Origin of the sequence: Pseudoalteromonas sp. NCCP-2140, assembly GCF_023708065.1 — a bacterium.
In the GTDB taxonomy this organism is placed as follows: Bacteria; Pseudomonadota; Gammaproteobacteria; order Enterobacterales; family Alteromonadaceae; genus Pseudoalteromonas.
The window spans coordinates 1-230,686 of sequence record NZ_BRCZ01000003.1 but is presented as its reverse complement, the minus strand read 5'-3'; the positions used below and the strand labels follow the sequence as shown (position 1 = coordinate 230,686).

The following is a 230,686-nucleotide window of genomic DNA, read 5'->3' as shown; positions in this document are numbered from 1 at the left end:
GCCAAAATGTAATTATTGTTTAACGCTTAGAAAGATAGTTTTGGTCACAATTGTGATGTTTATTTTTTACTTTTCTGTTTATGGATAAGAAACCACCTGCACTTAGAGTGCGCGCACAAGCATCCCGCCATGGCAGTGAGTTTTTAATTGTTGGTGGTATTGGGCTAATCATTATTATGCTAGTTAACTTATTGAGACCCGGTGAAATTAGCATTGTTGAGATTTTTTTAGCCACAACCTGCATAGCGGCAATTTTTATTGGCTTTTTAAAAACTCAAGAACCATACTTTAGCCTAACATTTACTCAGAATTTACTTATTTATCATCACAAGGTTGGGAATTGGCAGCTAAATCGTGCTAATTTTCATCATAGTGGTATACCAAAAGTGGAACAGGGCTTAGAATACCTTGAGTTAAACGCAGTTGGTATTAAACTCAATAACATAGATGAATTTTTAACTCAGATTTCCCCGAGAATTGCCGGACGATTACTAATAGAGCAACGTCATTTATTTATGCAAGTCATTCAAAAGTATTGCAAAAATGGTGATTGCCCATCAGAATGGTTAATAGAAGAGACGGACTACACTGCCCCTAGTGGTCAGGTTTACAAAGGATTGATTGCCATGTTTGCTAATCGTACGCAACATTTAAGGCAATTAACAGGATACGATTTATTATTGCCAGCCAATGTTCTTGATGTTGATATTTGGCAATTTAGTACAAATTTAAATCGTTGGAAACTGAACCCTAATGAGTTTATTAAGACTCGCTTACAGAAAAAGTAAGCAGTTAGGTGCAGTAAGTAGCAGGATAAGACTATGAGTCAAGAACGTTCTTTTATTAAAAGCGGTCGAAACACAATTATACATAAAGATAAAAAACTCGACTTAGTGGTTGTGAATGGTGAGAACCACCCACGCATTAAAGTTACTCAAAATGGTTTAGAGCCGTTTAAAGAAGACCTGCCAAAAAACCGTCGTGAAGCCAAAGAGCGCTACTTAGAAATGGTGTATGTATCAAGCCCAGATGTATTTGCAGAAGAAAAACGTTTGTTGTTTATCCAAGCCTTAGATGGCAGAGAGTACAAAGTAGATTACAGTAAGATAGGCACTAAGCTCTTCGTACGTATTCATCAAGAAAGTTATTTATAACCTCGAGTCTGGCACTTTAATTGCTTGTTATTAGCTTATTTGGCAGTCGGCCATGACCGACTTTGCATTTTAAGGTGGTAAACATGAGATTAGTGCCTCTTACCCTAGTTGCATTAACGACATTAACAGCCTGTGGCGGCGGTGGCGGTTCGAGTGATTCGAATCCAGTGGCAGCGACAGTTAATGCAGGCTCAGATCAGCAAATTATTGAAAAAAGTGAATTTACTGTCTCTGCCAAGGGCTCTCCTGCTGATGGCACTTTTACTTGGGAGCGAGTCAGTGGCCCCGCACTAGAAGGGTTCCCTGCAGAGGGTGCTGAACAAACCATTACCGCTCCAGACATTAAACTCGACTCTGAACTTGTTTTAAAAGTGAATTATCAAACCGATGGGCAACTTGTTTCCGATCAGGTTAGCATTTTTATTACTTCCAATAACCAACTGCCTGTTGCAGTGATCACGCAAACTGCGCCAGAAGAGTTACCATCACAATATAATGATGTGATCACATTAAGTGGCGAAGAGTCTGCTGATATCGATGAAAATGGCTCGGTTGACAGTTACTTGTGGACTCAACTTGATGGCCCTGATTTAACGGCTGACAGCTACAACAATCAAACCATTAGCTTTACTCACCCACTACTTGAATCAAATACAGCGATGACATGGCGTTTAACTGTGACGGATGATGAGGGTGGCTCAGCAAGCACTGAAGCATCGTTTACTTTAAACAAAACCGTTGAAGTAATTATTGCGGATGCGGGCGAAGATCAACAGGTTATCGAGTTTGATACCGTTACCCTTGATGCCAGCAATAGTGAAATTGTGACGGCAACAAAGTCATGTTTTTGGGAGCAATTAACAGGCGAAACCGTGACCTTGGCAAACCAGAACCAGTGTATCACGACGTTTGTAGCCCCTGATGTTGATACCGATTCAGAGCTGAGTTTTGAAGTTACCGTGACCGACAGTAAATCACGCAGCGACACAGATACTGTGATTATCGATATTAGCCCAAAACCGCTGGGTTTAATTAACGATACAGGTATGAGTGATTGCTATAACAACTCACAAAAAATTAATTGTGACAGCGAAGACTTCCCAAGCCAAGACGCCGATGTAGGTCGTGATAGTGTCGCAAACCAACTAGATAAAGTAGGTCAGGGCGACTTAGCGTTTGATTTTACTAAAATGAACGAATATGCCGACGAACTCCCAGATGATGCGACCAGCTTTAGTTGTGTTCGCGATAACGTGACAGGCCTGATTTGGGAAGTAAAAGAAGCCAGTTCAACATTACCACCGTCGACAACTAATCGTGCAGCAACAAACCATTATACCTGGTATTTAAATGGTTCAAGTGGTGTGCAAACAGGCAGTGTGCAAGGGGCTGCGAGCTCTACTTGTCCAAGCACCAGTGACTGTGGCCTGCAAACTTACATTAATGATGTGAATAGCAACGATTTTTGTGGTGGTACAAATTGGCGTGTGCCAACTTACACCGAATTATTAGGGTTATTAGATTATGCCAAGCAAGGTGAGTCTACGTTACTTAATAGTGATTTCTTCCCTAATCAACCAAGTGATACTCAGCTAAGCAGCGGTAGCAGCTCATTCATGCCTTATTGGACTTCGCAAACAGCGGCAGATGGTACGAGTTTATCGCAAGCTTATATTATCGATATGAGTAGTGCTAATGACTTAGCATATCCAAAAAGTAATACCGCCTTTGTACGCTTAGTTAGAACGCCGGGAGAGTAATATGCGAAAGTTACCTTTAATTACAGTACTTACAGTTATTGCTCTGCAATCGGGTTTTGCTGCTGCGCAAGTATGTTATAGCGCAGTCAATGAGACGACTCCTGATAGCCGTTTTGTAATTAACGAAGATGGCACTGTAAGTGACAGTGAAACGGGTCTTATGTGGCAACGTTGCACCTTTGGTCAAAGCTATGATAGTGACACAGATACTTGCGAGGGCACGAGCCAGCAGCTTACGTGGGGCGAAGCTTTACGCGGGGCTGAAAATGCAACCTTTGCTGATTACAGCGATTGGCATGTGCCAAATGTTAAAGAGTTAGCAAGTATTTTAGAGCATAGTTGCGTGCAGCCTAGTATCAATGAAAACGCATTTTTATCGACTAAGCTGCAAAACTATTGGAGTAGCACTTCAGGGATCAGTCGCACTGATCTAGCTTGGGTGTATCAATTTGATAAAGGCATCAACAGCCTTCACGCAAAAACGTCCGATGTTTATTTGCGTTTAGTGCGCTACGAGAAATAGCCTTTAATAATCTCTAACCGCGCTTGCTCAAGCGCGGTTTTTATTTCTGCGCCTTTAATACCTTGTGCAATAAACTGTTGCGGGTTGACTGCTCGTGCTTGTGTGGCTGCATTTACTAAAGAGTCATAGCGGGTTACTGGCTGTTGCTGGCTTATCTCTAACACCTTTAATACTTGCTCATAACGTTCAGGACGACGCCATAAATCAAGTTGGTTAAAGCAGGCAAAAACGGCCTCGCTAGATGGTTTTTCTGCACTTAACGTTGTTTGATGTGTTTGGCTAAATAGCGCTAAATCGCGCACTTCATTAGGTAAGCGTATATTACTAGCTATCGCTTTTATCTCGTCGCTTGAAAGCGCTAAGGTAACTTGGCTAAATAATAACGCAGTGTCACTAACTTGCAGTTTATTCGCATAGGCAAAGCGAGCTTGTAAGGTATGGTAAAGCTCATCACACCATTTACTTTCAAGCTCAGGGCTAATTACATGCAGGCCGCCAATGCTAGCAAGCACATTTAAAAACTCGCAAAATGCGCCATCACTGAGGGATTTTTCGCATTCTAACCAAACGCGTTCAGCAGTTAGTGTGTTTAGCTCTTTGGCTTTGACCATATCAATTAAAAGGGCCTTGGTTTCTGGGGCGATAGTAAAGCCTAGGTAATGATAACGAGCAGCAAAACGGGCTACTCGCAATATGCGCAAAGGGTCTTCACTAAAGGCATCGGAGACATGACGTAAGACACGATTTTCAAGATCTTGTTGGCCAGAAAAAGGGTCAATTAAGCTACCATCTTGAGCTTGAGCAATGGCATTTACGGTGAGATCTCGACGAATTAAGTCTTGCTCTAAAGTGACATCTGGCGCGAAATCACAAATGAAGCCGGTATAGCCTTGGCCTTGTTTTCGCTCAGTGCGTGCTAGCGCATATTCTTCTTTACTTTGTGGGTGTAAAAATACCGGAAAATCTTTACCAACTTGTTGATAGCCTTGGTTGATAAGTTGTTCAGGCGTTGCACCAACTACCACATAGTCGCGCTCTTTAACGTCACGACCAAGTAGGGCGTCTCTGACTGCGCCACCGACTAAATAAACCTGCATAAAACACCTATAATTTTGCCTTTTCGCTATTTTACGTTATTTAGCCAATAAAATGTAAACAAGGTTTTAAGTAGCGATGTTTTTTGCCATTATAGACCGTGATTTTAAACGCAAGGAATAACACGGTGTATTTAAGCTATTTTGGCTTGTCAGAAAAACCCTTTTCGATTGCCCCAAATCCTGAGTATTTATTTCTTAGTGAACGCCATAAAGAGGCATTAGCGCACCTTACCTATGGATTAGGTGAAGCGGGTGGCTTCGTTTTGTTAACAGGCGAAGTGGGTACAGGTAAAACAACACTAACAAGAAGCTTGCAAGAGCAGTTACCTGAAAACACCCAAGTGGCACAAATTCATAATCCGGCTTTGTCACAGCTTGAACTGCTTGCCAGTATTTGTGACGAATTAAAGATTGAGTATGATAGTACTAATGCGACTTTGAAGACCCTTACTGATGTGATTAAAAAGCACCTTGAGGCAAACAATCAAGCAGGCGGTCATACCATCTTAATTATTGATGAAGCACAATTACTCGCACCTGATGTGCTAGAGCAGCTGCGCCTGTTAACCAATATCGAAACAGATCATAAAAAGCTGCTGCAAATTGTATTAGTAGGGCAACCTGAGCTTCAAGAACTACTAAAACGCACTGAATTAAGACAACTTGCCCAGCGTATTACTGCGCGTTATCACTTATTACCACTCACTGAAGGACAAGTGTTTGCCTATGTTAAGCACCGTTTATTTAAAGCGGGCACAGAGCAAGCATTGTTCTCAGGGGATGCGTTAAAAGCGATTTATCAGGTTACTCAAGGCGTACCAAGATTGATCAATTTATTATGTGAGCGCTGTTTAGTGGGAGCTTTTTCACAGCAAAAATTGAGTATCGACAGCGAACTTGTGATGCGCTCAGCCGCAGAAGCACTGCCGCCAACCAGCACTCCTGTTGCTGTAGCAAATAAAGAGCCGAGTTATGTTTGGCTTTACCCAGTTTCATTTTTAGCCGTATTAGGAATGGGTATTGGTTTATCCTACCTAATATAACGAGTGTTCATTTATGTCATTATTACTAGATGCAATTAAACAATCTGATCAGCACGCACAAACTGCCGTTGATCATGACCAAGCCGCACTTGCGCTCAAACAACAGCAAGAATTAACACGCTATCGACGCTTAGCTTTTTCATTTGGGCTATTACTGGCGGCAATATTGACGCTTATGGCAGGATTTTCGATTGGTAAATGGTTACAGCAAACTAAACCTGCTGCTGAGCAGCCAAAGCTTGTTAATAACAGCAATGAAACCACAGAAAGCGTTGCCACTGAGGCTCAGGCAAGTCCTGAAACACAGCAACCCGCTAAGCAACAGCAAGTAGCGCAAAGCCAAACCCCGCAAGCGACCAATAACCCAGCCCAAGTAACAACGATGCAACAAGGGCAAGTGCAACAATCTGTACCGCAACAAATGATGCAGCAGGTTCCAGTGCAAGGTCAGCAATATCAGTGGGTGCAAGTTCCGGTTAACTCAGCCCCTGTGTATGCTAATCAGGGTTATCAAGTACAACCTCAGTACCAGCAGCAAGCTGTGTATCAAAATCAACCAGTGTATCAGTCACAGCCACAGTTTTCGCAGCCAATGCAACAAATCAATCCGCAGCAAATGAGCAGTAATGGCATTGATTTAAGTAAATACAAAGTGCTCGGCAAGCCACTTAATGGTCAGTCAACTCAACCTGCTTCTCAATCATCAACAAATGATGAGCTCAAAGATGTACCAGATACATTGAAAGATGCTTTTGCTAAAGCGGTTGAAGATGTTGATAACAAACACAGTGTTGATATTACCCGTAGCACTAAAAATACGTCTTATGCAGAGCCAATTGAGCTCTTGCCTGATGCATTACAAAGCCTTATTCCTACCATTAAATACCAAGCGCATATTTATGCTTCAGAAACATCGAAGCGCTGGATCAAGTTAAATGGGCGTGAGTTATACGAAGGAGATAACATCGGCGTGTTATCAGTCATTGAAATCACACCAGAGCAGAGCTTATTAAGCTACGATGGCTATGAGTTTACGTTAAAAGCATTACAAGACTGGCCTGAGTAGCCAGTCTTTAGTTTAAGGGCTAAGGTAGAATTGCACTTTTAAAAAAGCGGATCAGGTCGATGTTAAAGTCTCTCGGCCTGACTGCTGATTCTAAGCTATCGTGACAACGGCTGTTAGCCAAATCAATATCTTGCACTTCGGTATAGCGTGCATGTTTAGCGTTATAAAACACTTTAACTTGAGGTTTTAAAGGACTTGTAGGGTTACTGTGAGTGACCACACCTAATTTTTGGCTTTCAAGTTTCACTAAGGTGCCGACTGGGTGAACACCGATGCACTGAATAAACTTAGTGACTAGGTCTCCGTCAAAGCTATCTGGGCAGCCATCTTTAAGTATTTTAAAGGCCTTAATTGGCTCCATGCCTGCTTTGTAGACCCGCTCAGCGGTTAATGCATCATACACATCAACAATCGAGGCCATACGTACGTACAAGCTTATCTCTTCACCACTTTTACCAAATGGGTAGCCACTGCCGTCTAAGCGTTCGTGATGGAAGCCAGCTATATCAACAGCAATCCCGCTCAAGCCTGCTTGTTCTAAAATTTCTTTACTAAAACGAGCATGATCTTGAATAGCTTGGTACTCTTCGTCAGTTAACTTGCCAGGCTTATTGAGTATCTCATCGGGAATATTGATCTTGCCAATATCGTGAAGTAAAGCACCGGTCGCAAGCTCTTCAATAATGGCTTTTTCAATACCTAAGTGCTTAGCAAAAATACTCATCAAAATTGATACATTGATAGAATGCTCAAGTAGGTAAGCATCTTTTTCACGCATACGAGTGATACAGGCAAGCGCATCTTGATTACGAAAAACCGATTCAATAAAGCCACTTGCGAGTTCTTTAAAAGGGGCTATATCAATTTTGTTGCCATCGCGGATATCGTCAAAGGCTTTGCTTTGTAATGACCTTGCTTCGTTATATAAGCTGTTTGCTTTGCCCATTTCTGCCGACACACTGTGAGTGGTGTGCCAAGGATCGAATGCGGTCGTCTCGCCAACAGGTTGCGGATTATTTTGCTGCTCAACCACTTTATTCTCACTGTCTAAGGTCAGTGTTTTGTCTGGGTCTATTGCTATTTCTAATATGCCAGCCTTGATCAGCTTGTCTATGCTTCCCTGTGTTTTTACCCAACCTTGGTTTTTTATACGGATCTTGCCTGTTTGTTTTGTCACACTTTGGACAAACATGCCGGGCTTAAGTTGATTGATAGGGAGTGTTTTCAAAGCCTTTACTTCTAGTCGAATACATTACTATAAAACTAGCAGAAAATTTGTAGCTCGGTAAACAAGAATAATAAAAAGGTATCTGTAAAATCAAAAGCCCCCGCAAATGCGAGGGCTTTTAAGTAGCTCAGGAAAGTTTAATTTCCTTTAACTTATACGATTACTCGTCGTCTTCAACTAAGGTCATTAGTGATGTGTTACCACCTGAAGCGGTTGTATCAACACTGATTGTTTTCTCAGTTAGTAAGCGCTTGATTAGCGTGTCGTAGTACTCAGAGCTGATCACTGGCAGGATTGCACCTTTACGTTGTGCTAGCTGCTGGCTGAAGTAGCCTAAGCGTGATGAACGAGCTGCAACAACCGCACCTGCAAGGTGAGGGTGCGCCAAGATAGCTTGTAACTGATTAGGTTTAGCTACTTGGAATACACCTTCAGCGATACCTGTTGAGATAAACTTGTCTCTGAATGCAACTGCTTCGTCAAAGAATAACTCAGAAGCAACCGTGATTACTGTGTTACCAGCAGCAAGTGCTGTGATAATCGAAATTGCCCAGAAGTTAAATGACGTACTCTTATCAGCATAACAAACCACACAGCCACGAGGCTCTAAGTGAAGTGTGTTTGACTCACCCGTTGGTCCAGGTAACACAGTGTGCTTACGCATGTGTTTTTCAAGACGGTTAAGTTGCGCACGGGCATCAGCTAGCGTTAATGCTAAATCATCTGCAAGCTCGTCGATAATTTCTACAGTCGCTACTTTTGCAAGTAATTGACGTACAGCAGAAACTCGGTCGTTCAGTGGTGTTGCACGCCAGATTTTCTCGTCGCGTAATGAGTTATCCATTAGCGTAGCAACCTGCTCAGCTGCACCTGAATAGTGGTGAGTATCTAACTCATCAGGTGTTAGGTTTGTCATTTGTACGTTATCTGGTGATGCTTTTTCTTTCACTAGACGTTGTAGGTAGTTAGGGCCACCCGCTTTAGGACCAGTACCAGATAAACCACGGCCACCGAAAGGTTGTACGCCAACAATCGCACCGATCATATTACGGTTGATGTAAACGTTACCTGCACGTGACATTTTCGCTAGGTATTCACAGCGCTCTTCGATACGCGAATGCACACCCATTGTTAAGCCAAAGCCTGTGCCATTGATTTGGTCAATCACGTTATCAAGCTCTGTGCCTTTAAAGCGGATGATATGTACACATGGGCCAAATACTTCGCGCTTAAGTACAGATAAATCTTTGATTTCGTATAAACGAGGTGCAAAGAAGTAAGCACCATTTTCATTGTTATCAGGAATAGCACACTCATAGTGAAGTGTCGCATTACCTTTTAAGTATTCAACATGGTCATTTAAATTTTTCAGTGCTTTTTCGTCGATAACAGGACCGATATCCGTTGAAAGCAATGACGGGTCGCCAACGTGAAGCTCTTTTAAAGCACCTTTGATCATCTCAATGATGCCATCAGCAACGTCTTCTTGTAAGAATAATACACGCAGTGCAGAACAGCGTTGACCAGCACTTTGGAAGCCTGAACTGATCACATCGTCAACAACTTGCTCTGGTAGAGCGGTTGAGTCAACGATCATACAGTTTTGACCACCAGTTTCAGCGATAAGCGGTACTTGAATATCATTACGCGCAGCAAGTGTTTGCGAAATAACAGTACCTGTTTCTGTAGAACCTGTGAACATAACAGCTTGAATGCGCTCGTCAGGAACGATAGTTTTACCTACTTCGCTACCACGAGCAATAACAGGTTGTACAACGTGCTCTGGTAAACCTACAGATAGCATCAGTTCAATGGTACGAAGTGCGATTAAGCTTGTTTGCTCAGCAGGTTTAGCAATAACTGTGTTACCAGTCACGATTGCTGCAGCTACTTGACCTAAGAATATTGCAAGTGGGAAGTTCCATGGGCTGATACATAAGATCACCCCACGTGCTTCAAAGCGCTCATCTTCAGAAAGTTCTTCAGCGCGTGCTGCGTAGTAGCGGCAGAAATCCACTGCTTCACGAACTTCATCGATACCATCTTGCGTTACTTTACCTGCTTCTTTGATACATAGTGCCACTAACTCATCGTGATGACGCTCTAAGATGTCAGCAACACGACGTAGTAAGTTTGCGCGCTCTTTTACTGGCGTTTGTGACCATGACTCAAATGCTTTTTCTGCATTTTCTAAAAGAGCAGTCATTTCGTCAGAAGATTGTAGTTTCACATGACCAATGATTTCTTTGTGATTTGCAGGGTTCTTCACAGGAAGAGAGCCTTCTGGCACATCGCTTAATTCAATGCGGTGCTCAGCAAACCAGGTATCAAGGTTTCCTTTAAATGGTGTGATTACATTGATATCAGTTAAGTCCATGCCTTTTGAGTTAGCACGTTCTTCGCCATATAAATCAATAGGCATCTTAATTTGCGTGTTGTACTTGTTACGTAAACCTTGCAGTGTTTCTACAGGGTCAGGTAATAGTGACTCAACAGGCTTTGTGGTATCAACAATCGCATTTACGAATGATGAGTTAGCACCGTTTTCTAATAAACGACGTACTAAGTAGGCAAGTAGATCTTCGTGTTGACCCACTGGTGCGTAAACACGACATTGAATTTTCTCTTGGGTTACGATTTGGTCGAATAACGACTCACCCATACCGTGTAGGCGTTGGAATTCAAAACCTTCGTTATCACCTTTTGCAACTTCTAAGATTGTTGCTGCAGTGTAGGCATTGTGTGTAGCAAATTGCGGGTACAGTACATCACGTGCTTCAAGTAATTTGATAGCACAGGCTTTATAAGAAACGTCAGTGGTCGCTTTACGTGTAAATACTGGGTAATGATCTAAACCATCTTGTTGAGTGGTTTTGATTTCTGTATCCCAGTATGCACCTTTTACAAGGCGAACCATTAGTTTACGACCAACGCGACGAGCTAGCTCTGCAACCCACTCAACGACAAAAATAGCACGCTTTTGGTATGCTTGAACTGCTAAACCAAAGCCGTTCCAGTTACCTAAATCGTCATCACTGAATACCGCTTCAATAACATCTAAAGAGATATCTAAACGATCAGCTTCTTCAGCATCAACAGTAAAGCCGATATCGTAGCTTTTCGCTGCAAGCGCAAGTTCTTTTAACTTAGGTACGATTTCAGCAATAACACGTTCACGATGTGTGAATTCATAACGTGGGTGAATCGCAGAAATTTTAACTGAGATACCAGGGCTCTTGATTGGACCACGGCCATTTGCTGCTTTACCAATCGCGTGGATAGCTGTCATGTAGCTGTTGAAGTAACGCTCTGCATCTTTCATTGTGCGTGCGCCTTCACCTAGCATATCGTATGAGTATACGTAGCCTTTTTGCTCTTTATCGGCTGCACGTTCAATTGCTTCGTCGATAGTACGACCCATAACGAATTGCTTACCCATGATCTTCATCGCGAAGTTCACAGATTTACGAATAACAGGCTCACCTAAACGACCAATTGTTTTCTTAAGAACACCGAATTGCTGCTCTTTTGACTTGTCGCTGTAGTTAACCATTTTACCGGTTACTAACAGACCCCAAGAAGAGGCGTTTACAAATAAAGAATCGCTGCTACCTAAATGCGAGCTCCAGTCACCTTTAGCAAGTTTGTCACGAATTAGTGACTCTTGCGTTGCTTTATCTGGAACACGTAATAGTGCTTCTGCAAGACACATTAATACAACGCCTTCCTCACTTGAAAGTGAGAATTCATTTAATAGTGCATCTACACCGCTTTGACCATCCTGATCGCGACGGATATTTAAAACCATTTGACGAGCACGTTCCCACGCTCGGCTACGCGCTTTCACGCCTACTTCAGCCAAAGGCAAAATATGATCAATAACCGCATTTTCGTCAATACGGTAGAAATCACGGATCTTTTGTCTAATTGGACATTCAGTTGTCAAATCGCCATTAAATAGCATATGTAACCCTCTGGTATGTGGAGTCTAGAAATGAACTTATTGCATTTCTTACCATTGATATAATTCGTGCATTCTAATTAAAATCCAGCAGAATATGCTGGTTAAATTTTTCGATTTACGATAATTTACAGGGCATACCGTTAACTTAGCCGCATAAAATTCTGTTATGACCAGTCCGAATAGATTACGAATGTTAGATCGCATCGATTTAGCAATTTTAGACGCTCTGCAAAAAAATGGCAGAATATCGAACGTAAACCTCGCAAAACAGGTAAATCTGAGCCCAAGCCCGTGTCTAGATCGTGTAAAACGTTTAGAGCAAGAAGGCTACATCGAAGGCTATTACGCAAAGCTTAGCGAAGCAAAGCTTAACCAGAGCTTGTTAGCACATGTGCAGGTATCGTTAGTGACCTCGAATACATCGGTATTTAAAGTCTTTCGTGAATATATTTTAAATATTCCACAAGTGGTTGAATGCGACATGGTTGCTGGTGGCTATGACTACTTATTAAAAGTACGAGTCTCAGATATGGATGAATACCGCCAAGTGCTGGGGGATTTAGTTGATATCCCAGGGGTAGGTACGCATCACACCTATATGGTGATCGAAAAAATTAAACAAGATACCGGACTAAGGTTCGATATATAGATACAAAAAAAGCACCATCAGGTGCTTTTTTATTGACTAATTAGTGGCTTATGCCCAGCCGTCGTAACGTTTACGGCGAGATAACACCACGGTTAAGATAATACCTAACAGTAAGCCGATAAATGCAATTGCGCCGCCATATGTAAGTAGCTGACGCTTCTCTTTAGCACTGGCTGTTTGCTTTGCATTGCGCTCAGACTCAATGGTGTTCTTAAGTGTTTCGATTTGCTTGCTAAGAGCTAGGTTTTGCTCTGTTAGTGATTTGTTCTGCTCTTGTAGTTGTGGCAACTCAATTTCAGCTTGGCGAAGCTGCTCTTGCATTACCGTCATGTCGTTATTCAGCGCTTGAAACTGTTGTTGAATACCCGCGTTTTCAGTAACAAATTTTGACTCTACCCAACCTTCACGATCTTTATCATCACGAATTTTAAAGTAGCCATTATCTTCACCTGACAACAACACAACTTGCGTACCTGCATCGACTGAGCCCAAAATGCGGTAGTTTTTGCTTGGGCCTGAGTGCATAAAGGTATACAGGTTATCGACTATGTAGGCGGTGTTTTGGCTGTCGCTGCTTGGCGCTTCTTCTGCGTAGCTAATAAAAGAGGTGGCCGCAAGGAGCAACCCAAAAATACACTGTTTTAACATCAATCTACCTTGTTAATGTGATCTTGCCTAGAAGTGGCTAAATTTATAATTTCTTTATGTATAGAGATAGTAGGGATTTCAACTATTAATAGCAAGGCTGATATTGTAATCCGTGCGTGGGCTTAACCGCAAAAAACAGGAAAAAATTTGCATTAACAGTCTGCTTTGTTTATTTTGAGCACTTATTTATTTTAAATGTACTCCGCAAAGCGAATGGATACTGAGATAGAACTGAAGTTTTTGGTGTCAGATGCCGTTGTTCCACTGATCCCCGCATTAATTACCCAATTTGCAAAAACCGTTACCAATAAACCGTCACGCAATTTACAAAATGCTTATTACGATACGCCAAGCCGAGAACTACGTGCTTTAGATATTGGCCTTCGTACTCGCTGTTGCGATGGTGAGTGTGAGCAAACCATCAAGCTTGCCGGCGAAGTGGTTGGCGGCTTACATCAGCGCCCAGAATACAATTTACCACTGTCAGGTAACCGCCCCGATTTACTCGCATTTGATGCTGCTATTTGGCCGCATGGTATGCAAGTGACTGGTATTGCAGAAAACCTATACCCAATTTTTAGCACTAACTTTATACGCCGTACTTGGTTACTCGAAACCGAAAATGGCGCAAAAATTGAAGTGGTATTAGATAAAGGTGAAGTTGCTGCGTCGGGTCAGGTTGAGCCAATCTCTGAACTTGAAATCGAACTGATTGAAGGTAGTCGCAATGAGTTGTTTGCTTTGGCAGATAAACTGGTAAGTGAAAGCAACGTTCGCTTAGGGCTCTATTCTAAAGCTGCTCGAGGTTATCGTCTTGCAGATGACAAACCATTAAAAGCAAGTAAATCAATTGGCTTTGTGCCACTAAAACGTGGTGCAACCCAAGAACAAGCTTTAGTAGAAAGCATTAACTACGCGATTCGCTTTGTACAAAAACATGAAGCCTGCTACTTCATAAAACCAAGCTTAAAAACCCTTAAGCGTGTCACAGACGGTATTCGTTTAATTCGCCATACATTTTGGCTGTTTGACGATATTGTTAGTAAAGACGATACCGACTCATTGCGTACAGAGTTAAAGTGGTTATTGAGCGAATTAGCGTGGGTTGAAAATGCTATTCAGCTAAAAACCTACACATCTAAGCGCCACGCATACTACAAAAAAATCAACAGTGCGCCTGAGCTCACACAAGTTATTAATGACTTAAAAGAGTTACAGCCAAGCATTGATGATATTGAAACTCTTTTTCATAGCACCCGATACAACCGCTTATTATTACAATTAACAACCTGGTTAATTGAAAAACAATGGCGAAAATCATGGGGGCAGGCTGAGTTTCAGGCTGCAGAAAAACCAGTTGCCGATATTGCTAAGCGTTTATTTGCTAAAGATTGGCACGACATGCACGAGCTTATTCCTGAGCAGCAAGTGTTTACAGATAAAGACTATTTGGCACTACGCACCCGCCTTGAAAACTCATTACTCAGCGGCAACTGCTTAGGTGCCTTGTTCGATAAAGAAGACAGAAATGAGTTCCGTATGCCGTGGGTTGATATCTCCCATGGTATTTATGAGTTAAGCACCCTTGAGTACTTAAAGCAGTTATGCGCAGGGCAAGACGACTTAGAGCTGACAAAAATTCAATCATGGCTTGATCAAAAGTCAGAGTTTTTGGTCAGTGCGATGGAGCAAAGTCGCCACGCGTCATTTAATACAGACCCTTATTGGTTTTAAATAAATGCGCTTGTGCCTATGGATAGGGTTAGCATGTTTGAGTCTCTCGGCAGTCGCTAACCCTATTGAATGGCAAACCTATAAACAGCAAGACGGCATAAAGGTTAGCTATAAAAAGCACGAAACTGGCATTATCGAAATTAATGCTTCTGTGCTGGTAAAAAACGCCAAGGCCAGTGACTTTATGGCATTGCTCAGTGATACCGACAACGCCGAAAACTGGCTCGAAAATGTCAAAAGCGTGACGCTAATGGAGCGCTTAAGCCCTTCAGAAACCCTTGTTTATACCCACTTTAATTCGCCTTGGCCGGTATCAGATAGAGATTTAGTCAGTTACTCTTGTTATCACGCTTTAGATGAGCACAAATCCGAGTTACAAATCAAAAGCCAACCTTATGCAAAAGCCGAAGTCTCTGGCGTTGTGCGAATTAAAGACCTCACCGCCTATTGGCGTTTAGAGCAGCAACAAAGTAATTTGTTGGTCAGCCATCAAGCCTACGCAGACCCAGGTGGTTCCATTCCGCATTGGTTAAGTAACAAGGTATCGCTAAAAAGCGTTTATAAAACGCTACAAGCACTGAGAGAACAATTAACTAATAATCAGTTTTCCCGCGCAAACACCAGCAGTATTCCAGGTGATTGCTAGTTTTTAATCAAGCGTATTTGGGTGACAGAGTAAGAATTTATCATTATGATCAGGCTAATTCTGAGCGGGTAGGTAAAAAATGAAAGAACCAAAAATTCCCCTAGTTAATAAGCCAAATGGTATTGGCTTTGGGCGTATTTTAAAAGCAACCAAGTGTTCTATTAAAGGCTTTAAAGCGGCATTTAAAGAAGAGTCTGCATTTCGTTCTGAAATCTATCTAGGGGTGTGTTTATTACCCTTGTCAGTGGTTCTTGCGCAGTCATTAAATCATTGGTTAGTGTTGTTTATTCCTTACTTGTTATTATTAATTGTTGAGTTACTGAACTCGTCGATAGAAGCGCTCACTGACCGAGTAGGGATTGAGTATCATGTATTATCGGGACGAGCTAAAGATATGGCTTCTGCGGCAGTGACATTGAGCTTGCTAATTCTAGCCTTAGTTTGGGGTGTCGCAGTTTACGAAAAGATAGTTACCTACCTTTAAATCAGACACAAAAAAAGCGCCAAAAGGCGCTTTTTTCATTTTATCTAACCTATTACAGGCCAGCAGCTGCGCGAAGTGCGTCTGCTTTGTCTGTACGCTCCCAAGGGAACTCATCACGACCGAAGTGACCGTATGCCGCAGTCGGTTGATAGATAGGACGCTCAAGATCAAGCATTTGGATTAAGCCGTAAGGGCGTAGGTCGAAGTGCTCACGTACTAATTCGATTAGACGCGCTTCTTCTAATTTACCTGTACCAAATGTCTCGATGCTGATAGATGTTGGCTCTGCAACACCGATAGCGTAAGAAACTTGTAGCTCACATTTGTCAGCAAGGCCTGCAGCAACCACGTTTTTAGCAACGTAACGAGCAGCATATGCAGCTGAACGGTCAACTTTTGATGGATCTTTACCAGAGAAAGCACCACCACCGTGACGAGCCATACCACCGTATGTATCAACGATGATTTTACGACCTGTAAGACCACAGTCACCCATTGGGCCACCGATTACGAAACGGCCAGTTGGGTTGATGAAAAACTTAGTTGCGCTTGAGATTAGCTCTGCAGGAAGAACCGGCTTAATGATCGTTTCCATTACCGCTTCAACTAAGTCGTTTTGTGAGATTGAATCACAGTGTTGAGTTGAAAGAACAACGGCATCAATACCAACAGGCTTGCCATTTTCGTATGCAAACGTTACTTGAGATTTTGCATCTGGGCGTAACCAGTTAAGCTCACCGCTTTTACGAACTTCAGCTTGACGCTGAACTAGACGGTGTGAGTAAGTGATTGGTGCAGGCATTAAAACGTCAGTTTCATTACATGCGTAACCAAACATTAGACCTTGGTCACCAGCACCTTGCTCTTCAGGGCGAGCACGGTCAACACCTTGGTTGATGTCTGGAGATTGTTTACCGATAGTGTTTAAGATCGCACAAGAGTCAGCATCGAAACCCATGTCTGAGTGCGTGTAACCGATTTCACGTACTGTTTTACGTGTGATTTCTTCGATATCAACCCAAGCGCTAGTTGTGATTTCACCACCAACCATCACCATACCGGTTTTAACGTAAGTCTCACATGCAACACGGGCATGAGAATCTTGTTCAAGGATAGCATCTAGAACCGCGTCAGAGATTTGGTCCGCGATTTTATCCGGATGACCTTCAGAAACAGATTCAGAAGTAAATAAATGTTTTGCCATTGTATTTCTGCTCACAAATATTGCGCTTCACAAACGTCGGTAATAGCGCTAAAAAATTAAGGGGCGTATTTTATCTAAAACAAATATGTTTGCATAGTAATTTTACGCCTAGACGTCTATTTAAAATTACTAATAACGTATTGTTCTTAACAAACGCCCATAATTGGTGCATTTAATGCGGATTTTTAATTGCACTGTACCCTTACAATAAGTAAGAATGGGGCTTCATAAACAACCAGCGCAAATACATAAAGGTAGGAGAATTCATGCCATCACGCAAAGAACTTGCAAATGCTATTCGCGTCTTATCAATGGACGCAGTACAACAGGCCAAATCTGGTCACCCTGGCGCCCCTATGGGCATGGCAGATATCGCAGAAGTACTATGGCGCGATTATCTAAAGCACAATCCAACGAATCCAGAGTGGGCAGACCGAGATCGATTTATTCTTTCGAATGGCCACGGTTCAATGCTGATCTATTCTCTACTGCACTTAAGTGGCTATGACTTACCACTAGAGGAAATTAAAAACTTCCGTCAAATGCACTCAAAAACACCAGGTCACCCAGAGTATGGATATGCACCAGGTATTGAGACTACTACGGGTCCATTAGGTCAAGGGATCACAAATGCAGTGGGCATGGCAATTGCCGAAAAAGCGCTAGCTGCACAGTTTAACCGTGAAGGCCACGATATTGTTGATCACTTCACGTATGCATTCATGGGCGATGGCTGTTTAATGGAAGGTATTTCACACGAAGCCTGTTCATTAGCCGGTACATTAGGCCTAGGTAAACTAGTTGCATTTTGGGATGACAACGGCATCTCAATTGATGGTGAAGTAGAAGGTTGGTTCAGCGATGACACACCAGCGCGCTTCAAAGCATATGGCTGGCACGTAGTAAGCGATGTTGATGGTCATAACCCTGATGCAATTCGCGCCGCTATCGAAGAAGCGCGTAGCATCACTGATAAGCCATCATTAATCTGTTGTAAAACAGTGATTGGTTACGGTTCACCTAATAAATCAGGTAGCCATGATTGTCACGGTGCGCCACTAGGTGAAGACGAAATCAAAGCATCTCGTGAGTTCCTAGGTTGGACTGGCGATGCATTTGAAATCCCAGCTGATATCTACAGCGAGTGGGATGGCAAAGAAAAAGGTAAGCAACTAGAAGCAAGCTGGGACGAAAAGTTTGCAGCTTATGAAAGTGCACACCCAGAACTTGCTGCTGAGTTTAAACGCCGTACAAATGGTGAGTTACCAGCTGACTGGGCTGAAAAGTCACAAGCCTACATTGAAGAGCTACAAGCAAACCCAGCAAACCCAGCAACACGTAAAGCATCACAAAATGCATTAAACGCGTTTGGTCCGTTACTACCAGAATTCATGGGTGGCTCTGCTGACCTTGCAGGTTCTAACTTAACACTTTGGGATGGCTCAAAAGGCCTAGAAGCAAACGATGCAAGCGGTAACTACATTTTCTACGGTGTACGTGAATTTGGTATGTCAGCGATTATGAATGGTATTGCATTGCACAAAGGCTTTATTCCTTACGGTGCTACCTTCTTAATGTTCATGGAATACGCACGTAACGCAGTACGTATGGCGGCATTAATGAAGCAGCCAAGCATCTTCGTTTACACGCACGATTCAATTGGTCTAGGTGAAGATGGTCCGACGCACCAACCAGTAGAGCAAATCGCAAGCATGCGTTTGACGCCTAACCTAGTGAACTGGCGCCCATGTGACCAAGTTGAGTCAGCGATTGCATGGCAACAAGCAATTGAGCGTAAAGATGGCCCAACATCACTGATTTTCACTCGCCAAGGCCTTGAGCAACAAACGCGTACTGCACAGCAGTTAGCTGATGTGAAAAAAGGTGGTTACGTACTTAGCTGTGACGGTGAGCCAGAGCTTATCCTTATTGCAACAGGTTCTGAAGTACAGCTTGCACAAGATGCCGCTGCAGAACTTCGTTCACAAGGTAAAAAAGTACGCGTGGTATCTATGCCTTCAACTGATTTATTTGATGAACAAGACGCTGCGTATAAAGAAAGCGTATTACCAGCAAGCGTTACACGCCGCGTAGCAATCGAAGCGGGTATCGCAGACTACTGGTACAAATATGTAGGTCTAAACGGCGCAGTAGTTGGCATGACGACCTTCGGTGAGTCAGCACCTGCAGGCGAGTTATTCAAGCACTTTGGTTTCACTGTTGAAAACATCGTAAACAAAGCAAACGCCTTGTTTTAAGCTTTAGCTACTAAAATTTAAAAGCCCGCCCTGTATAACCACAGCGCGGGCTTTTTTATGCCCCGTAGGTTGGGTAGAACGGAGTGAAACCCAACACATTTGCAGCTGTCAATTTTAGCTGCAAGCCTTAAGTTTTAAGCTATAAGTTGAAAAGCCCCTCACCGTAGGCGTGAAATTTATTTCGCGCGGAAAGTTATGCTTTTTGGTTGAATACCAAAAATCAGATTTTGCCTTGTTAGTTAATTGAAATTGCTTAATTTTCTTTCTTTGTTATCTAACTCATTGATAAACAAATCAAGGTCATAATCCGCAACTCCACTATTTTCACCTTCAACAAGTCATTGGTGTAAAGTGTTCATTTTCGTTTCTTGGCTTTCAAGTAAACGTAAAGCGGAGCGTATGGCTTCACTCGCTGATCCATAGCGACCACTTTGAATTTGATTTGCTATAAAACTGTCAAAATGGTCACCCAAAGTAATGCTAGTGTTTTTAGCCATGATATAACCCTTAATACCAATAGATACCTAATTGTGGTATCTATTGAACTTGGATGCGAGGTGTGTAACAAAGCGTTCAAGCCATATTTTTGAACTCAAACTAAAGCAATAATATTGAGATTCTCGCGCTAAAGCACGACCTACCACAATTGCTCCTTCGGCTTAAAACTGACAGCTTACAGCTAGCCCGACTTGATTATTTCTCACTCAGCTCCCCTTGAATGCTAAACCGACAACTGGCACTGTCTGTAACTTAATAACAAAACAACAGGAGTGAGGATGTCTCAGTTTGATAATGTAAGTGTGCTGAAAAAAGCCAATGTGTATTTTGACGGTAAAGTGTCTAGCCGTACTCTGGTATTTGCTGATGGCAGCACGAAGACGTTAGGCTTTATGCAACCGGGTGAGTTCGAGTTTGCTACGAGCAAAAAAGAGTTGATGGAGCTTAACGGTGGCAGTTGGCAAGTGCTATTACCCGGTGAGAGCGAATGGCAAACAATGCAAGCTGGAGAGTCATTTACCGTTGATGCAAATGTTACCTTTCTAGTAAAGGTCAGCGAATTTGCTGATTACTGTTGTTCGTATAGTTAATGAGCAGTTGTTAACCTCTCTGAAAAGCCCGTGTGATGCGGGCTTTTGCATATTTTATCCGCAACGCATGATCTAAATCATTTGTGGTTACAATCAATTACTAATTATCTGCAATTTTCGCTTGTGTTAATTCAATTCGCCCCCAATACTAACTGTGAGGTAACAAGAAAAAAGGATACCCTATGAAGATTAATATTTCTGGTCATCATGTTGACGTTACTGAGGCTGTTAGAGCTCATATCAACGAGAAGTTCTCGAAAATTGCTAGCCATTTTCCATCATTAATATCACTCGATATTATTCTTTCAAAAGAACACAATAAGTATCAGGCTGAGATTAGTACAACCTATGAAGGCGCACGTTTATCAGTAAAAGCTGAAGATGATGTGATGTACCCAGCTATCGCAGGTGCTGCAAAAAAACTAGATGCATCACTTAAACATCGTAAAGGGCAAATGAAAGCCAAACTACACGAAAAGCCGGTCAGTACTACACCGGAAATTGCCCACGAAATCATTCAGGAAATGAACCTGAGCTAATTACAGAGCACTAGCCTAAGCGGCTAGACTTAAAACTAAATCTGAAAAAGCCAACCGTTGCGAAACGCTTGGCTTTTTTGGTTTTAATATTCAGCCGTCAGATTTAAATTCAAAAGTTAACGAGTTACTAGGGGAAAGAGTAAAGTTAGTGAGTTACTTGACACAGATTGTAAGTTGTCTAACTTGCTAACTTGCTAACTTGCTAACTTGCTAACTTGCTAACTTGCTAACTTGCTAACTTGCTAACTTGCTAACTTGCTAACTTGCTCTGCTTCCAATCTCACACAAAACGCTGTAAGTTGCTTGTTACTAAGAACAAAACACACAAAGCATATGCAATCAGCAGTATCAAATTGGCAATCTAAATTAAATGCTTTAGGGCCGGGGATTTTAATGGCGACAGCCGCCATTGGTGGCTCACATCTAGTAGCATCAACACAAGCAGGATCGTTATTCGGCTGGCAGCTATTTTGGCTAATCATTGTAGTAAACGTATTAAAGTACCCATTCTTTCGATTTGGCATGGAGTACACCCTTGCGACCAAACAAAGTTTAGTTGAGGGCTACAAGCAAAAAGGGCCGGGGTATTTCTATAGTTTTATTGCGCTTAATATTGTCGCTGCGGTAGTAAATACTGCAGGGGTTTTATTATTAACGGCCAGTCTGCTGCACTATGCATTACCTGTCACTGTTTCTGTAACCTTATTATGCTGGCTGATCTTAGCTGTGTGTTTGCTTATTTTGTTGTTGGGGCACTTTAAGGCGCTCGATAATGTCTCAAAGCTCATTATGGGGCTGTTAACGGTTACAACCGTGGCTGCGCTAGTTGTCGCTATTAATAATGGTGCTATGGCCCCAGTTGACTATGTGGGCCCGTCGCCGTATGAGCTTGCCATGCTTGGCTTTATGGTCGCGCTCATGGGCTGGATGCCTGCTCCTATCGAAATATCAGCAATCAGCTCACTGTGGCTAAAAGAAAAGCAGCATCAACAAGCCGTGACAAAGCAACAAGGCTTGTTTGACTTTAATTTGGGCTACTGGCTTACCGCAGCACTTGCGTTAGTGTTTTTTTCATTAGGTGTGTTAGTGCAATATGGCCAAGCACAAGCTGTGCAATTAGGTGGAGTCGCTTTTGCAAAGCAGCTAATTGATATGTATGCCCTCACTATGGGCGAGTGGGCAAGGCCACTGGTTTCAGGTATCGCTTTTTTATGTATGTTTGGCACCACGCTAACAGTGCTTGATGGCTACGCCAGAACATTAAATGAGTCACATAAACTGCTACCTATTAAACAATCTAAACACAGTTTAAATATGTGGTTATTACTACAAGCATTTGCAGGTATGGCAGTGATTTTATTCTTTAAATCAGCCCTTGGCCCAATGCTTACTTTTGCTATGACCCTCGCTTTTGTAACCACTCCTGTCTTTGCATGGCTGAACTTTAGCTTAGTACGCTCAGAACCCAGCATTCATCACTCACCTTTATTACGCACCTTAAGCTGGCTAGGCTTAGCTTATTTGGTGGGCTTTGCGCTAGTGTTTTTGGTTTGGAAACTCGCTTAGTTAGCGAGTTACAAGGGGAAAGAGTAAAGTTTTCGAGCTGCTTGACTTAGATAGTGGCCAGTTTAGGGTTTCTAACTTTCTAACTTTCTAACTTTCTAACTTTCTAACTTTCTAACTTTCTAACTTTCTAACTTTCTAACTTTCTAACTTTAACTCAACTCCCTAATCGCATTACTAATCCCATCTAGCGTGAGTGGGTACATGCGGTTGTCCATTAACTGCTTTATAAAATCTATCGATTGATAATAGCGCCAATGTTCAACGGGTTGTGGGTTGAGCCAAGCGACTTTATCAAAGTGATTGGTTATGCGGTTTAACCAAGCGCTGCCGGGTTCTTCATTCCAATGCTCAACGCTGCCTCCAGGGTAGGCGATTTCGTAAGGACCCATGGTGGCATCGCCAACAAAAATCACCTTGTAGTCGCTGGTGAACTTGTTAATCAAGGTCATGGTATCAATGACGTTAGAGTGACGACGTTCGTTGTCTTGCCAAACATGCTCATACAAACAGTTATGAAAATAGTAAAACTCAAGGTGCTTAAATTCGCTGTGAGCAGCGCTAAATAGCTCTTCGCAGGTATGAATGTAATCATCCATTGAACCGCCGATATCAAAAAGCATCAATACTTTTACTGCATTGTGGCGCTCAGGTGCCATTTTTACATCGAGCATGCCGCCTTGCTTTGCAGTTGCGCGGATGGTCTCGGTTAAATCGAGGGTATCGCTGGCGCCAGTACGGGCAAATTTACGCAGTTTTTTTAGAGCGAGTTTAATGGTGCGCGAGCCGATTTCACGGTCACTATCAAGGTTTCGGTAGCTGCGCTTATCCCACACTTTTACCGCACGGCGATGTCGGTTACCGTCTTGACCAATACGCACACCTTCAGGGTTATAACCATAGGCGCCAAATGGCGAAGTGCCACCGGTACCTACCCACTTATTACCTCCAGCATGGCGCTTTTGCTGCTCTTCAAGGCGTTGCTTGAGGGTTTCCATGAGTTTATCAAGGCCGCCCATGGCTTGTAATTGCGCCTTTTCTTCTTCGCTTAAATGCTTTTCAAACTCTTTGCGTAGCCAATCATCAGGCAAGGCATGTTGCTGTTTTAAGCTTTCGAGCAGATCAAGGTCGGCCACACCACTAAAATAATCTGCAAAGGCTTTATCAAAACGGTCAAAGTGGGTTTCGTCTTTTACCATGATGGTACGCGCCAAATAATAAAACGCGTCAACGTCGGCAAAAATAACCCCTTGCTTGAGCGCATTGATCAAATCAAGTAGCTCTCGCAAACTAACAGGTAAGCGGTATTCGCGAAGCTTGAAGAAAAACGCAATTAACATATTAACGGCGGCTCATAAACGCAAGTTTTTCGACTAGGCTAATGTCTTGCTCGTTCTTTAATAGTGCGCCAAACATTGGCATTAAGCCGCCTTTTTGGCTTTTATCATGCAGTGTTTTAGCGTCTATATCTTCGGCCATCAGTAGCTTTAACCAATCAAGCAATTCGCTGGTTGATGGTTTTTTCTTAATGCCGTTTACTTCACGTAGATTAAAGAACACCTCAAGTGCTTGGCGAACTAGGTCTTGTTTAACATGCGGGTGATGCACATCGATAATTTGTGCCATTTCTTCACTACTTGGAAAATCAATGTAATGGAAAAAACAACGACGTAAAAAGGCATCTGGCAGCTCTTTTTCGTTATTCGACGTAATGATCACAATCGGACGTTGCTTAGCAACCACGCGCTCGCCGGTTTCATAAACATGAAACTCCATTTTATCGAGCTCTAATAGCAAGTCGTTGGGAAATTCAATGTCGGCTTTGTCGATTTCATCAATCAATAGCACAGGGCGCTTGTTATGTTGCTCACCATAGGTAAAGGCTTGCCATAATTTCCCCTTTACAATGTAGTTGCTGATATCGTGCACACGCTCATCACCTAATTGGCTGTCGCGAAGGCGCGATACCGCATCATATTCATACAGGCCTTGCTGCGCCTTAGTGGTTGATTTGATGTGCCATTGAATTAGCGTGGTGTCTAAACTTTTTGCAAGCTCCTCGGCCAGCATGGTTTTACCTGTGCCGGGCTCACCTTTTATTAGCAGCGGCTTTTCGAGCAAGATCGCTGCGTTAACCGCTTGTTTTAATGAGTTACTGGCAATGTAGTTGTCGGTTGAATTAAAAAGCACGGTGTCACCTTATCTGGTCTGAGCAGTGATTAATAGCGTCATGATGCCACAGTTAGTCGGCGTCTGAAAGGTATGCAAAACGCGGTATCGTTTTACCCTCGACAGTGACGGTTTCTGTAAACATACTAAGCGGGCGTGCCCACATGCCAAATTCGCCGTATAGCGCTTGATAAATTACCAGTGGCTCATTCGTTTCGCTATGAGTAGCAACATATTCAACTTTGTATTTTGGACCTTTGTAATGTTGGTAAATACCGGGTTTGATTGTCATGTGTTTATCTCGCATCTTGGAGTCATTTGGGTATAATTGCAGTTTGCACATTTTACGCTGAAACAAACTGCCTAAACTATGAATTATATTTCGTTAGATGAATACAAAAAAGCCTGGGTTTTTCGTCATAAAGATATGCCGATAAGCAGCGAAGACGCAGCACAAATTAAACCAATGAGCGCTGAACGCGCTGCGGTTTTATGGACTACTATGGTGAGCCGCGAGCATGATCACCCTGACTTTTTTGATAAAACAGATTGGTGCGGCAAAGACGACAGCTTTTCAGAGACCATTAACTGGGAAAGTGCATGGGAAGCGGGCGATGAGCAGTTGCCAGAAGAAATCCTTAACCACTTAGAGTGGGAAGCAAACACCACTGTTTATTTTTGCATGGCTCGCGACAATATTATTGAAACCAGCTTTGCCGTTTTTAAACGTTGTTGGCAAAACTTTATGTTTTTAGCTGATGGTAGTTTGTTATTAGGTAAAAAGCGTGATGCAGTGGTGCAGTTTTTAGAAACTGGTAACGCAAAATTGGGTAAAAAAGGCGCAGTAAAGTAGCGCTCAATAAACGCTCTATGCTATAAAACAGTCAAGCAATTGTTTTATAAGAGCGCGCATTGTCTAAACCAACTTCACAGAGCGAACACTCGCAACAAGCCGAAATTTGGCAAACTGATGCCGAGCGAGCTTTGTATGCGCAGTTATGTAATGCATTTTATGCTCGTGAGATCCCGCGTTTAGTTGATGAACCTGATACAGCAAGGCTAAAACGTTTATTAGCAAGCCTGCCTTACTATATTGAGCGTTTAGCTATGCGTATTGTCAGTGGTGATGCGCCACTACAGCTCGATTCACAAAATGGCAGTTGGCTTGAAAAACAAAAAACAACGCCGCCTGTTTATAATAAAAAAGACTCAAAAGACTTTTATAGTCAACATGCTAAGCGCGGGTTAATTGTTCCCGTGCTAATTAATGACGAGCAATGTACAACCGTGCGCATAGACAGCTTAGATCAAGTAAGCGACAATAAGGTACATTGCAACGAGCTTGGTTGGTTTGATACTTCCGGTGAATCGCTAGAAAACACGCATATTCAATTGCTTAAGCCTGCAAAGGCGGTGATGGCAGCTGCGTGTTGCGGTCATCAATGGCAATTTAATAAACGCATCACACCTAAGCGTTTGTCATTAAGAGAAATGCTGCTAGCAAGCAATATAAATTGGCGTAATTTAAAACGCCCTTTGACTTAATTTAACCGCGAAGGAGTGTTCAATGCGGGTTTTTCAATTCGCCTTGTTGTGTTTGGCTTTATTTATTCAGTACCGCTTATGGTTTGGCCATAATGGGGTGCAAGATTACACTCGTTTAAAACAAGCGGTTACCTCTCATCAAGACACCAATGCGAAATTATTAAAGCGCAATAAAGTGCTCAAAGCCGATATTGAAGACTTAAAACTCGGTCAAGAGGGCATCGAAGAGCGGGCGCGTAATGAATTAGGAATGATTAAACCTGGCGAAACCTTTATTCGCGTATTACCAGGTCAACAGCAAAATGAACACTAAGCAAACTATCACCGCCATTGTTCCCGCTGCGGGAGTAGGGAGTCGAATGCAGCATTCGGCGCCAAAGCAGTATATTGAACTTGCGGGTAAAACTATTTTAGAACATACCTTAAGTAAACTTGCAGAACTTAACGAATTAAACACCATCAAAGTAGCAATTAGCGATGATGACGGCTACTTTGGTGATTTACCACACATAGATAAGCGTATTGAGCGTGTGAGTGGTGGTAAAGAGCGCGCTGATTCTGTGCTTAACGCCTTGCTATCACTTGCTGACAACCCACCTGATTGGGTACTTGTTCACGATGCGGCAAGGCCGTTAGTGTGTCTGGCAGATATTCAGCGTTTAATGACTGAATGTATTGCTGCCAATGAAGGCGGTATTTTAGCGTCAAAAGTAAAAGACACCATTAAGCGCGGTCATACACACAGTGAGCAAACGGTGCCACGTGATGATTTATGGCAGGCACTCACCCCTCAGTTTTTCCCTTATCAAGCGCTGACTAATGCGCTATCAAGTGCCCTTAAAAATGGTGTGACTATCACTGATGAGGCATCGGCAATTGAATGGGCTAAGCAGCCTGTTAAGCTGGTTGCAGGTCGCAGTGACAACATTAAAATCACCACCCCAGAAGATTTAGATTTAGCAGCATTTTTACTGCAAAAACAACAAAACGAGAGTACCTCATGATTCGAATTGGCCATGGCTTTGATGTACACAAATTTGGCGGCGAAGGCCCGTTGGTAATTTGTGGTGAAAAAATAGATTACCCACAAGGCTTTTTAGCTCATTCAGATGGTGATGTTGCTATTCACGCATTGTGTGATGCCATTTTAGGCGCATTGGCAATGGGTGATATTGGCAAGCATTTCCCTGATACTGCTAGCGAATACGAAAATATTGATAGCCGAATTTTACTACGCCACGTGGTTGGGCTTGCTAAAGAGCAAGGTTATGTACTTGGCAATGCCGATGTGACGATTGTTGCGCAAGCACCAAAAATGTTGCCGCATATTCAAGCTATGCGTGAAAACTTATGCCAAGACCTTGAAGCTGATATTTCACAAGTTAATGTGAAAGCAACAACCACTGAGAAGCTTGGGTTTGAAGGCCGCAAAGAAGGTATCTCAAGCCACGCAGTGGTGATTATGAGCAAACAAAGCGCATGAGTGAGTTAAACTACCTTTACGGTAAACCTCTTTCTAAGGCTGACTTTAAAACTCATGCCGAAGACTTCATGGTTGATGAAGACTTAGGTATTGAGTTTACCGGTTCTGGTGAACATGTTTGCTTGCAGGTTGTAAAAAAAGGCGAAAATACTCAGTTTATTGCGAAACGCATTGCCGAAAAAGCAGGCGTATCTCCACGTGATGTGAGTTATGCAGGCTTAAAAGACCGCCATGGCGTGTGTACTCAATGGTTTAGCGTGCCAGTTCCAATTAAAAAGCATATAGAATTTAGTGAACTGAATAACGAGCAATTTTTTGTAATATCGCAACAGCGCCATAATCGTAAGCTCAGAACTGGCTGCCATAAAGGCAACCGCTTTACCATTACATTACGTAATGTCACTGAGCCGCTGGATATTTTGTGCCGTATCAACGCGGTGCGTGCTGGTGTGCCTAATTACTTTGGCGAGCAGCGCTTTGGCCATGGTGGTCACAACCTTGAAATGGCAAAGCGCATGTTTGCTGGAGAGCGTATCCGCGATAAAAAATTGCGTGGCTTAGTTATTTCAGCTGCACGCTCTTATGTGTTTAATGAAATCGTGAGCATGCGAGTTGCCGAGCATGGCCTTGCGAAAACAATGCACCGCGAAGTGTTTATGCTCAGCGGCAGTAATGCATTTTTTGAAGACAATATTAGTGATGACAATATTGCGCGCTTAGCGTCTGGCGATATTGTGATGTCGGCACCTATGGTTGGTAAAGGCGAAAAAGGCCTGACCGAAACCGAAAAAGTCTGGCTCGAACCTTATCAGTCTTGGATAGAGGGCCTTAGCGAACTTGGCCTTAAGAATGAGCGTAGAATGTTACGACTTATTCCTGATTTATTAGCTGTTGAAACGATTGATGAAACTACTTTAAAGTTAAGTTTTGGTTTACCAAAAGGCTGTTTTGCTACCGCCCTGCTGCGTGAGCTGGTGGACTATCAAGATGCAAGCCCCAGAGAACAAAAACAAAAGGATGCGTAAATGAAAATCTTATTGAGCAATGATGATGGCGTACATGCTAAAGGGATTGCGGTTTTGTATCATGCATTGACGCAAATAGCAGATGTGACCTTAGTAGCGCCAGATCGTAATTGTAGTGGCGCAAGTAATTCATTAACGCTCATGAACCCATTGCGTGCAACCACCCTTGATAATGGCTTTATTTCGATTAATGGCACGCCGACTGACTGTGTGCATTTGGGAGTTAATGAATTAGTCGAGCAGCAGCCAGATCTAGTGGTTGCAGGAATAAACCACGGCGCCAACCTAGGTGATGATACCTTGTATTCAGGTACAGTAGCAGCGGCCACTGAAGGGCGCCACTTAGGACTGCCGGCGATTGCTGTGTCGTTATGCTCTAAAGAAGGAAATCACTTTGAAACTGCAGCTGCGGTTGCGGTGAGTATTATCAAAGAGTTGGCATCGCACCCATTACCGAAAGATCAAATCATCAACTTAAACGTGCCAGATATTCCGCTTACAGAGCTTAAAGGAGTTAAGGTAACCCGTTTAGGTTCGCGTCATAAAGCTGAAACCATGACGAAACAACAAGACCCATGGGGCCGTGACATTTATTGGTATGGTACCCTTGGTGCTGAAAGTGATGCAGGTGAAGGCACTGATTTTTATGCCATTAATAATGGTTATGCATCAGTGACCCCGCTTAGTGTTGATATGACGGCGAAAGAGAGCTTACAAGCCGTCGATAGCTGGTTAGCAAATATGGAGATTAATAGTGCTGACTAATTATAATCGCAGTGCACTGGCATTAGCTGAACTATTAAAACGCGAGGGTGTAGAAGATAGTACTGTGCTTGAAGCGATTGCCTCAACACCCAGACACATTTTTATCGATGATGTTTTGCAGCACAAAGCTTATCAAAATACCGCACTGCCAATCGGCCAAGGGCAAACGATTTCGCAGCCATATATTGTCGCACGCATGACAGAGCTACTTCGCTTAGCAGGCGTACGTGATAAAGTGCTCGAAATTGGCACAGGCTCTGGCTACCAAACGGCAATACTGGCAAAAACCTTCACTAAAGTGTGCTCGGTAGAGCGTATAAAAGCATTGCAATGGCAAGCAAAACGCCGTTTGCACAAGCTTGATTTATATAATGTCACCATGAAACACGGTGACGGCTGGCAAGGTTGGCAGTCGCAAGCTCCATTTGAGGGGATTATTGTTACTGCCGCTGCGGCCACTATGCCACAAGGACTTCTGGCACAACTTGCTGATGGGGGCGTTATGATTGCACCTATTGGTGAGCAAGATCAGCAATTAATGATGGTCGTTAGAAATGGCGACACTTTTACAGAACATAAAGTTGCACCAGTACGATTTGTACCTTTGGTACCTGGTGATATTGAATAGGACGTTAAACTTTGAAGTTGTTTACTAAGTTATATGATATGGCGCTGGTATGGGCCAAACATCGCCATGCAGAGCGTTATTTAGCAGGGATGAGTTTTGCTGAATCTGTTTTTTTTCCGGTGCCACCGGATGTCATGCTAGCACCTATGTCGCTTGCTCAGCCAGATAAAGCATGGCGCTTTGCCAGCTTTACGACTATTGCTTCAGTGATTGGCGGTATTTTAGGTTACTTACTTGGCTTTTGGTTATTCGAACCAGTAGTCGAACCGCTGATTGCGCAAATGGGTTGGCAAGCCAAATTTGACACAGCGCTAAGTTGGTTTGAAAACTATGGTGTATGGGTTGTGTTTTTAGCGGGCTTCTCTCCTATACCTTATAAGGTTTTCACCATAGGTGCAGGTTTGATGCAAATGGCATTCTTGCCATTTTTAATTGCCTCGGCAATAGGTCGTGGCGCGCGTTTCTTCTTAGTGTCGGCTTTAATGAAGTGGGGCGGCGTTAAAATGGAGCAAAAATTACGTCAATATGTTGAAGCGCTTGGCTGGGGATTAGTTGTTTTAGTTGTGGTTGCGTACTTTTTACTACGATAACCCGCAAAACCATTAAACTAGTACGATAAGGAGCATTTTACGATGAGCAGGCAGTTAACAGTCTATGTTACTTTGTTTCTTAGTATTTTGCTCTTTGGTTGTACTTCTCGCGAAGCACCGGCACCGGTTAGTAGTTTAGATAATAAAGTTAAACCCGCCACACGCAAAGTAAATATCTCTGGCTCAAAATATGTAGTCAAAAAGGGCGATACTTTGTATTCAATTGCTTTTAGCGCTCAGCAAGATTTTCGAACGCTCGCAAAAATAAACGATATTCCAGTACCTTATACCATCTTCCCTGGGCAGAGTATTTCGCTCACAAAATCGGCACAAAAATTAAAAAAGACGAAAAAATATACGAATTCGAGTAAAAAGTCTACTGTTTCTATACAAAAAAATAACAAAAAATTAAAGAAAGGGCTTGATCAGCCAAAACAACGAGAGTATGTTCAGAAACAAGCCAACAAAATAATTAGTGAAAAAAGCAGTAATTCTAATGCCAAAGTTGTATGGGGCTGGCCTGCAAAAGGTAAAGTCACAAAACGCTTCTCTAATAAAGAGAACGGCTTTAAAGGATTACAGATCACTAATAAACAAGGGGCTTCTGTTTTAGCTGCTGCACATGGAACTGTGGTATACGCGGGCAACGCATTGAGGGGTTACGGTAATTTAATCATATTGAAACACAATGATGATTACCTAAGCGCTTACGCGCACAATTCAAAGTTGCTTGTAAAGGAAAAACAGGAAGTAAAGGCAGGGCAGAAAATAGCAGAAATGGGCAGTTCAGACTCTTCGGTTACGGCTTTGAGATTTGAAATTCGTTATCGGGGTCAAGCAGTCAATCCTGCTAAGTATCTACCTTAGCCATTTAGGGTATTGATAAAGTGATTTAGCTCAATCACATATTTGCTCGGGAGGACGCTTATGGGTCACACAGCAAAACTTGAGAAAAAAACTGACGCGATTGACGATAAATTTGATGACACGGTAGTCGAAGAAGAGTCTTCTGAATTACTTGAAGAAGTCGACAACGAAGATGAAATTTTTGCAAAAGAAGAAGTTGCCAAGAATTTAGATGCTACACAGCTGTATCTTGGTGAGATTGGTTTTTCTCCGCTGCTAAGCGCAGAAGAAGAAGTTTATTTTGCTCGAAAAGCACTGAAAGGCTGCGAAGCCTCTCGCAAGCGAATGATTGAAAGTAATTTACGTTTAGTGGTGAAAATTGCCCGCCGCTACAACAACCGTGGCCTCGCGCTACTAGACCTTATTGAAGAAGGTAATTTAGGCCTTATCAGAGCCGTTGAGAAATTTGACCCAGAACGAGGTTTTCGTTTTTCAACTTATGCAACTTGGTGGATACGTCAAACCATTGAACGTGCCATCATGAACCAAACACGTACGATTCGTTTACCTATTCATGTGGTCAAAGAGCTTAATGTTTATTTAAGAACAGCCCGTGAATTAACGCAGAAACTTGACCATGAACCAACCGCAGAAGAAATTGCAGAATGCTTAGATAAGCCGGTTGAAGATGTCACTAAGATGCTGCGTTTAAACGAAAAAATCACCTCAGTGGATACACCTATCGGCGGTGAAAATGACAAAGCGTTATTAGATATTATCGCCGATGAAAAAGACTATGGTCCAGAAGGCGAAGTACAAAATAATGACATCAACAAGCACATTGTTGATTGGCTTGGAGAATTAAACCCGAAACAGCGTGAAGTACTTGCTCGTCGTTTTGGTTTACTAGGCTATGAGCCATCAACCCTTGAAGATGTTGGTCGTGAAATTGGCTTAACACGTGAACGTGTAAGACAAATTCAAGTGGAAGCATTACGTCGCTTAAAAGACATTTTGCAACACGAAGGGTTAAGTACAGATAGCCTATTCGACCAATTCACCTGATTTGACAACAATACATAGGCCTTCGGGTCTAGAACACACAAAAAAGCTGACGTTTACGTCAGCTTTTTTTATATCTACTCAAAATTTAAAGTAAATCTTTTAATTGATACAGTAGTTGATGTGCTTGTCTTGGCGTTAAGCTATCTGGATCAAGCTGTTTTAAGGTTAATTCAAGCTCAGAAGGCTCATCATCAAAACTTAATGTTTGCTGTTGTTGCTCAATAGGGGCAGTAACAGGTTGATGGTTCTCAAGCATTTTAAGCTTTTGTTTTGCTTGTTGGATCACCGCTTTTGGTACACCAGCCAAGGCAGCAACTTGTAAACCAAAGCTCTTGCTTGCTGCGCCTTCAAGCACGGTATGCATAAAGGCAATGGTGTCGTTGTGTTCAATGGCATCTAGGTGCACATTAACCAATCCCGTTTTTTGTTCGGCCAGTTCGGTTAACTCAAAATAGTGAGTTGCAAATAAGGTTTTAGCGGCAATTTTTGATGCTAAATAATCAGCCGTTGCATAGGCAAGCGATAAGCCATCATAAGTCGAAGTACCGCGACCAATTTCATCCATCAGTACCAGTGATTGTGCTGTGGCGTTATTTAAAATAGTTGCTGTTTCGGTCATTTCAACCATGAAGGTTGAGCGTCCTGATGCTAGGTCATCACTTGCGCCAATACGCGTAAAGATACGGTCAATATTACCAATTTCTGCACTATCAGCAGGAACGTAACAACCAATGTGAGCCATTAGAACAATAAGTGCAGTTTGGCGCATATAGGTCGATTTACCACCCATATTTGGACCTGTGATAATCAGCATTTTACGGTCGTTATTAAGCTCCACAGGGTTGGCAATAAACGGGTCTTTCATTACCTGCTCTACTACCGGGTGGCGACCTTGCTTAATGCTGATGTTATCGTTATCGCACAGAGTTGGCTTAGCATAATTAAGCGCTTGCGCACGTTCGGCTAAATTGTTCAGTACATCTAAATCTGCTAGAACAGCTGCCATTGTTTGTAGCTGCTCAATGTGCGGAGCAATAAACTCAAATAGTTGCTCGTAAAGCTGTTTTTCAAGCGCTAGCGCTTTTGACTGGCTACCAAGTACTTTATCTTCGTGCTCTTTAAGCTCAGGGATAATATAGCGCTCATTATTTTTTAGCGTTTGGCGGCGAATATAATCCGCAGGAACTAAATGTGAGTTAGCGCGGCTTACTTCAATAAAAAAGCCATGCACTTTGTTATAACCAATTTTTAAGGTGCTAATGCCAGTGCGCTCACGCTCACGCTCTTCAAGCTTTTCAAGAATATCGGTAGCACCTTGGCTTAGCGCTCGCCATTCATCAAGTTCGCTGTTGTAACCTGGTGCAATCACCCCTCCATCACGAATAAGCACCGGTGGGGTTTCGATTACAGCACGCTCTAGTAAGTCTTGTAGTTCAGGTAACTGTTGCGACTTAGCAATAATTTGACTAATACGCGGATCATTAGCATCTAGTAATAGTTCGTGAAGTGGCGCGAGAGCTTGCAGCGCGCTACGCAGGCGCGTTAAATCTCGCGGCCTAGCAGTGCAAAGCGCTAGGCGTGCAATAACACGTTCAATATCGCCAATTTGCTTTAATGACTCTTGTAGCTCACCACATAATTGCGCATCGATAATTGCGCTAATTGCGTTTAGTCGAGAGTTGAGCTCTGTTTTGCTGCGCACAGGGGTATGAATACGACGCTTTAATAAGCGTGAACCCATAGCTGTGGCTGTTTTATCAAGTACTTGCGCAAGCGTGTTTTCGTAACCACCCGATAAATTAACCGTTAGTTCAAGGTTTTTACGAGTTGCTGCATCTAAGATCACCGCGTGTTCGTTTTGTTCAAGGGTGATTGCACGGATATGCGGTAGGGCAATACGCTGAGTGTCTTTTACGTATTGCATTAAGCAGCCTGCAGCCACTAAAGCTGCGTGTGCTTTGTCTACTCCAAAACCAACTAAATCTTTGGTGCCAAATTGGTCGCAAAGTAAATGCTGCGCAGTATCTAGATCAAATTCCCATTCCGGGCGACGACGCGCGCCTTTGATATGTTCAATTAAGTGCACATTTGCAAATGTTTCACTATAAAGTAGCTCAGCAGGGGCTAAACGCTGTAATGTTGAGCTAAATGCTTCGTCGGTATTAACTTCTAACACATTGAACCGGCCAGAGTTAATATCTAAATAAGCAATACCATATAGGCCTTGTTTGTTTTGCCATACACTGGTTAGCAGGTTGTCTTGGCGTTCTTGTAATAATGCTTCGTCAGAAATTGTGCCCGGTGTAACAATACGTACAACTTTACGCTCAACAGGGCCTTTGCTAGTCGCTGGGTCACCAACTTGTTCACAAATAGCTACTGACTCACCCATTTGTACAAGGCGAGCTAAATAGTTTTCGACTGCGTGATAGGGTACGCCCGCCATTGGAATGGGGTCGCCACCGGCTTTACCTCGATGGGTTTGAGAAATATCAAGAAGTTGCGCTGCACGCTTGGCATCATCAAAGAAAAGTTCGTAAAAGTCGCCCATACGATAAAACAATAAAATATCCCGATGCTCGGCTTTTATTTTTAGATACTGCTGCATCATAGGGGTTTGTTGTTTTATAGTGTGCGGTGCATAAAGATCAAACGACATGTATTTACCCAAAGGCTGAATATGGAATTACACCAAGAGATTAAAACACTTGCTGCGAAATTAGGAGCTATTTTAACGGATAAACGCTTATGGATCACTACCGCAGAATCATGCACTGGTGGTGGAGTGAGTTATGCACTAACCGATACCCCTGGCAGCTCTAATTATATTGACCGAGCGTTTGTTACTTATAGTAACCAAGCAAAACATGAGCTCATTGGCGTTAGCGAGCAAACCTTAAACAGCTTTGGTGCGGTGAGTGAGCAAACCGTTGTTGAAATGGCATCGGGGGCGGCAAAAGCTGCAAACGCAGATATCGCAATAGCTATTTCGGGGATAGCAGGCCCCGGTGGTGGAACACTGGATAAACCTGTGGGATTAGTATGGTTTTGCATTCATTTTGCTGGTCAAAACTACCCAAGTCAGCAAGTTTTCTCTGGCGATCGAGCTGAAGTTAGACTGCAAGCTATTGTTTACTCATTAAAAAATATAATTGAATTGATAAAATCTGAAAATTAGCTTGATACTGTGATTTCATACAGTATACTGTCTGCATTAGCCGGATTTGGAGAACAGAATGAACGATAACAAACAAAAAGCCTTAGACGCTGCTTTATCACAAATTGAGCGTCAATTTGGTAAAGGCTCAATTATGAAACTGGGCGACAATAAAGCCCTAGATATTGAAGCAATCTCAACAGGTTCACTAGGTATCGATATCGCACTAGGTATTGGTGGTTTACCTACGGGTCGTATTGTTGAAGTGTATGGTCCTGAATCATCAGGTAAAACAACGCTTACTTTACAAGTTATCGCTGAAGCTCAAAAGCAAGGTAAAACGTGTGCATTCGTAGATGCTGAGCACGCTCTAGATCCTGTATACGCACAAAAATTGGGTGTAAACATTGATGACTTACTTGTTTCTCAACCAGATACTGGTGAGCAAGCATTAGAAATCTGTGACATGTTAGTTCGTTCAAGTGCCGTTGATGTTGTGATTGTTGACTCGGTAGCAGCTTTAACACCTAAAGCTGAAATCGAAGGTGACATGGGTGACTCACACATGGGTCTACAAGCTCGTTTAATGTCACAAGCTTTACGTAAGCTTACAGGTAACATCAAGCGTTCAAACACACTATGTATTTTCATCAACCAAATCCGTATGAAAATTGGTGTTATGTTTGGTAACCCTGAAACAACAACAGGTGGTAACGCACTTAAATTCTACTCTTCAGTACGTATCGATATTCGTCGTATTGGTTCTGTGAAAGAAGGCGACGAGGTTGTAGGTAACGAAACCCGCGTTAAAGTTGTTAAGAACAAGGTTGCTCCGCCGTTTAAACAAGCTGAGTTCATCATCATGTATGGTGAAGGTATTTCTAAACAAGGCGAGTTAATTGACCTAGGTGTTAAGCATAAGATTGTTGAAAAATCAGGTGCTTGGTACAGCTACAATGGCAGCAAAGTTGGTCAAGGTAAAGCAAACTCAATTAAGTTCTTAAAAGACAACCCAGAGATCGCAGATGAGATCGAAGGTAAGTTACGTGAGATGCTATTACTTCAGGCAACAGAACAACCAGAAGATGGTGAAGATGCTGGCCTATTAGCTGAAGACGAGCTATAAACACCGCAAAAGAGTACAGTTAAGCGTGACTTGACCCGCACTTAACACAAAAAAGACCGCTACACAGTTAGCGGTTTTTTTATGGGTGAAAGTTAGCGAGAGTAAAGTCAGAAAGGGTAAAGTTAGCAAAGGTAAACTTTACTCTTGCAACTCTTTCATGAAAAAGCCGCATATGATGCGGCTTTTCATGTACTTAAAGCTTAAAACTTTCAGCTTCTAGCTCAAAGCTTACAGCTGCCAGTTGAAAGACACTGAGTAGTTACGCGGTGCGCCGTAATAACCTTGAGCCCAGAAAAGACTGTGGATGTACTTTTCGTTGGTCACGTTATTAACGTTCAAGTTAACGCTCATATTGTCGTTAATATCGTACGTTGCCATTAGGTTTAATAGGCCGTACGCATCTTGCGTTGTGGTGATAAGTGCAGTATTCGTAGCCGCATCACGCACTTGTACGCGCTTTGTATCGTCTTGCCAACGATAGTTTAGGCCAAAGGTTAAACCATCAATCTCAGGCACTTTATGAGTTACAGCAAGTTTGAACTGGTTTTCAGGTGTGTAGTCTTTTACTAACTCATCACCATCAATGTTTAGGTTGCTGTAGCTGAAGCTTGCACTTAGTGTTTCGTTGATTTGACCACTAAGTTCTACTTCAATACCATCGCTGTTAATACCATCTGCGCCATAGTAGCGAGTGTCATCAGGTAATGAATCAGGGATAGCAACAGCAAGGCCAACTTGTTTAGCGTCAAAGTAAGCAACTGTTACAAATAAGTCGTCATCAAGTAGCTGAGCTTTCACACCAATTTCGCTGCTTTTACCAGTGATTGGATCTAAGTAATCACCATTGATGTCACGCTCTGTTTGCGGTACGAAGGTTTCTGTGTAACTTGCATAAGTTGAGAAGCTTTCGTTGATATCATATACAGCACCGAAGTAAGGCACCGTTTGGTCGCTATCTTTGTCTTTTGCAACGCCGTAAGAGGCACCTTCAGTTTCCCAATTTACTTGGCTCACACCTGCTAAAATGCTGAATGCGTCAGTTGCACGAATGCGTGTTGAAACATATGCAGAGCGTTGACGGCTAGTGATATCAGCACCTGTTAAACCATCAGTAAGTGTTGGTACTGGCGCAACACCGTCCCAACCACCTAGCTCAGGCATTGCAGGAAAACCATTGCCTGTGGTGTTGTCATACAATGATTTATCTTTGTTATCCATATCTGCTTGGTTTACACCAAACGACAGATCATGTTCCATACCAAATAAATCAAATTTACCTGTTGCGTAGATATCTAAAATGTCGTGCTTATCTTTGTGGTCATATTCACTGGCATAACCAGTTAGGCCAAGACCTGTTTCTCTGTCTGGTGTGCCGTAAACATAGAAAAGCTCAGAATCTTGCTCATTTTCTAAGTGCGCGTAGCTTGCTTTTAAGAACCAAGTATTGGTGATTGCTTGCTCAATTGATAAGAACAGCTGCTCAGTTGTGTTATTCCAGTATGACCAATCAGACGCTGTGCTAGTTGAAGCGTCAAAGTTTGTTGCCGAACCATCACTGTAATAGAGCGGTAATGCACCCCAAAGTGGGCTGTCGGCATCTTTCTTTTGATTTACATAGTTTGCAGTGACAACTGTGCTATCAGTTAGCTGGCCTTCGTAGGCTAGGTAATAAATTGTTTTATCTTGCTCGTAACGGTCAAGGTATGACTCAGTTTTGTGCTTTGTGAATACAGCACGTACAGCGTGGTTTTCGTTGATAGCAGTTGAAGCGTCAAGCTCTAAACGCTTGTTGTCCCAAGAACCATACGATACAGACGCATTGACTTGCGTTTGATAAGTAGGGCGCTTTAGTACCATGTTGACTGTTGCAGATGGGTTACCAGCACCTGTCATTAAACCATTGGCACCACGTACAATTTCAACACTATCGAAAATAGACGTATCAAGAGTACCTTGGATTGAACCGTTGTCTTGCGGCATACCCATGCCATTAACTTGGAAGTTGGTGATCTCAAAACCACGAGCTTTAAAATAAGTACGGTCAGTTTCGATTTGCTCAACAGTCACACCCGGTGTGCTTTCAAGTACAGCGTTTAAATTATCGAGTGAGAAGTCATCCATTAGCGCACGTGATACAACAGAGATTGACTGTGGTGTTTCTTTAATTGTTAGCCCTAATTTGGTTGCTGACTGTGCTTCTTCAGTGATGTAGTTTTTATGATGCTGGCCATACACGGCAATTTTTTCAATTGCTTGTTCTTCTTTTTGTTGTTCTGCAAAAGCGTGGCCACTTAAAAGTGCTGAGGTCACTAGGCTTAATTGAGATAAGCGCAAAAATGTTGATGACATGCAAAGTTCCAATTAGTTCAATGAATAGTGAAATTAATGCGTAATTTAATCTAAACGAAAATAATTTGCAATTAGCGTTTCTATTTTAGTGAATTATGGTTTGCAAAAAGCTAAAAGGGGATCACTGTAAATAAAAAGCAGAAATAAAAAAAGCGGCCGAAGCCGCTTCAGGAAGTAAAATAATTTTAAATCTTAAAATACGTATTTTGCAGAGAACTGTAGACGATCCATATCGCCGTCAGCACCGCTTTCTAGTTCACGCTCAGCATGTTTAAACTCAACACCAAATGTAAGCTTTTTAACAGGCGAATATAAAAGGTTGGCACTATAACTTTGACTCATTTCTGTAGGGTCGCCAGTCACAGCAAGTAAATCTGTGTTGTTATCTGCTGAAAAGAATGAATAAAGGAAAGTTGAGCGCCATTGGCTGTTCCAGTGTTGTTGATAGGCAATGAAACCTGATGTTGAATCAATTGCATCTAAATCATCACCATCAAGCACCGCACCATTTGCTACGTTTAAACCAATGTAGCGGCCTAAACCTGAGCCTTGAGTTAGCATAAATTTAAGGTTATTTTGACCAAAATTTACTTTACCAGATGCACTGATACCGAACGATGATGTATCTGCATCAATGCCATTTTGTTTATAAGTTAACTGACGAGCAAGACCGGTAAATACTAATTCACCCCAGTCAGCTTTATGTGCGTAACGTGCTGTAAAGTCAGGCATTGATGCATCATCAGTAGCTACACGTGCGCCGCCAACTGTAACTGTGCTCTCTGGGTTTTCGATAGAGAATGACCAATTACCGGTAGTGTAACGTGCCTGTGCTTGACGTACGAACACAGTACCTTCTGCAGGACCGACGAAGTCGAGTGTTTCTGGTAATGCACCTACGTTTTGAAAGTTTGACCAAGCTTGACCAAATAACCAACCATCATAAGTCACAAATGCTTGACGAATACGAGGCGCGTAAGAGTTACTAACACGTTCGTTACCGCCTGGCGCTGAAGCAATAAAGTCTATTTCAATTTTAGTTTTGATGGTTTTACCATCGTCTAATTTTGTTGCTGTACCTAGGTTAAAGCGAGATTGGCGTGCATGCATGTCAAATACTGCATCGCTGTCGCTGTCTGCGCCTACCGGTGTTGTACCTGGTACATAGAAGTCACGGCCAATGCTGCCGCCAGCTGGTACGCCTGCAGAGTAATCACTCCACATAGCATCAAGTTTTACATAGCCACCATAAGAGACGTCTGTGTTACCAATGGTTGCGGCGTTAGCGGTACCTGCAAGTGCACATAAAACAGCCGAAGCTGTGAGTGTTTTTAATGCGGTTACTTTTGTTGTTGTCATAATGTGTATTCCTGTCGAAGCTACTTGTTGATTGCATTAATGTTGTTGTATCACTGTTGTTTAAGAAATGACTTCTCTCAATTATCTATTGGTCTATTAGACTAAGGTGGAATGGGTAGTTAAATCGCATCCAACCTAACATTGGACTAGATTATAGAAGGCAATTTTAAAGTTTTTTGTTAAATGACAAGATATACAACTAAGGTCTAATACTTTCAGGGGCTTTGCTGAGTGATCCTTGAAGCAGGCCGTAGGCAAGTAATTAAAATGGAGACGACAACAATGTCAGAAAGTATCTATCCAGTACCAGCGCATATCAAGAATGCAGCACTAGTTGATAACGATAAATATAATACACTGTACAAGCAATCTATTGATGACCCTGAAGGATTTTGGCGAGAGCACGGTAAACGCCTTGATTGGTCAACTCCTTATAACAAAGTAAAGAACACCTCATTCGACAAAGGCCACATCAGCATTCGCTGGTATGAAGACGGCCAACTTAACGCATCTTACAACTGTATTGATCGCCACCTTGCCACTAAAGCCGATAAAACAGCTCTTATTTGGGAAGGCGATAACCCTGAACACAACGAAAATATTAGCTACCAACAGCTTCACGACGAAGTAGCTAAGCTAGCCAACGGCCTTAAAAAATTAGGTGTATCAAAAGGTGACCGTGTTGCTATTTATATGCCAATGACACCGCAGGCTATTTACGCTATGCAAGCGTGTGCGCGTATTGGTGCTATTCACTCTGTAGTATTTGGTGGTTTCTCTCCATCAGCGATTGCTGACCGAATTAATGACTCAGGCGCTAAAGTGGTAATTACTTCAGACGAAGGTCGCCGTGCTGGCAACTGCGTACCACTTAAAGCAAATGTTGATGAAGCGGTATCACAAGACTCAGTAACCACAGTTGAGCACGTTATTGTTCATCAGCTAACGGGTGGTGAAGTTGAGTGGAATAGTCATGATGTTTGGTGGCATGAGCTTGTCGCTGACTTACCAGCCGAGTGCGAACCAGAGCCAATGAATGCAGAAGATCCGCTTTTTATTCTTTATACTTCAGGCTCAACGGGTCAACCAAAAGGTGTGGTTCATACTACCGGTGGTTACCTTGTTTATGCATCAATGACACATGAATATGTGTTTGATCTTAAAGAAGACGATATTTTCTGGTGTAGTGCCGATGTGGGCTGGATCACTGGTCACAGCTACATTGCTTATGGCCCATTAGTGAATGGCTGCACGCAAGTCGTATTTGAAGGTGTACCAACTTACCCAACAGCGGGCCGTATGGGTGAAGTAATTGATAAGCACAACGTGACTATTCTTTACACAGCACCAACTGCTATTCGTGCTCTAATGGCGAAAGGCGATGAGCCAACAGCGACTTCAACTCGTAAAAGTCTTCGTGTTATGGGTTCTGTAGGTGAGCCAATTAACCCAGAAGCGTGGGCATGGTATTACGAACATATTGGTAACGAAAACTGCCCAATCGTAGATACTTGGTGGCAAACAGAGACCGGCGGCATCATGATCACACCATTACCAGGTGCGACAGATATGAAGCCAGGCTCAGCAACACGTCCATTCTTTGGTATTGCACCAGCACTATTTGATGCTGAGGGTAATACACTAGAAGGTGCGGTTGATGGTAACCTTGTTATTTTAGATAGCTGGCCATCACAAGCACGAACAGTTTATGGCGACCATGAACGCTTTGAACAAACCTATTTCTCAGCATACCCAGGCGTGTACTTCACAGGTGATGGTTGTCGTCGTGATGAAGATGGCTACTACTGGATCACAGGCCGTGTAGATGACGTACTTAACGTATCAGGTCACCGCCTAGGTACTGCAGAAATCGAAAGTGCATTGGTTGCTCACGAAGCAGTAGCAGAAGCTGCAGTCGTAGGTTACCCACATGATATTAAAGGTCAGGGCATCTATGTTTACATCACTCCAAATGAGGGGATTGTAGTAAGCGATGAACTAACAAAAGAGGTACGTAACTGGGTTCGTAAAGAATTAAGCCCAATTGCTTCACCAGATATGATCCAATGGTCTCCAGGTTTACCGAAAACTCGTTCTGGTAAGATCATGCGTCGAATTTTACGTAAAATTGCGGCAAATGAGCACCAACAGCTTGGAGATACTTCTACACTAGCCGATCCGAGCGTTGTTGATGAGCTAATCGAAAACCGATTAAATCGTTAAAATCGCGTTAAAAACTTGATTAGAAGTTGATTCTAAACGTAGTATATCGGCTGTCACTTAGAAATAGGTGTCAGCCGAATTTATTAGGAGTGAACCATGAGTCAGTTTTTAATAGCGGACGATCATCCGTTATTTCGTGAAGCGCTGAAAGGGGCATTGAGTGCTAAGTTCGCTGATTTAGAAGTGTTTGAATCGGAAAACTTTGATACCACCTTGCAGGTGCTGAGCGAACAAGAAGATCTTGATATCTTACTACTAGACCTTCACATGCCAGGCAATGGCGATTTATACGGCCTTATTCGCATTCGCGAAGACTATCCAAGCTTACCAATAGCTGTTGTTTCTGGCAGCGAAGACATCAATGTAGTTTCTAAAGTAATGGGTTATGGTGCGATGGGATTTATTCCTAAATCATCTTCATCAGATGATATTGCGCTGGCAATTAACCACATTCTTGAAGGCGATGTTTGGCTTCCACTTGAGCTTAAAGATAAAGTGGCTGCCGTAGATGGCGAAGACAAGGAAATTGCAGCGCAAGTGGCTTCACTGACGCCGCAGCAATACAAGGTGTTGCAATACTTGCACGAAGGCTTGCTAAACAAACAGATTGCTTACGAGTTACATATTTCTGAAGCAACAGTCAAAGCACACATTACAGCAATTTTTAGAAAGCTAGGTGTGTATAACCGTACTCAAGCGGTATTAATTGCCTCTAAGTTACAATTAGAGCCTATTGAGTCGGCATAACAAACGATAATAAAAACAATAAAGAGGCCACTCAGCCTCTTCATTTTATTGCCTAAGCGAACACCACGGTTCGATTTCCATTGATAAACAGTTTATGTTCAGATGCGAGTTGCAACGCTTTGCAGAACACTGTTTTCTCTACATCTTTACCCATTTTTGCCATCATCTCTGCGGTATCAGCATGACTGACATGCGTCACATCTTGTAAAATAATTGGCCCTTCATCGAGCTCATTATTAACAAAGTGAGCGGTCGCGCCAATAATTTTTACACCGCGCTCAAATGCCTGATGGTAAGGCTTTGCGCCAATAAAGGCTGGCAAAAATGAATGGTGAATATTAATAATCTTACCTTCAAAGCGCGCCACAAATTCAGGGCTTAAAATACGCATGTATTTAGCAAGGCCGATGATATCAGGCTGATAGCTGGCAATTAAATCACCGACTTGTTGATCATGCTCCGCACGGCTTAAGCCTTCGTGCGATACCACATGAAATGGTACACCAAAGCCTGCCGCCAGTGGCGCTAAGTCGGCGTAGTTGGCAATCACAGCTAGTACTTCGATGTTTAATGCTTTTTCGAATTGCTTTAGTAATACACCACCTAAACAGTGCGCTTCTTTAGTGGCAAGCAATACCACTTTAGTTTTTTCGCTGCTGTGCAGGGCAAGCTCTGCGCCATCAGGAAGTAGCTCAGCAAGGCTTGGTAAAAAGTCATCTGAAATAACGCCGCTTAACTCTGTACGCATAAAAAAGCGTTTAGCGTCTTTATCTACAAATTCGTTATTACGTGTAATGTTTAAGTTATGCTGATGACAAAGGCCGGTGATCTTGGCAATTAGACCAACATCATCATCGCATTGTGTGGTTAAAATCGTGTTCATAGTCCTCATTCTAATCCCGTTTGTGTGAACACCATTATTTGCTAATTTTTTTGTGCTGCATAGCGCAAATTTAACTATCTAATAATTTATCTGATTTGATTGCATAAGCGCCTAAAATGTAATCATTATTTACTTTTCGTGTAAAAGTAAGCTGCTTTCACTATAAATGTGATTTTCTGTCTATAATTATGATTAATTAAGTGCTTCTCTACATCATTTTCTACACTTTTTAACCTTATCGTAAGTAACTGTAAGTGAAGGTAATAGTTTGTAAAACATAGAATTTTTTCGCACTATTCGAGTCAGAATGGGGTATTACAAACAATAAGGAAAAAATTCCATGAAAAGCACTCTGCTTAAAAAAATTGTTGCCTCAAGTTTGCTTTCGGTACTGGCTGCCTGTTCAAGCGACGACAGCAGCAGTAACAACAGTGGTTATGTGCAACTGTACAATGGCTCTTACAACAGCCCATACACACGTTTATTTGTTGATGACACTGAACGTTCGGGCGCAGATTTTGGTGATGTATCAACTCGTCATAACTACAGTTCGGGGGAGTATGATTTAACTTTTGAATATGTTGATGCCAACGATAGCTATATCACCATCGATGAAGAAACCATCAAAATTAAAAATGATCAAACTCAGTTGCTAGTAATGAACGGCGACTTTGCTGAACCAACGTTTACAGAGCTCAGTGTGCCGACGTCAAGCGATGAAGATGAATTCAATGTTGGCTTTTTTAATATCGTTGGTGAAGATAACCTTTACGATGTATACGTTGCTACTGACGACGGGTTATTTGATACCGCTGAGTTATTAATGACTTCGCAATACCTCGTTGAACCAGAATTAGCGACGCTTGAGCAAGGTTATTACACTATATATATTACCGCTAGCGGTAGCACAGATGTGATTTTTGAATCACCAACCGTGTACTTTAATGATGAAGCAACGTACATGGCGATGATCCGTCCAAGTTATGCAACAGAAGAAGATGGCATTACGCTTGATGTCGTGACGGCAAGTAGCTCAGTAACACAACTAAACCACCAAGACGCGCAAGGTCAGCTGCGTTTTATCAATACTATTGATGATTACACACAAACCCAGTTTAAAGTAACCCGAGGCACAACGGCGACTAACACCGAGGTTGTTAGCAACGATAGTTACTCTGAATACATGAGCATGTCGCCAAATAGTTACAGCGTCGCCATGTTAGATGAAGCAGGTGACACGATTGTAGATAACTTCTTAATGACATTAGAACGTGAGCAAAGTGCGGTTGGTCTTTTCTACAATGACAAAGATTACGGGCCTCGTATGATGACCATTGAAGAAAACCTAACTCCAAGCAGCTACAGCCATGCAGTTACTGTGGTTAACTTAATTGATAGCTATGCAGGGCAAGAAATTGATGAGGTTGATGTGTACTTCACCCTCAATGGTGAAACGGTTGAAGATACTAGCAATGTTGTAGAAGGGTTAGATCAATATGACCAACAAGAGCAGGTGGTTGATAACGAAGTTTATACAACTTATGTGGTGTTTGAAGATAACGGTCAACAGATTGTGCTATTACAACAAAGCGATATGGATTTTACTGAAGAAGGTAACTATATCTTGGTGATTGAACACGATGAAACCACTGATTCAGGTTTTAAAATGACCTTAGAGCGTACGGTGACTGAACAGTCTTAACCGGCTAAAACGCAATATCGTTGTTTATTTACTCTTGCTAAGTGTTTATTGTATAAACAATTAAGGCTTTTTGCTTTTTTGTTTAAAGCGTACACAAGGAGAGGATATGGACGGCGGTATTGCGTTAATAATATTACTAGCACTAGTTGTTGTAGGTGGCTCAATTGCTGGTTTTTTTGCCTTTTTTCAACTCTCTAGTTTAAAGCGAGAGGTAGCTGCTCTTCGAGTCAAACTTAACGCGACATATAGTCATCATCCACAAACAAATACTGCAAACCAGTTTGATAATTCAAACGCCGATCTGACTGACACAGCAAAATTTGAACCAGAGCCTGTAGTCATTAGTAAGCCGATTGAGGCTACTAATAAAAAGCCAGAGCAAACAAAACCCAAGCCTGCGACTTTAAATCCGCTAGTAAGCCAACTCGTTACACAAATCAAAGCCAATTGGTTAACTTGGGTAGGAGCGGTTGCACTTGCCTTTGGCGGTATCTTTTTAGCCCGCTATTCACTGGAGGCAGGCTTATTATCCGAAACTATGCGACTTACGCTTGGCGCTATTTTTGGTTTGAGCTTAATTGTTGCGGCGGAGGTTTTACATCGTAAAGGTATTATCTTTGATGGGTTTAGCAACTATATTCCCGCGGCGCTGGCAAGTGGCGGCTTTATTAGTTGTTTTGCATTGACCTTGCTGGCCTACAGCCATTATGGCTTACTGCAAGCTTTACCTGCATTTAGCATTTTAACCTTAGTTTCTGTAGCAGCCAGCTGGATGGCTCTACGTTTTGGTCCTGTGCTAGCAGTCATTGGCATTATTGGCGCCTACAGCGTGCCGGTTTGGGTTAATACCGGGAGCAATGACTTTATAGCACTGCTAACTTATGTTGCTTTTGTTAGTGTATCGGCTTCGCTAGTTGCTCATTACGTAAAACGGCATTGGTTGTGGTATCTGTTATGGGTAGGTCATTTAGGCTGGTATTACCTAGTTGCAATGAGTGCAGCTAAAAACCTGCATTGGTTTATTAATCTTTATGCTCTATTTAGCATCGTATTGTTAATTGCGATTCCACGCCTAGGGCTGAGTATTAAACAAATAGAATACCGTCCACATCGCTTTAAAACACTACTTAAGCAACTGCCTGACAACCCTCTGTTGATAGCTGTTGTCGTGCCACTTTATCTTTTACTCATGAGCAGTAACCAACTGCTTACTTGGCAGCTTAGTATGTTGTCGTTAGTGGCTTTACTGCTTCTTTTGGTATTAAAAAACAGTGCATGGGATCACTGGCTGATACTAGCTGTTGTGAGTGTAATGTGTTTGCTTACAGGGCAACACAATGCTGTTGATTACTCTGAGCAGCTTTTTGTATTTCGGCAAAATTACGGAGCAGGGCTGTTTTTTATTGCTTTGTTTGCGGGTTATGGGTTTTTGTTTGGTCGTAAATACCCCAAACGCTTAGGTTTTGCTTTACTTGCTTCACTTTCAAGTTTTGTGATTATTAGTTGCTTATATGTCATCACTCCCGAACATGCCTTGATGACGGCGTATCCGGTTTGGTGCTTTGTATTACTGGCACTGTCTGCTGGGTTATTTAAGTTATCACTTAATAGCACAAATCCAATGCGGGTATTTAGTTACTGGCTTGGCGGTAATGCCAATATTAGCTTAGCGTTAACCATGCTCCTTGAAGGCAGCAGCTTGACCTTAGCGCTTGCTGCGCAGGTGTTGTTGATCAGTTTTTATGTCAATAAACAGTCACTCAGCATTCCTACTTGGCCGCTTAAGGGTTTAGTTGGCGCTTTACTTGTTAGGTTAAGCTTTGCACCTTGGTCAGCTGATTACAGTGGTGTGTTGCTGCTCGGTGTGCACTGGAGTTTGGTTGTATACCCAGTATGCGCTTGCTTATTTTACTTTGCAGCGAGGCACTGGCAGCAGCAATCTGTTCAGGTGTGGCTAGAAGGTGCAACGCTTCATTGTATTGCTTTATTTCTTACCACAGAGACGAGCTATCAGTTGGTGGGGCACTACCCAGACTTTGAGAACTTGTCTGTGTATGAGCATATTTTATTAACCTGTAATTGGGGCATCTTGGGTTGTGTTTATTTACTGCGTTCACGCTTTACTGCGCAATTAGCTAAGCTCTATCAAGTAGCAGGTTTTGCGTTATTAACATTGAGTGGCTTGTTAGTGCTGAAAAGCTTTACCGCAGTAAATCCGTTTTTTGAGCCGATAAATATAGGCAGTTGGCCGATTATTAACTGGCTATTATTACTTTGGTTAGTCCCTGCCTGTATTGCAATTTGGGCAAGCCGACTAACTCAATCTCAGCACTCTTTACAAAAGCTGTTTACAGCTCTTGCGGGTGTGATGAGTGTTTTATATATCAATGCGGAAATTCGCCATAACTGGCAAGGCGAGTTTATAAATATTGCTTTGCCAACCTCAGATGCCGAGCTTTACAGTTATTCTTTAATTTGGCTTGTTATCGGTGCCTTGGTGGTTGTGGTGGGGCAGTTAAGAGCCATTACGGTATTACAAAAGCTCGGCCTTGGCTTATTGGCGCTGGTGGTGTTAAAAGTGTTTTTGATTGATATGGCAAACTTAACTGGATTACTTCGAGCTATTTCGTTTATCGGCTTAGGCTTGTCGTTAGTGGCACTTAGCTGGTTATTCCAAAAACTTAAGGCAAAGCCTGCAGCTTTGCCTTAAGTGGTATTGTTAAGTACTGTGATTAAGCAGTGCTTTGAGTTTTGCGGGCTTAACGGGTTTACTAAGGTAATGAATTTGTTCTTCTTTGGTTTGCTGTTTTAGGGCTTCATCACGCACCGCTGTGATTAAAATAGCAGGCACAGGGCTTTGCCAAATTTCTCTTAGGGTTTTAATAAGGGTTATGCCATCGCAATCATGACCCAGCTGGTAATCCATTAAGATCACATCGGGCGCTCGATGCTCTTTGGCATAGGCCATCACGGTTTCAACTTGATCAAAGAGCTGATAATTTGCCTGCCACTTTTGCAATAGGCTTGCCATGGCATTAAGGTTTTCTGGGTCATCATCCACCGCAATAATATTCATTGCACTGCGGTTCTCAACCCCTTTTTTAGGCGCCTCTTTTTGTTGAATAAATTGGCTTTCACCATAAGGTACTTCAATACTAAAGCGGCTACCTTTGCCAGGCGTTGAGCTTACATCTAAACGTAAAGAGAGTAAGTCGGCCATTCGTTTTACAACTCCTAAGCCAAGACCCACCCCTTTGTTATCACCGGCTTCAATACGATAAAAATCATTAAAGATTTTCGCTTGCTCTACTTCTGTAATGCCGGGGCCTGTGTCCCATACTTCAATCCGTAAATGATGTTTGCGTTTGCGACAAGCAATTAAAACTCGGCCACTATCGGTGTATTTAACCGCATTTGACACCAAGTTTTGAATAATTCGTCGTAAATAAGTGATATCACTGTGAACGATAACTCCCTTTGAACGTACCGTCAGTTTTAAGCCTTTTTCGCTCGACATAATGGCGTATTCATTTTTCAGCGGGGCAAGTATGTCATCAATACTAAAGTGACGCGGAGTAGGGGTCATTGCTCCTTGTTCGAGCTTGGCAATTTCTAACAGCGCCGACATCAAATGCACCGTTGAATCTAAGCTTGCACCCAGCTTTTCAAAGTTATTTAAGTTGTTGCTCGAAAGGGTTTTATCATCAATAGCTGCAAGATATAGGCGCGCCGCATTCAGCGGTTGTAAAATATCGTGGCTAGCCAAGGCTAAAAATCGCGTTTTACTGTCATTAGCTTGCTCAGCCTCTTTTTTGGCTAAAGTAAGTGCTTGCTCAGTTTGTACTCGGCTATCGATTTGTGCTTGTAAATCTTTATTGATAGTACGGATTTCTTGAGTACGCGCTTCAATACGGTTTTCAAGATCCATGTTTACTTCTTCAAGCGCATTTTGCGTTTCGATATGCGTGGTAATATCAGAGAAACTTGTCACAAAGCCGCCATCAGGCAGTGGGTTACCAATCATTTCGAACACTTGGCCATTACGGCGGTGACGAATAAAGTGATGGGGCGTGCCGTTTTTAAGATGCTGCACGCGCTTTTCTACATGGCGTTCAACTTCACCGGGGCCACATTCACCGCGCTCGGCATTGTATCTAAGCACATCTTCAATTGGTTGGCCTACTTCGAGAAAATCATCTGGGTAGGCAAACATCTCTGCGTAGCGCTTATTCCATGCCACTAAATTAAGTTCTTTATCAACAACCGAAATACCATGGCTGAGGTTTTCGAGAGAGGTAAATAATAAGTTTTGATTAAATTGCAGGGCCTGTGTGGTTTCATCAAAAAAGTTAACCACTTCTTCAAAGGCCATGCGTTTACCAGAAGCAACCGTGTGGATCAGCGCTTGTGCTGAAGATGCGCCAAGTACACCGGTTAAGGCACGTTCACAATAAGCAATAAACTCGGGCTCAGGGTGCGCGTTGTTATCATCTAAGTTATGTGATAACGCAAAATGAGCCAGCACTTGCTGCGAGCGCTGCACGCCTAAGAAGGTTTGCAGCAGCACTTTAAAGTCGTAAACAGTGGCTTTTACGTTTTTATTTAAACGTCTGGCGAATACCGCTTGCTCTTTGGGATTAACAAAAGCAGCTGCTTGAATTTTATCAATTAAACGTTCATCTGCACCGAGCGAAAAACTTATGTAGCAGCCAATATTGGCAAATAAGGCGATTAGAGTACCACGAGTAATAAGTGTTTGTTGCAGCTCTGCATTTAAGGTATTGCCTGCATCTAAAATAGGCAGCATTAAAAATAAGACCCAGCAAATAAAGCCTGCTAATAACCCGGCATAAACCCCATAAGCATGGCCTTTTCGCCAATAAAGACCACCTACAATAGCTGGGAGTAATTGCGATACCAAAGAAAAGGCCACTAAACCCATACTAGCCAGTGCTTTACCATGGCCAAACCATTGCTGGTAGAAATACGACAAAATCAAAATGCCAGCAATTGTGAAGCGTCTCACTAACAGGATTTGCGACTTATAGCTGCTAGTAATCAGGTTACGTTTAAACTTACGACGCAGCATTAACGGCAGCACTACATCGTTTGAAATCATGGTACTGAGCGTGAGTGTGGCTACAACAATCATCGCTGTAGCCGCTGATAGACCGCCGATAAATACAAAGGTCGTTAAAAAGGCGTTTTCGTGCATCAGTGGTAGGGCTAATACAAAGCTATCTGGTGAGAAGCCACTGCCAATGCCAGGGTGTATAGCTGCCGTTGCAATAGGGAAAATCATTGCTGCAGTTAGTAACAAATACAGGGGGAATGCCCAGCGGGCTGTATAAAGGTGGCGTTTATCTTGGTTATCGACCACAGTTACGTGGAATTGCCTTGGCAAACAGATAATCGCCGCTGCGGCCATTAATGACTGGCCGATAAAGTTAAAGCTAAAAAAGTCGAAGTTCTGCCAATGTTGCCAAATTGAGCCCGTTAGCTGCTCGGTCTGCACCGTAGTTAAATTAAATAATGTGTATAAAGCAAGCCCAGCAACGGCCACCAAAGCTAATAACTTAATCATAGACTCAAAGGCGACAGCGAGCATTAGCCCTGAGCGATATTCGGTTACATCGACTTTGCGCGTACCAAAGAATATCGCAAACATCGCCATAATGAGTGTTGCCGAAAGGGCCAGCACAGAGCCAGAAATACGATCGTCGTTTTGCAGCAGTAAGAAGCTGCTACTCAGTGCTTTTAATTGCAGAGCGATATACGGAATCGTCGCCAATAAAGCGATAATTGTCACCATAATGGCGGTGGTTTGCCGTTTACCATAGCGAGCTGAAATAAAGTCGGCGATGGTCGTAATATTTTGTTTTTTACTGACCAGTACTAATTTGCGTAAAAACCCTTGGCCAAAGAAAAAAAGCAACGCAGGGCCGATTAAAATAGGTAAGTAATTCCAACTGCTGGTGGCTGCTGTACCAACTGAACCGTAGTAGGTCCAAGACGTACAGTAAATCCCTAATGAAAAAGAATAAACAAATGGGTGGTGACTAATTCTTTTAGCAAGAGGAGTGGTTTTGTCTCCCCAATTTGCCAACCAAAACAACACGCCAATATAGGCGAGTGCAACAAATAAAAGCGCAGCTGTCATGTTTAAATTCAGTAATTATTGTAATAACACTACCTTACCAGAATTATGCGCGATTTCGATGGCAAGATTTTTTGCAATAATAATTAATGAAATGCAAGTTATTGAAAATTAATGAATAGTACTGTTTTATGTATCTTTATTAGACTAATGTCGCAGATCATTCGTTTTTACTATTTTCGCTATTTCGCAAATTTATCTTTATAGGTTAAGTTGTTGTTAATTATTGTTTTTTACCATCCATTAACAAATGGTGTTTTGCAGTTTACGTAAACGTAAACTAGCTGTTACGACTATGGTCTCAATTCCATAAATCAGAACCCTTGCTAACTTAGTTAATGACAACTAATACCACTCATTACTTTCTTGTAATGCATAAGGGGATAAAAAATGGCTTTTAAAGATGAAGAACAAGCAAAAGCTTATTGGGCGGAAAACCTCGCACTGCTATTTAAATTATTAGCAATTTGGTTTGTCGTGTCATTTGGCTTCGGCATTTTACTAGTAGACGTACTTAACGAGATACGTTTCTTTGGGTTTAAACTCGGCTTCTGGTTCTCCCAGCAAGGCGCTATTTACACCTTTGTTGCTTTGATTTTTGTTTACGTTTTCAAAATGAATACGTTAGATAAAAAATATGGCGTAGACGAATAGGAGCTAAGCAATGGATGTTCAAACACTCACATTTATTATCGTCGGTTTAAGCTTCGCGCTTTATATCGGCATCGCAATCTGGGCTCGTGCTGGGTCAACAAATGAGTTCTACGTTGCAGGGGGCGGTGTACCGCCGCTAGCAAATGGTATGGCAACTGCTGCTGACTGGATGAGTGCGGCATCGTTTATCTCAATGGCGGGTATTATCTCGTTTGCGGGCTATGACGGTGGTGTATATCTAATGGGTTGGACAGGTGGTTATGTACTACTTGCACTTTGTTTAGCTCCTTATCTACGTAAGTTTGGTAAGTTCACGGTGCCAGATTTCATCGGTGACCGTTATTACTCACAAGCTGCACGTGTTGTTGCAATTTTATGTGCCATCTTTATCTGTTTCACATACATCGCAGGTCAAATGCGTGGTGTGGGCGTAGTTTTCTCTCGCTTCTTAGAAGTAGATATTGAGACCGGTGTTTACATTGGTATGGTGATTGTATTCTTCTACGCTGTATTAGGCGGTATGAAGGGGATTACATATACGCAAGTAGCTCAGTACTGTGTACTGGTATTTGCTTACCTTGTTCCAGCAATCTTCATTTCAATGATGATGACAGGTCACTTCTTCCCACAAACAGGTTTTGGTGCAACGCTTAGCGATGGCTCAGGACAGTTTGTCCTCGATAAACTAGATGGGCTCAGTACCGAGCTTGGCTTTGCGCAGTACACCGAAGGCTCGAAGAGCATGATTGATGTATTCGCAATCACAGGCGCACTAATGGTTGGTACTGCAGGTTTACCGCACGTAATCGTTCGTTTCTTCACTGTTCCACGTGTTAAAGACACGCGTATCTCAGCTGCATGGACACTTGTTTTCATTGCAGTTGTTTATACAACAGCACCTGCTGTAGCGTCATTCGCTCGTGTAAACATGATTGATACAATTAACGGTAAAGATGGTAGCGGTACAGAGTACGCAGAAGCACCAGCTTGGGTTAAAAACTGGGAAAGAACAGGCCTAATCACCTTTAACGATAAAAATGGTGACGGCAAAATGTTCTACTCAGCAGGTAAGATTGATGATCCAAACAGCGCAAACGAAGTTAAAGTTGACCGCGACATCATGGTACTTGCAAACCCTGAGATTGCAGACTTACCAGCATGGGTGATTGCATTAGTAGCAGCAGGTGGTATCGCAGCAGCGCTATCAACAACAGCAGGCTTACTATTGGTGATCTCGACCTCGGTATCGCATGACTTATTAAAACGCACCTTAAAACCAGATATAAGTGACAAACAAGAGCTACTAGCAGCGCGCCTAGCTGCGATGATAGCGATTGTAATTTCAGCTTACTTTGGTATTAACCCGCCAGGGTTCGTGGCCTCGGTTGTTGCCTTTGCCTTCGGCTTAGCAGCGGCGAGCTTCTTCCCAGCCATCATTATGGGTATCTTCTCTAAGAAGATGAATAAAGAAGGTGCGATTGCGGGTATGGTGACAGGTATTACATTCACAGCGGCTTATATTATCTACTTCAAGTTCGTAAGCCCTGAATTGAATACACCTGCAAACTGGTTATTTGGTATTTCACCTGAGGGTATTGGTCTGGTTGGTATGATTGTTAACTTTGTGGTTGCAGCTATCGTACTTAAACTAACGGCTGAAACACCAGTTGAAATCCAAGAAATGGTTGAAGGTATCCGTAATCCTAAAGGTTCGAGCGCAGCACACGCGCACTAATAAAACCATTTTATAAGAACACACTCTTGAAGTTCAAAAGCCCGACTTAAGTCGGGCTTTTTATTTATTTCAAACAGGGGTAGTGTAGATATTGTCTCTATTTTATAGCGAGAATGACCATGAATACCGAGCAACAGGAAGTCGCCCAATTTGTCATGCAACAAACGCCATTTAATCAGCTTGATGGCGCTGCCAGTGAGTATTTTGTAAACCATCTCGATATTATTTATCTGACCCGTGAGAATCAAAATCAGTGGTTAAGTTCAGATAATCTCAGATTATTTTTAATTCGCTCTGGCGATTATGATTTAGTCGACCCAAAAGGCGATGTGATTACTAAGTTATCGAGTGGCGATTACTTTGGTTTTCCTTCACTGTTAACTGGCGAAGCGATTCAAAATAGCATTTCAGTGCAAAAGGAAGGCATTGTTTACATGCTAAACCAAGCGGCATTTGATTACTTACGCCGTGAGTATAAAGTGTTTGAGCAATACTTTGTTCGCGCCCACAAAAACCGTTTATTGTCTTCTCATTATAAAAGTCAAAACGACAGTTGGTCGGAGAAGAAAATTTGCGAATTGATGAATCGCAAAGCCGTCACCTTGGCGCCAGATGCAAGTATTCGTCAAACCGCTAAAAAAATGAAACAACAGGGTGTTTCGTCGATTATGCTAACTGAACATGATCGCCTCGTTGGGGTTGTCACCGACAGAGACTTGCGCAATCGCGTATTGGCCGATGAGGTTGACCCTCAAGAGTCAGTAAGCAGCATCATGACGTGTAAACCCAAGTTTATTTTTGAAAATAACCGCGTGTTTTCGGCGCTGCACTTAATGCTTAAGCACAATATTCACCATTTACCAGTGCTTGATGAACATCACAAACCCCTTGGTATGCTCACCAGTACTGATTTACTGCGTCAGCAAAAAAGCGACCCAGTACAATTAATTGGACGAATTTATAAAGCGCATAGCGTGGTTGACTTAAAACGTTATTCGCAAGAGATACCCGGTTTATTAAAAGGTTTTTCAAACAATATTGATGATATCTCCTTGATTGGTAAATTATTAAGTGGTTTAACCGATGCACTGACTTCGCGTTTGATCCGTTTGTTTCAAGAAGATAATGGCGCGGCACCAACCAGCTTTAGTTTTATTTGTTTTGGTTCACAAGCAAGGGAAGAACAAACGCTGCATTCAGACCAAGATAATGGCCTGTTGCTACCTGATGATTTAACAGAAGAACAACAAGATTACTTTAAACGCATGGGCGAGTATGTCTGTGAGCATTTAATTGAGTGCGGTATAAAACGTTGCCCTGGCAATATTATGGCGAGCAATGCAGCGTGTCGAATGGGCATTAACGATTGGACAGAAAAGTTTCATAAGTGGATCACCTCACCGACACCAGAGGCGATGCTCAATTGTAAGATATTTTTTGATCTACGCTTCATTGAAGGCTCAACCACCTTATATGCGCGCTTTTGTGAGCAGCTAAAACGCATTTCTAAAAATGACTTATTCTATGCAGCTATGGCGAGCGACATTAAAAATACCCCAGTGCCCATTGGTTTGTTTAATCAATTTAAATTAGAAACTGACGAAAAACAGCATAAGTACCTCGACTTAAAAAAACGCGGTGTGGTGATCATCAACGACATAGTACGTTTATATTCGCTTAAAGCGGGTATTCAGCGTGCTAATACGCAAGAGCGTATTGATGCGTTAATGAAATTTTCGCTACTCAATAAAGATGACTTATATAACCTAAAAGACTGTTGGCGCTTTTTAACCCAGCTTCGTTTAGGCACGCAAATTAACGAAGAGGGATTGCCTAGCAACTGTATTAACCCAAATGCGTTGAATTCATTAGAGCGACATCAATTAAAAGAAGCATTTTATTTGGTTAAACAGGCACAGCAAGCGGCCGCCTTTAAGTTTGCTCGTGGTAGTTTATAGGAGGCGTTATGGTTAAACGCTGGTTAAGTCGGTATTTAGCGCGCAAGCAACTTTTGGCAGCCGATGCCTATAAAGAGCGCTACGTAGTGATAGATATGGAATTAACGGGCCTTGACCCTCGCCAGCACGAAATTGTCTCAGTGGCGTGGGTAATGATAGAAGATCAGTGCATTAAGCTCAGCGGTGCGCAGCACTTAATAAATAAGGACGTGCAAAGCTTAGAACAAAGCCCGATTTACCACGGTATTGCAAAACAAGACATAGATACAGGTGAAAGCCTCGAAACCATTCTTGGCAAGCTGCATCAGCATTTTGGTGAGTGCATTTTAGTGTTTCATAATGCGGCACTTGATTGGGGGTTTTTAAAACAGGCCTGCAGAACGCTTGGCTTAGATGCAAAAGCGCGTTTAATTCTTGATACCTTTGTTATTGAAAAAAAACGCCTGCACCAGCAAGGCCACGAAATTGGCCACGATGATTTAACACTTAGCGAATGCCGTAAACGCTACAACTTACCGAATTACAGCTCGCACCATGCCCTTACTGATGCCATGGCAACGGCCGAATTATTCTTAGCACAGTGTCATCAAATTAGTCGTGGTAAGGCATTGAAAGTAGGGGAGCTAGTGTGAATCAGTTAGAATTAAAAGTGCCCCCAGTTTTGCTGCTGCTGATCATTGCGTTGATGATGTGGGGCATAGCAGACTTGTTTACGAGTTTTAGCTTCTTGTTTTTTGCATCATCTTTTGTAGCACTACTCATAGCATTTTCAGGTGTGATGTTTGCTTTATTAGGAGTTTATCAATTTCGCAAGCAAGGCACGACCGTTGACCCTCGAATTCCAGAAAAGTCGGCGAGTCTTGTTACAAGTGGTATTTATCAATTTAGCCGTAACCCAATGTATGTTGGTATGTTACTAATACTAGTTGGTTGGGGTATTTATCTTGGTAATATTGCGAGTTTTATTATGTTGCCGGTATTTATTCTCTATATGAATCGATTTCAAATTATGCCAGAAGAAACGTTTATGGCAGAGAAGTTTGGGTCAGCATACCAGCAATACAAAAAATCTGTTCGTCGTTGGCTTTAAAGGAATACAGAAAGCTATATAAGGTCGCTAACGCAGTTTTACTTACCTTGCCCTCTTATAAAAACTTCAAAGGTCGATTACCAAAACTGCGCCATCTAAAACATGCTAAGCAATTTTTATTTCACCTGACCTCTTATAATAATGTGTAAGGTCGATTACAATACCGCCATCTAAAAGGCAGCTGCCTTTATCTGCAAGCAAATAGAGTGGATTTTCTTCTTCATGGCAATCAAACTTGCAATTAATGGTTTTGGTCGAATCGGGCGTAACATCGTCCGTGCTCTGTATGAATCAGGGCTTGAAGATCAAATCAAAATTGTCGCTATTAACGAATTAGCCGACCCTAAGGGCATTGCCCATCTCCTTAAATACGATACATCTCACGGCCGCTTTTCATTCCCAGTTAATCTTGGCGAAGATACTTTAACGGTTGCTAACGACTCTATAGCCTTATTTGCAGAAGAAAACCCTGCAGAACTGCCTTGGCAAACTCTTGATGTTGATGTGGTTCTTGAATGTACGGGGGTGTATCACTCTCGTGAACATGCAGAACTACACTTAGCTGCTGGTGCAAAAAAAGTATTGTTTTCACAGCCTGCAGATGCTGATGTTGATGCCACAATTGTGTATGGTATTAACGATGATGAGCTAAAAGCTGAACATACGATTGTTTCAAACGGTTCATGTACCACAAACTGTATTGTGCCAGTAATTAAAGTGCTGGATGACGCATTTTCGATTGAATCTGGGGCTATTACAACGATTCATGCCTCGATGCATGATCAGCAAGTGATTGATGCGTATCATCATGATTTACGTCGTACTCGCGCTGCAAGCCAGTCTATTATTCCGGTGGATACAAAGCTTGCTCGTGGTATTGAGCGTATTTTGCCTAAGTTTCATAGTCGCTTTGAAGCCATTGCTGTTAGGGTACCAACTATCAATGTGACGGCGATGGATTTAAGTGTAACAGTGAATACAGATGTGAATTTAGCGACTGTCAATCAAGCACTTAAGTTAGCTGCAAAAGACCGCCTTGACGGTATTTTAAGCTATACAGAAGAGCCATTGGTATCGGTAGATTTTAATCATGACCCACATTCTTGTATCATAGATGGCACTCAGACACGTGTTAGTCATAAACGACTGATAAAGTTGTTAGTGTGGTGCGATAATGAGTGGGGCTTTGCGAATCGTATGCTCGACACTGCGCGTGCGATGATGGCTGTAAGCCAATAATTTATAAATATAATATTAGTATCGTTAACTAAGGAGAAGTCCATGTCGGTCATTAAAATGGCAGATTTAGATTTAAACGGCAAACGCGTGTTAATTCGTGAAGATTTAAATGTGCCTGTAAAAGAAGGTAAAGTGACCTCTGATGCACGTATTCGTGCAGCATTACCAACTATCAAATTAGCGTTAGAAAAAGGCGCTAAAGTAATGGTGATGTCACACCTTGGCCGCCCTACGGAAGGGGAATATGATGAAGCGTTTTCGCTTGCCCCTGTGGTTAATTATTTAAATGATGCCCTTGAGCAAACAGTTCGTCTTGAAAAAGACTACCTAGAAGGCGTAGACGTTGCTGATAACGAAGTTGTTGTTTTCGAAAACGTGCGTTTTAACGCTGGCGAAAAGAAAAACGACGAAGCACTGTCTAAAAAACTTGCTGCATTATGTGATGTTTACGTAATGGACGCATTTGGTACGGCTCACCGTGCACAAGCATCGACTCACGGTGTGGGTTTATTTGCTGATGTTGCATGTGCAGGTCCACTACTTGCGGCAGAGCTAGACGCATTAGGTAAAGCGCTTGATAACCCCGCTCGTCCTTTAGTTGCTATCGTTGGTGGCTCTAAAGTATCAACTAAGTTAACTGTACTTGATTCACTTTCTAAAGTGGTTGACCAACTTGTAACAGGTGGTGGTATCGCGAATACCTTCATCGCAGCAGCAGGTTACCCAGTAGGTAAATCTTTATTTGAAGCTGATTTAATTGATGAAGCAAACAAATTAAGTGCTGCGGCAAAAGCTAATAACGGTGAAATACCGGTACCAACTGATGTTGTTGTAGGTAATGAGTTCTCAGAATCTGCAGTGGCAACATTAAAAGATGTGAATGAAGTAACAGACGAAGACATGATCTTCGATATTGGTCCTGATACAGCAAACCAATTAGCAAAAATCATTGCTAATGCGGGTACCGTTGTATGGAATGGCCCAGTAGGTGTATTTGAATTTGACCAATTTGGTAACGGCACACGTGCTATTGCTGATGCGATTGCTAATTCAAGTGCATTCTCGATTGCTGGTGGCGGTGATACGCTTGCAGCGATTGATAAATACGGCATTGCCGATAAAGTTTCTTACATTTCAACAGGTGGTGGTGCTTTCCTTGAGTTTTTAGAAGGGAAAAAATTACCAGCAGTTGCTATGCTTGAAGAGCGCGCTAAGTAATTAGTGCGTATACCAGCGTAGTTATTAAGTAATTACGCTGGTTCAGCTGTTAATAAAATACCTCTCACCCTCGTTTTATTTACAGCTGTTACGGTAGGCGCGAGCTTTTCGTGATGCAGTGATGCATCAAAAAATAACTTATCCGTTCAAACTAGATAGTAGGGAACTACTGTCGATACAATTTGGAGAATACCAAATGGCTTTAATCAGTATGCGACAACTTCTTGATCATGCAGCTGAAAATGGTTACGGCGTACCTGCGTTTAACGTTAATAACCAAGAGCAAATGCGTGCAATTATGGAAGCGGCTGACAAAACAAACAGCCCGGTAATTGTACAAGGTTCAGCAGGCGCACGTGCCTATGCTGGTGCCCCTTTTATTCGTCATATGATTTTAGCAGCCGTTGAAGAATGGCCTCATATCCCAGTTGTAATGCACCAAGACCACGGAACTTCACCAGGTGTATGTCAGCGCTCAATCCAGTTAGGCTTTTCATCAGTTATGATGGATGGCTCATTAATGTCTGATGGTAAAACTCCTTCAAGCTACGAATATAATGTTGATGTAACTCGTCAAACCGTTGAAATGGCACATGCTTGTGGTGTGTCTGTTGAAGGCGAGTTAGGTGTTTTAGGTTCACTGGAAACAGGTGAAGCAGGTGAAGAAGACGGCGTTGGTGCAGAAGGTAAATTGTCTACTGATCAAATGCTAACAGATCCTGAAGAAGCCGCTGATTTCGTTAGTAAAACTAAGGTTGATGCACTTGCTATTGCTTGTGGTACATCACATGGTGCGTACAAGTTCACTCGTCCACCAACAGACGATATCTTAGCGATTGATCGCATTAAAGAAATCCACGCGCGTATTCCTAACACACACTTAGTAATGCATGGTTCTTCTTCTGTTCCACAAGAGTGGTTAGAAGTGATTAACCAATACGGTGGCGAAATCCCTGAAACATATGGCGTGCCAGTAGAGCAGATCATCGAAGGTATTAAATATGGTGTTCGTAAAGTTAATATCGATACCGATCTTCGTTTAGCATCAACAGGTGCAATTCGTCGTCACTTAGCTTTAAACCCAGCTAACTTTGATCCACGTAAATACCTAGCTGAAGCAACGAAAGCAATGACTGAGATCTGTGTTGCTCGCTACGAATCGTTTGGTACGGCAGGTCAAGCTGGTAAGATCAAGCCTATCTCTTTAGATGATATGCATCTTAAATACTTATCAGGTGAACTTGATCCACAAATTAAGTAATTGATAGTAATTTGAAAAAGCCGGCTTTATGCCGGTTTTTTTATGATTCGATCAAGGCGGATCAGCGATATACTTACTCGTGTTTTTCAGGATCACTGTTTTACTAACCTTCGCTTTCACGGATCATTATTTTACTAGTTGTATACTGATCACAGGCTTTTCTTTGCTCATCTTTTAAACGAAATGCTGAGCCTCTTAACATTAAATCAACAAGCTATCTTATTCTCTAAGTAAAAAACTGATCTGAAGTTGATCTTCTTAGTAAAAATCTGATCCTGATCTGATTAAGTTGGTAGATCAGTGATCCGTGATTTTTATGTGAAATATCTCCTCCTCGCCTTGACCAAAAGCCCTTTATGTTCGATTTTTAAGTTATTGCTTAAATTGAGGATCGCTACCATGAATAAACCTGCCATGATGTTGTCGAGCTTTGCAATGTGCATTATTTCTTTTCATAGTGCTGCCGAAGCTGTAGATGTGTATGGTCGGGCCCATTTAGGGGTTGCTAATAGCGACACTGGCGATGGCAGCGAAACGTCTATTGAGAGCTATAACTCTCGTATGGGGATCAAAGGCAGCGGTGAAATAAGCGATGGGTTGAAAGCCGTATATAAGTTTGAATTTGCAGTAAATGCGGCTGATCAAGATAGCGATGGTAAAACTGAAGAGAATATTACCGCGCGTAATCAATATGTTGGTCTACAAGGCAGCTATGGGCAGGTAGTGCTTGGTCGTCACGATACGGCGTTAAAAGTATCGCAGGGTAAAATTGATTTAATGAACGACTTTAATGGTGATGTTAAAGCCTTATTTAATGGTGAAAATCGCCTTGGCGATGTGGTTCATTATAGTTCGCCAATTGTCGGCAATATGCAATTTGTGGTCACTTACATTGCTGAAGATAACTCCAAACAAGATGAAGAAACCGGTGTTTCTGCGGCATTTATGTATGGTGATAGTAAATTTAAGAAAACGCCTTACTTTGTTAGTGTTGCCCACGACAGTAAAGTAGCCGGTTATGATACAACGCGGTTTACGGCGCAAGGTAAATTAGGCGATTTAACCTTAGGCGGTATGTATCAACAAAGCGAAAAAGTCACCGGTTCTGACAAAGAAGATGGCTTTTTAGTGAGCGCATCTTACAAAATCGATAAATATAAGTTATTGGCGCAATATCAAGATACTGATGGCAGCTTTGGTAAGTTGAAAGATTCGGGTAGTGGTACTTCTATTGGGGTTGAACGAAGCCTGTCAAAACAAGCACGTATGTACATGTGGTATACGCAATTTTCACTAGATAATAATGCTGATGAAGATCATCTTGCAGTCACTTTAAGGTATGACTTTTAATCCGAAATTTACTATTTAAGCGTAAAAAATGGCTATTTTTGCGTTGATTTTTTTGCGCTTTTTCAATTACTCGTTAGACTTTCATAAAAATGTCATACTTAGTCATAATAATGAAACCAGTTCGCTAACGAAAGAGATAAATTGGAATGTCACGTAAAGTACTAGTCGTCGATGACGAAGCGCCTATCAGAGAGATGCTGGTTTTTGTTTTAGAGCAAAATGGTTTTCAAGCAATTGAAGCAGAAGATTATGACTCTGCGATTGAAGCTATGGTTGAACCATACCCAGATATGGTTTTATTAGATTGGATGTTACCTGGTGGTAGCGGTATTCAAATTGCTAAGAAATTTAAGCAAAACGAATATACTCGTCAGATCCCTATCATTATGCTGACTGCTCGCGGTGAAGAAGAAGACAAAGTACGCGGCCTTGAAGTAGGTGCAGATGATTACGTAACCAAACCATTTTCTCCTAAAGAATTAATGGCGCGCATTAAAGCGGTTATTCGCCGTGTTTCACCAACCTCATTAGAAGAAGCCATTGAAGTTCATGGCTTACGCCTTGACCCAATCTCACACCGTGTAACATCAGAAGGTAGTGAATTAGATATGGGGCCTACTGAATTTAGATTACTACATTTCTTCATGACGCATCCTGAACGTGTTTACAGCCGTGAACAATTACTTGATCATGTATGGGGAACAAATGTATATGTAGAAGACCGTACTGTTGATGTACATATTCGTCGTCTACGTAAAGCGATTGCACCATTAGGGCATGACCGTTTAGTGCAAACCGTTCGCGGTGCAGGCTATCGTTTTTCAAGTAAATTATAAGTGTCATGGCAATGACCTTAACAAGCTAATTTACATACTTAAGGTAAAGTGAGTGTATGTATCGAGTAGTGAATAAACAGGCGTTAGCAAAACGCCTGTTTATGTATTTCTTACCCTTGTTATTAGTTGGCGTACTTGTAGGTGCGCCTTTTTTGCTTTTATTTTTAGGCTCTTTTGCACTTTTAATTTGGCATTATCATCAATTATATCGCCTCAGCGATTGGCTTCTTAATCAACGTAGTTTTAACCCACCCGAAGGGGAGGGAGCATGGGAGCAAGTCTTTGAAGGGATCTATCATTTACAACACCGCAACCGTAAAAAACGCAATGAATTGGCAGACTTAATACGCCGCTTTCGTGACGGCGCCGAGGCTGTGCCTGATGCGGTGGTTGTATTACAAAAAGATCTTAGCATCATTTGGTGTAACCAATTGGCTTTAAAAGTTTTAGGGTTACAGTGGCCTACTGATCATGGGCAACGCTTAGATAATCTTATTCGCGATCCTAAGTTTGCAAAGTACATGCATAAAGCCTGTTTCGATGAACCGCTCGAGCTTGATGGTGGCCACAGCTACGATCAAACCTTAGAGTTTCGTGTTATGCCCTATGCAAGTTCACAGTTGATGATGGTGGTGCGTGATGTTACTCGCTTAAAGCAACTTGAGCAGATGCGTAAAGACTTTGTGGCCAATGTTTCTCATGAGCTGAGAACACCACTTACGGTGGTAACCGGTTACTTAGAGATGCTTGATTCAGATAGCTTACCACCTCCTGCTATGTGGCACAAAGCGCAAACGACTATGCTCGAGCAATGTAAGCGTATGGATAGCTTGGTCAATCAACTACTATCTTTGTCGCGTATTGAAGGGGCACGTCGTCAAGATAACGATAAACCTGTCAATGTGCCGCAGCTTCTTACCTATATTCAAACCGAAGCACAGTCATTGAACCAAGACAAAGGCCATGAGCTTATCTTTAATGTTGATGCGAGCTTAGACATTAAAGGGGCCGAAGACGAATTACGTAGTGCCTTTTCTAACCTTGTTTTTAATGCCATTCATTACACCAAGCCAGGTGGCAAGATTGTGGTTGATTGGCAGCTTAAAGATAACCAAGCCGCATTTAGTGTGACCGATAATGGTGATGGTATTGCCGCAGAGCATATTAACCGTTTAACCGAGCGTTTTTATCGTGTCGATAAAGCTCGTAGCCGTACGACAGGTGGATCTGGGCTAGGTTTAGCAATTACAAAACATGTACTTACAAGGCATGATAGTCGTTTAGATATCAGCAGTAAATTAGGACAAGGCTCGACCTTTGCGTTTGCATTTGGTAGCGAAAAAGTCGTGCGTATTGCAGGTAATACCAAAAAAACTGCAAAGTCATAAAAATGTCATTAAAGGGTAATCTAACTGTCATCTAGTGTCATTAGAGTAGACCGCAGTTAGGAAATGGGACGAACAAATCGGAGTAACCCCTATGAAATTCAAAAATCTCGTTGCCGCAATGGGTGTGGCTGTAACAACATTTGTATCAGCACAAGCAGCTGCAGTTGATAAAGATATGCCTGAGTACACTAAAACAAGTGGCATCTCTGGTAACTTCTCATCTGTTGGTTCTGACACTCTTGCAAACATGATGACGTTCTGGGCAGAAGAGTACAAACGCTTCTATCCAAACGTAAATATTCAAATCCAAGCAGCGGGTTCTTCAACTGCTCCTCCAGCATTAACTGAAGGTACAGCAAACTTCGGCCCAATGAGCCGTCGTATGAAGTCAAAAGAAATCGAAGCATTCGAAAAGCGTTATGGCTACAAGCCAACTGAAGTTCGCGTTGCAATCGATGCTCTAGCTGTATTCGTACACAAAGATAACCCAATCAAAGGTTTACGTATTGACCAAGTTGATGCGATTTTCTCTTCTACACGTAAATGTGGTGCAAGTGAACAAGTTAATCGTTGGAGCGAAGTAGGTCTTGAGGGTGATTGGGCTGCAAAAGATATCCAGCTTTACGGTCGTAACTCAGTATCAGGTACTTACGGTTACTTCAAGAAGAAAGCACTTTGTAAAGGTGACTTCCGTAACAACGTAAACGAACAACCTGGTTCTGCATCTGTAGTACAGTCAATCTCTTCTTCAGTGAACGCGATTGGTTACTCAGGTATCGGTTATAAAACATCAGGTGTACGCACAGTTCCACTTTCTAAGAAAGGCGACAACTTTGTTGATGCAACATTAGAAAACGTAGCAACAGGTAAATACCCACTGTCTCGTTTCTTATACGTTTATGTGAACAAGCACCCTAATAAGCCGCTTTCACCAATCGATGCAGAGTTCTTAAAAATGGTTCTTTCTGTAGACGGTCAAAAAATTGTAGAGAAAGATGGTTATGTGCCACTTTCAGGCAAAATGGCAATGGCTGAACTTAAAAAGCTAGGCCTTCTGTAACAACCATACAGACATAGATGAAAAAACCGCTCATTGAGCGGTTTTTTTTCGTTTAGCTTTTGGCAAAGAGCTTGGCTTTAATACGTTGCTGAGCAATACGTACTTGCTTGCGCTTTTTACCCGAGGGTGCCTTAAAGCTTTGAATAGGCATTACCGTTGGGTATTCATTAGGTAGTGCAGGCACACTAAAGTCAGCGAGTTCATCTTTTGGCAAGCCAATTTCTTGTTGATGTACACGAAGTGCCGCTAAGGTATCATCGTTTTCAACTTCACTTGGGCATAAAAATAAACCCATTTTACGCATTTTCACACCTAAGCCGATGCTGCTTGAGTAGCGTACAATTGGCGCTGCTAAAATAAGGCCTACTAAAATAGGTGATAACCACCAAAAGAAAGTCGGTGTGTAATAGTAGGCAACTGAGCCCCAGATAATCGCAGTAATAGTCGAAAATAACGTATAACCAATCGCTTCTTTCCACGGTACCATTCTGCCTTCGCGAGGTTGTGCATCCCAGCTAACTTTTTTGCCTAAAAATACGCACACGACAAAGTAGCTATGAAACACCATCATTAAAGGGGCAATCACAATCGCAAAAATAGTTTCGATGAGTGAACCGGCAATTAACTTCATCGTACCGCCAAAGGCTTTATTACGGTGCACTAAAGTCACAATTACGCCCATTAATTTAGGCAGTAACAACAATACAGCTGTAATAAATAACAACGAATCAATTAAATCCGTTTTAGCAATTTGCCAGGTTGGGAAAAGTTGATAAGCATGGTTAAAGTACACGTCGCTATTAAGTGCACGAGTTACTGCATCTAAGGTACTTAATGCCAGCATAGATAACCAAATTAACGATGAAATATATGCTGTGGCACCAAATAAAAAATGCATTTTACTCATTAGCTTAAGACCTGATTTAGGCAGTAAACCTAAATGCTGGATATTACCTTGCACCCAGCGTCTATCACGAATCGCGTAATCGAGAATGTTACTTGGTACTTCTTCGTAACTGCCTTCAACATCGCTAAGCAGTAACACATCCCAACCACTGCGGTGTAGCAGAGAAGCTTCTACAAAGTCATGACTTAAGATCTCACCACCAAATGGGGCATTACCTTTTAGAACAGGTAGGCCGCAGCACTTTGTGAATGCTTCAACGCGAATAATCGCATTGTGGCCCCAGTAGTTTGCTTGGTTTGTTTGCCAAAAAGCAGAACCAGTTGCCAGCATTGGGCTATATAAAATTGATGCAAACTGTAAAAAACGACCAAAAAACGTGTCTTGGCGAACTGGAATCGGGATCGTTTGGATCAAGCCTGATTTTGGATTGCTGATCATGCTAGAAGTCAGTTCAAGCATACATTGACCCGTCATAATGCTATCGGCATCAAGCACAATCATGTGGTCGTATTGGCTGCCCCAACGTTCACAAAAATCAGTTAAGTTACCCACTTTACGGTGTTTATTATCTTCACGGCGACGATAAAAAGTATGCTTTGCTAAATCACCTAAGCGCTCAGTAAGTGCATTCCACGCTTTAAGTTCATTACGTGCAATTTCAGGGTCTTGCGTATCACTTAGCAAGTAAAAGTCGTAATGCGGCATTTGCCCTGTTTTAGCCAGCGAGCGTAAACTTACTTCAAAACCGGCGATGACACGCTCTGTATCTTCGTTGTAGATAGGCATAACAATGGCTGTTTTAGTTTGGCTCAAGGCATGCTGATTAATCTCGATTGGCTTTTGACGTTTTAAGGTCAACGGGTCAATACGAAATAATTGCAAGATGAAGCCCATACAGCCACTACAAAAGGCTGTAACAATCCACGCGAAGGTAACTGTAAATAATGCCAGTAAAGCGTACTCAAGCGGGGTCATGCCGTTAGAATTTAAAATATCGAACATGATCCACACGCCATAGGCGGTAATGGTAAGCGCTAGGCTCGAAAAAAGCCAAGCGCGGGTCTTCTTAAATGGCATTGCTGTTGCCTTTAATGCTTTACTATTGGACGTCGTTTGGATACCAGACATAGCTCCATACCTCGCTGATTTCTTTATCACGTAGTTTTAACGATAAGCGCATATCAACAGGCTTATCTCCCTCTGGCGCCACTTTAAATGCTACGCGCCATCCTTGATTGTTTGGTAACTGCTGTACCGTTTTATCGCTTATTTGCCCAGCAGAGAGTGTAAGATCCGCCTGCATGGCAAAATTAGCTGATAGTTGATTAATGGTTTCGCCACTAAAATCAACGGTAAATTGGCGGTGGCTTTTTGGTGGTGGATTGTCTTCACCAGGTAATGCTGCACTACCAATTCGGGTTCTTAACACACTCGCTTTATCTTGAGTTGCAAGCGTGGCATTGAAAGTCGACAGCTTGTAACTAAAGCTTAAGCTGTCACCAGCTTTCATAGACTGCTCTGGCACCCAATAGCTAACAATATTGTCGTTAGTTTCGGTATCTGTAGGGATTTCTACTAACTCAACACGCCCTTTACCCCAATTACCCACTGGCTCAATCCACATGCTCGGACGGTTGTGATAATGCGCTTCGGTATCAAGGTAGTTATTAAAGTCTCGGTCTCGCTGTGCAAGGCCAAAGCCTTTAGGGTTCTCGTAGCTAAACGAAGTGACACTTAATTTTTTTGGGTTATTCAGTGCACGCCAAATCCATTGACCTTGTTCTGATTGCATTAATAGGCCATCAGAATCATGTACTTCAGGGCGGTAATCATCAAAAAACTTAGTACTATTTTCACCGTGGTAAAACATACTTGTTAGCGGGGCTATGCCGAGCTTTTTAATGTCTTTACGGGCAAAAATTTGCATCTCGGTTTTTACTTCAGTGTTAGTAGAAGGTGTTAGTTCAAAACGATAGGCTCCCGACACTGAAGGGCTATCTAATAATGCATAAAGCACGATGGTAGTATCTTCGGGTGCAGGTTTTACTAACCAGAACTCTTTGAAAACAGGAAATTCTTCGCCTGAGCTCAGTGCTGTATCAACTGCAAGACCTCGAGCTGACAGACCATATACTTGATGCGGGCCAACTAAACGAAAGTACGAAGCACCTTGGAAAACAGCCACTTCGTCTTTGTACTCATTGTTATTTAGTGGGAAATGCAAACGAAAACCTGCATGGCCAAGTTGTGTATTGGCAATCGCGGTACTGATCTCTTGCTCTAACGGGGCAGCAGTTGCATCGTAACGATAGTAATCTGTTTTAAAAGGTAAACTTTTTACTTCGGCATTTTGCTCAAGAGTATTAATTGCAACCGGTGAGCGATATAAAAAGCCTGGGTGGAATAGCTGCATTTCATAAAGGCTTTGATCTTTCCAAATTGCTTGCTCAGTACGAAAACGGATTGCACGATAGTCTTGGTAATTGATGCTTGTGAGCGCCTCAAGTTCAAGATCTTTCGGAGCTACATAAGGCTCAGAGGCTAATTTTTTCGCACGTGCAGTGATAACTTCAAATAGCTTTTCTTCTGGAATCGTGATCATTGCAGGCTTAAGCTCAACAGCAGCAGCACTATCCTCTACTTGCTGTTTTTCATTTTCGGTTGCTTGAACCTCAGCGGCTGTTTGTTCTGTTTCAGTTGCTTTTGGCTGCTCTGGGTCTTCAACTGCGTAACTATGACCTGCGCTGATGGCTAATAATACGCCCAAGAAGGTCTTCTTTTTAATAGCGCTGAAGAGCTTAGTTCGGGTTTCTGGTTTCATTCAATTTTCCTTTAGCCGTAAATCACGTTAATTCTTTCATATCTCATAGCAATTGCTGGGCCCAAAATAAAAACTAATAATCTCAATGGCTTTGAGTTGGTGCAGCTAAATGCGAAGAGTAAAATTTTGAAATTAGTGAGAAACAATTACACAGTTGCAGTTGTTTATTCGTCACCAATATGGAGAAGTTTAATGAACGAAAGCTTGCCCTAATATGAATAGCTTAAAGGGTAAACAAAAATATGAACAAAATTACCAGAGGCTTAATTGTGAAAGCGAAATTGTTATCAGGAGGGGGAGTGCAGGCACCGAATAGGTTATCAGTGCCTTAAAAAGCGAGCTGTTGTTATTTAACTTCGCCTAACTTTTCTGCATTAGCTTTACATTGGTTGTAAGCTTCAATGCACTTGTTGCTACAGACTTTATGAACTAAGCCATCAGCAGTGCTTTGTTGCTCACAGCTTGCTTCGCATTGATAGTTTTGCTGAGCACATTGCTGCATTTCTGGGTTGTCAATTTTGCTTGAGCAGGCAGACAGTAATGTCATAGCAAACAATGTTGCTGCAATTGCTGGTAGTTTTTTCATGCTTATCCCTAGTTTATGTCTTTTCTTTGCAATCCATCTTACCCAGATTGTTGCTATTTAATCCAGCTCAACTTGTAAATTGTCAATTAATCGTACTGAGCCCAAATAAGCAGCAGCTAAAATAACAAGTTGTTTATCAGCCGCGGTGGCTGGTTTTAGTGTTGAGCGCTCTGCAATCGAATAATAGTCAGGTTTTAGTCCAGCCTTTTCAAGCTGTACTTTTGCATCTGCCTCAAGTGCTGCAATGTCTGCGCTGCCTTGTTTAAGTGCCGTTGCAGTATTATTTAGTGTGGCAAACAGTACTTTTGCGGTGTCTTTTTGCTCATCAGATAAATAGCCATTACGAGAGCTCATTGCTAAACCAGAGATTTCGCGGCAAGTAGGTACGCCAACAATTTCAACTGGAATAGATAAGTCACGCGTCATGGTTTTAATAACCTGTAGCTGCTGAAAGTCTTTTTCGCCAAAACAAGCAAAGTCAGGTTGTACCAAATTAAATAGCTTAGTGACAACGGTTGCAACGCCTTTGAAGTGACCAGGGCGCGAGCCTCCACAGTAACCCATAGAAACACCCGGTACATCGACAAAGCTTTGCTCGCCTAAACCATTTGGGTAAATCGTTTCAACGGATGGGGTAAACACGATATCAGTACCAAGATCTGCTAAACCTTGTTTATCTTCGTTTAGTGTGCGCGGGTAACTATCAAGGTCTTCATTGGCACCAAATTGCATCGGATTTACAAAGATACTCACAACCACTTTATCAGCCAATGTTTTGGCTTTTTCAACAAGTGAAAAGTGACCTTGGTGTAAATTGCCCATGGTAGGCACTAGCGCAATGCTCAGGCCCGCTTGACGCCAAGCTTTGATTTGGCTGCGTAACGATTTAATTTCAGTGATTGATTGCATTTATTTAAACTCGTGTTCGGTACTTGGGAAAGCACCACTTTTTACATCTTCACAATACTTTTGCACTGCTGCTGGCATATTGCCGGTTTCTAATAAAAAATTCTTTGAAAACTTAGGGATATAACCTGCCGAAATACCAACTAGGTCGTGCATTACTAAGATTTGCCCATCAGTTTGATTACCTGCACCAATACCAATGGTAGGAATGTTTAGCTCATCAGTAATACGTTTAGCAAGCTCACTTGGAATACATTCTAAAACAAGTAACTGTGCACCTGCCGCTTCAAGTGCTTTCGCATCGCTGACCATTTTATCGGCTTGAGATTGCTCACGACCTTGAATTTTAAAACCGCCAAAAACATGCACTGACTGAGGTGTTAAGCCTAGGTGGCCACATACTGGAATACCTTGTTGGGTCATCGCACGAATGCTGTCGTGCAGCCATTCGCCACCTTCAAGCTTAACCATGTTTGCCCCAGCACGCATCAGCTCTGCTGCATTTTTACAGGCATCAGTTGGGTTGGCATAGGTCATAAAAGGTAAGTCAGCAATCACAAATAATTCGCGGCTACCGGCACGCACACAGCGAGTATGGTATGCAATATCTGTGTTGGTTACAGCAAGGGTGTCATCAGCACCTTGCAATACCATGCCTAGTGAGTCACCAACTAAAATCACCTCGACGCCATTATCATGAAACAATTTAGCAAAGCTGGCGTCGTAAGCCGTTAATGCGGTGATTTTTTGTTGTTCTTGTTTCATTTTATTGAGAGTTGAAACGGTGATTTTAGACATAATTTCCTCTAAGGCTTAGCCTTGGTTGATTACTGCTGAGGGAGTTGTTGTAAATCGTTTAAAGGCAACGTTTTTGTTATATCAGCAAGTGATTGATTATTCGGTAATACAAGTGTTGGTGCAATTTCTAACAAGGGATAAACAACAAATTCTCGCTCTGTTAAGCCGTAATGAGGCACAGTTAAGCGAGGGGTGTTTATCACGTCATTACCGAACAATAAAATATCTATATCAAGGGTACGCGGACCCCAGCGTTCTTCTTTTCTAACACGGCCATGCTCAAGCTCAATGGCTTGAGTTAAATCAAGCAACTGCTCTGGCTTAAGTGCAGTTTTAACACACGCGACTGCATTTACATAATCGGGTTGATCTTGTGGCCCCATTGGTTTGCTTGCGTAATCATGGGATACACAAACAAACTCAACATCTTTTAATGCTTTTAGGGCAGTGACAGCAGCATGAATTTGTTTACGTGGTGTGTTTAAGTTGGCACCTAAACCTAAATAAACGGTATGCATACTTAGTCTACTTTTTTCTTGCGTGGGCGACGACGGCGCTTAGGGCCACCTTGATGTCCTAAACTTTTAACCATCTCTTTTTGGCCATTGATGTCTTGGCTTAGGTAGGTTGTCCACCAATCAGCAAGCTCTTTTTGTTGCTCTTCGCCAGCTTGCACACGCAGTAATAAGAAATCATAAGCGGCTTTGAAGCGAGGCTGTTGAGTGAGCCTATAAGCGCGCTGACCACCTCGTTTATCAAGGCGTTGCTGAATATGCCAAATATCGCGTGCACCCAAGGTGAAGCGTTTTGGTACTGCTACCTGTTGCGCGTTTTCACTCAGTACTTTGTTCATTGCTTGTGCAAATGCATCGTACTCTGAAAGTTGATCGCGTTGTTGTAACTTTTTAGTAATGCTCAGTAATGGGAACCACAATAAGGCTGCAAAAATAAAGGCTGGAGTGACTTTTTTATCAGCATTAATACGTTTATCGGTGTTTTTAAACATTTGCAGGATAAACGTATGTTCAAAGCCTTCAGGGTTGGCATCTAAGATTTTATCAAGCGCAGGAAATAATGCTTTGAATAAACCATACTGGCGGAGCATTAAGTAGTTTTCTTCTGCTTTGCCGTTTAAGAACAATTTGAGTGATTCTTCAAATAAACGAGCTGGCGGAATATGATCAAGCAAGTTAGCAAGGCTTTTAATTGGCTTTTCGGTGCCAGGTGCAATGCTCATTCCTAGTTTGGTGGCAAAACGCACTGCACGTAACATGCGCACAGGGTCTTCACGGTAACGTGTTTCTGGGTCGCCAATTAGCTCAATTTGTTTTGCTTTTATCGCGCTAATGCCATTGGCATAGTCATAAATACAAAAGTCATTAATTGAGTAATAAAGTGCATTAATCGAAAAGTCGCGGCGCTCAGCATCTTCTTCAATACTGCCATAAACATTGTCGCGCAGGAGTTGGCCGTGTTCACTTGATTGGCTAATTTGATTTTTGCTTTCTTCAGCTTCGTGATGGCCACGCATGGTCGCCACTTCAATAATTTCTCGACCAAATACAATATGCGCTAAACGAAAGCGACGACCAATTAAGCGACAGTTACGAAATAGCTTTTTGATTTGCTCTGGGGTTGCGTTTGTTACAACGTCGAAGTCTTTGGGTTGTTGGCCTAACAATATATCTCGAATACAACCACCTACAAGGTAGGCATCAAAACCACCTTCTTTAAGGCGGTACAATACTTTGATTGCATTTGGGCTAAATTGTTTGCGCGAAATACCATGTTCACTGCGTTCGATCACCAAAGGTAACTCGCTCGTTGGCAAAGCATCACTTGATGTCGTGGCATTTGGGCCAATAATCTGCCGACAAAATTGAAAAAGCTTAGAAATAATAATCTGTCTCCTACGACGCGGACTTTGCGACTCATCAAGTATAGCGTTTGTTTGATACTTCGCCGATGTGAGATTGACGTGTAATCAGTGTGTTTTAAATGGCGCTAAATTAAGGTGTTGATGATTCGCACACTTTGGGTCGCTATCATATACCAGCAGGGCTGAAAAATTAAGTTACTCGGCCTTTAAAATTGGCAATTTATTTTTCAATAGTAACAAAGTTACAAAAAGGAGAGTTTGGATCCTCGCTAACTTGTATTTCTTGCACCTTTGGTATGTGTTCAAGGCGGTAAGTTTCAATAGCCCAAGCTAACATCTGATCGATATTTAACGATAAAAGTGAGCTTTCTGGCTTTAAGCCTAAAAAGCGCAAGGCATCGAACAACGCGGGCTTTGGGTCTGATTTTGCTATTGCCGGAGCGTAATTTTGTTTTGATAGCTTAAAACCGGGTTTAGCTACTGCTAAAGGTAGGTGGGCGTATTCTGGGGCCGGTTTATTTAGCTGCTTAAACAAACTGAGTTGTCGTGCGGTCGGTTCGAGTAAATCAGCTCCGCGAACGACTCTTGTAATACCTTGTGTAATATCATCGGCGACTACGACCAGTTGGTAAGCAAATAAACCATCGCTGCGCTTTATTAAGTAATCTTCTTTGGCAAGTTGGCTATCAACATACACTTCACCTTGAATTAAATCATGGTAGTGACTGGTTGCAAATTGCTGGGTTAAACGTAGCGCTGAATCAGTTAAAGCGTGGTTTTTATACCGGCAGTGGCCTTGGTATATTCCACCGATTGCTTTAATTTCTTTGCGCGTGCAATGGCATGCATAAACAAGGTTTTGCGAAATTAACTCGTCAACAATGGCTTGGTATTGCTCATGACGCTGGGTTTGGTATATGACTGGCTCGTCCCAGTAAAGGCCGTAAGCCTCTAAGGTATGTAATATATCGTCGCTAGCACCGCTTACAACACGCGTTGTGTCGATATCTTCAATGCGTACTAACCATTTTCCTTGATTGGCTCTTGCATCAAGGAAGCTACCCACAGCCGCTATAAGTGAGCCAAAATGTAATGGCCCTGAAGGGGATGGCGCAAAGCGGCCACGATATTCACGCATTGGCGTGTTAACGGCTGTGGTAGACATGGGCTAATTAAAGGATGTAATTAACCGCGTCCAGATTGCTTTTCTTTAATTTCCGCAAGCGTTTTACAGTCTACACATAAATCAGCTGTAGGACGCGCTTCTAGGCGGCGGATACCAATTTCGATACCACATGATTCACAGAAACCAAAGTCATCTTCTTTGATTAATTGAATCGTTTTTTCAATTTTCTTGATCAGTTTACGCTCACGGTCACGAGTACGAAGTTCTAATGAGAATTCTTCTTCCTGTGCTGCACGGTCTACTGGATCCGGAAAGTTAGCTGCTTCGTCTTGCATATGCGATTTAGTACGGTCTACTTCGTTACGTAAATCGTTACGCCAAGCTTCTAAAATTTTTTTGAAATGAGCACGTTGTGCTTCATTCATATACTCTTCACCTGGTTGTTCTTGGTATGGTTCCAACCCGGCCTGAGCCAATAACCCTAGTCTTTTTTGGTCTGGCATAACTTTCTCCTAAATCCTTAATATTTTGCCCAGCGTTAGCCGGCGGCTATAAATAGCAGAATCATTAGATTGAGGCAAATTTATTTTAGCTTAATTTATATGCCTCGACCCCTGATTGCATAAATTGCCATGAGTAGAGCCACTACCCATAATTTTGATAAATTTGCTAAGTTATATAGGCAAAAAAAAATAATACAACTTAAATCGTGTTTTTTATTGTCTTTTTAGTAAAAGAGTTGCTTAGCTAATAAAATCACATTTTTCTTGCAGTTTAATTTCTTCTGCAGAAATTTTTGCTTTGTAAGCAATGACTTCGACACCGTTTTCTATAGCTTCAGTTAATAGTTGGGCATATTTTGGGTCGATATGTTCTGCCGCACGTACGTGATTGATACCTTCATGTAAAACGGCAAAAAATAGCACTGCACGATGCCCTTGCTGCACCATTTCTATTAACTCTCGAAGATGTTTTTGGCCTCGCTCAGTTTTTGCATCTGGAAAATAACCTTGCCCAGAGTGTGGGTCTGTTTGTGAAAGTAATGTCACAGATTTTACTTCTACATAGCAATGGGATTTATGTTCATCTGTTAATAAAAAGTCGATTCGGCTATTTTCTTGGCCGTATTTTACTTCTGCAGCAATGGTTTGATAGTCAACAAATTCAGCAATCGTGCCTGCATTTAAGGCTTCTTGCACAACCTTGTTTGCAATCGCGGTATTAACACATATTAAGTGATCGAATTGGTTCTGAGTTAATTGCAAGGATTGAGGGTACTTGCGTTTGGCGTTATCACTGGTTGAATAAAAAGCCTTAAACCCTGGCTCTGCACAGCCCGTCATTTTGCCAGTATTGGCACAGTGAGCTGTAAACTCTGCGCCATCGGCAGGTTTTAAGTCGGCTAAAAAACGTTTGTAGCGTTTAATCAAGGTGGCTGATTGTAATGCAGGAGTAAACTTCATGGCTTTTATAAATTCGTTTTTCTTTATTGTATGTGATTCATTACGAGGATTGAACCATGCTGCATAATGCTATTTATCGCAAGCTGTTGGGAACTGACGTTGGCTGTAGTAAACTCAAGTAACATTTTTAGCGCAAAGAGTATTCTAACATGTCAGAAAAATTTCTAGTTCAACTTAGCGAGCAGGGCGCTGCCGCACATTGGGGCGAAAAAGCCGCTCTTTCTTTTACTGAACAAGGCGCAACTGTTCATTTAACTGAGCAAGATACACTTAAAAACGTACAAAAAGCAGCACGTACGTTAGCTAATCAAGGCTTAAAAAACATTGCCTTAGTGGGCGATGTTTGGTGTACAGAAACACAGTGGGCTTTTTACCAAGGCTTTGTTTCACCAAAGAATTTAGATGCTATTGAGTTTGTTGAAAATGCAAAAACAGACGGCAAAGAACTGGCTTCTTTAAAACAAGCTGCGACGTGGGCTCGTCAAATGATCAATGGCACTGCGGATGACATTTTCCCTGAGAGTCTAGCTGGTAAAGCGGCAGAATTTATTCAGTCATTAGCGCCAGAGCACGTAAGTTACCAAATTATTAAAGGTGATGCTTTATTAGAGCAACAATGGATTGGTATCCATGCGGTAGGCCGTGGTAGTGAGCGTCCACCGGTATTATTAGCATTAGATTACAACCCAACGGGCGACGAAAATGCCCCTGTTGCGGCCGCTTTAGTTGGTAAAGGCATTACGTTTGATTCAGGTGGTTACTCAATCAAAGCAAGTGAAGGCATGTTAGGCATGAAGTGCGACATGGGCGGTGCTGCTACAGTAACTGCAGGTTTAGCACTTGCTATTAGTCGTGGTATCAACAAACGTATTAAATTGTTTTTATGTTGTGCTGAAAACTTAATTTCAGGTCATGCCTACAAACTTGGTGATATCTTAACGTATAAAAATGGCACCACAGTTGAAATCGTTAATACCGACGCTGAAGGTCGTTTAGTGCTAGCTGATGGCTTAATGGCTGCAGGTGAGTCTGGCGCGCCATTAATCATTGATGCAGCAACGCTAACAGGCGCTGCGCTTGTTGCTGTTGGTCAAGAATACAATGCATTGTTCGGTCTTGATAAAGAGCTTGTACGTGACGTACAAGACTTTGCAGAGCAAGAAATGGAAGCTGCATGGCCATTACCTCTTGAAAAGTGGCATCAACAAAACTGCCCGTCGCCATATGCAGATACCGCAAATAGTCGTCCACAAAAAGGTGGTGGTTACGGTGGCGCTTCTAATGCGGCTGGTTTCTTATCACGCTTTGTGCCAAATGAAGGTAAAGGTTGGGTTCACATTGACCTTGCTGCTGCATTTAACATGGGTAGCACAAGCGAGTGGGCTGCAGGCGCAACAACTCAAGGTATGCGTACCGTTGCAAGAACTTTACTAGAAAAAGCATAAGCAAATATCTATAGGGCGTGTTGACCTTTTATGATTAACTTTGCAGCAGTGTGTTTGGTATTTAGGCAAGGCAGAGCCTATGTAGTGTGGTTGTTCCACATAAATAGGCGATAACGCAGCATTAATGCCAAACACGTGCTGCCCTTCGGGTTCTTCCTAGGGGCGATTAACTCTTTGTTGCTCGATTTTTACTTAGCCCACTAGGTTACAAATCTCGCGCCGTGATTAAATCGCCCCTAGAGTGAACAAATTTAATCCACAAAGGTCAACACGCCCTTATTAAGCCCCTTAACTTTATCTAAGTTAAGGGGCTTTTTTGATCTAAAGGGTAATTTTACAAACTGATACAAGCTTTTTTGAGTAAATTAGTATAAAATCCCGCCCCACATTTTCTCATCCTGTGGTTAGTTTTTATTAAATTAGCTACACTTGAATGATCAATTCACACTGGGGTCTCTATTTATGTCAGATAAGTGCTATATCACTGCGCAGCAGCTTCTTGAAGATTCATTTCGTGTTGCGGCACAAGTTTATGAAGATGGTTTCCGTCCTGATTTCATCATTGGTATTTGGCGTGGTGGTGCTCCAATTGGTATCGCAGTTCAAGAATATTACGATTACAAAGGTATCGAAACTGACCATATCGCAGTGCGTACCTCTTCGTATTACGGTATTAACCAGCAATCTAAAGAGATCAAAGTTCACGGATTGCATTACATCATTGAAAATGCCAATGCAGATAACTCATTACTAATCGTTGATGATGTTTTTGATTCTGGCCGCAGTATTTTTGCATTAAAAGAAAAGCTATCGGAGTTAATGCGTTTAAACCTACCACGTGATATTCGCGTTGCTTGCCCATACTATAAGCCAAAAAACTCAAAAGTAGACATGGTGCCAGATTACTTCATTCATGAGTCTGAAGAGTGGTTAGTGTTTCCTCATGAGCTTTCAGGCCTAACGCCAGACGAAATTATCGAAGGTAAGTCTGATTTAGCCAATATTCATGACATACTTTTAGAAAAGTAAGTTTTAATATTTTTGCAGTTATGAGTGTGTTCTACACTTATAACTGCGCAAAACTTTCGACGTAGTCGCTAAGCTTGTCGATATCTACTACTTGTAAACCTTGATTACTTCTTTGTACTAAGCCTTTTTCAACCAATTCTGTAACTACGCGTCTATACGCTCTTTCTGTGGTAGCAAAGCGTTCTGCTTCGGCATTTACGGTAGGGTAGGCACGCAGTAGTGTTGGGTTGCTGTTTTCAGCTCTTAATAAGCAATCTTTAGCTATATTGTAGCTAAGTGGTAATAGCAGTTTATCTAAGTTTATTTTTTGGTTTTCTTGGAATTTAGCGGCAATTGTTTGTGCTGTGTATAAGCTTAATTCTGGCTTTTCTAATAGTAGTGCGCGCCAATGTTTAAGCTCAATTAGGTTATAACTTACATCGCTAAAGCACGTAACTGTGTAAATACACGGGTAGTTATTTAGTGCTTCAATCTCACCAATCAGTGTGTTGTTACAATCAAGCTGGCCCAAAAGAAGGCGTCGGCCATTACCCACGTCATAGCTGAACGACACCGTGCCGCTTCTTACTAATACGAGTTTTGACAAAGGTTGATCTTGGTGGATCAGCACTTCTTTTTTAGCTTGTTGAAAACTACTGCCAGCAAATGTCAGTAATTGGTCAACAAGATAGCTTGAAAAATGATATTGAAACATTAACGCCGCTCTTCGGACAATTGTCCTATTTATTACATCTTAATGACGTTAGCATTAAGATTCTAAGAATTTACGCTAACTTGCTAGTAAGGTGATTCACGTTACTGATACCTTCATTTCCCGTGTAATGATTTTAAAGCCAAGATTATTCTTAAGCTTTACAAGGTTTTTAGTAAGTTAGCTTTTTTATTTTATTGTCAAAGTAGCACTGAGTGCGTCAAAAAAAATGACAAGCTCCAATGCTAACCTAAAGCCTAGGAGAGAACAATTGAGTTGGGAATATTTAGGCTATTTAGCGTCAGCACTGTTGGTTGCTTCTTTGACAATGAGCGATGTAGTAAAACTACGCTGGCTCAACCTAGCAGGGTGTATTGCATTTACCTTCTACGGGCTGGCAATTGGTGCCGTTCCGGTGGCCTTCACCAATGGTTTACTGGCGTTTGTGAATATTTACCACATCATTAAATTAAAGCGTCAGCAAAAAGCTGACGCCGAGTAATATTATTATTCCTCTTTTTTATATTTTAGTTCGCCCGCAATCCAAGTTTGTGTCACGTTTATATCGTGAATTTCAGAAATAGGGGCTTTGTAATAGTCTTTATCAATCAAAATAAAGTCAGCCCACTTTCCTTGCTCTAAACTACCTACTTTAAACTCTTGATGTGCAGCATAAGCACCACCTAAAGTAAACGCACGCAAAGCTTCATCACGCGATAGCAGCTCTTGTGGTCGCCAGCCGCCTTCAGGAAGTTGATTATGATCCATCCGTGTAATGGCTGAATATAAGCCATCAAACGGATCAGCAAGCTCTACAGGAAAGTCAGAACCTGCTGCAATTACTGAGCCTTGCGCTAAAAAGGTTTTCCAAGCATACGCCCCTTCAAGTTGTTTTTCAGTTAGACGCTGCTCTGCCATATGCATATCAGAGGTTGCATGAACAGGCTGCATTGATGGAATAATTTTTAACGTTTTAAAACGAGGGATATCTTCAGGAGTCACAATTTGTGCATGTTCAATTCGGTTACGAAGTAAAATGCCACCGGTTTTTTTAAACACATTTTCATAGGCATCTAGCACAACATGATTGGCTTTATCACCAATGGCATGGGTGTTCGCACTAAAACCATGAGCAAAGCTTAAGTTGAATAGTTGCTCAAGTTTTTCTTGGGTTTCAAGCATTAAGCCGTGGTGATTTTTACGATCTGCGTATTCCTCGATGAGGGCTGCGCCTCGACTGCCTAAAGCACCATCTGCATACACTTTGACACTTCGAATCGACAGCATGTCATTCATGTCTTTATATTTGCCTGCTTTGAGCATGGTTTCTAGTTGAGGATCGGCAGCACTTAGCATGGCTACGATTCTGACAGGAAGGGACTTTTGCTCAGAGCGCTGCTTGTACACTTGCCACGTGTCGTAATCGATACCGGCATCATGGGTTGATGTAATACCCAAACTTAGTAGATGTTTACCTGCATTATCTAATGCCGTATTAATGCTGGCATGGCTTGCTTTTGGTACATGTTGGGTAACAAGCGTTTCGGCTTTATCAATGAATACCCCAGAAGGTAACCCTGAATCCAGCTTTAAAATTTCACCGCCGGCAGGAGAGGGAGTTTGTTTATCAATACCTGCAAGTTCCATGGCTTTTGAGTTAACCCATACAGCATGGCCATCAACGCGAGAAAGCACTACAGGTTTGTCTTTTACATATTTGTCTAAATCAGCTGCAGTTGGAAACTCACCGCCAGGCCATTGCTCTTGATTCCAACCGCGACCAATGATCCAACCTTGTTTATCTTTGGCAAACTCAGCCAGCATTTTGCCAACCTCATCTGCCGAGTGCGTATTTCTGACATCAAGTTGTGAAAGGTTATTACCTAAACCAATTACATGGCCGTGAGCATCGACTAAGCCAGGTAACAACGTGGCTTGCTTGCCGTCAATTGCGGTGGCGTCAGGGAAGCTATTTTTAATTGAGTCATTGCCTGTTTTTACGACTTTACCGTCTTTAAAAACCAGTGCAGAAAAGTGTTGGGTTTCGCCTTTGTAGGTAGGCGTGTAGCCATTTATATTATAAATAACAGTGGTGTTGGCAAAGCAGCTAAGTGAAGCTGTTGCTAGTAAGCTGATGATGAGTTTCATAATCTTCTAATAGTTTTTATTGATTTATGAAAACAGTATCAGAGTTGCAGTAAACTGCAACTCAGCAGCAAGTAAATAATTAATTGTAACGCTTTATTTGCTTGCGTAGACCTTAAATTCACTAAGCGATAATTTATTATCTTTATCGCTGTCATAGTTTTTGAAACGTGACCACAGAGCAGGGTCTCTCGCAGACTCTGAGCGAGTCAGGTAACCATCGTCATTACGATCAAGTTGTTTAAATTTTTCACCAATACTATCTGCAGCAAAACTCACTGTGCTAGTTACACAACATAAAATTAGGCTGGCAAAGGTTAATTTTGACATTACTTTAACTCTTGTTTGTTAAATAGTGTTTAAATTCAAGGAGCGAGATTTGTTGATCTTTATCTGTATCCCACTGCGCCATGCGTTTTTGCAAGTGCGGTTGCGATGACAGTTCCTGCACAGATAAAAAGCCATTTTTATCTTTATCAAGGTGATCAAATCGTTGTTTTACATCCAATGCTAAGCTATTGAAGCTTATAGTAATTAAGGTACATGAAGCAAGCCAGAAAATTCTCATAATTACTCTCCAAATAAAAGTGCTTGCCATAATTTAACTCCCAAAATTTAAATCCGTTTACACATTCCCTCTGGGATTATGGCAAGCACTTTAAGCCGTTAAGGTTTGAATTTTTCAAACTCTTGTTCAGACAGAACCTGATCGCCGTTTTCATCCAGATCGGCAAATTGCTTAAGTAGGTTATCGTGTTTGGTTGCTTCAGTTAATGAAATCTCGCCGTCGGCGTTTGTATCAAATTTAGCGAATCGAACATCCATTTGTGATGCTAAAACGGTAGCGCTGATAACTAAAAACATCAGCGAGAATGCAGCTAATAGTTGTTTCATTACAATCTCCTATTGAATAAACGACTGAAACTCAGAAAATGAAATTTGGCCATCTTGGTTACTATCAATTTGAGTAAAGTTGCCATGTAATAATGCATCTTCAGATGCTTCTGCTTCACTCAAAAAGCCATTACTGTCTTTATCAAGCTCGTTAAACGTTGTTTGCAAATCTAGTGCATAACTACTTACCGAGATGAGACTTATAAGCAGGGTGGCTACCAGGGCCTTTATTTTCATTTTGTGTCCTAAATAACTAATTTGCTTAGTACCAATCAAAATCAGTGCCAATATTAAAAGGTCCTAATTATCAATAGCTTATGGTTTTAATGTGGTTTTGAATGCGAAATAGTTACAGGGTGTTGTGTCTTTTTTGCAACGATTTTCAGGTGTTAAAACTTTATCCATTTTATTTCAATGAGTTAGCCTGTTGCCAAATAGCAACTTTGTATCGGTTTTTGGGTAAAAATCAGTACTTTTTAAGTTCGGATTCAGCGAGTGTCTAAGTTTGTTCACTAATAATCAGCATCTGAAATTATGTTGAGAGTGAATATGCAAAATACAGTAGCGATAAAAATAAAACAGTTACTCAATTGGCGACCGAGTCTTATTGGCCAGTTCGTCTGTAGCATTTTGCTGTCTTTACTACCGTTATCTTTGGTGGTGATTTTATTTTTAAATGCGCTTAATAAGCAGCTAGCGGTGACTCAAGAAATCGTCGGTGACAATTACGAAATCACTAAAGCATTTAATAACCTCAAACAAGACTTAAATAGCTTAGAAAGGGCAACTCGACAAAATTGGGTGCTTAAAAGTGAATCCCTCGATAGCTTGATTGCCAATAAGTGGCAATCTTCACTGCAAAGTATTGATGAGCTTATATTTTTAAGCCCAACCGCTGATTATGTCTCACAGTGGCGGCAACTGGCTGAGGTATTACGATTTGCACAACAGCACTTGTTGATAGAGCAAAAGCAAGACGGTGAGTTATTTGCTCCTGCCAGCAAGCTTATCAGTGAGCAAACAAATTGGCTCAAAGAGCAAAATGAATTACGCATCACAAAAAATCAGCAGCAATTAAAAGCACTTCAAACTTCATTCATTAATTGGTTAGTTGCGTTAATTCCACTCACGTTATTGGTCGGGGGCGGGTTTCTTTGGCGGATCAGCGGACGGCTCAGGGAGCTCACACATGTAATTGATAAACTTGGACAAGGCCATTGGCAGCAAAAAATTCAAGTTCGAGGTTCGTCAGAGCTAGTTGAATTAGGTAACAAACTAGAGTGGGTTCAAGCACAGCTACATATGCTTGAGCAGCAAAAAGATACATTTTTACGCCATGTGACACATGAATTAAAAACCCCCCTTGCTTCGATGGTTGAAGGCACAGACTTACTTGCAGATGAAATTGTTGGTCCAATCAATAGCGAGCAACAAGCCGTCCTTGAGCTAATAACGCAAAGTATGGTGCGGCTCAGAGCCATGATTGAAAGCTTATTGAGTTACAACGCTATTCGCACGAGTAAGCAAAGCCTAAGCGAGCTTAACTTTAACTTGATGATGAATAAAATTGAGCGTCATTTTGAGCACCGATTATCAGCGCGTGATTTATCCATTGTGTGGGTAAATGAATTACCAAATAAAGCCTTGTTTATCTCAATTGAGCTACTTGAAATGGTGCTCATTCAGTTGACTTCAAATGCGTTAAAGTTTTCGCCGGAACACGAGTCAGTGACAATAAAAGCAAGCTTAAAACAGGGGCAGTTAATTTTGAGTGTCAGCGACTTAGGATTGGGGATAGAAGATACTGAAAAAGCCGCTGTGTTTGGGGCTTTTTATCAAGGCAAGAATGCAAAACAACATACTGAAATGGGCAGCGGACTTGGTTTAACTATCGTTAAAGAAACAGTTGAACAATTAAACGGTAAGCTCTCTATTACAGATAATGAGCCACAAGGGTGTGTATTTACAGCCATTTTACCAATTCAATTAACCCAAGGAGTTAACTGATATGGGCTTAGCGAATAAAGCCAGTTTTATGCTTGTTATAGGCACGCTTTTTATAACAGGGTGCACGATCACGCAAAAGCATGTTGAGCCAAAGCAAGTAGAGCCGACAACAGGTGTGAAACCTCAAGGGCAACCTAATCCAAAGCCTCGGCCGAAAAGTGAGCCGCTATACCCGCCTGCAAGTACAGTCATTGCTTGGCATGCTGCTAAGTGTGGTGGCTTTAAAGCAAGCTCTGATAAAGCAAATTATGTTGGTGAAAATGAGCTAAAACGTCTGTTTGAGTCGATTTGTTTACTCGGTGCTTCTGAGCCAGAAAAAGCCCTTAATCAGCTTGAAAAAAGTGACCATGCTTTTTATTGGCCAGATGATATTAAGCAGTATCTTTGGTTACAAAAGCAATATTTACAACAGAATTTAGCGGCAAAACAAGCTAAGCAAGCGCTAAGTGATGAAATGGAAAAAACCTTATCGTCGCTTGCGACTATCGAACAACAACTTCTGCTACGTGAAGAAACCAAGGAGCAGTAACCATGAATGAAGTAACAAAACCACGGGTTTTATTAGTAGATGATGATGCGAGTTTATTAAAGTTACTAGCGATTAGAATTGAGTCTAAAGGCTATTTGGTTAGTACCGTTGAAAGTGGCATTGAGGCACTACAAACGCTAAAAAACCAAACCTATGATGCGGTGATCACCGACTTAAGGATGGATGAAATGGACGGCATGGCTCTACATCGCCAGTTACAAAGTCGTTATCCTTCAATGCCGGTGATTATGATGACAGCCCATGGTTCGATACCTGATGCCGTGGAAGCGACGAAGCAAGGTATATTTGCATTTATTACCAAACCGGTTGATAAAGATGAGCTGTTCGACAGCCTTGCTAAAGCTATCGAGATCCATGGTGTACACGGTGATGAAACACCTACACAAACGAATATTGTCACCCGTAGCGGTGCGATGTTGCATCTACTTGAGCAAGTTAAATTGCTTGGTCCAACGCAAGTGAATGTATTGATCTCCGGTGCCAGCGGCACAGGTAAAGAGCTGCTTGCACAAGCAATACATCAACACAGCCATGTTAGTGATGGGCCATTTGTGGCAATTAACTGCGGCGCAGTGCCGGGAGAGCTTTTAGAGTCTGAATTATTTGGGCATAAAAAAGGCGCATTTACAGGTGCAGTCAAAGACCATCAAGGTTTGTTTCAACAAGCACAAGGTGGTACCCTTTTTCTAGACGAAATTGGTGATATGCCGCTAAATTTACAAGTAAAACTGCTGAGGGTTTTACAAGAGAAAACCATTCGCCCTGTGGGCTTTCAAGAAGAGATCCCAATTGATGTGCGGGTGGTGTCGGCGACTCATAAGAATCTTCCTGAGGCAATCAATAATCAGCAGTTCCGTGAAGATTTATATTACCGATTAAACGTGGTGAACTTAAAATTGCCTCCGCTTTGTGAACGCCGAGAAGATATTAGTTTGCTAGCACAGCATTTTGCAGGTCTAATTGCTAAACGTATGGGGCAAGATCAAAAGCAGTTTGCCAATGATGCAATGCATGCTTTGGTTCGCTATGACTGGCCGGGTAATATCCGTCAATTACAAAATGTGATAGAGCAGGTAGTAGCCCTTACACCTGGTAAAGTGATTGCTGCTCAGTTAGTTGAGAGTGCATTAAATAGTAATGTTAGTATTGCTGAGCCACTTTCGTTAAATGATGCAAAAAAAGAATTTGAGCGAGATTATTTAATTAATACGCTGAAAATGTCAGCGGGTAATGTTGCCGAAGCCGCAAAGCTTGCGAAACGTAATCGCTCAGATTTTTATAAATTAATCAAAAAGCACAACATTAATGTTGAAAGCTTAATATAAGGAAAAACATGGCGCTTTTTTTAGTCTATCTGGGCGGTCGTATTCAAGGTTGCCACATTGAAATGCACGACGTTCGATTTGTCGTAGGTGATAACATTGAACAAACCTATTCAAAATTAAAAGCACAATGGGTGGGTGATAAAAGCAATGTGCACATGGATAGCTACATGCAAATTCAGCACATCGATGGCTATCAGGTCGAAGTGGTTGATACTGCGCATCACCAAGCCGAAAAACTATACTTTGTAAATTTAGGTGCTTACCGAGCTGATAGTCTTGCAGAGCAACATGATTTTGCATTGTACGTTGCGCGTAGCAGTGAAGAAGCAAAGCAACGCGCTAAAGAGTCTTTATTGGCGGGAATGACTCATCTTCATAAAGATGACTTACACGATGTAGACGATTGTTTTGCGATTGATTTGTTAGATAGCAACTTATCAATAAAATTAACGCCAAGCGGGCAAGCTCAAGCAATGAAGCCCGATTGGTTTGGCTATCACATTCTTTGATCTATTCTTGGTTATCGTTTTTACTGGCAACTTTAAAGGCGATGATCACTAATCCAAATAAGGCAAATGGCAGTGCAGCAAGTAAATACTCAACGGTATGGCTGTCTTGGTAGTTGGGCTGGAGTAGGAAGTGACCTGCAACACAAAGTAAAATAGCCACGAATAAAACGGGCAGTAAAATCAGTTCTTTTTTAGGTGAGTGTTTTTTCATTACAAGGCGTTATATTCCAAAGGTGCGCCATTGTAATGATCTCAGCTTACTCAGGTCAAATAAGTTGCTTTGTAGTTTGCTTTATATTGCGCTGTATCAACTTTTTTAGTGTCAGCTTTTACAGGCTGCTTTTTTGGAGCCGCTGGTTTATCGGTTGCTTCATTATAGCTAAACAGCCCCATAATGAACTCAATCTCTTCACGTTGTAATCCAGATCGCATGATGCCCTCCAAAGAATAATTTGCCTTTTGTATTACAAATATTACGTCCTGTAATCTGAATTATCGGTGAATACCCAGTCATTAAACTGTAATCATATGTAACGCAAATATGCTTATTTAATAGGCAGCTCCACAGTGAACACAACACCTGTGCCATCATCTAAATTTTCTGCCAATACTTTACCGTGATGGTAATCGCAAATAAGCCTTACAATATAAAGACCTAAACCCAAGTGGGGCTGCTGTTGATGTTGCTGACTTCTCACCGAGACCATTGAGTCGAAAATATGTTCAACTAAACCGTCAGGAAGCAAAGGCCCTTGGTTGCTAATTGTTAATAATGCACGCTGTTCTTGCTTGGTTAAGCTGACTGAAATTGTGCTTTGCGGGGTTTTAAACTCAAGTGCGTTGTTGATGAGCTTATCGAGTAATTGGGCAATAAATTCTGGTGCGCCACTAACATTTAACGGCTCTTTACAAAGCGACAAGGTAAATAGGCTTTCACCATAGGTTATTTGATAGCCCTGCATGCAGCCGGTGATCACCTTGGTCAGGTCAAACTCTTCTGCCTCGGCACTTTGAATACTTTGTTCAAGGCGCGTTGCTTCACTCATGGTGGTAATAATTTTACCTAACCGCTCAACCCCTTCACTGGCACGGTCGAGGTATTTTTGACTCAGTTCAGATTGCGGCTGCATTTGTAAGTTTTCAAGTGATGAGCGCACAACAGCCACGGGCGTACGAAGTTCATGGGATAGCCGTGATGACATATTTTCTAGGTAATCAGTATAACCACTTAAACGGCTAACAATGTTGGCAAAGCTGCGAGAAAGGTCGCCAATTTCGTCATTCGAATCGGCATAAGTAATCTTGCCAGTGATCCGCCCTTGAGCATCAATAGCTTGCTCGGCATTATCACGTAAGCGGCGAATACGGCTGGAAATTCTTGAAGCAAAAAAGAATAGCGTTACAGTGCCAACAAGCATCACCGCTAAAATCACATTAAAGAGCTTCTCTAACGATTTATTACGCAGGGTGCGCACGCCATTGGTAGTTTCTTCTGCGATTACTGCACCAATGACTTTGTCTTGGATCCAAATAGGGTAGGCTGCCGATAAAATAACGGCTTTGTTATCTGGGGTTAAGCGCCATGATGATGCGGGTCTACCATTTAAAGCGCTGGCTATGTGAGTGCCTTGCATCGCAGCGACATCATGTAAGGTATCAATAAACTCATTTTCTGGGCGAGTTAAAATTTTATAGTAAAGTGGGTGTAAGTAATCTTGCTCAAAGCGTTGCCACCAGGTTGTTGCGGGCTCCTCTTTTAGGCCGTCTGCCCAAACGCCATCGGCATGATGAATTGAGCCTGATTGTGCAAGTACGCGATGATGGTTATCGACGACCCAAATTCGGCTACCACTGTGGCCCATGCCTTTCAAAATACGGTTAATTTCTGGCGAAGGTACTAAAACAGAGCCGATATCATTGGGATTTTGTAGGTTTGAAGTCGACATAAGTTGAGGCTCAACCTTGTCTTCATCCCAATCTTCAATCGCAAAACCAAGCTTATTACCTAGCATCGAAAGCGGAAAACGCAGTTCTATGTTGTAACCCGTGTCGGTGCTTTTAAAATAGCCTTGAATTTTAGTGACCGGCTCTTGTGTCGTAGCATCAAAGGCATTAACCCAACCATCTTGACGGGCAGCCACCACATAACTTTTAAATTCACCTTCAGGTGTTTTTAACATGATCTGTAAGTGATCATTACGGGTAAAGCTAAGCACATTTTTAGCGCGATACACCAGTGAGCTATCAGTGACTTTAAATGCCGCATAAAGGTAGTTTTCGTATTTGCCTACCATGTGATCAAAACTTAGATCACTATCTTGATGATCATGGCTTAACCCCTGTAAATAGCGCTCGTCGTAATGCCAAAATAGGTTTTGATAAGGCTGCCACTCCGACAATTTACCATCAAGTTGAATCGGGTTATTTAGGTTATAGGCATATAAATCTCGGCCTTTTACAACTTGATCTAAAAAGTTGGTTTGCGAGTCAAACAAAGCAGGGCGCTCATGTAATGCGGTTGCAAGTGCGCGGGTGGTGCCCACTAAGGTTTTTTCTTGCCCTTGCCTTAAGAACTTTTCCATTTCCCAAACATATTCATAGCCAAGCCAAGGCAATAAAAATAAAAAGCAGGATAAGAAAATAAACTTTGTTCTGAGCCCCAAACGCAGCATTAAGCTTGCTCCCAGCGATAACCCATACCGTAAACGGTATCAATGCAGTCAAATGTATCATCTAAAGCAATAAACTTTTTACGAATACGTTTTACGTGTGAGGTAATAGTGCTGTCATCAACATAAATTTTCGCATCACTCATTAATTCGTTGCGGCTTTTTACATGGCCTGGACGCTGTGCAAGCGAATATACCATCCAAAACTCTGTTACGGTTAAATCAACCAGTTGCTCTTGCCAAAAAACCTGCATGCGCTGAGTATCTAACTTTAACGGGCCGCGATGCAAAAGAGCGGTTTGATCGGCAGGTTGGTCGAAGGCATCAAGGCGTCTAAACAAGGCACCAATACGAGCAGCAAGGTGCGCCATACTGATGTCTTTGGTTAAGTAATCGTCAGCACCCATGCGCAGGCCGCATACGGTATCAATTTCGCTATCACGGGCGGTTAAAAATATAATCGGTAAGGTTTTAGAAAGACTGCGTAATGTTTGGCAAAGTAAAAAGCCACCATCCACTTCATGGCCAAGGCCAATATCAACAATGGCTAAATCTGGTAAAGATTGACTAAATGCCAGTTCAGCACTGGCTCTGTCAGCAAAGCCTACAACCTGATAGCCCTGAGCGCTGAGCATTTCAGTGTAGTTTTCGCGGATTGCTGTTTCATCTTCAACGATTGCTATTTTCTTCATTGCTAATACTTACTTAAATTCTTTCTATAGCGAACTATACCTAATTTTTTGCCTTGCGTACTGGCAAAAACGCGATTGCCATTTTTCTGCCACAATTGCTCAGCAGTTTGCCTTTTTTGATCCCCTTTATTGCCATTTCGACTTGTTTTAATAGCTCCATACCAAGTTTGCAACACCAACCAATGTTGCCAAGCAATTAAGTAGAAAAAGGATTAAACCATGAAAAAATTAATTATTGCCGCTGTTATCACATCTGCTGTATCTGTAGCCCCTTTTGCAGATGCTGCGAGTCAAAGTAAACAAGAAACACCAAAAGAAACAGCCATTGGCTTAGGTGCTGGCGCAGTTGTTGGCGGCATAGTCGGCGGCCCAGTGGGAGCATTTATTGGCGCGTTTGCTGGTGGCTTAATTGGTGAAAAAGAAGCGGCAGACAACACCATTGATGAACAAGCTCACGCATTAGTTGTAATGAAGGAGCAAACCGCTGATTACCAACAAGTGATTGCCGATAACGCAGCACTAAGTGAGCAGCTTGAATTATTAGCTGACGAAAAAGAGCAGTTACTACAAGCCCAATTAAACACCTTACTGGCGATGACAGTACAGTTTAAAACCGGCTCTAGCGAAATTGCCCCACACTTTGCTAATCAACTCGACAAAGTCGCGCAGTTATTGATTGCCCAGCCAAATTTGGCTATCGACTTAAATGGCTTTGCAGATCAGCGTGGTGATGAATTGGCTAATTTAATGCTCTCAAAACAGCGTGTAAATGCAGTGCAAAGCTACTTAATTAAACAAGGTGTGCCTCATACGCGCTTAACCGCAACCGCCTTTGGTGAGCAGCAAAGTGTTGCCGATTCAAATAATTACGAAGACAACGTGTTTGACCGCCGCGTAACCTTAACGACACGCCCTGTGTCACAAAGCAGCTTACGTACAGCACAAAGTAACCACTAATTCATCGGTCGATGGAGTGACATGTTATGTTGAGTAACCGTACCAAAAGGCTCCTTTTTGGGAGCCTTTTTATCCTCTTATTAGGTTATGCAGTTAACCCTGCATTTGCAGCCAATGCCAGTGCCGAACTGCGTTTTTATGATGATTCAAATAGCCAAGTGTCGTCGGGCTTATTAGTGAAAAACGATGTCACTATGACGCTCACTGGGCTTATTAATCATGTTGTTGTTAAACAACGTTATCAAAACCCGCACCCGTTTGCGGTTAATGCCCGTTATGTGTTTCCGTTACCTGATGAAAGCGCAGTTCATGCCATGCAAATGCAAATTGGTGAGCGTATTATCACAGGTAACATTGCCCTTAAGCAGCAGGCAGAACAGCAATTTAAGCAAGCTCAAAAACAGGGTAAACGTGCCGCTTTAGTTCGTCAGCAGCGTGCGAACATTTTCTCAACTGATGTGGCAAACCTTGGAGCAGGGGAAGAGATTGAAATTACCTTGCAATACCAAGAGATAATCGGTTTTCGCGATGGTGTGTTTTCACTGCGTTTTCCAACCACTATTACGCCGCGCTACGAACCTTTAACGGCAGAACTACAGCAAAAAGCGAATCTAGAAACAAAAGACACAGAACAACAGAACGACGCAACAGCTAACACAGCGCAAATGGCATCAGCGTGGCTGAAACCTGTTTTTCATCGCGCACAAAGCCAAGAGTCTGATGCGAGCCTAAACCTTGCAATTGCGATGGATATTGGCCTTGAACTCAGTGATATCAGCGCTAATTTAGCGGGTATGCAAATCGATAACCCAAGTTTTGGTCGGTACCAGTTATCACTTAATCGTGATGTTCCAATGGATAGAGACTTTGAGCTGACATTTAAACCCCTTGATAAAGCCCACTCTCAGGCTGCATTTTTTACCGAAACAGTTGCAGGTCAAGAATATGGTTTACTGATGTTAGTACCGCCAAGCGACCACTTTATCTCGCAAGCTCGTCTTCCTCGCGAAATGGTGTTTGTTGTTGATACCTCTGGCTCAATGCATGGCCAATCAATGGAGCAGGCTAAACAAGCCTTGTTTTATGCCCTTTCGTTATTGGATGAAAATGACAGTTTTAACATCATCGGCTTTGATAACGAAGTGTCAGTGTTAAGTGACACGCCAATGATTGCCAATGACTTTAACATTCGCCGTGCAGAGCGCTTTATTTATGGTTTACAAGCCGATGGCGGCACCGAAATAGCAAAAGCACTGACTCAGGTACTTGATGGTAAACAGCATGATGGCTTTGTACGCCAAGTGGTGTTTTTAACCGATGGCAGTGTGGGTAACGAAACGCAGCTATTTAAACAAATTCAAACAGATTTAGGTGACAGCCGACTCTTTACCGTCGGTATTGGTAGCGCGCCTAATAGCTTTTTTATGACCAGAGCTGCTGACATTGGTCGTGGTACATTTACTTTTATAAGTAGCACCAACCAAGTACAACCAAAAATGCAGCTACTTTTTGATAAGCTGGCGCATCCAGCTGTTACTGAGCTTGCTCTTGAAGGCGACAAAGCAGCCCTTGAGTATTGGCCATCGCCATTACCTGACTTGTATTTTTCAGAGCCGGTTTTGGTTGCCGTGAAGCTTGATGGCAGTCAGCACTTAACATTAAAGGGGCAGACAAACACAGGGCCAATGACGATTAATTTAGCAACAGCCAATGCTGCAAACGGCGAAGGTATCGCTAGACTCTGGGCCAGACAAAAAATTAAATCGCTGCTGCTTTATAACGAAAAACAGGCGGTACGCGCAGAAGTCGAAGCATTAGCACTTCAGCATCATTTACTCAGCCCTTTTACGGCCTTTATTGCAGTTGATAACTACGCGGGGAATGAGATTGCAGAGCGTTCAATGCAAGTACGAAATAAACTTCCTAATGGCATGACGCTACCGCAAACCGACGGACAAAGCCGGGTGTTTATGTTACTTGGGTTGTTGTTACTTTCTTTCTCGTGGTTATGGCAATGGCGACGCTAAAAAAAGCGCTGCCAGTTTGCAGCGCCTTACTTGGCATCGCATTGTTTGTTAATGGCGGTTATATGCAGGCGAAAGCTTGGCTGGCACAGGCTCTAATTGAGTCAGCTTGGCAGCAAACTTTGCAAAGTCCTAATGAACAAGTAAGGCCTTGGTTTTACGCCGATGGTTATGTCACTGCACACATAAATTGGCCAAGCCAGCAGCAAGAATTGACTGTACTTGCTGGTGCATCGGGGCGAAACCTCGCGTTTGCCCCCGGGCATTTTTTGCCAAGCGGTGAACTTGGCAGCTCAAAAGGGGTGTTAATAGCTGGCCATAACGACACCCACTTTGCATTTCTAAAACATGTCGAAGTGGGTGAGCAGTTCAGTATGCAGTTGCCAAGTGGCCAGATTGAGCACTATCAAGTTCGTAGCATTGATGTTATTCATCAAAGCGAACAGGGCTTTTTAGCACAATCAGGCCTTTATTTATTAACCTGTTACCCTTTTGACTCCTTAGCTTCAGGGACTGAGTTTAGGCTATTGGTGTCGGCTGATAAATTATCGTCGTCTACGTCAACTTTGAGCTCTTGATGACGTTGGCTAACAATAACACCGGCGAATACCACTGCAATACTCACCCATTGCCATAGTGTGAGTACTTCGTCAAGTAAAATAGCTGACAAAATTAACGCAAAAATTGGAATGAGGTTTGAGTAAGCAGCAGCGGTTAACACCGACACTTTACTGATGGCGTAATTGTACATGCCATAGCCACCTAAAGTGACACATGAGCCTAAATATAAAATGCTCAGTAGGGCACTTAAGTCGTGCTGATTTTCGCTGGGTAGTTCGATGAAAAATAAAAAAGGTGCAAAGAATAAGCTACCGCTGAACCCTTGAATTGCAATTAAAGTAAGTGGTGAGTAACGAGCGACTAAGTGTTTTACGCTCACGGTATAAAACGCGGCGCACACCATTGCCATCAATTCTAAAAAGTTACCAAGCAGTGGGTTAGGGGCTTGCTCAGTGCTCGGTGATAATAGCGTTAATAAAATGCTGCCGCCAATACACAAGGTAAAACCAACGACGATGGCTTTACTGATGTACTCTTTTAATATTAAGAACGCCAAAATAGCGACGATAATGGGTAAACAAGAAACAATTACCCCAGCTTGCGATGCCGAAGTGTATTCAAGGGCATGCCCTTCAAATAAATAATAAAAGCAAGGCTCAGCCAGCGACATACCAATTAAGTACTTCCAGTCACCTTGTTTGAATTCAAAGCGGATTATATAGCGCCATAAACATAAGCTAATCAATAATGTGGTTAGCATTCTTAAAAAAATCACTAACACAGGGTCATAAACATTGATTGCATGCTTTAAAGCAATGTAAGAGCTACCCCATAAAAAGGTCGCGATAATTAAGCATAAACTGGCTGGCATAGGTGTCGCTATTGAGTAAAAAAACGAGAGCGCGATCCTAGCATGAATTTTTTTAACTTGTTCAAAAACTGTTAGCTGGTATATATATACCCAAACTACCTCAAGATGCAGAATATAAGAATCAAATGCAAAGGCCACACGTCGTTGTTGTAAAGCTGGGCACAAGCGTGCTGACAGGCGGTACCGACAAATTAGATAAAGCACACATGGTTGAACTTGTTCGCCAATGTTGTGAATTAAAAAAACAGGGTTATCAGGTTGTTTTAGTATCAAGCGGCGCAGTTGCTGCAGGTCGCGAGCAACTTATTACCCCCTGTGGTCGTTCTTTGATTGAAAAACAAATGCTTGCCGCAATCGGCCAAGGACAGCTTATTCATATTTGGCAGAGTCTGTTTGCTTTGTATGGTGTGAATGTTGGACAAATGCTACTGACCCGCGCCGATGTAGAAGACCGTGAACGTTACTTAAATGCCCGCGATACCTTAAATGCACTTCTTGCTCACAATGTGGTGCCAATTATTAACGAGAACGACGCTGTAGCCACCGCCGAGATTAAAGTGGGTGATAACGATAACTTATCTGCTTTAGTCGCAATATTAGCAAATGCTGAAAAGCTGTTACTGTTAACTGACCAAGAAGGCCTATTTACAGGCGATCCGCGCTCTGATGCCAATGCAACACTTATCAATGAAGTTGAGCATATTAATGATGAGCTAAGAGAGCTCGCTGGTGGTAGTGGCACCACCCTAGGTACCGGTGGTATGGCAACCAAACTGCAAGCAGCCGATATTGCACGTCGCGCCGGTGTTGAGGTAATTATTGCCAAAGGCGCAGGCAAAAATGTGATTTTAAATTGCATGGCCGACAAGCTCCCTGGTACACGCTTTTTAAAACTCACCGCACCAAAAGATGGCCGCAAAAAATGGTTACTTGCAGGACCTAAAAGCACGGGGCAATTAGTGATTGATGATGGCGCAAGCCTTGCACTTAAAGAGCGTGGTGCAAGCTTACTGGCAAAAGGCGTAAAAACTGTGCGAGGGCAATTTGAGCGCGGTGATGTGATTGAAGTGGTGACGTGCCAAGGGCAATGTATAGCCAAAGGCCTTGTTAATTTTAACCATCAAGAAATTGATCAAATTAAGGGCTGTCATTCGTCGCAAATTACCCAGTTGCTTGCATTTGCACCAAGCAGTGAAGTAATCCATCGAGATGATATGATTTTGTTATAGTTTTTTAGTAATTCTGATAAAGTTAACTAAACTAAAGTAATAAGCAGTTTTGGGGGCTTTTTAGATGGCGGCTAACGCTTGCGGACATGACTGGGTTGTAGAAATCACCCAACAAGAAGAAGAGCCTGAGCTCGATCAGGCGCTTATTAATGCCGTGAGTGAATTAGATGAGTTTTCTCGTTTCGCTATTTACATCAATAAGTTTTTTAAACCTGGCCTGCCTGCAAGACTGCTAAATAAAGATTCGGTTATCGAAGAGCTCAGTGAACACGAAGTCAATGAGCTCATCGAAAAAGTCAGCCGCAATAAAATTCGCATCAGTCGCAACTACGGCTTTATTTCTACTTATGTGCCGATTTATTACATGGGCAATGTGGTCGGTGTACTTGTCATTGAGTCTGAAAAAGAGCTTTCAGAGCGTTGTAGCATGCTCGCCATCTACATGCTAAATATCTACGCGAATCAACTTTCGTTACTATATAAGTCGCAACTTGACCCTTTAACTGAGCTTTTAAACAGGCAAACCTTTGATAAAAAGGTGATTGAAATTGCAGCCGATGCCGCTGTAGATCATGAAAGCCATGACTCAAAGCAACGTCATTGGTATTTGGCGATGGTCGATATTGATCATTTTAAAAGCGTAAATGACAACTATGGCCACGTTATTGGCGATGAAGTGATCTTGTTAGTAGCGCAGCTATTAAAAAATAATTTTCGAATAGAAGATTACGTTTTTCGCTACGGCGGCGAAGAGTTTGCTGTGTTATTTCAAGCAAGTGACGAGCTCGATGCACGTAATGCCCTCAATCGTTTCCGTGGCTGTGTGGCAGAATACCCTTTTCCTCAAGTCGGTAACTTAACTGTGAGTAGTGGTTTTATGCCAATTTACGAGTTTGAAATGGTTGCCAGCCTAGTCCAAAAAGCCGATCAGGCCTTGTACCATTCTAAAAACAGTGGTCGTAATTGCGTGACTGCCTATTCAGAGTTAGATATTCAACAAAGCCAACCTCAAGATGATTCAATAGAGCTGTTTTAAGGTGTTGCAGCGCGCTTAGCTGTGTTAAAATTGCCCACTATTTTTTAGAGCCACATGAGAAGGTAAGATGAAGTTTGTTCGTTGGTTACTAGGCCGCATCATTTTGTTTTTTGATTTTGTATTCACACCACGCAGTAAAAAGCGTCCGGCAGCAGAGCAAGCAGCGCTTGACTCAGTGACGTCACAATTTAAGCTTTATCAATTTAAAGCCTGTCCATTTTGCGTGAAGGTACGTCGTGCAATTAAACGCCAAGGTCTATCAGTTGAAACCCGTGACGCTAAAGGTAACGAGCAATTTCGCCAAGAGCTTTTAGAGCAGGGCGGCAAAGTGAAAGTACCTTGTTTACGTATTGAAGAAAACGGCCAAGTAACTTGGTTGTATGAATCAAACGATATCATTGCTTATTTAGATAAAGTCGCGGCATAAAGCGGCTTTTCACTTCGATTATAGCCCGTGCTGTGCTAGCATTTGGGCAAATTTTTAATTGTCTTTTGAGAGATATAACCATGACAATTCGCACCCGTGTTGCTCCGTCACCGACTGGTGACCCGCACCTAGGTACTGCATACATCGCATTATTTAACTACTGTTTTGCTAAGCAGCAAGGCGGTGAGTTTGTGTTACGTATTGAAGATACAGACCAAGTTCGTAGTACGCCAGAATCAGAGCAAGCTATTATGGATAGCTTACAATGGTTAGGCTTAAACTGGGATCACGGTCCAGATGTAGGCGGTGAGTTTGGTCCATACCGTCAATCTGAGCGTAGCGATTTATATAAGAAATTCGCGCATCAGTTAGTTGAACAGGGTAAAGCTTTTTACTGTTTTGCTACAAGCGAAGAACTAGACCAAATGCGTGAAGAGCAAATGGCCGAAGGCCTAAGACCAAAATACGATGGTCGTGGTTTAAATCTTTCTGAAGATGAAATTAAAGCAAACCTTGAAGCAGGTAAGCCTTACGTAATCCGCATGAAGATCCCAAGCGAAGGCACGTTCAAGTTTAACGACTACCTACGTGGCGAAATTGAGATCCCATGGGAAAATGTAGACATGCAAGTGCTACTTAAAGCGGATGGTTTCCCAACTTACTTCCTTGCCAACGTTGTTGATGATCACCACATGCAAATTAGCCACATTTTCCGTGGTGAAGAGTGGATCAATTCAGCGCCTAAGCTATTAAAGTTATACGAAGATTTTGGTTGGGAAGCGCCTGTACTAGGTCACTTACCATTACTTCGTAACCCTGATAAGTCAAAGTTATCGAAGCGTAAAAACCCAACTTCAATCAACTACTATAAAGAGATGGGCTACCTACCTGAGGCACTATTAAACTATTTAGGCCGCATGGGTTGGTCAATGCCTGATGAGCGTGAAAAGTTCACGTTAGCAGAGATGATTGAACACTTTGATATGAAACGTGTGTCGCTTGGTGGCCCTATTTTCGACATCGATAAGCTTAGCTGGTTAAACGGTATGTGGATCCGTGAAAACTTATCTGATGCAGAACTAATGCAACGTTTTGTTGATTGGAAATTTAATACTGAGCTATTCACCAAAGTATTACCAGAAGCAAAAACGCGTATTAATACGCTTTCTGACATGGTTGACCTTGCAGGTCACTTTGTCGGTGGTATTCCAAGCTATGATCCTGCGCTATTAACGGCAGGTAAAGCTGATGAAGATGTAATCCGTCAAGCATTACAGTTTTTCATCTGGCAATTAGAAGGTTTACGCAGTTGGGAAAAACCAGCCATTTTTGCTATCGCAAAAGAAGTGGCGACTTTCCATGAATTGAAGATTAAAGACTTCCTTGAGCCAATCTTTGTGGCTATCACAGGTAAGACATCTTCAACTTCAGTACTTGATGCGATGGAAATTTTAGGTTCTGACTTATCACGTGCTCGTTTACGTGTTGCACTAGCGCACCTTGGTGTGTCTAAAAAGCAAGCGAAAAAAATTGAGCGTGCATATCGCGATTATCCACAAGCTTAATCGTAATGTTAGTTTTAAAAACCGAGCTTATATGCTCGGTTTTTTTATATTTAAATCAAAGTTAATGCAGATTTAACTTGTAAATAGGGACTGCTCTAATAGTATTAAATATGCACAATTTATCACTTGTAGATATATCTTAATGAAGCAGTATGAGGTAACTGCAAGCGAGGGATTATTGAAGCTGAGGCGAATGCTTTAGTTAGTTTTCAAGGAGAAAGTGATGTTTAAATACGTATTGGTCTGTTTGACCATTTTAGGCTTTAGTTTGCCAAGTTTCGCGGCTGATAAACCCAATGTACTTGTTATTTGGGGTGATGATGTTGGTATGTGGAACATTAGTGCCTATCATCGAGGCATGATGGGAGGCAGTACCCCAAACATAGATAGAATTGCTAATGATGGCATGATTTTTATGGACCATTATGCACAGGCCTCGTGTACTGCTGGCCGCGCTGCATTTATCACAGGTCAGTATCCAATGCGAACTGGTCTCAGTACGGTAGGGCTTCCTGGCGCGAAGCAAGGCTTGCAAGAGAAAGATCCCACCTTAGCAACTATGCTCAAATCAAAGGGTTATGTCACAGGCCAGTTTGGTAAAAACCATTTAGGTGATCGTGATGAACACTTACCTACAAATCATGGCTTTGATGAATTTTTTGGTATTTTATATCACCTCAATGCCGGTGAGTATCCAGAACAACAAGACTATCCTCAAGATGCCAAAACACAAGAAAAGTTTGGTTTAAAAATGCGTGGGGTCATTCATTCAAAAGCGCTTGGAAATGGCAAGCAAGAGATTATAGATCTTGGTCCATTTGGGAAAGAGCGTCAACGCAATTTAGACCAAGAAGTACTTGTAGAGTCAAAACGCTTTATCCGTGATGCAGTAAAACAAAATAAACCTTTCTTTGTTTGGCATAATACAACTCGTATGCATTACCAAACTAACCTTAATAAAGCTTATGACGGCAAAACTGGCTTTGGTTTATATGCTGATGGTATGGCCGAAATGGATGATGATGTAGGTGAGTTACTTAACTTACTTGATGAACTTAAAGTAGCAGATAACACAATAGTGATGTTTTCTACCGATAACGGTGCCGCATCAAACTCATGGCCAGATGGTGGCAACCAGCCATTTCATGGTGAAAAAGGCGTTGGTGGCTGGGAAGGTGGCTTCAGAGTACCTATGGTTGTTAAATGGCCTGGCCATATTCCTAAAGGCGTGAGCACAGGTGAGTTCATGACAATGGAAGATTGGATGCCAACGATCATGTCATGGGTTGGCGATAAAGATTTAAAAGCTAATTTATTAAAAGGCACCAAAATCAATGGTCAAAAATATAAGGTTCATTTAGATGGTTTCGATCAAAGTGATATTTTGCTAAATAATGGCAAAACAAAGCGTAAAGAGTTTTATTATTTCACCGAAACTACCTTTCATGGAATGCGTTACGGTGACTGGAAGTTAATCTTTACAGAACAAAATCATTGGTTTAGGTCTACACAGCAAGCCCTTACTTCACCTTACATTATTAACCTAAAAATGGATCCATTTGAGCGATTCATTGATGCTAGGGGTTATGATGAGTGGGCAGAAAACCGTAGTTGGATTTTAGGCCCAGCAGGTAATCAAATTGCAGAGTTTGTAAAAACTTTTAAGGCTTTTCCACCTAGCCAAGAGAGTATGTCAGTACAAGTGGGTAGTGTTGCTGAAATGATTTCACAGCAAGCGTTAAACCGCTAAAAACTATAGGCTTTACCAGAACACAAGGTTGCAACATCACAGCTTTGGTAGTCACTGGTAAAGTCTTTACAACTCTCAACTAAGTAACCATTGCCACCTATATTTACTACTTCAAGTTTTAGCTGCTCAATAGCAATACTATTTATCTCTGTAGTGCTAAAACCACCAGATTGTACTGAACGCTTACCAAGACAACTAAGCCCTTCAACTTCACCTAAATAATATGCGCCACCTCTCTTTTCTATTTATTGTAAAGAAAAACTAAATATTGATGCTTTCCTGGTAATTTAAATGTTAACAGTGTGTACAAAACGCTACACGAATGTACGTCATTTTTAAAACTTCTTGTGGTTATATTGTAGTCGCAAGCAGTGAAATGGATGTTCACATAGCTTGAATAATTACTCTAACTAACTATCCAGGGGATACTTATGCAAGTGAAAACACTTTCGATTGCTGTTGCCGCAGCTCTCTATAGTGCCAGTGCTGCTCATGCAGTGGGTGTAGATAACAACCAAGTTAAACACCAATTAAAAGCACCTAATATCACATTTGAAGAAGTAAAAGCGTTTAGCAAAGAGTTTAACCAAGGTGACTCTAGCAACATGCTACAAAACGATGGTCTAAATGTTCAGCTAAATAGCAAAGCAAATAAATTCGCTGAAGAAGGCATTGATGGCGAGCATGTTTATATCATTCGTTTACGTGATAATTCAGTAGCGCTTGAAGCGCGCGATTTAACCTCGCCATTATCACAATCACTTCAAGCTCAAGGCGTTTCAAAAGTATTTGAAAAAGGTCAAGCAGCGGTCTCTGCTGTTACTGAATATCAAAATAAATTACTTTCAAAACAACGTACTGTAATGCAAAGCGTGACAGCAGTAACGGGCCGCACAGACATGCGCCGTCAATTCACTAAAGCATTAAATGGTTTCTCTGTAAAAATGACAGAACAAGAAGCGATGCGCGTTGCAGAGCTTGGTGCAGTTGTTTCTGTAATGCGTTCGAAGAATTATGATCTTCTTTCTGATGAAGGTCCTAAGCATATCGGTGCTGATCAAATTTGGGATGGCTCAAGCGTTCCTAGTGGTATTAAGGGTAAAGGTGAAGGCCAAATCGTTGGTATTATCGATACCGGTATTAACTCAGATCACCCTTCATTTGCAGCTGTTGGCGGCGATGGTTATGAGCATGAAAACCCTTTTGGTTCAGGTGTTTATGTAGGTGACTGTGTTGAAGAGCCTGAAGAAATTCAATGTAATAATAAATTGATCGGTGTGCGTTCTTATGATGTGATCACAGATGCATTTGATGCCATGATCCCAGGCTGGCCTGCAATTGGTGAAGATTACCAAGGTCACGGTTCGCACGTTGCTTCAACAGCAGCGGGTAACGTCGTTAAAGACGTGCCATTTATGCTTCCTAGCTTTGGTGAAAATACCGATGGTAATATCTTAAAAGAAGACTTATTCCCTGAAATCTCAGGTGTTGCACCGCACGCAAATATTATTGCTTATCAAGTATGTTACCCATCAAGTGAAGAATACGCAGGCTGTCCTGGCGAAGCGCTTGTAGCGGGTATTGAAGATGCAATTTCTGATGGTGTTGATGTAATCAACTTTTCAATTGGTGGAGCCGATTCAAATGTGTGGGCCGATCCAGTACAACTAGCATTCTTAGCAGCGCGTGAAGCGGGTATTAACGTTGCCGCGGCTGCAGGTAACAGTGGTCAAGCATGTGGCGCAGCAGAGTGTTTTGGTTATTTAGATAATTCATCGCCTTGGCTTGCACAAGTTGCAGCAACAACGCATGGTCGTACTGTAGCAGTTGAAACTGCCGTTGAGTTTGCTGGCTTTGCTGACGAAACACTGGGTTCAGAAGTACCTAGTTGGTCAGAAACAGGCCTTGTTGGTGGTTCAATTAATAGCGAAGAAATTACCGGTGTTGTTGTTTGGGCTAAAGATTACGAAGACGTTAATGGTTTTAAAGATTACAACGGTTACTGTACTGCAGATTATCCAGAAAACACCTTCAACTTCTACAAAGATGGTACTGAAATCGCAGGTGCGGCTGATGGTAGCACCAATGTTATTGTTATCTGTCAACGTCACGATCCAAATGATTCAGCAGCCAATGCGCGTACTGCAAAAGTTGATCACGTAAAAGCCGGTGGTGCAGATGGTTTCATCATGTTTAACCGTGTCCGTGACCAAGGTACTGTAGCTGAAGGTTACTCATTACCAGGTGTTCACTTTACTTATGAGCAATGGAATGGTGTTTATCCAGAAGATGGTTTAGAGGATTGGGTAGATAGTTACTCAGAACTTGGTCATATGATCACTATCAAACCAACAGTAATTGAGCGCCGTGTTGATGCTGAAGATGCTGATTGGTTGGCAACATTCTCATCACGCGGCCCGTCTTATTCTAATGTTGAAGTACTTGCTCCTACGCTAGCTGCTCCAGGTGTTGATATTTACGCGGCATACTCTGATGAGCATCCGTTTGTGACTCCGCATGGTCAAGATTACGCTGCAATTAGCGGCACATCGATGGCATCACCACATGTTGCAGGTTCTATGGCGTTACTACGTCAAATTCACCCAGAGTGGACTGCTGCTGAAATTCAATCTGCGTTATCAATGACTGCTGAAAACGTGGTTAAATATCACCGCCTAAACAGCGAAAGTGATGTTGTTGCAGATGCGAAAATCTATCGCTCTGGCGCGGGTCGCATTAATGTGGGATTAGCTGCAAAAGCTGGATTTGTAATGGATGAAACGGCTGATAACTTCTTAGCAGCAGATCCATACAATGGCGGTACACCACATAAACTTAACTTACCAAATCTAGTTAACTTCTCATGTGCGCCTGAATGTCAGTGGGTTCGTACCATTAAAGCAACAGAAGATGGCACTTGGACTGTAAGTCACGAAGACGTTGAAAACTGGGCATTTGATGTAAACACACAAACAGCACAAAATGGTGTGAACATTGATATCTTCCCGAAAACTTTCACACTGAAAAAAGGTGAAACACAAACAATCATTGTTAAAGCATCAATCATGGATACTCAAGATTGGTTCAGTAACTCTGAAGTTGAGCTGCATACTAACCTTGTTTTTCAAGCCGAAGAAGCAGATATCCCTGATGCGCATTGGCCTGTAGCGTTTAAATATGATCGTGGTAACTTACCATCATCATTAGAGACGACAGCTCACTCAAATGTAGGTACTTATGTTGCTAAAGGTATTGTATTACCAAGTGTTGAAGCGCCAGTAGCTCGTGCATATGAGCCTGTAAAAGCAGATATCACTTCTGTAACTTTACCGAAAGATGACGAACGTACTTTCCCTTGGGCTATGAACCGTACAGAGGAAGTAGATGCTGCAGATATTTTAGATGAAGCAACATTTACTAAGTTTGTAACTGTGCCAGCTTACTCAAAACGTTTTATTGCTGAAACTGTTGGTGTTGAATCAGAGCTAGAAGGTACTCTGAATGTGGGTAACCCAATCATCTATGTAGGTAAAGACTACAACGGTGATGGAATTGTTCAGCCACAAGATGAAATTTTATGTGTATCTAACCATAAGATTTATAAAAACTTCTGTAATATAAACAACCCTGAAGAAGGTGAATATTGGGTTGTTGTTTATAACAATAATCAATCGGCTGTAGGCGCGATTGAAGAAACCTTTGAACTAGCTACTGCGGTTGTGTCTGACCAAGTTGCAGCAGGTATGACTGCAAGCCTGCCAGGAAGCGATGGTCAAAACACAGTTGAAATGACTGTAGACTGGGACATGGACCTAGATGCAGACAGCGTGTACTACTCACTATTAGATGTAGGTACATCGGCTGTGAACCATGGCAACCTAGGCTCAATTCCATTTAAGCTCAACCGTGGCAATGATGTTGCACACCTTGATGCGCCATACACAGGTGCAAAAGTGGGTGATATGGTGCCTTACACATTTGAAGTGTTAGCGAATAATTCAGGTGTAGACCGTGAGTTTTCATTAGAGCTTGATATCCCTGCGGGTCTTGATGTTAAAGCTGAAAATGTAATGGTTTCAACAGCATCAGAAATCAACGTTGAAATTGCTGACGGTAAAGTGATTGTAACGGGCACACAAGCGGATACTCGCGATGTTGAACCTGATTATATCGTGACAGATAACATCACTGATGAAATGTGTCGTACGCCTGATTTTGGTAACTCAAACCCTGGTGGTTATGTCGATTTATCAGAGTTTGGTATCACGCCAATTCTTTCTGGTTTCGATGAGAACAACCTTTATAACTCTCGCACTGGTTATTCATTGCCAATCGCAAGCTTCTATAATGGCGCATATGACACATTTAGCCTTTATAACAATGCTGAAAATACTAATATCCAAAACTCGATTATTCAAATTCGTGGTATGGGTACAGTAAATACCAATGGTAGCCGTTACTTCTACCCAGTACATAACCCGTTCCCTTATAACTCATTCCCTTATGAGAACATGGGTCCATTATGGCGTGGTTGGGAGTTCACTGATAATGGCTTATTACGCTCTGTAATGTCAGTTGGCTTATCGTCAAATGAAGGTATTTCACTAGCAAGTACTTCAACTGGCTGGGGTATTATTGAGTGGGATAATGCATCAGACTACGATAATCCTGTATACGACCGTACAACGGGCAAATACACTTACACTAAACGTGATAACTCATTTGACTTCCAAGTGTTGTTTAATGCAAATACACGCTTTGGTAAAGGTGAGCATGAAATTTACTATGCATACGATAACCTAGACTATGGGTCGACGCGCCCTGCAGGTAGTATCGGCCTTCAAGGTTTCCGCGGTGCACAGTATCAATATGGTCCACTTGAAAACTACCGTGGTATCCAAATCGCTTATAACAATCTAGATGAAGTGATCAGCGATGGTTACGTGGTGTGTATGGACTATGTAGGTCCAGAATCATCACAATTTGAAGTAACAGCATGGGCCGAAGTTATGCCATCAGCTACAGGTCAAACACTTGAAGTTGCAGCTAAAGCAGCAATCTCTGGTCTGAATGACATGACTTCAACAGCAACACTGGCCATTCCAGGCAACATCACTGTGGTAGCCCTTGATGACATGGTAACAACAGAAGAAACACCGATTAGCTTTGATGTTCATCACATTGATGAAAAGAACTCGAAGAATGAAATCTCGGTAATTTCTGACGATGTAAGCTATGAAGTTGATGGCGATACAGTAACGATTACACCAAATGAGAACTTCTTTGGTGAGACTGAAGTAACTGTAATGGTATCTGATATTGAATACCCATCAGATGCTGCAAGCACAACCTTTATGTTAACGGTTGAAGCTGTTAATGATGCACCGGTAGTAGCAGTTGAGGCGAGTGCTCAACAAGTGACTGAAGGCAGCGTAATTACCCTAGATGCATCAGCATCACATGATTTAGATAACGATGAGTTAACTTTCTCATGGGAAGGCCCAGGAACAATCGCAAGCCCAACATCAGCAATCACTGAAGTATCAGGCTTAACGGCTGGTGAGCATCAGTTTACTGTCACAGTAAGTGATGGTACTGAAGCGATGGAACTTGGTGTTGCTGTGACGGTAACGGCACAAGAAACAACCGTGGTTCCTGAAGAAAAAGCGAAATCATCAAGTGGTTCACTTGCATGGTTAACTGTTCTATTAGCTGGTTTTGCAGGTGTTCGTCGCCGAGTAAAACGAGGTTAAGTACTCCCTAAGTATGTTATGTGACAAAGGGCCTTCGGGCCCTTTTTTTGGTCTAAAAAATCATGTTGTGCATTTTAATAACCAAAAAGAATAACTAACAACTGAAAACCTATGTAGCAAAATGTACAGGCTATTTTATATTTTTTTCAGTGTGTTAGTTTGGAAGTAGGGCATAAATTAACAGTCTACGCCGCTTTGTTGGTCAAAAAAATTATACAATAAAGCGCGCAAACGATATGATCGTCCCGGATTAAGTAAAGATTAAAGACTTTTTGGTAGTATTAAGCTGTCATAGTAATTGTTATTTATGACATAAAGGTGAATTGCGTTAATGAAGAAATTGTTTGGCTTAGTATGTTGTTTAACTGCATCAACTGCGTTTGCGCAGGCTGATGATAAACAACCGCAATTAATTAAAAAGTCGACAATACATGCCAGTATCACTGTGGGTTACGGGGGCATTGAAAACCCGGTACTTGATGCTGACGATGTCACTTCGCCAATTCTGCCAAGCTTTGCTTATTACGGTGATAACTGGTATTTCGATGATTTTTCTGTTGGCTACAGCCTATATGAAACTGAGAACTTCTACGTTGATTTACTAGGGCGCTTTAATGACGATGGTTTTTTCTTTGAGTTGGATGGGGTAGATAAACTCTATGCCACAGGTGTTATTCGTTCGAGCTCTGGGCGACCTACATTACCTACCGCATCACCGATTAACCTAACGCCTATAGAGCGCGACCTTTCTTATATGGCAGGGCTATCATCAGCAATGAACGTGTATGATGATATTTGGTTAAGTGCAGCGTATGTGCACGATGTAACTAATGTGCATAATGGCTATGAAATCTTGCTAAACGGCTATCATGTATTTGAACTGTTTTCTGGCACCGCTGGAATAGAAGCGGGTATTAATTATAAAAATGAAGAGCTGATCGATTATTACTACACGGTGAGTCCATCAGAAAGTAAAACGCGTTTACTAAGCTACAACTTAGAAAGTGCCACTAACTACTACTTAAAAGTAAGTTACGAATATCCTATTAGCGACAGTTTCAGCCTTGATTTTAAACTTAAACATACATGGCTTGATAGCAACTTAGCTAACTCACATATGATCAATAAAAACAGTTATTTCTCAGGTTTTACGGGAATTACTTACCACTTTTAGGCCAACGAATGGTGATCTCTGCACCGCCTGTTTGTGAGCTGTTAGCTAAGCTAATTTTACCGCCATGCCAGCTGGCAATACGATGCACGATATACAGTCCTAACCCGTAACCACTCGCCAGTTTATCGCCTTCACCTTGTTTAAAAGGCTCAATTAACGCATCTGCATTAATTGGTAAGCCAGGTCCATCGTCTGTAATACTTATACTGTAATAGCCCGCTTGTTCTGTGCTACTTATATAGATAATGTGTTTTGCGTATTTTGTGGCGTTGATCAGTAAGTTTTGTACCGCGATTGCCATAAAGCTTGCTTCGCAATAGGCTGTGTCTACTTCAAGGGCTGGAATGAATTTGAGTTCTTTGTATAAATCGAATTTAGCAATTTCTGTGTTGATCAGTTTAGCTAAGTTAACTTTCTCCTGATTAAAAACACTTTGCTGGTGCTCTAAGCGAGCGAATGATAAGTACTGCTCTAGACGTAATTCAATCTCATCTATATCACGCTCAATTTGGCTACTTTCTTGAGATTCTAAATCGGCAATCGACAAAGCAAATCGCATACGGGTAAGGGGAGTGCGAATTTCATGAGAAATAATACGCGATAAGTCATTATGTAGCTGAACAAACTTATTGATGCGCTCAGACATATGGGTGAAGGTGCTGGCTAATGGCGCAATAGATGAGTTTGGTTTTATATCAAGCTCTATACGTTGCGGTTTTTTACTAAAGCGATGAGCTGCGCGTTGTAATAAGCTCAAATCGCGAAATACTGGGCGAATAAATAATAAGATCATCACACCAAGTAAAAAGTAAAATGAAAAAAATGCAAGCCAGTCAGTTTTTGCTTGCGAAATCAAAGATATGGGGCCAACTTTTTGGATGTTACCGTTATTGCCTTTGAGGTATACATACTGCTGATTATTTTCGGTGACGCTGATAATGCCATCTTTATCGAATTTGGCTTGTAATGAATCAGGTAAAACAAGCTCGTTTTGGTTTAATGAGCTGATCCTCGTTTCTTTTTGCTCAGCTATTTGAGCTAGTTCAGCAACGCTTATTTGCACACTCGGTATGTGCTCAGAAAAAAACTGATTATAAAGCTGGCCAAAAGCTAAAACTAAGGCAATTAAGCTTACTGTGATAATTAAGTAAAGCTTAAAAAATTGCTGCTTCATGTTTTTGAAATATCCAAGCTGTATCCTTTGCCTCGTACAGACTTGATATCTAGCGTTTCTTTTTGCTCGCTAATGGTTTCTTTAAGCTTTTTACGTAAACGGCTAATTTTTAAATCAATAGCTCGGTCAAGTCCGTCATACTCACGGCCAATAACATGCTTGAATAATACCTCGCGAGAAACCGGTTCAGGGGTGTTTTTCGCAAGGTAGGCAATGATCTCAAATTCACTTTCATTGAGATTCAATGCTGTGTTATGAAAATAGATATCGCGTTTTTTACTATCGATACGCAAGATATCAATTTGGTGTGAAAAGTTATCTTGGCCGACGGTGTGGGCGATAATCGTTTTAACTTTGGCGAGTAACAGTTCAGGCTTGATGGGTTTTACAAGGTAGTCGTAAGCACCTAGGTTTAAGCCCTTAATTTGTGATTGCACGGAATCCAGTGCCGTTAGAAAAATAACAGGGCAACTGTACTTTTCTTTCAATTGAGATATTAACTCAAAGCCATTGCCATCCGGTAGCATCACATCACAGATGATCAATGAAGGCATAAAGGTGATTTCACTGCTACGGTACGCCTCGGCAGTATTAAATACATCTATGGTATAGCCATGCTTTAACAAAAACGTTTGTATTAAGCTTGCTAATTTCACATCATCTTCAATTAAAAAAATATGCTGCATTATAAACTCCAGCCAAAGCGCCGTTTTATTCGGTAATCTTTAGCTTCATAGCTTGCTATTGACAGTAGTTGTTGCTTAACAACTTGATTGCTCAATGGATCAATTAATTTCACTGTAAGCGGATGCTCAGTCTTAACCGTTAATTTCTCGATAATTAAACCACCTTGTTTGTAACACTGCGTATACTGAGGACGCTGAGTTATTTCTAAACAAAGTTCTTTAAAGGGAGCAACACGAAAATGAATCTGTATATTAAACTCACAGGCTTTTTGTTTTGCATCTGTCACACACACAGTGGGTGAGACTTTAAAAAAAGGTTGCTCGAGACTGTCATCGCTTAAACAAAGCGACGAAAAACAAAGACAAAAAAACAGTAATAGCCAACTAAATCGGTTTATCATTTAACCAAGTCTCTGTTTTTTAGAAGTCTTTTCTTCAAAGTAACAATAACCACCGAAAGCTGATGTAACCTGCCCAACTCACTTTGAGTTCTCATTTTTTTGCCGTTTATTATAATTATTATTTATGCAGCCTATGAGTGGCGATTACACGATAAAAAAGCGGGTCTATCATACCTCATTTATCGTTATAGCTACAAATAGGTGCTATGCAAAGCCAGTAATTTCAACCTATTGGCGTATTTTCTTTATATTCTAAAGTTAGCTTGTTGTTTTAAAAAGAAAACTGAATTTATATTTAGTTTTAGCTAATAGTTTTTCACTAAATTTAGTTGGGCCTTAGTCTTTACTATTCTGCGTTATTTGTTAATTGTTTCGTACAAATTGATACAATTTAAATTTAGCCTATCAAAACCACTATTTTAGCTCATGCATTTAAACATATGCTGAGCGCGTGATTAATAATTAACAGATTCGACCTCTATTTTCATTTTATCTGGTAGTATAGTCAGGTTATAAGTAGTTTAAGCAGTGAACAATTATGTTAAGTCCTTATTATCAGCAACATGCTGATTACGTTTCTATCTCACGTGAGCAAGGCTGTCGTTTTGCCAAGTTAGTGGCTGATGATTTCAATCCGTTACATGATAAAGATGCCAAAAAGTTTTGTGTGCCGGGCGATTTACTTTTTTCGCTGGTTTTAAACCGCTATGGCATCAGTGAAAAAATGGAATTCACGTTTGCAGGCATGGTTGATGAAAATTCAAAGCTGACTTTCCCAGAAGGTGCTGATGAGTTTGCGATCACCGATGGCGAAAAAGTCATGCTAAAAGTGAAACGCGAAGGGGCTGTTAGCCAATGTCCTGAGTTAACAAATAGCTTAATCAAAAACTATGTTGAGTTCTCTGGCACGACCTTCCCGCATGTGATTATTCCATTGATGGGTAAGCAAGATGTAATGATCAATCCAGCGCGTCCAATGGTGATTTACGAATCAATGCTGATTAACCTTGATCGCCTTGATATCAGCGCACCTGAATTACAATTTGCTGAGCCTGATTTTGAGTTTACTGGCAAACGCGGCAAAATCACGCTTCGCTTCAACCTGTTAGAAAATGGCGAAAAAGTAGGGTCGGGTGAAAAACACATGCTTGTGTCTGGCATTCGTGATTATTGCCAAGCAACAGTTGATGACCTAATTAGTTTTTATAATCAACGTAAAGAATCACTTAAACCAGCGTAATCTTTACAATTGCTACAAAGGGCGCTCATTGCGCCTTTTTTGTTGCTGATGTTCCGCGTACAATAGCGCTTTTATAGCCAAATGTACTTCAGACTATGTCAGTAGCGACCTTTTCAGAATTAAATCTTGCCCCTGCATTGCTAACAGCCTTGCAAGAAGAGAATTATCACACACCTACAGCAATTCAAGCGCAAACAATCCCACTTATTTTAGCGGGCGCTGATGTAATGGGTAGTGCGCAAACGGGAACGGGCAAAACCGCCGCGTTTGTTTTACCACTACTGCACAATTTGCTATCTGCTGAAGTACTCCCAGATGCCGTTAAAGTCCTAATTTTAACGCCGACCCGAGAGCTCGCTCAGCAAGTATTTGCAAGTGTAGAGCGTTATGCTGCGCATACTGAAATAAAAGCTGCACTGGCTTATGGTGGTGCTAGTATAGGCCCACAAATTAAAGCCATAAAAGGGGCGCAGATTGTGGTAGCAACACCCGGGCGCTTACTTGATCATGTGATCAAAGGCAGTATTAAGCTTTCAAGTATTAATGCCTTGGTATTTGACGAAGCTGATCGCATGCTTGATATGGGCTTTATTGACGAAATTAAACGCATCTTGCGCCATGTGCCAAAAGAACGCCAAACCTTACTTTTTTCAGCCACATTTGACGACAGCATCTTTAAACTCAGTAAGCAGTTATTAAATGATCCTAAATTAGTTGAAGTGAATAAACGCAACTCAGCAGCGGTTGAAGTTGAGCAGCTAGTATATGCGGTTGATGAAGACCGTAAACGCGAGCTGGTATCACACATGATTGGCATGAAAAATTGGCAGCAAGTACTTATATTCACTCGTACTAAACAAACCGCCGATGTGCTTGCTAAAGAAATGTGTAAAGACGGCTTAAAAACCGAATCTATTCATGGCGATAAAAGCCAAGGTGCGCGTGATAAAGCACTGCAAAATTTTAAATCAGGTGCTACAAGAGTACTGGTTGCGACAGATGTTGCTGCGCGTGGTCTTGATATTGCCTCACTCAAGTATGTGATTAACTATGAGTTGCCTTATGTGGCTGAGGACTACGTACACCGTATTGGTCGAACAGGACGTGCTGGCGAGAAAGGGATGGCGATGTCGCTGGTTAGCATCGATGAGCAGTGGCTATTGGACGAAATAGATATCTTACTCGACACAAGACTCACGCCGCAGTGGTTACCAGGGTATGAGCCAGATTTAACCAAAGAGCCAAAGCAAGTTCGTAAAAATACTAATAAGGCACGCCGCTCTCGTGATAAAAAACGTATTTTAGGGCAAAAAAGTAGGAGACGTTCCTAAATCTGGCATATATTTATACTATCCTCCGGCTAAAGTTGAGAGTTTAGTATGTTAGAAGAGAATAAATGGACGTTCCGCCGCGCTGATAAACAGTTCTCCTTAGAAAAATGGCAGAAAACAATTGATCTCATGACCGAGTTGTTTTCTGCTCCCGCAGGTTTTATCGTTCATAAAACAGATGATGTCTATCGTATTATCGTCTCCAGTGAGCAACAAGAAAATCCCTATGATGCCGGGGCTGAATTAAGCGCCGACGATAATATCTTCTGCAAAAAAGTACTGCGTGACATGGCACCGCTTTATGTTGATCACGCCAGTCAAGATAGTCAATGGGATGACAGCCCACTGGTAAAAGATGGTTTTGAGTCTTATCTTGGGGTGCCAATTAGCTGGCCAAGTGGCGAGCCCTTTGGCACCTTTTGTGTTATGGATTTTAAACAAACCCATTATCAACAGAGCTTTTTAGAACTAATCGAGCAGCTTCGCGATATGGTTGAAGATGACCTTGCACTGTTAGACAACTTTACGCAGATGCGTGAAATTGCCATGCTCGATTCACTCACTAATATTTATAACCGCCGTGCAATAGATCTGCTTTGCCAACATAAATTAAATATATCGAAACGACTTGGTTTTGATATTAGTTGTCTATTTATCGATATAAATAGCTTTAAGCCACTCAATGATACGTATGGCCATGAAGTGGGCGATCTCGCGCTGATTTGTTTAGCTGACACCATGAAAGAATGCCTACGTGAAACCGATATTATCGGCCGCTTAGGGGGTGATGAGTTTATTGCGTTATTGCAAGTTCAGCCCGGTGATTGCATAGACAGCATCACTGATAAGCTCAACACCACCTATCAATCTAATTTAGAGAAGCGGGGCATTCCTGTTACGAGCTTAAGTATTGGTACAGGGGTAATAGCTCAGCCAAAAGAAAACTTTGCTGAGCTATTAAAACGAGCAGATGAAGATATGTATGAGAAAAAGCAAGCCTCTAAGGCTGCACGTTAAGCTATTTGCTTCTCAGCTAGGTTTAATTCCATGGTTGCTTTAAGTAAACGGTAAAGGTTAATTGACGCATCAATTTCTTCTTTACGATTGGTTAAGCTCTCAATATTTAAACCTAGTGGTACATCTAAATGTGCGCAGCTTTGTAAAATTAAATCGAGATTTTCGCGGCAAATACGCACTGATTCACTCAATGTATTTGCCGAATCTAACATACGGTACTTAGTTGCTTCTGGTACTGAGATACCTAACCATTCCATAAATTCCAAGGTCTTTTCACCACCACACGGGGTAAACGTTAGAATAATGCGTTTTGGTGTTGTGCCTTGTGCTTTACAGCTACGCGCATAGCTAGTGATTAAATCAATCGTTGCTTGAGCATTGTAAACCGCTTGCGAGATGAAAAACTTACAACCTTGTGCTGTTTTTTCAACTAAACGCTCATGTTCATTGCGTTTGCTGGCATGACGCTCGGCAATCGTAACGCCACCTAAAAATACATCACTGTTCTGTTTTGCCAGCGTTTTATATGCATCAGGTAGGCTTAATTTGATGTCGCCATGAGATGATGGACTACCCACCAACACTAAGTTTTTTAGTTCAAAGTCGTTACGTGTTTCGTTTAACCACTCGGTAAATTCTGCTTCACCACGCTGGGCTACGCTCTTATATGTGATCACATCAAGTTGCGACAAGCTGCGAAGTAATTGACTGTATTCACGTGGATCTACCGTTTCTTTAAACGGAAAAGGACGCGGCTTTGCAATGCGGCTACTTTCATCTTGAATGTCGTAGATGATTACACCGTCGTATTCAATTTCGTGTAAACGACCAAGTAGCTTCTGAGCAATGGTCTCAAGCTGTGCTTTATCAGTACCTGACTTTGGTGGTGTGGTACCAATTAGGTAGACACCTTGATTGGTGTCTTCAATTTTCTCTTGTAATGATAAAGCCATAATCCTCATTCCAGCTCGTGCTAATGTCTATGCCAAACAATATAGCAGCCATTTAGACGTCTAGATAGATTTTTTTCTTGAAAGTTTTTCAATCACTATGAATTTTACTCAAGTTTAAAGCTGAGCGTTTCGCAAAATTGACACACCTGTTTACATAAATTATTGCTCTGACCCTCATATTTTCTGGTGCTTTGATGCATAATCAAGCAGCAATGATTATGAGAAAAATAACTAACAAGGGAACATTATGAAATTTAGATTATTAGCAACCAGTGTTGCTGTAACACTTGCTTTAAGTGGCTGCGCAAGTAACTCACAGTCAACTATGGTTAAAGAAGTCGAAATTGAGCAGCTAGTAAGCCAAGATGATAACCGTGTATTTAGCCAAGATTATCTATTAGAAGAGCTTGAGAATGGCCTTCGCGTGATGGTAGTTAAAACTGATTACCCAGATGTTGTGTCACTGCAAATTCCGGTATCGGTTGGTTCACGTAATGAGGTTGAAGCAGGTAAAACCGGTTTTGCACACTTCTTTGAGCATATGATGTTTAAAGGCTCTGAAAAATTCCCACAAGATGTGTATTCAGATATTTTAAAAAACTCGGGTGTTGATAATCGCGCGTATACGACCAACGATTACACTAACTATCACTTAAACTTCTCAAAAGAGCACTTAGATAAAGTGCTCGAAATTGAAGCTGATATTTTCCAAAACCTGACTTACAGCGAAGAGCAATTCCGCACCGAAGCGCTGACTGTAAAAGGTGAGTATTTAAAGAATAATGCTAGCCCAATTCGTAAGTTACTTTCTGCCGTTCGTAACGAAGCATTCGAAAAGCATACCTATAAGCACACCACCATGGGCTTTTTCGAAGACATTGAAGCCATGCCTGATCAAATGGCCTATGGTAAAGAGTTTTTCGCTAAATTTTATAAGCCTGAGTATGTATCTTTAGTCATTGTTGGTGATGTTGATCCACAAGAGACCATGGCAATGGTGAAAAAGCATTGGGGTAATTGGAAAAAAGGCGATTACCAAGCAGATATTCCTGTTGAACCAAAGCAACAAGCCGCAAAATATGTACATGAAAAAAATGATGGTTTACCAGGCCACTGGTTGCTTGTGTCTTATAAAGGCACTGCATGGGATCCTACTCAAAAAGACCGTGCCGCTCTTGATTTGATCTCACAGCTGTATTTCTCTAACAACTCGGCACTTTATCAAGAGCTTGTTGTTGATAAACAAATTGCCAGCCAAATGTTTACTTATAACCCAGATACTAAAGATCCGGGTTTACTGCATGTTTTTGTAAAAGTCGAAAACGAAGCGGATCTGGCTAAAGCCCGTGATGCGATTAACCGTACTTATGCGCAAGCACGTACTGAGTTAGTAGATGCACAAAAGTTAGCGGATCTAAAATCAAACTTAAAGTATAGCTTTATCAATGGCCTTGATTCATCGCAGTCAATCGCTTCAACACTTGCAAGCTACATGCATTTTGAGCGTGACCCTGAAGTGATTAATCAACTTTATGCCACTGCTGACAGCATCACGCCAGAAGATATCAAAGCGGTAGCAAACAAGTACTTTGTTGATCCAAGCCGTACTACGGTGACAATGTCGGCGCTTGATAAAGTGGCTGGTTTTGAGCAAGAAGTTGATTTAAATGCCTTGGTTGCCAGTATCGAGCAAGCCCCTACAGAGCGTCACTTTAAAGTACTTGATAAAACCAATAGCTCACCACTGGTTGATGTTAACTGGTTATTTAATACCGGCGCAGCGGCTGATCCACATGGTAAAAAAGGTTTAGCAGCACTCACTGCAGCGATGCTAGCGCAAGGTGGCTCAGAAACTATGAGTTACAAAGATATTCAAAAAGCGTTATATCCACTAGCGGGAAGCTTTGGCTATCAAATCGATAAAGAGATGATTTCACTACGCGGCCGTGTACATAAAGACAATGCCGCGCAGTGGTATGCACTTGTTAGCGACCAGTTGTTAAACCCTGGCTTTAGAGAAGATGATTTTAAACGCCTGAAAAAAGAGCTTATTGATAGCATTAAAGCAGGTCTGAAAGCGTCAAATGACGAAGAGCTAGGTAAAGAAGTGCTATATCATCAGCTTTATAAAGGCCATCCGTATGAAAGCTATAACTATGGCGATTTATCAGATCTTGAAGCACTGACACTTGACGATGTAAAAGCGTTTTATGCTAACCAGTTTACTCAATCTAAGTTAACAGTGGGTCTAATTGGTGCGATCCCGGGTGATGTTAAATCGACTATGCTGAAAGATTTAACATCGCTTCCACAAGGTAAAGAAAGCCGCTTAACGATCCCTGATGCGCCAGAACTTAAAGGTCATCATGCAACGATTGTTGAAAAATCAGCGCAATCTACCGCTGTGTCATTTGGTTTCCCAATCGATACAATTCGTAGTAGCGATGACTGGACAGCGCTTTGGTTGGTGCGCTCTTACTTTGGTGAACACCGCAGCTCAAACAGCTTCTTGTATCAGCGCATTCGTCAAACCCGTGGTATGAACTATGGTGATTATGCATACATTGAGTACTTCCCACGCGGTATGTTCCAAACTAAACCTGATGCTAACTTAGGTCGTTCAGAGCAAATTTTCCAAGTGTGGTTACGTCCGCTTCGTTCAAATAACGATGCGCACTTTGCAACGCGTACGGCATTATTTGAGCTTGATAAGCTAATTAAAAATGGCATCAGCAAAGAAGACTTTGAAGCGACTCGTAACTTCTTAATTAACTTTGTGCCACAAATGGTTGCAAGCCAAGATCGCCAGTTAGGCTATGCACTTGATAGTGAGTTCTATAACACTGAGAGCTTTGTTGACTATGTGCGCGGCAAGCTTGAAAAGCTAACCCTTGATGATGTTAACCGTGTTATTCGCGATAACCTGCAAACAGAGAATATTCATTATGTGTTTATTACTGGTGATGGCAAAGACATGCAAAAACGCCTAGCTTCAGAGCAAACATCACCTATGGTGTATAACGCTGAAAAACCAGCAGCACTTGTTGCTGAAGATAAAGTGATTGCAGACTATAAGCTTGCAATACCAGCGAAAAACATTTCAGTACTTGATGTCGAAAAAGTATTTCAGTAATAACTGAGTAAACAAGCTTTAATCAATGCCCCTTATTAGGGGCATTTTTCTATGTTTAATGGCTCGATGTTATCAGCAACCACAAGCTGATTTCGGCCAGCTTCTTTTGCTTGATAAAGCGCACTATCAGCCATTTCAATAAGTAAAATGGCATCATCACTGCTATTTGGGTAAATAGTTGCTAAACCAATACTAACCGTCAAGGGATGACCGGCAAGCTCTGGTAGTTGAATCGTGTTCAGCGTTGCCATAAAACGCGTCATGAGTTTTTGTGCTTGATGGCTTTGCGTATTACCAAGTACCAGTACAAATTCTTCACCGCCGTATCTAGCGCACAAGTCACCAGGTCTGCGAGTATAATCAGGTAATAGTTTTGCCACTTCTTTCAAGCAAATATCACCCACCAGATGACCAAAGTTGTCATTAAGAGACTTAAAGTTATCAAGGTCGATCATGGCTAACGACAAGGGGTGTTTTAAGCGGGCACAGCGGCTCCACTCTTGCTTATAAAAATCATCAAAATGACGTCGGTTAGCTATTTGTGTGAGACCATCGATACGAGCAAGTTCTTGTACTTGCTGCTCGGCGATTTTACGTTCGGTAATATTTATATGGCTAATGACGATAAAGCGTTTTGATGCATGCTCGAAGGGCACTGCTCGCATTAAAAACCAACGCTTGTCGGTATTGCTATGACATGGATATTCTAGGTAATACTCGGTTAGTTGTTGGTTTATAACCTGACTAATACCAGATAAAGCTTGTGCACCAAACTCATCACCTTGCTGTGCAGCTGATTGACATATTGCGAGGTAGTTTTGCTCTTCCCACTGGGTATTACACTGGCAATTATTTTCATCGCTAAAAGTTTGCCAACTGCGATTCACAAATTGAATATCACCTTTCTCATCAATTACAACAATATGTTTTGAGATCGTATCGAGTATTGATTTTAGAAACTCTTTTGATTCAACCACATTAGTTCCTAGCCATTATCACTTTTTTAAGATTAGCAATAAATGCTGGGTTTTCACCGTGGTTTACATAAAAAACAATTAATAAGGTATTGTCTTTTACTTATAGCTTGGCTATTAGAAAGTAGATATCTACAGGTATTTGTAGGTGCTGATATGAAAAAACTGCCAGCACCTAGCTCAACGCTCAGTTCTGACAGTTATATTTTATTTATATGCTTAGAAATGCTAAAGCATTGCGCCAATTTTAACTGCTAGCGCAAATAGCATGGTTGCTATTACAAAGCCTATAAGTGTAGCGTAGCCGCGTTGTTCTTTAGTCATCTATCACTCCTAAAAAATAACAAATACCGTTGCCATACCAAGGGCAAAACTGACAAACGAAGAAGCCGCTACTATTGCAGCCAGATTTTGCTTACTCACTGCATGTGTTGTGCTTTGTTCTGATACTTCGTCATCGAGCTTAATAAGCTCACCTTGACGCACTTCAAAAACTGCGCATAGGCTCATGGTGGTTTCTTTTGATGCCGCACCTTCTTTTTCAACTCGTTGAATGGTACGTAAGCTTACATCACAGGCATCGGCTAGTTGCTGCTGCGTCCAATCGAATTTAAGCCTAAGTGCTTTTATTGTATTGGGGTTCAGTTGCATTACTTACTTCCCAAGAAATGGTTCAATAAAAGTAACAACTGCATAACCCGATATTGCCCCACCAAGAAAACAGCCTAAGGTAACCAAAGCTACTTGTTTTGGATTATCAGTAAGTGAGGTTTGTGTGCTCTGTTTAACTAATTTGTCAGCTTTATAAAACGAACATTCAAGCTTGCCTGTGAGTATATTTTTCATCTCGAATTTGACTGCATAAGTATTACCTTGGTAGCTAAAGTCATGATGACTTTTAAAACCGAAGCTGCGTTTTTCACTTACCAATTCGTCGTTTACATATACTTTTTCTTTACCGCTCATGATGTGACCAAAGCAAGCGATTTGGTTGTCACCATCTTGAAAGTAAAATTTATAACCTAGCTTGTGTGAGTTTAGTACGTCGTTTTTCATCATCGTTTCCTTGTTAAGTTGATGATGTAAATTTAATGATTATTTTTGTTTTTTACGCCGTCAGCGATATGCCAGTTCCTATTTTGGCATATGACAGGCAAGATGTCATATCTGTTTTGTCATTGAAAAATAAGCACTTTAATTAAGTTGCTCGGCTAGAGTTAGAATTTGCTACTGTCATATGCGATTGGCAAAAAAGCACAGCAAAAAGAGTAAAAATAGGTATTGTTACTCTGGTTATTAGATATAACCAGAACAAATAAACAACGGGTTAGTACATCTTGCTACAAATCCGTTAAACTTAAGGCTTAGCAGTTAGGTACAACCAGAAAGGCAATATTATGCGTCATGAAATTTGGCAAAAGCTTCGAGATGAAGCAAACGAAGTCGTTTCCCGTGAACCGCTTTTAGCAAGTCACGTTTATTCGTGCGTGTTGAATCATGAATGCTTAGGTTCGGCGCTGAGCTTTATTGTGGCAAATAAACTTGCAGATGCGGTGGTATCAGCATTTACTATCCGTGAATTATTCGACCAAGCCTTTGTTAAATGTGATCTAATGCTGACGCATGTGGCTCATGACATAAAAGCAGTTAAAGATCGCGACCCTGCGGCCGATAGTTACTTAACTGTTATTTTGAACCTTAAAGGCTTCCATGCAATACAAGCACACCGACTCGCAAATTGTTTATGGCAACAAAACCGAAAAGAGCTTGCTCGCTTCATTCAGAGCAGAACCTCAGAAGTATTTGGCGTTGACATCCATCCTGCTTGTAAAGTTGGTCATGGTATTATGTTTGACCATGCAACTGGGATTGTAATTGGTGAAACAGCAGTTATTGAAGATAACGTATCGATTCTACAATCTGTAACCTTAGGTGGTACAGGTAATGAGCAAGGTGACCGTCATCCAAAAATTCGCGCCGGTGTATTGATTGGTGCGGGTGCAAAAGTACTAGGTAACATCGAAGTGGGAGAGGGGGCACGTATTGGTGCAAACTCTGTCGTGTTAAGTGCGGTTCCAGCACACACAACTGTGGTTGGGGTACCTGCTAAAGTGGTCGGCAAACCGAGCTGTCCCTGTCCAGCAGAGAGCATGAACCAAAACTTTTTAGATGATGGTACGACTACCGCTAGTAATGCCTCCCACACCAGTGCTATGTTGTAGTTTTACACTTTAAAAGAGCAATGGAATTGTCTAAATTATCCTTCGGATTAGCTGTTACAGCGTCATTTATTTGTGGCGCTGTCGCTATGTCACTTTTTCAATCAGACCCACAACAACAGACGCAAACTTATCAGCAACAACTTGTTGAAGAACACATAGTTCAAGCACCAGAGCAGCAAGCCACTGCTATAGCGCCTGTTATTAATAAACAAGTCGCTGAAGTCAATTCAGATAGCTCAGCAGCTGTTAGCAAAAGCGAGCTTGAGCAACAAGTAGCAGAGCTGAAGTTACAAGTCGAAAACCAACAAGCAGTGATTGCCAGTTACCGATCAAGCGCGATACCTCCGCAGCAAATCGACTCACACCTGGATGAACTTTATACCTTGTTAGAAGAGCAATCTCGGGATGAGGCTTGGGCCTACCAAGTTGAAACAGCTATGAGTGATTTTTTAATCATGGCCGATTTACCAGTGCAACCACAGCTTAGTGTCTCAACATGCAAAAGCTCTGTGTGTCAGTTTAAGCTATTGCAACCAGAGGATGTTGATGATTTGCCAAGCCATTATTGGCGTAATATGACCGATAAAATGATGGAGCAAAGCTGGTGGAAACAATTCAAATTTACCTCCACCACCTCAAGTGACGATAGTCTAACAATCATTGCAAGCACGCAGTAATTTTATACAACTTTTGATTGCAGTTGACCATCAGCAAGCTCGGTGGTTATAAGCTCACCTACGCTTACATCGTTAACCGATTTTACTACGCCACCTTGTTGGTTTTTAGTAATGCTGTAACCACGCGATAACACACTGAGTGGGCTCACAGAATCTAAACGGCTCGCTTGTAAAGAAAGCTGGTTTCGAGAACTTGAAAGTTGTTGCTGCATCGCTTGTGTGAGGCGGGCATGCAATTGAGCCAGTTGATGCTCGCTTTTCGCTAACTGCTTTTCAGGAGAACGTTGCATTAAGCGTGGTGTTAGGTTGGCAAGTACTCGCTCATATCGCTGGATTTTGCCACTCATTGCGCTGTGTAAGGCCAAACTAAGTTCATCTAGTTTTTGCGCTTGTTGATTGAGTTGATTACGGGGATGGCATAGCTGCAAGCGATGCTCAAATTGAGTGGCAGTACTGCGCTTTACAGCTAAAGCGTGTTTAAAGGCATGATTTAAGTGCCTAACTAACTGCGTAACTTTGTTATGTAGCTCTTCGGTATTTGGACTAACTAGCTCTGCGGCTGCAGAAGGTGTTGCGGCGCGAATATCGGCAACATAATCACTAATTGTGGTATCGACCTCGTGACCAACGGCGCTAACAATAGGTAAGCGACTTTCAAAAATAGCGCGAGCTAGTTGCTCATGGTTAAAACACCACAAATCTTCTAGTGAACCACCACCGCGACCTAATATAAGCACATCTACTTCGTTACGCTGATTGGCGATGTTTATTTTTTCTATTAATTGGCTATGTGCATCTGCGCCTTGCACCATAGCTGGGTAAATCACGACTTCTAGCTGCGGAGCACGGCGTTTAAGTACCGTTAGAATATCGCGTATAGCTGCACCAGTGGCTGAGGTGATCACCCCAACGCGATTAATATTGGTTGGTAATGGTTTTTTATGGGCTGAGCTAAATAGGCCTTCGGCAGCTAAGCGCATTTTTAGCGCATCGAATTCTTGCTTTAATAAGCCTTCGCCAGCAGGGGCCATATGCTCAACAATCAGCTGATAATCACCACGAGGTTCATATAAAGATACGCGGGCACGCACAGTTACTTGTGCACCATTGCTCGGGCGAAAAGTTTGGCCGCGATTATTGCCGCGCCACATTGCCGCTTTTACCTGTGCTCGGTCGTCTTTTAAAGTGAAGTACCAGTGTCCAGATGCAGGGGCTATAAAGTTAGAAATTTCACCATTTAAGATAAGCGATGAAAAGCCTTGTTCTAAAACATGGCGAATTTCCTTATTTAGGCGCGAGACCGTGTAAACAGGCTGTGTTGATTGCGTAAAAGCCATTAAAAACCCCAGTAAAAAATTCTCTGTGTACTTTAACACAAATAAATGAATAATTTTATTTACTCGTGCTCACAACGCTGATAAAATTTGGCCGCAATTCCTTATACTCAGATCCACATGTGAGAAGTTGCACTATGCTAAGAATCGCTAAAGAAGCTCTTACCTTTGACGACGTACTTTTAGTACCAGGTCATTCTACTGTTTTGCCACACACGGCAAATATTTCAACTCGCTTAACGCGTGGTATCAATCTTAACTTGCCGCTAGTTTCAGCATCTATGGATACTGTAACAGAAGCACGCTTAGCGATTGCTTTAGCGCAAGAGGGCGGTTTAGGTTTCATCCACAAAAACATGACAATTGAAGAGCAAGCTAAAAACGTTCGTAAAGTTAAAACTTACGAAGCGGGTATTGTTTCTTTCCCTGTTACTGTGACTGCGGATCTTACAATTGCTGATGCTATCGCGCTTTCAGAAGACAAAGGTTTTTCAGGTTTCCCTGTAACCGACGCTGACAATAACCTTGTTGGTATTGTGACAAGCCGTGATATGCGTTTTGAAACGAAACTTGAGCAACCTGTTTCTACAGTAATGACGAAAAAAGAATCGTTAGTGACTGTTAAAGAAGGTGCAGACCGTGATGAAATCTTAGGTCTAATGCACGAGCACCGTATCGAAAAAATTCTCGTAGTTGATGATGCATTTAAACTGAAAGGCATGATCACTGTAAAAGATTATCAAAAAGCACAAGACAAGCCGCATGCATGTAAAGACGAGCAAGGTCGTCTACGTGTAGGTGCAGCTGTTGGTGTTGGCGCGGGTACTGATGAGCGTATCGCAGCACTTGTTGAAGCAGGTGTTGACGTATTACTTATCGATACATCACATGGCCACTCACAAGGTGTTATCGACCGTGTTGCACAAACACGTCAAGCATACCCAGATCTACAAATCGTAGCAGGTAACGTTGCAACAGCTGAAGGTGCGATTGCCCTTGCTGATGCGGGTGTTGATGCTGTTAAAGTTGGTATCGGCCCTGGTTCTATCTGTACTACTCGTATCGTAACAGGTTGTGGTGTTCCACAAATTACTGCTATTTCTGACGCAGTTGAAGGCTTAAAAGGCCGTGATATTCCTGTTATTGCTGACGGTGGTATCCGTTTCTCTGGTGACATCGTAAAAGCACTTGTTGCTGGTGCATCATGTGTAATGGTGGGTTCAATGTTAGCCGGTACTGAAGAAGCACCGGGTGAAGTTGAGCTATATCAAGGTCGTTACTACAAATCATACCGGGGTATGGGTAGCCTTGGTGCTATGGACCAAAAAGAAGGTTCATCAGACCGTTACTTCCAAAAATCGAACGAAGCAGACAAGCTTGTTCCTGAAGGTATTGAAGGCCGTGTTGCTTATAAAGGTCCTATCGCGACAATCATTCACCAACAGGTGGGCGGTCTTCGCAGTGCAATGGGCTTAACAGGCTGTGCAACAATTGAAGAGTTAAATACTAAACCTCAATTTGTTCGCGTAACTTCAGCTGGTATGGGTGAGTCACACGTTCACGACGTGCAAATTACTAAAGAAGCGCCAAACTACCGCTTAGGTTAATTACCTTAAGGTATTGAAATTACATGGGCTAGCATCTGCTAGCCCTAAATTATTGATCATCTCCCTTTGGGAGAGCAGTTCCTGACTAACGAGATACTCCATGAGCAAAGACATTCACGATTCACGAATTCTCATTTTAGATTTTGGTTCGCAATACACACAGTTAATCGCACGTCGTATACGTGAGATTGGTGTTTACTGTGAGCTATGGGCATGGGATGTAACTGAAGAGCAAATCCGCGAATTTAATCCACAAGGTATTATTTTGTCGGGTGGCCCTGAGTCTACAACACTTGAAAACAGCCCACGTGCTCCTGAGTATGTATTTAACGCAGGCGTTCCAGTACTTGGTATCTGTTACGGCATGCAAACAATGGCAACGCAACTAGGTGGTAGCGTACACAGCTCTGATAAGAAAGAGTTTGGTTATGCGCAAGTTGAAAAAGTAGGTAACTGTGCGTTATTCGATGCTATCGAAGACCACATTACTGACGGCGGTGCAGGCGTACTAGACGTTTGGATGAGCCACGGCGATAAAGTGATGGAAGTACCAGAGACTTTCAAAACAACTGCTAAAACTTCAACATGTCCACATGCAGCAATGTCTTGGGAAGAAAAACGTTTTTACGGCGTACAGTTCCACCCAGAAGTAACTCATACTCACCAAGGTTTACGTTTACTTGAGCGCTTCGCGATTGATATCTGTGGCTGTGAAAAGCTATGGACACCAGCTAAAATCATCGACGATGCTATTGATCGTATTAAGGAAACTGTAGGTGATGACGAAGTTATCTTAGGTTTATCAGGTGGTGTTGATTCATCTGTTGTTGCCATGCTTATTCACCGTGCAATCGGCGACAAGCTAACGTGTGTATTCGTTGATAACGGTCTTCTTCGTTTAAACGAAGGTCAGCAAGTTATGGACATGTTCGGCAATAAGTTTGGCCTAAACATTGTTAAAGTAGATGCTGAAGATCAATTCTTAGCAGATCTTGCTGGTAAACATGACCCAGAAGATAAGCGTAAAGCGATTGGTCATACCTTCATTAAAGTTTTTGACGAGCAAGCTAAAAAGCTGAAAAGTGCTAAATGGTTAGGTCAAGGTACTATCTACCCAGACGTAATCGAGTCTGCTGCATCAGCAACAGGTAAAGCACACGTAATCAAGTCTCACCACAACGTAGGTGGTTTACCAGACGATATGGAAATGGGTCTTGTTGAGCCGTTACGTGAGCTATTCAAAGATGAAGTACGTAAAATTGGTCTTGAGCTTGGTCTACCATACGACATGCTTTACCGTCACCCATTCCCGGGGCCTGGTCTAGGTGTTCGTGTACTTGGTGAAATCAAGAAAGAGTACTGTGACTTACTACGTCGCGCAGATGCTATCTTCATTGAAGAGCTACACAAAGCAGAGCTTTATCACAAAGTAAGTCAAGCCTTCACTGTATTCTTACCAGTTAAATCGGTAGGTGTAATGGGTGATGCGCGTAAATACGACTGGGTTGTATCGCTACGTTGTGTAGAAACAATCGACTTTATGACGGCACGTTGGTCACACTTACCTTATGAGTTCTTAGGTGTGGTTTCTAACCGTATCATCAACGAAATCGATGGTATCTCACGTGTTGTTTACGATATTTCAGGTAAGCCACCGGCAACAATCGAGTGGGAATAGGGCTAGCTATACATAGCTAAAAAGCCTTCAGCCAAGAAATTAAATGCCAGTCAGTTTTACTGACTGGCATTTTTTAACAAAAGCGGATGAGCCATGAAATTTTATACTTTTGAAATGATATGGTTTTATAACGCTGCTATTTTGATAATAAAGTATCAATAAATTTTCTTACTAAAAGTGAGTTCGCGCTTTTCTTTTGAAACACAGCCCAGATGGGGCTTTTAGTTGTTTGAAACTCTGTTAAACATTCAACAAGACGGCCCTCTTCGATGTACGAGCGTGTATATATATCAGGCAATTGTGAAATCCCTAAACCTGATAAAGTTGCTAAAACTAAAGAGTTTCCGTTATTGCTTTGCCATTTCCCCCATACCTTCATGTATTCTATATTTTTACCATCTTGAAATACCCATTCATCAGTGGAACCAATTAAGCAGTTATGTGACTTTAAATCATTTGGTGTGTTAGGCAGTGAGTGGAGCTGGGCGTAATTTGCAGAACAAACCGTCTTGATGCTACGAAAGCCAATAGGCCGAGCAATTAAGTTTGAGTCTGGCAAAATACCAGTTCTAATTGCAACATCTATGTGGTGCTCAGCCAGATCTAAAATTTCATTTGAGAAAATAATATCAAAATCGACTTCGGGATACATTTTAGTAAATTCAATGCATTTTTGTGTAATGACCTTCTCGCCATATTCGCCTGCCGCTGTGATCCTCAAGCGACCTTTTGGGATAGATTGTGAAGAGCGTATTTCGTTAAGAGAACGATTAATATTATTTAAATTATCATCAATTTGCCTATACAAGTCCTCAGCAGCTAGTGAAGGAATAACACGTCGTGGGCCTCGCTCAAATAATTGGGCTCCTAGGTTATCTTCTAAACGTACTATTGCTTTACTTACATGACTTTTAGAAACACGTATAGACTCAGACGCTTTTGTATAGCTTTTGTGGCGCATTACTTCGCAAAAAACCAATAGATCATCTAAGTGTTTATTCATTACATTGTTTCCATATGGAGTTTATTTGTTCTTATATTGTATATTTAAATCTATATGGAAACCAATACAATGCTTCTAATTACTTAATTGGAGGTATGACATGATGAAAACACGAGCAGCAGTTGCTTTTGAGCCAAATAAACCACTGGAAATTGTTGAACTGGATTTAGAAGGACCTAAAGAGGGTGAAGTTTTAATTAGAAATATAGCAACGGGTGTTTGCCATACTGACTATTTTACACTCTCAGGTGCTGATCCCGAAGGTGTGTTCCCGTGTGTTCTTGGTCATGAGGGAGGCTCTATCGTAGAAGCAGTCGGTAAAGGTGTTACGAGTGTAAAGCCGGGAGATCATGTGATCCCACTTTACATTCCTGAATGTGGAAAATGTAAATATTGCAAATCAGGAAAAACGAATCTTTGCCAAGCGGTGCGAGAAACTCAAGGTAGAGGTTTAATGCCAGATGGCACAACACGCTTTAGTTATAAAGGAAAGCCTATTTATCATTATATGGGTACATCTACATTTTCAGAGTACTCAGTAGTTGCTGAAATATCTTTAGCTAAAGTTAATAAAGAGGCACCGCTTGATAAAGTATGTTTATTGGGTTGTGGGGTAACAACAGGTATTGGAGCAGTCCAAAACACGGCTAAAGTGGAAGAAGGCGCAACTGTGGCTGTTTTTGGGATGGGGTTTATTGGCTTATCTGTTGTGCAAGGGGCTGCTAAAGCAAAAGCATCGCGAATAATTTGTATTGATATTAATGACTATAAATTAGAAAAAGCGAAAGAGTTCGGAGGGACAGAGTTTATTAATCCTAATGATTTTGATAAGCCCATTGAACAGGTAATTGTTGATATGACAGATGGAGGTGTTGATTATTCTTTTGAGTGTATTGGTAGAACAGATATTATGCGCTCAGCGTTAGAGTGTACTCATAAGGGATGGGGAAAGAGTGTTATTGTTGGGGTTGCTGGTGAGGGTGAAGAAGTCTCAACAAGACCATTTCAGTTAGTTACAGGTCGTCATTGGATGGGTACTGCTTTTGGTGGTGTTAAAGGGCGCACTGAGTTACCAGGCATGGTGGATGACTATATGAATGGTGACATAATAATTGACCCTATTGTTACTCATAATATGCAGCTAGAAGATATCAATGAGGCCTTCACTCTTATGAAAGAAGGTAAATCGATACGATCTATCATTCATTATTAATATGAACATGGTTAAGTTAATAATTTAACCCGAGATTAGTTTATTATTATAAGGCGAATTAGCTTGCTAATTCGCCGTTTTGTTTATTTAAGAAGCAGTTAAACTAAAAACTGTGTTTTTTTACTTTACCTTTGAAAAAAGCTCTATATAATTCGTCGTCATTGCAGGGGCGTAGTTCCAATTGGTAGAACAGCGGTCTCCAAAACCGACGGTTGGGAGTTCGAATCTCTCCGCCCCTGCCATTTCTTCTTTCTTTACTTTAATCGCAAATCTCCCTATATTACTTGCTCTTAATCATGATTGAGTTGTTATGAATCCAAGTTACGCTGCGATATTCTCTGTACAATCTTTAGAGTTGAATCAACACTATCGAACTGCGCCTGATACTTCTGGCGAACAGATACCAAACACTCAACAAGAAACACTGACGTTACCGTTACAGTTTCACCAAGACCTCGAAAAGGCATTTGCGCCGTTAGTAATTACCCAAATCGTTAAAACAGCAAGTATTAGCTGGCAAGAGGGCTGCTTAGGCTTACCGAGCGATAAGCTGGATGGCGAACAGAAAAAACAACTTTGGTCTTTAATCGGTGAACAACTTGATAAGCTTTAAACCTGTCGATGCAACCTATATTAGCCAGTTAATGGCTATCGAAAACGCCTGCCATAGTCACCCGTGGACAGAGAAAACCATGCTGTCGTGTTTAGCTGGGCGTTACTTTAACCAGGCTGCTTTTCAAGGCGATGAGATGCTAGGTTTTTATATCGGTGAACAAGCGGGCCCAGATTACACTTTAATGGATATTTGTGTTGCGCCGAAGTACCAAGGGCAGGGCATTGCTAAGCAGTTGTTAAATGCATTTATTGAGCACGGCGAACAGCATCAAGCTGAAAACCTATTTTTAGAAGTGCGTGAGTCGAATGCTCCTGCTATTGGCTTGTATGAAAGCGCTGGTTTTTCACATATGTCGGTGCGCAAGAACTACTATCCAACCGCGACAGGCAACGAAGACGCTATTTTAATGGGGATGAGCTTTTCCCTTTAAGATGCTTCTTCAAGGGCATTGATAAGTGCATCGTAGCATTGCTCTACCTGATCAGTTTGATTACTGCGTAGCGCATTTTCAAGCTGACCTGCAGTCTTGTGAATAGCTTCAAAACTAAAACACCCCGCACTGCCTTTTAAGCTGTGCGCCAATGACCGGAGTGCTTCCCATTCTTTAGCGCGATACAACTGCACGACTTGGCTTAAATAATCAGGTAGTTTTGAGCGATAGTTGTCGTTAATTTGTTGGAACTTTTCACTTTTTAGTAAGTTTTCCCACTTGTTTTGACTGTCTTTTTCAATGTGTAAGTAGCTTACAAGCACTTGCTCTAGAGCATCTTTGTCGATTGGTTTGGCGAGTGCTTCATCACAGCCCGCTTCAATGTAGGTGTCAACATCGGTTTTCATTACATTGGCTGTAAGCGCAATGATAGGGCCATCATAGGCTGCGTGACGTAGCATTTGCGTTGCTTCTAAGCCGCCCATGACAGGCATCTGCATATCCATGATGATCAGCTGATAATCATTTACCAATGCCATTTCTACTGCTTCAGCCCCATTTTTGGCGATGTCAGGCTCAAGCCCCCAAGTTTGTAACAGTAGTTTGATCAGTAACTGGTTATCTGGGTTATCTTCGGCTACCAGAATATTGGCATCAAAGCTATTCGCTGCGAATGACAGCTGAACGTCTTTACTTGGTGAGAGCTGCTCATAGCTATGAATAAAGCCTTCATTTTGTAACTGCTCGGCATTTAAATGAGCAGCAACTTGTATGGTAAAACAACTGCCGTTTCCAGGTTCACTAATAAGCTGTACATCACCACCCAATAACTGGGCTAAGTTCTTCGATATACACAAGCCAAGACCCGTACCACCAAAGCGGCGAGTTGTCGTCGCATCGGCTTGCTCAAACGGTTTAAATACCCGCTCAACTTCGCGCTCAGACATACCGATACCGGTATCTTGAATCGCAAATTGTAAATGTTGTTTTTCGCTGTTGTAACTAATATCAATCGAGATACTGCCTTTCTCAGTGAACTTAACTGCATTACTGGCAATATTGATCAAGATTTGTTTTAAACGTGTGGTATCGCTATTAATAGTTTTGGGTATTGGTAGCTTGTAGTTGATATTAAACGCCAGTTGCTTCTCATTAGCCTGTGGTCGAATAATCGAATCAATATCATGAATAAGCTGCACTACATTACATGGCCCGCGCTCAACGGCGAGTTTTTCAGCTTCAATTTTTGATAAATCAAGAATGTTATTGATGAGCTCAAGCAAGTGCTTAGAGTTACGTAAAATAGTGCTTAAATGCTGCTCATCATTCACCGCATCTTTGTTGTGCAGAAGTTGCTCTGTGAAGCCCATAATTGCGGTAAGTGGAGTACGAATTTCATGACTCATATTCGCTAAAAAGCGGCTTTTCAGTTGGTTTGCTTGCTCAGCTTGGGCAATTGCTACTTCTAGCTTGCTATTCATTGCTTCGAGGGCTTTAGTACGACTCTCTACTTTTTCTTCTAGGTGATGTTTATATTCTTCAAGCTCGTCTTGGTAATGACGAATTTGGTTCACCATGTGATTGAAATCGTTGAAAAGCACACCTACTTCATCGTTTGTATGGGCGGGTAGGTATACAGATAAGTCACCATCCCCAACTCGATGACTTGCAGCCCCTAATAATTCGACTGGGGTAAGTAGTAAGTTGCGCACCACAATGTAGATCAAAATAGGCAGTGAAATTACTGAAATAATAACAATTAATGCAGTAATTAAACTGATGGCTTTACCAGACTGATATAGCAAATCTTTGGGAGTGGTAGAGATAAAATAATCACCGTCGGTCATTTGTACCGCGTAGATGATGCGCTCTTCTTTATCGATACTCGACAGCTCAATACTGGCTAGTTTGCCGTAATCGGCCAAACTCTTAATTTGTTCAAGCTCGTATTCACTTAGGTAACTGCCGCGTAGGTCATAGTCCGAGCTAAATAAAATTTGCCCTTTAGTGGTCAAAAACAAATTTAGAGTGTTATTAAATGGCGCTTCTAAAATACTGGCATTTAATATCGATGGTTCAACATGAACAACAATAAACCCAAGTTGCTGCGGCTGTTTTAAGTAGTAATCGATATTATAAATTGGATGCACAAAGTACAGGCTAGTTGAGCCATCTTCTTTGGAGATCATAAATTGCTGTTGGCGCAAATTTGATTGCAGTACTTGATCAAAAAACGGGTAACTTTTCGGCGCAGGGGTTAATTGGCTTGAATAAAATGCATCGCTTTTACCGTCTGGGGCAACATAGTTAATGCTTACTATATCAGGGTAAGCTTCTGAATAACTTGCAAATACATTCATTAATTCGCCAAGGCGTTCAATGTATTGATTTTTTGATTCAGGTTCGCGGGCTAAAAAGTCTGCCAATACAGGGGAGGTCGAAAGCAAGCGGGTAATCGAGTGAAATGAGTCAATGTAATTGAAGATTTTTTGCTGCTGTTGCTCAACAAAGCGACTGACAATCAGCTCAGCTTGTTTTTTTGTTGAATTGGTCACATTGGTTAACGTAAAGCCACCTAAAAACAACAAAGGTAAGATCACTAATGGTGTGATATACCATAATAATCGAATACTGAGCTTACTGGTTTTCATGACCTAAATTGATATCCCTCCGTGCAATTTATCAATAGTATGCGTTACAACTTGATTACACAAGCTTAGCAAAAAAGTGAACAACGAAAATCCTCAACGAAAGGTGAATAATTACTTACAATCGCTGCTTTTTTGGCTAAGACAAACAAGGTATAATGCTCGGCAATTCTATTTTATTTTTACAGTGCGCACCGAGCTTTATAATTTATAAGGCAGTTAAGTGCGCTTTGTTATGACTAAAAGCAGCTTACATGTCTAATTTAACTACCGAAATTAATAAACGACGCACCTTTGCGATCATCTCGCACCCGGATGCGGGTAAAACCACTATTACAGAAAAAGTTCTGTTATTCGGACAAGCGATTCAAAAAGCGGGTACCGTAAAGGGTCGTGGCTCAAACCAGCACGCAAAATCAGACTGGATGGAAATGGAAAAAGAACGTGGTATCTCGGTAACTACGTCTGTTATGCAATTTCCTTACAACGAGCGTCTAGTTAACTTACTTGATACTCCAGGACACGAAGACTTCTCTGAAGATACTTACCGTACACTGACTGCGGTTGACTCATGTCTAATGGTCATCGACGCAGCGAAAGGTGTTGAGGATCGTACTCGTAAATTAATGGAAGTAACACGCTTACGTACCACACCTATCGTAACTTTTATGAATAAGTGTGACCGTGATATTCGTGACCCAATGGAGTTATTAGATGAAGTTGAAACTGAGCTAAACATTGCCTGTGCGCCGGTAACTTGGCCTATTGGTTGTGGTAAAGAGTTTAAAGGTGTTTACCACATTCACCGTGAAGAAACGATTTTGTATAGCACAGGTCAAGGCCACACAATTCAAGAAGTGCGCGTTATCAAAGGTTTAGATAACCCTGAGCTTGATACTGCGATTGGTAGCGAACTTGCTGAGCAGCTTCGTGAAGAGCTAGAGCTTGTCATTGGTGCATCGCACGAGTTTGATTTAGATCTGTTCTTAGCTGGCGAATTATCACCAGTCTACTTTGGTACAGCACTTGGTAACTTTGGTGTTGACCATGTTCTTGATGGCTTAACTGAGTGGGCTCCTGCGCCATTACCACGTGAAACAGAAGACCGCCAAGTTACGGCAACTGAAGATAACTTCTCTGGTTTCGTATTTAAAATCCAAGCGAACATGGACCCTAAACACCGTGACCGTATCGCCTTTATGCGTATTGTATCTGGCAAATATAGCCAAGGTATGAAGATGAACCATGTGCGTATTGGTAAGCAAGTGAGTATTTCTGATGCGGTAACCTTCATGGCCGGTGACCGTGAGCGAGCGCAAGATGCTTACGCAGGTGACATCATTGGTTTACATAACCACGGTACAATTCAAATTGGTGATACCTTCACGCAAGGTGAAAAAATGAAGTTTGGTGGTATTCCTAACTTCGCGCCAGAATTATTCCGTCGTATTCGCTTAAAAGATCCATTAAAACAAAAGCAATTATTAAAAGGCTTAGTTCAGCTATCTGAAGAAGGTGCTGTGCAAGTATTTAGACCGCTTATCAATAACGACCTTATCGTAGGTGCGGTCGGTGTACTACAGTTTGATGTGGTTGTTGCGCGCTTAAAAGCAGAATACAACGTTGATGCGATTTACGAAGGTGTGAGTGTTAACACTGCACGTTGGGTAAGCTCAGACGATACCAAAAAGCTTGAAGAGTTTAAGCGTAAGTGCGAAAGCAACTTAGCGCTTGATGGCGGCGATAACCTTACTTATATCGCGCCAAGCCGTGTAAACCTAAACTTGTCGATGGAACGCTATCCAGATATCAAGTTTAACCATACGCGCGAAAACTAATACGCTAAGTCTGCTTCAAATTTAAGTGCCCGTACAGCGGGCCATAAAGGTAAAAATTACAATGAATATTCGTACTCTTTTAATCGACAAAGCAATTGCTGCTATGGTTGCAGCCGGGTTACCTGAAGACACTAATCCAGCGGTAACACAAAGCACACGTCCACAGTTTGGTGATTACCAAATCAATGGCGCAATGGGCGCGGCTAAAAAATTAAAATCAAACCCGCGTGAACTTGCACAAAAAATTATCGATAACCTAGACCTTGCAGATATCGCTGAAAAAACTGAAATCGCGGGCCCTGGTTTTATCAATATTCACCTAAAGCCTGAGTTTTTATCAGCTAGCTTAAAAGCAGCAAACGAAGACGAAAAGCTAGCCGTTGCGCCTCATGCAACAGCGCAAAAAGTGGTTGTTGATTACTCATCACCTAACCTTGCTAAAGAAATGCACGTAGGCCACTTACGTTCAACCATCATTGGTGATGCAGTTGTTCGTGCTCTTGAGTTCCGTGGTGATGAAGTTGTTCGTCAAAACCACATGGGTGACTGGGGTACTCAGTTTGGTATGTTAATCGCGCACTTAGAAGATCAAATCAATCAAGGTGTAGATTTAGAGTCTGTAGCGCTGGCCGATCTTGAAACCTTCTACCGTGATGCGAAAAAACGCTTTGATGATGAAGAAGGGTTTGCCGACAAAGCCCGTAATTACGTTGTTAAATTACAAAGCGGCGACGCACACTGCGAAAAGTTGTGGAAGTTATTCATTGCCACTTCTGTAAAGCACTCTGAAGAAGTTTATAAGCGTCTAAACGTAACACTTACGCAAGATGACATCATGGCCGAAAGTGCTTACAACAGCGAACTTGCAAACATCATCGCACTGTTAAAAGACAAAAACATTGCCGTTGAGTCTGACGGTGCGCAAGTGGTGTTCTTAGACGAGCTTGCTAACAAAGACGGCGAGCCTTCAGTGTTTATAGTACAGAAATCAGGTGGTGGTTTCTTATATGCGACAACTGACTTAGCTGCTTGTGATTACCGCTCAAATAAACTGGGTGCGGATCGCATCTTAATCTTTGTAGATGCACGTCAAAGCTTACACTTCAATCAAGTTGAGCTAACAGCACGTAAAGCAGGTTTATTACGTGATGAAACAAGTTATGAATTCTGCCCATTCGGCACCATGATGGGTGAAGATGGTAAGCCATTCAAAACTCGTACTGGCGGTACCGTTAAACTTGCTGACTTACTTGAAGAGTCTATCACTCGTGCCGCAGCTAAGCTTGCTGAGCGTGAGTCAGATTTAAGCGACGAAGAGCGTAGCGAAATTGCCCGCAAAGTAGGTATTGGCGCAGTGAAATATGCGGATCTCTCTAAGCATCGTACTAGCGACTATATCTTCAACTGGGACACTATGCTGAGCTTTGAAGGTGCGACAGCGCCTTACTTACAATATGCATATACACGTGTTCGCAGTATTTTCCGTAAATCAGGTATCGATGCAGCGTCATTAACAGCAGATGTTGCAATCAACGAGCCACAAGAAAAAGCGCTGGCACTTAAACTGCTTCAGTTAGAAGAAGTACTTGATCTAATGATCAGCGAAGCGACACCGCACGTATTATGTGGATACCTATACGAACTAGCAAGCCTATACATGACGTTCTACGAAGCATGCCCAGTTCTAAAAGAAGGCGTAGAGCCAAGTGTTCGTGACAGCCGTTTAGTACTGTGTAATTTGGTTGCGAAGACACTGAAATCAGGGTTGGATCTTTTAGGTATCGAAGTCATGGAGCAAATGTAATCTGCTTCGTGTAGTTCGCTTTGACTACGTTGTCGTGCTTTTTTAACCGAAGTCACATACAAAACACGTATGCTCCTTGGTATAAAAAAGCACTTCGCCTTGTCAGCACTCCTACACTTGCAGAAAGTTTAAGAGCTTATAGCTTCGTAGGTTGGGTAGAGCGTAGCAAAACCCAACATAAATCGAAGGCCCTAGACTCTAGGCGCTAGGGGAGTAGCTTGTAGAACCTAGAGCATCGAACCTAGAACCTAGCTTCGTAGGTTGGGTAGAGCGTAGCGAAACCCAACAAAATTGACAGCTCAATAACCTTGATTAATCTTTAGCTGATAGCTGATAGCTGATAGCTGATAGCTGATAGCTGATAGCTGATAGCTGATAGCTGATAGCTGATAGCTGATAGCTGATAGCTGATAGCTGATAGCTGATAGCTGATAGTAGCGATAGAGGGAATTTTATGAAACTTGAAGATATTCGCCGTGAATATTTACAGGATGGTTTATCTGAAGACATGCTTGAAGCGTCTCCAATCAAGCAGTTTGAAAAATGGCTTGAGCAAGCTGTTGCCACTAATTTGCCTGATCCTACGGCGATGGTCGTCGCAACGGTTGATGAGCATGGTCAGCCTTCGCAGCGTATTGTGCTGTTAAAGCATCTTGATGAAAATGGCTTTGTGTTTTTTACCAATACTGGCTCGCGCAAGGCGCAAGAGCTTAAAGGTAATAACAAAATTTCTCTGCACTTTCCGTGGCACCACATGGAGCGACAAGTCATTGTCTATGGTGAAGCTAAACCATTACCAACAACGGCTGTGGCTAAGTACTTTTTATCGCGTCCCAAAGAAAGCCAGTTAGCTGCATGGGCATCTCAGCAAAGCCGTCCTGTGTCATCGCGTAAGGTGCTAATGGAAACATTTGCGAAAATGAAGCAAAAGTTTTCTGAGGGTGAAATTCCACTGCCTGATTTTTGGGGAGGCTATTGTGTTGAGCCTACTAAAATCGAATTTTGGCAAGGCGGAGCACACCGCTTACACGACCGCTTTATGTATCAACGCCAAGCCGACGGTAGTTGGCAGTTTGGTCGTTTAAATCCGTAAATGCGTTTTATCGATTCCCACTGCCACCTTGATTTTAGCGAATTTGATGAGACTCGCACAGAGCTCATCAAAGCATGCAAGCAAGTAGGGATTGAGCATTTTATTGTGCCGGGAGTGAGCTTGGCACAATCTACAAAACTATTCTCTTTTGCTAAATCAGAGCCAAGTATTTCAGTTGCTTTAGGCTTACATCCTTATTTATTATCTGATCACCAAACTCATCATCTCGCTGAACTAGAGCAATTAGCAAAAGCCAATTCAGGCCAGTTTATTGCGATCGGTGAGTGCGGACTTGATCGCAGCATCGACAACCTTGATAAACAAACGCAGCTTTTTGAAGGGCAGATAGAGCTTGCCAACCAACTCGCTTTACCAATCATTGTACATCATAGACAAAGCCATGACTTAATTGCTCGCTCATTTAAGCGCTGCAAGCCAAAGTATGGAGGTGTTATTCATGCCTTTTCAGGTTCAGAGCAACAAGCTCAGAGTTATATTAGACAAGGGTTTAAGCTTGGTGTTGGGGGCGTGATTAGTTACCCGCGCGCTGCTAAAACTCGTAAAGTTATAAGTACAATTGAACCCCAGTATTTAGTGCTTGAAACCGACTCGCCATCAATGCCGCTAGCTGGTTTTCAAGGGCAGATTAATACACCACTAAAGGTGCGCGATGTGTTTGCTCATCTATGTGAGCTTAAAGGCGCGACAGGTGATGCAAAGCAGCAATTGGCTGCTGAACTTTATGATTCTTGCTCTGCGCTTTTTTTGATGTAACGGTTGATTTGCCAGTGTTTTAAGCCGCGTCCTAGTTGCCAAGTAAAAATACAGGTGATCACTAACATTAATAACACTTGGCGACCTAAATCATGAAAACTACTGTGACTGGTCGCAATAGATGCCTGCGTTAAATAGGTAATCGACACAAAGCCAATTGGCCTTTCATCATCACTTATCACAGGTTCTACAAATGGGGTTTTAAGCTTGCTGATACCCGGCGTTGAATCGGGTAATAAACCAAAAGTGTGGTGGCTTTGCCAATTATCGCTGGCCGCAATTTGAATACCTTGTTGATCGTAAATCGTTGCCGCTAACACATACTCATCTTCAGCAATATGATTACACAACGCATTTAACTCTGGTTTGTTTTTTTCTTGCAGTGGGGTTTTTGCATTTAATGCCATAAACTTGGTTAAGCTTATCGCTGTACTATCAGCGCTATCATAAAGTAATTGGTGGCTTTGAAAGCTACTATTCATGGCAACCCAACTTAACAGCACAAAACAGGCTGCAGCCAAGCTTAAGCGCACAACACGTTGGCGATAAGTGGCTGAAAAGGGAATTTTAAGTTGGTTATTTTTCATAGTCACCGTATACGTTACTGACAGCTTTTAAATTTGATGGTACAACATGATAACTTTAACAGCCCCTTGAGTGCGAGTGCCAAATGCACGACCAAGGACAGACATAAGTCTAATGTGGAGCCACTATGTCACAGCTTAGCTTAGCTGCTACACCTTCAGCAAATTTAGCAGAACAAATCAGCCTAAATTGCTGGTATAAAATTGAAAACAAACACCTTATTACAACAGACTTTACGCCAAAAGCAAATCAAGGCGTGTTCAGTGTTGCCTTTGGTAATGAGCTTAATGCTGAGCAATTACTAGCGATTAGCGATTTTTTAGCGGCGCAAGGGTTTAGTAATTTATCGCTTTGTTGTTATCAGCCAATCGCAGACATGCCAGTAGCGTGGAGCTTTCATAGCGATACAACAACTGCACTAAGTCCATTGGTATTAGTTGAGTTTGCTAAGCAATTGGGTATTCAACTGGTGCAATTAACTAATCCACCCACGGTGAATGAACCAGGTTTATTGCTGATGGATATGGACTCAACAGCCATTACTATCGAGTGTATCGACGAAATTGCGCGTCTTGCCGATGTGTATGATGAAGTTGCCGCTGTAACCGCGCAAGCAATGGCCGGTCAGCTGGACTTTGCACAAAGTTTAAAGCAGCGTGTCGCAAAACTAGAAGGTATCGATGTAGACTTAATTGATGGCTTAAAAGCGCGTTTACCGCTTATGCCGGGCGTGAGTGAATTATGCCAATACCTAAAAGCGCATAACTGGCATTTAGCAATAGCATCAGGTGGTTTTGTGCCATTTGCTGAGCAAGTACAGTCACTGCTTGATTTAGATGAAGTGCATGCCAATACCCTTGAATTCAAAGATAATCGTTTAACAGGCAAGGTCATAGGAACGATTGTTGATGCTGAGGAAAAAGCCCGTGTACTTAAACGAATCGAACAAAAGCTTACCTTAAACAACCGCCAAACTGTTGCTATGGGTGATGGTGCGAACGATTTGAAAATGATGGCTGCGGCAGGGCTTGGTGTTGCTGTGCATGGTAAACCTAAAGTAGTTGAGCAAGCACAAACTGCAATTAATGAGGGCTCATTACTGCAAGTTGCTTACTTACTCTCTCTACCGTTAGATTACTCGCTTTAACCAAGTCGCTTTGCGTTTACTCATTTCATTGATCAGCCTTTGGTCAATATCAAAATGGGTAAGCGCTTCTTCGGTTATATCAATTAAATCACCCACACCAGCTACTGCCCATAGTGCTTCTTCTAAGTCTTTTGCTTTATGTAATGCGTACTGACTAATGTATTTGAGTTCATTCGCTAAGTAATCAATATCTGGGCGACCAGTTCGTGATACATATAAACGAAATACAAAGACTAAATCGTTTTTCAGCGCTTTTTTCACAAACAAAGTTTGTGGTTTGTAATCATCTTCACTAATACAGCGGCTGGTAATTGCATCGCTTATTTCGGCTTGGCGCGGATCAAAGCGAACAAATAGGGTAAATGGCAGAGGTGGATCTTGGCGACTACGGTCTTTGATCAACGGGGTGATCACTTCTGTAATTTGATCCGTTGATAAGAATCCGTCGATGCTGGTTGTTTCGTTCAATAACGCAAAATTTTGTAGTAGTACATGAAGTGGGCTTGGATATAAGCCTTGGCCAATAGCGCCAGCTTTAAAGTGGGCAGCTTCTTTATGTAAATAAAACGGGAATTGGCATACGCTTTTGGTCACCATATTTCTGAGTGCAGTTGATAGCCCCGGAATTTTAGGGGTTTCTTCACAAACACGTAATTTGTCTTTGTTGTTATCGATTAATACGGTGAAAAACTTAATCGCCATATGCGGTAAGTCACCAACTTTATGCACTTTTAAATTTACCGTTGTCAGTGATTTACTTATAGCCATTACTTCATAAGCCAGATTTGTTAAATCGTGCTTTTTGGTAATTTTTTGCAAATCAGGCAAGTTTAGTTTGATGATATCGCCTTTTTTGAACTCAACCGGTTGGTCGCATTCAATTTGCAAGCCCATCACAGACAAATCACGAGTATGGCCTGTAATTTTTTGCTCATGATGTTCAATGCTGATAGCTGTTTTGTATAAATAGCGTTTATGAGCACGAAGGTTCACATACTCAAGCGCCACAGGCTCTAAATGAGGAGGCGTTTTATGCTTACTGTGACCAAACTGTTTAAGTTGGTTTACCGCATCTTTATTATAATCAAGCTGTTGGTATGTTTGTTGTTCAAACTTAGTACCCACCGAGGTCAAAATCAGTAGATATTTAACATCTTTAATCAAACCCTGCACCCGTGGTGTCGGTGGCTTATTTAGTTTTTCGATGTTTTTACCAGCACTGCTTGGTAGCGACAGCGGAATATACGAATCTTCCGGGTGGCTTGGCATCAACTGAAGCTTAAAGCATTGCCAGCTGTCTTTTTGGCTACCAAAGCCGAGGAACAAATTTCTCAGTTGTGGTTGGCTATCAAGCTCACTTCGCGTAGCAGAATAATAATAAATCTTGCCTGCAACGGTGTGAGTGAAGGTATACAAGTATTCTTCTTTAACCGCTTCAGGTGAGCTGAGCAACTGACCTAGGCGTTGCTGATTTATAATGCTGTATAAGCATGACAACTTACGTTCATCACAAAAATAGCGCTGAATAAAAATGTTATTTTCTGTGGTTAACGCAAGGCTAGGATATAGTTTGTCGCCTTGTAAGCTTAAAAATGTATAAAATGAGGTAACACGTGGAATGTAGTATTGCTCGTAGCCTTTTGATACAACCGCATCTAAGGTATTGTCTAAGTTCACTTTATAGCGACGTTTATTACCGTGAATAAAGCTCTCTAAGAACTCATCAAACTTTTCATTATTTTCAATAAAGGTGCGTTTTAAGCGTACATGATTGTATTCACGAGACACTTTTTCTACTGCAACTACTTCGTATTGAATACCGTTTTTCAAGCCCAATTCAAAATCTTGCTCTAGACCAACTAAGCGCAGACCAATTAGTTGGCCTTTTTTAACTTTATACCGTGGTGCTAACTTGATTTTAGCGCCACTTAAAGAGATATCAGAGGTAGAAGCGGCAACCTTATTGTCTTTATCTAGTTCAACGGTAATTTTAATTGAGTAGTTCATCCGCTCTTCGCGGCGACTTTCATAAGATGCAAACTTAATGACCTTAGCAGACTGCTCTGTCGTGCTACTATCGTCAGTTAAAGCTTGTTCAGCGGCTTTTTTTTGCATTACGCGGTGATTGTTTTCGGTATTCATTACCGCTTCGTAAACGGCAAGGGTGTAACCACCGTGGCGCTTTATAGCATCTTCAAACACTTCAATGGCGGTATCGTCCATAAAGTGTTGCTTACCATCATATTCGTAGGGTTTGACTTGGCCGGTTACCTGGCCACGTAAATCAATAAAGCGTGCTACAGGCTGAGATAAGCGCGACATTTCCATTTTGATCAGAAACTGCTCTGGCTTTGTTAAGCTAGCTGTTTTTGATTTAAACAGTTTGTCGAACTGGGGAGTGCCTAAATGTGCCTTTAGTTCTTCAACTAGGCTTTCATATTTAAGCAGTATGTCTTCAGCCATTTATAAAACCATCACCGTCTATCTAAAAAAGTAGGTATACTAGCTGGCTATTGAAAGCCAAAGCAGTGTAACTAGTTTTTTATTTTATTAGTTATTGTTATATGTATTCGCCAATTAAATGGCAAGCACTGTAAAGTTTTACTTGTAAGCAAGAACTGTGCCCTTAACCATTTCTTAATTAAGCACTTAGCATGATTAAGCGTTTTTCATGGGGCAAGTTACAGCATATTATCTTTTGTGACTACAAAAGTGACTCTAGATTAATTACCTGAGTCATATGTTTTACTTTAGCTATTATATGCTTGAAAATACAGAAATAGTCACAAAACAGCGACCAAAATAGGTAAGGCCGAATGGCAAAATCAGCAAAAATCGAATTTGTCTGCACTGAGTGCGGCATGAACTATCAACGCTGGCAAGGTCAGTGTAAGTGTGGAGCGTGGAATACGCTGGCAGAATTTAAGCCTTCAGCGGGGCAATCGAAGCAAGCGGCAAGCCGTGCGGCAGTAGCAGGCTATGCCGGTATCGCTAGCGGTGGCTCAAAGAAAATCAATGAAGTTGCGACCACCGAGGCCGAAAAACGCCTCACGGAAATAGGTGAGCTAGACAGAGTACTAAGTGGTGGCGTAACCACAGGCTCTGTTAACATTATCTCAGGCGACCCTGGTGCCGGTAAAACCACCTTGCTATCAGATTTAGTCGCACGTATGTCAAAGCTAATGCCTTCTTTATACTGTACAGCTGAAGAGTCTCTATCGCAGTTTAAAAATCGTGTGAATCGCTTACGTTTAGATTACAACGAAGATGAGCTTTACTTGCTGTCTGAAACCAGTGTTGAAGCCATCATTGAAGAGCTTGATAAAAACAAAATTAAGTTCGCGGTTATTGACTCAATTCAGGCCGTGGTAACAGAAACGGCAAATGGTAGCCCAGGCTCGCCATCACAGGTTAAAAGTGCAGCGCAAGCTTTAACACAATACTGTAAGCAAAATGATGTCACTATGTTCATCATTGCTCATGTAAACAAAAATAACGAAATTGCTGGGCCGCAAACACTTGTGCATATCGTTGATGCTTTATTGCATATCGATACCAATGATGGGCAAATTAGAACCTTACGTGCTAATAAAAACCGTTTTGGCGATATCGACACTGTGGGTATTTTTAGAATGTGTGAGCGCGGAATGCTGAGCGTTGATAACCCAAGCGAAATCTTTTTATCTGGTTCTAGTACCGAGTCTCCGGGCTCAGCTATTACCTGTATTCGTAAGGGTAACCGTAACTTATTACTCGAAATACAATGTTTAACCACTGAAACCGAAGCTGAATTCCCGCAGCGCGTGTGTGTTGGTCTAAATATGAACCGTATCAAGATGCTAACGGGTATTTTACGTAAGCACACAAAAACAAAAATCTTCCACGATACTTTTTTCAACATTGTTGGTGGTTTAAAAATCGATGAGTCAGAGACTTGTATCGATTTAGCATTGGTAGCAGCACTTTTAAGCAGCTTGAACGAATTTGTTGTACCGCGTACCACCTGTATTATGGGTGAGCTAAGTTTAAATGGTGATGTAAGACCAATCGACAGCGGCGTACCTCGAGTTAAAGAAGCTGCGCAACACGGTTTTACTGAGATCTTTATTCCATATCGTAATTACCATAAATCAATGGAAGGCCTTGGGGCTAAGATCACCCCAGTAAAAACCGTGCATGAGCTATTGTCGTTAATAAACTAAATACAATTTGATACACTGATAAAAAATTTACACCAATTAAAGGAAATAAAATGAAGAAGTTAATTATTGCAGCGGTTGTTGCTGCGGCTGTCGGTGGCGTAGCTTACGCAAATTACGCAGCTACACAGGAAGTGAAAAAGGTGGTTGATAAGCAAATCAGTGCGTTATCAATCCAAAGCGGTGTAGAAATTAAATACAGCGATATCTCAGCTAGTATTTTTGATAGCAGCATGCAGTTATCTGAGATCACGGTTTCAAATAGTTTAAGCAATGAGCCTGTCGCAACAATCGATAGCATTGATGTGTCGGGTTACGAAGTAGATGCCGTGCCGCCTCATACTGGTTTTGTTATGAAGAACTTTCGTTTTAGCGATGAATTTTTAGCGCAGCTGCCAGAAAACTCTAATAACAAGCTAGCATCAACAAGCTATAACGTTGACTCATCGCTTGATTATAATAAAGCTTCAGGCGACAGCGACTTTGCTCTTAAAGTGACTGCAAATGAGGTGGCTGACGTTAACTTTAATCTTGGTTTAGCTAAAACCACAGCGCTGATGGAAGCATCACTCGCTGTGAGCCAGATGCAAAATGAAGCAGCTGATGGTCAGCTTACTTTAGAGCAGCAGTTACAACAGCAATCGAAGATGATGGCAGCCCTCACGCAGTTAGAGCCACGTAGCATCAATATGTCGATTGCTGATGAAGGTGAGCTTAAAGCGGTTGTTGATAGCTTCTTAACTGCGCAAGGCATGACTCATGAGCAATTTAAGCAAGTCGTTGCTATGCAGTTACAACAAGTGCCAGTAAGCGAAGAACTTGCAACAGCGATTAGTAACTTTGTGAATGGTTTATCGTCTTTCTCAGTGTCAGCTAAATTACCAGAAGGTAAGACTATGATGGAGATTAATCAGCAAATTCAAATGCTGATGGGTCAGCCAGAAGAGCTTGCGAAATTTATCAACCTACAAGCAAGTGGCGAATAATCTCAAGCCTCTTTTGTAAACCTAACCTTAAAGTGACGAGTGATTTAACTTACTCACTTTAAGGTTGTTTTTTATCTGCATCACACCTTGGCTGTGTTCTAAAAATTTCTGTGCTAAAGCGCGTTGAAAGCCTGTTTCTGCAATACCTTTTAGTTCAACAGTTTCACCTTCAACAATCACTTGTAAGTTTTCAATGTGAAAGTTAGGGTTACGAGTTAACTTCTGCAATGCCATTTGCTGTAAGCGAGGTTGCGCCGATGTGCTTGTTGTTAGCACACTGGTATTGGCGCTTACGTTCGTTGCGCATGCAAGTAAAAAAATACAGCTTAATGATGTAAGTACTACGGTTAATTTGAAGCGGCTCATACAATTCCCTCGTTAATCTAGTCTGCTGTGAACTATTGCTGAACCTGTTACAATTATTATTCCAATATTTAAGTTGCTGAATTTTATTGTTTTATTTTTATTGGTGTGATGGGTGGGTAATAAAGTGTGAACTAATTACACAGTTAATAAGTAAAAAGGGTATGGCACAAAAATGCCGAGACAAGCTCGGCATTTTCACAGTAATGATGTTAAAGTTAAAACTACTTTTTCTTCTTCGTTTTAGCTTTGGCTTTTTTCTTTGCCTTCATTTTTACTGGATCTTTTTTCTTTTTAGATGGGATCTTCGCTTCTTTGTGCTGTGGCTCAAGCCCTTTAATTACTCGGCGTTTCAATTTTTGCTCAATGTAGCGCTCAATCTTACCAACAATTGCCACGTCATGAGCTTCAATAAATGAAATCGCAATGCCTTTTTTACCTGCACGACCAGTACGTCCAATACGGTGTACGTATACGTCTGCGGTACGTGGCATATCAAAGTTGATAACATGGCTGATATCAGCAACATCAATACCACGAGCAGCAACATCCGTTGCAACTAAGATATTGTTGCGACCAGAGTGAAAGTTCTCCATCGCTTTCATGCGCTTGTCTTGTGGCATTTCACCACGTAACCAAGCTACACGAAGGCCTTCGTTGTTTAGCTCACCAACTAATGTTTCTAGGCGCTCACGAGTTTTTACAAACACAATAGCTTTATGAATGTCGTCACCATTTAACGTTTCAACCAACATTTTTAGCTTGTGGTCGTAGTCATCCGCAAGATGAACCCATTGGTGGATTTTGCCTTTCTCTTTACGTGAAGATTCGGCTTCAAGCAGTGCCGGATCGTTTAAGATACGCTCTGCAAATAACTCAACGCTGTCACCTTCAAGGGTCGCTGAGAATAAGAAACATTGGCGGCGGTTACGTGCTTCATCACAAATACGTAGCATTTCTTTACGAAAGCCCATGTCTAGCATGCGGTCAGCTTCATCAAGAATAAGCATTTCAACGTTTTCAGCATGGAAGTTCTCTGTTTCAAGGTACTCCATTAAACGACCTGGTGTGGCAATGAGAATGTCGTTATTGCTTTCGAAAATTTCTCTGTGTGTCCCGTAGTTTATACCACCTGTTACAACTCCAATTTTAAGATGAGTTTGTGCGGCGAGTAATTCACATTGCTCATGAATTTGATAAGCAAGCTCACGGGTTGGTGTCATGATCAATACGCGCGCAAAGCCAGGATCGCGACGTGGGAAATCAAGCAAGTATTGAATTGCAGGGATCAAAAACGCGGCTGTTTTACCCGTTCCAGTAGGGGCAGATGCCAAAATATCACGACCTTGAAGTGCTTCAGGGATCGCTTGTTGTTGAATACTGGTAGGCGTATCAAAACCCATTTTATTAATGGCATTTAACAGCTTGTTATCGATATCAAATTCAGAAAATTGCATAGAGTGACATAAATAGAGGACAATTGAGCCTAATTATACGCGTTAACGCGGCTGTGGTGAATGAAAAGGTGAAAAAATGTCAGGCTTTGTGTTTAAACAATTTACGGTAACGCAAACACGCACGGCGATGAAAGTGTCGACTGATGGTATTTTGTTAGGGGCGTGGGCTGATGTAAGTGGTGCTAAGGGCATTTTAGACATTGGCACAGGCACAGGGCTGTTGGCGCTAATGGCAAAACAAAGAGCGCCTGAAGCAAAAGTAAGTGCCATCGAAATTGACGCGGGTGCCTGCAATGATGCCCAAGAAAACTTTGCGGCTAGCCCATGGCCTGATATAAACCTTTTCGAAGGTGCTGTGCAGTCGTTCAGCGCAGCAGAGCCTTTTGATGCGATCATCACCAATCCACCGTATTTTAATGCGAGCCTAAAAGGTGAAAACGATGCTCGAAATACTGCCCGCCATACTGATGGCCTGAGCTTCAGCGAATTAATAGCAGCGTGTACTAGGATTAGCCACGGCAAAACGCTTTTGAATGTGATTTTGCCTTGTGTAGAGGCAAAACAATTCATTGCGGTAGCTGAGCAGGCAGGCTGGTACTTAAATCGCCATTGCTTGGTACGTACAACCGAGAAAAAACAACCAAGTCGTAGCCTGTTGTTACTCAGCCAAAACAACGGCGAATGTGATACATCATCGTTAACCATACATGCAGCTGATGGCAGCTATAGCCAAGATTATAAAGAGCTCTGTAAAGCTTTTTACCTAAAGATGTAATCGTTATTCAGCAATGCTCGCTTCAAGGCCATCTTCACTTAAAAGTAACGTGTATGACTGCCCATATGATGCGTTGCAGATTGAGACTGGTTCATAAACTCGCTTATCTTCATCATTGAGCTTTGATACTTTTAAATCATCAGCGCAGTCATCAATGTGGTACCAATAACTTAATTGATTTTGATATAAATTGACGATTTGCTTTTCAACTTTTAAGCGAAGGTTTTCAGTTGCGAGAATACGTATAGCAAAAAAGTCATCTTTATCATCATTAGCTTTTTTTACTAGAGTTAAACGAAGCTTTTCTTCATTTTGCCAAGCCATAAAATGATAAGGTTGATTTTGCTCTACCTGATACATCTGTGTGGCTGAGTTAGTTATGTCGCTGTGATCGACTACATAAAATGAAATACGGCTACGTTCATTGTGAGCATGTGTTACATCAACGGGAAGTGATTGCGATGCAAGCGTATCAACATAGTATTGAGAGTCTTTAACTTCTTGAGCATCACCAAACAGGTCAGTGTTTGCCATGTAATAGTCCACTTCTAAATCAGTGGTATTTACGAGTGTGTAATTGTTCTCATACATTTCATCGCCAAAGTTATGAGTTTCTTCAACTTCTAATTCATCACAACCAGTTAGCAAAATACTTGCGGCAATCATTATAGGTAGCGCACTTTTCATTGTTATTCCTTTTACAAATGAAGGAGCTGATTAGCATACTTATAAGTTATTGTACCTTTATTGGTTGTTAAATTGTACCGGTGGCTGTAATTGCATGACTTCATCAAGCTGAATTTGTTGCACATATTCAAGCTCTAATAGGGCGTCTAACACGGCTTTACTGTGCGACTTTTCTATTTCGGCGCTGCAAAAGTCAATAATGCTAAAGCGGCGTTTTATCAGCAGGCCGTTGATTTCAGGTAAAGGATGTGTGGTTTCAATTAGCACGCGGGTCGTAGGGCAGGGGTCGGCATAGCCTGAACGTAATAACTTTTTTAAATTAAACAAGTTATCATCAAGCCGACCCAGCTCAATGGCGGCTTTAGCGCTATCAGGAATAAATAATGGCTCAGCAAAGCGATTTATTTTTATTTCGCCCGTGGCGTTAATTGTAGCTACCTGATTACTGTCGTAACTGACAATATCACCGGTAATTAATGTGAATTGACTCATTGTGTTCCCTCGCAATGTTGTGTCGATTTCGGAGCTTAGCAAAATGGTGTGTTTGGTTAAGCCCTGATATAGTGCCAAAGTCTTAAGTTTTATACGAGTTTTTTATGTTCCGTTTATCAATTGTTTTATCTACCTTATTATTTTCTCAGTTGAGTTTTGCTGCATTGACGCCTGTGGGTCTTTGGAAAACTATTGACGAAGAAACGAATGAAGCGAAATCTTTAGTACGTATTAGTGAGCAAGATGGTGTGTTGGTTGGCAGTGTTGAAAAAATCCTTAACCCAGCCAAGCAAGACGCAATCTGCGAAGAGTGTAAAGGTGATAAGAAAAATCAGCCTATTTTAGGGTTAAAAATTATAGAAGGCGCTACAGATGCTGGCGATGGTAGCTGGCAAGAGGGTGAAATTCTAGACCCAAACAATGGTAAAACTTATACCCTTAAACTAACACCACAAGAACAAGGTAAGGTGCTTGAAGTACGCGGCTATATTGCATTTTTCTATCGTAATCAATATTGGCAACGTGTTGAATAACCATTAAAAAAGCCAAGCGATGCTTGGCTTTTTTATTCATGACTTACAAGCTTTCGCTGTACTCACTCATGACTTGTTCAACCCAGCTTGCGATACGCTCATCGCTAAGCTCGTATTGACTGTCCTCATCAAGAGCTAAGCCAACAAATTGTTTGCCATCTTCAGTGAGTGCTTTTGAAGCCTCAAATTCATAACTTGCATCGTTAGGCCATTTGCCTAGCAAGGTAATGCTTTGATCACAAATTTCATCGTGTAACATGCCAAGTGCGTCTTGGAACCACTGACCATAACCTTGTTGATCGCCCATACCAAACAGAGCCACGGTTTTGCCGTTTAGGTTAACATCTTTAATGTCGTCCCAGATTGATTCCCAATCTTCTTGCAACTCACCAAAATCCCAAGTTGAAATGCCGAAGATCACGAAATCAAATTGCTCTGCATTTTTTAATGGCTCATCTTTGATATTGTGAAGGCTCACGATGTCGTGACCAATAATATCGCGAATTTTCTCTGCCGCTATTTCTGTGTAGCAGGTTGTAGAACCATAAAATAAACCAATCTGCATCGTATTTATCACTGTGTATTTGCCTGATATGATAGGCGTAAGTTTACCGTAAGGTATAATCAATTGATACCTTGATAAGGATGAGAGTACGCGTGGCTGATAATAATTCACAAGCCCAAAAAGGTGTAATAACAGCAAATAACGCCGAACATGTAGAGTTATTTTTAGATACGCTGTATCTTGAGCAAGGAGTCAGCGAAAATACACTCGCAGCTTATCGCAGTGACCTTGAAAAGTTTTGCCAATTTTTAAAAGATAAAGACCTACTAGCCGTTCGCGCTGATGATATTGAAGCGTATTTAGCATACCGTGTTGATTTAGGACTGAAGTCGCGCAGCACAGCACGTAGCATCAGTGCGCTTAAGCGTTTTTATCAGTATTTTGTACGCGAAAAAGCCATTGCCGATTCGCCGATGGTCAATATTGCTCAGCCAAAAGCAGGGCAGTCATTACCAAAAACGCTGTCAGAAGCCGAAGTCGAAGCTCTGCTTGCAGCCCCAGACATAGAAGATCCTATGGGACTTCGAGATAAAGCCATGCTTGAGCTGTTATATGCCACAGGGCTTCGTGTTACAGAGCTGGTGGGACTCAGAATGGAGCAAATTAATTTGCGCCAGGCGGTGGTCTTTGTAAAAGGTAAGGGTAACAAAGAGCGTTTAGTTCCCTTAGGCGAAGAAGCTATGTACTGGCTTGAGCAGTTTTTAAAAGTGGGTCGTTCGCAAATGATTAAACATGCCACTGACTTTGTGTTCCCATCTAAGCGCGGGATTGGCATGACACGACAAACTTTTTGGCATCGCATCAAACACTATGCTATTTTGGCATCAGTTGAATCGCCGTTATCACCGCATACGCTTAGACACGCGTTTGCAACGCATTTGCTTAATCATGGGGCGGACCTTAGAGTCGTGCAAATGATGTTAGGTCACAGTGACTTATCAACAACACAAATTTATACCCATGTAGCGAATGAAAGATTGAAGTCGGTACACGAGCAACATCATCCACGTGCTTAGTGCAAGATTTTTAAAGATGTACCGGTCTATATAAAAAATGATCAGGATATAGGATATTTATGAAAAAGTTAGTTTTAGCCACAGCACTACTAGGCACAAGCTTAAATGTGTTTGCCAATGGCGTATCAACAACAGATGCTGCTGATGCCCCTATTATTGCTAAGTTTGCTGAGTTAGGCGTAACCGTTAAGCAAATCAACCCAAGCCCAGTGGCAGGCCTTAAAGAACTAATTACTGATAAGGGTGTACTGTACGCAAGCCCTGACGGTCAATTTTTAATGCAAGGAACACTGATTGACCTTAATAACCGAGTTAATCTAACAGAGCATGCACTGAGCGATGTACGTAAAGAAGGCATTGCTGAGTACGAAGACTCAATGATCGTTTACAAAGCGAAAAACGAAAAGCATTCAATCACAGTCTTTACCGATATTACCTGTGGTTACTGCCGTAAGTTACACCGTGAACTTGATGATTTCTTAGATGCGGGTATCACCGTTAAATACCTTGCTTTCCCACGTGGTGGTTTACGTGGTAAAGGTTACCAAGATTTAATGAATGTATGGTGTGCTAAAGACCCTGCTGAAGCGTTAACTGAAGCAAAAGCGGGTGCAGAAGTCGCAGACGTGCCAGGTTGTAACGCACCAATTGCTGAGCATTACCAACTAGGTCAAAGCTTTGGTATGTCGGGTACTCCAGCAATTATTTTAGAAGATGGCACCATGATCCCAGGTTATCAATCAGCTGCGCAGATCAGCCAAGCGCTTGATGCCTTACCAAAAACATCTTCATAATTGATTTTTTAAACGAAAAGGCCTATTTGTCGTAGGCCTTTTTTATTTGTATTAAGCAAAGAAGTACCATTTCCGACATGGAAAAAATAATTCAAGCTCGTCCTCATGTTGATGATTCGCATCTACCACACCATTTACACCCTGTAATTAAGCAAATATATGCGACTCGACAGGTGCAAAGTGCCACCGAACTCGATAATAGCGCTGCGACATTACATGACTTTAAGTTGTTTAAAGATATCGACAAAGCTGTGGTGCTATTGCAACAAGCCCTCGCGGCTCAAAGTCGCGTGTTAATCGTCGGTGACTTTGATGCCGATGGCGCAACCAGCACAGCAACCTTAATGCAAGGTCTTGCTATGTTTGGCTTAAAGAACCTTGATTACTTGGTACCTGACAGATTCAGCCTAGGTTATGGCTTAAGTCCTGCGCTTGCTGAGCAAATAGTGACTATGCAACCCGAGCTGGTGATCACTGTTGATAACGGTATTTCATGTATAGATGGCATTGCAATTGTTAAGCAAGCAGGTATTAAGGTGCTGGTAACTGACCATCATTTACAAGGTGAAGCCCTGCCAGATGCTGATGCCATCGTGAACCCAAATCGTCATGACTGTCAGTTTCCATCGAAATCAATAGCAGGGGTTGGGGTAGCTTTTTATCTGCTCATTGCTTTACGTAGCCACTTACGTGAACAAGGGTATTTTCAGCATCAGCCAATGCCAAATTTGGCTGAGTTACTTGATATTGTAGCCCTTGGTACCGTTGCCGATGTGGTCGCTCTTGATGCCAATAACCGTACCTTAGTTCATCAAGGTTTAGCACGTATTCGCAGTGGTAAAACACGCCCAGGTATTAGTGCCCTTATCGAAGTGGCAAATCGCAATGCAGCCCGTTTAAGTGCCAGTGACTTTGGCTTTTCATTGGCGCCACGCTTAAATGCAGCAGGGCGTTTAGATGATATGAGTTTAGGTATAGCCTGTTTGTTATCAAGCGATATAAACCAAGCACGCCGAATTGCCGGTGAGCTCGACAGCCTCAATCATGAGCGCCGTGAAATAGAGCAGGGCATGCAAACTGAAGCACAGGCGGTGCTTGACCGTTTAGCATTTAAAACTGAGTCAGTGCCTGATGCCATTTGTTTATACCAAGCTGATTGGCACCAAGGTGTGATTGGTATTTTGGCTGGTCGCTTAAAAGAAAAGTATCACCGCCCGACGATTATTTTCGCAGCGGGCGATAACGGCGAAATAAAAGGCTCTTGCCGCTCCATTGAAGGGCTGCATATGCGTGACTTACTAGAGCGAGTAAATACGCTCTATCCGCACTTGATCAGTAAATTTGGTGGTCATGCTATGGCGGCCGGGCTGAGTATCAATGAGCAATGTTTTACTGAATTTAAAACCGTGTTTGAGCAAATGGTGACAGACACACTCACTGAAGAGCATAAGCAAAGTATTTTACTTACCGACGGTGAATTACCTAATGAGTGCTTTTCGATGGAGTTTGCCAACTTACTAAAAAATGCCGGCCCCTGGGGGCAGCAATTTCCAGAGCCAGTGTTTGAGCATGTTTTTGAGGTAATACAGCAGCGCATTGTTGGTGAAAAACACTTAAAACTGGTTTTAAAACATCAATCTGGACGATTAGTTGACGGTATTGCATTTGGTGTTGATGTGCGTGCATGGCCAGATACCGAAGTGCGTTATGTGAAAGCTGCTTATCAACTCGATATAAATGAATTCCGTGGTAAATTCTCGTTACAGTTGATTATTCGAGAGCTACAAAAAGCGACATAAAAATATCGTTATAATCGACATAAAAGGCTAATAAAACGCTCGGTTTTTTGTTAAAATCGGGCGTTTTTAATATTTGTAGATAATTTACCGTATTTATTGTCGATATCGGTGCGCGGTAAATCAGCCATTTTGGAGTAATGTACATGTTTGAAGTGAATCCTGTGATTAACCAAATCAAGGAAATTCGCGAACGTACTGAACTGCTTCGGGGGTACCTTTGACTACCCTCTTAAGAAAGAGCGGTTAGAAGAAGTTAACGCAGAACTTGAAGATTCAGCAGTGTGGAATGAGCCAGAGCGAGCTCAAGCACTTGGCCGTGAAAAGTCGGCACTCGAAGCTATCGTTGAGACCATTGATAATCTAGTGTCAGGTACCGAAGATGTTGAAGGTTTAGTCGAGCTTGCTGTTGAAGCAGAAGATGAAGAAACCTTCGCAGAAGCCGAAGCTGAATTAGGCGATTTAAACGCACAGCTTGAAAAGCTAGAGTTCCGTCGTATGTTCTCAGGCGACCATGACCAAAACGATGCTTACCTTGATTTACAATCAGGTTCAGGCGGTACCGAAGCCCAAGACTGGTGCAACATGCTACTGCGTATGTATTTACGTTGGGGTGAAGCAAAAGGCTTTAAAGTTGAACTGGTTGAAGCAACTGATGGTGATGTGGCTGGTATCAAAGGTGCAACAGTGCGCTTTGTTGGCGAATATGCATACGGTTGGTTACGTACAGAAACAGGTGTTCACCGTTTAGTGCGTAAGAGCCCGTTCGACTCAAGTGGTCGTCGTCATACCTCATTTGCATCGGCATTCGTTTACCCAGAAATCGACGATAATATTGAAATTGATATTAATCCGGCAGACTTACGTATTGACGTTTACCGCGCATCAGGCGCCGGTGGTCAGCACGTAAATACAACAGAATCTGCGGTTCGTATTACTCACATACCAACTAACACTGTTGTACAGTGCCAAAATGAGCGTTCACAGCACAAGAATAAAGACCAAGCAATGAAGCAGTTAAAAGCGAAATTGTTTGAGCTTGAAATTCAAAAGCAAAATGCTGAGAAACAAAGCCAAGAAGATGCTAAATCTGATATTGGCTGGGGTAGTCAAATTCGTTCATACGTACTTGATGACTCGCGCATTAAAGACTTACGTACTGGCGTTGAAAACCGTAATACACAAGCGGTTCTTGACGGCGACTTAGATAAATTTATTGAAGCCAGCCTTAAATCTGGCCTATAACCACCAAGCTAAAAAAGAGCTAAAAAATGACTGATCAAATCCAAGACGAAAATAAGTTAATCGCTGAGCGTCGTGGCAAATTAGACGCAATCCGCGAAAATTGCCCAGCCAACGGTCATCCAAACCAATTCCGTCGTGAACATTACACGGCTGATTTGCAAGCTGAGTTTGGTGATAAATCGAAAGAAGAATTAGTTGCTGAGCAGCACGTTGTATCAGTAGCAGGTCGTATCCTTGCTAAACGTGGTCCTTTCCTTGCGTTACAAGACATGAAAGGCCAAATTCAAGCGTACGCATCAAAAGACGTACAAAAAGAATTAAAAGCAAAATACGGTCAACTTGATATCGGTGACATCATCGGTGTTAAAGGCGCACTTAATAAGTCAGGTAAAGGTGACCTATACGTAGAAATGACAGAGTACGAGTTACTGACAAAGTCATTACGCCCGTTACCAGAAAAATTCCATGGTTTATCTGATCAAGAAACTAAATATCGTCAACGTTATGTTGATTTAATTACTAATGAAGCGACACGTGAAACTTTCCGTATTCGCTCAAAAGTTGTTGAAGGTATCCGTCGTTTCTTAGCAGATCGTGACTTCATGGAAGTTGAAACGCCGATGCTACAAGTGATCCCAGGTGGTGCGTCTGCTCGTCCATTCGTAACACACCACAATGCACTTGATATCGACATGTACTTACGTATTGCCCCTGAACTTTACTTAAAACGTTTAGTTGTGGGTGGCTTTGAGCGTGTATTCGAAATTAACCGTAACTTCCGTAACGAAGGTTTATCAACGCGTCATAACCCAGAATTCACAATGATCGAATTCTACCAAGCATACGCTGATTACATTGACCTAATGAACATTACTGAAGACATGTTACGTACTGTTGCGACAGACGTACTTGGTTCACCAATTGTTGTAAACACAACGAAAGATGAAAATGGTGAAGTGGTTGATTCAGTAGAGTACGACTTTGGACAACCGTTTACTCGCTTAACAATGAGCGAAGCTATCCTTAAGTACAACCCAGACTTTGATGCTGCGGTATTTAATGACCCTGAAAACCATTTTGAAGAACTTAAAGCGTACGCGAAGCAAGTACACGTTAAGATCCCAGAAAACTGCGTATGGGGCCCGGGTAAATTCTTATGTGAAATCTTCGAAGAGACAGCTGAGCATAAGCTAATTCAACCGACTTTCATCACCGCTTACCCGTGGGAAGTATCTCCACTTGCACGTCGTAATGATGAAAACCCATTTGTAACTGACCGCTTCGAATTCTTCGTTGGCGGCCGTGAACTAGCAAATGGCTTCTCTGAGCTTAACGATGCACAAGACCAAGCAGAGCGCTTTACTCGTCAAGTTGAAGAGAAAGACGCTGGTGATGATGAAGCGATGCACTACGATGATGACTATATCCGTGCATTAGAATACGGCTTACCACCAACAGCGGGTGAGGGTATTGGTATCGATCGTCTAGTGATGTTATTCACTGACTCACCAACAATTAAAGACGTGATCCTATTCCCACACATGCGTCCTCAAGCTGATTAATCAGCTAAAAGTCTTGAAAACGCCGCTTTTTAGCGGCGTTTTTGTTATCAGAAATTTCTGATTTTCATTGCTCTCAATTTCACCACTCAATTGTAATTAGCTGATATAAAAAGAAATACTGAACTAGCTTTCCAACAAAGTTACCAGATTGTAAAATTTTTATACAATCCGAAAGAACGATAGTATTATTTTTAGTCAAGGTATGACATCATTGCACCATACTTGTTCAACGCATAAACGGACTTAATTCTAATGACTAAAAAGCCTTCGCCGTTGCCTACAGATACGAACAAAAGCGAGCATCAACGTGAAGATTTTTATCGTGCTTGCATAGCCGAATTTCAACAATTGGGTTATCAAGATCAATACCTCGCAGAGTTAACTGATGAATTGATCCCATTGACGGGTCTTGAACCGTTGAGTGATAAAGAAAAAACGGCGAAAGGATAAACAAAAACAAGCTGTTTAGGCTCGTTATGGACAATCTATAACCATCTATGCGATTTTCCTTGAAAAGTGTTTGACATATTTCCTGAAATCTTTATTATACGCCCCACAAGACGGAGAGGTGGCCGAGTGGCCGAAGGCGCTCCCCTGCTAAGGGAGTATAGGGTTTGTAGCTCTATCGAGGGTTCGAATCCCTCCTTCTCCACCATTTTTCCTAAAATGGCATGTCTTGAAAGTAATATGTGTGGACGCGTAGCTCAGCTGGATAGAGTACCTGGCTACGAACCAGGCGGTCGGAGGTTCGAATCCTCCCGCGTCCGCCACTTTTTACTTTAACTCTGCATCGAGTATAAGATGTTAGTAAATTTGGTCGGAGGTTCACTCTTTCAAGAGACGTCCCGCAACCGCCACTTTTTACTTTGACTCTGCATCGAGTATAAACTTGAGTCTCTTGCTAAGAGAATAAATTAGCAATGTTCAAATGTGCGTGTGGACGCGTAGCTCAGCTGGATAGAGTACCTGGCTACGAACCAGGCGGTCGGAGGTTCGAATCCTCCCGCGTCCGCCATATTTGAAACTCACATCGAGTATAAAGATAAAATCATTGCAAGATTATAAAATGCAATTGCGGACGCGTAGCTCAGCTGGATAGAGTACCTGGCTACGAACCAGGCGGTCGGAGGTTCGAATCCTCCCGCGTCCGCCACTTTCTCTTAGAAAGTGACATAAGCCGACAAGCTGTCGGTTTTTTTGTGTCTTTAAGATACAGTCAATGCAAGACTTAAACATGCATCATCACACTGCGGACGCGTAGCTCAGCTGGATAGAGTACCTGGCTACGAACCAGGCGGTCGGAGGTTCGAATCCTCCCGCGTCCGCCACTTTTCTCTCAATTAGAGTTAAAGTGTCATAAACCGACGAAAGTCGGTTTTTTTGTGCCTGCAATCCGCGTAGGAGCGACTTCAGTCGCGAGCATCACGCTTCCACACCCCAAATTAAACCCCAACTCAAAATACAAAAAATGCATCCCGTAGGCGTGAAACTTGTTTCGCGCGTATCACGATGATGTCGCCATAAATGACAACCTACAGGGGGGCAGCGACTTCAGTCGCGAACACCTCACTTCCACTCCACAAATAAAACCCCCAACTCAAAATACAAAAAGTGCATCCCGTAGGCGTGAAACTTGTTTCGCGCGTATCACGATGATGTCGCCATAAATGACGACCTACAGGGTAGGAGCGACTTCAGTCGCGAGCATCACGCTTCCACACCCCAAATTAAACCCCAACTCAAAATGCAAAAATGCACCCCGTAGGCGTGAAACTTGTTTCGCGCGCATCACGATGATGTCGCCATAAGTGATGACAACCTACAGGGGGGCAGCGACTTCAGTCGCGAACACCTCACTTCCACACCCCAAATTAAACCCCAACTCAAAATGCAAAAATGCACCCCGTAGGCGTGAAACTTGTTTCGCGCGTATCACGATGATGTCGCCATAAATGACGACCTACAGGGTAGGAGCGACTTCAGTCGCGAACACCTCACTTCCACACCACAAATTAAAACCCCAACTCAAAATACAAAAAATGCATCCCGTAGGCGTGAAACTTGTTTCGCGCGTATCACGATGATGTCGCCATAAATGACGACCTACAGGGTAGGAGCGACTTCAGTCGCGAACACCTCACTTCCACACCACAAATTAAAACCCAACTCAAAATACAAAAAATGCACCCCGTAGGCGTGAAACTTGTTTCGCGCGTATCAAGATTTAGTCGCCATGAATGATGATCTACACCTCCCACATCTTGCTATCTATCCCAGAATAAGCATTTCTCAATGTTAGGTTCATGCTCATGCATTATTTACATTTAACCGACAAAGGGTACAATCTCGCTAATATAATAATAATTAAACCAATATCCCTTGCGTCTATTTCATTTATTCTTTTTTTATTGCATTTTGCTTGGTTCGTTTGCTGCGCAAAGCGAGCCAGTTGTATCGCAATCAACACCATTAAACCAACAACAAATCCAAGCACTCAAATTTGAATCTCCTATTAAAGCAGATTGGTTGTTTAGTACTTACCAAGAGTCCGTATTTAATTCATCAATTTTGGTCTTAGAAGCCGGTGATAAAAAGTCGCCGCCTTTGCTGCTTGTGCATGGTTTAGGCGTATTAGGTATGCAAGATTGGTTTGGGGTTATTCCTGAACTCACTAAGCATTATCATGTTATTGCGATTGATTTACCTGGTTTTGCTCACTCAGAAAGCCCCGAGGGGCGTTACTCTCCTCGCAATTATGCTGCTGTACTGGCGGAAGTGGTCGATCTCTATATTGCTGAACCAACCACGGTTGTGGGTCATTCGATGGGGGGAGCGGTCAGCCTGTATTTTGCTGGCAAATACCCGGAGAAACTCAATAAACTGGTGCTAGTCGACGCAGCGGGTATCTTACATAAAGTGGCATTTATAAAGCCTATCTCCAACGTACCTAAGCCTAATACTAAGATACCTAAATTTCTCTCAACTAAGTTAGCTCAGCTCAATGATTTTACAACCGGACTCATTGAAGAAGGGGCGATTGATTCATACCTGACAGAGTTATTGCAGCGTAGTGATGGTGCGTGGAAGCTAGTAATGGGTGAAACACCAAATATGAATGCAGCGCTGAGTTTAGTTGAAGAAGACTTTAGCGAGATTGTCAGCAATCTGAAAATAGAAACACATATTATTTGGGGTGAAGAAGATGCTGTAGCTCCATTACGAACTGCAAAAGTATTGAACAGCCAGCTAATCAATAGTGATTTAGCTACTTTGCCTGATGTGGGCCATGTGCCAATGAAGCAACAACCCAGCCAGTTTTTAGCTTTATTAAATCGAGCATTAACTGGGGAAGTTAAAAAACCAGCCAGTGCAGAAGTTTCAGATAAACAAATCGAGACATTTCATTGTGAAGATCAGCACAGTCGCGAGTTTTCAGGCCATTACCGTCATATGATTATTGAAGACTGTAATAATGTGTTACTTAAAAATGTGGTTGCTGAATCTATCCGTATTAAAGATTCTTTAGTGAGATTAGAAAATGTAAGCTTATCAGGGGCTAAACTCGCTTTAAATATTAAGCGTTCTGTGGTTGAACTAACCAATGTCACTATTACGGCACAACAAGGTGTAAAACTGAATGAAAGCCGATTTGATGGTGCTGGTGTGCAAATCAATGCATCAGAGCATGCAATAAGCGTTGTCGATGACAGTAATATTATATTCTCGTTAAGTAGAATCCATAGCCCGATATACCAAGGTTTGGCACATGATGCCATAGAAGTAGAAAAAGGAATTATTGATGACCGCTTTAAATAGCATCCCTTTTGTTAAATTAGCAGCGTGCTCGCTGTTTTGTGTCGCTTTACTAAGTGGTTGCAAATCAACAAAGACTGAGCAACAACAATATGCTGATCTACAAGATAGTTTTAGTTATGAAACGTACAGGGGAGTGTCGAATACCAGTGTCGATACCATTGCTTATAGTTATAACAAACTGCAAAAAGAACAGTTAGAGCAAATAGGTGCAATTGAGCCAACACTGACTCATGCCATGATGAGCTACATTTTGAGCCTTGGTGTAAGTAAAGATTTTGCAATTGCTGAAAGCGACTTAGCGCTTGCTAAAGCGACTGATATGCCGGGTAAATATTTAGCATACAGTGCTCAGTCTTTGGCTTTTTATAACAAAGGCTGGCGTAAAATGGCTAAACAAAAAGCTGACTTCATTCGCACCGATCCTTTGTTTGCGACAGTGAGCCAGAGCTATCCAAAAGAGCAGCTTATTTCTTATCTCATTATTGGCAGTGTTGCAGTACGTGATGGTGACCTAGCGACAGCACAAAACATGTTTTATGTGATTGGTGAGCAGATTGAAAAACCCTGGTTACCAAGCTTAGCAAAAGCGTTAACGGTAACCCTAAATGGCTCAACAATAGACTCATTAATCATGCTAAAAGATATCAGCACAGATCCCTCTTTAAACGGCTATGAACGTGAGAAAATAGCCGAACTGATGGATGTTGTGCAAAGCAAATTAAGCGATAAAAAGAAGCGTCAAAAAATCACCCATATTGCTGACGATTTCTTTCTCGACCGTATTAAGGATAAAAGCTCAACGCTATATCGTGATTTGATCACTGACTTACAAAAATACACTGAGCAAGTTCTTTAATCTCTTAAGAAGTTGAGTGTAGTTTCACACTCAACTTCACCTAAATCCTCACTGTTTCAAATCCTTTACGCAATAAAACCGAGTTAATTTGCTTCATGGTCAATTTGTGTTAGATTTAATAAAATATTCCAAAAATAATAACAAGTGGGAATTTTATTTTATGTATGCGAAAGGTGCATATCAAAAACGGCTGGCTATAAGTTGCGGCTTGATGCTTTTGACTGGTTGTGAAGCGAACACAGAAAAAGCCCCATTAACCGACCAACAATACTTTGAGCAAGCAATGTTAGCACCCGCTATTTTGCCAAAAGACTTATCTAATAGCGGCTGTTTATCACTCGAAAATGAAAGCAACCTGCAAGGTTATAAATCAGCGGCTGAGGTTAATTACCAGCAGGCGGGTTGGCAAAACAGAGTTGCGGCCGATTGGCAGTATTTTTTAGCCCCAGAGCAACCGGGCAAGCTACTCCTAATTGATTATCAAGTTCAAGCAGGGCAATTAGCTTACCGGTATTTAAGTGACGGCAGCCATAATGAGTTGTATGAACCTTGGAGCTCATCAAAAATTCAAGCGTTTAGCGGTGCGCTGTCAAAAGTAAGGCAATCCCACCCAGAGCTTGGTGCAGCTTCTTTTGCCGGCGATACTGCACTGGCTGATTTGATCAGCAGTATTAATAGTTACGAAGCATTTGGCAAAGCCGATGGTAACTCAAATGCGATAGCTAGTTATTTTGTCAATGTGGCAGGGCGCGAATATTTACATGGGCTTTTTAATGACGGCTGGCTAAAACTAGAGGATGAGCGTTTGTTATTTAACGGCGCATATGGCTCAGAGCAGTTTATGCCATCAGACGAATACTGGCATAACCCTGCCAATAATGAGCTTGATGCAAAGATTGCTCGATACAAAGCAAGCAGTGATGATCCTGGCTATTTAGGGTATCGTTGTGAGAGCTGTGGTTTAACGGGCAACAAAGCAATGACCACACTTGCTCAAGCGGAATGGTTAAAACGTCTGATTAGTCACCAGCGTGAACCAAGTACGCAAATGCCTTATTTACAAGCAAGTGATGTTGATGTGCTACTTAACGGCACAGGTCATACAGATGAACATGCTCCTGTAGGCGGTATGATGGTGGGTATCAGTCATATCGTTACAAATGCATTGGCAAATGTTATTGCGCCCAATGATAGTCGCTCAGCAAAAGAAGTGCTCGATAGCGCAACGAATGGGCAGTGGCGTGTTTGGCAAAAAATTGGTTGGGGGCCAAGTGAAACACGCTCCACCACAGAAACCGTAATGTTGGCACATGTGTGTTTAGGCAATTACCAAGGTGGCCGTGAGTTTACGTTTAGTGTACAGCAGTCAACTTCGGGGGCCGACGAAGCCAATTTGCCAATAGTCGGTAAGCAAATGCAGCAAAAGTTGCAGCATGCTTTTACAAAATTATTAGATTAACGCGTTCAATAAGAATTAAGGTACAGCTATGCGTCGTTCAATTATCGCTTTATCAATTACTTTAGGTGTTGCTTTTAGTGCACCTATGCATGCTGAGGGTTGGCAATCAGATGTTATCGGGGTCACGCAGTCACAGCTTTCGCCCAGCTACTGGCTAGCACAAGGTGCATCGGCAAAAGTGATCATGACAGAGGCGCAAATTGCGGCCTTCAACGAGAAACTAGTAAAAGATAATAAATACATTGTTGATCCTCTGTCATTTCAAAAATCGCTCAGTAAAGACGAGTTAACAAGCGCCATTCATTCGGCAAGTTCAATTCCAAAAAGCCCGCGCTTTTTTACCGACGGCCGCCAACTCACCGCGAAAGACTTTGCCAAATATCAGGAAAACTTAAACCTTAACAAGGTCGCAGATAACAATGAGGTACGTTTTGCTGTAGTCGTTAAGCGCACTGCATTACGTACTTTTCCAACTTGGGATCGGGTTTTAAATAGCGGCCTTGATCAAGACTTAGATCGCTTTCAAGAAAGCGGTATGTTTCCGGGCGAAGCGGTTGCTGTATTGCATCAAAGCGCAGATAAAAAATGGTTATTAGTTCGTGCTTACAACTACCTAGCGTGGACGCCTGCAGAGGATCTTGCCTTTGCTGATGCAGATAAAATAAAAGCCTATCGCGAACAAGATGACTTCTTGGTGGTAACCGGTGCAAAGGTCAATACTGCTTATGTGCCAAATGATGAAGGCCTCTCAGAAGTTCAGCTCGATATGGGAGTGCGCTTACCATTAGTTGATAGTGAGCAAGTACCGTATTTGCTAAATGGTCAAAATAGCTATGCTAGCCATGTTGTACAGTTACCAACCCGCGATGAGCAAGGTCAACTTGTTATTAAACCTGCGATGATCAGTAAAACTGCCGATGTAAATTTAGGCTACCTAGACTACAACGAGCAGAATCTCATTAAACAAGGCTTTAAGTTTTTAGGCGAGCGCTATGGTTGGGGCCATGATTATAATGGCCGCGACTGTACTGGCTTTGTTGGTGAAATTTATAAGAGCTTTGGCCTACTAATGCCGCGTAATTCAGGTCAGCAAGGCAGTAGTGAATACGGGCAAAATAATCGCTTTGATAAAAATACAGCGGCAAATGCTAAGTTGCCAAAGGTTAAAAACATGGCGATTGGCGATCTAATTTATATTCCGGGTCATGTAATGATGTACCTAGGGGAGCATCACGGTGAGCCTTATGTTATTCATGACGTTAAAGGCTTAGGTTATAACAAAGGCGATGGCAGTTTTTATAATAGTGCCTTGAATGGGGTGTCGGTCACACCATTATTGCCACTTAGATTATCTCAAGAAACCAGCTACTTAGATCGTGTTTATAACATTAAGCGTATTCGCTAGAGGCCATTATGAAAATTAAAGCTGTTCGCTTTGCAAAGCTCAAAGTGCCATTAGTTACCCCATTTAAAACAGCACTAAGAGAAGTGAGTTTTATTGAGGATTTAGTGGTTTTAATCGACACCGAATGTGGCCAAATTGGCTATGGCTCTGCGGCTTCAACACCGGTTATTACAGGCGATACCCATCAAGGAATGATCGCGGTCATTCAGCAGTTTATTGCCCCTAAATTAGTGGGGCTAGAAATCGAAAACATTAATCAGCTTACCCACATTATTCAATCAACGGTGGTTGGTAACAGTAGTGCAAAAGCGGCGTTAGAGTTGGCGGTTTACGACTTGTGGGGCAAGCTCTATCAAGCGCCTTTATATAAGTTACTTGGCGGTGGTAAGTCAGCGCTGAAAACCGATATCACCATTAGTGTCGATAACATAGATAAAATGCTCAGTGATTGTCAGCGAGCGGTTGAGCAAGGTTTTGATGTATTAAAAATAAAAATCGGCAATAACCTTAATCAAGATATTGAACGAGTAAAAGCAATCCATGCAGGCTTTGCCGCTAAGGCGCAGCTGCGTTTAGATGTAAACCAAGGCTGGAATGCAAAACAAACTGTGTTTGCACTGCAGCAACTTGAGCAAGCAGGCGTGGTATTAGAGTTGGTTGAGCAGCCAGTAAAAAGCAGCGATATTCAAGGTCTCAAATATATTACTGAGCGAGTGAACACCCCAATTATGGCTGATGAAAGCGCCTTTTCACCGAAGCAAGTGATCCAACTTTTAGAGCTTGGCGCAGTTGATATTATCAATATTAAATTAATGAAAACGGGCGGCTTAAGCCGAGCAATTGAGATTGCTAATATCACAGCCCAATACCAAGCAGAGTGTATGATAGGTTGTATGCTAGAGGGCAGTATTGCCGTAGCTGGTGCTGCACATTTAGCCTCTGCCAAAGCGCAGCAAATCAGTAAAATCGATTTAGATGGCCCAGCCCTTGGTCAATATGACCCTGTGCAAGGGGGCGTTGAATTTAACGGCCCACAAATACGCTTATCGGATGCCCCAGGTCTTGGCATTGAATCAATAACGGGGCTTGAACTAATTACAAACGGAGTATGGCCAGCATGAAAAAACTAGTCAGTCTTATTGCAGTTATGAGTTTATCGGCTTGTGCCAGCAAAGAGTTACCTAAACCTGTTATTGATAACAGTCATCAACAGCTCGTGGTGGTGGTGGCCAATGATAGTGATGCCATTGATGCCACTCTTTATCGCTTTGAAAAGACCGCTGGCAGCTGGCAACAACAAGGTCAGCAACACGCAGTGGTACTAGGTCGAACTGGTCTTGCTTGGGGAGTGGGGCTGCATCCTGCACAACCTGGTCAGCAAAAACAAGAAGGCGATGGTAAAGCACCTGCGGGTATTTTTGAGCTTGGTACTGCATTTGGTTATTTAGATTCATTACAAACGAACCTCAGTTATCAAGCAATGACAGCAAATGATTATTGTATTGATGTGAAAGGCTCACCGTTTTACAACCAGTTGGTTGATAAAGCACAAGTAGGTGAAGACGCCGTAAAGGACTCTTCAGAATGGATGCGTCGTGATATTTATAGCCAAGATAATCTTTATAAAAAAGGCATTGTAGTTAAGCATAATCCAAGCAATATCAATGGTGCGGGTAGTTGTATCTTTATGCATTTATGGCGGGCGCCAAGTAAGCCAACAGCAGGTTGTACAGCGATGACAGAAAGCGATATGGATGCGTTACTTGCTTGGTTAGATGAGCGTAAAAAGCCGCTATTAGTCAGCTTGACCAAAGCGCAATATCAACAAAAGCAAAGTCAGTGGCAATTACCTAACTTAGCTAAATAAAAATAATAAAATAAAAGTATTTTAATTTTGTCATAATGGTGGAATAATATATTCCATCAAGGTTTGGGTTAGGATAATAAATGAGTGCAAATTACGCTTTTCTCGATTGGCTAGTATTCGCAAGTTACGGTGCAATTTTATTGCTAAGTGGCTGGTGGTTTAATCGCAAACGCGCTAACTCAAGCCAAGATTTTTTTCTAGGCGGAAATAGCATGCCAACTTGGATGGTGGCTATTTCTGTTTTAGCGACTTCGCAATCAGCGGCAACGTTTATTGGCGGGCCAGATCAAGGCTATCAAGGTGACTTTTCTTACCTTGCGACTAATATCGGTGCGTTTATTGCGGCATTTGTGGTGTCGGCGTTTTTAATTCCAAAGTTCTACCAGCAAAAAGTGTTCACTGTGTATGAACTGCTTGAAAAACGTATCGGGCCACAGGCCAAGCGCCGTAGTGGCATGATGTATTTATTTGGTCGTGTGTTTGCCAGTGGTGCTCGTTTATACATGGCCGCTATTGCTGTGGCGATGATTCTATATGGCAATATCGATGCCGATAGTGTGGTTATCGCGACTTTAGTGCTGGCGCTGGCGGGTCTGCTTTATACCTTTTTGGGTGGCATTCGCAGCGTTATTTATTCTGATGTACTGCAAAGTATCGTTTATGTCAGTGCGGCTATTGCGGTTATTTGGTGCTTGCTGAGTGTTATTCCGGCTGATTTCTCAACCATAATTGCAACTTTGAGTGAGCCAAGTCCTGGTGCAGACTCAAAACTTGCGCTGTTTAAATTTGATTTAGATTTTGGCCCGTCAGGGGTATTTAACATGGCCTCTGTGTTAACGGGTTTTGTGCTATTAAACATCGCCGCATTTGGTTTAGACCAAGATATGACGCAGCGCTTATTAACCTGTAAAAGTCCAAAAGAAGGCAGTAAAGCGTTATTACTATCGGTAGTGATGGTGATCCCAGTTATGGCTATTTTTATCTTTATTGGTTTGCTGCTTTATATTGTCTATCAGCAACCTGCACTAATGAATAACGAAGCTGGGCAAACGGTCGTACAAGAATTTAATGGCGAAAAAATCACTATCTTTATGTACTACGTATTAAACGAAGTACCAGCCGGGGTTAAAGGTTTAGTCAGCGTGGGTATTATTGCTGCGGCTATTTCTACTTTGAACTCTGGGCTTAGTTCGATGTCTTCAGTCATCGTACAGGATATCTATCGCCCGTATTTAGAAAAACATAACAAGCAAGTAAGCGATCATCACTTTGTAAAAGCGGGTCGTGTAGGGATGGCACTGGTTAGCCTTGCCTTAGCGCTGATGGCTATTCTTTGTTATTTCTGGCAGCAATACAGTGATATGCCATTATTAAAATTTGCGCTAAGTGTAATGGTGTTCTCGTACAGCGGTTTGTTAGGTGTGTATTTTACTATCTTGTTCACCAAGCGAGGCAGTGAAGGCTCAGTGTTAGCAGCGCTAATAGCGGGCTTTATGGTGACCTTATTAATGCAGCCGTACATGATTGACTGGTTACTACCCGAATCAATGCGCTTTTACTTAGGATTTACTTGGCAGCTATGCATAGGTACATTGCTCGCAACATTGGTGTGTAGCCTTGGTAAAGCGGCAGACGAGAAGAGTGCGTAAATGGCTGTACGCTATGTTTTAGCCATCGATGGTGGCGGCACCAAAGTGTTAGCAGAGCTAAAAGAGCAGGCAAGTGGCGCGACTTTTCGTGCCCAAGCGGGTTCGGCATCAATTTCGAATGACCTTGATTTAGCGTTAGAAAATATTGTTAAAGTGACCCGTGATGTTTGCCAGCAAAGTGGCGCAGATCCAAGTGAAATTGTCACCGTTATGGGTGTTGCTGGTGGCTCATCGCAGAGTCTTGCTGAACAATTAACAGTGATGCTCAAGCTGATTTACGAAATTGAATTTGCCAGTTTGCAAATTACCAGCGATGCAATTACGTCATTATATGGTGCTAATCTTGGTAACCCATGTGTGGTTATTGCTCTTGGCACCGGTGCTGTCGGGGCACGATTAAATGCTCAAAAGCAAACTAAGTTGGTGAGCGGCTGGGGTTTTACCGTTGATGATTTTGGTGGTGGCGGACGTATCGGCCTGATGGCTGTGCAGCAACTATTAAACGATATAGATATTTATGATTTACCAAAAAGCCGATTAACGATTCGTTTGAGTGAGCAGCTAGGATGCACTCGTCAAACAATTAGTAGTTGGCTTAAACAAGCAAAACCCGCGGATTATGCAGCATTTAGCCCGTTGGTGTTTAGCTTACAAAACGACTGTGAGGCGGCAAAAGCGGTATTAACGGAACACACCCAATCGGTGGTTCGGTTAATAAATAAAAGCCGAGGTAACTCGCCGTTACCGGTGATTTTAATTGGTGGTTTGGCGAAAGTCAGCCAACCGTTATTGCCACTTGCCTTACAAAACGAATTATCTCCTTGTAAGGGAGATTCATTAACTGGTGCCGCCATTTTAGCGGCAAAGCATTACCATGACATTATTGAAAAAGGACAACCCAATGAGCCCTGAGCACGTCTTTAAGCAACAACGTGAGTTACTCGAAGAGTTAAACGGTATTGTCTCTGAAGGACAAAACCCTGACACTTTGGATATCGATCTGCTCAGCTCCACTGAGATCCTCACTAAAATCAATAATGAAGATCACAAAGTAGCGGGTGCCGTGAAACTTGTGATCCCACAAATTAGTGAAGCTGTCGATCATGTGGTAGAAGCATTTCAACAAGGTGGCAGGTTAATATACATTGGTGCTGGCACCAGTGGTCGTTTGGGTATTTTGGATGCAGTTGAATGTGCGCCTACTTACAGCGTAAGCGATCAACAAGTGCTCGGTATTATTGCTGGTGGTGACACCGCGGTTAAAAAAGCCGTAGAAGGCGCTGAAGATAGCACCACGTTTGCTATTGAAGACTTAAAAAATGCCAATCTAACTAGTAAAGATGTCGTGGTTGGCATTGCTGCCAGTGGTCGTACACCGTATGTTTGCTCAGCAATTGAATACGCTAAATCACTTGGTTGTGTCACTGTGGGTGTCACTTGTAACCCTGATTCAGCAGTGATGCGTTTGCCACAAATTGGTATATGCCCAGTGGTGGGTGCTGAAGCTGTGACTGGCTCTACACGTATGAAATCGGGCACTGCACAGAAGCTGGTGTTGAATATGCTAAGTACAGCCAGCATGATCCGCACAGGTAAGGTGTATAAAAACCTGATGGTTGATGTGAATGCCAGTAACGAAAAGCTGCACGCTCGTGCTATTCGTATTGTGATGCAAGCAACAGATTGTACACAGCAGCAAGCTGTGGATGCATTAAAGCAAGCAGAGCAAAGCGCAAAACTGGCTATTTTAATTGTGTTAACCGGAAAACCAGCTCCTGAAGCAAAACAGTTATTGTCAAAAGCGGGTGGCTTTTTACGTAAGGCGGTTGAAGAATAATGCGTTTTTTAGCTGTTTTATTTGTTAGTTGTTTTGCGCTTTTGGGTTGCCAAGAAACACCTGCACAAGCGCCTAAAAATGCACAGCCTTTACAGGTGGGTGCAGCCAATTTTCAAGCCTATGTACCTGCATTAACTGGGAAACGTGTTGGCTTGGTAGTTAATCAAACATCAGTTGTTAATGGCCAACATTTGGTTGATGCATTACTTGATAAAGGCGTTGTGGTTAGCAAAATATTTGCCCCAGAGCATGGCTTTCGCGGCGATCATGATGCTGGAGCTCACGTTAAAAGCACTGTGGATGCTAAGACAGGTATCGATGTTGTGTCGATTTATGGCAGTAATAAAAAGCCAAGCCCTGAGATGCTTGCTGATTTAGACGTCATTATTTTTGATATTCAAGATGTTGGTGTTCGTTTTTACACTTATATCAGCTCAATGCACTACGTGATGGAAGCCGCTGCTGAAAATGGTAAAGAGGTTGTAGTACTCGATAGACCAAACCCGAATATTGCCTATGTTGATGGGCCTATCCTTGACCCACAATTTCGCTCATTTGTTGGTATGCACGAAATACCTGTTTTACACGGTATGACAGTGGCTGAGCTTGCTCAGATGATCAAAGGCGAAGGTTGGATAAATGACGCTGATAAGCTTAAGCTAAGTGTAGTGCCTGTTGCGAATTATGACCGCACTATGGCTTATGAGCTACCAATAAAGCCAAGTCCTAACTTACCAAATGCCCAATCAATTGCGCTGTATCCATCATTGTGTTTCTTTGAAGCTACGCCTGTGACTATTGGCCGGGGTACTGATTTTCCGTTTCAAGTCGTTGGTTACTCGCCAGTTAAACTCGGTGAATTTAGCTTTACGCCAAGGGCGATTAAAGGCGCTTCAATGCACCCTAAATTCAAAGGGGTTGAAGTATTTGGTCAAGACTTACGAGATGCTGATATTCATGGCCTAGATTTAAGCTTGTTTATTTCGGTTTATCAAAAGCTAAGTGCGAATGATCAAACGTTTTTTGAACGCGCTGATTTTATGGATAAACTTGCAGGGACTGATAAATTACGTTTAGCCATTGAAGCAGGCCAAACTGAGCAGCAAATAAAGCAAAGCTGGCAAACCGACTTAAGTGCTTTTAAACACAAGCGCTCCCCATATTTGCTGTATCAATAATAACTAGATAATTAGCTAACTAGATAAATAACAACGAGGCGCTTGCCTCGTTTTTTATACCCATAAAAAAGCTGTGTTATATTAAGGAGCTTGATTTGTAAGGATATAGCATGAAAGTTCATTTAATTGCCGTATTTGCATTACTCGCTGGCTGTTCACAACTCCCAAACACTACAACAACTAACTCAACTGATGTACTCGATCTTCGTGATGATAAAAACGCAGCAGAGCAGCTGTGGACACTTAAACATGCAACAAAGCCCAGTTACCCTAAAGCAGCTTTAATATCTAAGCAGACGGGCTGTGCGCGCTTTATTATTACTATTGATAAACAAGGCAATACCACCGATATCCGTTTTGTAGAGAGCTTCCCAGAAGGACTATTTGTCGATGTGTCGCGAGAGTCGCTTAAAGCTTGGCACTGGCAGGCAAGGGAAAGTAACAGCGAATCGAGAGCAATTATTCGAACTGTGCAACTCGACTACTTTATGAAAGAAGCGAGTAATATGGATGCCGCAAAAGCATTTTGTACAATTTAAGTTTTTACTGTTTTTAAGGCATAAAAAAGGGCCGCAATAGCGGCCCCCAACAGGATTGATAAACTTAGAACTTAAAGTTAAACGACAGCTGCACGCGACGTGGACTGTAGTAGTTGCGATACTCACCAAAGGTTTCTGACGAGACATAAGGGTTATTGTTATAACCTGTTTGACGGTCAAATACGTTGAAGATATCAGCGCGGAATTGTAATTCCATGTCACCTGAGAACTTAAAGTCTTGGGTGTAGTTTAAGTCAAGTTGCCAGTGGCTTGGGCTACGGCGACTACCTGCAGGCTCGCTGTAACGTGTGGTACCACTTGAGTAACCGTAGATTGAACCATCCCATGCTTCCCAAGGTTTACCCGACTGGAACACAAAGTATGCACCGATGTTCGCATCCCATGGCACAGTGTAATAACCATACACTTTTACTTTATGCGGCTTATCACCTGATAATGTACCGTATTTGTAATCCCAAGGGTAACGGCCACGGCCATCGCCATAGTTTGATGAACCAATGAAGGTATTAGCATCTGTTGTTGCTGTGGTGTTATCTTGGTCGAAGTTACCGTAGTAATGGCTCCAAACATAAGAGGCATTGATGTAGCTGTTTTCACCTAGATATTCAGCTTCGATACTAGCTTCCCAGTACTTGGTTTCGCCGCCATCTACTTCGGCAATAACATAAGATGAACCGCCAATTTCATCACGGATTTCATCTAGGTTATCTACATATAAACCTTTATCTGCAATATGTTGTGGTACGCCATCAGCATCAACGCCAGAGTAGTCAGTTAAGCGTGCATTGTTTGGCATATCTTCCCAGAAATGCGATGCCTTACGGTGACGAACATGAGCACGTAATACTAAATCAGAACCCACATATTTAGTGGTACCAAGTGTAAACTCTTTGATTTGGCGAGGCTTTAAGTTATCAGCAAATACTTTACCTGATGAACCTTGACGCGGTTCAGCGTAAATTACGTTGCCAGCTTCATCAAATTCAACTTCGATTTCGGCACGAGTATTACGGTCCCAAGATGCAGCACGCGCTAATGAGCTTGCTTCAGGGTTATACATTGAGAAGTTAGCGAATATGGCGTCTTGATCAGCGTAGTTCCAATTCACACCTAAACGAGGCTGGATCATATCTGACCAATCTGTTTGGTACATTTTGTATTTTTCGCCTGGTGCTAATTCATAACCAGATAACGTGCCAGAAGCCGATTTAAGACCTTGACCATACCAAGTATCGCGGCTTACAAGTACACCCACATTGTAAGTCCAATCACCTACTTCAATGGTGTCGTTGATTTCAAAGTTCAGTGTTTCCATTTCTGAATTAATAGCAGAAACCGCCTCTCCACCTGCTACTAAGCTCATTTGTTGTACGCGAGCACGGTAAATAACTGGCGCAGAGCTGCCTTCTTCTAAGCTTTCATCGAGGCCGCCAATGTAAGAGATAGTTCCCCAACCGTTCGAAAGGCGAGACAGTACTTCTTTACCTTCTTTCCACTCACCACCGACATGTAACGTGTGGTAAGTATCGCCCCAGCTAAATTCATGCTCTAGGTTTAATTCAAAGCTATCACGGTAAAAGTCGATATTATCGTATCGAGAGTAAGCGCCAACACCACCGCCGCCTCGCATTTCACCATCTTCGGTATAACCGTATTGTGCAATTAGTGGTGCTGCTCCTGCATTATATGCCGCAATCTGCTCTGCTGTGTAGTTATCATCAGCATCTAATAAGCTAGGTACACTGAAATAACCCATTTCTGTTAGGTTACTTAAGTCAAGCTGGCTCGTTAATGAAGGCATTACTGATAATTCAGTATCTGGCCTACCTGCGGTTTCTAGCTCTAACTTACTGTATTGAAATGAAAGAGTTGTTGCATCACCTAAGAGCCACGAACCATCTAAAGTAAAGATATCTTGATCAGCTGTATCACCTACAGAAACACTATCAGCCTCGTAAGCACCAACAGAACGGCCTTCAACTGTTTTCTCTGAAGTACGCTGTGAAATATTAAGTAAAATATCATCAGTAGGCGCCCAAGTTAATTTACCAAAGTACTCATCACGAACACTCTTATAGTCTTTTACAGCACCATAGGCAGTATCTTTATTGGTACGCTCTTCTTCTGGGCGGTAGTAAGAAGTATAAAAATACAAGGTATCTTCAATAAGCGGGCCGCCTAAACTAGCTGTAAGCCAGCTTTTATCTAGCTCATAGCTTTCTTGGCCTGTTGGTGTTGCCACTAAACTCTTAGGTTGAACTTTGTATTCAACATTACCGTGGAATTCGTCAGTACCCGATTTTGATACTGTGTTGATTGAGAAACCGCCTGAGCGATTAAAACCAACGGCTTTTGCACCACCACGATCCATAGTTACGTAAGCAACGTCATGGGTTGATGGCTCTGATGCTAGGTTACCAAACATAGGTAAAGATACATCAACACCGTCAAAGCCGTACGAGTTATCAACACCTGAACCACCGGCTGATGGGCCTAGCGTTAAGTTTTCTGAAAGCTCAACACCCGGTACAAGTTTTAATAGGTCACGGTAATCTTGACCAACTGGTACGCTATTGATTGCTTCTTCACCAAGTGAGTTAGTCAGTGCAGACTTACCTTGGCGGAATAATTTACTGCCGGTAACCGTGATGACTTCAACGTTTTCGTTAGCACCACCCATAGTGACGTTTAGGCTCGAAGTTTGTTCAAGTAAAACATCCACAGTCATGGTTTGAGTTACACCGTTTTTATCGGTGAAGGTCAGTTCATAAGTACCCGGTTTTAATTGTGGTAAGTCGTAGCTGCCGTCTTCTCGCGTAACAACGGTACGTGGTTTTGGCATCACATTACTTTTTGCTGTTACTGTGATCCCCGCCAGTGACTGCTGTGCTTCTGGTGATGATACTTTACCTTTGATACCCCCGGTTAGATTTGCAAAGGCTGGCGCGCTGGCTAACGCCGCGGCCATAACAACACCTGTAAAGGCTGTTTTCTTTGCGCGAAGTGCATTGCTAGTCGCTTTCGCTATATAGCTCATTGCGAGTGTGGATGCATGTTGTTTCATTGTTTCCCGTCCTTATATTTATATGCTTTGCTGGACTACTTACCCAATTGAGACTTATGAACTTTAAAATTATGTTGCCCATATATTAAACAGGTGTTATTTAAGTTGGTCAAGAATATTTTTTCATTTAAAGGTTGGTTTTTAGGAATAAAATATATAACCGATTTTAGGTAAAGATCAGTAATGACTTGCTTTAACGGGGTGCTAATTTATTCTTAGTACAATTTTGTAAGAAATTATGATTTTAAAGTCAGTCGCTTATCGCAATTGTTTGGTAGTTTAGAGGAGAAAGGGGGTTGTTAAACTACATCCTAAATTATGCATAAAAAAAGCAGCCTGAGCTGCTTTAAAGTATTTATATAACCTTATTGAAGAAATTAGTTATTCTTAAATTCGCCAACAACTTCATTAGAATGTTCTAGTAACTTACGACCTTGGCGGCTTGACTGTGTTAGAGCAATAAACAAAATATCAATGACAAAATCTTGTGCCGTACGCGCTAAGATTGACGATAAACGTACAGACTCGCCTTCAGCAACCGAATAAAGTTTTACATCAGCTGAGTCAGCAACAAGGCTACTACCAAATTTAGTCACTGAGATCACCGAGCTTGAGTTTTTCTTAGCTTGTTTAACAACTTCGGCAATTTCGCGAGTCATACCTGACTCACTTATCGCGATAACCAAATCACCTTTTGAAAACGTCGCAACATACGCAAGTTGTGCATGGCCATCTGGCTCTGCAATAGCTGGCATACCGAGTTTTTGTAATTTATAAGAAAAATCTTTTGCGACCAGTGCTGAGCCACCTAAACCACAAATTAAAATGCGCTTTGCAGATTTTAATAGCTCTACCGCTTTTTCGACAGCTGGTGCTTCGTTGAGGTTTTTGGTTTCGGTTAACACCGCCAATTTACTGCTTAATAGTTTTTCGGCGATTTGCTCTAGCGAGTCATTCAGAGTGATCTTGCCATGTAGCTTAGGTTCGCTGCTTTCATCGTTAAGTGCATCAATTACCGCAAGTTTAAAAGCAGGGAAGCCTTTATAACCTAACTTTTGCGAAAACTTCACCACACTTGATTGGCTTACACCAACCACTTTTGCTAGTTCAACCGATGATAAATTACGAATGGCATTCGCTGAATTTAACGTAAAGTCAGCAAGCTTAGCTTCGCTGCTCGATAGAGATTGGCGTAAGGCTTTAATTTTTACAAAAGTAGACATAGGGCTCACTTTGTTTGCTTAACTTAGTCAAAGCGCAAAGCGATGGTTCTATTATAAACACAGGGCTTGGGCGCATTGTTTGCTTAACACGACGACTTATTTTTGTTTTAGCAGACCTAAGTTTGGAATATTTTTCTTAATTTAGATGGAATAATATAGTTTTATTCCATAATAGATACAACTCTAATTATTGAGATAGCTCTATTTTTAGTAACTTAGCGATAATGTATGCTTTTTATTCTTTAATTGTAAAATAAAATATTTTACATGTTAAGTGGGTGTTGCTACTGTATTGCTGAGAATCGTCAACGCTTAAATCATCAGGTATGAATCTGTTATGAGTTTTACCCCTTTGAAAACATTACTTAAACAGCTGTGTTATCTAAGTAGTGCGGCATTATTAGTAAGCTGTGCCAGTAATCCATATACCTATACACAATCAGCTAATTACAGTCATCGTGTTAAGTTCTTAGTGATGCATTACACCGCCATTGATTACGAAAAATCAATGCGTGCGCTCGTGGATGAAGGGGGCTTAAGTTCACATTATTTATTACCAGAATCAGGCGATCCTAGTTATCCAAAAGACGATTTAGAAATTATTCAGCTGGTTGATGAGAAAGATAGAGCATGGCACGCCGGACGCAGTTTTTGGCAAGGCCGCGAAGATTTAAATGATCATTCTATTGGTATTGAAATTGTTAATGTACCAACCTGTCATATTCCTGAGCAAGCAAACCTTGCGATGGAAAATGACGCCAGTAAGTTATGTATTTTTCCAGACTATGATGCCAAGCAAATAGAGCTACTAATAAAACTTAGTAAAGATATTCTTGCCCGTAATCCTGATATTGGCCCAACTCAAGTGATTGGCCATTCTGATATTGCCCCAAGCCGTAAGAACGACCCAGGTCCGCGTTTTCCTTGGTATCAACTGTATAAAGCAGGTATCGGTGCATGGTATGAAAGCGACACCGTTGATAAATATTGGCAGCTATTTAGTGCATCAAAACCTTCAGTTGAATTAATGCAAAAAGCATTACGCAGTTACGGCTATGAGGTGATTGCAACGGGTCAACTTGATTCGCAAACGCTAGATGCCCTTAGTGCCTTTCAAATGCACTTTTTGCCTTGGCATGTCAGTGGGAATAGTGATGCAAGAAGTGCTGCAGTGCTATTTGCATTACTAGATAAGTATTTTCCTAAAAAGCTAGGGCGGTTATTTCAAGAATATCAGCAGCAACAGCAAGCCGTTGAGCCAGCGCCAAAAACACTGGCTAATGCACAAGTGATAGCGCGTATACCAGCGCTTGATCCAAGTAGTCGCGCGCTTGTTAACGACCGAGGCACATTTACAGCCTATAAAGGTCGCGGTGAGATCATCATTGAAAACCAAGATGCAACCAGTGCTGATATTTTCATAAATGGTGAAAAAATTAATATTGCTTCGCCATTAACAGCCGAAAAAATATATCAATACAGTTTGGCTAAACGCACCCATGATGGAATTAACACCTATAAAGTAGAAAATGTATTGCCTGAAGGGGCAAGCTTAACCTTACGTTTTCCTTACCCAACGCTTGATAAAAACAGCACTCAAAAGCGCTTTAGTGCCGTTGATGAATTAATTAATCAAGAGATTAAAGAGGGCTTTCCGGGCGCGGTACTCGCCGTTGTTAAAGATGGCAAGTTGATTAAACTAAGCCATTATGGCGCGGCTAAAAAGTATCATGCTGATGGCAGTGAGCTTACAAGCCCACAAGCCATGCAAAACGATACCTTGTTTGATATAGCTTCAAACTCAAAAATGTTTGCCACTAACTTTGCGCTGATGAAGCTTGCCAGTGAAGGGAAACTCGACGTAGAAAAGCCACTGTTTTATTACCTACCAGAATTTAGGGGCAGCGGCCGTGAACAGCGTTTAGTAAAAGATTTACTCACCCACAGTGCGGGTTATCCTGCGGTGGTTGATTTTCATCGTAAAGACAATAAATTTGGTGAGCGCTTTTTTTCTCAAAACAGCCTGCGTACTAAAAACCTGCTATTAACTGGCGTCCCTTTTGTGGCTGGTCGTAACGTAAAACACCTATATTCTGATATCGATTATATGTTGCTTGGTGTACTGGTAGAGCGTATTAGTGGTATGGCGCTCGATACCTATGTAGAAAGCCAAATTTATCAGCCACTTGGTTTAACACATACGGTTTATAATCCATTACAGAAAGGTTTTTTAGCTTCGCAAATTGCTGCCACTGAGATTAACGGCAATACCCGAGGTGGTCGCATCGAGTTTGAAAATATTCGAACCGATGTACTGCAAGGTGAAGTACATGATGAAAAAGCATTTTATGCTTTAGGTGGTGTAGCGGGGCATGCAGGGCTTTTTAGTACCGCCGGTGATTTGTCTGTGCTTATGCAGGTACTACTCAATGGTGGCGGCTACGACAACAAGCAAATTTTTACGCCACAAGTACTTGAGCAATTCACTAACTCCCAAGCAAGTGATGAGACCTATGGTTTAGGTTGGCGACGCGCGGGGCATCAAGCACGTAAATGGCATTTTGGCCCTTATGCCAGCCCGCGGGCTTTTGGTCATACCGGCTGGACAGGCACCGTGACCGTTATTGACCCAGAATATGACCTTGCTATTGTGCTATTAACCAATGCCCGTCATACACCGATTGAAGGTTCACAAGAAAATTACCAGTTTGTCGGCAAGCGTTTCGAAACAGGTAAGTATGGCTCTATTATCTCACTGATTTATGAGAGTATATTAAATCACTAGTCGAATTAAGTTGAGTTTGGTGGCAAAGCCATTAAGCTTAGCGAGTTTTCGCATAATAAAAATAAAATGTTGTTCTTAATTTAAAAGGGTTTTTATGTCTTGGTATTCAATTTTACCACCCTTGATTGCTATCTTAATTGTGTTTTGGCGCAAAGAAGTGATCATGGCGTTATTGGTCGCGGTTGCGTCGTCTGAGTTTCTACTTGCTCTGAATGGTGAAGGTAATACCTTGTTTTTCACCTTTATCAACACTATTGAGCGAGTCGTTGAAGTTGCCAGCTCTCCTGGTAATAGCCGCATACTTATTTTTAGTATCTTAATCGGTGCTTTACTTGCCTATATTCGTGAATCTGGCGGTGTAGCCGCTACGGTTAATTTGCTGATGAACAAAGGGGTTGCTAAAAGTAAGCGCCAAGTGGGCTACTTAACCATGTTCTCAGGTATTGCGGTATTCATTGAATCGAACTTAAGCGTATTAACCTCGGGAATTTTATCGCGTGGTTTATTCGATAAGTTCAAAATGAGCCGAGCACGCCTTGCTTACATTATCGATAGTACCAGCGCACCTGTGTGTATTTTAATCTTGCTAAATGGATGGGGCGCCTATGTGCTCGGCCTTCTTGGCAACTACGAAATGGAAGAGTCTGCGGTATCGGTGTTGTGGGGCAGTATTGGTTATAACTTTTACGCCATTATCACTTTACTTATCGTGTTCTACACCATCACCTTTGACAAGGTACATGGCCCATTAAAGCAAGCAGAAGAAAACCTAGAGCAACAAGAAACCGAACTTACAGAAGAAGTGAAAGGTTCAAAAGCACGTTACATGCTTGTGCCTCTAATTACCTTAATTGGTAGTATGGTTGGCTTTATGTTCTGGACTGGCGATGGCGATATTGCCAGCGGTAGTGGTTCTAAATCAGTGCTGTACGCAACTATTTTAGCTTGTGTTGTAGCTTACTTCTTAATGATTAGCTCGCGTGAATTTACACACCATAAGCTGGTAGATATTGGCTTTAAAGGAATGGGCGAGTTACTGCCATTAGTGTCTATTGTATTGCTATCACTCACGTTAGGCGCGAGCTTGAAAGACCTTGGTACCGGTGTGTTTGTAGCAGGCCTAGTAGGTGATTTCTTACCAATTTATTTAGTTGTGCCAGTGCTATTTATTACAGGTGCGGTTATTTCATTTACCACAGGTACCTCATGGGGCACTTTCGCAATACTTATTCCAATTGGTGTACCGCTCATTCAAGCTTTAGGTTTACCACCTTCATTGGTTATTGCTGCTATTTTAGGTGGTGGTGTGTTTGGCGATCACTGCTCGCCAATCTCAGATACCAGTGCGGTATCGGCTATTGCATCAGGGTGTGATTTATTAACTCACGTAAAAACCCAAATGCCATACGCTTTATTCGGCGGCGCATTAACCTTCATTGCTTACCTTGTAACGAGTATTATTGTTTTATAAGTAATAGCTGTAAGCTGTAAGTTATAAGTAAAAAACCACAGAGAAGTCTGTGGTTTTTTTATTGCTTGAATTTCGATGACTTGCATATTCAAGTCTGATAGCCGTCAGCCGTCAGCCGTCAGCCGTCAGAAACCATCGCGCGAAATAAATTTCACGCCTACGGTATTCATTTACTCTTTCCCCTTGTAACTCGCTAACTCGCTAACTCGTTGGGTTTCGCTTCGCTCTACCCAACCTACAATTTCGGTACAACCTTATAAACACCGACACCATCAACACCAAGATATAAATCACCATTAGGGTGAGTGGCTAGGCTACGAACGCGACCTACACCTTCAAATACCTTGCTGTGGCCTGTTACTTTGTCACCATCAAGTTTCACCAAAACAAGGTGGCCAAACTTCATCGAACCTACGGCAATTTGGCCTTGCCACTGTGGGTATTTATCGCTGGTGATAAATTCCATTCCAGAAGGAGCAATTGAAGGCACCCAATACCAATCAGGTTGTTCCATTCCCTCGCGACTGGTTTCGTCGGTAATTTTTGTACCAATGTAGTTGATCCCATAAGTGATCTCAGGCCAACCATAGTTTGCACCTGCTTTAACTATGTTGATTTCATCGCCGCCACGTGGGCCATGTTCATGGCTCCAAATAACTCCCGTTTCTGGGTGCATTGCCATACCTTGTGGGTTACGGTGTCCATACGAATAAATACTTTTGTGAGTTGTTTTATGGTTATAAAACGGGTTTGATTTAGGGATAGAGCCATCGCTATTGATACGGTGAATTTTGCCAGCATCATAGTCTAAGCTTTGTGGGTGAACGTCTCTTTTGCCACGGTCGCCAATTGAGAAGTACAAGTAACCTTCTTTGTCGAACTCAATACGCGAACCATAGTGTTTTGTTGTTTCAATATTTGGCTCGCCATCAAACAATAATTGCTGATCGACAAGAGCCATATCTTTAAAACGGGCACGCATAATCGAGGTATTGTAACCCTCACCATCGCCCTCATAGCCCGAGTACGAAAAGTAAATCCAACCATTGTCGGCAAAGTTCGGATCAAGTTCTATATCTAGTAAGCCTCCTTGACCTTCATCATGTACTTTAGGTGTGCCTTTAACTGCTTGCTCAACGAGTTTGCCATCACGAATTAACCTAAGCTCGCCACGTCTGTCGGTGACGAGTAAGTCACGCTCGTTAAGCCAAGCCATACCCCAAGGAATTTGAATTCCTTCGCTTACTAATTCTAGTTTGTAGCTATTAGCGCTGGCATCCAGAGGAATCTTTTGCTCCGGCTGAGCACACGCTTGCAAGCTCGATAAGCTAACTGAGGCAATGATTAAACTGTTAAACAAAGACCTTTTCATGGTAACTCCATAATATTTAAACACGATGTTACTAGCCTAGCTGGTTCAGCATTAAATTGTTATTAACATTAGAGCAATGTGCGATTATTGGTAGGAAAAGCGAGGTAAAGAGCGGAGTATTAGCCGTCAGCCGTCAGCCGTCAGCCGTCAGCCGTCAGCCGTCAGCCGTCAGCCGTCAGCCGTCAGCCGTCAGCCGTCAGCCGTCAGTCTGGAATCTCGGGGAAACCATCGCGCGAAATAAATTTCACGCCTACGGTACTGCTTTACTCTTTCCCCTTGTAGCTCGCTAACTTGTTTTAGATCTGCTAGTTTAGCAAGTTCTTATTCTTAAAAGGATTTAATCAGTCGTATGAAGTCAGAAAAGTTTTTTAAATGGGTGTGGAATGTTAACGGCCTAATTTTACTTTTAGGCTTAATCATTGGAACAGCAGCAATAGGGTATAACTTTGTTGCTTACTTACTAAAGTCCGATAACCATGTTCAGCAACAAACACTAAACTTAGCTGAAGATGAAAAGCAGCAAGAAAAGTGGAAACTGGGTTACCCCCATAAGGTCGAGGGGAGTGATTTTTACTTTATCCCGTTGGAATCAGAAAAACTGGATATCGAGGTGAAAGCTGACGTAACAGTTTACAATAATTTTAGCGGTGGTTATAAATACAGACCTACGCGCTCAAAGAACATCTTGTTTCTTAATGACAAAACCAATCACGCCAAGTGGCTATTTAAAACAACGGATCAGTTGATCATAGAGTTTGGTGCTTTAAGCCATTACAAAGAGTTTGATACTCGTCCTTACAAGGAGCAAAAAGTCTATGCTCCTAAGGCAGTTTCGTATGAAGTTATCAAAAACGATACCAACAACGACAAACTGCTCGATGGCAAAGATAAGCGCACCTTCGCGCTAAGCAAGATTGATGGCTCAAACTACAGCGAAGTTATTTCAGGTTACAACCGCATTGTAGAGTCTAACCTCAACGCTGAGGGCAATTTATTCGTTGTATTTATCAACAACGATGAAGTTTACTCTATGCTGATAGACCTAGATACATTTGAAGTGATTAGTAAAAGCATGCTACCGAAGGTAGGGGAGTGAAATTAATATTAGATATCAGATGTCAGAAGAATGATCTGACATCTGACTACGCGGGGTAAACCCGCTGCTACTCAAAGCTTGTAACTTTACTCTTGTAGCCCGCTAACTTGTTTTAAATCTGATAGCTGACGGCTGAAAGCTGATGGCTCGTTGAACCATCGCGCGAAATAAATTTCACACCCACGGTACTCCTTTACTCTTTCCCCTTGTAGCTCGCTAACTTTTTTAAAGCTGACAGCTCTGAGTGTGTTGGGTTTCGCTACGCTCTACCCAACCTACGAGCTCGCTAACTCGTACACTTTTCCGTTTCATGGGTCAGTTGTTTGAGTGCGATGATTTGGCCTTGTTTGTTTTGGTCTAGGGCGAGTAGGTCTCCTTGGTGAATATGAGTATCTAGGGTGCCGTGTTTTTGTAGTTCTTCAAGGAGTGATTGTTTAATTTGTACTATGACATTTTGCTCGCAGTCGGCGATATACCAGTCATTGTCAACACTGACTAGACGGCCTGTGAAGCTGGTGCGGGCTTGGTGATTGGCTAATGCTTGTTGGTAGTTAGCATCTAGGTTTTGTTTTTGTTGTTTAAGGTTACTCACATAGCTGCCTTTGGCGTCGAGTTCGTGTACTTCAAGCCATTGATAGTCCGATAAATCCACGGCATAAACATGGGTTAACTCGCGGTTGTTGTATTGCAGCATGACAAAACCAAGAATCGCTAAAGCAGCAAATACTCCGGTCATTTGCAGGCCTAAAAAGCGCTGTGGTCTTGGCGTTGCCGACTGTGGCTTTTGCATGTGTGAAAGCTCGTCGCTGCTTAAGCTGTGCTCTGCCTTACGTTTTTGAAAATGTGCTTTTAAATCAGCATCGAGTTGCTCGTCGTTACGCTTCATAATGGCCTCCTAGTTGTTGTTTCAGGTTTTGACGGGCATATCGCAGCCGAGTTTTAATGGTCTCTGGGTTACTTTGTGTGATAGCAACAATGTCTTCGAGACTAAAGCCTTCTTGTTGTAAGGTCAGCGCTTCACGTTGTACAAAACTAAGTGCCATAAGTGCTTTATCAAAGGCTTCGTAGTCGTAGTGATAACTTTCATCCTGAGGTTCAGTAAATAGTTGGTTGTCTTCTAATTCAACGAACTTTTGCTGCTTACGAAATTCATCAATTAATAAATTACGTGCTAACCGAAAAAGCCACGCTTTTGGGTTGTTTTGATCATTGTAAAAGTCGCGTTTATCAATAACTTTTAACCAGGTTTGCTGGCATATATCAAGGGCAAGATCTTTATCACTCTGTGTAACTAGATAGTGATAAAGATCGTTCCCATATTGAGCAACGAGTTGGTTAAGGTAACGGTTGTCGCCCGTTTTGGCATACTGCGCCAAACAATCTGTGCTTGGCTTGTCAAATAACCATGTCTTGATGCTCATTAGCATAGGCAGTTATCCATCTATTTTAAAATCAAGTTGAACGCTTTGGTTTGTTTGTAATTGTGCCACACCTTCAACTACTTTAGGGCGATATTTCCAACGTTTAATGGCGCGAATTGCTTCACGGTCAAATACCCGTTTAGGCTCGGCATCAATAATAACAGGGTCAATCACTTCGCCAGTCGGTGAAATGCTAAAGCTAATTTGTACCCAACCTTCAATGCCATCACGAGCTGCTACCGGAGGGTACTTAGGGTTTATACGCACAATTGGTGTTGCATCTCCTGTTGGTTGGTTAATGCTTTTGCTAAGCGTGTCGCCAATGTTATCGAATGTCATTGTTGGTGTTAAATCCGCTACTACAACTGTATCGGTCGTATCAATCGTTGGGCGTGGCGGTACTTTTGGTGGCATTTTAGCAACTGGCGGTGGCGGCAGTGTTTGCTTTACTTGTACTTTTGAGTCTTCCGGTACTTCATAAATTTCAACCGTGATATCTGGGCCTGTTTTAACATCGGCTCTTTGCTCAGCAGAAATTAAGTACTGCATAAATGCAAATGCTGCAAAGGTCATGACACCGCCGCCAATAATTGCTGCGGTTGTCTTCAAAGCAGCATTGCTGTTATTCAAGCTTGCTGAGTTTAGTGGTAAAGTATGCATAGCCGTTCCTCTTTGGATAATTGCTTTCATAGCTAAAACGGCTGGCAAATAAAAAAGGGGTGAAACTTTTTTCACTTTTTATTTTTCACAAGTTTTTTAGGTTGTTATGAAACTTATTCAAATAGATAAAGCCCGTTACCGTAAACATTTAAACCAAGTAATTATTGCTTGTGTAATTGCTTTAGCCGTTGGCAGTTTAGCCATTTCACAAACATTAATTGCGTTATTCCCTGACCCAAGCGGTAGCCATTTTCATTGGAACCTATTAGGTGTTGTTGTGTGTAGTTTGCTGGTGGGTTTTGTGCTTAATAAATACCGCAATCATGATTACATGACTGAAATAGTCTATGTGTGGGAGCTTAAAAAAGCGCTGAATAAAATCACCCGTAAAATGCCTAAGTTAAAAGCAGCAGGGCGTGAGGGCAATGCAGATGCTTTATTAGCAATTCATTACAGCTATGCGGGATCACGTTTGTTATGGCAACTTGATGACAACACTATTACCATGGATGAGTTGGCAATTAAGCAGGCAGAGCTTGATAGTGTTGCAGATAAATATAATCTCTCGCTTGATGCCGAACGTTATGATGAGTCAATCTTAAAGCAATTTTAAGGACGAATAATGAAAAAGGTTTTGATTGTTTGCTTAGGCAATATTTGCCGCTCACCTACTGCTGAAGCGGTACTTCGTAGTCGTGCCAAGGCGCTGGGTGTCAATGTCAAAGTTGATTCTGCTGGCACCATTGGTTACCACCAAGGTAATCCACCAGACTCACGCTCAAAAGCAGCAGCTGAAAAGCGCGGTTATAGTTTTAATGGCATCTATTCACGACCTGTGACTCAAGCTGATTTTCATGAGTTTGACTTAATTCTCGCAGCCGACAAGCAAAATCTTGCTGATTTACAAGCCCAGTGCCCAGAGCACTTACAATATAAGTTGTCGCTGTTTTTAAGTCATGGTGACGCAGGGCAGAGCGAGATCCCCGACCCCTATTATGGTGGTGATCAAGGCTTCGAAAAAGTACTCGATTTAATAGAGGACGCAGCCGATAACTTGCTTAAAAAGTTTTAATACCAATCCGCAATAATACTTAATCATTTTGAGGGATTAAACCTGTCGCTATCTGCGTTAAAAATTTCTGATTTAGAACAACTAAATAACGAAATTTTTGCCTTGCTATCAACGAGGTTTTCTTGCCTCAAAATAGCTCACTTAATTAAGCTAATTGGTATAAAAAGGGTCGCATTGCGACCCTGTTATTTATCTTTTTATTTTAAAGTCTAATTGCACCCGAGAAGTTGCAGTAATGGCTTGACCATTTTCAAACTTAGGCGCATAACGCCATTTTTTCATTGCTTTTACTGCTTCTCTTTCAAATGCAGTACCACCTTCAGAGTCAACCACAGTTATGTTGTCTACAAAGCCTGACGGGGTTACTTCAAATTCCATCACGACAATGCCGTCTTCCATACGTTGTGCTTTTGACATTGGATATTTCGGCGGCACACGGTACAACGGCTCTTGTTCTTGGCTTTCTTTCCAAGGCACCATTTTCGCAATCGCTAAACAATGTTTGGTTGCTTCGTCGCTTTTACCTGTTTTTTCGTATAAGTGAACCAACTTCGAATGGGCGTTTAATTCGGTTTGATGATCAAAGTCTAGCTCTTGATCAAATACGCTAACTACGTGATTCAATCGCTCAATAGCGGTGCTGTATTTACGTTGGTTTTCTGCAAATGCGGCAACTAAAAAGTCAGCGCTAATACGATCGACAGCGTTATTTGGTAAGTTTTCTTGGTAGTACTTATCGGCTTCTTCAAGATATTCCTTTGCTGTGTAATAGCGCTCGCCAGTTCCTTTGTAAGCAAGGATACGAGCAGCGGTCATTTTTGCATCAGCAACAAGCTTGTTTGAGTTTTGTTTTTCAGCAATAGCAATGACATCATCAAGATACGTATCAGCGCGCTTAGCAGAGGGAGTTGATTCTGCCATGCCGATTAATGAATCATACACTTGCACACTTAGCTTGCCGTGGTTTTTTTCGAGTATTTCGTAGGCTGTGCGATATAACTCAAAGCTTTGTTCTTGTTCACTTTTAGCAAGGCTGTTTGCATAGTTAATAGCAAGATTGGCTGTGTTGTCGGCGTTTTCGCCATAAATCTCTTTGCCAAGCTCAAACGCTTTTTTGGCAAGCTCACTACTGTCTTGCTTATTTTCTACAGCAGCGACATAAGCGCGGTAGGTGTCGTTAAATTCTTGGGTGGTCGTTTCATTGGCAATGCCTTGCTGACTAAATAGTAATGCAACACATAAGGCAAGTGAGCTCTTTTTCATAATATTCCTTATTATTTTGCCCAGAGAAGAGGGGATTAATACTTGTTGATGATAATTATTATCATCATTAGGTGCAAGGTATCTAGTAATTTTTAATGTATCACTGTTTTTAATTTAAGCAAAAACGGTGATTAAGCTTAACCGGTCGCAGGTACTTATGAAAAAGCGCTCACATTGAGCGCTTTATTTTTAGATTATAAACTCAGGCAAATTCTGTTCATCAAACCAACCCGGTATGTAATGCGATTCGTAAAGTCGCCAACAATTATCTGACTCTAATCTTGCTGCTAACTGATAGTGAGCTGCATAGATTTTTTGATTGCTATCATTCACGGGGTTTTCGGGAATGATTCGGGCAATGATAAATCGAGCTGTTTTTTTATCTTGGCTAATCTCCATTTTGACCAACTCTGCAAAGTGCTGCCAAAATGGCGCAAGCAGTCTAAAGTTTTTTAAACTCCCTATAACACTTTCTCTACCAGATAAATCACCTAAAGGAGGAAAGCTGCCTTGTATATTTTGGCTGTAGCAATCAATAAGTAAATTAATATCACAGTTATCAACAGCAAATGCATACTTGTTATAAAGATCAATGAGGGCTTGCTTTGGCTCTGCAGCTTTAAACTTGCGAATTAATGCCCATGGAGAGTGTAATTCACTTACTATTGTTGGTGCACCATCAACTAGCTGCCAGCCATGAACTCCAGGAAGCATGTTCCAGTTAGGAAGCAAGGATTGTTGTCCTTTATTCCAGTTAACCTGAAATTTAATGTGGTTAATAAGCCATTGCTGGTTTTCATAAACGAAATGAAAAATAAACGTACAACCACATAAAAAGCGTTTTTGCCCATGATTTACATCTACATAAGCGTAGCTGCTTGCTGCAGCAAAATCTTTTTGGTGTGCAGTAAACGTATTTGTAAATTCAGCATTCGTTGCATAGTTTTTGAAATCTTCACTTAAGGTTGTTGATACATGCTTTTGCCCATTTACAGAACCATGGTGATGGCTTTTGAAAACGATATCAGAGCTAAACAGCTTTGCTAACGAGTGCTTATCCGAGTGTAACCAGCTATCTTTAAACTGAGATATTAAGTTTTCGAGCTGTTCTTGAGTACTCATACAGCTGGCTCTCTTTGCTCTTTTTCAAGAGCAGGAATAACAAAGCTACCCAATTCATCAATTACATCTTGGGCAGCCCTTCGAGAAGGTTTTAAGTTTAGCGCAATGTGTTTTACGCCAAGCTCTCTGTGTTTTAACAGTCGCTCAATAAGGGCATTTCGACCAATTCGTACAACATTATAAAAACGCTGATACGGGGCATCTGGGTTTTTATCTAAATCAAAAAATGTCGCATAGCCGTAATGTGGGCTTGTGTTGCTATTGCTTGCAATTGATAGGTTGTTAATGATTTCACTGATGGCTTGTTCATTATCAACAGCCCAAATCCAAGCATTAACATTATTAGCCAACCACTCAAATGATTGCCTAGAACGACCAACGGCCATAACGGGTATTTGCTGGTTTACTGGTTTTGGATAAAGGTCAAGTGAACCATCAAGCTCGCCGTAATGTTGGCTAAGGTGTTTAGGAAAACTTTGTTGGTGTAATGTTTTGATAATTTCAACTGACTCTCTGTAGCGCTCAGCACGCGCGTTAAAATCGACACCAAAAGCCGGGTATTCAACTGGCCTATCTCCGGTTGAAACTCCTAACACAAAACGACCATTACTTAGATGATCAACTGAGGCTGCTTGTTTGGCAACCATGATAGGATCGCGTAATGGTAAAACTGCCCCTGCGGTGCCTAAAGTAATTGTATTTGTATGTGCAGCAATGAAACCTGCGTAAGTGAATGGATCAAGCATCTGCGCAGCATCACCAAAATTAGGATCATAAAAAGGCACATCCCTAAACCAAATACTGGCAATACCTGCTTGTTCAGCCTGCTTAGCCGTTGCTATATCAGCATTGAGGGTAGGGAAAGGGCTGCTAGGGTAAGCTTCAAGGGGAGTGAGCAATCCCAGCGTTAATTTGTTGTCGGCAAATACATTTGTAAAGCTAGTTGGTAGATTATTCATGTTACTGATCTCCCGAATTCGCTGGCCACACAACATCAAGTTTAGAGTGGCTAATGCGCCATTGACCGTCGACTTTTTCATAGCGGTCTAAGTATCGGCCTACTAATAAAAGCGGAGATTCGCTTTGCTCTCTACTTGTAACAAAGTCAATTAGATAGCACTCACCCTGTGCTGTCGTTTTATCTGTTAGTACTATTTGATGGTTCATTACGGCATGAACAAAAGGGAAGTGCTTTCTATTGTGAGTATCGAATTCATCATAAGCATTTTTTAATCCTTGCTTTATCTGTTCAATTCCATTCATTGCTCCCACTGTTACTTCGACTCGTGCGTTGCTAGTAAATACTTCTTCCATTTTATGAATTTGACCAGAGTCTAAAAGCTGACTGTAGTTTAATCGAAGAGTTCGGATCTCTTCTTTTTCGAGTAAATCGAGAAGTTTGCGTTCGCTCATCATGTTTCTCTATTGCTGAATAAGTGAACACTATTTTATTATCTTCTTTTTAAATGATAACCTAGCTAATATTCCATTTATTCTGTCCTGAGATTCCATAATGAAGCCAGAAGATAGCCCTTTCTTTGGTATCCGAGAGTTTGTTGAAACACTACGCATGGGTACATTCACAGCAGCTGGTAATCGGTTAGGTTTAACAGGCTCCGCTGTTGGTAAAACTGTTACTAGGCTTGAAAGTAAGTTAGGTACAAAGCTACTGCATCGAACAACGCGTAAAATTATGGCAACCCCAGAAGGGCAGCATTATTTTGAAGGCTGGGTAAAAATACTGGCTGAAATAGATAGCCTAGAGCAAGCGGTCACTGCCGGTAGCCATAATGTTTCAGGGCAAGTAAAGCTTCACTTACCTGCGGCATTCGGCCGTAAGTATGTAATGCCAATACTTTCTAAATTAGCAAACAAGTATCCTAAACTAGAGCTTGCGGTTCACTTTAGTGAAAGTCGTATCAATTTAATAAATGAAAATGTTGATTTGGTGGTACGTATCGGCACATTAGAAGATGATGCCGATCTGGTAGCAAAATTGTTGGGTTATCAAAAATTAACAGTGTGTGGTAGTCAAGATTATTTTGACCAACATGGTGTGCCAGATACTCCTGCGGATTTGCTCACTCATGATTGTATTATTGGCAGTAAGCGCTCTTCGCAGCCAACATGGTTGTTCAAAGATAGTAAAAAGCAGTTATTTAACCAGCTAATCAATGCCAGATATATGCTCAGTGATGGAGACGCGATGCTTGATGCCGCACTTAATGGTTTAGGTGTTGCACAATTACCTACTTGGCTTATTCAAGAGCAGCTAGATAGTAATAGGCTAACTTGTGTTTTAGATACCTTTTCAGGTGCGGTTATGCCAATCAATGTTGTTTGGCCACGCTCAAGATATTTAAAGCTTAGTCAAAGGGTTATAATTGATGAATTAGCAGAGCAGTTTAAGCTTCAAGCATCACTATTTGGTTATTCTTCATAATTGTTTTATCTAGCGCTTTTAGTACGTTATTAATCAGCGCTGAGGCTCATCATTACACTGTTATTTTTATTATTTTGATAGGTGGTTGATAAAGGCTTAGCGGTTTATTGAGATTAAACTAATCTATTTTTTCGAATATCTGCAAAGGTTTATTGAGTAATTTATTGTAATTCAATGGACTAGCTGTAAAAAGTAGTGCTTTAGAGTGTTTTGATAGCGCCACTTATGCGTGGCGCAAAGCTCGTATCTTGGGGACGTTTAAGTGTATAATACTTGAATTGCTGGTAACTGCCTCAATATTAGTTATCACTCGTCGTATGTTGCATCCTTACAACCTTCAAGCTGTTGTAATCACATTTGCAGTATCGCATTTATTTTTTAATTTGGATTTGTCGTGGCGCAAGTAAGAGCAAGAGTCCAGCTGAATGTTGGCAAAAACAGTGATATCCCTGCAGAAATCGTATCTTTCAGTGGCTTAAATGATGGCCAAGAACATGTTGCTTTAGTGTTTAATCAAGCTGACACAGAGCAAGATGTCCCTTTAATTCGTATGCATTCAGAGTGTTTAACGGGCGATGTATTCCATTCATCACGTTGTGATTGTGGTGAGCAATTAAATGAGTGTATCGAGATGATGCACCAACAAGGCGGTATTTTACTGTATTTACGCCAAGAGGGGCGTGGCATTGGTTTATACAATAAAATTGATGCTTACGTATTACAGTCGCAAGGCATGAATACGTACGAAGCGAATAACCACTTGGGTTTTGCTGATGATTTACGTGATTTTTCAGACGCGGTATTAATGCTTGAAGCACTCAATCAAAAGCACGTTAAGCTAATGACTAACAACCCTAATAAGCTTAAAGCACTGCGTGATGCAGGTATTGAAGTTGATTCAGTGGTTGGCACTCATGCGCACATTAAAGCGGGTGTGGTAGGTAACCGAGCTTACCTCGAAACGAAAATCAAACATGGCTCGCACATGCTTGATATTAAAAAAATTAAAAAGCCTGAGTAAATTTCACTACAGGTGACTATAAACAAGTAGCGCACCCAGTTATACTCGGTGCGTTTTGTCGTTATTGAATGAGAAACTATGTCGATCGAAGTACGTATTTTTAAAGCTGATGCAGGCGTTAAATGGTTTAAAGCTGGATGGGAAATCTTTAAGCTGCAACCTTTGACTTTTATTTTAATGCATCTGCTAATCGTGATAATTAGCTTTTTGGCATTGCTGCTACCTTTACTGCAAGTTGTTGGTGCATTTGTAACCCCGTTTTTGATGGCAGGTTTTTATCAAGCTGTGTTAACTAAGCAGCAAGGCGGGACTGTCAGCCAAGCTGATATTTTTAAGCCATTTAGTAATAAAGGAAACCGTATAGGTTTAGTGCGCGTCGCCGTGTATCAGATGGCGGCAGGTATTTTATTAGCCTTACTGTCTAATTTCATTTTTGCAGATGCCTACGCAGTTATTTCGAGTCAGACTTTCGATCCACAAAACCAATCACATATAGCAGACTTATTGGCAACCATTTCAATGGGGCAAGTTGCGGTATTTCTATTGGCGATCTGTGTGTATTTAACCGCTTTTGCCTATGCAGTGCCTTTGGTTTATTTTCAAAAACAAAGCAATATGTTTCAGGTTTTAAAAACCTCATTCATGGTGTTTTACCATAATATGGCGCCATTGAGTGTTTATGGCCTAATTTGCGCTGTTTTAATGGTGATCTGTATTCCTTTATCGTTTATTCCACTATTGGTTTTAATGCCAATTTGTTACATTAGCTTCTTCGTGTCTTTTCAGGCTATTTTTATGCCGGTTGTGCCAAAAGGTGATGACCAAACAAAAGCACCTGAAGCGCCGTCACAATCAGGACGCTTTGACGCGTAATGGATGATAAAGAACAAAAGTTAAAAAATTACGTACTTTGGTTATTGTCTCGACAAGATTATTCGCGTCGGGATTTAACGCGAAAGTTACAGCAAAAAGAGGCGACGCCCGAGTTCACAGAGCGCTTGTTAGATTGGTGTGAATCACACAACTTTATTAACGAACAGCGCTATTGCGAAGGGTTTGTACGCCGCCATTTAGCTAAGTATCATGGTGTAAAACGCATTCAGAGCGAAGCAATGGCAAAAGGGATAGACCGAGCACTATTAGATAAGACGCTCGAGGAGTTCGAAGTCGATTGGTTCGAACTCGCAAAGGACGCATATTTAAAGAAGTTTTCAAATTCAGGTAAAGAACTCGACCAGAAAGAAAGAGCGAAACGTGTACGCTACTTGATGTATCGAGGCTTTAATTACGAACAAATTGATTTTGCAATGCAAGCACAGCAATAAACGGGTGAGATTTTCACATGCAGCATATGACTACCGCACAGATCAGGCAACAGTTCTTAGACTTTTTTGCCTCTAAACAACACCAAATTGTTCCTTCAAGCTCGCTGATCCCGGGTAACGATGCCACGTTATTATTCAATAACGCCGGTATGGTGCAATTTAAAGATGTATTTTTAGGTGCGGAAAGCCGCCCTTATTCACGTGCAACCAGCTCACAACGTTGTGTGCGTGCCGGTGGTAAACATAACGACCTTGAAAACGTAGGTTACACTGCTCGTCACCATACATTCTTCGAAATGTTAGGTAACTTCAGCTTTGGTGATTACTTCAAGCAAGACGCAATCAAGTTTGCTTGGGAGTTTTTAACTGATGTTGTAAAACTACCTCAAGAAAAGCTACTTGTTACCATTTATCACGATGATGAAGAAGCCTTCAACATTTGGCACAAAGAAGTGGGTCTAAGTGAAGACCGTATTATTCGCATTGCAACCAGCGATAACTTCTGGTCAATGGGTGATACAGGTCCTTGTGGTCCATGTTCTGAAATCTTTTACGATCACGGTGAAGAAATTTGGGGTGGTCCTCCAGGTTCACCTGAAGAAGACGGTGACCGTTTCATCGAGATCTGGAACCTAGTATTTATGCAGTATAACCGCCATGCCGACGGTACAATGGAGCCGCTTCCTAAGCAGTCTGTTGATACAGGTATGGGTCTTGAGCGTATCTCTGCAATTTTACAAGGCGTGCACTCAAACTACGAAATCGATTTATTCCAAGCTCTAATTGCAGCAGCGGCTAAAGTAACAAACGCACAAGATTTAGATGATAAATCGTTACGCGTTGTGGCTGACCACATTCGTTCGTGTGCGTTCTTAGTATCTGACGGCGTTATGCCATCAAACGAAGGCCGTGGTTATGTACTACGTCGTATTATTCGTCGTGCCGTTCGTCATGGTAACAAGCTAGGCGCGAAAGGTGCATTCTTCTACAAGCTAGTTGCTGCACTAATTGAGCAAATGGGTCAAGCGTACCCAGAGCTTGCTAAGCAACAAGAAATTATTGAAAAAGTACTGCGTATCGAAGAAGAACAGTTTGGTAAAACACTTGAGCGTGGTCTGGCTATTTTAGAAGAAAGCCTAACTGACATCGAAGGTGATGTGATCCCAGGTGACTTAGTATTCAAACTTTACGATACTTACGGTTTCCCAGCAGACTTAACGGCAGACGTGGCGCGTGAGCGTTTCATGACGATTGATGAGCACGGCTTCCAAGAGTGTATGGCTGTTCAGCGTAAGCAAGCACAGCAAGCTGGTAAGTTTGGTGCTGATTACAACCAACAACTTAAGTCTGAAAAACACACAGACTTTAAAGGTTACGATGCAGAACATTACACAGGTACTGTGGTTGAGCTTTTCTCTGAAGGTCAATCGGTTTCAGTACTTGAAGATGGTCAAGAAGGTATCGCAATCTTAGACCGTACACCGTTCTACGCTGAATCAGGTGGTCAGGTTGGTGACACGGGTGTGTTAAAAGTTGCTGGCGGTGAGTTTGTAGTGACTAACACCACGAAACTTGGTAATGCATTTGCACACCATGGTCGTGTACAAGGCCGTATAGGTACAAACGATAAAGCAGAGGCTACGATTGATGCAGCACGTCGCGATAGCATTAAGAAAAACCATACTGCAACACACATTTTACATGAAACGTTACGTCAAATTTTAGGTGAGCACGTAAATCAAAAAGGTTCACTTGTTGACCCTGAGCGTTTACGTTTTGACTTCTCTCACTTTGAAGCGGTAACAAAAGACGAATTACGCCAAATCGAGCGCGCAGTGAACGATGAAATCCGTCGTAACTTTGCTCTTGAAACTGAGTTAATGGCTATCGAAGATGCTAAAGCAAAAGGTGCAATGGCATTATTCGGTGAAAAATACGACGACGAAGTTCGCGTAGTAACCATTGGTGATTACTCAATCGAGCTATGTGGTGGTACTCACGTTAAGCGTGCAGGTGATATTGGTTTATTTAAAATCGTATCAGAAAGCGGTATCGCAGCCGGTATCCGCCGTATTGAAGCGGTAACGGGTGCTGAAGCGGTTGCTTATGTAAGTGAGCAAGAGCAACAACTAAATGATGTTGCAGCACTAGTTAAAGGTGATAGCAGCACAGTACTTGAAAAAGTAACGGCGTTACTTGAGAAATCAAAAGGCCTTGAGAAGCAAATTGCACAGCTTAACGACAAGCTAGCAAGTGCGGCAGGTGCATCGTTACTTGACTCTGTTGTTGAAGTGAACGGTATTAAGCTACTGGTTGCTGATGTTGCAGGTACTGAGTCTAAAGCACTACGCGGCATGGTTGATGACCTGAAAACGAAGATTGGCTCAGGTGTTATTGCCCTTGGCGTAGCTAATGGCGATAAAGTAAGCCTAATTGCAGGTGTAACTAAAGACCTAACAGGTAAAGTGAAAGCCGGTGAGCTTGTAAATCACATGGCTGCACAAGTAGGCGGTAAGGGCGGTGGTCGTCCTGATATGGCACAAGCAGGTGGTACTCAGCCAGAGAACCTAGTTGCAGCCTTAGAAAGTGTAACTGGTTGGTTATCTGAGCGTTCTTAACTACTAGTGGCACTTATCGTCCAAAAATTCGGTGGCACCTCAGTTGGCTCAATAGAGCGAATTGAGGCCGTCGCCGACCTTGTTGTAAAAACCAAGCAACAAGGCCATCAAGTTGTGGTGGTACTCTCGGCTATGTCGGGAGAAACTAACCGTCTAATTGAACTCGCTAAACAAATCGATTCTCGCCCTAGTGCTCGTGAGCTTGATGTATTGCTAACCACCGGTGAGCAGGTGTCAGTCTCTCTGCTGGCAATGGCTATTATTAAACGTGGTCACTCAGCGGTAAGCTTACTTGCTGATCAGGTCAACATTCGCACCGATAACATGTTTGGTAAAGCGCGTATTGAAGAGATTGCTGCGACTCGTCTTAAGCATGAACTTGAGCATAACCGTATTGCCATTATAGCGGGCTTTCAGGGCCGTGATATTGAAGGCAATATCACTACGCTTGGTCGCGGTGGAACAGATACCTCTGCGGTTGAGATTGCAGGTGCTATCAATGCCGATGAATGTCAAATTTACACCGATGTTGATGGGGTATATACCACCGACCCGCGTATTGAACCAAATGCACGACGTATGAGCCATGTCACTTTCGAAGAAATGCTCGAAATGGCCAGCCTTGGGGCTAAGGTGCTACATATTCGTAGTGTTGAAGCCGCAGGAAAATATAATATACCGCTCAGAGTGTTATCGAGTTTTAACCCGGATCAAGGGACCTTGATCAGTTTTGAGGAGCCGGATGTGCAAGCAAACATTGTGTCGGGTATCGCCTTTAATCGTGACGAAAGTCTGATTTACGTTAATGGTGTGCACCAAGGAACGGAAAACCTTGCAAAAATTTTGAAACTTTTTGCAGAATTCGGCATCGAAATAGATATGATTAATCAAGTTAATCATAACTTTGAAAAAATAGACTATGCTTTTACTGTGCACACAAATGATTTTGAGCAAGCGCTTGAAATTTTGACCAGTAACCAAGATGGTATCAGCGCAGAATCTATTAAAGGGATCAGCAATGTTGCCAAGGTGTCTGCAGTAGGTGTAGGGATGAAATCTCACTCTGGTGTGGCAAGTTTATTTTTTAATGCCCTTGCTGATGAAAACATCAAAGTGATGCTTGTATCGACATCAGAAATAAAGATATCAGTTTTAATTGACGAAAAGTATTTAGAACTGGCTGTACGTGCGCTACACAAAGTTTTTTTAACTGAAAATGAATAAGATCTAGAGTTTTTACTTACTTTTAAGTCTATATTTCATTAGAATGTTTTTGACGCGGAATCTTTTAATTTTTTGGAACATGGGAGCAAGAGAATGCTAATACTAACTCGTAGAGTAGGTGAAACCCTTATGATCGGTGACGAAGTAACAGTTACTGTTCTTGGTGTTAAAGGAAATCAAGTTCGCATTGGTGTAAATGCACCTAAAGATGTATCAGTACATCGTGAAGAAATCTACATGCGAATTCAAGCAGAGAAATCTAACCCAAATCCGGGCAACGTTTAATCAGCGACAGATATTTTTAAGAGCTACTCACTGAGTGGCTCTTTTATTTAGTTCGGCCGTCATTTCATCATTTAGCGCTTGTTTAGAAATATATTGCATACCGCGCTGAGCCTTTAAAATATAACCTCGCTCAGTTTCAATAATCTCACTAATTTGTTGCCAGCTTAATTGGTAGCTTTTATGCGGGTTTTCGGCTTTAACGCCTTCATCATCAAATACGACAGTCACTTCGCTACCCGATGCACGACTCATCATTTGTCTTGCGACCCACCATGGACGCTTGTAATAAAAAGATAAGCACTCAACCACGGCAAGCATAATCATAAAGCTGCCTAAATAATGATTATCTAATTGATAAAAAGCTAATAAGCCTAAGGTTATTAATAACACCAATAGCGGGTATTTAGGCTTAGCTTGTGATGAATAAGGTAAAGACTCATCAAAGCATTCGTAATAATACGGTTTATCTAATTTGTAAGTTGTACTTAATGTCATTCGTAGGCTCACTTAATTTGCTGGCGGCAGTTTAACATTGATAGAAAAAATCTTCTGTAGTTGGTTTTCATTTAGTTGTCATTGTGAGAGCTTAAGGTATGCGTATTTTAAAGGTGTAAGTTGTATGTTTGTTAGTTCAATGTCATTAGCACTTGCAATGACCACAAATACTTTTTTAGTTATGGGCGATATGCCATACACCCCGATTGATGAAATCAATCTCGCCAAAGACGGAAAAATTACCAAGGCAATCGCAGCAACACCTCATGGCTTTTTAATGCACCTTGGTGATATGAAATCAGGAGCGCTTGCTTGCACGAATAAGCTTTTGCAAACTAATAAAGCGTTATTGACGTCGTTGACCACACAGCCTTTTATTTATACCCCCGGTGATAATGAATGGACCGATTGCGACCGAGAAAAGCTATCGGTGCGCTTTGATGAGCTTGAACGGCTAAGCTTTGTTAAAGGCTTGATGTTTGACGATGATTATACAAAAAAAGCACAGCAACTTCAGGGTTATGCAACCCAAGCTGAAATGCTAGAAAATGCCCGCTGGCAGTTTGATGGTATTGAGTTTCGCACTTTGCATATACCGGGCACTTTTAATGGTCGCTCACAAATTTTAAAAAGTGACAAAAACGCAGCACTTGATGACGCCGACAAGCGTGATAAGTACAACTTAATTTGGTTAAAACAAGCACTTGTTCAGCAAGATGCTAAGGCCTATGTATTTGGTTTTCAGGCTGATATTTACCACCCGACCAGTAAACCCACTTGCAGTGAATCACAACGTTCTAATTGTGATGCATTTAAAATATACCGAGATGCCATCAGCGACTTCGCAAAGCACACCAATAAGCCTGTACTAGTAATGCATGGCGATACCGGCCCATATTGCCAGCAGCAATTAGCGAGTAACTTAACGCGGTTAAATGTACCAGGCGACTTTGCTGTAAGCGATGTCGCAAAGGTGAGTTTTATCGACGGCCAGTGGCATATAGCGAGTGTAACGACAAACGAGCCTCTTACAACGTCTTGTGAGTAATAACGTAGGTTGGGTAGAGCGGAGCGAAACCCAACGCACTCATAGCTATCAGCTTTCAGATTAACCCAACAAGTTAGCGAGTTTCTAGAGGAAAGAGTAAATTAGCAAGCTTGAGGCTCGCGTAGGCGTGAAATTTATTTCGCGCGATTCCCTGAATTAATGCGGCTGTAAGTCGGGCTTTAGCCCGTCACGTATGAATGAAAACATGTGTCGCCATAAATGACGACCTACGTGACGTAGGTTAGAGCGGAGCGAAACCCAACGCACTCATAGCTATCAGCTTTCAGATAAACCCAACAAGTTAGCGAGCTTCTAGGGTAAAGAGTAAAGTTGCGAGCATGATGTAGCAGCGGTTTAACCCCACGTAGGCGTGAAATTTATTTCGCGCGATGTTTCTTAAATCTACGTTTAAGTCGTAGGTCGGGCTTTAGCCCGTCAATGTTAGCGGTTATGTGTCGCCATAAATGACGACCTACGTGACGTAGGGTAGAGCGGAGCGAAACCCAACAAGTTAACGGGTTTCTAGGGAGAAAGAGTAAAGTTGCGAGCTCCTTGACACAAGCAGCAGGCATCCTAGAGTTGCTAACTTGCTAACTTGCTAACTTGCTAACTTGCTAACTTGCTAACTTGCTAACTTGCTAACTTGCTAACTTGCTAACTTGCTAACTTGCTAACTTGCTAACTTGCTAACTTGCTAACTTGCATACACAAAAAAGCGGCACTTGGCCGCTTTTCTTAAGTAAGGTGTTATTAGCAGTTTGTTTCTTCTGCGTTAACACCTTCTTTTACTTCTTCACATGCATCTTCAACTGCATTTTGTGTATCAGTAATTGCTTCATCAATACGCTCACCTGCGTCTTCAGCAGAGTTGTCTTCACAACCCATGATGAATAAACCTGAAAATAGGGCGATAGTAGCGGCTTTTAAAGTTGAATTTTTCATAATGAAATTCCTTGTAAATTTAAAATAAAGTAAGTGGTTATCTGCTTTTAACTACTTAGGGACACTGCCTCTAAGTGCTCCTGATACCAGCGAAATAACTAGTAATACTAAAAATATAAAAAAGATAATCTTAGCGATGCCTGCAGCGGCTCCTGCGATACCGCCAAAACCTAACACTGCTGCGATTAACGCGATAACTAAAAAAGTAATTGTCCAGCGTAACATAGTGGTCTCCTTGGCTATTTAAATTTTCTTAAGTTCGATGTAACTGAAGCGAGTTCTGTGCCAGAAGTTTTATCTTATATATTTCAATGGGTTATGTGTTTTTGTCGTTCTTTATAGGGTTCATCATTTGGTAACTTTTACGAGTAAGCATGTAACTTATTCATAGTGATATTTTTTCATATTGAGCTGAATGAAGAAAAAGAGAATCGCTACTGTTATTGGTAAGACCAATTTAACTTTATTTTTAGTGGATAGCTCTAACACCTTGTTGTGCGTGGTTTTTAGGTATTTTTCTATGGTTGATTAATAGCTGAACATATAACGTCTGGCTATATTGACTATTTATATCATCTATAACGGGGCTTTAAATGCGCTAATAGTGGGGTGTTAATTATATGTGCGTCATGTTATTTTAAATTTAATTGGTTTTACCAATTTACAATGGTGCTATACAAATGAATTTTGTTTGTTATTATTGGTGCATAATTATTTAACAAAAATAACTTTTTATTTTAAGTAAGCGAGGGGAGTCGTATGGATATAGGTGGATTACTCACCACTGCGGCCAGTTTGATGGTGACAGGCATGGTAGGCGTGTTTGTTTTTCTGACTATTTTGATTTCAGCAGTCACTTTAATGTCAAAGCTGGTGGGTCGATTTGATGATCCTGCAACTGCAGAACCTACGCGTACAGCAAAAATTCAACCTCAACAGGGTGTGCCACAGGCACATATTGCAGCAATCAGCGCTGCAATTGCTCAATTTCGAAATAAACAAAAATAACGGGGCAGCTTAAACATGGCTAAATTAAAATTAACCGAATTAGTATTGCGTGACGCACACCAGTCTCTTTTGGCAACGCGTATGCGCTTAGACGACATGCTACCCATGGCAGAAAAACTCGATAATGCGGGTTATTGGTCAATTGAATCATGGGGTGGTGCGACGTTTGACTCGTGTATCCGTTATTTAGGTGAAGATCCTTGGCAACGTATTCGCGAGCTAAAAGCGGCAATGCCAAACACTAAGCAACAAATGCTACTACGCGGACAGAATCTTCTAGGTTACCGTCATTATGCTGATGATGTAGTCGAAAAGTTTGTTGAGCGTGCCCACAAAAACGGTGTTGATGTTTTCCGTATTTTCGATGCGATGAACGATGTGCGTAACCTTGAAACAGCCATTAAAGCTGCAGTTAAAGTAGGTGCTCATGCCCAAGGTACTATTTCGTACACAGTAAGCCCAGTCCATACGCTTGATATGTGGCTTGAACTTGCAAAACAACTAGAAGATCTTGGTTGTCATTCAATTTGTATCAAAGATATGGCGGGTTTATTAAAGCCATATGATTGCGAACAGTTGATCAAAGGCTTAAAAGAAACTGTATCTATTCCTATTGCGATGCAATGCCACGCGACGACAGGTTTAAGTACTGCAACTTACCAAAAAGCAATCGATGCGGGTATCGATATGCTTGATACGGCGATTTCGTCAATGAGTATGACCTATGGTCATAGTGCCACAGAAACTATTGTTTCAATCGTAGAAGGCACAGAGCGTGACACCGGCCTTAATTTAAATGAGTTAGAAGAAATTGCCGCTTATTTCCGTGATGTACGTAAGAAATACGCTGCATTTGAAGGCAGCCTTAAAGGTGTTGATGGTCGTATCTTATTAGCCCAAGTACCTGGCGGTATGTTAACTAACATGGAAAATCAGCTTAAAGAACAAGGTGCTGCTGATAAGCTTGATCAAGTATTACTTGAGATCCCGCGTGTACGTGAAGACTTAGGTTACATTCCTCTAGTTACACCAACGTCGCAAATTGTAGGTACTCAAGCGGTACTTAATGTGTTGACTGGCGAGCGTTATAAAACCATCACTAAAGAAACTGCGGGTGTACTCAAAGGCGAGTATGGTGCAACACCGGCGCCAATGAATAAAGAGCTACAAGAGCGTGTACTAGAGGGGGCTGAAGCAATTACGTGCCGTCCTGCTGATAAGCTTGAACCTGAACTTGAGAAGCTTGAAGCAGAGTTATTAAGTGAAGCTAAAGAGCAAGGTTTAGAGCTTGCTGATGACGTGATTGATGATGTGCTTACTTACGCATTATTCCCTCAAATCGGCCTTAAGTTTATTAAAAACCGTAACAACCCTGATGCGTTTGAAGCAATTCCAACGGGTGAAGTCGCTAAGTCAGAAGCTAAGCCAGCCTCTACAAGCCCTGCAAAAGCAGAGCAATACAGCGTTAAAGTTGATGGCAAAGTTTACGATGTGGTCGTAGCCCAAGGTGGTGAGCTCAAAGAAGTAACCCTAAAAGACAGTGAGTTAATTCCTCAGTCAGCTTCAGCGTCTGTTAGCGAAACCTTAAACGCGCCGTTAGCAGGCAATATTTTCAAAGTGAAGGTAAAAGCTGGCCAAACAGTAAATGAAGGTGATGTGGTTATCATTATGGAAGCGATGAAAATGGAAACAGAAGTTCGCGCTGCACACTCAGGCACAATAGCTGAAGTATTAGTAGCAGAAGGCGACTCTGTTGCCACTGGCGATGCGCTAATCGCACTGGCATAGGAGACAGAGGATGGATGGTGTTTTAAACCTCTGGCATGCCACGGGTATTGCTAACTTTACTTTTCCGGCATTGATCATGATTGCGGTTGGTTGCTTGTTACTCTATTTAGCAATCGCCCGTAACTTTGAGCCACTGTTGTTATTACCTATCGGCTTTGGGGCTATTTTAACTAATATCCCAGTTGCTGGGTTATCTGAGCCGGGTGGTCTTTTATATTACGTGTACCATATCGGGATTGACTCTGGGGTATTCCCACTTTTGATCTTTATGGGCGTGGGTGCACTCACAGACTTTAGTGCCCTGATAGCAAATCCGCGTATGTTGCTGTTGGGCGCGGCTGCGCAGTTTGGTATTTTTGCTACTTTATTTGGTGCAATTCTACTTAACTTTATTCCTGGCTTTGAATTTTCGCTACAGGATGCATCGGCCATCGCTATTATTGGTGGGGCAGATGGTCCAACAGCTATTTTCTTAGCATCTAAGTTGGCACCTGATTTACTTGGTGCAATCGCAGTAGCGGCTTATTCATACATGGCACTTGTGCCAATTATTCAGCCGCCAATTATGCGCGCACTAACAACGCAAGAAGAGCGCGAAATTCAAATGCCGCAACTTCGTACAGTATCGAAAAAAGAGAAAATTGTTTTTCCATTAATGGTGCTTAGTTTAACTATCTTGTTTTTACCTGCGGCAACACCGCTGGTAGGTATGTTCTGCTTAGGTAACTTGATGCGTGAATCGGGCGTGGTTGATCGTTTAAGCAATAGTGCACAAAACGAAATCATCAACATTACCACCATTTTCTTAGGCTTAGCGGTAGGCTCAAAGCTTGCAGCCGATAAGTTCTTAACCGTAGAAACAATCGGTATTTTGGTGTTAGGTGCTTTAGCCTTTGCAATCGGTACAGCTTCAGGGGTGTTTATGGCAAAAGGTCTTAATAAGATCTCTAAATCGCCAATCAACCCATTAGTAGGTGCAGCCGGTGTGTCAGCGGTACCAATGGCAGCACGTGTGGTTAATAAGGTAGGCCTTGAGAGCAACCCGCATAACTTCTTGTTAATGCATGCCATGGGACCAAACGTAGCAGGGGTATTAGGAAGTGCCGTTGCAGCAGGTATTTTGTTAGCGATTGTTGGCTAAGTCGATTTACTTCCAACCGACTGGCGCAGTAATTTTACTGCGCTTTTTTTTGCCTATAGACTAGGGTCACCCTAAAGAAATTGCAGTTAAATGATAGTTGTGTAAGGAAGCCGCCATGAATGTTTTTATTATCTTATTATGCCTTTTTGTTACTTTGGTTATTTTAATACCGCTACTTGAAAAGTATCAGTCTAAAATGGGGCTTGATGGCGCTACAAAGTATGCAAAGTATATTTGGCCACTGGTGATGATTTCGCTAATTATTCAACTTATCTATGTTCTTTTAAGGTAGTAATTGTATTAACCCGCAGTGCCTTCTGTACTCGTTTTAGTAAAGTCTATAATAGTTTTAGCCGGATTTATTTGGTACAAAAAAGCCGCTTCAAAATTGAAGCGGCTTTTACATGTTTACTTAACTACTTATTTAATGCTAATTGTAACTCACGGTTACGCTGTAATTGAGCTAAGAAGTTATCAGCAATCGGTTTAAACTTAGCTAACTCATCGCGCGGTAGAGGCTCTGATTTAGGTAGTTTGACCGTTTTAGGGTTACGGTGAACACCGTTTACTAAGAATTCATAGTGTAAGTGAGGGCCCGTTACACGACCTGTCGCACCTACGGTACCAATCTTCTGGCCTTGTTTCACTTTCTGACCAGTTCTAACCATCTTTTTGTTTAAGTGTAAGTACTTAGTCACATACTGTGTGCCATGGCTAATAAATACATAATTACCGTTGTATTTACTGTAGCCTGCTTTAATCACTTTACCATTACCCGATGATACAACTGGCGTACCTGTACGCGCTGCGTAATCAATACCGTTATGTGGTTTTACCGTTTTGGTCACTGGGTGTAAACGACGCGGGTTAAAGCTCGAACTAATATACTTAAAGTTAACAGGTGCGCGTAAGAAGGCTTTTTTCATGCTACGGCCTTCAGGCGTGTAGAAGTTACCATCAGTATGGCGAATAGCGGTGTAACGCTCACCTTGGTTAATAAATTCTGCGGCAATAATTTTACCATCACCAATATACTCACCATCTACATAGTGAGACTCGTAAATAAGACCAAATTGATCACCTTTACGAATGTCATTAGCAAAGTCGACATCCCAACCGAAGATGTCAGCAAAATTCATAATTTGACGCTCGCTTAAACCTGCTGCAATGCCTGACGTCCAAAAGCTATTAGATATCTCACCGCCAGCCGATTTACTTAGCGTTTCGATTTCTTTGCTATCGATAGAAGTGTCGTAGTTACCTTCGTCATTTAATGTAACGTATAAGGTATCTGTTTTTGAGATCACATAACGTAGCTGAGCTAGAGAACCATCTTCAGCTGTTGCAAAGCTTAAGATTTCGCCTGGGTGAATTTTTGTTAATTTACGAGTTTCTGCGTTGGTATTGACAAGTTTGTGTAATGTTTGCGCTGAGAAGCCCGCACGTTTAAAAATAAGTGCTAAATTATCGCCATTTCGTACTTCATGGTCGATAAGCTCGTATTCTGGAAGTTTTGCTGCTGCTTGCTGTGAATTAAGCTCAGTTAGTTTTTCGTTATCATCAACTTTAACTTGTAATTCGTAGCGTTTGCCAATTTCAAGTGCGTTTGCACTATTATCCTTTGATGCGGTGGCTTTTTCAGAAGGCAATAACGCCAAGCCGACAATAGCAGAAACCAAACCGAGAATAAGCAGTTTGTGTTTTTTGGGAAGTTTGTGCACTACGTGAACCATATCGTGCCTTTTCTGCTGTCAAGAAATTTAAATACTAATATCGCAGGATATACCTAAAATAGAGCAAATACCAGTGTTTTGTAGATTTAAACTGGCGCTATTTTACGCTAGAATTGCTCAGCGCGTTAAACTTTTTTGTTTAAAATTGCAGCAGATGTCTATGGTTAAACTAAATCTACATTAGTTAACTAAAGTCCCTTCATTAAATTGCAATAACGCGGTATAAAGAACAATCATGCGCGCTGCCTTCAGGGCTGTTTCTTAAACTATTTAAGTTAGGCTTTTTTCTAGTGTCGCTTTTTGGTGCTAACTAGCTAAATTTTAAAGTTTTTAGCTCTATATTTATAACCCTGACAGGCCACCACGCCCCGGTAGCTGAATTTTTGGAGTAATACACAGTGGATTTACAAACCGCTCTAGCTGAGATAAAACGCGGTGCAGAAGAGATATTAATTGAAGACGAATTAGTCGAAAAGCTAAAGTCTGGTAAGAAACTTAAGATCAAAGCGGGTTTCGATCCAACTGCGCCTGATCTGCATTTAGGTCATACAGTTCTTATCAACAAAATGAAAACCTTCCAAGACCTAGGTCATGAAGTGATTTTCTTAATCGGTGACTTCACCGGTATGATTGGTGATCCAACGGGTAAAAACGTAACGCGTAAACCGTTAACTCGTGAAGATGTTTTAGCTAATGCTGAAACCTATAAAGAGCAAGTATTTAAAATTCTTGATCCTGCTAAAACAACTGTTGCATTCAACTCTGCTTGGATGGAGAACTTAGGTGCAGCAGGTATGATTAAACTGGCTGCGCGTCAAACAGTAGCACGTATGCTAGAACGTGATGACTTTAAAAAGCGTTATGCCAACGGTCAATCGATTGCTATCCACGAATTTTTATATCCACTGGTACAAGGTTGGGACTCAGTTGCATTAGAAGCTGATGTTGAGCTTGGCGGTACAGATCAACGCTTTAACCTATTAATGGGTCGTGAATTACAAAAAGACGAAGGTCAAAAGCCACAAACAGTACTTATGATGCCACTGCTTGAAGGTACTGATGGCGTTCAGAAAATGTCTAAGTCATTAGGTAATTACATTGGTATTACTGATGAGCCAAACGACATGTTTGGTAAAGTAATGTCTATCAGCGATGATCTAATGTGGCGTTACTATGACTTATTAAGTGCTTTATCAATCGAAGAAATTGCAGCGCTTAAGCAACGTGTTGCTGATGGTGCAAACCCGCGCGACATCAAGATTGAGCTTGCAAAAGAAATGATTGCACGTTTTCACAGTGAAGAAGCAGCCGAAGGTGCTCATCAAGATTTCATCAAGCGTTTCCAAAAGAATGCATTACCAGATGAGATCCCAGAAGTGACAGTAACAATTGCTGAAGACACTGTGTTTATTACTAATCTATTAAAAGAAGCTAACCTTGTAGCTAGTACGTCAGAAGCAATGCGTATGATTAAACAAGGTGCTGTAAAGATTAATGGTGAAGAGAAAGTAACGGATACTAAGCTTGAAGTTGCTAAAGGCACAACACAGATTTACCAAGTAGGTAAACGTAAGTTTGCTAAAATCACCTTAGCTTAATAAAGCTAATTGGTATAAAAAACCAGCTGCGGCTGGTTTTTTTGTGCCTATATTTTGATTAGTTTGTGAATAGGCTAATTACTTCAATCCCGACTATCAGTAGTAACCAAAATGCTTTCGCTTGATTTAAGCGATTCACTAAAGCAGGAATATCATCGGCATCTGGTAGGCGATCGGTCCCAACACGCATTTTATTAAAGCGCTCACCTTGGTAAAGGGCAGGGCCGCCTAACTGTACTTGCAAAGCAGCCGATGTAACACTTAACAGCCATCCTGTATTGGTTTGATAAAAGTGTCTGCCATAGTGTTTTATATAATGAATACATTGTTTACTGGCATTAGTTGCTGCAATCGTTAATGCAACTAATCGCGTGGGTAACCACTCCAATACAAATAGTAATTTAGCAATGGGAGCCAAAAACGGGTTGTTGGGTTTTTGGTTTTTTCGCCATGCCTGATGAATTAATGTGAGTAAGCGATAAACCAAAGCAAGGATAGCGCCGCCAAGTAGATAAAAGAATATAACGGCAAAATAATGCCGCGCACTTTGAAGCACCAGTGACTCCATGGTTGCTTTGCAAATGCCTGGGGCTGATAAACGTGATACATCACGGGCAACGAGGCTAGCTAGTAGCTCTCTTGCAGTCGCTTTTTGATTGAGCTTGAGTAATCTGGCAATACGTAATGACTTCTTCTCTTGAGCGCGGCTACTGAGTAACAAATATAAAATTAAGCCATTTAATAGCTCAGGGTAAAAAGCAAACTCTAAAAACAGCACAATCAATGTCACTATCACTAAAATGGTGAGAGTAAAAGCTAGGGTTGAGGCTAAATATTGATAGCTTTTGGGGTTCGTTGGGTTGTATAAACGCTCGCTAAGCGCAGAGAAAATAACGGTTAAAAAGGTATTAGGGTGATACCAACTAACCAAAGGAAAGAAGCGCTCTGCTAAGAGCGCTACAAAAAATACAATAATGTCCAAATGGTTTTGAACAATATTTGCAATCACCTTATAAACTCACCGACGTCAGTTTCTCTAAAAGAGCAACAACCATTTTAGATGAGTTGATAGATGCAGTTTCGATATACTCTTCAAATGATTGCGGCGACTCTTTGCCAGCAATGTCAGACATTGAACGAATAACAACAAATGGTGTTTCTAGCACATGACAAGCTTGTGCAATTGCTGCACCTTCCATTTCTACTGCAAGCATAGTTGGGAATTCAGCACGTGTTTTTTCAATTCGTACCGGGTCACACATGAATGAATCACCAGTACAAATTAGGCCAATCATGGTTTTAACATCGCTGATTTGACTTACGCTTTGCTCTGCCGCTTCAATCAGTTTAGGGTGCGCAGCAAAGCCAGCTGGCATTTGTGGTACTTGGCCGATTTCGTAACCGAATGCAGTTACGTCTACATCGTGGTGACGAACTTCTGAAGAAATAACGACATCACCTACATTTAGCGATGGCTCAAAACCACCTGCAGAACCTGTGTTGATCACACAATCTGGGCTGAAGTTGTCGATTAGTAGTGTAGTTGCTACTGCAGAAGCTACTTTACCAATACCAGATTGAACTAAAGTAACTGTGTTACCCGCTAGCTCACCGGTGTAAAAGGTAAAACCAGCTTTAGTCATGATGCTTGGGTTTACCATTGCTTCGCGTAAGATTTTTACTTCTGGCTCCATCGCGCCAATAATACCAACGTGCATAATATTTGATTCCTTAGATTGAATAGGATGATTATACCTAAAAATGCCTGAAACAAACAAAAAAGCAGACCTTAAAGTCTGCTTTTGCCAATATTATGACAGGTTATATTTCTGCAAGCGCCGTTGAGTGTGCTTTTGCTTGTGATGGTGATAATACCGCTGGTTTAGTAACGCGGTTGCGTGCAGGTCTTGCAGGCGCTGCTGCAGGTTTACCAAGCTTAAACATGATTGCATCACGTACTTCTCTTGGTTGATAACCTGATTTTACCTTCATGCGAATATGCGGGATGCCTGCTGCTTCTAACGCGCCACTAACAAACCAGTCACGTTGTGCTTTATGGCCGTCGCGGTTGGTGTTATTAACTAAATCAACAGCGGCAACAATAGTAAGTTTGTCTTTGTCGATAAGCACGTAATCTAACTGTTTGTTTTTGGCTTTAGCCATTGCAGCGCGCTTAGCTTTGATAGATAAGCCTTGCTTACAGTCGATTAAATCAATGAGTTTAACGCGGCTGACGATTTTATATTGGTCGCCTACAGCACGTTCTAGAAGATGTAAAAAAGCACTCTCAACTTGCGTAAAAACAGTTTGCTTACGAGTGAAAGGATAAGGGTTTCCGCCTTCATCGGTAAACTTTGACGCAACAACAGAGGCTACTACGACTAATACTAAAATTGATAATAAAGCGAATTCCATACGGTAACTCCACAACAACAAATTGACACTGAAAATTAATAGCAATTAGCGTGCCTAAGTGTGTGGAGTCACCTGAAATTTTTAAGCTGTGTATCCGCCAGTAACCCCTTTAACAGCGATAGCTACTGCGTCGTGGGCATGAAGTGATTCGTAGTGATTTATTTGCAGCCAGTAATCTGCGTAGTTTTGCTGTTCAAGTAAGCCTTTAATTTTACGAGCAGCATCTTCGCAGAACATGAGGTTTTGACCATTTAAGCGGGCAAACTCTTGCTCATCTTCACGTTTAACTGCCGCTTGTACAGGCGTTTTTAGCTCAGCTTCTAAAGCATCAATTAAGCCAACTACATCAAAACTGTCAATTTGGCTGTCGAGTTTTACTTTCACGTTTGCAATTGAACGCTGTGAGTGTGGTGTAGCAACAATGCCGTCTGTTGTGCCTAGCCATTCTAAAACAGTTTGCTTATCAAGATTTTGCTCTGCAAATTTTTCGCTAAAGGCATTTTGAATTAATTGACGAGCAAGAGCCGCTGAACATGGGCATGTTGACGAGTAAGTAACATCAACCATTAACTCAAAACTTACAGTGCCTTGGTTGATCTTAGCGATCAAATGAACAGGGTAGTTTTTCCAACCTACTTTGCCACTTAATAAAGATTTACGACGCAGAGGTAGCTCAAATTTAAATTCGATTTGTGCTTGGTCACTTAAATCATCATGGCTGCTAATAAAGGCATCAAGTGCTTGTTTAAGAGTTTGTGGATTAACTTGCTGCTCGGTTGATAAGGTATCAAGGGCTAAAAATAAACGCGACATATGAATGCCTTTTGCGTCTTCTTTATGCAAGTTTACAAAAGCGCGTGCCTTGGCAATTACATTTACAGGGGCAATATTGCGAGTTTCAAAAATGAAAGGAAGTTCAATTTCGCCCATGCCAACCCAGTCTAATTTACCTGTTTGTAAGGCGGGAGCCGTATCAGCAATATCTGGCATTGTGGTTTGCATGGTAATACTCATTCTTTGCAATTATTAAAGCGCGGTATTTTACATGAAAAAATATAAAAAAGCGGCGTTGATGAAAAAATTCTATGTTTATCGCACAATATGAATATTTCTAAAGGAATAGTGATAAAATTAGCTATGCTGTTTTTTTTCGATTATGTGCCTAAGCTTTATATATGATTGATTCTTCTTTGAGTCCGTGGGCTCGCACTCTCTCAAGCTTTATTTCTAAGTACGGTGAGTTTAAAACTGCCGCCGCCTGTTATGCCTTATTATTGGTCATGTCGCTGATCTTATCGTGCATGTTTTATTATGTTGCAGTTGGAACGGTGACTTTAGTTGATGTTTTGGCGGTGATGTTTTTTACCGCAGTGGTATCGCCGATTTTAATCACTGTACTGCTTAACTCAATTCGCCAATTAGAAGCTTCTTATAGCTACCTAGATAGCGCAACCAAACAAGAAAAACTGCTTAACCAAACGCTAAAAGACAATATCAGTCGCTTAAACGAAGAGATTGATGAGCGTAAAATGGCGTTTCATGCCAAGCATAGAGCGATTGAAGAGCTTAGACGCGAAATCGCCGAGCGTAAAAAAACTCAACAAGAGCTTGCGCAACAAGGCATGCTATTGCGCTCTATTGTCGACTCATCTCCCGATTTATTTTATTACCGCGATAACAATGGTGTATTTGCTGGCTGTAATAAAATGTTTGAACAAGTGATAGGTAAAAGCAGCGATGAGTTAATCGGTAAAAGTGTCGAAGAAATCTACCCAAGTGATTATTTACCAGAAGTTCTGCGCACCGACAAAAAAGTATCTCAAACTCACCAAGCTCTGACGCTTGATGTCGAATACCCCGTTGATGGTGAAAAGCGCTGGTTTGAAATGCGTAAGTTACCTTTTATTAATGAAAAAGGTGAGTACATAGGTTTACTTGCCTTTGGCCGTGATATCACCAGTCGTAAAGAGGCGGCTCAGGCCCTTGAAGCAGCTTATAAAGATAAAGGGAAATTCATTGCAACTTTAAGCCATGAATTAAGAACGCCGCTTAACGGTATTGTGGGCTTAACCCGCATGCTACTTGATACTGAACTCGATAAACAGCAACGTAGTTGGTGTAACACGGTGTTTTCAAGTGCTGAAACACTTGGCAATATTTTTAACGATATTATCGACTTGGATAAAATTGACCGTGAGCAGCTCGATATTGTTGCTGACTCAGTCAATGTGGCCGACTTCATTAATGACGTAGTGAATTTTGCAGGCTTAATTGCTGAACAAAAAGGCCTTGAGTTCAATATTAAACGTAAAGGCACACTGGATGTTTACGCATCTCTTGATCCGACTCGTTTACGCCAAGTTGTTTGGAACCTTATCAATAATGCCGTTAAGTTTACTCAGCAAGGCCATGTAGAGCTTGAATGTCGTCGTGAGAATCGTGCCGATGGTCCGTGGTTAGTGATGCGTGTGAGCGACACGGGGCAAGGTATTCCACAAGAGCAGCTGCATCGTATTTTTGACATGTACTACAAAGCACCAGATATCAAGGGTACCAATGCTATTGGCTCTGGTATCGGCCTTGCGGTAACAAAAGCACTTGTTAGCGCAATGAAAGGTGAAATTAATGTCAGCAGTACTGAAGGTGAGGGCAGTGTTTTTGTTGTTGAAATACCGCTTAAGCTTTGTATTGCGCCTACTGAGCAAAGTTATGCGGTACGCAGTTTAAACATTCTTTTAGTGGAAGATGTGCCGCTAAATGCTGAAATTGCTACTAACTTACTTGAGCAGCGTGGCCACGAAGTTATTTGGGCTGAAACTGGTGAGGATGCGCTGTCGTTTGTCTACACAGAAGATGACTTAGACCTAGTTTTACTTGATATGCAATTACCTGATATCAATGGTGATGAAGTTGCTCGTCAAATTCGTGACGATGAACACTTTGATAACTTACCAATCGTTGCCTTGACTGCCAACGTGCGTAGCGCCGAAGAAGAGCTTGCTGGTATTAATATTCAAGGCGCACTCGCTAAGCCTATCAACACCACAAAACTCGATAAAATGCTCGGTGAGTTATTTGATATTAAGCAGCAACAAAACTGTCAGCCTGAGCCAATCAAAGCTGTGACTGAAAAAGATTTATCGGGTATTCGCGTTGAGCTGCTCGATATAGAAACCATCGAAGACTTTGTAGGCTCAATGGGGCTAGTTATATTTAATCGCAGCTGTGAGTTATTTAATAAGTTAAACCCTCAGTACCAAACTGAGCTGGCAGATGCGTTAGCGGCAGATGATAGAGAAGAGTACAAATCGGTGGCACATAAATTAAAAGGTGCAGCTGGCTCTGTAGGCTTAAACGATGTGCAGTTACATGCTAAGAAGATGGAACATGGCGCGCTTGAAGAAAGTAGTGAAGAGTTACAACAGTGGCTTGATGAATTAGCAGTGAAAATAAATGAAGGGCGTGACGCCCTCCAATTATTCTTACAACAGTTAGAAGATTAATTCTAATTAGCTGTCGATTTTACCAATGAAACGATAGCCTTCACCATGGATGGTGCTGATCAGCTCAGATGTGCTGTTATCGCTTTCAAAGTGTTTTCTGATACGACGAATTGTTACGTCTACAGTACGGTCGTTAGCGCGAAGTTCACGGCCAGTCATGTGCTTGATTAATTGCTCACGGCTGAAGATACGGCCCGGTGAGTCAAGCATTAAGCGTAGCGCGCGGTATTCACCTTTAGGTAAACGTTTAGCGTCGCCGCTTGGAGATGTTAAACAACGGCTGTTTTCATCAAGTTCCCAACCGTTAAATGTGATAACACCATTTGTTTCGATATTCGCTTCTTCGCCACCTAGGGCTGTGCGCGAAATAAGGTTACGAGCACGAATAGTTAATTCGCGAGGGTTGAATGGTTTTGTGATGTAATCATCAGCACCAATTTCAAGACCTAAAATGCGATCAACGTCGTTGTCACGACCTGTTAAGAAAATTAAACCAACGTTACGTTTTTGACGTAATTCACGCGCTAAGATTAGCCCGTTTTTACCTGGTAGGTTGATGTCCATAACTACAAGGTTCACATCATCATTATTTGTAAGCTTGTCATGCATATCATCGCCATCAATGGCTTCAATAACTTTGTAACCTTCAGCTTCAAATAAACTAACGAGGTTTAGTCGAGTTACGTCTTCATCCTCTACGATCAGAATGACTGGCGTTTGCATTGTATATTAACCTTTTCGGAAATTTTATTTACAAAAATTCGGTATTATCAAGCAAAACCGAATACTAGAGATTATAGGATTAGATCCAATTGTTAACAAGTAAAATCAATTTGGATAAAACTTAGCCATAGCTAACAATCGAGATTGCACTTTAAAGTTATGCTGCAATACGTGCTGCTTATTGATATACAGTCGGATTTTATTTCCTTCTTGAACCAGAGAGGCTATACCGCCATTTTCTAAAAAGCTGATACTTTCACCTATTGTTAAAGTATCCAATGAAATTGTATCGGTCCAAAGTGGAAGTATATCATTTTCTAATGTTTCATCAATGTATGTGATATCACAAACTTGAGAAAGTTCAGAAATTTGCTGGGTTTTTTTCACTAATATAACGTTAATTGGTTTTTTGTTAATTTGCAGTTCATTTCTGTCTTTAAGGAACGCTCCAGGACCTTTATCTAAGTCATAAAAACAAAATGAAATAGGGGGAGGGTTCACTTGGTCATTAAACTTCGTGAACTTAGCAATTTGATACAAAAAGGCTGATTTAACTTGGTCCGGTGATTTGGCAAATGCAGGGCATACAACAAGCAAAGCTAATAAGATACAACTCACTAATCTCATTACGCTGCACCTTCTTGCAATGGCAGAGTAATAATAAAGTGAGCCCCTTCGTCAGCTAGTTCATCGTATACGATGCTACCACCAAGTGCTTGAGTCACTAAGTTATAAACTAGGTGCATGCCCAAACCACTGCCACCTTCACCACGTTTAGTAGTTACAAATGGGTCGAAAATACGTTTGCGAATTGATTTCTCAACGCCAATACCATTATCGAAGTAGTGAATACTCAAGCTACTTTCGTTGCGCTCAACGTTAAAGGTGATTTCGTTATTTTGATCATCACTAAATGCATGGATCACCGAGTTACTTAATAGCTGCTGTAACACTTGTTGTAACGGCCCAGATTTGGTTTCAATACTAACGTCATTGCTACAGTTAATCGTAACTTTAGGGTTACGGTATTGAATTTCTGAGCGCATCGACATCACCACATCACTTAATAGGTTATTTAAGTTAATTTTGGTGCTGACTTCTACATCTTGATTAACGGCCACTTTCTTAAAGCTAGATACGAGCTCTGCTGCGCGGTTAAGGTTGCGATAGATAAGATCGAGGTTTTCAATGCCGTCATTAATAAAGCGTTTTAAGTGTGCTGAAGTTAAAGTTTTTTGTTCAAATTGCGTGTGAATTTCTGCCAGCTTGTCACGTAACAGCGTTGAGCCTGTAATACCTAAGCCAATAGGCGTGTTAACTTCATGAGCAACACCTGCAACCATTTGCCCTAGTGACGCCATTTTCTCGTTTTCGACGATTTGGTTTTGGTATTGATGCATACGCTCAAGGGTATTGAGCAGTTCTTGGTTAGCCTCACGTAAGGCGATTGTGCGCTGATTCACTTTTTCTTCAAGGCTTTGGTTAAGCTGTTTGATTTCTTGTTTGTCTTTTTCGTGGCGCTCAATTTGTTTTTGAGTGCGCGCGAGCATGATATTTAAGCTGCCCGCTAGCTGATTTATTTCATCAATATTGGTTTTTTGTGCGCGAGTATCATAGTTATGGTTTTTCGATACGTCTTGTAGCAGGTTACTTAATTCATCGATTGGGTTTGCAATGCGTTTTTGAATACGTCTAGCAACAAAATACACCAGTACTAAAACGAACAAGGTCAGTAAAATATCGATGATAATTTTACGATTAATATATTGGTTTAACCTGTCTAAGCCGCCGCGAACGTAAACATAACCGATGGTATCCCCTTCGTATACGATAGGGGTTATTAGCTCTATATCTTTATCTGTGAAGCGTGGCTCTAACAGGTTATCTATGCTGCCAACTTTAATGGGTACTGGTGGTGTACGGTTGGCATTAAAGCTACTAAAAAACACCGGCTCGTTAGATAACTCATCGATTGAGTAGATATGGATGTTTTTTATAAGCGGCACAGATTCAAATGACTTTAAGCGCTCAGATTCGGTCTCGTTATCGTCAAATAACACGGTGATTTGGGCGTTGTAGGCAATTATTTTCGATAAAATAGAGATCTTATCGACAATCAGCGACTTTTGCTCTTTTACATCTAGGTAGGTCGAAATAGAAATAGACAAAGACAAGCATAATGCAGTGACTAGCATTACCGCATTGGTCAACGCTTTACGAATACTTGTTTGTGTCGAAAATATCGGCATGCGCTATAGAAGGCCAGAATTTTTGTTATTAGTAAGAGTTTAGTCTAGCAAAGACATTTGAAAGTAACTAAATATTTTAAAAAATATTTTTGCTACGAATAAGCTATTTACTCAACTATTATTTAGCTGAGTAAACGGCAAATTTAGTATTTTTGAAATCTGTGCTGTATTGGCCAAACTGTGCTTCTAAAATGGGTGGGTATTTTAAGAAGCTGTTTGCAACTATGGTCAATTTACCTTGCTTGCTCAAGTGTTGTTTTGCTGAGCTAAGAAATGCTTCGGCAATGGTGTAATCTGTGGCAATCCCCGTATGGAACGGTGGGTTACTGATGATTAGGTCAAATTTACCATTAATATCAGTTAAGCCATCACTCAAAATTGCTTGGCCTTTGAGGTCATTTAACGCAAGTGTTTGCTCAGTGGCGTAAGTTGCAAGAGCACTTACATCGCTACATACAAATTCAAGCTCAGGCTGCTTTAAACCCAAGTAAGTAGCAATAATGCCTGCGCCACAAGCAAAGTCGAGTACTTTACCCTTGCTAACAGTTGGTGCATTATTCAGAAGTACCGCAGTGCCTACATCAAGCGCACCGTGGTTAAATACGCCTGGAACACTGATCGCAGTAAATTCAATATCGCCGGCTTTTACTTGGAATTGCTTGTGGTAACGGCTGATAGCAAAGTTATCGTTTAGCGTAAGCTCAGAGAATAAATACAGAATACAGTGCTTGGCACTATCGATCTTGTTACTAAAACCACAGTGGTCTTTTAGTTGTTTCTCTGCTGATTTAACACCGCTTTTATTTTCACCTACTACAAATAGTTGCGCATCTTGATGACAAACAGCACAAATGTTATCAAAGCTCATTTGTGCTTCTGGCTTTGCTTTTGGGTAATAGTAGATAACTAAATCGTAGTTACCATTTGGAATAGTGTGATCAACCACTGCATGTATACCGGCTATTTTACTGGCATACATGGCATTTGCGTGGTTATAACTGAACGCAGTAATTTTTGCGCCGGGATTTAGCGCTTTAAGTTCGCGTAAAAAGCCATCTTGCTCAAAGTTAACCACTAAAATCGATTGTCCAACAAGTTCGTCTTCATTACGAAGCAATAGTAAACTTGGGTTGGTTAACTTACTCATGCTGCTTTTACCTTTTATTACTTAGTACGCTCGAACATTAGATCCCATACGCCGTGACCTAAACGGTGACCGCGCTGCTCAAATTTTGTCAGTGGTCGTGAATCTGGGCGAGGAACGTAATCGTTAGTTTCTGATTGGTTTTTGTAACCTTCAGCCACTTGCATTACTTCTAGCATATGCTCGGCATAATTTTCCCAGTCAGTCGCCATATGGAAAACACCGCCAATTTTTAATTTGCTACGTAATTTTTGTGCAAACTCTGGTTGTACGATACGACGCTTATGGTGACGTTTTTTATGCCATGGATCAGGGAAGAATAATTGCAGCTTAGATAAGCTTTCATCGGCAATACAGTCAGCAAGCACTTCAACCGCATCATGCTCGAATACGCGTAAGTTTGTTACACCAGCTTCATCGGCATCCATTAAACAAGCACCTACACCTGGGCGGTGAACTTCAATACCAATGAAGTTAAGTTCTGGTGCGTTTTTAGCCATTTCAACTAGCGATTTGCCCATACCAAAACCGATTTCTAGTACCACATCGTTATCGTTACCAAACACTTCTGCTAGGTTTAGCATGCCATTTTTGTGCTCAAGGCCCATAGTTGGCCAACATTTCTCGATGGCTGCCGCTTGGCCTTTTGTTAGGCGACCTTCGCGCTTAACGAAACTACGAATCGTGCGGATGTATTTACCCTCTTGCTTTGCTTGCTCGAGGTTTGGGTTACTTGAGTCACTCATATATTTTGGCCTGATTAAAATACTGACTATAGAAAAAGGTTGCGTATTATCCCTGACCTGCGCCTTGAGTACAATAGTCAAGGGCTGTTTATCTTTCGAGATTAATATTGCGACCATGTACGAGCAATTTAGACAGAGCAGAGCTTCTTCGGCTTGCTTGGCCTAACTAACTGCAATAGACTTGGCCGCAATGAGCTTCAGCAAGTAAAGATGTTATTTTGAATTTAAGCAATAAGGAGTCAACCTGGTTTGCAAACCAAGTGGTTGACTGGTACCACCTTCACGGTCGTAAAACTCTGCCATGGCAGCTAAATAAAACCCCTTATAAGGTATGGATCTCTGAGGTCATGCTACAGCAGACCCAAGTAGTAACTGTTATTCCTTACTTTGAAAAGTTTATGCAAAGCTTTCCTGACATTATTGCGCTTGCTAATGCGGATGAAGATCAGGTGCTTCACCATTGGACAGGGCTTGGCTATTACGCCCGTGCGCGCAACTTACATAAAACGGCAAAAATAGTGCGTGATAAATACCAAGGTAAATTTCCAACCACGCTTGAAGAGGTGATGGATTTGCCGGGTATTGGACGTTCAACTGCTGGGGCAATTTTGTCTTTATCACTTGGCCAACATCATCCAATTTTAGATGGTAATGTTAAACGAGTACTGGCACGCTTTTTTATGGTTGAAGGCTGGTATGGAGTGAAAAAGGTCGAAAATCACCTTTGGTCATTATCATCGCAATTAACGCCTAAAGAGTCGGTCACTGAGTTTAATCAGGCAATGATGGATTTAGGTGCAAGCCTTTGTTCACGTAGTAAATTTGATTGTGAGCCTTGTCCTTTAAATAGCAAATGCCTTGCTTATAACGAAGGTAAAGTTAAAGAGTTCCCGCATTCAAAGCCGAAAAAGGCTGTGCCGAAAAAGTCATGCCATCAGCTTATTCTAGCCTGTGACAATAAGGTGCTTATGGAAAAGCGCCCAAGCTCAGGGATATGGGGTGGTTTGTTTGGCTTTTTTGAGTTTAGCGAATTAACTGAGCTAGAAACATTTTTAGCCCAGCATGGTTTATCAAACAATACGCAGGCACTTGAAGCCTTTACCCATGTATTTTCGCATTTTGAGCTGACTATCAATCCACATGTTTTAACCTTGCCGAGCATTCCAGATCTCATTAATGAGCGGCAACTAGTTTGGTATCCGCTTGATGAGCCAGTTGAGGTTGGCCTTGCAGCCCCGACGAAAAAGCTGGTTAAACAATTAAGCGCAATAGATTACAATAGCATCACGCAATAAGAGTAGAGAGCAATTATGGCACGCACAGTATTTTGTCAAAAGTTACAAAAAGAAGCTGAAGGCTTAGGCTTCCAACTATACCCAGGTGAGCTTGGTGAAAAGATTTTCAACAACATCAGTAAAGAAGCGTGGGGCCAATGGCAGCACAAGCAAACAATGCTGATCAACGAAAAACATCTGAACATGATGGACCCAGAGCACCGTGCTTTTTTAGAAGAGCAAATGGTAGGTTTCTTATTTGAAGGTAAAGACGTGGAAATAGAAGGTTACCGTCCACCAGAAAAATAAGCGCATTATCTAAAAGTAAAAAGGGCCAATAGGCCCTTTTTTAATGTGTTGCTTCTTGCTCAGCTCTTTGTATTTGTTCTTTTAAGAATTGAGCTACTTTGGAGTATTCAATTTCATAGTTATCACGCAGTTCAATTAAATCATCACTTGTTAGTTCATCTTCTTTACAGCGTTGTTCAAATACCGCTGCTAGTTCTGCAACTTTCATCGCGCCAATCGTTTTTGAAATTGACTTGAGCTGATGACAGGCTGAGATAATTGCCTCTACATCTTGCTCAATAACACCACTGTTCACTTCTTTACTTAGCTGATTACTTTGCTCTAAGTACATTTTAAAGAAGCGTAATTTCTTATTTTCGTCATTACCGACATAATCAGCCAGTTGATTCATATCGATTGGTGCTGCCGGTCTTTTAACTTCGAGCTTAGTTGCTTCAGGATTAGTTTTGTAAGCACACTTATGCAATGTTGCTTCTAGTACATTTAGTTCAACTGGCTTAGTGATGTAATCATTCATTCCTATGCTCAAACAGCGCTCTTTTTCACCTTTGAGGGCATTGGCGGTGATAGCAATCACATAAGGTTGAGCATTGATATCTTCAAGCTGCGAGGCCTCATTACGAATTTTTTCGACCATATCGTAGCCAGACATTTTAGGCATATGTAAGTCGGTTAAAATAATAGAATGTTTACCTTCTCGCCAAGCTTCTAGGCCTTTTTCACCATTTTCAGCCAATTCAACACCGTAACCTAATAGGTGGAGCTGATCGGTTAACACTTGCTGATTTAATACGTTGTCTTCAACAAGTAATACTAATTTGTTTTCTTCGCGGGCTTTATCGACGCTCAGGTAGTTGTTTAATGACTTAGTAGAGGTAATTTGTTTTGGCTTGTGTAAACCGGCTGCCACAAGTAGCGACATCATAAAGTTAGACTTACAAAGCGGTGATGCATTTAGGTAGAAAATATTCTTATGATTAATAGCTGCTTCATCGAGCTTACTAAGCACTATAACTTGTTGTTTATTGTCTTCTAGAGTGTACAGAAGACGGCGCAAGATATAGTTAATATCTTCCATGCTTTCGATACCATCTAACACCCAAATTATATCTGTTTTATCTTGCTCAGCTTCTATTAAATCGCTGCTGTCAGCAATAATAGGCGTTGCTCCCATAAATGATAGATAACGAGTTAGTATCTTTTTACGACCATCGTGGTTAGTTACAACAACAACCCGTTGGCTTTTCATTACCTGTTTATGGGCATATTCAACTTTACCTTGTGTACTAAAAGGCAATTCGACAACAAATTCACTACCAATGCCCAAGTCACTTGTTACTGAAATGGTTCCTAGCATTAGCTCTGTTAAGCTTTTACAAATCGATAAACCTAAACCTGTTCCACCATATTCACGAGTGATTGATCCTTCTGCCTGAATAAATGGATTAAAGATTTCACGAAGCTGCGCTTGCGTCATACCTTTACCATTGTCTAAAACGCTAAAACGTAAGGTGTAGTGATCAGTGGTGTTTTGGGCTACCTCTACCGAGATCCTTACAAAGCCTTTGTGTTTTTCGTCTGTACTGGTGAACTTAATTGCATTACTGCATAGGTTGTAAAGTACTTGGCGAACTCGCACTGTATCACCAATTAAATTAGTAGGGATATCTGGCGCAATAGCCAGCTCTAATTCCAGGTCACGCTTTTTGGCAACCGATGATAAAACACGAGCGACTTCTTCAATAGTGTCTGACACTGAGAAAGGAATGTTATCAATATTCAGTTTACCCGCTTCGATTTTCGAAAAATCGAGAATATCATCTAATATGCCTAATAAAGAAAATGCAGAATCACGAATAATTGTACTTAATCTGTGCTGTGCACCATCAAGCTCAGTTTGGCGAAGTAAGTCAATGGTACCGATAACCCCGTTCATAGGGGTACGAATTTCATGGCTCATGGTTGCTAAGAAAGTCGTTTTAGTTTCGTTTGCCTGCTCGGCTTTTAAAGTTGCTTGCTCAAGTGCGATTGTTCGATTATGTACTTCATTTTCTAGACCGCTTTGAAGCTTCTGTAAATCAGCCTGTGCAGCTTTGTTTTCTGTAATGGCTGATTGCACTTTGTTGAGTAGCAAATTGATATGTTTGGCTACAGAGCTTAATCCGAAATCCAATTCTTCTGTTACACGGGTTTGGTAATCTGCATTTTCTGTAATTGCCCTTAATTCTTTGCTCAAAGAGTTACTGCTTTTACTAAATCGTTTATTAATAAAAATACTTAGCGCAAAGGATAAAATAATTAAGGCTAGAAGAGTTAAAACAGCAAGGCCGATAGAAACTACTGATGATTCTGCTATTGGCTGCTCAATTGGGTGTTGTTTTACAATAAGCTCGCCAACAGGTTGATCATTAAATTCTAGAACGGTGTGAATAAGTGAACTTTGTTCTAGTTGCTGGGTTACTTTACTTGGCTCTATGAGCACTTTGTTATTAGCATAAACCAGTGAAACGTCACCATTGAATTCGTATCTATATAAGTAGTAATCAAAGCCACTTTCAAGCAGTAATGCTAAATCTAAAACTTCCTTTACTTTATCTTGGCCAGGCATAGTCAATGCGCTGACAAGTGGAGATGTGAGTTGAGTTGAAAGTTGTTGAGCTGTTAATTGAGGCTGTTCTATCTTTTGTGGTGTGTTACTGGTTGGATAAAAAGAGTAAGCAACAACCGCAAGCAGGGCGATGACAAGGTTCGTGATAATAAAAAGCGGTAATAAGCCTTTTACTGGTGAGTTCGATTTACTTGGCATTTTTTTATCCAACAGTTTAAACAGCAATAGAGAGCATATTCTTATTATTAGGTAATCCTACCATCAATGAAGAAAAATTCACCACGTTTTTAACATAGGTAACTCTTTTATGATGAGGGTCAACTCAAATGGATAAACTTGTCGATTAAATAAGCTAAAAACTATTAAAAACAGCAATCTTGATTGAAAACTGTGCAAACAGTTAGAATCCTCAAAAAAAAGTTGACTTGAGAGGGCAAAACCCGTTTAATACGCCGCACGCCCAGATAGCTCAGTCGGTAGAGCACTGTGGAAGTTGTATTGAAAATCCTATAAGATTTTCAGCTTAAAACCGAAGTTTGCCCAGATAGCTCAGTCGGTAGAGCAGAGGATTGAAAATCCTCGTGTCGGTGGTTCGATTCCGCCTCTGGGCACCATTATTTAATATATTGGTGTTTAATTTATGATTTAAACATCAGTATCGTGCATAGCACACAGATTTAGTGTGCCGACTTAGCTCAGTTGGTAGAGCAACTGACTTGTAATCAGTAGGTCATCCGTTCAACTCGGATAGTCGGCACCATTTATTTAAACATCAAGCTTCTAGCTTTTTGTTATGCCCAGATAGCTCAGTCGGTAGAGCCATCGGGAATTGCATTGAAAATCCTTATGGATATTCTGCATAAAACTAAATTTTGCCCAGATAGCTCAGTCGGTAGAGCAGAGGATTGAAAATCCTCGTGTCGGTGGTTCGATTCCGCCTCTGGGCACCATTATTTGATAATCTCTTTTAAAGTGATTATAGTGCACAACGCACACGATTTTAGTGTGCCGACTTAGCTCAGTTGGTAGAGCAACTGACTTGTAATCAGTAGGTCATCCGTTCAACTCGGATAGTCGGCACCATTTATTTAATAGTTAGCATCTAGCTAATTGTTATGCCCAGATAGCTCCGTTGGTAGAGCCATTGGGAATTGCATTGAAAATCCTTGTTGATATTCTGCATAAAACTAAATTTTTGCCCAGATAGCTCAGTCGGTAGAGCAGAGGATTGAAAATCCTCGTGTCGGTGGTTCGATTCCGCCTCTGGGCACCATTATTTATAATCACAACGTGATTAAGTGCTAAACGCACACGATTTTAGTGTGCCGACTTAGCTCAGTTGGTAGAGCAACTGACTTGTAATCAGTAGGTCATCCGTTCAACTCGGATAGTCGGCACCATTTATTGTCCTAAATAAATCCTTGCTAGGATTGTAGGAGCTGCATTGAAAGTCCTCATGGATATTCTGCAAGAAATCGTATATTGCCCAGATAGCTCAGTCGGTAGAGCCATCGGGAATTGCATTGAAAATCCTTGTGGATATTCTGCACAGAACTAAATATCGCCCAGATAGCTCAGTCGGTAGAGCCATCGGGAATTGCATTGAAAATCCTTGTGGATATTCTGCACAGAACTAAATATCGCCCAGATAGCTCAGTCGGTAGAGCAGAGGATTGAAAATCCTCGTGTCGGTGGTTCGATTCCGCCTCTGGGCACCATTTTTCCTAGCGTCCCGCTAAAATCTAAAATATCGTTTCCTACTAAAATATACTTTCCCTACAAAAATACCTGTATTCGTCGTAATTGACGGAGGCGATTTTGCGAACGCCAGAAAGCAAAAAACCGCGATAAAGAAACTCAGATTAAGTTTGGCGACTTAAGTTTCTAACGCGGCTTTCATAAACAACTGTAAATGTTTATATGGCTATATTAGCTGTAGGGTAATCCTGTGTCTAGTGGTAAGCCAAAAAATTGCTGACTAACGTTCCAGTCGAATTTCAATTGACTAGAAAATTAAAAAATAATTTTTCATCGAGCCTAAATACGGTAAGTGATCACAGCGGCAAAAAGAAACAAGTGTTTTTTGCTTTAGAAATGCTTGCAGCTACAAAATCAGATACTCAAACATTAATTTTGGGACATATTGCATATCACCATGCTAAGCATGGCAAATTTAACTCATCAGCATCAGCAATCGCTAAACATTTAAGTTATTCGATAAATGCAGTTAAAAACGGTCTTAAAAAGCTTCTAGAGCCACTGGAAGACGAAAAAGAGCCTTTGCTAATAGAGTCTGATAACCCATCGAGTTATAGCCGCACATTGTACTTAAACATGAAGCACCCTTTAGGTTATCGTTTATTGCAAAGCTACACGCAGATGCTTAATAAACAACAGTCGAGCAACACACTACGCTTATACCCTGTTCAGCTTCATTTATTTGATTCTAAAAGTCGCTATGACTCTCGCCATCAACATAAAATGCTCATGCTCCAAGCTTTGATAACCAGTAAAATTAAAGCTGGTAAAATTGCCACAAGAAATAAACGCGATACATACCAGCAAAGCATTTCACAGCTAGCAAATAAGCTAGGTTGGGCATATATGACTGTAAAATCGCTGATCGAAACTATGCTAGAAGTTGGCCTGCTGTCTGCGGTGAAAGAAAAGCTTAAGCATGTATGTAAATTTGTGTTTAGGTTTAAACAGCCGGTTAAAGTTAAATCTAAGAATACACACAGTGTTCAACTGCCGGTTTCAGCCCCAATAGAGCGTTACCGCGATCCTGTAATTTAGATCAAATCAAATTTTTTACTGCCTCGTTTGGTAGGGCTTCTTTGTGTCAAAATTTTGATGAGTTCAACAATTCTTTTTTTATCTTACTTTTATGGTAATAATTACTAGAGATTTTGTATGTATTACCAGAAAAACAACAACTCAGATTTAATTTCTAATTAGGAATAACGATCAGCTTAAATCAGTGACACCTTCATTTTCACAAATATAAATTAGTGATACTTATTAGTAAATTAGAGTGTTAGGTACGAAACTTGGTGATGCCTTTAAATATAAATTTAAATAAAAGTAAAACTAAATTATAAATCAAAGGAATTTTATGATTAAAAAGTTTTTAGGTGTGTGGGTACTCCTTATAGCAATCCCATTTATGCAAGCTTGTGAAGATAAACAAGCTATCGCTCAAAAATACTTCAATGAGATTGAGGTGCCTATAGAGAGACAGTGCTACATTGCAATTGCAACATACATGGGACGAGAGAAGTTGCATCTAATTCCATTTATGGACAGCTACATGAAAGATGGTTTTATTCATGTAACTTATCGAAGAGTTACTGACTCAGAGGTTTTCACAAACAGATGTGCAATTACCTTTGCCGAAAAGAACAAAGTTACTTACTTAGTGCAATGGCTTGATGAAGAAACCTCTAAATACAGCTCTGGGGGGAAGGTTATTCTCAATTACAAAGGTAATGGTGAAGTTTCTGGGGAAACTGAGGGTTATAACCATACATACTCATATAGCCAAGTTTGGGGAAAAGAAAAGCCAAACCCTCTATTTTTTAAAGATGCTACTTAATACTATGTTCTTTTTAATATCTACTACACTCTATGATGATTACATTCAAAATTAAGTTATCTTGGAGGGTTAAGGATGCTGTATGACATAGGTGAAAAGCCTGGTAAAGGAACGTATCAATGTACTAGTTGTGATAGTTGGATAGTAACTTTAGATGATGATAGTGATGTTCTTCCACCTTGCGGGAAGTGTGGAAAGGGTCAGAAAATAAAGTATCGAAAAATAAGTTAGAAATATCGAAGAATTTAAAAAGCGCAGCTCTAAGTAGCTGCGTTTTTTATGCAATAAATATAAATTTACCGCGTCACTCCTGCGAAGCAATAGAGGAGTGACGCGGTGGGCAAACCTTGCCGTACCAACAGGCTTATTACTTTTGTTGAAGTTATGGGCGGGTTATGCCATTATCGAATTACTTACTTAACGAGACCATTGGTCATCGTACCTTTAAAACAAAGCTTTCAGCTTTGTCATTCCGAAAAGCTACCAACGTGATGTAGCTATAAGCCAAAAAATTAAATTTTCTTAATCAATAGATAGTGCTTTATTGCAATAGCTTGATTGAATTTTGTGTATACGAAATTCATGAAAAATTACTTTTATGGCGCTTAAAAAGGAGACTTGTTATCACTTAACTAACCAGTGCTAAGCACACTTGATTTGCGTTTTATTTTGTACGCCCAATAGGGAAACATTTAAGGCGAGGCTATTTAGGCCATTTTGAACTTTGTGCCTCTATTCGTATTTATACGAAAATTGTACGCTCCAACGTGCAATTGGCATTTAAAACTTACCTTTTGGATTAATAGGTTCAATTAGTTAGTTAAGTGCATAACAGGTTATTTTAAATCATCACTAACTGGTGGCTTATGAGTAACTTAAAGTACCAACTACAAGGCTTAATGTTAAGAAATCAAGATGGCAGCTACAGTACACAAGCTGGGCGAAAAAAGGCGTTAGTGCAACTTGCTGCACAGCTTAAAGAAGGTGGGTTTCGATTAAAGTCGGTTCATTCATTAAAACCAAAACACGTAAATTACCTGATAGAGCGCTGGCAAGCTGAAAAGCTTTCGCCAGGAACAATTAAAAACCGCGTAGGGCACATTAGATGGTGGGCTGAAAAAGTCGGAAAATCATCGATGCTGCCAAAATCAAATAACAGTGCAAACCAAGCAATATCACTTAACTTAGAAAAGCGCAGTTACATTCCAACTGATTCAAAAGCCAAAGAGCTAGACTTGGCTAAGCTAGAAAAAATAACAGATCACTACGTGCAGTTATCACTAAAGCTTCAGTTAGAGTTTGGGCTTCGTAGAGAAGAATCTATTAAATTTAAGCCTAATTTTGCCATACGTGGTGAACAACTCGTTTTAAAATCATCGTGGACTAAAGGTGGCCGTCCAAGGACTTTACCAATAAGAACTGAATCTCAACGCGCGTTATTAAAAGAAATACAGCAAACTGTTGGTGGTGGCGCATTGATCAGGCCTGATAAAAACTACAAGCAACAATTAAAAAGCTACGAATGGCAAACAAGCCGTGTTGGCCTAGATAAAAATCATGGATTACGTCACATGTATGCCCAAAAACGCTATATGGAACTAACAGGCAAACAAGCCCCAATTAGCGGCGGCCTAAAGAGTAAAGAATTAACAGCAGAACAAAAAATTATTGATAAAGAAGTTCGTTTGCAAATTTCTCATGAACTAGGGCATAGTAGAGAGCAAATAACAGTTGTGTACCTAGGTAGATAGCTATCAAACATTTTTATGGTATTTGTTTATAGTTTTTGGATAAGGATTTCTTATGAGTGAAGGGTTAGTAACTTTTTTTAAGTATAAGTCAATGGGCTTTGCTCGTAGAGGTGATGATTATTTTGAACCTCTTCCGATGGGTTTAATGCTCTCGTCACTCCGGGAATGGTTTCAGGAACGAATTTCATTAGAAGACACTTTGCTTTGGGATGATAAAACCCCTGGGTACTCCCATAGAAAAAAAGTATACCTAAAAGCAATAGAAAGAGATGAACTCACTGGTGACTATTTAATTATTTTATGGCGTGCAATTGGTCAAGGGAATGGAGTTTATGGAATAAAAGCTGATGCAGGCCTTGAAGATAATAAGTTGTATAATGCAGATGAAAATGTAGGTAATGATCGTGTGATTTGGGGGGAGCCTGCATATTATTGGTTTATACCTTCACTAAATATCTTTTCTTCGATTCGTTTTAATAACTCTATTGCAGATACTGAGCTTCTTAATAGGTATATAAGAGACTATGTTGAGTTACATAGTGATTTTAGACAGCGTAATGTTGAAGAAAAGCAAAATGAAAGGGGTGGGAAATACCTTTCAATTTCATTTTCTCCGTCAGTTGAGGGTGAAACAGGAAATTTATGGTTCAGGGCTTACAGCGAGCAGTATAAAAAACCCACTACAGAGTCTGATTTGGAAACAGTTGTCCATGAAATAACCCATTTCGTTAAAAGAGAAGAAATAAGTGCACAAGTCATGGAAGAAAGTGGTTGGACTAACTTATTTAAGAATCTACCTTTTGTATCTAGTCAGGTCACTAGAGGTAACCGAAAAGTTGAAGTAAATATTGAAGCTAAACCAACTGTGAGAGAGCTTAAAGAAATGCTTGAACTATACGAGAGAGAATACCTAGGAAGTGACTGGAGAAATATTGGCTTTAAAAAAGAAGGCTCAGGTATAGTCTGGTTGGATAAGTTTGTCGTTAAAAGTATTTTGCCTGTAAATGATATTAAGGGTGGGGGTAGAGATGACAGCGGACATTACACGGCTACAAGGTTATTCAAAGCTATGGAGTTCACGAGGGATAAGCTGTTAAGTGCTTTTTATGAGGAGCCCCAAAAGGCTGTTGGAGAGTAAAATGTATCTTTACATATGGCACTCTTTTGTAGTAATTATTTTTCTTGCAATTAGTTTTTTATATAAAGGTAGTGTTAGGTTTTCTGATTTACAACCAATCATAAGTGCATTGCAAAATAGCGCCGCAATGATTTTTACAATTATGGGTATATGGATAGCTTACATATATCCCCAAGCAATGAGAAAGGTTATACAGCCAAGTTCAGAGGCTATTTTTCCAACAGAAGATAAAAAAAGAGTGAAACTGTTGGTTGGGGTGGTTATTTTATCAGCATTAACTTTAGCTACCTTACTTATTGGAGTTTTTATAAAGCCATTTATTGTAAAATGGAGCTTCTACATTTCTTACCCTTCAATTTTTTCATTCTTATCTATCTTTGTCATTAGTCTACTGGTTTATGTGCAGTTGTTTTGTATTTACAGCGTAATTGCTTCAAATGTTAATTTTATTACTGACTTAATCAACAAAGAAAATGGCCAAAAAATAAATGATAAATTAGACCGCAAAAAAAAAAATAATTAGGGGTTATTCTGCTAAGGGTAGAGGGATAACCTACAAGAGCTTTCAAAAAGCAATTGAAATGCGTCAAATGATTAAAGGCTCTCAAGATACTTAGTTGCAAACTGAATGAATATAATTACAGCTTTGATGTGAACGTGAAAATTCTAGATGAATTTGCTACCGATTATAGTGGTCAGAAAGGCTATAAATATGAAGTAGGAGAAGATTTGGGTAAGGATTCATATCTTTTGCTTTTCTTATTTAAAACTGATTAGTAGTTAATATTTAGTATGATCATCATTTATTCTTGTGCCCATTGATGACCCTGTCAAAATTTCAGTGCTGCCATCTGCGTTAGTATATAGTGACTTTGAGCTTGGTTCATAAATATCATACTCACCTTCGTATGAGTCTTCAGGCAATGGCTCACTAAGTAGGTCAAGCGCTATCTCTGCCGATTTTAATAGAAAATCAATGAACATAAATTTTACCTAGATGGTGAAGGGGGTTATATTAAATATATATTAAATTCAATGAATTGAAAGATGAATATGAAAAAATATTACTACTCAAAGCAGCATGAGTTCTTTGTTTGCTACCAATCAGAGAATGAAATAACCAATGATAGTGAAATGGAATCATTTATGGCTTCTAGCCTTGAGTTCGGCATTGGACTCAGTAAAGAAGGTGCCCTTGAAGATCTAAACTTCAATCTAGATGGAATTGAGAAAATAAAACTTCAAAGTTAATACCCGCCTTAAAATGTTTGCTATTTTAAAAATGGCAAACTATATTAAAAAAAGCTGAAAAATGATGAAATCGTTAAAAATCAGCAGATATATTTAGTGAGGCCGTAGGTCATCATACTTTAAGTCGCCACCTTTACTTGTGTGAGCAAATCAAGAGTTAATCATTACCAGACGGATAATTTACGTTTGGAATTAGAGTTATTTTGATTTTTCGGTTGCTATAAGTGACTGAAAACTTATTAGTGTGAGAAACCTATGAGCTTATTCCTTTCCAAAGAAGAAATTGCTGAACTTACTGGTAGAAAACAACGCCAGAAGCAAGTTGAGCAACTTACTGTAATGCGTATTACCTTCACCTTAGACGCTTTTGGCTGGCCTAAAGTGTTACGTAAATCTATTGAGGCTGAACTTGGGGCAAGCTCAAACCAGCGAATCTCACCTAATAACTCTATCTGTAAATATACTGAGTTGAATTTAGGAGATTAAGTATGGGTAGAAAGCGTTCACTAGAAAACCAAAACTTGCCTAGAGGGATGATCTACAACAAAAAAGCCAGCACTTATTATTTAAGAGCGGCTGGTCAAAAAGATATTCGCTTGGGTAAAACCATTCATGAAGCCTTTAGAAATTATTATGCTTACGCTGAAATAAACTATGAATGCCGAACTATGTTCGACTTGATAGATAGGTATATGAAAGAAGTTTCACCGACTAAAGCCAAAAGTACACACAAAAGCAACATTGCAGCAGCTAAAAACCTTATTAAACGCTTTGGTTCTATGAACCCTACTATGGTTAGGGCTCGTCATGCATATCAATTCTTAGATTTGAGAGCCAGAGAGGGCGCATCTGTTAGGGGAAATCGTGAATTTGCTTTACTCAGCACCATCATGACTCATGCTGTACGATGGGGAGTAATAGACAATACCCCATTTCATAAGATTATTAGAAACCCTGAGTATCAACGGGATCGGCTTGTTACGGATGATGAGATTGAAATTTTCTTGAAGTATTGCCCTAGATGGTTACAGCTATATATAACTCTGAAAGTTGCTACTGGCTTAAGGCAAACCGACATGATTAAGCTAAGTAGTAAAGATTGGTTTGAGGAAGAAGGATTGAAGGTTCAAACTTCAAAGACAAGAGTAAGAATTCAGTTTAATTATTGTGATTATTTGTCAAAGATTGTCGAAGAGCTCAAAGAATTAAATGGTTATAGGCTTGTTGCTAAGAAGCGGGTGCCAATTTTACACTGGTATTTCTTTGCATCCCATGCAGATTCAAGGCTTGATAAACCATTAACTGCGTCAGGTGTAAGAACTGCGTGGAATAAAGCGATGACTAAAGCGTTAGAAAGTGGTGAATTAAAACCAGAGCAACGATTTCAAGAACGAGATCTTAGAGCTAAGGCCGCAAGTGATTGCGATAGCCTTGCACAAGCGTCTGAATTGTTGGGTCATTCCAACTTAAGCATAACAAAAAGGGTATACAGAAGAGGGTATGCTAAAGTTGAGGCTTTAAAACCTAATGCAGAGAAAGGTATTGATATTAAACAAAGGATTGAAATAAAGCCTTAAAAAAGGCATCATCAATAGGTTGAATTTGTTTGACCAGTTAGAATTCTATAAGTGTATAAAAACATTGTAATTTTAACTTTATAAAAAAGAATTTATTAACTAGACGAAAATTATAGGAAAATTTTTGTAATTAAGTTTAGTAAAAACAATATTTTAGGTGTTATATAGCGTGGGTTGAAAATCCTCGTGTCGGTGGTTCGATTCCGCCTCTGGGCACCATTGATTCAAAGCCTCGCAATCGCGAGGCTTTTTTGTTTCTAGCCCCACCAAGTCACTACTTTACATCCCGTAGGCGTGAAATTTAAAGAGCTATCAGCTTTCAGCCGTCAGCTATCAGATTTTTGATCTGACCCCGATAAAGTAGACACGGGGTTTAATTAACTTGTTCGTACTGCATGGGACTTTTATACCCTAGGGTGCCATGCCTTCTTACTGAGTTGTAGTATTTTTCAATATAAAAATACG

At 41.6% G+C, this 230,686-nt stretch carries 202 protein-coding genes, 14 tRNA genes and 1 pseudogene; 139 read left to right on the top strand and 78 right to left on the bottom strand.

Features of this window, described 5'->3' with window-relative positions; all coding sequences use genetic code 11:
- Window positions 1-80: 80 nt before the first annotated feature.
- The 4 genes from NFU46_RS07690 (at window position 81) to NFU46_RS07675 (ending at window position 3,437) form a co-directional block, all read left to right on the top strand.
- Window positions 81-788, top strand: coding sequence for a DUF2982 domain-containing protein (locus NFU46_RS07690; protein WP_251600984.1), 708 nt, complete (start codon window positions 81-83; stop codon window positions 786-788).
- Window positions 789-821: 33 nt separating this feature from the next.
- Entirely contained in the window at window positions 822-1,154 is a 333-nt protein-coding gene (locus NFU46_RS07685; protein WP_054551111.1) for a hypothetical protein, read from the top strand.
- A gap of 83 nt (window positions 1,155-1,237) precedes the next feature.
- Complete coding sequence (locus tag NFU46_RS07680) at window positions 1,238-2,914, top strand: DUF1566 domain-containing protein (RefSeq protein ID WP_251600982.1); 1,677 nt, start codon at window positions 1,238-1,240, stop codon at window positions 2,912-2,914.
- A 1-nt stretch (window position 2,915) separates the two neighbouring features.
- Complete coding sequence (locus NFU46_RS07675) at window positions 2,916-3,437, top strand: DUF1566 domain-containing protein (RefSeq protein WP_251600980.1); 522 nt, start codon at window positions 2,916-2,918, stop codon at window positions 3,435-3,437.
- Here the strand turns inward: NFU46_RS07675 and NFU46_RS07670 are convergent.
- Window positions 3,425-4,534 carry a tRNA nucleotidyltransferase gene (locus NFU46_RS07670; protein WP_251600978.1) on the bottom strand — a complete coding sequence of 370 codons (1,110 nt, stop codon included), beginning with the start codon at window positions 4,532-4,534 and terminating at the stop codon, window positions 3,425-3,427. The two genes, NFU46_RS07675 and NFU46_RS07670, sit on opposite strands and share 13 nt — an antisense overlap.
- Window positions 4,535-4,659: 125 nt before the next feature.
- Here NFU46_RS07670 and NFU46_RS07665 point away from each other — a divergent pair, with 125 nt between their 5' ends.
- Window positions 4,660-5,577 carry an ExeA family protein gene (locus tag NFU46_RS07665; protein WP_058585795.1) on the top strand — a complete coding sequence of 306 codons (918 nt, stop codon included), beginning with the start codon at window positions 4,660-4,662 and terminating at the stop codon, window positions 5,575-5,577.
- A gap of 13 nt (window positions 5,578-5,590) precedes the next feature.
- The gene (locus NFU46_RS07660; protein WP_251600975.1) at window positions 5,591-6,643 is read left to right on the top strand and encodes a general secretion pathway protein GspB; all 1,053 of its coding nucleotides are present in this window, start codon (window positions 5,591-5,593) and stop codon (window positions 6,641-6,643) included.
- Window positions 6,644-6,662: 19 nt separating this feature from the next.
- Here NFU46_RS07660 and NFU46_RS07655 read toward each other — a convergent pair whose 3' ends face one another.
- Window positions 6,663-7,871 carry an HD-GYP domain-containing protein gene (locus tag NFU46_RS07655; RefSeq protein WP_251600973.1) on the bottom strand — a complete coding sequence of 403 codons (1,209 nt, stop codon included), beginning with the start codon at window positions 7,869-7,871 and terminating at the stop codon, window positions 6,663-6,665.
- 160 nt (window positions 7,872-8,031) lie between these two features.
- Window positions 8,032-11,835: a bifunctional proline dehydrogenase/L-glutamate gamma-semialdehyde dehydrogenase PutA gene (gene putA / locus NFU46_RS07650; RefSeq protein ID WP_251600971.1), complete on the bottom strand. Its 3,804-nt coding sequence runs from the start codon at window positions 11,833-11,835 to the stop codon at window positions 8,032-8,034.
- A 166-nt stretch (window positions 11,836-12,001) separates the two neighbouring features.
- Here putA and NFU46_RS07645 point away from each other — a divergent pair, with 166 nt between their 5' ends.
- A complete protein-coding gene (locus NFU46_RS07645) occupies window positions 12,002-12,484 on the top strand; it encodes a winged helix-turn-helix transcriptional regulator (protein ID WP_054551119.1) in 483 nt (160 codons plus the stop codon).
- A gap of 48 nt (window positions 12,485-12,532) precedes the next feature.
- On the opposite strand, the gene NFU46_RS07640 is transcribed toward NFU46_RS07645, so the two are convergent.
- Window positions 12,533-13,132 (bottom strand): TIGR04211 family SH3 domain-containing protein, encoded by a 600-nt coding sequence (locus NFU46_RS07640; protein ID WP_054560918.1) that lies wholly within the window; start codon window positions 13,130-13,132, stop codon window positions 12,533-12,535.
- A gap of 213 nt (window positions 13,133-13,345) precedes the next feature.
- On the opposite strand from NFU46_RS07640, the gene NFU46_RS07635 reads away from it, so the two are divergent.
- From NFU46_RS07635 to NFU46_RS07625, 3 genes are all read left to right on the top strand, one after another.
- The gene (locus NFU46_RS07635; RefSeq protein WP_251600969.1) at window positions 13,346-14,866 is read left to right on the top strand and encodes a CYTH and CHAD domain-containing protein; all 1,521 of its coding nucleotides are present in this window, start codon (window positions 13,346-13,348) and stop codon (window positions 14,864-14,866) included.
- A gap of 37 nt (window positions 14,867-14,903) precedes the next feature.
- Complete coding sequence (locus NFU46_RS07630) at window positions 14,904-15,512, top strand: START domain-containing protein (RefSeq protein WP_251600967.1); 609 nt, start codon at window positions 14,904-14,906, stop codon at window positions 15,510-15,512.
- Window positions 15,513-15,591: 79 nt separating this feature from the next.
- Complete coding sequence (locus tag NFU46_RS07625) at window positions 15,592-15,996, top strand: diacylglycerol kinase (protein ID WP_054560915.1); 405 nt, start codon at window positions 15,592-15,594, stop codon at window positions 15,994-15,996.
- Between the two features lie 52 nt (window positions 15,997-16,048).
- Here the strand turns inward: NFU46_RS07625 and metK are convergent, their stop codons facing one another.
- A complete protein-coding gene (gene metK, locus NFU46_RS07620; RefSeq protein ID WP_054551125.1) occupies window positions 16,049-17,200 on the bottom strand; it encodes a methionine adenosyltransferase in 1,152 nt (383 codons plus the stop codon).
- Between the two features lie 266 nt (window positions 17,201-17,466).
- Here metK and tkt point away from each other — a divergent pair, with 266 nt between their 5' ends.
- Window positions 17,467-19,458, top strand: coding sequence for a transketolase (tkt, locus tag NFU46_RS07615; RefSeq protein WP_175082413.1), 1,992 nt, complete (start codon window positions 17,467-17,469; stop codon window positions 19,456-19,458).
- 239 nt (window positions 19,459-19,697) lie between these two features.
- Here the strand turns inward: tkt and NFU46_RS07610 are convergent.
- Window positions 19,698-19,955 (bottom strand): annotated as a pseudogene (locus NFU46_RS07610) (type II toxin-antitoxin system ParD family antitoxin).
- 279 nt (window positions 19,956-20,234) lie between these two features.
- On the opposite strand from NFU46_RS07610, the gene NFU46_RS07605 reads away from it, so the two are divergent.
- The 3 genes from NFU46_RS07605 to NFU46_RS07595 all read left to right on the top strand — a co-directional run bounded on the left by NFU46_RS07605 (window position 20,235) and on the right by NFU46_RS07595 (window position 22,651).
- Window positions 20,235-20,546: a pyrimidine/purine nucleoside phosphorylase gene (locus NFU46_RS07605; protein WP_251600965.1), complete on the top strand. Its 312-nt coding sequence runs from the start codon at window positions 20,235-20,237 to the stop codon at window positions 20,544-20,546.
- 182 nt (window positions 20,547-20,728) lie between these two features.
- Entirely contained in the window at window positions 20,729-21,085 is a 357-nt protein-coding gene (hpf, locus tag NFU46_RS07600) for a ribosome hibernation-promoting factor, HPF/YfiA family (RefSeq protein WP_054551132.1), read from the top strand.
- 333 nt (window positions 21,086-21,418) lie between these two features.
- The gene (locus tag NFU46_RS07595; protein WP_251600962.1) at window positions 21,419-22,651 is read left to right on the top strand and encodes an NRAMP family divalent metal transporter; all 1,233 of its coding nucleotides are present in this window, start codon (window positions 21,419-21,421) and stop codon (window positions 22,649-22,651) included.
- Window positions 22,652-22,800: 149 nt separating this feature from the next.
- Here the strand turns inward: NFU46_RS07595 and NFU46_RS07590 are convergent, their stop codons facing one another.
- Genes NFU46_RS07590 through NFU46_RS07580 form a run of 3 tightly spaced genes read right to left on the bottom strand, consistent with a single transcriptional unit; the run spans window position 22,801 to window position 25,124 of the window.
- On the bottom strand, window positions 22,801-23,988 hold the full coding sequence (locus NFU46_RS07590) for a VWA domain-containing protein (protein ID WP_054551134.1): 1,188 nt from the start codon (window positions 23,986-23,988) through the stop codon (window positions 22,801-22,803).
- A gap of 1 nt (window position 23,989) precedes the next feature.
- Window positions 23,990-24,838, bottom strand: a complete 849-nt coding sequence (locus NFU46_RS07585) for a MoxR family ATPase (protein ID WP_058585777.1) — start codon at window positions 24,836-24,838, stop codon at window positions 23,990-23,992.
- A 52-nt stretch (window positions 24,839-24,890) separates the two neighbouring features.
- Window positions 24,891-25,124 carry a DUF1653 domain-containing protein gene (locus tag NFU46_RS07580; protein WP_371319660.1) on the bottom strand — a complete coding sequence of 78 codons (234 nt, stop codon included), beginning with the start codon at window positions 25,122-25,124 and terminating at the stop codon, window positions 24,891-24,893.
- Window positions 25,125-25,187: 63 nt separating this feature from the next.
- On the opposite strand from NFU46_RS07580, the gene NFU46_RS07575 reads away from it, so the two are divergent.
- The 11 genes from NFU46_RS07575 to rpoS are packed head-to-tail and all read left to right on the top strand — an operon-like array spanning window position 25,188 to window position 32,764.
- Complete coding sequence (locus NFU46_RS07575; protein ID WP_062564834.1) at window positions 25,188-25,670, top strand: DUF2947 domain-containing protein; 483 nt, start codon at window positions 25,188-25,190, stop codon at window positions 25,668-25,670.
- A 59-nt stretch (window positions 25,671-25,729) separates the two neighbouring features.
- Complete coding sequence (locus tag NFU46_RS07570; protein ID WP_054560904.1) at window positions 25,730-26,362, top strand: hypothetical protein; 633 nt, start codon at window positions 25,730-25,732, stop codon at window positions 26,360-26,362.
- Between the two features lie 22 nt (window positions 26,363-26,384).
- Window positions 26,385-26,675: a cell division protein FtsB gene (ftsB, locus tag NFU46_RS07565; RefSeq protein ID WP_054560903.1), complete on the top strand. Its 291-nt coding sequence runs from the start codon at window positions 26,385-26,387 to the stop codon at window positions 26,673-26,675.
- Window positions 26,665-27,366, top strand: coding sequence for a 2-C-methyl-D-erythritol 4-phosphate cytidylyltransferase (gene ispD / locus NFU46_RS07560; RefSeq protein WP_251600960.1), 702 nt, complete (start codon window positions 26,665-26,667; stop codon window positions 27,364-27,366). Before ftsB ends, ispD begins: the two co-directional genes overlap by 11 nt.
- Window positions 27,363-27,845, top strand: a complete 483-nt coding sequence (gene ispF, locus NFU46_RS07555; RefSeq protein WP_055198208.1) for a 2-C-methyl-D-erythritol 2,4-cyclodiphosphate synthase — start codon at window positions 27,363-27,365, stop codon at window positions 27,843-27,845. The genes ispD and ispF overlap by 4 nt, the downstream gene beginning before the upstream one ends.
- On the top strand, window positions 27,842-28,870 hold the full coding sequence (gene truD / locus NFU46_RS07550; RefSeq protein ID WP_251600958.1) for a tRNA pseudouridine(13) synthase TruD: 1,029 nt from the start codon (window positions 27,842-27,844) through the stop codon (window positions 28,868-28,870). The genes ispF and truD overlap by 4 nt, the downstream gene beginning before the upstream one ends.
- Window positions 28,871-29,635, top strand: coding sequence for a 5'/3'-nucleotidase SurE (surE, locus tag NFU46_RS07545; RefSeq protein ID WP_054560899.1), 765 nt, complete (start codon window positions 28,871-28,873; stop codon window positions 29,633-29,635).
- Window positions 29,625-30,263 (top strand): protein-L-isoaspartate(D-aspartate) O-methyltransferase, encoded by a 639-nt coding sequence (locus NFU46_RS07540; RefSeq protein WP_054551144.1) that lies wholly within the window; start codon window positions 29,625-29,627, stop codon window positions 30,261-30,263. Before surE ends, NFU46_RS07540 begins: the two co-directional genes overlap by 11 nt.
- Before the next feature lie 11 nt (window positions 30,264-30,274).
- Window positions 30,275-30,853 carry a YqaA family protein gene (locus NFU46_RS07535; RefSeq protein WP_054551145.1) on the top strand — a complete coding sequence of 193 codons (579 nt, stop codon included), beginning with the start codon at window positions 30,275-30,277 and terminating at the stop codon, window positions 30,851-30,853.
- Between the two features lie 42 nt (window positions 30,854-30,895).
- Complete coding sequence (locus tag NFU46_RS07530) at window positions 30,896-31,720, top strand: peptidoglycan DD-metalloendopeptidase family protein (RefSeq protein WP_251600956.1); 825 nt, start codon at window positions 30,896-30,898, stop codon at window positions 31,718-31,720.
- A 60-nt stretch (window positions 31,721-31,780) separates the two neighbouring features.
- On the top strand, window positions 31,781-32,764 hold the full coding sequence (gene rpoS / locus NFU46_RS07525) for an RNA polymerase sigma factor RpoS (RefSeq protein ID WP_054551147.1): 984 nt from the start codon (window positions 31,781-31,783) through the stop codon (window positions 32,762-32,764).
- A gap of 85 nt (window positions 32,765-32,849) precedes the next feature.
- On the opposite strand, the gene mutS is transcribed toward rpoS, so the two are convergent.
- Window positions 32,850-35,423 (bottom strand): DNA mismatch repair protein MutS, encoded by a 2,574-nt coding sequence (mutS, locus tag NFU46_RS07520; protein ID WP_055021014.1) that lies wholly within the window; start codon window positions 35,421-35,423, stop codon window positions 32,850-32,852.
- 21 nt (window positions 35,424-35,444) lie between these two features.
- Here mutS and NFU46_RS07515 point away from each other — a divergent pair, with 21 nt between their 5' ends.
- A complete protein-coding gene (locus NFU46_RS07515) occupies window positions 35,445-35,942 on the top strand; it encodes a nicotinamide-nucleotide amidohydrolase family protein (protein ID WP_054560895.1) in 498 nt (165 codons plus the stop codon).
- Between the two features lie 58 nt (window positions 35,943-36,000).
- Window positions 36,001-37,047 (top strand): recombinase RecA, encoded by a 1,047-nt coding sequence (gene recA / locus NFU46_RS07510; RefSeq protein WP_054560894.1) that lies wholly within the window; start codon window positions 36,001-36,003, stop codon window positions 37,045-37,047.
- 228 nt (window positions 37,048-37,275) lie between these two features.
- Here the strand turns inward: recA and NFU46_RS07505 are convergent, their stop codons facing one another.
- Together NFU46_RS07505 and NFU46_RS07500 are read right to left on the bottom strand one after the other, a co-directional pair.
- Window positions 37,276-39,396, bottom strand: coding sequence for a TonB-dependent siderophore receptor (locus tag NFU46_RS07505; protein WP_251600954.1), 2,121 nt, complete (start codon window positions 39,394-39,396; stop codon window positions 37,276-37,278).
- 192 nt (window positions 39,397-39,588) lie between these two features.
- Window positions 39,589-40,755: a DcaP family trimeric outer membrane transporter gene (locus NFU46_RS07500; RefSeq protein ID WP_130050708.1), complete on the bottom strand. Its 1,167-nt coding sequence runs from the start codon at window positions 40,753-40,755 to the stop codon at window positions 39,589-39,591.
- Between the two features lie 282 nt (window positions 40,756-41,037).
- On the opposite strand from NFU46_RS07500, the gene acs reads away from it, so the two are divergent.
- Together acs and NFU46_RS07490 are read left to right on the top strand one after the other, a co-directional pair.
- Complete coding sequence (gene acs, locus NFU46_RS07495) at window positions 41,038-42,978, top strand: acetate--CoA ligase (protein ID WP_175078418.1); 1,941 nt, start codon at window positions 41,038-41,040, stop codon at window positions 42,976-42,978.
- Window positions 42,979-43,074: 96 nt separating this feature from the next.
- Window positions 43,075-43,725, top strand: a complete 651-nt coding sequence (locus tag NFU46_RS07490) for a response regulator transcription factor (protein WP_054551155.1) — start codon at window positions 43,075-43,077, stop codon at window positions 43,723-43,725.
- 52 nt (window positions 43,726-43,777) lie between these two features.
- Here NFU46_RS07490 and purU read toward each other — a convergent pair whose 3' ends face one another.
- Window positions 43,778-44,608: a formyltetrahydrofolate deformylase gene (gene purU / locus NFU46_RS07485; RefSeq protein WP_055021009.1), complete on the bottom strand. Its 831-nt coding sequence runs from the start codon at window positions 44,606-44,608 to the stop codon at window positions 43,778-43,780.
- Between the two features lie 340 nt (window positions 44,609-44,948).
- Here purU and NFU46_RS07480 point away from each other — a divergent pair, with 340 nt between their 5' ends.
- Window positions 44,949-46,310, top strand: coding sequence for a hypothetical protein (locus NFU46_RS07480; RefSeq protein ID WP_251600952.1), 1,362 nt, complete (start codon window positions 44,949-44,951; stop codon window positions 46,308-46,310).
- 106 nt (window positions 46,311-46,416) lie between these two features.
- Complete coding sequence (locus NFU46_RS07475; RefSeq protein WP_251600950.1) at window positions 46,417-49,020, top strand: DUF2339 domain-containing protein; 2,604 nt, start codon at window positions 46,417-46,419, stop codon at window positions 49,018-49,020.
- Between the two features lie 9 nt (window positions 49,021-49,029).
- On the opposite strand, the gene NFU46_RS07470 is transcribed toward NFU46_RS07475, so the two are convergent.
- Complete coding sequence (locus NFU46_RS07470) at window positions 49,030-52,470, bottom strand: PAS-domain containing protein (RefSeq protein ID WP_251600948.1); 3,441 nt, start codon at window positions 52,468-52,470, stop codon at window positions 49,030-49,032.
- A 387-nt stretch (window positions 52,471-52,857) separates the two neighbouring features.
- On the opposite strand from NFU46_RS07470, the gene NFU46_RS07465 reads away from it, so the two are divergent.
- The 12 genes from NFU46_RS07465 to NFU46_RS07410 all read left to right on the top strand — a co-directional run bounded on the left by NFU46_RS07465 (window position 52,858) and on the right by NFU46_RS07410 (window position 66,256).
- On the top strand, window positions 52,858-53,121 hold the full coding sequence (locus NFU46_RS07465; RefSeq protein WP_054551160.1) for a DUF4212 domain-containing protein: 264 nt from the start codon (window positions 52,858-52,860) through the stop codon (window positions 53,119-53,121).
- A 10-nt stretch (window positions 53,122-53,131) separates the two neighbouring features.
- Window positions 53,132-54,856 (top strand): sodium:solute symporter family protein, encoded by a 1,725-nt coding sequence (locus NFU46_RS07460; RefSeq protein ID WP_251600946.1) that lies wholly within the window; start codon window positions 53,132-53,134, stop codon window positions 54,854-54,856.
- Between the two features lie 119 nt (window positions 54,857-54,975).
- Window positions 54,976-56,814, top strand: coding sequence for a DUF294 nucleotidyltransferase-like domain-containing protein (locus NFU46_RS07455; RefSeq protein ID WP_058585783.1), 1,839 nt, complete (start codon window positions 54,976-54,978; stop codon window positions 56,812-56,814).
- 8 nt (window positions 56,815-56,822) lie between these two features.
- Entirely contained in the window at window positions 56,823-57,446 is a 624-nt protein-coding gene (locus tag NFU46_RS07450; protein WP_251600944.1) for a 3'-5' exonuclease, read from the top strand.
- Window positions 57,443-57,904 (top strand): isoprenylcysteine carboxylmethyltransferase family protein, encoded by a 462-nt coding sequence (locus NFU46_RS07445; protein WP_251600942.1) that lies wholly within the window; start codon window positions 57,443-57,445, stop codon window positions 57,902-57,904. The genes NFU46_RS07450 and NFU46_RS07445 overlap by 4 nt, the downstream gene beginning before the upstream one ends.
- Before the next feature lie 222 nt (window positions 57,905-58,126).
- A complete protein-coding gene (gene epd, locus NFU46_RS07440; protein WP_054551164.1) occupies window positions 58,127-59,143 on the top strand; it encodes an erythrose-4-phosphate dehydrogenase in 1,017 nt (338 codons plus the stop codon).
- Window positions 59,144-59,185: 42 nt separating this feature from the next.
- A complete protein-coding gene (locus NFU46_RS07435; RefSeq protein ID WP_105174837.1) occupies window positions 59,186-60,361 on the top strand; it encodes a phosphoglycerate kinase in 1,176 nt (391 codons plus the stop codon).
- A gap of 196 nt (window positions 60,362-60,557) precedes the next feature.
- A complete protein-coding gene (fba, locus tag NFU46_RS07430) occupies window positions 60,558-61,622 on the top strand; it encodes a class II fructose-bisphosphate aldolase (RefSeq protein ID WP_251600940.1) in 1,065 nt (354 codons plus the stop codon).
- Between the two features lie 399 nt (window positions 61,623-62,021).
- A complete protein-coding gene (locus NFU46_RS07425) occupies window positions 62,022-62,972 on the top strand; it encodes a porin (protein WP_251600938.1) in 951 nt (316 codons plus the stop codon).
- Window positions 62,973-63,118: 146 nt separating this feature from the next.
- Entirely contained in the window at window positions 63,119-63,808 is a 690-nt protein-coding gene (phoB, locus tag NFU46_RS07420; RefSeq protein WP_054551169.1) for a phosphate regulon transcriptional regulator PhoB, read from the top strand.
- 56 nt (window positions 63,809-63,864) lie between these two features.
- The gene (phoR, locus tag NFU46_RS07415; protein WP_251600936.1) at window positions 63,865-65,196 is read left to right on the top strand and encodes a phosphate regulon sensor histidine kinase PhoR; all 1,332 of its coding nucleotides are present in this window, start codon (window positions 63,865-63,867) and stop codon (window positions 65,194-65,196) included.
- 91 nt (window positions 65,197-65,287) lie between these two features.
- Window positions 65,288-66,256: a PstS family phosphate ABC transporter substrate-binding protein gene (locus tag NFU46_RS07410; protein WP_054560880.1), complete on the top strand. Its 969-nt coding sequence runs from the start codon at window positions 65,288-65,290 to the stop codon at window positions 66,254-66,256.
- A gap of 52 nt (window positions 66,257-66,308) precedes the next feature.
- Here the strand turns inward: NFU46_RS07410 and mdoH are convergent, their stop codons facing one another.
- The 10 genes from mdoH to sfsA all read right to left on the bottom strand — a co-directional run bounded on the left by mdoH (window position 66,309) and on the right by sfsA (window position 76,742).
- Window positions 66,309-68,291: a glucans biosynthesis glucosyltransferase MdoH gene (gene mdoH / locus NFU46_RS07405; RefSeq protein WP_251600933.1), complete on the bottom strand. Its 1,983-nt coding sequence runs from the start codon at window positions 68,289-68,291 to the stop codon at window positions 66,309-66,311.
- Window positions 68,263-69,984, bottom strand: a complete 1,722-nt coding sequence (locus NFU46_RS07400) for a glucan biosynthesis protein (protein ID WP_251600931.1) — start codon at window positions 69,982-69,984, stop codon at window positions 68,263-68,265. The genes mdoH and NFU46_RS07400 overlap by 29 nt, the downstream gene beginning before the upstream one ends.
- 346 nt (window positions 69,985-70,330) lie before the next feature.
- Window positions 70,331-70,570, bottom strand: coding sequence for a hypothetical protein (locus NFU46_RS07395; RefSeq protein ID WP_058585751.1), 240 nt, complete (start codon window positions 70,568-70,570; stop codon window positions 70,331-70,333).
- 57 nt (window positions 70,571-70,627) lie between these two features.
- Window positions 70,628-71,479, bottom strand: coding sequence for a pantoate--beta-alanine ligase (gene panC, locus NFU46_RS07390; RefSeq protein ID WP_251600929.1), 852 nt, complete (start codon window positions 71,477-71,479; stop codon window positions 70,628-70,630).
- Window positions 71,480-72,274, bottom strand: a complete 795-nt coding sequence (gene panB / locus NFU46_RS07385; RefSeq protein WP_063530220.1) for a 3-methyl-2-oxobutanoate hydroxymethyltransferase — start codon at window positions 72,272-72,274, stop codon at window positions 71,480-71,482.
- Between the two features lie 29 nt (window positions 72,275-72,303).
- Window positions 72,304-72,792 (bottom strand): 2-amino-4-hydroxy-6-hydroxymethyldihydropteridine diphosphokinase, encoded by a 489-nt coding sequence (gene folK, locus NFU46_RS07380; RefSeq protein ID WP_251600927.1) that lies wholly within the window; start codon window positions 72,790-72,792, stop codon window positions 72,304-72,306.
- Between the two features lie 2 nt (window positions 72,793-72,794).
- Complete coding sequence (pcnB, locus tag NFU46_RS07375; RefSeq protein WP_236702902.1) at window positions 72,795-74,081, bottom strand: polynucleotide adenylyltransferase PcnB; 1,287 nt, start codon at window positions 74,079-74,081, stop codon at window positions 72,795-72,797.
- A gap of 292 nt (window positions 74,082-74,373) precedes the next feature.
- A complete protein-coding gene (gluQRS, locus tag NFU46_RS07370; protein WP_251600925.1) occupies window positions 74,374-75,318 on the bottom strand; it encodes a tRNA glutamyl-Q(34) synthetase GluQRS in 945 nt (314 codons plus the stop codon).
- A 20-nt stretch (window positions 75,319-75,338) separates the two neighbouring features.
- Window positions 75,339-75,782, bottom strand: coding sequence for an RNA polymerase-binding protein DksA (dksA, locus tag NFU46_RS07365; protein WP_135925983.1), 444 nt, complete (start codon window positions 75,780-75,782; stop codon window positions 75,339-75,341).
- A 240-nt stretch (window positions 75,783-76,022) separates the two neighbouring features.
- Window positions 76,023-76,742, bottom strand: coding sequence for a DNA/RNA nuclease SfsA (gene sfsA / locus NFU46_RS07360; protein ID WP_251600923.1), 720 nt, complete (start codon window positions 76,740-76,742; stop codon window positions 76,023-76,025).
- Between the two features lie 149 nt (window positions 76,743-76,891).
- On the opposite strand from sfsA, the gene pepB reads away from it, so the two are divergent.
- Window positions 76,892-78,187: an aminopeptidase PepB gene (gene pepB, locus NFU46_RS07355; protein ID WP_054560873.1), complete on the top strand. Its 1,296-nt coding sequence runs from the start codon at window positions 76,892-76,894 to the stop codon at window positions 78,185-78,187.
- A 462-nt stretch (window positions 78,188-78,649) separates the two neighbouring features.
- Window positions 78,650-79,216: a phosphoribosyltransferase gene (locus NFU46_RS07350; RefSeq protein ID WP_054560872.1), complete on the top strand. Its 567-nt coding sequence runs from the start codon at window positions 78,650-78,652 to the stop codon at window positions 79,214-79,216.
- Window positions 79,217-79,253: 37 nt separating this feature from the next.
- Here NFU46_RS07350 and NFU46_RS07345 read toward each other — a convergent pair whose 3' ends face one another.
- Complete coding sequence (locus tag NFU46_RS07345; RefSeq protein ID WP_054560870.1) at window positions 79,254-79,910, bottom strand: Crp/Fnr family transcriptional regulator; 657 nt, start codon at window positions 79,908-79,910, stop codon at window positions 79,254-79,256.
- Window positions 79,911-80,178: 268 nt separating this feature from the next.
- On the opposite strand from NFU46_RS07345, the gene NFU46_RS07340 reads away from it, so the two are divergent.
- Complete coding sequence (locus NFU46_RS07340; protein WP_054560869.1) at window positions 80,179-80,409, top strand: YgjV family protein; 231 nt, start codon at window positions 80,179-80,181, stop codon at window positions 80,407-80,409.
- A 5-nt stretch (window positions 80,410-80,414) separates the two neighbouring features.
- On the opposite strand, the gene NFU46_RS07335 is transcribed toward NFU46_RS07340, so the two are convergent.
- The 5 genes from NFU46_RS07335 to NFU46_RS07315 all read right to left on the bottom strand — a co-directional run bounded on the left by NFU46_RS07335 (window position 80,415) and on the right by NFU46_RS07315 (window position 83,183).
- Window positions 80,415-82,055 (bottom strand): amidohydrolase, encoded by a 1,641-nt coding sequence (locus NFU46_RS07335; RefSeq protein WP_251600921.1) that lies wholly within the window; start codon window positions 82,053-82,055, stop codon window positions 80,415-80,417.
- Window positions 82,056-82,148: 93 nt separating this feature from the next.
- Window positions 82,149-82,382 carry an EF-hand domain-containing protein gene (locus tag NFU46_RS07330; protein WP_063703288.1) on the bottom strand — a complete coding sequence of 78 codons (234 nt, stop codon included), beginning with the start codon at window positions 82,380-82,382 and terminating at the stop codon, window positions 82,149-82,151.
- A gap of 4 nt (window positions 82,383-82,386) precedes the next feature.
- Window positions 82,387-82,620, bottom strand: coding sequence for an EF-hand domain-containing protein (locus NFU46_RS07325; protein WP_063703291.1), 234 nt, complete (start codon window positions 82,618-82,620; stop codon window positions 82,387-82,389).
- Window positions 82,621-82,718: 98 nt separating this feature from the next.
- Complete coding sequence (locus tag NFU46_RS07320) at window positions 82,719-82,946, bottom strand: hypothetical protein (RefSeq protein ID WP_054551189.1); 228 nt, start codon at window positions 82,944-82,946, stop codon at window positions 82,719-82,721.
- Between the two features lie 9 nt (window positions 82,947-82,955).
- Window positions 82,956-83,183, bottom strand: a complete 228-nt coding sequence (locus NFU46_RS07315; protein WP_251600919.1) for an EF-hand domain-containing protein — start codon at window positions 83,181-83,183, stop codon at window positions 82,956-82,958.
- Window positions 83,184-83,495: 312 nt separating this feature from the next.
- On the opposite strand from NFU46_RS07315, the gene NFU46_RS07310 reads away from it, so the two are divergent.
- Genes NFU46_RS07310 through NFU46_RS07295 form a run of 4 tightly spaced genes read left to right on the top strand, consistent with a single transcriptional unit; the run spans window position 83,496 to window position 87,337 of the window.
- Complete coding sequence (locus NFU46_RS07310; RefSeq protein WP_251600917.1) at window positions 83,496-84,953, top strand: HAMP domain-containing sensor histidine kinase; 1,458 nt, start codon at window positions 83,496-83,498, stop codon at window positions 84,951-84,953.
- 1 nt (window position 84,954) lies between these two features.
- Window positions 84,955-85,482 carry a hypothetical protein gene (locus tag NFU46_RS07305; protein WP_175082952.1) on the top strand — a complete coding sequence of 176 codons (528 nt, stop codon included), beginning with the start codon at window positions 84,955-84,957 and terminating at the stop codon, window positions 85,480-85,482.
- Between the two features lie 2 nt (window positions 85,483-85,484).
- Window positions 85,485-86,828, top strand: a complete 1,344-nt coding sequence (locus tag NFU46_RS07300; RefSeq protein ID WP_175082951.1) for a sigma 54-interacting transcriptional regulator — start codon at window positions 85,485-85,487, stop codon at window positions 86,826-86,828.
- Window positions 86,829-86,836: 8 nt separating this feature from the next.
- Window positions 86,837-87,337, top strand: a complete 501-nt coding sequence (locus tag NFU46_RS07295) for a DUF1543 domain-containing protein (RefSeq protein WP_251600915.1) — start codon at window positions 86,837-86,839, stop codon at window positions 87,335-87,337.
- A gap of 1 nt (window position 87,338) precedes the next feature.
- On the opposite strand, the gene NFU46_RS07290 is transcribed toward NFU46_RS07295, so the two are convergent.
- From NFU46_RS07290 to pdsR, 4 genes are all read right to left on the bottom strand, one after another.
- Window positions 87,339-87,548, bottom strand: a complete 210-nt coding sequence (locus NFU46_RS07290) for a hypothetical protein (RefSeq protein ID WP_054551195.1) — start codon at window positions 87,546-87,548, stop codon at window positions 87,339-87,341.
- A 50-nt stretch (window positions 87,549-87,598) separates the two neighbouring features.
- Window positions 87,599-87,769 (bottom strand): hypothetical protein, encoded by a 171-nt coding sequence (locus tag NFU46_RS07285; RefSeq protein ID WP_156426462.1) that lies wholly within the window; start codon window positions 87,767-87,769, stop codon window positions 87,599-87,601.
- Between the two features lie 113 nt (window positions 87,770-87,882).
- Window positions 87,883-90,009: a proteobacterial dedicated sortase system histidine kinase gene (gene pdsS / locus NFU46_RS07280; protein WP_251600913.1), complete on the bottom strand. Its 2,127-nt coding sequence runs from the start codon at window positions 90,007-90,009 to the stop codon at window positions 87,883-87,885.
- Window positions 90,009-90,698, bottom strand: coding sequence for a proteobacterial dedicated sortase system response regulator (pdsR, locus tag NFU46_RS07275; protein ID WP_251600911.1), 690 nt, complete (start codon window positions 90,696-90,698; stop codon window positions 90,009-90,011). Before pdsR ends, pdsS begins: the two co-directional genes overlap by 1 nt.
- 219 nt (window positions 90,699-90,917) lie before the next feature.
- Between pdsR and pdsO the strand changes: the two genes are divergently transcribed.
- The 3 genes from pdsO to NFU46_RS07260 are packed head-to-tail and all read left to right on the top strand — an operon-like array spanning window position 90,918 to window position 94,257.
- Window positions 90,918-91,655 (top strand): sortase-associated OmpA-like protein PdsO, encoded by a 738-nt coding sequence (gene pdsO / locus NFU46_RS07270; protein ID WP_054560857.1) that lies wholly within the window; start codon window positions 90,918-90,920, stop codon window positions 91,653-91,655.
- Window positions 91,656-91,681: 26 nt separating this feature from the next.
- Window positions 91,682-93,682 carry a marine proteobacterial sortase target protein gene (locus NFU46_RS07265; protein WP_251600909.1) on the top strand — a complete coding sequence of 667 codons (2,001 nt, stop codon included), beginning with the start codon at window positions 91,682-91,684 and terminating at the stop codon, window positions 93,680-93,682.
- Entirely contained in the window at window positions 93,670-94,257 is a 588-nt protein-coding gene (locus NFU46_RS07260; RefSeq protein ID WP_251600907.1) for a class GN sortase, read from the top strand. The genes NFU46_RS07265 and NFU46_RS07260 overlap by 13 nt, the downstream gene beginning before the upstream one ends.
- Here the strand turns inward: NFU46_RS07260 and NFU46_RS07255 are convergent.
- On the bottom strand, window positions 94,164-95,111 hold the full coding sequence (locus NFU46_RS07255; RefSeq protein ID WP_251600905.1) for a DMT family transporter: 948 nt from the start codon (window positions 95,109-95,111) through the stop codon (window positions 94,164-94,166). The two genes, NFU46_RS07260 and NFU46_RS07255, sit on opposite strands and share 94 nt — an antisense overlap.
- A gap of 125 nt (window positions 95,112-95,236) precedes the next feature.
- Between NFU46_RS07255 and proB the strand changes: the two genes are divergently transcribed.
- From proB to NFU46_RS07215, 7 genes are all read left to right on the top strand, one after another.
- Window positions 95,237-96,340, top strand: a complete 1,104-nt coding sequence (gene proB / locus NFU46_RS07250) for a glutamate 5-kinase (RefSeq protein ID WP_054560854.1) — start codon at window positions 95,237-95,239, stop codon at window positions 96,338-96,340.
- 64 nt (window positions 96,341-96,404) lie between these two features.
- On the top strand, window positions 96,405-97,376 hold the full coding sequence (locus tag NFU46_RS07245) for a GGDEF domain-containing protein (RefSeq protein ID WP_175082945.1): 972 nt from the start codon (window positions 96,405-96,407) through the stop codon (window positions 97,374-97,376).
- Between the two features lie 67 nt (window positions 97,377-97,443).
- Window positions 97,444-97,803, top strand: coding sequence for a glutathione S-transferase N-terminal domain-containing protein (locus NFU46_RS07240; RefSeq protein ID WP_054560852.1), 360 nt, complete (start codon window positions 97,444-97,446; stop codon window positions 97,801-97,803).
- Window positions 97,804-97,883: 80 nt separating this feature from the next.
- Window positions 97,884-99,368: a glutamate--tRNA ligase gene (gene gltX / locus NFU46_RS07235; RefSeq protein ID WP_063529662.1), complete on the top strand. Its 1,485-nt coding sequence runs from the start codon at window positions 97,884-97,886 to the stop codon at window positions 99,366-99,368.
- A gap of 223 nt (window positions 99,369-99,591) precedes the next feature.
- Window positions 99,592-101,118 (top strand): arylsulfatase, encoded by a 1,527-nt coding sequence (locus NFU46_RS07230; RefSeq protein ID WP_251600903.1) that lies wholly within the window; start codon window positions 99,592-99,594, stop codon window positions 101,116-101,118.
- A 431-nt stretch (window positions 101,119-101,549) separates the two neighbouring features.
- Window positions 101,550-106,871: a S8 family serine peptidase gene (locus NFU46_RS20455; protein WP_285835534.1), complete on the top strand. Its 5,322-nt coding sequence runs from the start codon at window positions 101,550-101,552 to the stop codon at window positions 106,869-106,871.
- Window positions 106,872-107,202: 331 nt separating this feature from the next.
- Complete coding sequence (locus NFU46_RS07215; protein ID WP_251600901.1) at window positions 107,203-108,045, top strand: MipA/OmpV family protein; 843 nt, start codon at window positions 107,203-107,205, stop codon at window positions 108,043-108,045.
- Here the strand turns inward: NFU46_RS07215 and NFU46_RS07210 are convergent.
- The 3 genes from NFU46_RS07210 to NFU46_RS07200 are packed head-to-tail and all read right to left on the bottom strand — an operon-like array spanning window position 108,029 to window position 110,306.
- Window positions 108,029-109,219 (bottom strand): ATP-binding protein, encoded by a 1,191-nt coding sequence (locus tag NFU46_RS07210; RefSeq protein ID WP_251600899.1) that lies wholly within the window; start codon window positions 109,217-109,219, stop codon window positions 108,029-108,031. The two genes, NFU46_RS07215 and NFU46_RS07210, sit on opposite strands and share 17 nt — an antisense overlap.
- Complete coding sequence (locus tag NFU46_RS07205) at window positions 109,216-109,905, bottom strand: response regulator transcription factor (RefSeq protein ID WP_251600896.1); 690 nt, start codon at window positions 109,903-109,905, stop codon at window positions 109,216-109,218. The genes NFU46_RS07210 and NFU46_RS07205 overlap by 4 nt, the downstream gene beginning before the upstream one ends.
- Window positions 109,905-110,306, bottom strand: a complete 402-nt coding sequence (locus NFU46_RS07200; protein ID WP_285835533.1) for a DUF3019 domain-containing protein — start codon at window positions 110,304-110,306, stop codon at window positions 109,905-109,907. The genes NFU46_RS07205 and NFU46_RS07200 overlap by 1 nt, the downstream gene beginning before the upstream one ends.
- Before the next feature lie 538 nt (window positions 110,307-110,844).
- Here NFU46_RS07200 and NFU46_RS07195 point away from each other — a divergent pair.
- From NFU46_RS07195 to NFU46_RS07185, 3 genes are all read left to right on the top strand, one after another.
- Window positions 110,845-111,546, top strand: coding sequence for a DUF3581 domain-containing protein (locus tag NFU46_RS07195; RefSeq protein ID WP_130166539.1), 702 nt, complete (start codon window positions 110,845-110,847; stop codon window positions 111,544-111,546).
- 95 nt (window positions 111,547-111,641) lie between these two features.
- Window positions 111,642-112,877, top strand: coding sequence for a DEAD/DEAH box helicase (locus NFU46_RS07190; protein WP_175082938.1), 1,236 nt, complete (start codon window positions 111,642-111,644; stop codon window positions 112,875-112,877).
- Between the two features lie 48 nt (window positions 112,878-112,925).
- Window positions 112,926-113,894, top strand: coding sequence for a sensor domain-containing diguanylate cyclase (locus NFU46_RS07185; protein ID WP_175082937.1), 969 nt, complete (start codon window positions 112,926-112,928; stop codon window positions 113,892-113,894).
- On the opposite strand, the gene NFU46_RS07180 is transcribed toward NFU46_RS07185, so the two are convergent.
- Window positions 113,891-114,847 carry a methylenetetrahydrofolate reductase gene (locus NFU46_RS07180; protein WP_175082936.1) on the bottom strand — a complete coding sequence of 319 codons (957 nt, stop codon included), beginning with the start codon at window positions 114,845-114,847 and terminating at the stop codon, window positions 113,891-113,893. The genes NFU46_RS07185 and NFU46_RS07180 overlap by 4 nt on opposite strands.
- A gap of 247 nt (window positions 114,848-115,094) precedes the next feature.
- Between NFU46_RS07180 and NFU46_RS07175 the strand changes: the two genes are divergently transcribed.
- Window positions 115,095-117,980, top strand: coding sequence for a pitrilysin family protein (locus NFU46_RS07175; RefSeq protein WP_251600894.1), 2,886 nt, complete (start codon window positions 115,095-115,097; stop codon window positions 117,978-117,980).
- 35 nt (window positions 117,981-118,015) lie between these two features.
- On the opposite strand, the gene NFU46_RS07170 is transcribed toward NFU46_RS07175, so the two are convergent.
- From NFU46_RS07170 to NFU46_RS07160, 3 genes are all read right to left on the bottom strand, one after another.
- The gene (locus tag NFU46_RS07170; RefSeq protein ID WP_251600892.1) at window positions 118,016-118,957 is read right to left on the bottom strand and encodes a sensor domain-containing diguanylate cyclase; all 942 of its coding nucleotides are present in this window, start codon (window positions 118,955-118,957) and stop codon (window positions 118,016-118,018) included.
- 330 nt (window positions 118,958-119,287) lie between these two features.
- Window positions 119,288-119,605: a helix-turn-helix transcriptional regulator gene (locus tag NFU46_RS07165; RefSeq protein WP_063527559.1), complete on the bottom strand. Its 318-nt coding sequence runs from the start codon at window positions 119,603-119,605 to the stop codon at window positions 119,288-119,290.
- A 3-nt stretch (window positions 119,606-119,608) separates the two neighbouring features.
- A complete protein-coding gene (locus NFU46_RS07160) occupies window positions 119,609-120,010 on the bottom strand; it encodes a hypothetical protein (RefSeq protein ID WP_171037172.1) in 402 nt (133 codons plus the stop codon).
- 341 nt (window positions 120,011-120,351) lie between these two features.
- On the opposite strand from NFU46_RS07160, the gene cysE reads away from it, so the two are divergent.
- Together cysE and NFU46_RS07150 are read left to right on the top strand one after the other, a co-directional pair.
- Complete coding sequence (cysE, locus tag NFU46_RS07155; RefSeq protein WP_054560835.1) at window positions 120,352-121,176, top strand: serine O-acetyltransferase; 825 nt, start codon at window positions 120,352-120,354, stop codon at window positions 121,174-121,176.
- An 86-nt stretch (window positions 121,177-121,262) separates the two neighbouring features.
- The gene (locus NFU46_RS07150) at window positions 121,263-121,853 is read left to right on the top strand and encodes a hypothetical protein (protein WP_251600890.1); all 591 of its coding nucleotides are present in this window, start codon (window positions 121,263-121,265) and stop codon (window positions 121,851-121,853) included.
- Between the two features lie 2 nt (window positions 121,854-121,855).
- Here the strand turns inward: NFU46_RS07150 and xseA are convergent, their stop codons facing one another.
- A complete protein-coding gene (xseA, locus tag NFU46_RS07145; RefSeq protein WP_251600888.1) occupies window positions 121,856-123,190 on the bottom strand; it encodes an exodeoxyribonuclease VII large subunit in 1,335 nt (444 codons plus the stop codon).
- Between the two features lie 134 nt (window positions 123,191-123,324).
- Between xseA and guaB the strand changes: the two genes are divergently transcribed.
- Window positions 123,325-124,794 (top strand): IMP dehydrogenase, encoded by a 1,470-nt coding sequence (gene guaB / locus NFU46_RS07140; protein WP_054551225.1) that lies wholly within the window; start codon window positions 123,325-123,327, stop codon window positions 124,792-124,794.
- A 100-nt stretch (window positions 124,795-124,894) separates the two neighbouring features.
- Window positions 124,895-126,472, top strand: a complete 1,578-nt coding sequence (gene guaA, locus NFU46_RS07135; RefSeq protein WP_175080299.1) for a glutamine-hydrolyzing GMP synthase — start codon at window positions 124,895-124,897, stop codon at window positions 126,470-126,472.
- Window positions 126,473-126,608: 136 nt separating this feature from the next.
- Here guaA and NFU46_RS07130 read toward each other — a convergent pair whose 3' ends face one another.
- Entirely contained in the window at window positions 126,609-127,475 is an 867-nt protein-coding gene (locus NFU46_RS07130; RefSeq protein ID WP_251600886.1) for a LysR family transcriptional regulator, read from the bottom strand.
- A 100-nt stretch (window positions 127,476-127,575) separates the two neighbouring features.
- Between NFU46_RS07130 and NFU46_RS07125 the strand changes: the two genes are divergently transcribed.
- The 4 genes from NFU46_RS07125 (at window position 127,576) to rimI (ending at window position 129,734) form a co-directional block, all read left to right on the top strand.
- On the top strand, window positions 127,576-128,688 hold the full coding sequence (locus tag NFU46_RS07125; RefSeq protein ID WP_251600884.1) for an S-(hydroxymethyl)glutathione dehydrogenase/class III alcohol dehydrogenase: 1,113 nt from the start codon (window positions 127,576-127,578) through the stop codon (window positions 128,686-128,688).
- Window positions 128,689-128,853: 165 nt separating this feature from the next.
- Window positions 128,854-128,930 (top strand) — tRNA-Trp (locus NFU46_RS07120).
- 68 nt (window positions 128,931-128,998) lie between these two features.
- Window positions 128,999-129,301 carry a hypothetical protein gene (locus NFU46_RS07115; protein WP_251600882.1) on the top strand — a complete coding sequence of 101 codons (303 nt, stop codon included), beginning with the start codon at window positions 128,999-129,001 and terminating at the stop codon, window positions 129,299-129,301.
- Window positions 129,288-129,734: a ribosomal protein S18-alanine N-acetyltransferase gene (gene rimI, locus NFU46_RS07110; RefSeq protein ID WP_251600880.1), complete on the top strand. Its 447-nt coding sequence runs from the start codon at window positions 129,288-129,290 to the stop codon at window positions 129,732-129,734. The genes NFU46_RS07115 and rimI overlap by 14 nt, the downstream gene beginning before the upstream one ends.
- Here the strand turns inward: rimI and NFU46_RS07105 are convergent.
- A complete protein-coding gene (locus NFU46_RS07105; RefSeq protein WP_251600878.1) occupies window positions 129,731-132,385 on the bottom strand; it encodes a hybrid sensor histidine kinase/response regulator in 2,655 nt (884 codons plus the stop codon). The genes rimI and NFU46_RS07105 overlap by 4 nt on opposite strands.
- Before the next feature lie 251 nt (window positions 132,386-132,636).
- Between NFU46_RS07105 and prfC the strand changes: the two genes are divergently transcribed.
- From prfC to NFU46_RS07085, 4 genes are all read left to right on the top strand, one after another.
- Window positions 132,637-134,220 (top strand): peptide chain release factor 3, encoded by a 1,584-nt coding sequence (gene prfC / locus NFU46_RS07100; RefSeq protein WP_251600876.1) that lies wholly within the window; start codon window positions 132,637-132,639, stop codon window positions 134,218-134,220.
- A gap of 61 nt (window positions 134,221-134,281) precedes the next feature.
- Entirely contained in the window at window positions 134,282-136,024 is a 1,743-nt protein-coding gene (gene argS / locus NFU46_RS07095; protein ID WP_138599630.1) for an arginine--tRNA ligase, read from the top strand.
- Between the two features lie 454 nt (window positions 136,025-136,478).
- On the top strand, window positions 136,479-137,117 hold the full coding sequence (pdxH, locus tag NFU46_RS07090; RefSeq protein WP_251600874.1) for a pyridoxamine 5'-phosphate oxidase: 639 nt from the start codon (window positions 136,479-136,481) through the stop codon (window positions 137,115-137,117).
- Complete coding sequence (locus NFU46_RS07085) at window positions 137,118-137,891, top strand: TatD family hydrolase (RefSeq protein WP_251600872.1); 774 nt, start codon at window positions 137,118-137,120, stop codon at window positions 137,889-137,891.
- Here NFU46_RS07085 and NFU46_RS07080 read toward each other — a convergent pair.
- Complete coding sequence (locus NFU46_RS07080; protein ID WP_054560826.1) at window positions 137,858-138,478, bottom strand: AhpA/YtjB family protein; 621 nt, start codon at window positions 138,476-138,478, stop codon at window positions 137,858-137,860. The two genes, NFU46_RS07085 and NFU46_RS07080, sit on opposite strands and share 34 nt — an antisense overlap.
- Window positions 138,479-138,603: 125 nt before the next feature.
- On the opposite strand from NFU46_RS07080, the gene serB reads away from it, so the two are divergent.
- Window positions 138,604-139,623, top strand: coding sequence for a phosphoserine phosphatase SerB (gene serB / locus NFU46_RS07075; protein ID WP_175082928.1), 1,020 nt, complete (start codon window positions 138,604-138,606; stop codon window positions 139,621-139,623).
- Here serB and NFU46_RS07070 read toward each other — a convergent pair.
- Complete coding sequence (locus NFU46_RS07070; protein ID WP_251600870.1) at window positions 139,606-142,086, bottom strand: PilZ domain-containing protein; 2,481 nt, start codon at window positions 142,084-142,086, stop codon at window positions 139,606-139,608. The two genes, serB and NFU46_RS07070, sit on opposite strands and share 18 nt — an antisense overlap.
- A gap of 353 nt (window positions 142,087-142,439) precedes the next feature.
- Here NFU46_RS07070 and radA point away from each other — a divergent pair, with 353 nt between their 5' ends.
- Both radA and NFU46_RS07060 read left to right on the top strand, forming a co-directional pair.
- A complete protein-coding gene (radA, locus tag NFU46_RS07065) occupies window positions 142,440-143,825 on the top strand; it encodes a DNA repair protein RadA (RefSeq protein ID WP_063528732.1) in 1,386 nt (461 codons plus the stop codon).
- Window positions 143,826-143,875: 50 nt separating this feature from the next.
- Entirely contained in the window at window positions 143,876-144,808 is a 933-nt protein-coding gene (locus NFU46_RS07060) for a hypothetical protein (protein ID WP_251600868.1), read from the top strand.
- Between the two features lie 27 nt (window positions 144,809-144,835).
- Here the strand turns inward: NFU46_RS07060 and NFU46_RS07055 are convergent, their stop codons facing one another.
- On the bottom strand, window positions 144,836-145,174 hold the full coding sequence (locus tag NFU46_RS07055) for a BON domain-containing protein (protein WP_251600866.1): 339 nt from the start codon (window positions 145,172-145,174) through the stop codon (window positions 144,836-144,838).
- Between the two features lie 221 nt (window positions 145,175-145,395).
- The gene (gene srmB, locus NFU46_RS07050) at window positions 145,396-146,628 is read right to left on the bottom strand and encodes an ATP-dependent RNA helicase SrmB (protein ID WP_251600864.1); all 1,233 of its coding nucleotides are present in this window, start codon (window positions 146,626-146,628) and stop codon (window positions 145,396-145,398) included.
- Window positions 146,629-146,704: 76 nt separating this feature from the next.
- On the opposite strand from srmB, the gene NFU46_RS07045 reads away from it, so the two are divergent.
- A complete protein-coding gene (locus NFU46_RS07045) occupies window positions 146,705-147,403 on the top strand; it encodes a tRNA1(Val) (adenine(37)-N6)-methyltransferase (protein WP_251600862.1) in 699 nt (232 codons plus the stop codon).
- A gap of 3 nt (window positions 147,404-147,406) precedes the next feature.
- On the opposite strand, the gene NFU46_RS07040 is transcribed toward NFU46_RS07045, so the two are convergent.
- Both NFU46_RS07040 and NFU46_RS07035 read right to left on the bottom strand, forming a co-directional pair.
- Window positions 147,407-148,090, bottom strand: coding sequence for a hypothetical protein (locus NFU46_RS07040; protein ID WP_251600859.1), 684 nt, complete (start codon window positions 148,088-148,090; stop codon window positions 147,407-147,409).
- 57 nt (window positions 148,091-148,147) lie between these two features.
- Entirely contained in the window at window positions 148,148-148,582 is a 435-nt protein-coding gene (locus NFU46_RS07035; protein ID WP_175082923.1) for a hypothetical protein, read from the bottom strand.
- 104 nt (window positions 148,583-148,686) lie between these two features.
- On the opposite strand from NFU46_RS07035, the gene NFU46_RS07030 reads away from it, so the two are divergent.
- Window positions 148,687-149,115: a DUF2147 domain-containing protein gene (locus tag NFU46_RS07030; protein ID WP_175081026.1), complete on the top strand. Its 429-nt coding sequence runs from the start codon at window positions 148,687-148,689 to the stop codon at window positions 149,113-149,115.
- A gap of 43 nt (window positions 149,116-149,158) precedes the next feature.
- Here NFU46_RS07030 and fldB read toward each other — a convergent pair whose 3' ends face one another.
- Complete coding sequence (fldB, locus tag NFU46_RS07025) at window positions 149,159-149,680, bottom strand: flavodoxin FldB (protein ID WP_251600856.1); 522 nt, start codon at window positions 149,678-149,680, stop codon at window positions 149,159-149,161.
- Between the two features lie 128 nt (window positions 149,681-149,808).
- Between fldB and xerD the strand changes: the two genes are divergently transcribed.
- The 22 genes from xerD (at window position 149,809) to NFU46_RS06915 (ending at window position 170,699) form a co-directional block, all read left to right on the top strand.
- The gene (xerD, locus tag NFU46_RS07020; protein ID WP_405030630.1) at window positions 149,809-150,696 is read left to right on the top strand and encodes a site-specific tyrosine recombinase XerD; all 888 of its coding nucleotides are present in this window, start codon (window positions 149,809-149,811) and stop codon (window positions 150,694-150,696) included.
- 59 nt (window positions 150,697-150,755) lie between these two features.
- Window positions 150,756-151,490 carry a bifunctional protein-disulfide isomerase/oxidoreductase DsbC gene (gene dsbC, locus NFU46_RS07015; protein WP_054560813.1) on the top strand — a complete coding sequence of 245 codons (735 nt, stop codon included), beginning with the start codon at window positions 150,756-150,758 and terminating at the stop codon, window positions 151,488-151,490.
- Between the two features lie 77 nt (window positions 151,491-151,567).
- Window positions 151,568-153,289, top strand: a complete 1,722-nt coding sequence (gene recJ / locus NFU46_RS07010) for a single-stranded-DNA-specific exonuclease RecJ (protein ID WP_175082921.1) — start codon at window positions 151,568-151,570, stop codon at window positions 153,287-153,289.
- Between the two features lie 143 nt (window positions 153,290-153,432).
- Window positions 153,433-154,531 (top strand): peptide chain release factor 2 gene (prfB, locus tag NFU46_RS07005; RefSeq protein WP_105181232.1). Its coding sequence is split into 2 segments (ribosomal slippage): window positions 153,433-153,507 and window positions 153,509-154,531, totalling 1,098 coding nucleotides; the frame shifts between segments, so codons are not numbered across the junction.
- A gap of 26 nt (window positions 154,532-154,557) precedes the next feature.
- Window positions 154,558-156,093 carry a lysine--tRNA ligase gene (gene lysS / locus NFU46_RS07000; RefSeq protein ID WP_054560811.1) on the top strand — a complete coding sequence of 512 codons (1,536 nt, stop codon included), beginning with the start codon at window positions 154,558-154,560 and terminating at the stop codon, window positions 156,091-156,093.
- 252 nt (window positions 156,094-156,345) lie between these two features.
- Window positions 156,346-156,543 (top strand): hypothetical protein, encoded by a 198-nt coding sequence (locus NFU46_RS06995; protein WP_055020963.1) that lies wholly within the window; start codon window positions 156,346-156,348, stop codon window positions 156,541-156,543.
- Between the two features lie 112 nt (window positions 156,544-156,655).
- Window positions 156,656-156,748, top strand: a tRNA-Ser gene (locus tag NFU46_RS06990).
- Window positions 156,749-156,786: 38 nt separating this feature from the next.
- A tRNA-Arg gene (locus NFU46_RS06985) sits at window positions 156,787-156,863 on the top strand.
- Window positions 156,864-157,031: 168 nt separating this feature from the next.
- Window positions 157,032-157,108: transfer RNA gene (locus NFU46_RS06980), tRNA-Arg, on the top strand.
- 61 nt (window positions 157,109-157,169) lie between these two features.
- A tRNA-Arg gene (locus NFU46_RS06975) sits at window positions 157,170-157,246 on the top strand.
- A gap of 98 nt (window positions 157,247-157,344) precedes the next feature.
- Window positions 157,345-157,421 (top strand) — tRNA-Arg (locus NFU46_RS06970).
- 1,051 nt (window positions 157,422-158,472) lie between these two features.
- Window positions 158,473-159,909, top strand: a complete 1,437-nt coding sequence (locus NFU46_RS06965; protein WP_251600851.1) for an alpha/beta fold hydrolase — start codon at window positions 158,473-158,475, stop codon at window positions 159,907-159,909.
- Complete coding sequence (locus NFU46_RS06960) at window positions 159,893-160,765, top strand: hypothetical protein (protein ID WP_251600848.1); 873 nt, start codon at window positions 159,893-159,895, stop codon at window positions 160,763-160,765. Before NFU46_RS06965 ends, NFU46_RS06960 begins: the two co-directional genes overlap by 17 nt.
- A 211-nt stretch (window positions 160,766-160,976) precedes the next feature.
- The gene (locus NFU46_RS06955; protein WP_251600845.1) at window positions 160,977-162,224 is read left to right on the top strand and encodes a hypothetical protein; all 1,248 of its coding nucleotides are present in this window, start codon (window positions 160,977-160,979) and stop codon (window positions 162,222-162,224) included.
- A gap of 28 nt (window positions 162,225-162,252) precedes the next feature.
- Complete coding sequence (locus NFU46_RS06950; RefSeq protein WP_251600843.1) at window positions 162,253-163,629, top strand: SH3 domain-containing protein; 1,377 nt, start codon at window positions 162,253-162,255, stop codon at window positions 163,627-163,629.
- An 8-nt stretch (window positions 163,630-163,637) separates the two neighbouring features.
- The gene (locus tag NFU46_RS06945) at window positions 163,638-164,750 is read left to right on the top strand and encodes a dipeptide epimerase (RefSeq protein WP_251600840.1); all 1,113 of its coding nucleotides are present in this window, start codon (window positions 163,638-163,640) and stop codon (window positions 164,748-164,750) included.
- Window positions 164,747-165,496 carry a L,D-transpeptidase gene (locus tag NFU46_RS06940; RefSeq protein ID WP_166338091.1) on the top strand — a complete coding sequence of 250 codons (750 nt, stop codon included), beginning with the start codon at window positions 164,747-164,749 and terminating at the stop codon, window positions 165,494-165,496. The genes NFU46_RS06945 and NFU46_RS06940 overlap by 4 nt, the downstream gene beginning before the upstream one ends.
- 80 nt (window positions 165,497-165,576) lie before the next feature.
- Window positions 165,577-167,145, top strand: coding sequence for a sodium:solute symporter (locus NFU46_RS06935; RefSeq protein WP_251600837.1), 1,569 nt, complete (start codon window positions 165,577-165,579; stop codon window positions 167,143-167,145).
- Window positions 167,146-168,057: a BadF/BadG/BcrA/BcrD ATPase family protein gene (locus NFU46_RS06930; RefSeq protein WP_251600835.1), complete on the top strand. Its 912-nt coding sequence runs from the start codon at window positions 167,146-167,148 to the stop codon at window positions 168,055-168,057. It begins immediately after the preceding gene.
- A complete protein-coding gene (murQ, locus tag NFU46_RS06925; protein ID WP_405030614.1) occupies window positions 168,020-168,982 on the top strand; it encodes an N-acetylmuramic acid 6-phosphate etherase in 963 nt (320 codons plus the stop codon). Before NFU46_RS06930 ends, murQ begins: the two co-directional genes overlap by 38 nt.
- The gene (locus NFU46_RS06920; protein ID WP_251600831.1) at window positions 168,982-170,160 is read left to right on the top strand and encodes an exo-beta-N-acetylmuramidase NamZ domain-containing protein; all 1,179 of its coding nucleotides are present in this window, start codon (window positions 168,982-168,984) and stop codon (window positions 170,158-170,160) included. The genes murQ and NFU46_RS06920 overlap by 1 nt, the downstream gene beginning before the upstream one ends.
- 110 nt (window positions 170,161-170,270) lie before the next feature.
- Complete coding sequence (locus NFU46_RS06915; RefSeq protein WP_251600828.1) at window positions 170,271-170,699, top strand: energy transducer TonB; 429 nt, start codon at window positions 170,271-170,273, stop codon at window positions 170,697-170,699.
- 64 nt (window positions 170,700-170,763) lie between these two features.
- Here NFU46_RS06915 and NFU46_RS06910 read toward each other — a convergent pair whose 3' ends face one another.
- Both NFU46_RS06910 and NFU46_RS06905 read right to left on the bottom strand, forming a co-directional pair.
- Window positions 170,764-173,784, bottom strand: a complete 3,021-nt coding sequence (locus NFU46_RS06910) for a carboxypeptidase regulatory-like domain-containing protein (RefSeq protein WP_251600825.1) — start codon at window positions 173,782-173,784, stop codon at window positions 170,764-170,766.
- Between the two features lie 377 nt (window positions 173,785-174,161).
- Complete coding sequence (locus tag NFU46_RS06905; protein ID WP_054560797.1) at window positions 174,162-175,007, bottom strand: MurR/RpiR family transcriptional regulator; 846 nt, start codon at window positions 175,005-175,007, stop codon at window positions 174,162-174,164.
- Between the two features lie 337 nt (window positions 175,008-175,344).
- Here NFU46_RS06905 and pbp4b point away from each other — a divergent pair, with 337 nt between their 5' ends.
- Together pbp4b and NFU46_RS06895 are read left to right on the top strand one after the other, a co-directional pair.
- Complete coding sequence (pbp4b, locus tag NFU46_RS06900; protein ID WP_251600822.1) at window positions 175,345-177,792, top strand: penicillin binding protein PBP4B; 2,448 nt, start codon at window positions 175,345-175,347, stop codon at window positions 177,790-177,792.
- Window positions 177,793-177,886: 94 nt separating this feature from the next.
- Window positions 177,887-179,263, top strand: a complete 1,377-nt coding sequence (locus NFU46_RS06895; protein WP_251600819.1) for a Na+/H+ antiporter NhaC family protein — start codon at window positions 177,887-177,889, stop codon at window positions 179,261-179,263.
- Between the two features lie 235 nt (window positions 179,264-179,498).
- Here NFU46_RS06895 and NFU46_RS06890 read toward each other — a convergent pair whose 3' ends face one another.
- Entirely contained in the window at window positions 179,499-180,635 is a 1,137-nt protein-coding gene (locus tag NFU46_RS06890; protein WP_251600817.1) for a PQQ-dependent sugar dehydrogenase, read from the bottom strand.
- A 349-nt stretch (window positions 180,636-180,984) separates the two neighbouring features.
- Between NFU46_RS06890 and NFU46_RS06885 the strand changes: the two genes are divergently transcribed.
- Complete coding sequence (locus NFU46_RS06885; RefSeq protein ID WP_175083453.1) at window positions 180,985-181,731, top strand: hypothetical protein; 747 nt, start codon at window positions 180,985-180,987, stop codon at window positions 181,729-181,731.
- 286 nt (window positions 181,732-182,017) lie between these two features.
- Here the strand turns inward: NFU46_RS06885 and NFU46_RS06880 are convergent, their stop codons facing one another.
- From NFU46_RS06880 to NFU46_RS06870, 3 genes are read right to left on the bottom strand one after another with little or no spacing between them, the layout of a single operon-like run.
- Entirely contained in the window at window positions 182,018-182,617 is a 600-nt protein-coding gene (locus tag NFU46_RS06880; protein WP_175081048.1) for a hypothetical protein, read from the bottom strand.
- Window positions 182,607-183,158 carry an RNA polymerase sigma factor gene (locus tag NFU46_RS06875; RefSeq protein WP_175081049.1) on the bottom strand — a complete coding sequence of 184 codons (552 nt, stop codon included), beginning with the start codon at window positions 183,156-183,158 and terminating at the stop codon, window positions 182,607-182,609. The genes NFU46_RS06880 and NFU46_RS06875 overlap by 11 nt, the downstream gene beginning before the upstream one ends.
- Window positions 183,159-183,164: 6 nt before the next feature.
- Entirely contained in the window at window positions 183,165-183,812 is a 648-nt protein-coding gene (locus tag NFU46_RS06870; RefSeq protein ID WP_062564916.1) for an energy transducer TonB, read from the bottom strand.
- Window positions 183,813-183,918: 106 nt separating this feature from the next.
- Between NFU46_RS06870 and NFU46_RS06865 the strand changes: the two genes are divergently transcribed.
- Window positions 183,919-184,425: a DUF3087 domain-containing protein gene (locus NFU46_RS06865; RefSeq protein WP_058585678.1), complete on the top strand. Its 507-nt coding sequence runs from the start codon at window positions 183,919-183,921 to the stop codon at window positions 184,423-184,425.
- A 9-nt stretch (window positions 184,426-184,434) separates the two neighbouring features.
- Window positions 184,435-184,884 carry a low molecular weight protein-tyrosine-phosphatase gene (locus NFU46_RS06860; RefSeq protein WP_251600813.1) on the top strand — a complete coding sequence of 150 codons (450 nt, stop codon included), beginning with the start codon at window positions 184,435-184,437 and terminating at the stop codon, window positions 184,882-184,884.
- A gap of 189 nt (window positions 184,885-185,073) precedes the next feature.
- On the opposite strand, the gene NFU46_RS06855 is transcribed toward NFU46_RS06860, so the two are convergent.
- The 4 genes from NFU46_RS06855 to NFU46_RS06840 all read right to left on the bottom strand — a co-directional run bounded on the left by NFU46_RS06855 (window position 185,074) and on the right by NFU46_RS06840 (window position 188,685).
- Window positions 185,074-186,147, bottom strand: coding sequence for an energy transducer TonB (locus NFU46_RS06855; protein ID WP_251600810.1), 1,074 nt, complete (start codon window positions 186,145-186,147; stop codon window positions 185,074-185,076).
- A gap of 189 nt (window positions 186,148-186,336) precedes the next feature.
- Window positions 186,337-187,269, bottom strand: coding sequence for a nuclear transport factor 2 family protein (locus tag NFU46_RS06850; protein ID WP_251600808.1), 933 nt, complete (start codon window positions 187,267-187,269; stop codon window positions 186,337-186,339).
- Window positions 187,266-188,228 carry a TIGR03571 family LLM class oxidoreductase gene (locus NFU46_RS06845; RefSeq protein ID WP_251600805.1) on the bottom strand — a complete coding sequence of 321 codons (963 nt, stop codon included), beginning with the start codon at window positions 188,226-188,228 and terminating at the stop codon, window positions 187,266-187,268. Before NFU46_RS06845 ends, NFU46_RS06850 begins: the two co-directional genes overlap by 4 nt.
- Window position 188,229: 1 nt before the next feature.
- On the bottom strand, window positions 188,230-188,685 hold the full coding sequence (locus NFU46_RS06840) for a nuclear transport factor 2 family protein (RefSeq protein ID WP_251600803.1): 456 nt from the start codon (window positions 188,683-188,685) through the stop codon (window positions 188,230-188,232).
- 97 nt (window positions 188,686-188,782) lie between these two features.
- On the opposite strand from NFU46_RS06840, the gene NFU46_RS06835 reads away from it, so the two are divergent.
- The 7 genes from NFU46_RS06835 to csrA all read left to right on the top strand — a co-directional run bounded on the left by NFU46_RS06835 (window position 188,783) and on the right by csrA (window position 196,185).
- Window positions 188,783-189,712 carry a LysR family transcriptional regulator gene (locus NFU46_RS06835; protein ID WP_251600800.1) on the top strand — a complete coding sequence of 310 codons (930 nt, stop codon included), beginning with the start codon at window positions 188,783-188,785 and terminating at the stop codon, window positions 189,710-189,712.
- 394 nt (window positions 189,713-190,106) lie between these two features.
- A complete protein-coding gene (gene ribA / locus NFU46_RS06830; RefSeq protein ID WP_054551277.1) occupies window positions 190,107-190,733 on the top strand; it encodes a GTP cyclohydrolase II in 627 nt (208 codons plus the stop codon).
- Between the two features lie 78 nt (window positions 190,734-190,811).
- Complete coding sequence (locus NFU46_RS06825; RefSeq protein WP_251600797.1) at window positions 190,812-191,606, top strand: BPSS1780 family membrane protein; 795 nt, start codon at window positions 190,812-190,814, stop codon at window positions 191,604-191,606.
- Window positions 191,606-192,058 carry a regulatory protein RecX gene (locus NFU46_RS06820; RefSeq protein ID WP_054551279.1) on the top strand — a complete coding sequence of 151 codons (453 nt, stop codon included), beginning with the start codon at window positions 191,606-191,608 and terminating at the stop codon, window positions 192,056-192,058. Before NFU46_RS06825 ends, NFU46_RS06820 begins: the two co-directional genes overlap by 1 nt.
- Before the next feature lie 17 nt (window positions 192,059-192,075).
- Entirely contained in the window at window positions 192,076-194,676 is a 2,601-nt protein-coding gene (alaS, locus tag NFU46_RS06815) for an alanine--tRNA ligase (RefSeq protein ID WP_251600795.1), read from the top strand.
- Window positions 194,677-194,682: 6 nt separating this feature from the next.
- Window positions 194,683-195,900 (top strand): aspartate kinase, encoded by a 1,218-nt coding sequence (locus tag NFU46_RS06810; RefSeq protein ID WP_054551281.1) that lies wholly within the window; start codon window positions 194,683-194,685, stop codon window positions 195,898-195,900.
- 93 nt (window positions 195,901-195,993) lie between these two features.
- On the top strand, window positions 195,994-196,185 hold the full coding sequence (gene csrA / locus NFU46_RS06805) for a carbon storage regulator CsrA (protein WP_036970495.1): 192 nt from the start codon (window positions 195,994-195,996) through the stop codon (window positions 196,183-196,185).
- Window positions 196,186-196,212: 27 nt separating this feature from the next.
- Here the strand turns inward: csrA and NFU46_RS06800 are convergent, their stop codons facing one another.
- On the bottom strand, window positions 196,213-196,680 hold the full coding sequence (locus NFU46_RS06800; RefSeq protein WP_055022042.1) for a YcxB family protein: 468 nt from the start codon (window positions 196,678-196,680) through the stop codon (window positions 196,213-196,215).
- Window positions 196,681-196,804: 124 nt separating this feature from the next.
- On the opposite strand from NFU46_RS06800, the gene NFU46_RS06795 reads away from it, so the two are divergent.
- A complete protein-coding gene (locus NFU46_RS06795; protein ID WP_251600792.1) occupies window positions 196,805-197,728 on the top strand; it encodes a hypothetical protein in 924 nt (307 codons plus the stop codon).
- Between the two features lie 750 nt (window positions 197,729-198,478).
- On the opposite strand, the gene NFU46_RS06790 is transcribed toward NFU46_RS06795, so the two are convergent.
- Together NFU46_RS06790 and NFU46_RS06785 are read right to left on the bottom strand one after the other, a co-directional pair.
- Window positions 198,479-198,670, bottom strand: coding sequence for a hypothetical protein (locus NFU46_RS06790; RefSeq protein ID WP_054551284.1), 192 nt, complete (start codon window positions 198,668-198,670; stop codon window positions 198,479-198,481).
- A gap of 51 nt (window positions 198,671-198,721) precedes the next feature.
- Window positions 198,722-198,895, bottom strand: coding sequence for a DUF1328 domain-containing protein (locus NFU46_RS06785; RefSeq protein ID WP_064971747.1), 174 nt, complete (start codon window positions 198,893-198,895; stop codon window positions 198,722-198,724).
- Window positions 198,896-199,429: 534 nt separating this feature from the next.
- On the opposite strand from NFU46_RS06785, the gene NFU46_RS06780 reads away from it, so the two are divergent.
- The 3 genes from NFU46_RS06780 to NFU46_RS06770 are packed head-to-tail and all read left to right on the top strand — an operon-like array spanning window position 199,430 to window position 202,607.
- Window positions 199,430-199,678 (top strand): OadG family protein, encoded by a 249-nt coding sequence (locus NFU46_RS06780; protein WP_209328539.1) that lies wholly within the window; start codon window positions 199,430-199,432, stop codon window positions 199,676-199,678.
- Between the two features lie 15 nt (window positions 199,679-199,693).
- The gene (gene oadA, locus NFU46_RS06775) at window positions 199,694-201,466 is read left to right on the top strand and encodes a sodium-extruding oxaloacetate decarboxylase subunit alpha (RefSeq protein ID WP_251600791.1); all 1,773 of its coding nucleotides are present in this window, start codon (window positions 199,694-199,696) and stop codon (window positions 201,464-201,466) included.
- Between the two features lie 10 nt (window positions 201,467-201,476).
- The gene (locus NFU46_RS06770) at window positions 201,477-202,607 is read left to right on the top strand and encodes a sodium ion-translocating decarboxylase subunit beta (protein WP_054560779.1); all 1,131 of its coding nucleotides are present in this window, start codon (window positions 201,477-201,479) and stop codon (window positions 202,605-202,607) included.
- Between the two features lie 416 nt (window positions 202,608-203,023).
- Here NFU46_RS06770 and NFU46_RS06765 read toward each other — a convergent pair whose 3' ends face one another.
- Window positions 203,024-204,340 carry a peptidoglycan DD-metalloendopeptidase family protein gene (locus tag NFU46_RS06765; protein ID WP_175081113.1) on the bottom strand — a complete coding sequence of 439 codons (1,317 nt, stop codon included), beginning with the start codon at window positions 204,338-204,340 and terminating at the stop codon, window positions 203,024-203,026.
- Between the two features lie 398 nt (window positions 204,341-204,738).
- Between NFU46_RS06765 and tyrS the strand changes: the two genes are divergently transcribed.
- Window positions 204,739-205,938, top strand: a complete 1,200-nt coding sequence (gene tyrS, locus NFU46_RS06760; protein WP_054560777.1) for a tyrosine--tRNA ligase — start codon at window positions 204,739-204,741, stop codon at window positions 205,936-205,938.
- A 58-nt stretch (window positions 205,939-205,996) separates the two neighbouring features.
- On the opposite strand, the gene NFU46_RS06755 is transcribed toward tyrS, so the two are convergent.
- From NFU46_RS06755 to folE2, 4 genes are all read right to left on the bottom strand, one after another.
- A complete protein-coding gene (locus tag NFU46_RS06755) occupies window positions 205,997-206,947 on the bottom strand; it encodes a cobalamin biosynthesis protein (RefSeq protein ID WP_251600788.1) in 951 nt (316 codons plus the stop codon).
- A 1-nt stretch (window position 206,948) separates the two neighbouring features.
- Window positions 206,949-207,656, bottom strand: a complete 708-nt coding sequence (gene mtnN, locus NFU46_RS06750) for a 5'-methylthioadenosine/S-adenosylhomocysteine nucleosidase (protein WP_054551291.1) — start codon at window positions 207,654-207,656, stop codon at window positions 206,949-206,951.
- 103 nt (window positions 207,657-207,759) lie between these two features.
- Window positions 207,760-208,353, bottom strand: coding sequence for a DUF2726 domain-containing protein (locus NFU46_RS06745; protein WP_058585661.1), 594 nt, complete (start codon window positions 208,351-208,353; stop codon window positions 207,760-207,762).
- 81 nt (window positions 208,354-208,434) lie between these two features.
- Window positions 208,435-209,355 (bottom strand): GTP cyclohydrolase FolE2, encoded by a 921-nt coding sequence (gene folE2, locus NFU46_RS06740; RefSeq protein ID WP_175081115.1) that lies wholly within the window; start codon window positions 209,353-209,355, stop codon window positions 208,435-208,437.
- A gap of 173 nt (window positions 209,356-209,528) precedes the next feature.
- Between folE2 and arcB the strand changes: the two genes are divergently transcribed.
- Window positions 209,529-211,856 (top strand): aerobic respiration two-component sensor histidine kinase ArcB, encoded by a 2,328-nt coding sequence (gene arcB, locus NFU46_RS06735; RefSeq protein WP_251600785.1) that lies wholly within the window; start codon window positions 209,529-209,531, stop codon window positions 211,854-211,856.
- Between the two features lie 6 nt (window positions 211,857-211,862).
- Here arcB and arcA read toward each other — a convergent pair whose 3' ends face one another.
- The 5 genes from arcA to trmB all read right to left on the bottom strand — a co-directional run bounded on the left by arcA (window position 211,863) and on the right by trmB (window position 216,718).
- A complete protein-coding gene (gene arcA / locus NFU46_RS06730; RefSeq protein ID WP_054551295.1) occupies window positions 211,863-212,579 on the bottom strand; it encodes a two-component system response regulator ArcA in 717 nt (238 codons plus the stop codon).
- Between the two features lie 105 nt (window positions 212,580-212,684).
- On the bottom strand, window positions 212,685-213,206 hold the full coding sequence (locus NFU46_RS06725) for a YfiR family protein (protein ID WP_054560772.1): 522 nt from the start codon (window positions 213,204-213,206) through the stop codon (window positions 212,685-212,687).
- Window positions 213,206-214,828, bottom strand: a complete 1,623-nt coding sequence (locus tag NFU46_RS06720; RefSeq protein WP_175083437.1) for an ATP-binding protein — start codon at window positions 214,826-214,828, stop codon at window positions 213,206-213,208. Before NFU46_RS06720 ends, NFU46_RS06725 begins: the two co-directional genes overlap by 1 nt.
- 118 nt (window positions 214,829-214,946) lie before the next feature.
- Window positions 214,947-215,975, bottom strand: coding sequence for a 16S rRNA (guanine(1207)-N(2))-methyltransferase RsmC (rsmC, locus tag NFU46_RS06715; protein WP_251600782.1), 1,029 nt, complete (start codon window positions 215,973-215,975; stop codon window positions 214,947-214,949).
- 17 nt (window positions 215,976-215,992) lie between these two features.
- Complete coding sequence (gene trmB, locus NFU46_RS06710; RefSeq protein ID WP_054560769.1) at window positions 215,993-216,718, bottom strand: tRNA (guanosine(46)-N7)-methyltransferase TrmB; 726 nt, start codon at window positions 216,716-216,718, stop codon at window positions 215,993-215,995.
- Between the two features lie 218 nt (window positions 216,719-216,936).
- Between trmB and mutY the strand changes: the two genes are divergently transcribed.
- On the top strand, window positions 216,937-218,013 hold the full coding sequence (gene mutY, locus NFU46_RS06705; RefSeq protein ID WP_405030612.1) for an A/G-specific adenine glycosylase: 1,077 nt from the start codon (window positions 216,937-216,939) through the stop codon (window positions 218,011-218,013).
- Between the two features lie 15 nt (window positions 218,014-218,028).
- Window positions 218,029-218,301 (top strand): oxidative damage protection protein, encoded by a 273-nt coding sequence (locus NFU46_RS06700; RefSeq protein ID WP_036970432.1) that lies wholly within the window; start codon window positions 218,029-218,031, stop codon window positions 218,299-218,301.
- A 40-nt stretch (window positions 218,302-218,341) separates the two neighbouring features.
- Here NFU46_RS06700 and NFU46_RS06695 read toward each other — a convergent pair whose 3' ends face one another.
- Entirely contained in the window at window positions 218,342-221,107 is a 2,766-nt protein-coding gene (locus tag NFU46_RS06695; RefSeq protein ID WP_251600779.1) for a hybrid sensor histidine kinase/response regulator, read from the bottom strand.
- A gap of 340 nt (window positions 221,108-221,447) precedes the next feature.
- Here NFU46_RS06695 and NFU46_RS06690 point away from each other — a divergent pair.
- The 12 genes from NFU46_RS06690 to NFU46_RS06635 all read left to right on the top strand — a co-directional run bounded on the left by NFU46_RS06690 (window position 221,448) and on the right by NFU46_RS06635 (window position 227,916).
- A tRNA-Phe gene (locus NFU46_RS06690) sits at window positions 221,448-221,523 on the top strand.
- 70 nt (window positions 221,524-221,593) lie between these two features.
- Window positions 221,594-221,669 (top strand) — tRNA-Thr (locus tag NFU46_RS06685).
- Window positions 221,670-221,783: 114 nt separating this feature from the next.
- Window positions 221,784-221,859 (top strand) — tRNA-Phe (locus NFU46_RS06680).
- Window positions 221,860-221,916: 57 nt separating this feature from the next.
- Window positions 221,917-221,992: transfer RNA gene (locus tag NFU46_RS06675), tRNA-Thr, on the top strand.
- A 114-nt stretch (window positions 221,993-222,106) separates the two neighbouring features.
- A tRNA-Phe gene (locus NFU46_RS06670) sits at window positions 222,107-222,182 on the top strand.
- 51 nt (window positions 222,183-222,233) lie between these two features.
- A tRNA-Thr gene (locus tag NFU46_RS06665) sits at window positions 222,234-222,309 on the top strand.
- Window positions 222,310-222,551: 242 nt separating this feature from the next.
- Window positions 222,552-222,627 (top strand) — tRNA-Phe (locus NFU46_RS06660).
- Between the two features lie 283 nt (window positions 222,628-222,910).
- Window positions 222,911-223,705 (top strand): helix-turn-helix domain-containing protein, encoded by a 795-nt coding sequence (locus tag NFU46_RS06655; protein WP_251600776.1) that lies wholly within the window; start codon window positions 222,911-222,913, stop codon window positions 223,703-223,705.
- 319 nt (window positions 223,706-224,024) lie between these two features.
- Complete coding sequence (locus tag NFU46_RS06650) at window positions 224,025-224,504, top strand: hypothetical protein (RefSeq protein ID WP_251600772.1); 480 nt, start codon at window positions 224,025-224,027, stop codon at window positions 224,502-224,504.
- Between the two features lie 866 nt (window positions 224,505-225,370).
- Window positions 225,371-226,255 carry a phage integrase N-terminal domain-containing protein gene (locus NFU46_RS06645; protein WP_251600769.1) on the top strand — a complete coding sequence of 295 codons (885 nt, stop codon included), beginning with the start codon at window positions 225,371-225,373 and terminating at the stop codon, window positions 226,253-226,255.
- A gap of 52 nt (window positions 226,256-226,307) precedes the next feature.
- Complete coding sequence (locus tag NFU46_RS06640) at window positions 226,308-227,393, top strand: hypothetical protein (RefSeq protein ID WP_251600766.1); 1,086 nt, start codon at window positions 226,308-226,310, stop codon at window positions 227,391-227,393.
- 1 nt (window position 227,394) lies between these two features.
- Window positions 227,395-227,916, top strand: a complete 522-nt coding sequence (locus NFU46_RS06635) for a hypothetical protein (RefSeq protein ID WP_251600763.1) — start codon at window positions 227,395-227,397, stop codon at window positions 227,914-227,916.
- Between the two features lie 257 nt (window positions 227,917-228,173).
- Here the strand turns inward: NFU46_RS06635 and NFU46_RS06630 are convergent, their stop codons facing one another.
- Complete coding sequence (locus NFU46_RS06630) at window positions 228,174-228,377, bottom strand: hypothetical protein (RefSeq protein WP_251600760.1); 204 nt, start codon at window positions 228,375-228,377, stop codon at window positions 228,174-228,176.
- A 63-nt stretch (window positions 228,378-228,440) separates the two neighbouring features.
- Between NFU46_RS06630 and NFU46_RS06625 the strand changes: the two genes are divergently transcribed.
- From NFU46_RS06625 to NFU46_RS06610, 4 genes are all read left to right on the top strand, one after another.
- Window positions 228,441-228,644, top strand: a complete 204-nt coding sequence (locus NFU46_RS06625; RefSeq protein ID WP_251600758.1) for a hypothetical protein — start codon at window positions 228,441-228,443, stop codon at window positions 228,642-228,644.
- Between the two features lie 255 nt (window positions 228,645-228,899).
- Entirely contained in the window at window positions 228,900-229,130 is a 231-nt protein-coding gene (locus NFU46_RS06620; protein WP_251600755.1) for a DUF4224 domain-containing protein, read from the top strand.
- A gap of 2 nt (window positions 229,131-229,132) precedes the next feature.
- Window positions 229,133-230,221 carry a tyrosine-type recombinase/integrase gene (locus NFU46_RS06615; RefSeq protein ID WP_251600753.1) on the top strand — a complete coding sequence of 363 codons (1,089 nt, stop codon included), beginning with the start codon at window positions 229,133-229,135 and terminating at the stop codon, window positions 230,219-230,221.
- 148 nt (window positions 230,222-230,369) lie between these two features.
- Window positions 230,370-230,440: transfer RNA gene (locus tag NFU46_RS06610), tRNA-Phe, on the top strand.
- Between the two features lie 154 nt (window positions 230,441-230,594).
- Here NFU46_RS06610 and NFU46_RS20525 read toward each other — a convergent pair.
- On the bottom strand, window positions 230,595-230,675 hold the full coding sequence (locus NFU46_RS20525) for an IS3 family transposase (protein ID WP_366035313.1): 81 nt from the start codon (window positions 230,673-230,675) through the stop codon (window positions 230,595-230,597).
- Between the last annotated feature and the right edge of the window lie 11 nt (window positions 230,676-230,686).

Excerpts from the sequence above, each read along its gene's own strand:
- NFU46_RS07330 (WP_063703288.1), bottom strand. The coding sequence starts at position 82,382 with ATGTCAAAATTAACCTTTGCCAGCCTAATTTTATGTTGTGTAACTAGC.
- NFU46_RS07040 (WP_251600859.1), bottom strand. The coding sequence starts at position 148,090 with ATGAAAAGTGCGCTACCTATAATGATTGCCGCAAGTATTTTGCTAACT.
- xseA (WP_251600888.1), bottom strand. The coding sequence starts at position 123,190 with ATGGCTTTTACGCAATCAACACAGCCTGTTTACACGGTCTCGCGCCTA.
- NFU46_RS07190 (WP_175082938.1), top strand. The coding sequence starts at position 111,642 with ATGTCAGTAGCGACCTTTTCAGAATTAAATCTTGCCCCTGCATTGCTA.
- NFU46_RS07200 (WP_285835533.1), bottom strand. The coding sequence starts at position 110,306 with ATGATAAACCGATTTAGTTGGCTATTACTGTTTTTTTGTCTTTGTTTT.
- pdxH (WP_251600874.1), top strand. The coding sequence starts at position 136,479 with ATGAAACTTGAAGATATTCGCCGTGAATATTTACAGGATGGTTTATCT.
- NFU46_RS07080 (WP_054560826.1), bottom strand. The coding sequence starts at position 138,478 with ATGAAAAATAACCAACTTAAAATTCCCTTTTCAGCCACTTATCGCCAA.
- putA (WP_251600971.1), bottom strand. The coding sequence starts at position 11,835 with ATGCTATTTAATGGCGATTTGACAACTGAATGTCCAATTAGACAAAAG.
- NFU46_RS06765 (WP_175081113.1), bottom strand. The coding sequence starts at position 204,340 with ATGGTTCACGTAGTGCACAAACTTCCCAAAAAACACAAACTGCTTATT.
- NFU46_RS07060 (WP_251600868.1), top strand. The coding sequence starts at position 143,876 with ATGAAGAAGTTAATTATTGCAGCGGTTGTTGCTGCGGCTGTCGGTGGC.
- NFU46_RS06745 (WP_058585661.1), bottom strand. The coding sequence starts at position 208,353 with ATGGAATTCGCTTTATTATCAATTTTAGTATTAGTCGTAGTAGCCTCT.
- NFU46_RS06795 (WP_251600792.1), top strand. The coding sequence starts at position 196,805 with ATGTTTGTTAGTTCAATGTCATTAGCACTTGCAATGACCACAAATACT.
- sfsA (WP_251600923.1), bottom strand. The coding sequence starts at position 76,742 with ATGAAGTTTACTCCTGCATTACAATCAGCCACCTTGATTAAACGCTAC.
- NFU46_RS07400 (WP_251600931.1), bottom strand. The coding sequence starts at position 69,984 with ATGAAACCAGAAACCCGAACTAAGCTCTTCAGCGCTATTAAAAAGAAG.
- NFU46_RS07055 (WP_251600866.1), bottom strand. The coding sequence starts at position 145,174 with ATGAGCCGCTTCAAATTAACCGTAGTACTTACATCATTAAGCTGTATT.
- NFU46_RS07350 (WP_054560872.1), top strand. The coding sequence starts at position 78,650 with ATGTCAGATAAGTGCTATATCACTGCGCAGCAGCTTCTTGAAGATTCA.
- NFU46_RS07210 (WP_251600899.1), bottom strand. The coding sequence starts at position 109,219 with ATGAAGCAGCAATTTTTTAAGCTTTACTTAATTATCACAGTAAGCTTA.
- epd (WP_054551164.1), top strand. The coding sequence starts at position 58,127 with ATGGCAATCAAACTTGCAATTAATGGTTTTGGTCGAATCGGGCGTAAC.
- NFU46_RS07240 (WP_054560852.1), top strand. The coding sequence starts at position 97,444 with ATGAAGTTTGTTCGTTGGTTACTAGGCCGCATCATTTTGTTTTTTGAT.
- NFU46_RS07575 (WP_062564834.1), top strand. The coding sequence starts at position 25,188 with ATGAATTATATTTCGTTAGATGAATACAAAAAAGCCTGGGTTTTTCGT.
- NFU46_RS07465 (WP_054551160.1), top strand. The coding sequence starts at position 52,858 with ATGGCTTTTAAAGATGAAGAACAAGCAAAAGCTTATTGGGCGGAAAAC.
- NFU46_RS06800 (WP_055022042.1), bottom strand. The coding sequence starts at position 196,680 with ATGACATTAAGTACAACTTACAAATTAGATAAACCGTATTATTACGAA.
- NFU46_RS07680 (WP_251600982.1), top strand. The coding sequence starts at position 1,238 with ATGAGATTAGTGCCTCTTACCCTAGTTGCATTAACGACATTAACAGCC.
- metK (WP_054551125.1), bottom strand. The coding sequence starts at position 17,200 with ATGGCAAAACATTTATTTACTTCTGAATCTGTTTCTGAAGGTCATCCG.
- NFU46_RS07530 (WP_251600956.1), top strand. The coding sequence starts at position 30,896 with ATGAGCAGGCAGTTAACAGTCTATGTTACTTTGTTTCTTAGTATTTTG.
- NFU46_RS07685 (WP_054551111.1), top strand. The coding sequence starts at position 822 with ATGAGTCAAGAACGTTCTTTTATTAAAAGCGGTCGAAACACAATTATA.
- mutS (WP_055021014.1), bottom strand. The coding sequence starts at position 35,423 with ATGTCGTTTGATCTTTATGCACCGCACACTATAAAACAACAAACCCCT.
- NFU46_RS06845 (WP_251600805.1), bottom strand. The coding sequence starts at position 188,228 with ATGAATAATCTACCAACTAGCTTTACAAATGTATTTGCCGACAACAAA.
- NFU46_RS06780 (WP_209328539.1), top strand. The coding sequence starts at position 199,430 with ATGGATATAGGTGGATTACTCACCACTGCGGCCAGTTTGATGGTGACA.
- NFU46_RS06785 (WP_064971747.1), bottom strand. The coding sequence starts at position 198,895 with ATGTTACGCTGGACAATTACTTTTTTAGTTATCGCGTTAATCGCAGCA.
- NFU46_RS07085 (WP_251600872.1), top strand. The coding sequence starts at position 137,118 with ATGCGTTTTATCGATTCCCACTGCCACCTTGATTTTAGCGAATTTGAT.
- NFU46_RS07180 (WP_175082936.1), bottom strand. The coding sequence starts at position 114,847 with ATGGCTTTATCATTACAAGAGAAAATTGAAGACACCAATCAAGGTGTC.
- NFU46_RS07450 (WP_251600944.1), top strand. The coding sequence starts at position 56,823 with ATGGTTAAACGCTGGTTAAGTCGGTATTTAGCGCGCAAGCAACTTTTG.
- NFU46_RS06880 (WP_175081048.1), bottom strand. The coding sequence starts at position 182,617 with ATGAAGCGTAACGACGAGCAACTCGATGCTGATTTAAAAGCACATTTT.
- NFU46_RS06695 (WP_251600779.1), bottom strand. The coding sequence starts at position 221,107 with ATGCCAAGTAAATCGAACTCACCAGTAAAAGGCTTATTACCGCTTTTT.
- ispF (WP_055198208.1), top strand. The coding sequence starts at position 27,363 with ATGATTCGAATTGGCCATGGCTTTGATGTACACAAATTTGGCGGCGAA.
- tkt (WP_175082413.1), top strand. The coding sequence starts at position 17,467 with ATGCCATCACGCAAAGAACTTGCAAATGCTATTCGCGTCTTATCAATG.
- NFU46_RS07315 (WP_251600919.1), bottom strand. The coding sequence starts at position 83,183 with ATGAAAATAAAGGCCCTGGTAGCCACCCTGCTTATAAGTCTCATCTCG.
- NFU46_RS07470 (WP_251600948.1), bottom strand. The coding sequence starts at position 52,470 with ATGACAGCTGCGCTTTTATTTGTTGCACTCGCCTATATTGGCGTGTTG.
- NFU46_RS07310 (WP_251600917.1), top strand. The coding sequence starts at position 83,496 with ATGCAAAATACAGTAGCGATAAAAATAAAACAGTTACTCAATTGGCGA.
- NFU46_RS07690 (WP_251600984.1), top strand. The coding sequence starts at position 81 with ATGGATAAGAAACCACCTGCACTTAGAGTGCGCGCACAAGCATCCCGC.
- murQ (WP_405030614.1), top strand. The coding sequence starts at position 168,020 with ATGACATTATTGAAAAAGGACAACCCAATGAGCCCTGAGCACGTCTTT.
- NFU46_RS07595 (WP_251600962.1), top strand. The coding sequence starts at position 21,419 with ATGCAATCAGCAGTATCAAATTGGCAATCTAAATTAAATGCTTTAGGG.
- arcB (WP_251600785.1), top strand. The coding sequence starts at position 209,529 with ATGATTGATTCTTCTTTGAGTCCGTGGGCTCGCACTCTCTCAAGCTTT.
- NFU46_RS07105 (WP_251600878.1), bottom strand. The coding sequence starts at position 132,385 with ATGAAAACCAGTAAGCTCAGTATTCGATTATTATGGTATATCACACCA.
- guaA (WP_175080299.1), top strand. The coding sequence starts at position 124,895 with ATGAGCAAAGACATTCACGATTCACGAATTCTCATTTTAGATTTTGGT.
- gltX (WP_063529662.1), top strand. The coding sequence starts at position 97,884 with ATGACAATTCGCACCCGTGTTGCTCCGTCACCGACTGGTGACCCGCAC.
- pdsO (WP_054560857.1), top strand. The coding sequence starts at position 90,918 with ATGAAAAAATTAATTATTGCCGCTGTTATCACATCTGCTGTATCTGTA.
- NFU46_RS07515 (WP_054560895.1), top strand. The coding sequence starts at position 35,445 with ATGGAATTACACCAAGAGATTAAAACACTTGCTGCGAAATTAGGAGCT.
- rsmC (WP_251600782.1), bottom strand. The coding sequence starts at position 215,975 with ATGAGTAAGTTAACCAACCCAAGTTTACTATTGCTTCGTAATGAAGAC.
- NFU46_RS07635 (WP_251600969.1), top strand. The coding sequence starts at position 13,346 with ATGGATACTGAGATAGAACTGAAGTTTTTGGTGTCAGATGCCGTTGTT.
- NFU46_RS07030 (WP_175081026.1), top strand. The coding sequence starts at position 148,687 with ATGTTCCGTTTATCAATTGTTTTATCTACCTTATTATTTTCTCAGTTG.
- NFU46_RS07605 (WP_251600965.1), top strand. The coding sequence starts at position 20,235 with ATGTCTCAGTTTGATAATGTAAGTGTGCTGAAAAAAGCCAATGTGTAT.
- NFU46_RS07435 (WP_105174837.1), top strand. The coding sequence starts at position 59,186 with ATGTCGGTCATTAAAATGGCAGATTTAGATTTAAACGGCAAACGCGTG.
- NFU46_RS07645 (WP_054551119.1), top strand. The coding sequence starts at position 12,002 with ATGACCAGTCCGAATAGATTACGAATGTTAGATCGCATCGATTTAGCA.
- NFU46_RS07185 (WP_175082937.1), top strand. The coding sequence starts at position 112,926 with ATGTTAGAAGAGAATAAATGGACGTTCCGCCGCGCTGATAAACAGTTC.
- srmB (WP_251600864.1), bottom strand. The coding sequence starts at position 146,628 with ATGCAATTTTCTGAATTTGATATCGATAACAAGCTGTTAAATGCCATT.
- mtnN (WP_054551291.1), bottom strand. The coding sequence starts at position 207,656 with ATGCACGTTGGTATTATTGGCGCGATGGAGCCAGAAGTAAAAATCTTA.
- NFU46_RS07035 (WP_175082923.1), bottom strand. The coding sequence starts at position 148,582 with ATGAGTCAATTCACATTAATTACCGGTGATATTGTCAGTTACGACAGT.
- NFU46_RS06640 (WP_251600766.1), top strand. The coding sequence starts at position 226,308 with ATGAGTGAAGGGTTAGTAACTTTTTTTAAGTATAAGTCAATGGGCTTT.
- NFU46_RS07255 (WP_251600905.1), bottom strand. The coding sequence starts at position 95,111 with ATGCCAGCCAGTTTATGCTTAATTATCGCGACCTTTTTATGGGGTAGC.
- NFU46_RS07580 (WP_371319660.1), bottom strand. The coding sequence starts at position 25,124 with ATGCGAGATAAACACATGACAATCAAACCCGGTATTTACCAACATTAC.
- NFU46_RS07160 (WP_171037172.1), bottom strand. The coding sequence starts at position 120,010 with ATGAAAAACGACGTACTAAACTCACACAAGCTAGGTTATAAATTTTAC.
- NFU46_RS07475 (WP_251600950.1), top strand. The coding sequence starts at position 46,417 with ATGGACGGCGGTATTGCGTTAATAATATTACTAGCACTAGTTGTTGTA.
- cysE (WP_054560835.1), top strand. The coding sequence starts at position 120,352 with ATGCGTCATGAAATTTGGCAAAAGCTTCGAGATGAAGCAAACGAAGTC.
- NFU46_RS07305 (WP_175082952.1), top strand. The coding sequence starts at position 84,955 with ATGGGCTTAGCGAATAAAGCCAGTTTTATGCTTGTTATAGGCACGCTT.
- NFU46_RS06865 (WP_058585678.1), top strand. The coding sequence starts at position 183,919 with ATGAAACTTATTCAAATAGATAAAGCCCGTTACCGTAAACATTTAAAC.
- phoB (WP_054551169.1), top strand. The coding sequence starts at position 63,119 with ATGTCACGTAAAGTACTAGTCGTCGATGACGAAGCGCCTATCAGAGAG.
- NFU46_RS06995 (WP_055020963.1), top strand. The coding sequence starts at position 156,346 with ATGACTAAAAAGCCTTCGCCGTTGCCTACAGATACGAACAAAAGCGAG.
- NFU46_RS06905 (WP_054560797.1), bottom strand. The coding sequence starts at position 175,007 with ATGTCTACTTTTGTAAAAATTAAAGCCTTACGCCAATCTCTATCGAGC.
- NFU46_RS06875 (WP_175081049.1), bottom strand. The coding sequence starts at position 183,158 with ATGCTAATGAGCATCAAGACATGGTTATTTGACAAGCCAAGCACAGAT.
- pdsS (WP_251600913.1), bottom strand. The coding sequence starts at position 90,009 with ATGCTGCGTTTGGGGCTCAGAACAAAGTTTATTTTCTTATCCTGCTTT.
- hpf (WP_054551132.1), top strand. The coding sequence starts at position 20,729 with ATGAAGATTAATATTTCTGGTCATCATGTTGACGTTACTGAGGCTGTT.
- NFU46_RS07195 (WP_130166539.1), top strand. The coding sequence starts at position 110,845 with ATGTTAAGTCCTTATTATCAGCAACATGCTGATTACGTTTCTATCTCA.
- NFU46_RS07295 (WP_251600915.1), top strand. The coding sequence starts at position 86,837 with ATGGCGCTTTTTTTAGTCTATCTGGGCGGTCGTATTCAAGGTTGCCAC.
- NFU46_RS07130 (WP_251600886.1), bottom strand. The coding sequence starts at position 127,475 with ATGAATAAACACTTAGATGATCTATTGGTTTTTTGCGAAGTAATGCGC.
- NFU46_RS07045 (WP_251600862.1), top strand. The coding sequence starts at position 146,705 with ATGTCAGGCTTTGTGTTTAAACAATTTACGGTAACGCAAACACGCACG.
- phoR (WP_251600936.1), top strand. The coding sequence starts at position 63,865 with ATGTATCGAGTAGTGAATAAACAGGCGTTAGCAAAACGCCTGTTTATG.
- fldB (WP_251600856.1), bottom strand. The coding sequence starts at position 149,680 with ATGCAGATTGGTTTATTTTATGGTTCTACAACCTGCTACACAGAAATA.
- NFU46_RS06625 (WP_251600758.1), top strand. The coding sequence starts at position 228,441 with ATGAATATGAAAAAATATTACTACTCAAAGCAGCATGAGTTCTTTGTT.
- NFU46_RS20455 (WP_285835534.1), top strand. The coding sequence starts at position 101,550 with ATGCAAGTGAAAACACTTTCGATTGCTGTTGCCGCAGCTCTCTATAGT.
- NFU46_RS07640 (WP_054560918.1), bottom strand. The coding sequence starts at position 13,132 with ATGTTAAAACAGTGTATTTTTGGGTTGCTCCTTGCGGCCACCTCTTTT.
- NFU46_RS07325 (WP_063703291.1), bottom strand. The coding sequence starts at position 82,620 with ATGAGAATTTTCTGGCTTGCTTCATGTACCTTAATTACTATAAGCTTC.
- alaS (WP_251600795.1), top strand. The coding sequence starts at position 192,076 with ATGCAGCATATGACTACCGCACAGATCAGGCAACAGTTCTTAGACTTT.
- NFU46_RS06940 (WP_166338091.1), top strand. The coding sequence starts at position 164,747 with ATGAAAAAACTAGTCAGTCTTATTGCAGTTATGAGTTTATCGGCTTGT.
- NFU46_RS07115 (WP_251600882.1), top strand. The coding sequence starts at position 128,999 with ATGAATCCAAGTTACGCTGCGATATTCTCTGTACAATCTTTAGAGTTG.
- NFU46_RS06635 (WP_251600763.1), top strand. The coding sequence starts at position 227,395 with ATGTATCTTTACATATGGCACTCTTTTGTAGTAATTATTTTTCTTGCA.
- pbp4b (WP_251600822.1), top strand. The coding sequence starts at position 175,345 with ATGAGTTTTACCCCTTTGAAAACATTACTTAAACAGCTGTGTTATCTA.
- panB (WP_063530220.1), bottom strand. The coding sequence starts at position 72,274 with ATGTCTAAAATCACCGTTTCAACTCTCAATAAAATGAAACAAGAACAA.
- argS (WP_138599630.1), top strand. The coding sequence starts at position 134,282 with ATGAATATTCGTACTCTTTTAATCGACAAAGCAATTGCTGCTATGGTT.
- NFU46_RS07205 (WP_251600896.1), bottom strand. The coding sequence starts at position 109,905 with ATGCAGCATATTTTTTTAATTGAAGATGATGTGAAATTAGCAAGCTTA.
- ispD (WP_251600960.1), top strand. The coding sequence starts at position 26,665 with ATGAACACTAAGCAAACTATCACCGCCATTGTTCCCGCTGCGGGAGTA.
- NFU46_RS07260 (WP_251600907.1), top strand. The coding sequence starts at position 93,670 with ATGGCGACGCTAAAAAAAGCGCTGCCAGTTTGCAGCGCCTTACTTGGC.
- NFU46_RS06770 (WP_054560779.1), top strand. The coding sequence starts at position 201,477 with ATGGATGGTGTTTTAAACCTCTGGCATGCCACGGGTATTGCTAACTTT.
- prfC (WP_251600876.1), top strand. The coding sequence starts at position 132,637 with ATGTCTAATTTAACTACCGAAATTAATAAACGACGCACCTTTGCGATC.
- fba (WP_251600940.1), top strand. The coding sequence starts at position 60,558 with ATGGCTTTAATCAGTATGCGACAACTTCTTGATCATGCAGCTGAAAAT.
- radA (WP_063528732.1), top strand. The coding sequence starts at position 142,440 with ATGGCAAAATCAGCAAAAATCGAATTTGTCTGCACTGAGTGCGGCATG.
- NFU46_RS06885 (WP_175083453.1), top strand. The coding sequence starts at position 180,985 with ATGAAGTCAGAAAAGTTTTTTAAATGGGTGTGGAATGTTAACGGCCTA.
- NFU46_RS06920 (WP_251600831.1), top strand. The coding sequence starts at position 168,982 with ATGCGTTTTTTAGCTGTTTTATTTGTTAGTTGTTTTGCGCTTTTGGGT.
- NFU46_RS07490 (WP_054551155.1), top strand. The coding sequence starts at position 43,075 with ATGAGTCAGTTTTTAATAGCGGACGATCATCCGTTATTTCGTGAAGCG.
- NFU46_RS06860 (WP_251600813.1), top strand. The coding sequence starts at position 184,435 with ATGAAAAAGGTTTTGATTGTTTGCTTAGGCAATATTTGCCGCTCACCT.
- NFU46_RS07670 (WP_251600978.1), bottom strand. The coding sequence starts at position 4,534 with ATGCAGGTTTATTTAGTCGGTGGCGCAGTCAGAGACGCCCTACTTGGT.
- trmB (WP_054560769.1), bottom strand. The coding sequence starts at position 216,718 with ATGAGTGACTCAAGTAACCCAAACCTCGAGCAAGCAAAGCAAGAGGGT.
- NFU46_RS06620 (WP_251600755.1), top strand. The coding sequence starts at position 228,900 with ATGAGCTTATTCCTTTCCAAAGAAGAAATTGCTGAACTTACTGGTAGA.
- NFU46_RS06630 (WP_251600760.1), bottom strand. The coding sequence starts at position 228,377 with ATGTTCATTGATTTTCTATTAAAATCGGCAGAGATAGCGCTTGACCTA.
- NFU46_RS07230 (WP_251600903.1), top strand. The coding sequence starts at position 99,592 with ATGTTTAAATACGTATTGGTCTGTTTGACCATTTTAGGCTTTAGTTTG.
- proB (WP_054560854.1), top strand. The coding sequence starts at position 95,237 with ATGCAAAGGCCACACGTCGTTGTTGTAAAGCTGGGCACAAGCGTGCTG.
- NFU46_RS07500 (WP_130050708.1), bottom strand. The coding sequence starts at position 40,755 with ATGACAACAACAAAAGTAACCGCATTAAAAACACTCACAGCTTCGGCT.
- NFU46_RS06930 (WP_251600835.1), top strand. The coding sequence starts at position 167,146 with ATGGCTGTACGCTATGTTTTAGCCATCGATGGTGGCGGCACCAAAGTG.
- NFU46_RS06945 (WP_251600840.1), top strand. The coding sequence starts at position 163,638 with ATGAAAATTAAAGCTGTTCGCTTTGCAAAGCTCAAAGTGCCATTAGTT.
- NFU46_RS07590 (WP_054551134.1), bottom strand. The coding sequence starts at position 23,988 with ATGTTAATTGCGTTTTTCTTCAAGCTTCGCGAATACCGCTTACCTGTT.
- dksA (WP_135925983.1), bottom strand. The coding sequence starts at position 75,782 with ATGCCAGACCAAAAAAGACTAGGGTTATTGGCTCAGGCCGGGTTGGAA.
- NFU46_RS07320 (WP_054551189.1), bottom strand. The coding sequence starts at position 82,946 with ATGAAACAACTATTAGCTGCATTCTCGCTGATGTTTTTAGTTATCAGC.
- NFU46_RS06615 (WP_251600753.1), top strand. The coding sequence starts at position 229,133 with ATGGGTAGAAAGCGTTCACTAGAAAACCAAAACTTGCCTAGAGGGATG.
- NFU46_RS06895 (WP_251600819.1), top strand. The coding sequence starts at position 177,887 with ATGTCTTGGTATTCAATTTTACCACCCTTGATTGCTATCTTAATTGTG.
- NFU46_RS06700 (WP_036970432.1), top strand. The coding sequence starts at position 218,029 with ATGGCACGCACAGTATTTTGTCAAAAGTTACAAAAAGAAGCTGAAGGC.
- NFU46_RS07215 (WP_251600901.1), top strand. The coding sequence starts at position 107,203 with ATGAAGAAATTGTTTGGCTTAGTATGTTGTTTAACTGCATCAACTGCG.
- recJ (WP_175082921.1), top strand. The coding sequence starts at position 151,568 with ATGGAAAAAATAATTCAAGCTCGTCCTCATGTTGATGATTCGCATCTA.
- folK (WP_251600927.1), bottom strand. The coding sequence starts at position 72,792 with ATGCATACCGTTTATTTAGGTTTAGGTGCCAACTTAAACACACCACGT.
- NFU46_RS07425 (WP_251600938.1), top strand. The coding sequence starts at position 62,022 with ATGAATAAACCTGCCATGATGTTGTCGAGCTTTGCAATGTGCATTATT.
- NFU46_RS07175 (WP_251600894.1), top strand. The coding sequence starts at position 115,095 with ATGAAATTTAGATTATTAGCAACCAGTGTTGCTGTAACACTTGCTTTA.
- recA (WP_054560894.1), top strand. The coding sequence starts at position 36,001 with ATGAACGATAACAAACAAAAAGCCTTAGACGCTGCTTTATCACAAATT.
- gluQRS (WP_251600925.1), bottom strand. The coding sequence starts at position 75,318 with ATGTCTACCACAGCCGTTAACACGCCAATGCGTGAATATCGTGGCCGC.
- NFU46_RS06955 (WP_251600845.1), top strand. The coding sequence starts at position 160,977 with ATGCTTTTGACTGGTTGTGAAGCGAACACAGAAAAAGCCCCATTAACC.
- dsbC (WP_054560813.1), top strand. The coding sequence starts at position 150,756 with ATGAAAAAGTTAGTTTTAGCCACAGCACTACTAGGCACAAGCTTAAAT.
- NFU46_RS06725 (WP_054560772.1), bottom strand. The coding sequence starts at position 213,206 with ATGAGATTAGTGAGTTGTATCTTATTAGCTTTGCTTGTTGTATGCCCT.
- acs (WP_175078418.1), top strand. The coding sequence starts at position 41,038 with ATGTCAGAAAGTATCTATCCAGTACCAGCGCATATCAAGAATGCAGCA.
- NFU46_RS07290 (WP_054551195.1), bottom strand. The coding sequence starts at position 87,548 with ATGAAAAAACACTCACCTAAAAAAGAACTGATTTTACTGCCCGTTTTA.
- NFU46_RS07165 (WP_063527559.1), bottom strand. The coding sequence starts at position 119,605 with ATGCAACTGAACCCCAATACAATAAAAGCACTTAGGCTTAAATTCGAT.
- NFU46_RS06645 (WP_251600769.1), top strand. The coding sequence starts at position 225,371 with ATGAGTAACTTAAAGTACCAACTACAAGGCTTAATGTTAAGAAATCAA.
- NFU46_RS06915 (WP_251600828.1), top strand. The coding sequence starts at position 170,271 with ATGAAAGTTCATTTAATTGCCGTATTTGCATTACTCGCTGGCTGTTCA.
- NFU46_RS06825 (WP_251600797.1), top strand. The coding sequence starts at position 190,812 with ATGTCGATCGAAGTACGTATTTTTAAAGCTGATGCAGGCGTTAAATGG.
- NFU46_RS06835 (WP_251600800.1), top strand. The coding sequence starts at position 188,783 with ATGAAGCCAGAAGATAGCCCTTTCTTTGGTATCCGAGAGTTTGTTGAA.
- NFU46_RS06910 (WP_251600825.1), bottom strand. The coding sequence starts at position 173,784 with ATGAAACAACATGCATCCACACTCGCAATGAGCTATATAGCGAAAGCG.
- NFU46_RS07070 (WP_251600870.1), bottom strand. The coding sequence starts at position 142,086 with ATGGCTGAAGACATACTGCTTAAATATGAAAGCCTAGTTGAAGAACTA.
- mdoH (WP_251600933.1), bottom strand. The coding sequence starts at position 68,291 with ATGTCTGGTATCCAAACGACGTCCAATAGTAAAGCATTAAAGGCAACA.
- NFU46_RS07300 (WP_175082951.1), top strand. The coding sequence starts at position 85,485 with ATGAATGAAGTAACAAAACCACGGGTTTTATTAGTAGATGATGATGCG.
- NFU46_RS07505 (WP_251600954.1), bottom strand. The coding sequence starts at position 39,396 with ATGTCATCAACATTTTTGCGCTTATCTCAATTAAGCCTAGTGACCTCA.
- NFU46_RS06950 (WP_251600843.1), top strand. The coding sequence starts at position 162,253 with ATGCGTCGTTCAATTATCGCTTTATCAATTACTTTAGGTGTTGCTTTT.
- NFU46_RS06720 (WP_175083437.1), bottom strand. The coding sequence starts at position 214,828 with ATGCCGATATTTTCGACACAAACAAGTATTCGTAAAGCGTTGACCAAT.
- NFU46_RS07150 (WP_251600890.1), top strand. The coding sequence starts at position 121,263 with ATGTCACTTTTTCAATCAGACCCACAACAACAGACGCAAACTTATCAG.
- NFU46_RS07660 (WP_251600975.1), top strand. The coding sequence starts at position 5,591 with ATGTCATTATTACTAGATGCAATTAAACAATCTGATCAGCACGCACAA.
- NFU46_RS06960 (WP_251600848.1), top strand. The coding sequence starts at position 159,893 with ATGACCGCTTTAAATAGCATCCCTTTTGTTAAATTAGCAGCGTGCTCG.
- folE2 (WP_175081115.1), bottom strand. The coding sequence starts at position 209,355 with ATGCAAACCACAATGCCAGATATTGCTGATACGGCTCCCGCCTTACAA.
- NFU46_RS07125 (WP_251600884.1), top strand. The coding sequence starts at position 127,576 with ATGATGAAAACACGAGCAGCAGTTGCTTTTGAGCCAAATAAACCACTG.
- purU (WP_055021009.1), bottom strand. The coding sequence starts at position 44,608 with ATGAACACGATTTTAACCACACAATGCGATGATGATGTTGGTCTAATT.
- csrA (WP_036970495.1), top strand. The coding sequence starts at position 195,994 with ATGCTAATACTAACTCGTAGAGTAGGTGAAACCCTTATGATCGGTGAC.
- NFU46_RS07335 (WP_251600921.1), bottom strand. The coding sequence starts at position 82,055 with ATGAAACTCATCATCAGCTTACTAGCAACAGCTTCACTTAGCTGCTTT.
- serB (WP_175082928.1), top strand. The coding sequence starts at position 138,604 with ATGTCACAGCTTAGCTTAGCTGCTACACCTTCAGCAAATTTAGCAGAA.
- panC (WP_251600929.1), bottom strand. The coding sequence starts at position 71,479 with ATGCAATCAATCACTGAAATTAAATCGTTACGCAGCCAAATCAAAGCT.
- NFU46_RS06870 (WP_062564916.1), bottom strand. The coding sequence starts at position 183,812 with ATGCATACTTTACCACTAAACTCAGCAAGCTTGAATAACAGCAATGCT.
- NFU46_RS06840 (WP_251600803.1), bottom strand. The coding sequence starts at position 188,685 with ATGATGAGCGAACGCAAACTTCTCGATTTACTCGAAAAAGAAGAGATC.
- NFU46_RS07265 (WP_251600909.1), top strand. The coding sequence starts at position 91,682 with ATGTTGAGTAACCGTACCAAAAGGCTCCTTTTTGGGAGCCTTTTTATC.
- NFU46_RS07675 (WP_251600980.1), top strand. The coding sequence starts at position 2,916 with ATGCGAAAGTTACCTTTAATTACAGTACTTACAGTTATTGCTCTGCAA.
- NFU46_RS06935 (WP_251600837.1), top strand. The coding sequence starts at position 165,577 with ATGAGTGCAAATTACGCTTTTCTCGATTGGCTAGTATTCGCAAGTTAC.
- NFU46_RS07395 (WP_058585751.1), bottom strand. The coding sequence starts at position 70,570 with ATGAAAAAACTACCAGCAATTGCAGCAACATTGTTTGCTATGACATTA.
- truD (WP_251600958.1), top strand. The coding sequence starts at position 27,842 with ATGAGTGAGTTAAACTACCTTTACGGTAAACCTCTTTCTAAGGCTGAC.
- NFU46_RS06890 (WP_251600817.1), bottom strand. The coding sequence starts at position 180,635 with ATGAAAAGGTCTTTGTTTAACAGTTTAATCATTGCCTCAGTTAGCTTA.
- NFU46_RS07455 (WP_058585783.1), top strand. The coding sequence starts at position 54,976 with ATGAATACCGAGCAACAGGAAGTCGCCCAATTTGTCATGCAACAAACG.
- NFU46_RS06650 (WP_251600772.1), top strand. The coding sequence starts at position 224,025 with ATGATTAAAAAGTTTTTAGGTGTGTGGGTACTCCTTATAGCAATCCCA.
- NFU46_RS07345 (WP_054560870.1), bottom strand. The coding sequence starts at position 79,910 with ATGTTTCAATATCATTTTTCAAGCTATCTTGTTGACCAATTACTGACA.
- NFU46_RS06790 (WP_054551284.1), bottom strand. The coding sequence starts at position 198,670 with ATGAAAAATTCAACTTTAAAAGCCGCTACTATCGCCCTATTTTCAGGT.
- pepB (WP_054560873.1), top strand. The coding sequence starts at position 76,892 with ATGTCAGAAAAATTTCTAGTTCAACTTAGCGAGCAGGGCGCTGCCGCA.
- surE (WP_054560899.1), top strand. The coding sequence starts at position 28,871 with ATGAAAATCTTATTGAGCAATGATGATGGCGTACATGCTAAAGGGATT.
- NFU46_RS07410 (WP_054560880.1), top strand. The coding sequence starts at position 65,288 with ATGAAATTCAAAAATCTCGTTGCCGCAATGGGTGTGGCTGTAACAACA.
- NFU46_RS07285 (WP_156426462.1), bottom strand. The coding sequence starts at position 87,769 with ATGCGATCTGGATTACAACGTGAAGAGATTGAGTTCATTATGGGGCTG.
- rpoS (WP_054551147.1), top strand. The coding sequence starts at position 31,781 with ATGGGTCACACAGCAAAACTTGAGAAAAAAACTGACGCGATTGACGAT.
- guaB (WP_054551225.1), top strand. The coding sequence starts at position 123,325 with ATGCTAAGAATCGCTAAAGAAGCTCTTACCTTTGACGACGTACTTTTA.
- NFU46_RS06855 (WP_251600810.1), bottom strand. The coding sequence starts at position 186,147 with ATGAAAAAGAGCTCACTTGCCTTATGTGTTGCATTACTATTTAGTCAG.
- arcA (WP_054551295.1), bottom strand. The coding sequence starts at position 212,579 with ATGCAAACGCCAGTCATTCTGATCGTAGAGGATGAAGACGTAACTCGA.
- pdsR (WP_251600911.1), bottom strand. The coding sequence starts at position 90,698 with ATGAAGAAAATAGCAATCGTTGAAGATGAAACAGCAATCCGCGAAAAC.
- NFU46_RS07460 (WP_251600946.1), top strand. The coding sequence starts at position 53,132 with ATGGATGTTCAAACACTCACATTTATTATCGTCGGTTTAAGCTTCGCG.
- ftsB (WP_054560903.1), top strand. The coding sequence starts at position 26,385 with ATGCGGGTTTTTCAATTCGCCTTGTTGTGTTTGGCTTTATTTATTCAG.
- NFU46_RS07245 (WP_175082945.1), top strand. The coding sequence starts at position 96,405 with ATGGCGGCTAACGCTTGCGGACATGACTGGGTTGTAGAAATCACCCAA.
- oadA (WP_251600791.1), top strand. The coding sequence starts at position 199,694 with ATGGCTAAATTAAAATTAACCGAATTAGTATTGCGTGACGCACACCAG.
- NFU46_RS07625 (WP_054560915.1), top strand. The coding sequence starts at position 15,592 with ATGAAAGAACCAAAAATTCCCCTAGTTAATAAGCCAAATGGTATTGGC.
- NFU46_RS07480 (WP_251600952.1), top strand. The coding sequence starts at position 44,949 with ATGAAAAGCACTCTGCTTAAAAAAATTGTTGCCTCAAGTTTGCTTTCG.
- NFU46_RS06850 (WP_251600808.1), bottom strand. The coding sequence starts at position 187,269 with ATGAGTACTCAAGAACAGCTCGAAAACTTAATATCTCAGTTTAAAGAT.
- lysS (WP_054560811.1), top strand. The coding sequence starts at position 154,558 with ATGACTGATCAAATCCAAGACGAAAATAAGTTAATCGCTGAGCGTCGT.
- NFU46_RS06820 (WP_054551279.1), top strand. The coding sequence starts at position 191,606 with ATGGATGATAAAGAACAAAAGTTAAAAAATTACGTACTTTGGTTATTG.